The organism is Paenibacillus sp. GD4, assembly GCF_030846225.1.
GTDB classification, from domain to species: Bacteria; Bacillota; Bacilli; order Paenibacillales; family NBRC-103111; genus Paenibacillus_G; species Paenibacillus_G silviterrae.
Genome location: NZ_JAVCYK010000001.1, coordinates 3586547 through 3817232, shown reverse-complemented (window position 1 = coordinate 3817232; position 230686 = coordinate 3586547). Strand labels below are relative to the sequence as shown.

Here is a 230686-nt window from a genome sequence, read left to right as displayed (position 1 = left end):
TATCACCTGAATATGCGGTGTCAGCTCTACACCCTCCAGCTCACGAATAGGAGCTACACCTTCGTTCAATTGCACTCTCTCATAAATATCGAATCGCAAACCGCTTTGTCCGTTTGTCAAGCTGATATCCTCCCTCCATATAGCTACCTTTCTTGTGTAAAGAAAGAGCATGAGCGTCATCGTCTTTACAATCTATATGGCTTTAGAGGGAGGAGCATGACTACTATTTTTTCAAAAAGCGGTACAGCGCGTCAAAATCGGCGGGCCACGGAGCTTCCGTTTCCATAGGTTGTCCTGTCCAAGGATGCGGAAAGCTTAGCTTCTCCCCGTGCAGAGCCTGCCGTTCAAGTCCTTGCTTGCGTCCGCCGTAGAGCGTATCTCCAATCAGAGGATGACCCAAATGGCTCAGGTGTACCCGGATTTGATGCGTTCGGCCGGTTTCCAGCTTCAGCCGGACAAGACTGGCCCCCTGCAGCCGCTCCACGAGCTCATAGTGCGTCACTGCCGGATCTCCGGTCGTCGAGACGCGGCGCCGGGTGGCGTGATGCCGGTCTCTTCCGATCGGGGCATCGATCCTGCCTTTCGCCTGCCGGAGCTCGCCATGCACGATCGCAACATACCTACGGTCAATACGCTTCTCCCGCATCGCCGCATCCAGCTGAAGCTGTGCCCAATCGTACTTGGCAAAAAGCACCGGACCCGTCGTGTCCTCATCGAGCCGATGAATATGGCGCGGTCTGCAGGCTTCGCCGGCTGCCTGAACATGCCAACCGACCGCCTGGAGCAGCGTTCCTGTCTCCCCTTCCTTCGTCGGATGCACCTTCATCCCGGCTGGCTTGTCCACGACCAAACAAAAATCATCCTCATATAATATGTCTATCTCCGACCACTCGGGCATATATTGTAGCGGCTCTTCCGGAAACAAGCGAAGACGAACCCGCTTCCCCTTGAAGGAAAGACCTCCCGTCCGCTCCAGCTTGCGAAGATACGGACTCTGCACCGGAAGCATCGGCTCCAGTTCTTCTATAACATGGATCTCCTGATCCGCCGTCCACTCCAGCCATTCTCCTTTTCGCCGTCCGTTCCTCGTCATGTCTCATCACCTTGATCGGGCTTTCGGACCGTATACCAATAGGTCCCCCCCAGAATAAAGGCGAATACCGCAAAGAAGAGTCCCATAACCAGAATCAATTCCAACGTAACGCCATAAAAGCTATATCGTTCCAGCATTCTTCAGCCTCCGCTCTTCATTAGCTATTTCGTATTTTAGCAAAAAGGAGGAGTGCTCACAAAGCAATCGGTTTCATTCCCAAAAAGGGTACGACTTGCAAGAGGCCCCACTCTATTAAAATTAGACAAAATATGATAGAATCATGGGATAGGTTGATAGAGAAACTGTAATGTTCCGTACACTATACGATAGATATCTACAGGAGTGTGTTCCATTGAATACCGCCTTGCAAACCATACGCCAAATTTCGCAATGGAGCTGGCTGAAGCGAAGCCTGCTCGCCTTCACGATTCTCACCTTCCTCACCTCGAGCTTCCTGTTCTTGACCGGGCCGGGAAACTTCATCCGCCAGAAGCTGGCCGAGACCGTCATTTCGACACAGCACCGCAGCTGGGCCTGGATCTTCGTTGGAGCAGCCGAGCGCGATGAGATGGTCAAGCGGATGCAGGAATTTTACGAGACGGCCGCTGCCGAGAAGCAGAACTTCGGCATGATCAACATTAAGGACGACAACCGCAAGAAGCGTTCGATCGACGAGCTGATTAAGGTCGAAGACATCTCCGGCCAATTCTGGAAGGGTAAGAAGCTCACGGTTTACGATCCGAAGACGATTCGGGTCATGACCCCCGTGAAATCCGGCGAGGGGGAGAAAATTTCCGCCATGGTGAAACGTACCGGCGCCGTAGCCGGGGTTAACGGAGGCGGCTTCGATGATCCTGAAGGACTTGGCAACGGGTTTGCCGCTATCGGAGCGATTCTGTCCGGCGGAGAGATCGTCTTCATCGACCAGGACGGAAGCATCCCACAGCACATTGTCGGCTTTACTAAGGAAGGGCTGCTCGTTGTCGGTAAGTATGACATGTTCGAGCTGGAGAAGATGGGCGTAACCGATGCGGTGTCCTTCTGGCCGCGCTTAATCGCCAACGGCAAGCCGCAGATTACGAGCGGCGACGGCGGCTGGGGCCGCGGTCCTCGAACGGCTGTCGGACAAAAGGCGGACGGCACCGTTATTTTCCTCGTCATCGACGGTCGACAAGCTCATTCTGTCGGCGCTACGCTGAAAGAGATGCAGGACATATTTATGGAAGAGGGCGTCATTAATGCAGGGAATCTCGACGGTGGCGCATCCTCCGAGCTTGTGGTGGACGGCCAGCTGATCACTAAGCCATCCAGCCGCTATGGAGAGCGCAGACTTCCTTCCGCCTTCCTCGTCTATGATAACCCGGATGCCGTTAAGGCTCCACGGCCATGGGACGGTGTTGATAAGATCGATGCCGGCGGCTCGCACGATCATCCCGACTTCCTAAGGGAGCAAGCGGAGAAGAAAGCAAAGCAGCAGCAAAATCCAACTCCTGCAACGACACCTAAGCCAGAAACACCGAAGCAGGAGACGCCTAAACAGACGACACCGACGGAAACGGTCAAGCCGGCGACGGAAACGACAACCAAGCCGGCGACGACCCCAACGCCGACGCCGACAACAGGCACCGGCGAGCAGCCGAAACCGGCGACGGAGCCTGCTGCTGCAACACCGAGCACGACAACGCCACCGGTGAGCGGAGGGTCCGGAACCCCTGCAACCGGTACTGGAACCGGGGCAGTAACTCCTGCTCCGGCGACAGGAGGCAGTACCTCAGGAACAACCGCTCCGGCCCCCGCCACGGGGCCCACGAGCGGCACTGCTCCTAGTCAGACGCCAACCAAGCCCGCAACGGATACGGGAACGAAGCCGGCACCGACAACCTCGACACCGAGTACTACGGTACCGACAACAACCGGGCAGCAGCCTGCGCAGAGCAGTCCGGCCCCAACACCGACGCAGCAACCAACGTCAGCACCCGCTGCCGGTACGAAGACAACACCATAACAATTACATAGGATGCACTATGGAAGGGCGTATGATGACCTAAACCAACGGTTATCATATGCCCTTTTCACATGCGGGTTGGGATAGCACATTTCTGCAAATATGCAACTTTTTTACGATTTTGAATCATAAAATCAGAAGATTTCTGCGTAAATACAACTTTCCTACGCCAGTTTCCTTGTATAAAGCCATTGCTCAAACTTAAAGCTGCTTATTCTCACAAATCAACTTCAAACCTTAGTTTGAAATCGTGGATTTCTGCATAATAGCAGCATTATATCCCTTGCTTGGCCCATGGCTTAAAATTTATACTTCCATTATCGTAAAAAAAAACCGGGCAGCATCTTTTTGATAAGCCGCCCGGTTTTCTTATTTGATTTACAGCTGCTTGAGTGCTTCATAATGTGCTGCAATGGTAGCTTCAATATCCTCGTCGGTATGAACGGTCGAAACGAACATCCCTTCGAATTGCGATGGGGCAATGCTGATACCCAAATCCAGCAAAGCGCCGAAATAACGGTTGAACCGACCAAGATCCGAGGTTTTCGCCGTTTCATAGTTAATGACCTGCTGCTCCGTGAAGAAAGGACAGATCATGGAGCCAACCCGATTGATCGTGCTGGCAATGCCGAGCTCGGCCGCGTTTTTCGTGAAGCCTTCCTCCAGCCTTGCCGATTTTCGTTCCAGCTCCTCATAAACTCCCGGCTGCCCAAGCAGCTTCAATGTCGTATACCCGGCAGCCATAGCCAACGGATTTCCGGAAAGCGTACCCGCCTGATAGATCGGTCCTGCAGGTGCCATTCTTTCCATGATTTCACTCTTCCCGCCATAGGCGCCGACTGGCAAGCCCCCACCAATGACCTTGCCGAGGCAGGTCAGGTCCGGAGTAACCCCGTACAGCCCTTGCGCGCTATGCAATCCTACCCGGAAGCCGGTCATCACTTCATCGAAGATCAGCAGACTGCCATACTGCGTCGTCAAATCGCGCATTCCCTGCAGGTACCCCGGCAAAGGTGGCACAACCCCCATGTTTCCGGCGATCGGCTCGACGATGACCGCCGCGATCTCCTCGCCGAATTTTTCGAAGGCCACTCGCAGCGATTCCAAATCGTTATACGGAACCGTAATCGTGTTAACCGCTACGTTCTCCGGCACCCCCGGGCTATCCGGCAGTCCCAGCGTCGCTACACCGGAGCCTGCTTTAATAAGAAGCGCATCCGCGTGTCCGTGATAGGAGCCCTCAAACTTGACAATTTTGCTTCTCCCTGTGTAACCGCGTGCAAGCCGCAGAGCGCTCATTGTTGCTTCCGTACCGGAGTTGACCATCCGTACCATCTCGATGGAGGGAACCCGTTCAATGACAAGCTTGGCCATTTCGGTCTCCAGCTCGGTCGGCGCTCCAAAGCTTGTCCCCCGCACCGCCGTGCTGTGAATCGCCTCAAGCACCTCCGGATGTGCATGCCCTACAATCAGAGGCCCCCAGGAACCGATATAATCGATATACTCATTTCCATCGATATCGTAGACGCGGGATCCCTTGCCTTTTTCCATGAACAGCGGGGTTAAGCCTACGGATTTAAAGGCTCTTACAGGGCTGTTAACCCCACCTGGAATGTACTGCTTTGCCTCCGCGAAGGCTTGTGCCGATCGTGCGTCAGAACGTTTGCGTTGGTTGCTCATCATATCACCCTTTGACTATAAAATAACTTGCCATTCCGCTGGCAGCCGATATATAATGATTCGAAGTTATACGAATTGAACCCCGAGTTACAGGCAGAAGACGCACTCTTGATTATAAGCGAGGAGACGCCATGATAGACTTTTTAACCAAGGTTCCCCTGTTTGCTAACCTGAATACCGACCAGCTTGCATCGATTGGAGCGATTTGCTCCAAAAAGTCGTTTAAGACGGGGACAATCCTATTTCAGGAGAAGGAGCCAGGCTCCATTTTCTATATTGTATACTCGGGTTCCGTGAAAGTATATACGAGGGCAGTAACCGGCGAAGAAAAGATTCTGTCCACCTTCAACGCAGGCGACAGCTTCGGTGAGCTTTCGCTAATTGACGGCAAGCCGCGCTCGGCATCTGCGCAAACCTTGGAGGACAGCGTGCTTATCACCTTAGCCGCACAAAATTTCCTTGAGCTGCTCCGCAGCAATTTCGATATTTCGCTGGTGATCATGAGAGAACTCTGCGACCGGTTGCGCGATACGAACCAGCATGTGCACGATCTCACGTTCCTTGACGCCAGAACACGCGTAATCAAGAGCCTAATCAAGCTCGCCAATAAGAACGGAAAGCGCCAAGGGAACGTCATCACTATCCGGATGATGCTTAACTACGACGAGCTGTCCCAAATGGCCGGAGTTCAGAAGCCGGTGCTGATGCAGGTTATCCGCGATTTTCAGGAGAGACAAATTCTCACCTTTACCGGTGTCGATATGAAGCTGGATCTTGCCCGCTTACGAGGGTAACGATAGGGCTGGACTCAAGTACCTGTACTTGGCTCCAGCCTTTTTTGTCTTTCGATAAGCTATTGCTTCTCTTCCGCCTTCTGCAGCTCGGCATACACAACGTCACTCAGCGTTGATATGTACAACGGATCGGTATTGAGAGACCGCGTCCGCTCTAAATGCAGCCCAAGCTCCCGCGCTGTCTTCTGCGCTTCGATATCCAGATCGTAAAGCACTTCCAGATGGTCGGATACGAACCCGATCGGGCATACCAGCACGTGCTGCGCTTCCTGCTCCTTCCGGATGCGCTGCAATACGTCCAGAATGTCCGGTCCGAGCCATGGGGTTCCGGTTTGACCTGCGCTTTGCCAGCCGAACTCCCAGTTCGTCACTCCGGTCCTCGAAGCGATGGCCCTTGACGTTTCCAGCAGCTGCTCGGGATACGGGTCTCTCATTTCTAGGATTTTTTCCGGGAGACTATGGGCTGTAAAAATAACCTTCACCTTGTCACTCGGCGCATCGAATTTGCGAAGCGCCTCGGTAACACGCTCAGCTAATGCTTCAATCAACTGCGGATGCAAATGATAGCTCCGTACAAAGCGAATGTCGAGCCCGTGCTCCTGTGCCTTCTCTTGTGCCCGTTTAATGTATCCGCCGACACTCATAACAGAATAATGCGGAGCCAGAACAACGCCTACCGCCTGCTTCAAGCCGTCACGCGCCATGCTGTCTACGCCGTCCTCAATGAAGGGCGCAGCATGCTTCAGCCCCTGGTAGCAGCGAAACTCGTAATCCGGATATTGCTCGTTTAACCGATCCTCTAACGCCTGCACCTGCTTGTTCGTATTCTCGCGCAGCGGGAACACGCCTCCGACGATGGCTTCGTACCGATCCGTCAGATCCTTCAGCTGCTCCGGGCTCGGAGGATTTCCCCTGCGGATATGGGTGTAATAGGCTTCCACCTGCTCCAGGCTTTCCGGCGTCCCGTAGGACATGACCAAGACTCCAATTTGCGGACGATCTGTCATTCTTCGTTATACCCCGCTTTCTTGCTTCGCCGAGCCTTGATTGCGCAAAGCTTCGCGCGAATATTCATGTACAAACATAGTCAGCTCTTTCAGCTTGTCCAGCGATGCTTCCGGGAAGAGGCCATGCCCCAGATTGAAAATATAACCCGGTTCCTTCACGCCTTCGTCGATAATCGCCTTCGCCTGCTCCTTGATGACGTTCATTGGGGCCGTCAGCACATAAGGATCCAGATTGCCCTGAACGGCGAATTCCGAGCCTAGCCGGCTGCGTCCTTCCGTGATAGGCACACGCCAATCCAATCCGATCACATCGGCGTCCAGGCCGCGCAAATACGGGAGCAATTCACCGGAGCTTACGCCGGGGAAATAAATTTTGGGCTGCTCCAAATGCTTCAATTCACGGAAAATCCGCTGAATCGTCGGAAGCACGAACGTTTGGAAGTCTCTAGGAGACAAGGAGCCCACCCAGCTGTCGAACAATTGAACGGCCTTAGCGCCTGCTGCGATATGAGCCTTGAGATACGCGATGACCATATCGCCCAGCTTATCCATCAGCTCAAACCAAACCGCAGGCTCTTCGTACATCAGCCCTTTGGTACGGATATAGCTCTTGGAAGGCTTCCCTTCAATCAGATAGCTCGCAATCGTAAAAGGAGCTCCGGCAAACGAAATCAAAGGAACCTTAAGCTCTGCAGCCAAAATTTCAATAGTGCGGATAATATGGGATAAGTCCTGCTCAATTTGAATCGGGCGGAGCCGGTGTACATCCTCTGCAGAGCGGATCGGGTTATGGATCACCGGTCCGATGTTTTTGACAATATCAAAATCAATCCCGATTGAAGCAACGGGATTCATGATGTCCGAGTACAAGATGGCTGCATCGACGCCCAGCTTCTTGATAGGCATCAGCGTAACCTCAGCGGCAAGCTCCGGCTGCCGGCAAATTTCCAGAAGGCTGTATTTCTCCTTAATCTTCCGATAGTCCGGGTCATACCGTCCCGCCTGGCGCATATACCATACCGGCAAGGTGTCGACGGCCTCTCTTTTGCAGGCCCGTAAGAATGTGTCATTGTAAGTCATTAAGCAACCCTCTTTCCGTAACATCCCTTAATCTATTACCCATTATGCCCTATTTGGAAGACTGTAACAACTAAAGGCCCCGTCCGTTTCCGACAAAAGTATGACAGTATTCGGCAGCAGGATTATGCGAGCGCTTGTTCATAGAGAAAGAACCGTGGGTCCGCTCCGGGTATGGAACGTTAGCACGGTTCTACCTGCCATCCGATTTATTACTTCAGCCAACGGGCCAAATCCTTTGCAAAATACGTAATGATCATATCCGCTCCGGCTCGCTTAAAGCCGACCATCGTCTCCAAAACAATGCTTTTCTCATCAATCCAGCCCTGCTGGGCAGCCGCCTTCACCATCGAATACTCGGCACTGACGTTGTATGCAACAATCGGAAGATCGAAGCTGTTTCGAAGCGAACGAATAATGTCCATATAGGCAAGCGCCGGCTTGACCATCAGCATATCCGCTCCTTCCGCCACATCGCCTCTGGCTTCCCGCATAGCTTCACGTGCGTTGGCAGGGTCCATTTGGTACGTCTTGCGGTCGCCGAACTGCGGTGCCGAATGAGCGGCTTCACGGAACGGGCCGTAGAACGCGGAAGCATACTTCACCGAATACGACATGATCGGCACATGCTCGAAGCCCGCTTGATCCAAGCCTTGTCGAATCGCATGAACGAAGCCGTCCATCATGTTGGACGGGGCAATAATATCCGCACCGGCTTCCGCTTGGGATACCGCTGTTTTCGTAAGCAGCTCCAGAGAAGGATCGTTCAGCACATCGGCACGGTTTTTCTTCTCATCGTAATGAACAACCCCGCAGTGACCATGATCCGTGAACTGGCACAAGCAGGTGTCGGCAACGACCAGAAGCTCAGGGGCCATCGCTTTGATCCGGCGGGTGGCCTCCTGCACGATACCGTTAGGATCATAAGCCGAGCTGCCGTGCGCATCCTTCTCGTGAGGAACGCCGAATAGCAGAATGGCCTGCAAACCAAGCGAGACGACCTCGCGGATTTCCTCCTCCAGCAAGTCCAAAGACAAATGATAAACACCCGGCATGGAGCCGATCTCTTCCTTCACACCCGTGCCGTGGGTTACGAAGATCGGATAAATCAGATCGTTGACCGTAACCGTATGTTCTCTTACGAGGTTGCGCAGCGCATGCGATGTACGCAGCCTGCGGCCGCGAATCAGCGGAAAGCTCATGGTCAGTACCTCCCAGTGTTGTCGTCTATTTATTTCTTCGAGTACATGCTCTTCACCAGCGAGGCTACCGTAGCCTCCTCAGCCAAGTAATCCACCTGCATTCCGGCTTCTCTTGCGGTTTGGGCCGTCAACGGGCCGATACAGGCGATTTGACAGCCGCCCAGAAGCTCAAGCGGTTTTTCCACGCCCAGCTCTCGCAACGCTTTCAGCAAATTGGTCACCGTGGACGAGCTGGTAAAGGTAATGATGTGAATTTTGTTTTGCTCGAGCAGCTCTAGGATATCGGTCCCGCCGTTTGTGTCCAGGACGGTCTCGTATACATCCGCTTTCGTCACCAGAAGTCCCAGTTCTTCCAGCTTCGCCGGAAGCGTCTCCCTGGCAATATCGGCCGTCGGCAGAAACACGCGCTGCCCCTTCTTTAGCTCGCCTTCCAGAGCATCCGGCAAAGCGTCGCCTTGAAACTTGGCCGGCAGCCGCTCTGGCTGCAAACCATATTGCTCCAGCGCCTCCGCGGTTTTCGGACCTACAGCGGCGATGCGAGCTTTGTACATGGAGCGTATGTCCAGTTTGAGCTCACGCAGCGTTTGGAAGAAATGCTCCACCCCGTTCACGCTGGTAAACATAACCCAGTCGTATTCGTTCAGCCGCTTCATCGCTTGGTGAAGCGCCTGCTGCGCTGCTTGCCCGCTTGGCGCCTGTGTACGGATGACAGGGAATTCAACCGCTTCTCCGCCCAGCTCGTCGATCTGGTCCACCAGCTCGCTTGCCTGCGATCGCGCCCGTGTCACCAATATGCGCTTGCCGAAAAGCGGCTTCTTCTCGAACCATGCCAGCTTCTCCCGAAGCTTCACGACTTCTCCTACAATGGTAACCGCAGGCGATTGAAAATTGGCTGCCTTCACCCGCTCCACGATATCCGTCAGCGTCCCCGTGAGCGTCTCCTGCTCCATCCAGGTGCCCCAGCGGATCAGCGCCACCGGGGTGTCCGGCGATTTGCCTCCTTCGATCAGCTGACGGCATATGGTTTCCAGATTCGCCACACCCATAAGGAAAATGAGGGTGCCCGATGCCTGGGATAAATTTTCCCAATTGACCGTGTTGTACGTCTTATTCTTATATTCGTGTCCGGTCACGATAGAAAAGGAGGATGTAAAGTCCCGGTGAGTCACGGGGATACCCGCATAAGCCGGGACGGAAATCGCCGAGGTGATTCCCGGAATGATTTCAAAGCGAATCTCGTTTTCCGCCAGCAACTCGGCCTCTTCCCCTACGCGGCCGAATACGCTCGGGTCTCCGCCCTTCAGCCGCGTTACGGTTTTCCCCTGAAGCGCCAGATCCACGAGCAGCTGGTTGATTTCCTCCTGCTTCATCATGTGCTTGTCCGGCAGCTTGCCGACGAAGATTTTGTCCGCGCCCGGCTTCATATGCTTGAGCAGCCTCGGGCTGGCGAGCCGGTCATATACGACGACATCCGCCCGCTGGATCGCCTCCAAGCCACGCACCGTAATCAGCTTCGGGTCCCCCGGACCCGCACCTACAAGATAGACGACACCCTTCTCCACAACCGATTCTCCCCTATTCCACGGCCAAAGCCAATAGTTCCGACGCTCCTTTGGCGATCAGCGCATCGGCGACCGCCAGTCCCAGCTTGTCCGGATCGGTTCCGGTCATTGTCTCTTTTAACAGCGTCTTGCCATCCGGCGAGCCGACCATGCCTGTCAGCACGATCGTGCCGTCCTGCTTAATTTGTCCGTAAGCCCCGATCGGTACCTGGCAGCCACCGTTCAGGCGCCCAAGATAACTCCGCTCCGCCGCAACGGCGCGGGCCGTTTCTTCATGCCGATAGGGCTCCAGAAGGTTCAGTACGAAATCATCGTTCGACCGGCATTCGATCGCCAGTGCTCCTTGCCCTACAGCAGGCAGGCATACGTCAGCCGGCAAATACTCGCTGATTCTCTCCTGCCAGCCGATCCGGTGCAGCCCCGCTGCCGCCAAAAGTATAGCGTCAAAGCCTTCGGTTTCCAGCTTGCGCAAGCGTGAATCGATATTGCCTCGTACCGCTTCAATCTGCAAATCCGGTCGGGCGTACTGCAGCTGCGAGGAACGCCGCAGACTGCTGGTGCCTACCTTGGCTCCCTGGGGCAGCTTGTCCCAGCCACCGCCGTCCCTCGTAATAAGAACATCCCTCGGGTCCTCACGTTTCGGCACCGCGCCGATCGTCAATCCCTCCGGCAGCTCGAACGGCATGTCCTTCATGCTGTGCACGGCCATATCGATTTCACCGTCCATCAATGCCTGCTCGATCTCCTTGACGAACAGTCCCTTGCCGCCTACCTTGGATAAGGTAACGTCGAGGATCCGATCGCCTTTGGTCACGATCTTCTTCAGTTCGAATTCTACCTCCAGCCCCCGCTCCTCACACAATGCCTTCAGCTGGTCAACGACCTGCCCGGTTTGTGTCAGAGCAAGTGCACTTTGTCTTGTGCCTACGACGATTTTGCGCATGCTTGCTTCACTCCCTCTATATCCATGTCACCCGAAGATAACAGTCGTACTTCCCATTATTACCGATTCTCCGCCGATTCTACCTCATTGGCGGAGTGAGCCGAGCCAGCTCCCCAGCCGTTCGATATCCTCCGGCGTCCGGGCCTGAAGCGTACGCTTCCGCAGCTCTTCCCGCTCCCTCTCGCCGAACCGGCCGTCCCGCAGCAGTGCCAGCAGCGGCCAATCGAGCATGCCGCGGAACAGCTGCTGGCGCTGTCCCGAATCCGGCAGCGCCTCCTGTACGGCCAATCTCAGCTCGTGGAGCAGATCCAGATAGGCCTCGTACTCGAGGCCGAACGTCTCCTCCAGCTGCCGGCGTACCGCCGCGGCCATGGAGGGACTGGCGCCGGCCGTCGAGACGGCCAGCGTGAGCCGCCCCCGCCGCACGACGGCGGGCAGCACGAAAGCGCTCGCCTCCGGATCGTCGGCGACGCTAACCAGCTGGCCGCGCGCCTCCGCTTCGAGGCGGACGGCCCGGTTCACCGCCGCGTCGTCCGTCGCGGCGAAGACCAGCCGCGCCGCGGCCAGCGCCGGCAGCCCCGCTTGATACAGGTCGCGATGCGACTGTATCAAGCCTTGGGCTGCGAGCGCCTCCAGGCGCGGCGAGAGCTGCGGGCTCACGACGGTGACGTGAGCCCCGGCCTGCAGGAGCGCGTCGACCTTGCGCTCCGCTACGCGCCCTCCGCCCACGACAACGCACGGGCGGCCGGCCACATCCAGCATCACGGGCAAATAGTCCCGATGCTTCATCGTCAGCCCCACTGATGAAACGAAGGCATCAGATTCGTCACGATCACGTTCACCGCCATGATCAGAAAAGCCGCGATGTTCCACAGCGCGAGCCGGTTCCCCGGCATCTTAAGCACCAGGCGCTGGAACAAGTAAAAAATATACGCCAGCAGGACGAACCAGGAATTGATCACCTTCGGATCAAAAAACAAATCGGCCTCGCCCTCCAGCGCCAGCCACACGACGCCAAGCGACATGCCCATTAACAGCAGCGGAGCCCCTGCCACAGCCGCCAGAAAGGCATACCGGTCCGTCTTCTCGAGGCTCGGCATACGCTGCATCTGCTGCGACCATTGGCGTTCCTTCAGCTTCCGATGAAGGAACAAATACATCCCCGAGAACACGACCGATATGACGAAAGCCACGTAGCTCACGAGGGACAGCGAAATATGTATGAAGAGCAGTTCATCCGTAATGTTCCAATGCGCCAGTGTAGGCGATACATTCGGATTGCTGAAAAAATTCAAGGCTAGAATCGCAAACCCGAATACATTGACGAGAAAAACAAACAGCTCGATCCGGAAAAACCGGTTCACCGCAAGCGAAACCGTCACCAACAGCCACGAAAACATAAACAGGGTTTCAAACCGTGAAAAGGCGGCAGCCTCCTCATGGGTGACCAATCCATAAATCAAATACGCCGTTTGAAGAATCCATACAAAAGAAAGCAACCCTGTCCCCATCCGTTTTGCACTTCGATTCGGATGTGCGAAATCCGAGAAGTAAAACAGGAGGCTCAGGGCGTAAATATACAAAATAGCATCATACAACCAGCTTTGAGTGACCATAGCGTTCCTTTCCGGTCAGGCTTAGGCCAGAGCGTCGGCAGTGTTGATCGTTACTTTCTTAAGCAGCTCTTCCTTTATCCGCTCTTGCGAAGCGACGGCTTCCTGCTGAAGCTTGGCCTCCTCCACCCTTTTCTGCTCTTCCAGCTGCTGCTCGAGTGCAAAAATTTGCGTGAAAAACTCCAGCGCTTCGTCCCCGTCACGTTCGGCTGCCATTTCCTTGATGCGGATGATCGGGTCGCGCAGCATTTGATTGACAATGCTTTTCGTTAACTTGTGAATCACCTTCAGCTCGCGCTCACTCAGATCCGGCAGCTTCTTCATCAAGCTGTCCATCGTCTCCTCATGCACCGCATTCGCCTTCGTTTGCAGCGCCTGAATCACCGGGCTGACGCCCAGCGTTTTCGTCCATTGCTCAAACACATCCATCTCGGTACGAATCATCTCTTCAATCATCACCGCCGCCTTTTGGCGTTCAAGCAAGTGGTTATTTACAATCGTCTGCAAATTGTCAATATCATACAGGAAGACGTTCGGCAGCTGTCCCAGCGCCGGGTCCAGATCGCGCGGAACCGCAATATCGATCATGAAGAGCGGACGTGAACGGCGCTTCTGCAGCACGAACGCCACCTGCTCCTTCGTCAGCACCAGATCCTTCGCCCCTGTCGAGCTGATCACGATGTCAGCTTCCTCCAAGTGCTGAAGCAGCTTGTCCATGGTGCTCGGGATGCCGTTGAACTTCTCCGCCAGCTCTTGGGCGCGGCTAAACGTCCGATTGACCACAATGACCTTATCGGCGCCGCTTGCATAAAGATGCTTCACCGTCAGCTCACTCATTTTCCCGGCACCGATAATCAATACCTTCTTCTTCTCGTAGCTTCCGAAAATGCGCTTGCCCAGCTCCACGGCGGCATAGCTGACCGAAACCGGGTTTTCGCCAATGCCTGTTTCGGTATGAGCCCGTTTCGCCAGCGTAACCGCCTGCTTAAACAGCGTGTTGAACACAATGCCCGTCGTCTTCTCCTGCTGAGCCAGCAGAAAAGCGTCGCGAACCTGACCCAGAATCTGGGTCTCGCCAATGACCATGGAATCCAAGCCGCTAGTAACGCGGAACAGATGCTCGATAGCCTGCTCGTTTTCATATATATACATGTGGCCGCCGAACTCCTCGCGGGGTACGCCAAACCACTTTTCCAAAAATCCGCGCAAATAATGACCGCACAAATGCTGGCGGTCGACCACAACGTACAGCTCCGTTCGGTTGCAGGTGCCCACAATGACGCATTCCATGATGCTCTTGGTATTTTTGAGCTCCATGACCGCTTGCGGCAAATCGGCTTCGGCAAAAGCGAATTTCTCACGAATGGAGACGGGAGCCGTACGATAGTTTAAGCCCGCTACGATAATATGCATCTTGGTTCACCTGCCTCCTCCAAAAATGATGTAATTATTATAGCATAATGTAACGAGCTTTTCCGACACAAAATATGAATATTTTTTAAACGGGTGAGAGCCGTGTCACAATTCCTTATCATTTTAGCTTCTTTGCATGCGTTTCTGCTGTGCGCAGAATCACACCGTTCAAAGCTTTCTTTATTTTCTGCCTATTACATAATCCTATACCTAATGTATGCCAATTTAAACAGCCGCGCTCTTTATTGAAGCTGCTTTTTCTTTAGCAGCTCGGCAATTGCTTTATCCGCCTTGGCGAGCCGGGTGTTCTCCGAGGAAACGATATCGCCGCCGGACAGAAGCTTGCCGTACGCATCGTAAAGGTCCGCATACAGCCGATTGACCTCGCTCAGCGTCTGAAGCTCATCGGTCTTAAGCGGCCGCTGTCCGCCAATCTGCAGTCGCAGAATGTACTGCATAAGCTGGGAAAGCGACTCCAGCTTCGTTAGGGCCGACTCTCCATAGGCAAGCACCAGGTGGTCGTGAGTGAAGTTGGCTGTGTACAGCGACTGGCGAAGGGCCGCGAGAGATTCGGTATCCCGGACGACTCCCGCGTCCTGGAGATAGCTTCCGAGCAGCTCCATTTGGAAAAAGGATACTTTATAAAGAAGCTTATCCGCTTCTTCCCGGTGGGCGTCGGTTTGCAGCATCCCCAGAATCTGTGAAACAGGCCAAACAATAAGCAGCGCGAGAATGGCATACATAAACCATTTTTTCCGATGGTTGCGCATATTGGATTTCTCCTTCCGTATACAAGCTTCATCTAAGATTGTATGGGAAGGCTATAAAAGAAATAACCACGGATTACTCCGTGGCTGGAACATTCGATATATTCATTGCTGTCCGTTCACAAATGGATTACTTCACCAATTCAGCAAGCTTAATTTCAGGAGTTTCTACCTTCAGCTCACCCATACCGCGAACCAGTTTCTTCGCATGTGCAACTTCCGGCTTCAATACGGAGATCATGTAGTCAATCGCGATTTGCGGATCTACGGTCTCGCCGCATGTGTAGCAGTCCAGTGCAGCGAATCCTCTCTCAGGATACGTATGAATGGAGAGATGACTTTCCGACAGTAATACGAGCACAGTGGCTCCTTGTGGTTCAAATTGCTTGGATTGTACAGACAATACGGTTGCTCCACATGCCTCAGCAGCTTCTACCATTTGTGCCTGCAGCCACTCCGCGTTAGTCAGCTTATCAAAGTCTGCTCCCCAAGTGTCTACAGCTACGTGTCTTCCGAAAGTTGAGTATTCCATCTTTCGGTTCCCCCTTCCTAGGAATAAAATGTTTTGAAAATTTCATCCGCTAGGACCTACGTCATTCACTTCTCGAGGGAATAATCTCTCGCAACATTACATGTCCTGAGTGAATCCTGGTTCCTATTTTGTTTTCAACGAGAATAAAAATAACATCAATCGACTAGAAATGCAACACTTTTTTTGGGCCAGGCGGGGAATGCGTCCCTGTGGCGTTCACACAATGAACACAATATGCCCTGAGCCCTTCCGTGGTGCAGAAATTTCCTTTTCCAGCAGCCCAAAGTCCTCGACCTAGTCCGCAATTTTCGGGATCGACTTTGTTTACCCCGAAGAGTGTATAGCTCCAGCGTGCCCGCGTAGAGCTCAATGATCCAATACTCCGGCACGCCCTACTTCGAATAAGTGTTCAGTGCTCCACCGATCGTTCTTGTCTCTTTTATTAACCGACCTGCTGCTTGTCCCATTATACCATGCTCATACCATGAAACTGCATATTTATGCAAAAAAGGAACCCCTCCGCAAGCCCTGTCAGGCGCTTGATTCGGAAGAGTTCCTCTCTATCGTCAGTAGGTTATATTAAGCTTCGAGTACGAACAAGCGATGAGTCAACTTCTTCAGACGGCCATCAATTTGCTCGCGAACCGCGTCATCTCCAAATTCATTTCGCAGATCCAGCAGGCTGTTGATTTGAGCGTGAATCGCTTGAATTTCCTGCTCCACCTCGTTTTTCCTGAACAGCTGCTCCAATTGCCCCAAGGTATCCTTGTATTCGAAAACAAGCTTCTCACCCTCGGCGCGCTTCTCAACAATCCGCACTACAGCACCATATTTGTACGTATACTCCATGATATAGGACGAATAAATCCGATGAACGACAGCATCTCCCTTAAAGGCCGACACCGCTTTGCGCATACCATCGACCAATTTTCTGTTGGTGATTCGGCACGTTCCCTGGCATACATACAAATTCATTTTCCGTTCGAACGACAGGACCACCTCTTGACCCGCATCGTCGAGCAATACCACCTCTTGATTCCCGTTTTCTAACACTTTGACTTGCAGAGCGGCACCATGATCGACAAACAGCTGGATAAACTTGGCCATCTCGGCTTCCGTCAGTTGTAGGCAGGTTTTGACGTATTCGGTCGCTAACCTATTTGCCATAAAAATCCCTCGATTCATTTTTTTCGAACCATGCAGCCTAGTCTTTTTTCATTTGTTCTATATACAGTATACTACATAATTATTTAATATTCCTGCCGCTCAAGCAGTGAATTCGGGGGAAATTCAGAAAATTTCGCGTTTTCCTTGAAGGATTCAAATAAATCATGCTAAAACCTCGGTTTCCTGCCGGAAGTTCTCCGGTTCCCTCGGCTGTTTCCTATATTTGTACTTCCCTATTGCTCTTATTCTCTTCCGTTTGCTCGGAGTTTCCGGCTTCCGGTTCCGCTTTTCCGGCAGGATCGACATACCCGATGTGCTTTTCAATCAGCTGCCACAGCTCATCTTTACCCAGTCCCAATTCGGACGAGAACATGATGATCGGATCCGTTTTGTCCATCTCCAGCGTCTCGCGGATGATCTTCATATGCTTTTGCCATTTGCTCTTTGGAATTTTGTCCGCTTTGGTCGTTACCACGCAGACCGGCAGCCCGTTATGCTTCAGCCAGTCGTACATCGCTTGATCGTCCTTCGTCGGAGGATGGCGCAAATCGATGATATGTAAAATGAGCTTGAGCGGTTCTCTTTTCGTCAAGTAAGCTTCAATGAACTTACCCCACTTCTCGCGCTCCGTCTTCGATACCTGGGCATAACCGTACCCCGGCAAATCTACAAAATATAAGTCCGAATTAATCCGATAATAATTCAATTGCTGGGTTTTTCCCGGCTTGGAGCTGGTACGGGCCAGATTCTTCCGATTGATCATCCGGTTGATCAATGAGGATTTGCCTACATTAGAACGCCCTGCCAGAGCAATCTCCGGCAAGGCGTCCGTAGGGTACTGACTCGGACCAACCGCGCTGATGATAAATTCAGCTTGATTGACCTTCATGGTAAAATCAACTCTTTCCGTTATTTAGACGCCTACTGGCTTCACTAGTGCATGCTCCAAAACTTCATCCATATGCGATACCGGAACGAAACGCAGCTCGTTGCGCACGCTCTCCGGTACTTCTTCAATGTCCTTCACATTATCCTGCGGAAGAAGAACCGTACGAATCCCGGCCCGGTGGGCTGCCAGCGCCTTCTCTTTCAAGCCGCCGATCGGCAGCACGCGGCCGCGCAGGGTAACCTCTCCGGTCATCGCAACATGGCGCGAGACGGGGATATTCGTGAGGGCAGAGATGAGTGCTGTAGCCATCGTAATCCCTGCTGAAGGACCATCCTTCGGAATGGCGCCCTCCGGGATATGGATATGAATGTCGAACTTCTCATGGAAATCCGGTTGAATGCCCAGCTGTTGAACACGGGATCGGGTATAGCTGAAGGCGGCTTGGGCCGATTCCTTCATGACATCGCCGAGCTTCCCTGTCAAGGTTAGCTTGCCGTTCCCCGGCATGACAGTAACCTCGATTACCAGCGTATCGCCGCCTACCTCCGTCCAGGCAAGGCCGGTTACCGCTCCGATCTGATCCTTCTCCTCCGCCGTTCCGAATCGGAATTTGGCAGGCCCAAGGAAGTCCTTCAGGTTATCCGGATGCACATGCACCGAACCGTGGCCTCCCACGATGAGCTTCGCCGCCTTGCGGCATATTGACGATACCTGCTGCTCCAAATTCCGTACTCCCGCTTCCCGCGTGTATTCCCGAACCGTCCGCAGGAGCGCTCCGTCCTCCACTTGAAGCTGGCCGTCTTCCAGACCATGGTCGCGCTTTTGCTTCGGAAGCAAGTAGTTGCGGGCGATATGCATCTTCTCGACTTCCGTGTAACCCGGGATGTACAAAACCTCCATCCGGTCGAGCAGCGGCCGCGGAATATTATGAAGAGCGTTTGCTGTCGTTACGAACATCACGTTCGAAAGATCGAACGGCACCTCGATAAAGTGGTCGGAAAACGTGCTATTCTGCTCCGGATCCAGCACCTCAAGCAGCGCGGCCGACGGATCTCCACGGAAATCCATGGACATCTTGTCAATCTCGTCTAGGAGGAACACCGGATTGCTTGTTCCGGCCGTCTTCATCCCTTGAATGACGCGTCCCGGCATAGCCCCTACGTACGTCCTGCGGTGGCCGCGGATTTCCGCTTCATCCCTCACTCCGCCGAGGGAGATCCGTACGAATTCACGATTCATCGAACGGGCAATGGAGCGTGCAATGGAGGTTTTCCCGACCCCTGGCGGTCCTACCAGACAAAGAATGGGCCCCTTCAGCTTCTTCACAAGCTTCTGTACCGCCAAATACTCAAGAACCCGTTCCTTCGGCTTCTCCAAGCCATAGTGGTCCTCGTTGAGAATGTGCTCCGCCTTGCCGATATCCAAATCGTCTTCCGTTTTCTTGTTCCAAGGAAGAGCTAGAAGCCAATCGATATAATTGCGGATGACCGATCCTTCCGCCGAGGTTGCCGGCATTTTCTCAAGACGGTCGATTTCCTTCTCGATCTTCTCCCGGACCTTCTCAGGCACTTCCGCCTGTTCCAGCTGATTGCGAAGCTCTTCGGCTTCGCCCGCGCGGCCTTCCTTCTCGCCGAGCTCCTTCTGGATGGCCTTCATTTGCTCACGCAGATAGTATTCCTTCTGCGTTTTCTCCATTTGCTTCTTGACTCGCTGGCTGATTTTGCGTTCCAGCTCCAGCACTTCCCGCTCGTTGTTAAGGATCCCCAGCAGCTTCTCCAGCCGCTCGCGGACATCCACAGTTTCCAGAATTTCTTGCTTATCCTTAATTTTAAGGGATAAATGACTGCAAATGACATCGGCAAGACGTCCGGGCTCATCGATATCCGATACGGCGGCCAACGTTTCCGGCGTTACCTTCTTGGACAAGTTGATGTAATGCTCGAATTGAGTAAGAACCGTACGCATGAGCGCATCGATCTCCGGGTCGGTCGTCTCCTGCTCGGGCAGTTCCTTCGCATTTACTTCATAGTACTCTTCATTCGTCAAAAATTCTGTAATTTCAGCCCGAACAACCCCTTCCACGAGGACGCGGATCGTTCCGTTAGGCAGCTTCAGCATTTGACGAACTCGGGCAATGGTGCCAACTCGGTAAATATCTTCCGTCTTGGGCTCTTCTATATTCACTTCCGATTGCGTACACAACAAAATCATGCTGTCGTCGACCATGGCTTTTTCCAGTGCCCGCACCGATTTCTCCCTGCCGACGTCCAAATGCAGCACCATGCTCGGATACACGAGCAGACCCCGCAGCGGAAGCAGCGGCAAGCGGCGCACCTTATTCTTGTTAGGTCCCATCCACGAGCACCTCCAGACTTCTAGTAACAAGCTCTTCGCTTAACAGCGTTGCTAACATTTTATCAAAATCCATACGAAAACACCAATGAAGGCGCCTGCGGACACCTTATTCTACAGCGTCCGCATGCAAAACCGTAACCGAAGCTCCAGGCAAGCCGTCTTGCGGCAGCGCAAAGGAGTCGGTCTGCTCGCTGAGCTCCATTCCCAAGGCGTGGAACAGAGCCTCCTGTACGGAATCTACCGGTATGACCTCAAGCCCGTTCAATCCCGCGAAAATTTCCTGCCAATTCTCTTTAGGAATGATCACTTTCGTTGCCCCGGCCTGGAATGCCGCCTCCACCTTGGCAATGACGCCGCCAACGGGCTTCACCTTCCCATGGATGCTAATTTCCCCTGTCATGGCAATATGGTTGTCCACCGGAATCTGATGGATTGCCGAAGCGATCGCCGTAGCCATAGAGATCCCCGCAGAAGGACCGTCAATCGGGATGCCGCCCGGGAAATTGATGTGAAGATCATACCCATAAGGGTTCATGCCGAGTCTTCGAAGCACGGTCAGCACGTTCTCTACCGAACCTCTGGCCATGCTCTTGCGGCGAAGCGTACGGGAGCCTCCGCCCATTTCTTCTTCATCCACCACTCCGGTAATGGTGAATTGGCCATGATTGGTGCCGATCACAGGAATCGCCGTTACTTCAATCTCAAGCAGCGTCCCTAGATTCGGACCATATACGGCAAGACCGTTGACCAAGCCTACGGCAGGCTGCTGAGGAATTTTTTTCTCCGGCCGCGGCGGAATTTGGGAGCTGTTCACAACCCATTCGACATCGGCAGCGGATACCTCTCTTCTGCCTTCTGTGAGCGCCATCCCGGCTGCCAGCTGAATGACATTGACCGCCTCCCTGCCGTTGGTAGCATATTTCTTCACTACGTTAATGGCCGCTTCATTTTCAGACATTCCGATTTTCTTCAGTGCCTTGGAGGCTATGAGGCTGATCTCATCAGGAAGCAGCGGACGAAAAAATATTTCCATACAGCGCGAACGAATGGCAGGCGGAAGCTCGGAGGGATTACGAGTCGTCGCCCCCACTAAACGAAAGTCGGCAGGAAGCCCGTTTTGAAACACATCGTGAATGTAGCCCGGAATGTTCGTGTCTTCCGAATTGTAGTATGCACTTTCCAAAAATACCTTACGATCCTCAAGCACCTTTAATAATTTATTCATCTGGTGAGGATGCAATTCACCGATTTCATCAATAAACAAAATACCGCCGTGAGCCTTCGTGACAGCTCCCGCTTTGGGCTGCGGTATTCCGGCAACGCCCATTGCCCCCGCCCCTTGGTAGATCGGATCATGAACCGAGCCGATCAGCGGATCCGCTATACCCCGCTCGTCAAAGCGGGCGGTTGTGGCGTCGATCTCCGTGAATTTGGCATCCGGACGGAAAGGAGACTCCACATTCTTCTTCGCTTCCTCCAAAACGACGCGTGCAGCCGCCGTTTTCCCTACACCGGGAGGACCGTAAATAATCACGTGCTGAGGATTCGAACCGCACAGTGCGGCCTTCAACGCTCGCAGCCCCTCCCGTTGACCTACGATATCGTCCATGGACGATGGTCTTGTTTTTTCGGCTAACGGCTTATTTAACGAAATGGAACGAAGCTTGCGCAGCTTCTCCAGCTCTTTTCTCGATTCCTTATCAACGGCCGTTCTATTGGTCTGCTGATTGCGCAGCAAATTCCAGAAGTACAACCCGATCACTATCGCAAAAAACAACTGGATTACCATCAAAATCACACTTATGCTCATCCCGCCTACCTCCAAACATCATAATAATTGGTAGTATTGCCCTGCGTTGGTGCCATTAATCCCGATTTTCCAAAGAAACTTTTCTTGGCGAACGGATACGGAGAAGTACCGTAAGCAAGGCTAAAAGCGTATTTCAAGTCTTCTCGTCAAGGATGTGATTCAAGTGATTATCGCTCGTCGATGGTTGTTGCTCCTATTGCTGATCGGGATATGCATGTTCTCGTCCCAGGGTTCGGCTTACGCCCGCTTCGAAAGCTCACTTCAGCAAAACCCGATTCTGAAGGATGTGGACGTGATGATCGATGTAGGTCATGGCGGAGTGGACAGCGGGACTCATTTGGGCACGATTTATGAAAAGGATATAAACCTGGCCATTGCCCTGAAGGTGTATGAGGAGCTGAAGGCAAGAGGATATCGCGTTATGATGAACCGTGACGGAGACTATGCACTTAGTACGGAAAATCAGTGGCTGCGAATAAGCTCCCGCCATATCAAGGATTTGGCTCAACGTACGCATCTTGCAAACGAAATTCATCCCAAGCTGTTGATCAGCATTCATGTCAATACTGCAGGAAGCACGCGTAAAAGCGGCCCTCTTCTCCTTCATCAGAAAACAGAAGAAAGCAAGAGACTGGCCAAGGAGCTTCAACAAGCACTTAACCAGCTTTACGGTGCGCAAGAGACTCCCAAATACGGAAAAACATATTATTTGTTGAAGCACTCGAAATGTCCTTCCGTAATTGTTGAGGTCGGGTATTTAAGCAATCCGAGCGACCGGCAGCGTATGCTTAAGCCTGCGGGACAAAAGGATATAGCCGAGCGAATTAGCGATGGCGTGCAGCGGTATTTGGAAGAGAAAAAGCCAGGCTGACGTTTCTTGAACGTCCTGGCTTTCGGCATTATTTGACCAGCTTCGAAACAGAAGTGAAGGTGGCTCCCAGCTGCTGAAGCGTCGGGATAGATTCCATCAACACCGCTGCAGTGTGCTTTCCAGGAGGCCCTACATGCCCAATGACCACCGTCGCCTCATGCTCCTTCACATGCTTTTGCACCTTCAAGGCTTGTTTTACAATATGGCCTCTGGAATAAATATCGTCCATAAACAAATGGTTCTCTGCGGTTGGTACACCCAGCTCGCGAGCAATCTGAGCTACCTTGGACTTATCTGTGGTACGGCTATCCAAGAAGAAGAGTCCCTTTTCCTTGCAGATCGTCAAGATGATACGCATGATTCGCTCATCTGCCGTAACCTTGGAGCCCATATGATTGTTCATACCAATGGCATGAGGCACATCCTGTATAGCAGCCAGCACACGCTCACGCACTTCTTCGTCCGTTAAATCCGTCGTAATGGCACCGGGTCCTAGCCAGCTTTTCTTGCCTCTCTTCGGCTCCATGGGCAAGTGAATGATCACATCACGTCCCAGCTGATGAGCCCATTCCGCATCCCGCTTGGTTGTCGGCAGGAAGGGCATTACAGCTACTGTAAAGGGAATAGGCAGTTCCATCATCTCCTTCGTTCCCAGCATATCATTGCCGAAATCGTCAATAACGAGCGCAATCTGTTTGGATGGCTGCTTGGGAGGAAGCGGCTGCGGGTCTATCGGAGCCGAAGCATACAAGGTTCCGGCGGCAGAAGCCGTCAGAATCAAGGTAGTCAGTAATGTAGCGATACGTTTCATTCAGCAGTACTCCTTCTTGGAATGGGAATACTATTTGTTATTTTCCAAAAAAGGCTTCTTTATGCATAAGAAAAGCTTCTATCGAAGCCATCTCGGGGATGTACATTCGTGAGCAAGAGGAAGCTTTTCTTGAAACATTAGAATCCTTGAGCTCCGCTCAAAACTTATAAATTCTAATGTTATAAAAAAGCCCGCAGCAGGCTGCGGACTTCTTGATATATCATGCTTGTAGTTCGTGATGCTTACGGCCAGGAATCTCTCCCGTTTTCTCAAAATGCGCCACGATGATATCGATTTCCCTCTTCAGCTCGGACAGCAGCTCATCTTCCGGTACTTTGCGAATCATTTCCCCGTAACGGAACAGCATGCCTTCGCCGCGGGCACCGGCAATACCGATGTCGGCCTCGCGTGCTTCCCCGGGTCCGTTCACCGCGCAGCCCAGCACCGACACCTTGATCGGCACCTTCAGCTTGGAGATGTAGTCCTCCACCTCGTTGGCGATCGAGAACAAGTCGATGTCCAGCCGTCCACAGGTCGGACAGGAAACCAGCGTAGCCGCATTCGTAATTAAGCCGAACGACTTCAACAGCTCGCGGCACACTTTTACCTCTTCCACCGGGTCCGCGCTAAGCGAGATTCGGATCGTCGATCCAAGACCCATGCTCAGAAGGGCACCCAGCCCTGCGGCACTTTTCACTGTGCCGGAAAACAAGGTTCCTGCCTCGGTGATGCCAAGGTGCAGCGGGTACCGGAAAGCCGATGCCGCCTTCGTATACGCTGCAATCGCCATAGGCACATCGGAGGCTTTCAAGGACACAATGATGTCCCGGAAGTCCAGCTCTTCCAGAATGCCGATATGATAAAGGGCGCTCTCAACCATGGCTTCCGGCGTCGGATAACCGTACTTCTCAAGCAGGTGGTTCTCTAAAGAGCCCGCATTGACCCCGATCCGAATCGGAATGCCTCTCTCCTTGCAAGCTTTCACTACCGCCTCTACCTTCTCGCGGCGTCCGATGTTACCCGGATTGATTCGAACCTTATCAATGCCGTTCTCAATCGCCATCAAGGCAAGACGGTGGTCAAAGTGAATATCCGCGACAAGGGGGATCGAGATCTGCTTCTTGATCTCCTTAATGGCTTCAGCCGCCTCTTTGTTGTTCACCGTCACCCGCACGATTTGGCAGCCGGCTTCTTCCAGACGGTGGATCTCCGCAACGGTTGCCTTGACATCGGCCGTCTTGGTCGTACACATGCTCTGAATGATGACCTCGTTGCTGCCGCCAATGGTCAAGTTCCCTACTTTAACGGGGATGGTATCCTTCCTGTGGAACATATGTGTATTCTCTCCCATGATACCAAACATCCTCCGCTCCCTTCTTAGGGATTGGAGGTGTCCGGTATAAATATTCGATTCAAGCTTAGGCGCTTTCTTCCTTCTTCTTCACCGACTGAGCGTCCTTGGAAGTGATCGGCGGAGCGATCTTCGCTTGGACGGACTCCTTCGTAACCACGCAGCTGGAATTTTCCGTACGGGACGGCGCCTCGTACATAACCTCCAGCATAATGCTCTCGATTATGGCACGAAGTCCGCGGGCACCGGTGTTACGCTTAATCGCTTCCTTTGCGATTTCCTCCAGTGCTTCCGGCTCGAATTCGAGCGACACGTTATCCATCTCCAGCAGCTTTTGGTACTGCTTCACGAGAGCGTTCTTCGGCTCGGTCAGGATGCGTACCAATGCAGCCTCATCCAGCGGCTCCAGTGTAGAGATGACCGGCAGACGACCGACAAATTCAGGAATCAAGCCAAACTTGAGCAGGTCTTCCGGCAGCACGAGGGACAAGTACTCGCCCGGCTTGAGATCAGCCACTTTGCCGTCTGCTCCGAAGCCGATGACCTTCTTACCGATACGGCGCTTGATGATCTGCTCCAGGCCGTCGAAGGCACCGCCGCAAATAAACAAGATATTCGTCGTATCGATCTGGATAAATTCCTGATGAGGATGCTTACGTCCGCCCTGCGGAGGAACGGAGGCCACCGTGCCTTCAAGAATTTTCAGCAAAGCCTGCTGCACGCCTTCACCGGACACATCGCGAGTAATGGACGGGTTCTCGGATTTACGGGCTACCTTATCGATTTCATCGATATAAATAATGCCGCGCTCCGCCTTCTCCACGTCGTAATCCGCCGCTTGAATAAGCTTGAGCAAAATGTTCTCAACGTCCTCGCCTACATAACCGGCTTCCGTCAAGGAAGTTGCGTCGGCGATGGCGAACGGAACGTTCAAAATTTTGGCCAGCGTCTGTGCCAGCAATGTCTTACCGCTACCTGTCGGTCCGACAAGGGCGATATTCGACTTCTGAAGCTCTACATCCTCCAGCTTGTTCTGGCCGGAGTTAATCCGCTTATAGTGGTTGTATACCGCTACGGAAAGCGACTTCTTCGCTTGCTCCTGCCCGATAACATACTGGTCAAGAATCGTGCGAATTTCTTTCGGCTTCGGCACATCCTTCAGATCCAGCTCTTCCTCGTGACCCAATTCTTCCTCAACGATTTCCGTGCAAAGCTCGATACACTCATCGCATATATAAACGCCCGGTCCAGCAACCAGCTTGCGCACCTGCTCCTGCGATTTGCCGCAGAAGGAACACTTCAGCTGACCTTTTTCATCGTTAAATTTAAACATGGAATCACTCCATTCCTAAGTCAATTCGTTCCGAGTGATAACCGCATCAATAAGGCCGTAAGCCTTCGCTTCTTCGGCGCTCATAAAGTTGTCCCGGTCCGTATCTCGTTCGATTTTCTCGTAAGGCTGACCTGTGCGCTCAACATAAATCTGATTCAGCTTCTGCTTCGTCTTAATAATCCAATCGGCATGGATCTTAATATCCGAAGCTTGCCCGCGGACTCCGCCCAGCGGCTGATGGATCATCACTTCACTGTTCGGCAAAGCGAAGCGCTTGCCCGGTGCCCCTGCCGTCAGCAGCAAGGAGCCCATGCTGGCCGCCATACCCACGCAGATCGTTGATACATCCGGCTTGATGAACTGCATTGTATCATATATACCCATGCCCGCTGTAACTGAACCACCGGGAGAGTTAATGTACAGATGGATATCTTTCTCGGAATCTTGAGCAGCCAGGAACAAGAGCTGCGCAATGATCAGGTTGGCGACGTCATCATCAATCGCGCTACCCAAAAATATGATGCGGTCCTTGAGCAAACGGGAGTAAATATCATAGGATCGCTCACCGCGTCCTTCTTGCTCGACAACCATAGGTACCAGACTCATCGTTCCAACCCCTTTACTTTGTGAGATAGACTTCGCAAGCATTCCGCTCAAAAAGCCTTACACAATATTGTATCACGTTTCAAGCTGCGTTGCATCTTGCTGATATGTATGTACTTTCGACACATTTCGGGAATGCGGATGGGTAAAACAAAGGCACGCATGAATACACGTGCCCCTGCCACCCTATGTGATTATTATACCGCTGCAGCAACTTTGCTGTTTTCCATCAGGAAATCAACGGTTTTTCTTGTTACGATATCATTAACCAGCGTCTGCAGGTTACCGTTGTTAGCGAAGATCGCTGCAACTTCATCCGCGGAGCGGCCATACATTTGAGCCAGCTTCTCCAGCTCTGCTTGAATTTCTTCTTGTGTCGCTTCGATGCCTTCCGCTTTCGCTACCGCTTCAAGCACCAGGTTGTTGCGAACGCGCTTCTGGGCGTCTTCCTGCATTTGACCCTTCAGATCCTCAGCGCTTTGACCGGTGAACTGGTAGTACATATCGATGTTCATACCTTGCATGCGCAGACGGTTTTCGAATTCCTTCACCATTTGCTCCGCTTCGTCATCGATCATCACTTGAGGAATGTCGACAGTAGCCGCTGCAGAAACCTTCTCTACCACTTCAGCCTCTTGCCCGCGCTTAGCTTCACTTGCTTTGCGCTCCTTCAGCTTGCTTTCGAGATCTGCCTTGTACTCATCCAACGTTTCGAATTCACTGACGTCTTTCGCGAACTCGTCGTCCAGCTCAGGCAGGTTTTTGCGCTTGATATCATGCAGCTTGATTTTGAAAACCGCTTCTTTGCCCTTCAGCTCTTCTGCATGGTAATCTTCAGGGAAGCTAACGGTGATGTCCTTCTCGCCGTCCTTCTCAAGGCCTACCACTTGCTCTTCAAAGCCAGGGATGAAGCTGTTCGAGCCAAGCTCCAGAGAATATCTCTCCGCTTTGCCGCCCTCGAATGCTACGCCGTCTACGAAGCCTTCAAAGTCGATAACAACCACGTCGCCGTTCTGTGCTGCGCCCTCTTCCACAGGAACAAGCTCAGCATGACGGCTTTGCAATTTCTTAAGCTCTTCGTTCACTTCTTCAGCCGTTACTTCCGTCGCTTGGTGCTCAAGCTCAATACCTTTGTAGTCGCCGAGCTCAACTTCCGGCTTTACAACAACCTTCGCTTTGAACTTCAGCGTTTGGCCTTTGCCGAATTGCTCTACGTCTACTTCAGGACGGTCTACCGGTTCGATCCCTGTCTCGCGAACAGCGGATACGTAAGCTTCAGGAACAATAATATCAAGAGCGTCTTGATACAAGCTTTCCACTCCAAATTTCGCTTCAAAAATGGAGCGAGGCACTTTGCCCTTACGGAAGCCCGGAACATTCACCTTGTTGACGACTTTCTTAAATGCCTTGTCCAGAGCGGTGGCCACCTGTTCCGCGTCTACTTCAATATCAAGAACTCCAACGTTCTTCTCTATCTTTTCCCAGCTTGCTTTCATTTTATGCTTTCCCCTCCAAAAATTGTCCATTAATCAACATGATAGTCACGCGCTTGACGGCCCGAACAGTGAGACGGCATGTCCCGTCCGCCAATATAACCATTCTATTATAACCATAATATATCGCGTTTTCAACAATCAATGCAACCCATCCTAGCGGACCCGCCGTTTGCCGCTACATCCTCCCGGAAAACATCGTTGCGGCAAACTGCTTCATCACCCGGTACGCCTGCTCCCATTGAAATAGAAGGTGTGAAGTGATGCCGTACAAATCGAGAAGCTCCTCCCTGTCGCCGCTGTGAAACACGTGCTCCAGCAAGGTAAGGTGCAGCGCGGCGGCCCACACATCGACACAGGAGGAATCCTGCCGCAGCATTTGGCGATATTGCGAAGTGCCGTAGATGAACGCCAGAAATTCATTCCAGGTTTCTTGGGCAAAGTAGCTGAGCGCAGGATGCTGCGTCTCGCTGATCTCCTGCACTCTCAGCATAATCTCATGGATCTGTGCGGGAAAATCATCGAAGGTAGGCGGAGTATCCTCCAAATCTACCACGGTCTCCTCGTTCAGCTTGTATAAGGTCACGCTCCCCGTGGCTCCACGTCTCTGCAAGGTTTGAAGCGCCTTAAACTGAAGCATTGGATGTAAATTCGGACGGGTAGCCCATTCTTCCAGCACTTCGTTAACACGGGGATGCTCTACCAAGGCGAGCTGCTCCAACGCCAGCAATTGTTTGTCCACCTCGTAAGGCTGCTCCAGAGCGGCTAACAGCTTCTCCGCATATTCCTCGCCTTCCCGGCCCCTCAGCCTTAGCTGCTCGCGCAGAAGCTCCTCCTCCGTCAGCTCCTCCTGCTCGTCTTCGAGCGGAAACTGTTCCTCCGGAAACATCATCTGCAGCCAATCCAGCAGCGACTGCCATTCCCCTTGCACACGGTGGTCGTGGTGGCGGCAATTCAGCAAAAACCGAAGCAGCCGCACCGCTTCCCCGTAACGCTCCGCTTCCAGCATCCGGGTCAGCTCGTACTGGTAGTACTCGATCGTTTTGGGAAATAAGATTACATTGTCATTCACTTGTTCCGTCATGAAACCGCCTGCCTTTCCGCGGCCTTGCCATTCTTGAAAGCAGTGTACCCCATTTGGTCTGCGAAAGCAAAAAAAGCGCAGCCGGGACATTTCCCTTCTGCACCTTCTGCTGCAGCCGTCCTGTGAGACTAGCCCATCTCCATCGCAGCTTTAATCAATTGCGCCTTGATTGCCGGATTCTGATCGATAAACGCATACATCCGGTCGACAGAATTTTTATTCTTCAAATAATCCCGCTCGTTCTGGATCATTTCGTGAGACCATTTCAGGAGAGCGCTCTCCGCGGAGGTTAAGCGGTTCAAGGCCTTCTGGAGTCCTGTGTCCTCAGATAAGCGCTCCAGGGTTTCCTGATTCACCTTACCCAGCTTTTTGGTGGCAGCGAGCTTTTGTTCAAAATCCTTATTCACGCTTTCGAAGTGTTCTTTCGCTGCCTTGTATTCGCTCTGCTGCTCGGACATCAATTTTTTGTTCATACGTTTGACCACCTTTCATGTTGATCGACTGCGTTACGTACACGCTAACCTCTAAAGTACAAATGCGTATAATCCAATGGTATGAAGCAGTAAACCAGCTAAATAGATACAGGTTGTTCATGGCAAAGAATGTCGAAGGAGCTATGTATGGGAAATCTTGGACATTGTTTCGCGTATCAACCGGCCCGTCCCCTTATGGTACAACAAATCCATGAGTGGATTCAACTCCCGTACCCGGCTGAGCAAAGCCCCTATCGGTAAAGGCCGCAGAAGTCGCTTTCGCAAGAACAATAAGCCGTTCGATCTTAAGCTTCAGCCTAGTCCCTCCTCGCCTTCCTTATGGATAGAGTGGGACAAAACAACCTAATCTTATTCATAGACTTGCGAAAAATTCCCAACCGTCACATGGTAGTGTATCGCTTCTTCGACGGTTTGTCCATGGGTTCGTCATCGTTTTCGCAGGCTCATGTCAGATGGACAGACATTATTCGAGCCTAATCCGCATACCCTTTATCATCGCGCTGCCCCTAGATTACGGTGCTTGAACAACGCCGACATAAGAGAGAGGATGAAGGCTATGTGTGGAATCACGGGATGGATTGATTGGAACAAGGATCTGACGCAGTATCCGTCCATTCTCGAGTGTATGACGGATACCATGACCCCCCGCGGACCGGATGCCTCAGGTACCTGGATAACGTCACACTGCGCTCTCGGTCATCGCCGCCTGAGTGTCATGGATCCGGCCAATGGCGCCCAGCCTATGACCCGAGTAATTGGAGAGACGACATATACCGTTGTTTATAACGGTGAGCTTTATAATGCTCCTGAGCTTAAAAAGGAGCTTGAGCTGCGAGGCCACCGGTTCCAAACGACCTGCGATACCGAAGTGCTGCTGGTCGCTTACATCGAATGGGGCCGCTCCTGCGTAGACCGGTTCAACGGAATTTTCGCCTTCGGCGTCTGGAATTCGCAGGATCAGTCGCTGTACTTGGTAAGAGACCGGCTCGGCGTGAAGCCCTTGTTCTATTCTTACAGCGAGGGGCGCCTTCTGTTCGGCTCGGAGCCGAAAGCGATTCTCTCCCATCCGGACTTCTCGGTCGAGGTCAGTAGGGAAGGATTAGCGGAGATCTTCGCTGTCGGTCCGGCGAGAACGCCAGGCCATGGCGTCTATAGCAATCTTTCGGAGCTGAAGCCCGGCCACTGCGCGGTGATGGACCGTAACGGCTTCCGCATTCACGCCTACTGGAAGCTGGAAAGCAAGCCGCATGAGGATGACGTCGAGACGACGGCCGAGAAAATCCGCGAGCTTCTCAAGGACACCGTAGAGCGTCAAATGGCCTCCGACGTGCCGATTTGTACCCTGCTGTCCGGAGGACTTGACTCCAGCGCACTTACTACGTTTGCGGCTCAATATTACAAAGAGAGAAACCTGGGCACCCTTCACACCTATTCTATTGATTACGTCGATAACGATAAGAACTTTAAAGCGAACGCGTTTCAACCGAATTCGGATGCCCCCTGGATCAAGAGAATGACAGATTTTCTCGGCACCGAGCATCATTATATGGAGTTCGATACCCCCGAGCTGGTAGATTCCTTGAAAACTGTTGTGTACGCCCGTGACCTGCCGGGTATGGCCGATGTGGACGGTTCCCTCTACCTGTTTTGCCGTGAAATCAAAAAGGATGCCACAGTGGCGATTTCCGGCGAGGCGGCCGACGAAATCTTCGGGGGTTATCCGTGGTTTCACCGGGAGGAGTCGTTGAACGCGGATACCTTCCCGTGGGCTCTGAACACCAAGGACCGGGTCGCTCTCCTTTCCCCGGAGCTGGTGGAGTGGGTGCGTCCGGAGCAATATGTGCAGGACCGCTATCGCTCCGCTTTATCGGAGGTTCCCCGCCTGGCAGGAGAGAATGCCCAGCAAAACCGCATGCGGGAAATGTCCTACCTGAATATTACCCGCTTCATGCCGACACTCCTTGATCGCAAGGACCGGATGAGTATGGCCGTTGGTCTGGAGGTACGCGTCCCGTTCTGCGATCACCGTCTGGTCGAATACGTATGGAATGTTCCCTGGGAAGTGAAGACCTCCGGCGACCGCGAGAAGGGGATTCTGCGCAAAGCTTTGAAGGGCGTCCTTCCGGAGGATGTTCTGACACGCAAAAAGAGCCCTTATCCGAAGACACACAATCCGAATTACTTAGCCGCCGTCCGTTCCTGGGTGCTGGAAATACTGGATGATCCCAGCTCACCGCTGCTGCAGTTCATTGATGTGGCCAAGATCCGCGCCCTCGCCGAGGACGCCAGCCGGTTCACGCTGCCATGGTTCGGTCAGCTGATGACAGGGCCGCAGCTGTTCGCCTACCTCGCACAGGTGGATACGTGGCTTCGCAAGTATAATGTTTCGATCAGGTAATGCTGAGAAGGACCGTCCTCGCAATGAGGACGGTCCTTTCATTACAAGCCGCTCGACGACTGAATCACCGGCTGCGCTTATTCCGTTTCCAGCGCCCTCCACAAGGCTTCGATAGCGCGGCCTCTGTGACTGATGGCATTTTTCTCCTCCATGGATAGCTCCGCCATGGTAAGCTGCTTGTCCGGCACATAAAAAAGCGGATCATAGCCGAAGCCCCGCGCTCCCCGCGGCTCGGAGATAATGGCCCCTTCGCACACGCCCTGCACCTCGGCCAACGGCTGGCCGGATGAATCCACAAGCGCGATGGCACAGACGAACCGCGCCGGGCTCAGGACGGTTATGCCGTCTGCCTTTGCTTCCGGCTCCGCCACCTCGGCAAGCTCCTTCAGCAGCTTGCGATTGTTAGCCTCGTCGCCTGCTCCTTCTCCAGCATAGCGGGCGGAATACACACCTGGCGCACCGTCCAAACGGTCAACGCACAGCCCGGAATCGTCGGCAACAACAGGAATATGCAAGCACTGAGCGATGGCCCGCGCTTTAATCAGCGCATTCGCAGCGAAGGTATCCCCGTCCTCGACGATATCCGGGAGTCCGTCATAATCCAGCAAACTCCGGACCCGGATTCCCTTGTCGGCGAAAATGGCTTCGAATTCCTTCACCTTACCCGCATTGCGGGTTGCAATGACGACCTCAGTGCCTAGCCGCAGCATGCGCCGTCCCCCGAATCTTCTGTCCGATCAGTCCGAGCACCGCTTCCTGCTCCCGGATCATCGATTGGATCCCGCCTTCGGCAAGCGCGAGCAGCTCGTCCAGCTCCTGTCTCGTGAATGGTGAATCTTCCCCGGTGCCCTGCACCTCAACAAATTTGCCGTCTCCTGTCATAACAACGTTCATATCCACCTTGGCTTTGGAATCCTCCACATAATCCAGGTCGAGACAAGCCTTGTTATCGACAACGCCGACACTGACCGACCCAAGGAAATCCGTAATCGGAAACCTCGGCAGATTGCGTTCTCTTGCTATTTTATCGATGGCGAAGGCCATAGCTACGAAAGCACCTGTAATTGACGTCGTCCGTGTGCCGCCATCCGCTTGAATGACATCGCAGTCCAAGGTAATGGATCGCTCGCCTAAGGCATCAAGCTGGACAACCGACCGGAGCGCCCGTCCGATCAAGCGTTGAATCTCCATCGTCCTTCCGCCAAGCTTTCCCTTGGATGCTTCGCGCTGATTGCGGACTGCGGTTGCTCTAGGCAGCATCGAATATTCGGCCGTTACCCAGCCCTTCCCCTGGCCCTTCATGAACGGCGGCACCTTTTCTTCCACCGTAGCGGTACATATGACCTTCGTCTCCCCTACCTCGATCAATACGGACCCTTCCGCATGCTTACTGTAATGGGGAGTAATCTTAACAGGCCTTGTTTGATTCTCCGCTCTTCCATCGTGTCTCATCGGTTATCTCCGTCCTCCTTTTGCGTTACCGATTCATTGTACCAAAGCCCTTCAGGAAAATCACGCCAATCCGCATAATTCCATCCGAGATACGGCACAGAAGTTAAAATTCCCAGAGAATTTTATGCTTTCTTACCATCTATTAGTATACCCTGAATAGGTAAGAAATGTTTCAATTTAGTCGTTGGGCCTTTCCGGGATGAGCGACCTAGATTGCGTTGAAAAAAACGGCTCCCCGATTCCTTGATCCCATTAAAGCTCGAACCGGATCGAAGGAGGGGGAGCCATCGTATCGATTAAAGTTTCATTTGATTGACCGTAGAAGGACGGCTGACCGGCTTCGCGTAGCTTTGATTGTCCGTCGAGCTTACCTTGGCTTCGCCGTTGACGAGAATCTGCACTTTCGTAGAAGCTCCCGCGTTTTCTGTCAAAGACAGTACGACGGATTTCATCGCTTCGGCCGGAGCCTTTTTGTCCGGTCCAAGCACCTTATCCGAGAAATTGACGGTGATCACGTCGTTTTCCTTGCCTACCTTGATCAGCTCCGCCCCCGGCGCCATGACGGCTGCCAAGCCCTTCGCCTGATCCGGGCCTTGAATCAGCTGCTCAACGACCGTTTGGGCAACATTATCCGTACGCTTCACCATCCGGGTCACCGGTACGTAGTATTTGAACTCCTCCTGGTTTTGGCTCAGGAAATACAGCGTAACGGCCGTTGCCTGACCGTATTCTACGCCCTCCTGCTTCTCCAGGTTAATGCCCATCGCACGGCTTGTCGGCTCATCCAACGGTGTTCCGCCTACCGGCATTTCCGACAGGCGTTTTCCCTCCACGCGGAACTCTACCTTCTCCACCGTCGGGAAGCTGGTTAAGGTCCAAGTTACGGCCTCGAGCATTTTACGCTCGTCCTGCAGATTGTAGTCCGTGAACTCCTTCGAGAAATCGACGATTGCCAGCTTGTCTTTAATATTCATGTCCTTAATCTTCGTTCCCTTAGGAAGTGCGCTGGTAAACCCGGCCGGCAGCTTCCCTTGCGAAGGACCGCCCTCTACAAGATATTCCAGCGCCTTCTTGGCTACGCTCTCCGACTTCTCCACTTGCAATGCGATTGGAGCAAGCAGCCCCTTCTCGTCCTTGGCAAATACGGTGATCTGCATCGGATTCGTAATAGGAGCACTTACCGTCTTTACCGCGCCCGCTTCTGCCGCACCTGTCGGCGGAGGATCAATTTGCTGGGATTGTTCCTTCTTGTCTAATACCGAGCAGCCCGAGGCCAGCATGACCACAATGCTCGTTACCGCTGCCAATCGTGTCCATTTTTGTTGTTTCATCTTGATTCCTCCTCTGAGTTATGCGGAGCAAAGCTTGCTTTGCAAGCATCCGCCTTGTTGGGGTGTTGTCCGTTTTACTCCTATGTATACAAGCAGGCAACCCCGTTTATGACAACAATTTGTCCTACTCCAAGGATAAGCCGTAACTATTTTTGTGAAGTTTCACCCAAAACAAGTTTCAATGGGTACTTGCTGTAGATAATCCAGGCGGTGTGGTGATATAATAAAGTTGTCTTTTTTCCAAAAAGAGGTGATTTTCATGGATCAATCTCACCCTCGGCCGCCATCGGATGATTTGTTTCGCTTGCTGGTGGAGACCTCGACCGATTTTATACAAGTAATGGATTCGAACGGCCGGATCAGCTATGTTTCCCCCTCACTGCCCACCTTCTTCCGAAGGACGGCGGAAGCTTACGCAGGAACCTCATGGATCGATTGGGTTCATGAAAATGACCGCCCCGTCCTGGAGCAATCCGTACTCAGATTACTACGCAACGGACAGCCCTTCACTCAAGAATACAGGCTGCCGCTGTCCGATGGAACTTACCTTTGGTTAGAAGGCAAAGGGACCGTGCTTCCTTCCGGAGACCCCCAAGCTTATGCCGCTATCTATTCGCGGGATATTTCCAGATTAAAGCAGCACGAGGAGCAGCTCACGAAGCTCGCGTATTACGATGCGCTCACAGGTCTGCCGAATCGCCGGCTGTTTCAGGATCGATATTCCCAGCTTTTGCTATCTTCCAAGCGTTATGGCCACCGGCTCGGCATCTTGTATTTGGATCTGGACGATTTTAAGCAAATCAATGACCAATACGGGCACAGCTATGGGGATGAATTTTTGAGGCTGGTGGCAGCCAGACTGCACCATTCCATCAGAGACCCGGATACGGTTTGCCGCGTAGGCGGGGATGAATTCGTCATGCTGCTTCAGCGCTTTGAGACGAAGGAGGATCTCGGCAGGATTGCAGTACGTGTCATCGAAGCGCTGAATCACCCGTTCGAGCTGAACGGCTACACCATACGCGTCACCTGCAGCATCGGCGGAGCCAGCTTTCCCGAGGATGCCACGGACGGCGAGCAGCTGCTCCGGCGTGCCGACAATGCCATGTATGAGGCCAAGAAGATTGGAAAAAACAATTACTTCCTCTACTCCCATGGGGACAGCTGATAAATGCAAAGAGCCCGGTGCGCTGCGAAGGCAGGTACCGGGCTCTTTTTTAGTTTCGGCTTACTTAAGAGGCTTGCTGTATTGAGGAGTATTGTTGTGAGCCAGCCGGCCGCAGGCGGCAGCGACGATCCCGCAGACGATGTCGTCCATGTAGGTGTTGCATTTGCCCTCGGAATGATCGGAATCCAGCTCGCCGATAATCCCCAGCTTCTCCTTGTCAAGATAGCCGAAGTTCGTGAGCGCAATCGTCCCGTACATCAAAGGAATGGCCGTAGCCACCGACTCATCCACGCCGAACAAGCCTTCGTCATTGCCGACGATATGGCTGTACTGTTCATTCAGAAGCCCCTTCTCCACAGCCTCGTCCATCTTGACGGCAAGCTGAATCGCATGGTAGGTTTGCTGCTTGCGAAGCACAGCCAAAATATTTTCCACGCACAGCTGACGATCCAGGGTCGGATTATACGGGCGCTGCAGACCGTCCAACAGCTCAACCAGACTGTCCAAAGGGATGCCTCTGGATGCGAGCAGCTCCACATTTTTGTCTGCATAATTCATCGTAACCTTATCCGAAATCACCACGCTGGCCGTGGAGGCAACGATCGCGCAAATCCCCTTCGACAGAAACCCTTTGGGACGCTTGCTCGGAAAGAAGAACCGGAACTTGCAGTCAATAAATCCGAATAAGGAGGTAGCCCCGCTCCCGTATAGGTTACAAATGGACAGCGCAATCGTGCGATGCACGTTATAGGAAGGGTCCTTCATGCTTGCTAGAAGCTCGGCATCGTGCTTCACCCTTTTGTCCAGCTCGAGGAGCGTCGAGATCACGTTATAGGTCTCCGTCTTGCTCAGTACGCCAAGAAGCGTTTCGGTAATCAGCTCGTCCGGAATTTTCTTGATCCCCTTCACTTCTACCAGAAGCCGGGCGACCGCATTCTCAATCGCTGCTTGCGGATACTGCTTGAATATTTCCTCCCGCATTTCCTGAAAAATAAGCGCTTTTTCCCTCAAGAACGTCTTCATCGGCTTCACCTGCCTTACTATGTAAGATGGTTGTATTATACCATAATGTAGCAAAAGAGACCCATCGGCAAGCGAATGGGTCTCCAGGGTGCTTCGTTTATTTCAACGGTGCAATGGTTTCCGCAATGGCCTGCAGATCCGCTTGGGTCAAGCCTTTAGCGGAGCTGAGCGCAATATTGGTATCTCCTTGCTTTAAGTAAAGCGTCGGCTGGCCGTTCGCGGTATGCCAAGTTGCTTTGCCGTTCTTCAGCTGCACGGGAGTACCTTTGTCGCCTTCCGGCTCCAAAGCTTTGGTCGAAAGAGTCACTTGCATCTTGTAATAGGTGACTACGAGATGCCCATCACCTGTAGTCCCCATCTGATCGATCTTATCATCCATTGCACCTTGTTGGGGGAGATAGATGGTTTTGAGATTCACGAGCTTCGCGATTTCCGTCAGGCTTTGCTTATCCACATCCTGATATGTGATCGGCGTAAGCTTAACCGGTGCCGCCGGTTGAGCCGGCTGGGCAGGCTGGGCTTGTCCCGTACCCGGCTGCGTCGTACCCGTACCGCCCGGCTGGGCAGCCTGGCCAGGGGGTGTCGCTTGCCCCGGCGTCTCCGCAGGTGTGGATGCTTTGGGCGGAGTCCCTTCCGCCTCCGGCGCCTTGTTCGATTGGCAGCCGCTAATCACTGCAGCAAGGGCGATGGCCAATAATGTATGCTGCAAAAGCTTGCTTCGTGTAGTCATTTCCCTGTACCTCCTTGATAAGTTGTCGCCACTTCGACTTCGATCGGAGCCTTAGCGTATACCTCACGCCAGCGCTCATCGGACCAATAACCGCGATGCTGTCTTCGCATGGAATCGCCTAAGCGCAGAGGATCGGCCTGCTTGTCCTGCAGCCAGCCGAGCAAGTGCTGCACCTCCTGACGAAGCGCCTGCACCGGAACCTCTTGGCCGGAGGACGTAATGTGCAGCCGGATTCGCAGCTTAGGCTGCTGAAGATCCCCGTTGCTGCTGATCGTAGATTGACACGAGACGGATTCCAGCTTGCCGGGCTGCGAGGACAGCGTCAGCTCTGGCAGCTTGCGAACGCCCTGGAGGCAAGCAAGCAGCTGTGTCTCGGACGGAGTCAGAAGCCCGACCCGTTGTTGTTTCTTAAACACAAGAGCCTGTACTGAAACCCCTTCGCCGTTGGAACTTTGCTCCAAAAAAGGGAGAACGACATCCGCCTCATGAGAGATCCGTCCGTCGACCGACCACGCTGTATAATCCGCCAGGCCAAGCTGTTGAACGCTTTGAAACCCGAGGTCTGCCGTTTCCCTGCGGTTCAAATACTGCTCTGCGGTCCCTCCGACAACAGCTACCTGCGGCGCCCTTCCGCGGTTCACGCCGATGCGGTGCAGCTGGCTTGCCCATACGGAGGAGAAGCCATGCCGCTCCACCCAGGCTTGCCCGATCACGATCCAGTCGGGCGCTTGCTTGCGCTCCCAAGGCCACGCGGCATCCTGCAGTGAGGTGAAGGTCTGCGAGCGATACGAGGGCTCCTGCAGCAGCTGTACCTGGCCTGGCCGCGCAGCCCGGTAGGTCGTTACCCGGATACCGCCGTTCGCTTCATCGATTCCCGCTGCGGTAAACGCCGGTGCCTCCGCCGCTCGCATACGGGGACCCTCCCATTCCGCACACCCGCTCGCCAGTGCTGCAGAGAGCGAAACGGCGGCAAAAAGACGGACGCTTCGGCTTCTAAGCACCAACCTTCCCCCCCTTCCGGTTACACATGGTAATCCTATCATCCCATGTACTATTTCCCAATTATGCGAAAAATATGCAAAGTAAAGTTGAAGGTGCTAAAGGCGTTGATGCTGCGGAATTGCACCCAGCTGAAGGAAGGCATAGTTCGTTCTCGATTATGGCAGAGTGATCTGTGTGTGAATTACATGAACCGGTATGGAAAGCGGTTGTACCGTAAATGCAGAAAATCGCTATTTCGCCGTGGGAGCCGTATCAAGGCATCCTATCGTGAAATAGCGACTTCACATTCGCCAAACGATTAGTCCGTTCCTGCAATAAACCGCGCCTGGCCCTCTGCCTCCGTCTCGCGGACTTGTCCCGCCTCGCGCAGCCAGATGAGGTGCGCGAGCGTCTCCGCCAGCGCGAAGCGCAGCTGGTGCAGGCTTAACCGGTCGCCGAACGTGTCCCGGCATACCTGGTAGGCGCTCTTCGCCTCGGCGAGCTGCGCCTTCATCAGGCCGAGACGCTCCTCGTGATGGCGGACCAGCTCAAGGGCCCGTGCGGCGAAGTGGCTGAACGGCTCACGGTGCCCCGGGAAAGCCAGCGAGACATCGAGCCGGCTCACCTGCTCCAGGCTGGCCATATAGCTGGCTAGCGGGTTCTCGTCGATACCGCCCGGCAGGTAGCTGACGTTGGGCGATATTTGCGGCAGCACATGGTCGCCGCAGAAGAGCTTCCTCGAATCCGCTGCGTAGAACATGAGATGCCCCGCCGCATGGCCGGGCGTCTCGATCGCCGCGTACGGCGCGCCGCCGAGCCGTACCGTCTCGCCTGCCTGGACGAGCGTCACCTGCGGCTGCGGAGACACGGACGGCACGAAGCCGTCCATGTGCTCCCGCAGCTGCGGAGCGAGCTCCGCCGGCAGGCCGTGTCTTTGGAACAGCGCGAGCAGCTGTTCCGTCATGGGCTGCCCGTCTCCCCAGAGGAGACGGGCCTGCTTCAGCCCCGTCCCCGACAGGAGGACGGGGGCGCCGCCCGAGCGCTGCTGGAACCACCCTGCCAGACCGTAGTGGTCGGGATGGTGGTGGGTCAGCACGATGCGCTCGATGTCCGTGAAGGCGACGCCGAGCTCCGACAGCGCCGCCTCCCAGTGCTGCTCCGCCTCCGCCGTCCGGAGCCCCGGGTCAATCAGCGTAAAGCCTTCGGGACCCTCAAGCAAATAGCTATTCACCCATCGCAGCGGGAACGGAAGGGGCACCTTGACTTGCACGACATCCTCATGCCTGACCCACGTTCCGGGACCGGTTAGCTTCACTCCGCCTGCCATCACGCTTGCCCCTTTCGACCGACGAAGATCATCCGTTTGGATGTCGCAGCATCATAGGAAGAAGCGTCATACCCGCCATAAAGCTGCTCTACCTGAAGCCCCGCCCTCTCGAGCATCGCAAGAAAGGTCTTGCTGTCATACAGCTTCACCTGCTCCTCATAGGTACGTATTTCTCCCGTCTCCTGATCTTTGATTTCAATCGTCTTGCGGACGAAACCATCCTCGATCCGGCGCATCTCCTTGATAGCCAGACCTTCATCGGTGCGCTCCGATACCGGGACCAGGGTACGCTTGACCTCATCCGGGTTTAAATAATCAATAATAAACCTTCCGTCCGGCCCCAATAAACGGTGAATTTCACCTAGCACTCTTTCGTTTTGGGCATCCTCGTCGAAATAGCCGAAGGACGTAAACAGATTAACGACCGCATCAAACGATTCGTCCAGCGGGACAGCGCGCATATCCCCCTGCAGCCAGCGCACCTCGCCGCCCGTGTCGAGCCGCTTCGCTTCCTCCAGAAGCACCCCGGACAGATCGACGCCGGTAACCCGGAAGCCGAAATCTCTCAAGGCCATCGAATGCCGGCCCATGCCGCAGCACAGATCCAGTACCTCGGAGCCCTCCGGCAGCTCCAGCCATTCCATCATCTTACGGACCTCATTGTACGCCCCTTGCAAATCCCTATGCTTATATACAATCATATAATCGCTTCCGAAGCTTTTCGTAAACCAATCACTCATCCGGCTCACCTTCTTGTCCATTGATATTACAGCTGTTTTCATTAAGAAAATTACCATTCCCTATTTTACCAGAATTCGAGCAGCGAGTATAATGAGGAGGATTGACTTACATCTCCAATCGTCGGAGGTCGGAGGAGCTTATGGAACAAATGCAAATAGAGGAACGAATTGCCGGACGCAAGCACAAAGAAATCTACGAGCTCATTCGCAAGCAGGGCACGGTATCCAAAATCGATCTGCTCGAGCAAAGCGGTCTCACGGGCAGCACGCTCACTAGAACGCTGGACGAATTGGTGGAGCAGGGGCTGATTCTGGAGGCGGGCTTCGGCGATTCTACCGGCGGCCGCAGGCCGATTCTGTACGAGACGAACCCTCATTACGGCTTCGTGTTCGGTCTCGATATATCCCGGCTTTATTCTAAGCTGATCTTATGCGACCTTCATATGAATAAAATCGACTCCCGCCGCTTTCCGATGACGGATGCGTCGACGCCTGAGGTTTTGCTCAAGGACATCATCGCTTCCGTTCTAGACATGCTGAGCACGCATCAGATCCCGGCCCGCGCCGTCATCGGCATGGGCATCGGCGCGGTCGGTCCGCTCGACCGCTTCAGCGGGACGATCCTGGAGCCGCTTCATTTCCCGGCGCCCGGCTGGCGTAATATCCCGATTACTCCGTATTTGGAGGATGCCCTGGGCTTTCCAGTCCTTCTGGATAACGGAGCGAATACAGCCATCATCGGCGAATCCTGGATGGATCGCAATCGGGACTACCGCCATCTTCTGTATGTCCACACCGGGGTAGGGCTTCGTTCCTCCATGATGTCGGATGGCAAAATCGTCTACGGCGCCGTCGACATGGAAGGCTCCATCGGGCAGATGATTATCCAGACGGACGGTCAGCGGCTATGGGGCGAGGGCAATTACGGCGCTTTGGAATCGTACGCCTCGATCCATGCATTGGAGCTGCAGGCTCAGTCCCGCGTGAAGCAGGGGCGCGATACGCTGCTGCGCAGGCTGGAGCCCCAGCCGGAGAGGCTCAGCTTTTCGCATCTGCAGCAAGCGCTCCAGGCGAACGACCCATTAACCGTTGAGCTGTTCACCCAAGCCGCCACCTATTTCGGTATCGGCTTATCCAACCTGCTTAACATCCTTCATCCGGAGAAGGTCATTCTCGGTGGCTCGCTTATCTCCAGCCATCCGAGCTTCTTCCATACGGCCACCCGGGTAGCCATTCAAAATACGTACCACTACCCTACCTACCAGGTGGTGTTCAGCCAAGGCGCGTTAGGCGACGAGGCGCTGGTGACCGGTGCGGCGGTCATGGTGATTAACAAGCTGCATGCCACCTCTTAACGCAACCAGGGTCTTTCTTTGATGGGCACATTTCTGCGAACGCGCAGCTTTCCCCAAAAATTGTACTCAAAAATGGATTGAATTCTGAGAAAATACAACATTTCGAGACCACTTGACCCCGTTTTCAGCCATTGTCCGCTTTGAAAGATGTATTTTATCACAACTCTCGTTCTGAAGTTGGGTTAGGGTCATAAATTTCTGCACTTTTGCAGCTTTGCTTCCCTCCCTTGCTCGACACATTAAGGCATGAAAAATATGAAAAGCCACCCGTTCCGGCCATTAGGCTCAGTGAATGGGTGGCTTTTGCTTTGCTTAGGCTGTAGCTTCGTCCTCTACCGGATCGCCGTGCAGCTCCTGGAAGAGCTGAACCAGCTTGCCGTGCTTGCGAAGCGATTTTTCATGAATCAGGTTCAGCTTGCCGTTATCCAGCACGCCGAAGCGCTCGATCAGGTGCTCATTCTCATGCGACCAGTCGAAGTTCTCGAAGATGCTCATGCAGCTGTTCCAGTTCTTCACGTACTTGCCGTCCGCGAACAGGTGACGATGCGCATAGAGCGCAATGCTCTCCTGCATCGCCCGCGCCGAGGAGCTGTACTGCGGAAGTCCCGGCTGCTCCGGCATGAGCGGTAGCAGCGTTGTATAGAATTGATGCAGAATTTCGATGTAGGTCGAAGGATCCTGCTTGATTTTGCGCGCCAGCTCGTAGGAAGGCTGCATTTTGCCGGTGAACAGCATCGTAGCCGTTGTGTAAAGCCAGCTGAACGAAGTGAAGTTCTTATTGTATGCCGTCAGATTCGCACGGCGCTCGACGCCTGCGGACTTCAGGAAGACATTGTGGTCGACCACCTGCTGGATGACCAGGTTAAGCGGATCGATGGAATCGAACGAATGGCCGAGCTCCTTGCTTACAAGCTGCACCTTGGAGTTGATGTCGCCGAAGAGCTGCTTCTCCTCTTCCTCGCTGAGACCGATGTAGATCTGTACCGCCAGCTCACTCTCCATCAGCTCCAAGCGACGGCGCTCCAGCGCCACCAGTTGCCCTTCGTATTGCTCCAGCTCCTGCGCTACCTCGGCATTGTCAGGAGACTTGCGCACCTTGATTTTGAAGGCGGCAATCTTTTTCTCCAGACTGCGCACCTCCTTAAGCATTTGCTCATTCACATAGCCCAGCGCCAAAATCCGGTGCTGTCCGTCAAGAATGCTCAGCTTCGAGCCGGGACGCAGGAACAAGCCGTTGTCCGCCTTTGCCAGCGAGCTGACATCACGAAGGCTCAAAGTAACAGGACCGAAGAAGATGCGGTCGATCTCGCGCTCCTGCAAATAATTGGCGATTTTGCGGCGCTGGCCGTTGCTCAGCTTCCGCTGCACCATCGGGTCGATCATTGTATAGTTCAGCAAATCCTGAACTTGAATCGGCACCGTTGCCAGGCCGAATTTATCGCAAAACGGGTGAATCGTCATTTTCAGGCAAAGTCCGTCCATTAGCCTACGTCCTCCTTGTCACGGATGAGAAATACGTGATGCTCCTCGAAAAAGTCCTTCACAAACTGATATGCCTTCATGATGCGGGAGCGTCGTGGCAGACGATCCTTCTCATCTCCGGTATAGATCGCACTCCAATCGATGTGCGGTAAAATTTTGACGCAGTAATCCAGCGCGTACTTGTTGAAGGTGCCGGTCTTCGTCACCTCGTCGTGGAAGAACATCGCGAGCGCAATCTGCAGGTTCTCCGACCAGCAAAGCTCGCCTTTCTCCGGCTCTGGAAGATAATTCAGCAAGCTTTCGAAATAGATCGAGGCCAGCTTCAGATGCTCATCCAAATCCTTCTCCTCGAAATAGTACCCGTTCCCGCGGGCCGCCGACTTCAGACGTCCCTCGAACAAACCGATCATGATCTCGATCAGCAAATGGTAGGAGAATAAATACTCGGGTCCTTTGCCCCGCTCTGTGAACATGTCGACCGGAATTTGTTTCATCACCGGCGCTTCTTCAACCAGGCGTGAAGCCAGGACATGGTAGAAACGGCGCTGCTCGCGAAGCACGGCCAGGTTGCCGCCGATTTTGCGCGGAAGCTTGTTGATATCGGAGAACAGCTGGCGTTCCTGTCTAGCGTTGATGTCAAGATAAATCATGACGGATACCGGGAAAGCGTACAGCTTGCGAAGCTTCTCCGTAATTTCTTCCATCCGGTCGTATTCTCTCCGGTCCTTGGCCCGGGCCATCGCGCTTTGCAGCGTTTCCATCAGACGGCGGAAGGCGGCCAGACGGTGCTGCCCGTCTACGCAGTACAGCTTCTCGATCGCCTGAAGGCGATATACGCCGGACTGTTCGTCATATTCCCCTGCTCCGCGGGCGGAAAGAATAATGCCTGGGAAGTAAATCCCCTGCTGGTGATCCAAATACAGCATAATGTAATCCATCAGCTTGGACAGATTCTGCGGAACAATGGAACGCTGTACTTCTAAGTCTACTTCGTAAATGGAAAATAGCTTGCTCATCGGCAGCGTCGTTGAAAGCGTTGTCTGGCCGAAGGTACGCGAAACAACCCCGGGAATTTCCACGAAGGAAGACGCCTTTTGCTCTGCGATCAGTTCCGACAGAGACGAAATTGGATCCATAATGTGAATTCCTCCTAAATATATATCGTTTGATTACCCTTCCCTGTTAAAGCAATTGCAAAAATTTACTAGAATAGGTTCATATAGCTCCATTATACACCGATTCGAACGGAAACATTCAGGTTTATTCAAGAAATATGATGGTTTTCGCTTAATTTATTACGAATTTCGCTTGATGGTTTCCGAATCACGGTGTTTCCCGTTACATATTCGCCTTGAATGCGAATATGTTCGTAAGGACGCTGCGGATTGGCGATCCTCCAAAGCATCCGATCGGCGGCACGGTACCCGGTTTCGCGTATAAGCAGTGCCGGACGGTCCAGCAGGGGCAGGCAATCGGATTGTTCATTCACAAAGCCGATTAGAGAGCATTCATCCGGCACCTTGGCAAAGGCTTGTATCCGGTAATACACAGGAGCAACCTCTTCGTCGATCCCGCAAATGACAGCCGTTGGCTTCCGCTTCAGCCATTGCCGCTCGAATTGCTCCAGCCACGGGGAACCGGTACCCCTCACATGAACGGCATGCTCCTCCTTCTTCACGGTCAGCCGATGCTCCTTCATCGCTTCCTGAAAGGCCTGCCACCGAAGCACGTAGCCGCGCTGGGAAAGGATGTCGCCGCAGTATAGGATGTTCCTATGGCCTGCCTTCACCAGCTCCCGGACCGCGAGATACATCGCTTCATACACATCCCACACGACACTGTCCACCTTTGCACCGGGTGGGGGAAAGTTCAACAGGATGCGGGGAAGCGGCAGAGCCAGAAGCCTCTCCTCCATCTGATCGGGCGTAATTCGCGGTGCGATGAAAATGCCGTCGCAATAAAGCACACCGTGCTCCTCCAGCCACTCCTCATAGTCCGCCGCTTTCAGCTTCGCGGGCAGCAGAAGTGTATCGATGCGGTGCCCGAATTCGGCGAACCGCTCATGCAAGCCCTGCAGCAGCAGCCGGTTGAAGGCAACCGATTGCTCGCTGAGCACCAATAGAAACCTGCGCTGATATAACGGATAAGGCGAGATTCTGTCGCTCTCCAGCTGGCGGAGCTGTTCCTTGGTTCGGTAGCCGAGGCGCGAGGCCGTCTGCAGGATCAGCTGCCGGGTTTCCTCCGACATCCCCGAATGTCCGCGCAGCGCCTTGGACACGGTTTGAATCGTTAAGCCCAGCTCTTCCGCCAAGTGCTGTAACGTAACCGACTTCCTTCTAGGCATGGCGTACTCACCCTTTTACACGGATTCCTTATAATTTAAACAAAAATGATACTAAATTTAAAGCGATTTTTATTATAAAATAATAAAAAATCGTGAACAAAAGGAGACATGGCCATGAACACAGCAGCTCTTCGCCAAATGGAAGCAGACATCGTGGTGATCGGAGGAGGTCCGGCCGGCGTATGCGCAGCCATTGCAGCAGGACGAAGCGGAGCGAAGACCGTTCTAGTCGAAAGATACGGCTTCATCGGGGGAATGTCTACGGCTGCCTTGGTGTACCCTTGGATGACCTTCCATACGACGGAAGGGAAGCAAGTCATTCGCGGACTCGGACAGGAGATCATCGATCGCCTGATGAGCATGAACGCCTCTCCGGGTCACGTGCGGGATACCGTCGGCTTCGTAAATACGATCACCCCGTATCATCCCGAGGTGTACAAGGTGCTTGCGATCGACATGATGAAGGAGGCCGGTGTCAAGCTGCTGCTTCACAGCTTTGTGGATCAGGTGCAAACGGAGGAGAACCGGATTCGATCGGTAGAGCTGACCACCAAGTCCGGACGGATTCGTGTAGAGGCGAAGGTGTTTATCGATACGACGGGCGATGCGGATGTAGCCTACCTTAGCGGGGCGCCCTGCTTCAGAGGACGCGAGGGGGACAGCCTGACGCAGCCGATGACGATGAAGTTCCGCATGCGCGGCGTGGATTTGGCCAAGGTGAAGCAGTACATGCTGGAGCATCCGGACGAATTTTACAAAAAGACGCCGATCGATGAGCTCGCCGATTTGCCGCTTAGCGGCGTTCTCGGCTTCTTTAAGCACTGGAAGGCTGCGGCGCTGCCGATCAATCGCGATCAGGTGCTGTTCTTTACCGGGCCGAATGAGGACGAAGTGCTCGTCAATACGACAAGGGTACAAGGGCTGGACGGAACGAAAGTCGAGGATCTCACCGAAGCGGAGGAGCTTGGCCGCAAGCAGGTGCTTCAGGTAGCGGATTTCATGACCAAGAACCTGCCCGGCTTCGAGAAGGCGTCCTTGTCGCAGGTCGGCGCGCAGATCGGAGTTCGCGAAACGCGCCGGATCGATGGACAGTACTCGCTGCAAGCGAATGATGTCATAGAAGGACGGCGCTTCGAGGATGTAATTGCGCGCAGCGGCTATCCGATCGATATCCATGATCCCTCGGGGAAAGGCGTCGTAGCCGCATGGGTAAAGGGGGACGGCGCTTACGACATCCCGTACCGCTGTCTTCTGCCGAAGCGGATCACGAACCTGCTCGTAGGCGGACGCTGCATCTCTACCTCCCACGAAGCACTGGCTACCACGCGTTTAACCCCAAGCTGTATGGCGACGGGTCAAGCGGCCGGAACGGCAGCGGGCCTTGCGGTTCACCATGGCATCTTGCCGGGTCAGGTTGAAGTCAAGGAACTGCAGGAGCTGCTTAAAGCAGCGGACGTGGTTTTGGACTAACGGAATAAACCGATCAGGCTGCAGCACTCTATATGGGAGCTGCAGCCTTCGGCTTTAGGGCCGATCCCGATCCCGGTCAGCGGATATAACCTGTGTCTACCAAGCGGCACTTGGCGGTTACCTCGAAGGCAGCCCTCGGATAGAGCCGTTCCCAGGACTCTACCTCCTGTTCGTAGCTGTCCCAGCGTGCAGCTCTGTAACGAAGGCCGAAGCCGATCGGGTCCAGCCGGTTTTTCTGCAGCTTCAACAGAAGTTTCGTCAGCTGCTGCTCGATCTGCCGCTCGGCAAGCTTCTCCAGCTCCGGCAATTGCTCATCCGTGATAGGCTCATGGTCATGCCTTTCCTGTATCACCCCCAGGATGTCAAAACGCGCTGCAATTCGAACACCGCCTTCCCCATCGTCAAGAACATGATACTTCAGTTTAATGTCCCGCGAGAGTATAGAGAAGCTCTGGTGCTCTTGTTCAACCAGCAAAAACATTTCGTCGGTTTTTTTATTGAAAAAGTTGATCAGCTTGGTCTCATCGGGCGTAAGCAGCATCACCAGCTTGCCTTTCTTGTCCACAATGCCGCTTTTGTCGATCACAAAGTGGTCCTTCTGCGCTTCGATAATGGGCATGACTGCGTTGGTGCCCGGCTCCACCAAGTCCCGGAAAAAGGAAAAGGAGTATTGGGAAACGATTTTTTTCGATTCCACACCTGTGTTGCCGAAGGAAAGAAAGAGCGCGTTCCCCGGATATCTCTCATAGGACGTTCTAAGCGACAGGACCTCCGTCGCTGTGGGGCGCCCGATTCCAACCCAAGCGATCCCCTGGAGGTCGCGCTGCCGCATCACCCAGTCGAGCTCCTTCTCAAGACCGCCTCTCTTCATCAGCTCTTCTCCCCAAACAATCACCTTGATATGTCCCAAATCCAGTTCCTTGTCAATCTTCGATTTAATCATCGATATCGCTTCGCTGACCGTACGGGCTTCTTGAGTGAACACCTGAAACTTGTCCTGGCCGGACTTGGGCTCGGAGTGAGGAATCGCCATCTTCAGCGAAAGACGAACTCCGTTCGGGTCGCCCTCCGGAGCATCCAGTCCCAGGACAACCGCAAAGAAACGCTTGTCGATATCCTTGAAGCCGCAGCCGGAAAGCGTCAACAGCACGAGCAGCAGCAACAGGAGAATATACGGACGGAAGGTCGTATCCTTACCGCAGGGTAATCTCAAAGGGACCGCCTCTTTTTTTGAAGATATATGATGACCAGCAGAATAAAGCATTCCCCCGGCAATCGGACCAGCTGAAAGGCGATATTGAAATCCTCGATCTGAAGGCTGTTCAGCGGCACCAAACAAAGGGCAATCGCCCCGAAAAGCACCAGGACCGCGCCGATGCTATAGGAGCTAAGCTTGCTGCCTTCACGAAACGGCAGCAGGCTTTTGGCAAATTCCAGGCCGACATGCCAGTGTATAGAAATGCTGATCAGCGATATCGATACGTAGACCAGCAAAAAAATGAACATCAATCGCTCTACCAGAAAGAAGTCCATCCGGATCGCATCCGCCGTCATGATCCAGGGAAATAAATACCGGTCGATAGTAACGGTACCATGATAGAGAAACGGGATAAGGAAGGTCGTCAGCACAACTCCCATACAGGTAGGCACAATGATCCAGGGGAGCCACTTGGTTTTGATCGGTATACTAAAGACCCGGTTAAAAACGACCATATTGATATAACCGCTCAGAATAAAGGTCGTCGCTGCAAAGGTGGTATAGGGCGGCCAGCTATGTGCATGGGTAAGTACATCCAGCATCGTATCCCAGCGTATGCCGTCTCCGGTCAATGTTTTGAACAAAATAAAGAATACCAATGGCAGATTGACGACAAACAGCATCTCCGTACCGTACATTACGCTATCCGAGGACATTCGGGCAACAGCCAAAACAACCAAGAGGAAGGTCACCATGACGACGGTTTCCGACAACGACGGGTCGATGTACTCTACCGTCAGCATAGTGAAGCCCAGCAGTGTACACAGCCCGGCGGTATACCATAGGCCTGTGCATATGACGATAATCGAAGCGCTGACGGCTTTCGGCATGTAGCGCTTCATGAGCTCAGGCAGGCCTTGGCCGGGAAATTCCCCGAGCCGCTTGACCACCTGGTACATCAGCAAAGTGCTGATTAACACGGAGAGCAAACATGCGATGATCGCCCCGTCGAAGCGCGCATCGATCAGTACGCTCGGCACATACTGGATGACGTTGAGCATGGCATTGATGAATACCAGGTAATAAAAATATCTCGGTGCCATCCGGACACTTTCACCGTCCTTTGTTTGTGCCTCCCGGCCCTATTTGGTGACGCTTGATGACCCCCGGCTGGAACAGCTTCAGATAAGGCTGGCCGAAGCTGCGCAGGCTGCTTAAATACATGACGAGCCATACAAGCCCGACAACAATCCCTAGCAGACCGAACAAAGAGGCCAGCACGATAAGCGGATATTTGATGACCCTGACGGCAAAGCTCATGGCATTGATCGGTATGACGAAGTTGGATATGGCTACGGCCGCCACGATAATGATCATGATATTTCCGACCAGTCCCGCCTCCGTTGCCGCTTGACCGAGAATCAAACCGCCGACCGTCGTTGCGGTGGAGCCTACCGACTTCGGGAGACGGACACTGGCCTCAATGAGAAATTCCATCATAATCAGCATGATGATAATTTCCAAATAAGATGCGTAAGGAACGGCCGAACGGCTGCCCGATACCATCAAAGCCAGCTGGACACGAAACAGCTCGGGATTATAGGAGGTTGCTCCCACATAAAACGCCGGAAGCGCCACAGTAATGAATAAGCCGAAATAACGCAGAAGCTTCAAAAAATACCCGACCAACGGAAGCTGCGTCGGCTCGTCCATCGATGAGAAGAAATCGAAAAAAACAGCAGGCAGTACGAGTACGAAGGTCGTCGACTCTACAGCAAGGATGATTTTACCATTGGATAAATTTAAAACAGCCCGGTCCGGACGATCCGTAATCATGTGTCTTGGAAACAGTGTCCACCTCTGCTCCATGAGCAGCTGACTTAGCTCACCGGCAGATTGGAGGAGGTTCACCCGAATCGAGCCCAGGCGCTTCTTGACCTCATGAAGCATCTTCTTGTCGATGATCTCGTCATCATATACTAGCGCCACGGTGGTTCGGGAGCTTTCCCCGATCTTCATTGATTCGATCTTCAGCGACGGCACGCGGTACCTGCTTCTCAGCATGTTCAGAGTGATCTGGATGTTCTCGCTGAAGGCATCCTGCGGTCCCTGAATGACCGTCTCCACCTGCGTGTCGTTCACCTTTTGGGCTTCATATTTGCGTACGTCTACGAGCCACCATTGATCCTCAATACGAAGGGCTACTTGTCCCTCAAGAACAGCTCCCATCATATCTTGATAGTCTTTCGGTTTTCTTGCAGCAGGAAGAGAGGAGACGGCTTGAGGATACGATTCCGCCAAGCGGAAAAAGGGCTCGATGATCTGGAAATACATCTTCTGATCGTCGATGAGGAAATAAATATACAGCAGCTCCATCTGCCGGGAGGCACTGGTTAACTCCTTGCAGATGACATCCTGTGAGGTTTGAAGGCTGTTCTTCACTCGCTCCCACACGGCCGAATCCATCAAAAGAACCCCTCCTCCAAAGAATGGCATCCCGTACCTTACATGGATAACATTCCCCGAAGCAGGGGCTTTTATGAAGTGTTCGCTAGGAACGCACGCGAAGCAGAGGCCAAATCCGCACATCGATCGTGCTTGCAAAGTGAAGCAGCGGCTTCGTTTCCTCCACGGCTATTCCTTGCGCTGACGTCATCGTATTCATGAAGAACTCCGCCTCGGCCAATCGGAGCGGCCATGGCGGATGTAGTATGTCGCAGCGGCAGGGCTGTCCGGAGCCGTTCAGCGTATATAGGCAATAGCGCTCCGTCAGCCACTCCTCGATGGAGCCCGGGCTTGCCAAGAACGCATCGGATATCGGCCGATATGCCGCCTGAAATGCGCCGGGGGCGCCGTTCGCCCTCACGCTCTTGTAGCTGATAATCTCCCTTCGCCGCTTAACCTCCATACGCGCGTAGATGTAGGGCAAATGATAGAACGCCCGTGCCAGCTTCACGGCAAGCCAGTTCGCGGCGTCCAGACTGAAGAAATAAACGCCCGGCTTGCCGTCGATTGTGACGTAGGTCCGTACATTCAGCTCCGGGAACCGGTCCGTCAGGGGGATGGGCGGCATTCCTCGCATCCGAATGCCGGTCATATCGAAGGGCACGACGCCGATCCAGCCCCACCCGTCGTAGGTATCGATAGGCAGGCTGCCCGGAACCAGCCGGCGCAGCGCTTCCGGCCGAATCGGCCAATGGGCAAACAGAAGATCGTTCCATGTCTGCTTCATGATCCAGGGCAGGTCCGGTACGGGCCATGGCCGATGTCTGTCATCCCAGTAAGCTGTCATACGCCGCCTCTCGGGGCGGGGGCTGCGGGGGCTGCAGGGGCAAAGGCATCCCAAAGCTCCTTGCGCGAGGTCGTTACCGCTATGGCACCGCTCTCCAGCGCCAAATTCACATCCTGTTCCGACCGGATGAGTCCCCCCGCGAGAATCGGCACCTCCAGACGCTGCCTCAGCTCGGAGATGATGTGCGGCATGACGCCGGGCATCACCTCGATGTAGTCCGGGCGAATCTTCTCCGCCAGCTTGTAGCACATCTCCAGCGCACCCGAATCGAGCAGAAAATGGCGCTGAATGGCTAGAGACCCATGCTTCTTCGCCGTAGCGACCGCGCTGCTTCGCGTGGAGATGATACCGGCCGGCCTAACGCTTTGACAGAGGAATTCGATGGCATAATCATCATTTTTCAGACCCTGGATCAGATCGACGTGAATGAGCAGCTGCTTGCGGTGGCTCCTCGCCAGCTGCGCGATGCTCATCAGCTGGGAAATATGGCTGTCGAGCAGCACGATCCACGTATAGGGAGTGTCCAGCAAACGCTCCATATCCTTCATTTTGCGGACAGCCGGCAGGATGGACTGGCCTTGAAAATCTCCCTTGGCATTTTGCGTAACGCCCATAGGTCATCAGCGCCTCCTGGCAGAAAGTAGTTTTCTCCTATCCACCATCATAGCATAAGTCCGATACCTCACATAGGAGCCTGCAAGCCCAGCCGTTCTGGATGTGTGTAAACGTTGAAGCTCTCGCCGCGAAGAAACCCGACCACGGTAATGCCCAAGTCCTCCGCCAGCTGAAGCGCCAGCTCGGTGGGTGCGGATCTCGCCAGCAGGGTGCCGATTCCCATTTTTGACACCTTGAGCAGTACCTCGGACGAGACGCGCCCGCTAAAAGCCAGCACCTTCCCTTTCATCGGCACCCGGTGCCGCAAGCAATGGCCGTACACCTTATCCAAAGCGTTGTGACGGCCTATATCGGTTCGGCAGAGCAGCAGCTCGTCCGCGGTACACAGCGCCGCGTTATGAACCCCCCCGCTAAGCTGAAAGGCGACGGAGTGCTCCTGAAGCTCCCGCATAAGCTTCACACACTGCTCCGGGGTCAGCCGGTCGCGGGAGCGGATCGTCTTGGCCGTCCTTGCATCGCTGCGCCAGTACAGCTGGCGGCTCTTGCCGCAGCAGGAGCCGATCAACCGCTTGGAGTGATCGGCAAGCTGCAGCATTCCGGGATTCGCAAGCTCGATGTAGGCGAAGCCCTTGCCTTCATCCAGTTGCAGGGAAAGAAGCTCGTCGGCGGTACGAATCAGCCCCTCCGAGGCCAGAAAGCCTATCACCAGCTCCTCGATATCGATAGGGGTACAAACGATCGTGGCGAACTCCTCCCCGCCGATGCTGACGGTAATCGGCCGCTCTGTCGTAACGGCATCCTGCCGTAAGGTAAAGTCCCCTCCTTCGTAACGCCAAATCGGCCTTAGGGACATCATCTCCCGCTCCATCGTCCTCACTCGCTTTCGAGCTCCAGCTCATCGATTCGCTTCTCCACATACTTGGTGTCCTTAAGCGCATGAAACGTTTCCGCCTTCTCAACGATTACGGCCGTATTATATTCCGGGATGCCCGCATGCGGCTCGTAAACCCCCTTCGGCAGCAGCACATTTCCCTCCGGCCAGTGCACCTCGATGTTGCCCGCCTTCACTCGTTCCGGCTTCGCCCGTCCCTGGAACGTGCCGAAGCGGTTATAAACCACGATGGCGTCTCCCTCACGGACACCGATGGCCGCAGCATCGTCCGGGTGAAGCAGAACGTCATATCGGTCCGCCCCGTTAAACGGATCCGTTTCGCTGTAGATCATGGAATTGAACTGCTTCCCGCGCCTTGTCGTCACATAGAAATGTCCCTCCGGCTTGCGGCGCTCCGGCAGCTCGATCGGCAGGAGCCGGCCTCGGCCGTCCGCCGTCGGACATATCCCGCCCTCGCACAGCCAGGCGCCGCCCCACTGAAACACGTCACCGCGGGCCTTCAGATACTGGATGCCGTCATAGTTCGGCGCAGCCTGTGCTATCTCCCTTCGGATCGCCTCGGCGCTTTCGAAGCGGACCAGCGCAGCCGCCTCCGGCTTCACCCGTGCCGCCAAATCCGCATAAATCTGCCATTCCGGACGGGCCTCGGGCAATCTCGGGCCTTCAATCTCCGGCGAGAAATAGACCATGCGCTCGGTCGAGGTGGAGGTGCCTCCCCCCGGCTGCTCATAGCGGGTCATCGCCGGAAGGACGACGACAGTCTCCTGCGCATCCACCAGCGTAGATGAATTCAGGATGATGTCCTGATGCACGCGAAGCTCGGTAGCCTCCAGACAGCGGCGTACGAACGCAGGATCCGGCATCGTCTCGAGGAAATTGCCTCCGGAGGTGTAGAACACCTTCAGCTTGCGCTCATGCTCCTCCGGCAGCAGCGCATTTTCCAGCGATACCCCGACGATGTCCCCCTGCCAGCCGGGCAGCTGAAACCCCCACAGCGCTTCTATGCGCCGCCGGTTCTCCTCCGTATCGTCTCCTCCAGGGAGACTGAACGGGTCCGCCCCCATTTCACCGGAGCCTTGCACGCCGCTATGCCCCCGAATCGGCATCAGGCCGCAATGCTCCCGGCCTAGAAAGCCGCGCAGCAGCGCCAGATTCGCCACCTGCGAAATGTTGTCCGTCCCGAAGCGGTGCTGGGTCAGCCCCATGCTCCAGACGAAGACGGCGGAGCTAGCTCCCGCCAGCAGCCGGGCGAACTCCCGCATTCGTTCGCAGCTCATCCCCGAGGAGGCCTCCAGCTCGCTCCAGCCCAAAGCGGCAACGTGAGTCCTTAGCTCTTCATAACCGTTCGTATGCTCCTTAACGAACGCATGATTCACAGCCGAGCCCGGCTGCTCCTCCTCCATCTCGAACCAGGCTTTCATGACGCCGTTCATGAAGGCGATGTCTCCGCCGATGTTGACCTGGTAAAAATCGTCGGCCAGCTTCGTACCGAATAACGCCGACTCCGGAATCGAAGGAATCCAATAGCGATCCATGGAGGGCTCATGATAAGGATTGATGACAACGATCTTCGTGCCCGCCCGTTTCGCCGCGTACATATATTTGGTAGACACCGGCTGATTATTGGCGGCTACGCTGCCCCAAAAGACCAGCACATCGGTGCCGATCCAATCCTTATAGCTGCAGCTCGAGGCGCCGATGCCTACCGAGCGCTTCAATGCCGTTTTGGAAGGCGAGTGGCAAATTCGGGAAGCGTTGTCAATATGGTTCGTGCCAAGAAAGCGTGCTACCTTAGCCGCTGCATAATACGATTCATTCGTAATTCCCCGGGCCGTCAAATAAAAGGCCAGCTGCTTCGGGTCGATCGCGCGGATTTTCCCTGCGATCAGCTCCAGCGCCTCCTCCCAGCTTGCTCTGCGGAAGCGGCGTTCGCCCTTCTTCCTGATCAGCGGGTAAGGCAGGCGGCCGAGCTTGCGCAGCTCCGTGCTGTCCAGCTTCCGCAGCTCCTCAATATCCGCATGAAGCGTCTTCTCGGGTATGGCCGGCATCGTATTCAGCCGAAGCACGTTCAGCCTTGTCGTGCACAGGTGCGGTCCTTCCAGCGTCTGATCGTACAGGCCCGACACGCCCAGCGCGCAGCCGTCGCATACGCCCTGCGTAAGGATACGGTACGCATAAGGAAGCTGATCGCGATTCTCCCAGGCCACCTTCAGCGTATCGCGTATATGTCTGGGCTTGAGCTGCTGCAGCCCGAACGGCACCTTGCTGACCCACAGGCTCGGGTCCGGCCGTCCCGGCAGCTTCACCCGTCCCGAATGTTTGGTTGTTCCCATGTTCACTACCCCTTTTGTCCATACATTTTGTAAGCGCTACCCCATGAATTTCCATGAAAAAAGCCGCAACGAACATAACCCATAGCTCCCGTACGATATACAGGGGTAGGTGTTACGTCGATTGCGGCGGTTAGTCTTGAGCAGGAGCGCTGCCAAGTGCCAACGGCACATGATCATTGTATTCTGTTTATGAGAATTTTAACTCAATGTTCTGATCGAAGACAAAGATGCTCATTCCGAAATCCTTATCCAAATCGATATCGACATACAGCTCGAGGAATTTGGCCCCGAGCAGATCCTCCATCTCCACGGGAGGATGGGTGCGGTATATTTCCTTCACCATCTCCGTGCGGGCGGAGCGCAGCACCTGCTTCCCGTCGACGGCGGAGGCGATGAATTTCTCCACCGGGGAGAGATTGCCCTCCATCTCGCAAATCGCCCAATTCTTACAGAAGGTGGTGCGGATTTCACGAGGCCCCTTGCCCATATGCCTTTTGCGGTAAGCCTTAACCAAATTGCTGAATTCAGCTTCATATTTGTTCATCTGCAGGACAGCTCCGTTATACGGCATCTTCTGGACCACATTTTACCACGTACCGCCTCTTGCGGACAAGACTGGAAAAATCGCCTATCGAACCGGATCTCCGTCCTTGAAGGTTCCGGAGAACAGCACTTCCCCCGAAGCGGAGTACACCGTGCCGATCCCGTTCGGCTTATCGTCCCTGAACTGCCCGACATACTTTTGGCCGCCTTGGTAATAGTAGGTGCCTTGCCCGTTGAAGTTTCCTTTCACGAAGTCTCCCTCGTAGATAAGCGCCCCGTCGTTCGCATAGGCTTTGCCCCGGCCCTCCTGCTCGCCGTTTTTCCACTCGCCTACGTACTTGGCACCTTCGTCGTGATAGTACGTGCCGGTTCCGTGGTATTTATCATCGGCAAAACCTCCCTCGTAGCGCAAACGGCCGTTGAAGAATTGCTTGCCTTGACCGTGGGGCAGGCCGTTCCGCAGCTCTCCGATATATTTGGCCCCGTCATCGTAGAACAGGACGCCTCGGTACGCTTTGTTTTGCTCGAACCTTCCCTTCAGACTGTTCTTCCAATCCTGTTCCAGCTGCTCTGCCGATTTGCCGGTCACCTGCTTGATGACATCCTTCCATTCTCCCCGGACGAACCAAAGGTTGTTGATCTTCGTCTCCCCATAGCTCTCGACCAGATAAGTGTAGAACGACTGCGATTGCGCGTAGATCAGCGAGATCTGCTCCTTCTTCCATTCCTGATTATTGTCCGGGATCGAGGCGAAGGGCAGCAGCCGGTTCCCCTTATACGCCTCATAGAGGACGGAGTGACGGACAAAATTCGGATGCGGCTCCGCCTGCTCATAGTAGGTTGCCGCCGCCTCGCCGAGGAACGTGCTCGCATCCAGCTTGCTCTCGGGATGGCTGAAGGTCATGGCGTGCGTCAGCTCGTGCTTGAACGTCGCCAGAACGCGGTCAATGCTCGTATCCTCCGTCAGCTGAATGAACATTGCCTTCTCGTTCGTATTCCAGCGCGCATGACCGAAGGACAGCCTGGATTCATGCGTGTAGTTTTCTTCATCCTGAAAATATACCGGAATCCGCTCGCCAAACGGCCTTACGCCGAACCGCTCGAGCAGGAATTGCTGTATAAGATCAAACCGGGTGGACATCCGGAGCACATCTTCTTCTTGAGCAAAGTAATATATATCGAAATACTTGGTGCTGAACGACTTCCAAGACTGCTTCGCCTTGAACGTGTGAGGCGTCCCGACGTTCGTCCGAATGGCCGGCAGCGGAGAAGGCAGCTTGTAATCCTCCATGCCGTTAATCGTTAGCGGCAGCTGATGCGACGCCTTAGCGAACACATCGGCTGAAGACCCTTGAGGCTTTGTCGTGATCCGTACAGTACGTGTCGCTTCATCCCAGGCGACCTGGGCTCCGAGTGATTCGCTGACGAAGCGGGCCGGCACCAGCGTACTGCCGCTGATCAATACGGCAGGCTGCTCCAGCTGAACGGCCTTCCCGTTGATCTCCGCTTCGTTCTTATTGATAGCAAGTATCACGCGCGTTGTATCCTTAAACCCGCTCACCGTACGGGTGCTGCCGTCCCAGATGACGGTGGCGTCCAGCGCTTCGAAAATGCCGCGAAGCGGTACCAGGGTGGAGCCGTTCAAGATGATCGGCGGTTGCTCGTAGGTTTGGAGCGTACCGTTAATTTGCACTGACACCGGAGCAACCGGTTCCGACTCATTCGCGCTCGCGGAGGGTGCGGGGAGCTGACTGGAGAACAAGAGCGTTGCAATAGTTACTACGGAAGCATAACGACGAAATGCAGACATAAACATCCCCTCTAATTCGTAAAATGACATCACTATTGTACCATGGCAGCGGCAGCAGAATGGTGAAAACTTCTTAAGCTGACCGCCCTATAAAATTCGTGTAAAGAAAGAGGAATTCCGCCTGTCGCAATGGAATTCCTTCAGTACCCATTCTTGCATCGAAGGAGAGAATCCATGACCAACCCAAAAGCGCCCCTGCAGCAGCCCGCACCCGCCCGATCGGGGATAGGCCTCTATTTTTCCATTCCCGTTCTGGCTTGGGCCCTTTATGACTTTGCCAACACGATCTTCACCTCGAACATCGTAACGATTTTTTTCCCGTTTTATTTGCAGGAGGTGCTTGGGGGCAGCGAGAAAATGAACCAAATTGCCAGCACCTTCGTGTCCTACACCAATGCGCTCGCCAGCTTCTTTCTAGTGCTGATGTCGCCGCTGTTCGGCGTATGGATCGACCGGACGGGACGTAAAAAGAAGTTTCTCGTCCCCTTCGCGCTCATCAGTATCTTCAGCACGCTGCTCATGGGACTGTTCGCTTCTTGGAACACATCGATGACCTGGGCCGGCCTGCCGGCATCCCTATGTATGGTGCTGCTCCTGTTCATGGTAGCTAAATTTTTCTATAACTCCAGTCTCGTGTTCTACGACGCCATGATCTCCGATCTGGGGCAGGAGAAGGAAATACCGCTTATCTCCGGGTTCGGCGTAGCAGTCGGCTATATCGGTACACTGATGGGACTTTCCGTGTATCCTTTCATCGGCAATGACGGCTTTCATGAATCGTTCATCCCTACGGCATTGCTGTATCTCGTCTTCTCGCTGCCAATCTTCTTCCTGTATAAGGAGAAGCCCGCCCGGGAGGTTGCGTCCGTTAAGAAGCCTTCCTTCTTCAGCGGGTATAAAGAAATTTACGCTACCTTCAAGGAAGCGAAGCTTTATCGTGCCGTGTTCCTCTTCATGATCGCGTACTTCTTCTTCAATGACGCGGTAGCTACGGCCATCGCAGTTATGGGCGTGTACGCCAAAACGGTCATCGGCTTCTCTACCGGCCAATTCATCCTGCTCTACCTTGTATCTACGGTGTCGAGCATCATCGGTTCGTTCGTCTTCGGCTACGTGACCCGAAGCGTCGGCGCTAAGCGCTCGGTCAGTGCCGTTGCCGTCATCATGATCATCTCGATTGTTCTCGCCTCTACGGCAACGAGTGAGCCGGTGTTCTGGGCGGCCGGAAGCTTATACGGCGTAGCGATGGGCGCCATGTGGGTGACTTCGCGGACGATGATCGTGGAGCTGACGCCGGAGGAGAAGCGGGGCCAATTCTTCGGCTTGTTCGCCTTCTCCGGCAAGGTGTCTTCCATTGTCGGACCGCTGCTGTACGGTACGATCACCCTGCTGCTCGCCGACAGCGGCAATCTTGCGAGCCGTATTGCACTCGGCTCCCTTACCGTGCTGGTGATCATCGGGCTGTTCGTCCATGTGAAGGTGCCTTATACGAAAAAGGACTAAGTTTGATGGGAAAGACCTGGCCTGATAGCCGGGTCTTTCCTATTTGAAAGACTGCACTTAGACGCCAAATGTTGCATTACATCAGAAGTTCTCTGTTTATGAATAGTTTTTCCTCCGGTGGTAGAAACTGGGACGGATAAAGAGCTGATGGAGGCAAAGACATGGAAACCAACAACGGACAATCCGAATCAATGACGTTAACCAACCGCCAGGGGCACCCGATCTCGAATAATCAGAATGTAAGAACGATCGGCAGCCGCGGGCCCGTAACCATGGAGAACTATCATTTTTTGGAGAAAATATCGCATTTCGACCGGGAGCGCATTCCCGAGCGGGTCGTGCATGCCCGCGGTGCCGGTGCGCACGGCTATTTTGAAGCCTACGGAACCGTCGGCGATGAGCCGATCACCAAATACACGAGGGCCAAGCTGTTCCAAGAGAAGGGCAAGGAAACTCCTGTCTTTGTCCGCTTCTCCTCCGTGGTTCACGGAGGCCATTCCCCGGAAACCTTCCGCGACCCGCGCGGCTTCGCGGTGAAATTCTATACGGAGGACGGCAATTGGGATCTCGTCGGGAACAACCTGAAGGTGTTCTTTATCCGTGATCCGCTGAAATTCCCCGACATGGTACACGCCTTCCGTCCGGATCCCGTAACGAATCTGTCCAATCCGGAGAGAATGTTTGATTTTATTGCTAATTCCCCGGAAGCGACGCACATGGTGACGTTCCTGTTCTCCCCTTGGGGAATTCCGGCGAACTATCGTCAAATGCAGGGCTCCGGAGTGAATACCTACAAGTGGGTCAATAAGGACGGCGAAGCGGTCCTTGTGAAGTATCATTGGGAGCCGTTGAAGCAGGGGCTGAAAAATCTGCGGCAAGTAGAAGCGGAGCAAATTCAGGCGAAGAATACGTCCCATGCCACGCAGGATTTGTACGAGGCGATCGAGCGCGGCGATTATCCGGAATGGGAGCTGTGCGTTCAAATCATGAGCGATGACGAGCACCCGGACCTGGATTTCGATCCGCTCGATCCGACGAAGCTGTGGGATCATGAGAAATGGCCGTTCCTGCCGGTCGGCAGGATGGTGCTGAACCGGAACCCCGAGGATTATTTCTCCGAGGTGGAGCAATCCGCTTTCGGCACAGGCGTACTCGTGGACGGCCTCGATTTTTCTGACGATAAGCTGCTGCAGGGGCGCACGTTCTCTTATTCGGACACGCAGCGCTACCGCGTAGGCACGAACTACCTGCAATTGCCGATTAATGCACCGAAGACGCATGTCGCCACGAATCAGCGCGGTGGGCAGATGGAGTTCAAGGTGGATCGCGGTCCGAGCCAAAATCCGCATGTCAACTACGAGCCGTCGCTCCTCGGCGGTCTTAAGGAAGCCCAGCCGGCCGGCAAAGAGCATGAACCGGCCTATCGGGAGAGGCTGGTGCGTCAAACGCTCGACCGGACGAATGATTTCGGACAGGCAGGAGACACTTATCGGAGGTTCGAGGGTTGGGAGAAGGACGAGCTCGTCGCCAACCTTGTGAATGCGCTAAAGGTATGCCATCCGCAAATCCAAGATAAGATGGTCGAGTATTTTACTAGAGCCGATGCGGAATACGGCCGCCGGGTGGCGGAAGGCCTTTCGAAGGTTAAGAACGAAATGTCATCTATGGATGAAGGCGCACAGCTGGCGGCGCAGGCCGGGAAGCGTACGGACGGGTATTAATGAAGAAAGCGAAGCTTGCCGCAGCATGGCTGGGTTAGGCTTCGCTTTCTTTTCATATGACGTGCATGCGCTACCGGGAGAGCTTACGCGGGCAGATCCATAAACATGAAATGAGCCCCCGACTCCGACGCGATCGACAGCTCCGACAGACCGGTCATGCGAGCGGCATCCCTTCTGCTCAGCTTGGCTTCTCCGTTCAGCGTCACGTCCCCCTCAATGACAAACAGGTACATCTTGCGATCCGGCTGCTGGGTGAAAGAGAGCTCGCGCCCCGCTTCGAGCTGCGACATATAAATGGTCATATCCTGATGAATATGAACCGTACTCTCCGTGCGAATCCGGTTGGATACGACGGGAAGCAGAGCGTTCAACGCTGACCGAGCATCATAGGCCTTCTGCTCATAGGACGGAGTCAGCCCCCTCTCGCTTGGGAGGAACCACAGCTGCAGCGTATTCGCCACTTCATCCGGCGACGAGTTGATTTCCGAGTGGAGGATCCCGGTGCCTGCGGTCATGCGCTGCACCTCGCCCGGTCGAAGCACCTCCTTGCCCCCGGTGTTGTCCTCATGCTGGAGCTGGCCCTTCACAACGAAGGTGACAATTTCCATATCACGGTGAGGATGGGTACCGAAGCCCTCCATAGGCTGTATGTAATCATCGTTAAAGACCCGCAGCGGTCCGAATTGCACATTCTCCGGGTCGTAATAGTCGGCAAAAGAGAAGCTGAAGTTGCACTGCAGCCAGCCGTGATCGGCCGAGTAACGTGAGGCGGCGGGGTAAATTTTGATCATAGGATGCTCCTTCGGTCCATATGGATTTGGGTATAAGCTTTTCCTTTATGCCTGCATTGTAATGTGATACACTTACTTTCGTCAAGTTACTTTCCAATTGTACACATCTAATTACTGAACAGGGGGACCGGCATCATGCGAATGTATATACGCCATGCGGTGGGAGGACGACTTTTTCTGGACTCGGAGAAGCACCAGACTGCCTTTGATTTAGCGCGTTCGGAGAACGGCTGGACATTCACTATCGACCTTGCCGAAGAGGAGTTGGCTGAAGAGCTGATAAAGAATCGGCTGGAGCTGAATATTTTCGTAGTGGATGAGGAACGGCAAAACCAGAAATCATGGTACTATTCATCGGACGGCGCCATCACATATAACAAGGTGGAGCGAAAGCTCATCATTGCCGCGGACGCCCGTATGGATTATAACGTATAAGCGCTTCCCTTTGCATGCATAAGGTGTAGAATGTTGGCAACCCTAAGAGCATTCCCAAGCTGATTGGAAGGAGTGCTCTGCATGGATGATATTAAAGACAATGCGAATTTCGGCATCCCTGAGGGCGAGCCCGGTGTTGCTGCGACTGATGGGATAAGCGACGTCGTGGGAGCCGTTATCAATAATCTTAAGAAGGAAGCTACCGGGGAAAAGGACCCTGTACGGGTGGAACGGAAGGCTCCCTAATCACCGCAATCGGAATCACTTGACGACTTACAGGCAATCGATACGTCTTGTCGCCTTACAAAAGTAGACATTTCTCTTCGTTGTAAGCTCCCGGGTTATCGCCTACAATGGTTATACCCTTTATCTGAAGGAGCTGAGGCTATGCGATTCATCGAAAAGCTAACCCCTGGTCAGTTCTTGCTCGTTTGGTCGCTGCTAGCCGTAATGGTGTATTTGTCCTTAAAGCTGTTTTTTTGGTGAACCACTCTTCGGGAGTGGTTTTATTCGTTTGGGAACATCGAATAAAGTTCTAGTTTATGGTGAAGATAAGACTCATTGCCTATTTTCCGGGAGTGAGCACAACAACCATGGCATTCATGCTAATGAATAGATCGGTATTAATATCCTGCTGGATTCTAGCAGCACTTCTGGTAGTCATCTTTACCCCCAGGGGTAAAGTTCGCGAAGCCCTTGTCATTTTTTTGTTTACACATGCTGTTACGGGGTTGTTCGGCCTTATCGTCGCAGAGCTTAAACTCATCGAATATCCTATCCGGGAATTCGCCTACGCAACGAAAAGCAGCTTTGCCTTTGAATATTTTATTTACCCTGCCACCTGTGTCATCTTTATACTTAGATTTCCCCATACCAAAGGTTGGATGAATAAAGTCGGTTGGTACCTGATCTGGCCGACTTGGATGAGTATCGTGGAAGTATTGATCGAGCGTTATACCGGGCTCATCCGGTATTTGGATTGGTCCGGCCTCTGGTCCTGGATCACCCTGCTCGTTACGTTTAGTATGTCGCACCTCTTCTACCAATGGTTTTATCGCAAGTAACCATCGATTGGGGCATATGCTTCTTGCCACATCCCCCCCCCCACAAGCACCAAAAACCTTCTCTTCATGCCCCATACGAGGCATAAAGAGAAGGCCGGATCGGTTCGCTATTGGAGAATCCTCAGATCGTTAATTCCCCTAGTTTGATTAGTTCCACAACCGAAGTACAACCGATGTTTCTCCCTCAGGGCTTATGGTATACTTATTCTATCCAAGCCACAAGGGGTGATTGCTCATGAAATGGAACGAAATCACTAAAATTTATCCGAATCGTCTTGTGCTGGTTGAGGCTCTTAAAGCGACCTCCCAAAACCGGATTCGTATCATTGAGGAAATGTCCGTAGTGAACGAATATAAGGACTCCATGGAAGCTTGGGAAGGGTACAAGCAGTATCACAAAGATGACCCAGGGCGAGAGCTATATATTTTCCATACTAGCCGCGAGAACGTGGAAGTGGTTGAAGAGTTCTTTTCCGGGGTGAGGCAGCACTGATGCAGATTCGGATGATTCGTGGGCTGCCTATTGTTTCTTTATCCATGGAGTATAATAACCGTACCATCGAACTAACTGATGTGCTATTTGATACGGGCTGTGCCGCTACTGTTTTTGATACGGATGTACTGGCAGCTCTCGGTTTGTATCCTGACTTCATCAACGGAACGGTAAAGCGGATGTATGGAATAGGCGGAACCAGTGAGGCCTGTTACGAGCAGTGGGTTCGCGATATCAGGATTGACTTTGTAAGCCTGCCTTCGTTTCGTTTACAGCTCGGTTCGATTCATGAGCCTTATGGATTTGCTGGCATCATTGGAATCGATTATATGCTGCAGACCGGGCTGAAGGTGGATTTTGAAAAAATGCAAATTAGTTATTCTATAACATAAAGCAGCAGCTGGGGATCATAGCACTTTTCTTGTTCTCCGTAATGCCCAGCTCCTCGGCAATCAGCCGATTACTTAGGCCGCACGCTACGTAAGTCAACATTTCCGTTTCAGCTTCTTGCCACATCCCCCCCCACAAGCACCAAAAACCTTCTCTTCATGCCCATACGAGGCATAAAGAGAAGGCCGGATCGGTTCGCTATTGGAGAATCCTCAGATCGTTAATTCCCCTAGTTTGATTAGTTCCACAACCGCCTGCGAACGTCCTTTGACGTTTAGTTTCTGCATGACGTTCGAGATATGTTTTGTAGCACACAATAAAATAGACATTAAAAAAGGGGCTATTATTGCCCCTAAATCTGACCTAATACGGAGTAAACGTCGGCTTCTCCATCTAAATTTATTTCTATTCTGTCGATAAGCTTCGCCATGACTATTCGAAGATAGTCAATGTCATCGTAATTTTTCAATTCATTTAGTTCCGCTAGAGCGCTCTTTACGTCCTTCCGTAAGCGTTCTAGGTCACGTCGCTGCTCGATTTTACCTTTTAGAGCTTCCTTCTTCGCTTCAACTTCTGATATTTCCTTTTCGTAGATTTCCTTTTCAAAAGTATATTGCGAATCGTCAATTTCGTTAAGCATGTGTTGACGCCGTAATTCAAAAAGTAATCGGCGATTGTCATTTGTGATTTTTTCTAACCGTTTTATTTCTTTGTCCAAGTCTTGTGTCAAGTGTTCGGTGTTCTCAGAAAATTGGTTGTTGAAGGTCTCCAAGTTGACCACCCTGTTCATACGTTCAACGACCAACCGTATAAGCTCGTCCCGAAATTCTTCATATGGAATCCAACAGTTATTCTTACAACCCGCTTCCCCTTGACGACGCCGCTTACTACACATTAGGTAAGTATACCGTTTTTCGCTACGCTTATTTTTCCTCACGCTTGTCATGGCGACAATAGCCGCCCCACAATGCTTACAGAATATCAGCTTCGCGAACGCATTAACTAATTTGCGTTGTCCGCCGCGCTTACCGCCACCGCGGATTTGACGTATCCTTTGCGCTTCATTGAACATTTCAACGGAAATAATCGGCTCATGCGTTTGAAAGTCTGTTTTTTCCCATTCGTCCTTATCGCGCCAAGTTAATTTTTTCCGTCGGTTCTGTAAATCGGAAATATCTTCGTAAACCTGTTTCGATTCCAACTTACTGAATACCGTGTAGCCTGTATAATTTTCATTTTGTAAAATACGTTGAACCGTTGTTATCCCCCAGGCTTCCCCTTTCTTCGGGCTTGGAACCGTGCGTTCCGGAGAATTAAGAAATATTGTTATGGCTTTTTCGCCCATACCGCTATTTACGTAAAGGTCATAGATTTCGCGTACTATTTCTGCGTGTTCGGGGACAATTTCAAGCGTCTTCCTGCCGTCCTCGGCGACGACCTTCTTATAGCCATAAGGCGCGATAGAACCCGTAAAATTACCTTTTCTTGCCGACTGGCGTATTCCCCGCTTCGATGATGTGCTTATTGTTTCCGACTGTTTTTGGTTTACGGTGGAAATTATGCCGAATAACATTTCGTCGTCATTCGTTCCCGAATCGTAATTGTCTTCGATTGAAATAACGCGGATACCCAAAGCATTAACGAGAATACGCTTTAATGAAATTGCGTCCAAGGCGTCACGGCTAAAACGGGAAAGGGATACGAAGTAAATCGTATTAAACATGCCCGCCTTAGCGTCATTAACCATCTTCTGAACGTCTTCACGCGCGATAATCGTTGTAGCTGTATCCCTATCTAAGTAAACGTGTTCGATGCTTATGCCGTCCTTCGCTGCCATTTCGCGGATATACGCTTCTTGGTGTTCAGGACTATCCTTTTGGGATTCCTTAAGCGTAGAGACGCGAACATAAGCCCGCGCCTTAACTTTAAGTGCTATATTTTTCGCCATATCACACTTCACACCTTTGTATGATTACGAATGATTTCTTCGACCCCTATTTTAATACAAGCCCCATGCTTTGCCAAGACCGTTTTGACATTTGCTTTGATTATATTCGTAACTACTTCAACAACGTCGCCTTGTGTCGGAATGAAGTTAATCTTGATTTTCTTACGCTTCATCATCCTCACCCGCCCACTACTACCGTATGCTTGACGGACTGTCCAACGTTACAGAAATAAATAAGGACGGCAGGCGCTTCAATTGTTCTCATAAGTTCGCAACCTCCTAAATTCGTTTTTGGTTGCGTTCTTATGTCGTTAAGGGCGGGGAGTTTGTGACAGAAGAAGGTTGTTGTTTTCAATTGAATAATTTTGCTATAATCTCAACAGGGAATATTACGGAAGCTGTAACTTCCTTCCCCATTTTGCCTAACTTTGATTTGCGTCCCTTTTTAGGGGGATGGCGTCCCAATGATGGGGCGTTATTTTTTTTGCAAAAAAAAAACGACCTGCCGACATTGGCATGTTAGTTTGCATTCTTTTTTCGATTGTGGAACTTCACGACGTTGCCGCCCATTACTTCCTTTCTCAACGCTTCCAGTTCGGCGTCAAGTTCAGCGTCAGACAGCTTTTCTAGCGGTTCAGAAACGTTGTGAACCTTCTGGACGACCTCCGACTTGTTGACGTTGATTCCCTGCATAACGAGATACATTTCAATCGCTTTAAGGTCGCCGCGCTTGGCCTTCTTCGCAAGTGCGCTTAGAACGTCGGGTAAGTCTTCCGATTGAATTTCAAGCGCCCGTTCCCGCACCGCAAATTCAACTTGTCGTTTGTCGCGGATTCTTCGCAAGTGTCTTTCCGAAATTCCCAACGTATTAGCGATTTCGCGAAATGATTGTTGCGGTGACTTACGTGCAAGCAGCTCGACCGCCCTGATTTCCGTTACAGTAAGACCCTTCATGTATGGGCGCGGGTCGATTTCTTCGGTTGCTGGTTGGTCGTTATTTCTCACATCTTCATTCATCTTTTACCCCCCCTGACGCGTTGCTTTTGACGATGCGTGTTTACTTTCCCGAACGCGTGCGCTTCTTATAGCGCCTTTCAAACGCTTCGATTTCGCGATTTACCTTTTCCAGTTCAAGGTTTAGTAAACGCATTTCCTTGTCATGACTTTCACGTTCTTCGGACGTCATTTTTGCCCGTCTTACTGCGGCTTCCCTGCGCCATTTTTCTTGATGGATTGCCCGTATTTTAGCTGCTTCCTCTGACGATGCGAAAGCGGTTCTTTCCGCGTAGTTCATAGCCATGTAAATATCGAATCCATAAAGGGCAACGCTGATTTCACTTAAAAGCTGGTTGACTTCGCTCCAACACTCTTGGTCTGTCATACAACCGCCCCCTAATACAAAAAAAGGAGCCGGGGAGACCCCGACACCCTTGTATATTAAGCGTTTAAGGAAAGTTCCATGTCGCAAACGCCCTCGTTTGTAACCGAAACGCCAATGTTGACCGTTTCTTGGAACCCGCGCGGCGAAGTACGGAATTGGAACGTATAAGTACCGTCGGCATTGGCGCTCAATACTTCTCTACCGTCAACGATAACCGACACGGTTTCACCTGTGGAAATGTTCGAAATGACGGCTTTGCCTTTGAAGTCAATACCGCTTGAGCCGCTATTAGTTTCAACGTGGTTGATAAGCTTAACGTTAGCCGCACCGTTTACGCGACTAGCGACGGATAAAATATGTTTCATGTGTTTAGACCCCCTTATAATTTTGTCACGAAGACAGTAATGGCGCCGCGAAAGTAACGACGCCTTGTTTATTGATTCATATATTTCGCAAGTTCAGCGCTAATCGCTTCAAGCTGCTTTTGAAGGGCATCAATCTTAGCTTTGTCACCTTGTTCGTATTCGAAGGTTACACCCGCGTTGCTGGGGGCTTCCTTCGTCGAGCGACTCGAATTATCTTTGATACCCGCTAACTGTTCCGCAGTAAGGGTCATAGTAGTTTTTGCTTCTTGCGCTTTTCGCGCTTCGTCCGCCTTGGCGTAACCATACATGAATAATTCAGCAGCGGAAACGTGTTCCCCAGCGTCAATACGTTTGCGAATATCCGCTTGGTGTGCTTTCCGTCTTTCCTCCGCTTCGTTTACGACCTGACCACTTGTAGCTGCGTACCCCGCGGATAACAGTTCCCGAATACTTTGCGCTTCGGCGTCGCGTTTTGCAATATCGTTTTTTATATCGTGACTTGTCTTTGTCATGGTTTAATTCCCCCCTTTGTAAGCATTGACCCATGCGGGTAACTTTCCATCCTTGTAGGCGTCCGTCACCGTTTGGGGAAGTACGCCATATTCACCGCCGTCATAAGGAACCGACGGAACCATTTGACCGTTGCGGAATCCACCCGTTGTATAACGATAGAATGAAATCGACGGTGGCGTTGCTAATCCTGGCTTTTCTCCGACTTCCTGCGCCAATTCAGTAAACTCGGCGTTTGCCTTTTTAATTTCGATTTCGACGTCATGCAAGCCCTTAACGGCGAGCAAATATTCCGCCAAGCAACGTTTGACGCGTTCAGCTTGCGCTTCATGTTCCTTAACCAGCTCGGCTCGGCGCTTCTCGGCGCGTTCCTTCATCGCCGGGATAAGTTCAATCAACGCTTGGGTACGCCCGCGACGGTTGAAGTTATTTCGTTTTTCAAGTTCTTCGATTTCGTCGGCAATTTCCCGAATGCGCTTTTTTAACTCGGCCTGTTCCTCTGCGGTAAAAATATCTCCACCCGCTTCTTCTTGATAAAGCCTATCGTCATATTTCGCTTTCAATTCCCGAAGCTCGGCACTCAACATTTCCGCCCGTTTTTTATTTTCGGCAAAACGCGTATCGAAGCGTTCCTTTATTGCCCTGAACTCTTGAAACAAGTCTTTAATTCCCATTCAAACATTCCCCCTTGGTTGGTTTTGGAAAGTTGTATTTCCGTTTGTCCGTACAAGCATTTTTCAGCTTCGATTTTTTCCGCGGTAATCCCGCATTGTTTTGGATGTCGTTCTCGATTGCTCGACGTTTAAGGTCTTCGTATGCTGGAAAGTCTTCGAGGAAGCTTTCAAACGATAACCAGCGCCGATTAAACGGCGTCATTTTGAGATTCCCGTTTAAGTCAACTCCACCAACGAACAAAGCGCGAACCGCTTCAAGAATTGCTTCGTTGGTCAAGTCGTCATTAGTAGCGGTGTCCAAGACGTAGGAAACGTCTTTTAACGCCATATTAGAGACCCCCTTCGCCGAATGGTTTCGCCGCGGATTTAAGCGCTTTGAGCCTTTCTTTATCAACGTTGAATACCCGGCAAATATGGCGAACTGTTTCTTCCGTCGCCGCTAAATCACCACGTTCAATTTTGGAAATAGTGCTGTACGTCAACCCGATTCGGTTTCCAAATTCAGTTTGCGTTAATCCCGCGGTTCGGCGAATAAGTCGGATTTCGGTTCCGTCCAGATGTTTCATTCCGTTACACACCCCCTAGTCAAAAAATTGGATATAAAGGGTAAAGAAAAAAGCCCCAAACGGAAACCGTCGGGGCAAAGCGCGGGTATTTGCGTTGTTTTACCTGATACGCATAATGTGCGGGTCAGCTTTTCGTCAGGGGCAACCGCGAAACAGCATTCGCAAGGAAGCTCGCACATTACATATATGGGCTATCAAATATTTTGACAAGTAAAGAAATAAAAAAAAGCAACGTCAACCCCGGTTAGGGAGCGAAGGGGGACGCCGCGGAACTTTGGTATTTGTTTTTATATATTATTATGTCGTTATTCTTTTCAACGAAGATTATGGTATTGAAATTTAGAGTGTCTGCGTAGCAGTCGCCGAAGGCGATATTCTTCTTTTTGTCCGAAGGACATACTTTGCCTTAAATCCTTACGGCGCTTCTATCGAAGCGAACTTAAATCTAAAACCATAATCGTTATTCTCAACGTTTAACCTTTACGTTTTACCTTAACGCCATATTAACGTTTATGTCTACGTTATATAGGTGGGCAAAACAAGCAAAAAACAATATTGAAAATGTGAACATTTTATGAACTTTTATTGACGTCGAAAAAATCCAGTATTGGCGCGGCTTTTCAGCGTTACCCCGGCGACCCCTGACGACCGGAGGATACTTGTCGGACTTTTGCGTTTTGACCTCGGCTAGGGGTATTGTCCGTAGTGCTTTACTTAGTCAAAAATCAGGAAATCAACGCTAATATCTAATACAAGCGTGACAACGATTCGATTGCGAAGGAAATCGCCAAGCTGGAACGCTTGCTTGGCGGAATAAGGCTAAATAATATTGACCCCCCTTCGTTTATACGTCATACAAGGCGGTAACGCCGTTGGAAGACGACGAGAGGGATGCTCATTTAATGAGTGCCCTTATAAAACGCTTTCAGACGCATGTGTAATCAGCATAATCAGAGGTTCAACTGATGTATGTTGTCTTCCGCCAAGTGCATTACGAGCTAGGTTAAACCTAGACAGTTTGAACCAAAGGGAAATAGACGCCAAGGAAAGACCATTGGCGCCTAATTCGAGGGGTACGGCGGTAACAATATCGCTGGGGTAATGTTGGGAAGGCGTCGGGGATTACGCCGGGAACGTCGGAGAAACGTTCGTATCATTATGTCGTTAACATGACTTCGTTTGTGACGCAGGGGTATGCGTTTATTACAGCCACTTTTGCCTTTACAATAACGCCCAGGCTCCCCCCTGCCATCCCCCTTGCCGCTATGCAATATCCGTCGTTGGAAGACGTTTATAACGGTCAAAATATAGGATATTTCGGGCGTCTAAGGGTCGGGGAGAGAAAGATACCGGAGCGAGGAAAAGGCGTCTTATAAACGAAAATTGAAGCTCAATAGGGCAGCGTAATAAATGCGTTGTCCCCGGCCTATCCCTTATGTATATGCGTTGTCAAGTACGACAAACATTATTTCAACATAGGTTTTCCGATAAGCTACGCACGGATGGTTAACGTAACCGCATCGTTCCCGGTCGCTTGCTTTACCGCTGAAAGGATAACTTCGCAATACTTCTCACTTAGCCATTCCCTTGCAAACGCCGTAGGACAAACAATGACGAATGATTCCCCGTCGTATTCCGCGTATGTATCCTTAAACCACGTCTGGAACGGTACGGTATCGACTTCACCAGCGATGAAATTAAGCGCCTGAATCCAGAGTTTAGCTGCGTCGGTCAATGATATTCCCCCTTAATCATAGCGTTGCGATACGAAACAATAAAATTATAGCAAAGCCCCAAAATTTCAAAAAAAGTACGCAAATTGTAAAGGGATTTTCGTCAACAAAATACCCCCTAGCCCCCCGGTGGTACGCCCTTGCCATAAACGACATTTTGACGTCTTATATTCGTTGGGTCTGCTGAAAGTTGAGCATACCCCTCTACAACGAAAAGGACGCCGACAATATGCCGACGCCTTTCCGTAGGAGGTGGTCTTTATGCTATGCGTATAAACGGCGAAGTGGTGGCGCCGTTCCCGCTTCTATATGTCGTTTAGAATGCATTGATTGTGACGGCGGATGTTAAACGTAATCATAACTTTAGAGTATTGACACCGTTTCGTCGACCCAATAAAATCAAGGTATAAGACGTATTCATAACTTATATTCAAAAGTAAGGGGCGAATACATATGAAACCAACGAAATACGGTTACGCAAGGGTATCGACGAAGGGGCAGGATTTGACGGCGCAGATTGAAGCGTTAAAGGCGGAGAACTGCGATAAGATATTCCACGAAAAGTTTACCGGGACGACCAAAGAACGACCCGAATTTGAAACGCTGCTTTCGACGTTGAAGGAAGGCGATACGCTCGTCGTAACAAAGCTCGACCGTTTCGCCCGTTCCGCAATCGACGCGCTGTCAACGATTAAGGAACTGTTTGAGAAGGGCGTAAAGGTTCACGTTTTGAATATGGGGCTAATCGAGAACACACCAACCGGACGTTTGATATTTACGATAATGTCGGGATTCGCGCAATTTGAACGTGACCTTATCGTGGAACGAACGCAGGAAGGTAAGGAAATCGCAAAGCAATCGCCTGACTTCCGAGAAGGTCGTCCTAAGAAGTTCACGCGCAAGCAAATCGAACATGCCTTATCGCTTCTGGAACGCCACTCCTATACGCAAGTCGAAGCCATGACGGGAATAAGTAAATCAACGTTGATACGCGCTAAAGCAAAAAGTCGCCAAGCCTAAGACGGTTTTGGCGGCTTTTCTATTTCATTTATAACGTCCGGTTTCATCTAGTGAAACATCATTAAAACATCGTGAGAAGCCAAGCGGGGCAAGTGTTTGCGCGGACTTGACGTTTTTGGCGAAGTGGGACGTATTCTGACCGTCTCGCGGGTATTACATGTAACGTCTTCCAGTTCACGCAGGCGTTCAAATTTTGTTAATATAGGATATAGAGTTTGTTCGCATGAGAGGAATCCCTGTATGCCTAAATTTCCGTACGGCACTTCTGCCATAGAGTATTCAATTCAATATGTACCTAACAAGAAAGACGTTTCCATTATCGTCGATTGGACTTCGGGTGTATCCGTTACTGTGCCTGATAATATCAGCCAAGAACGTATTGACCTCGTTCTTCGTCAGAAAGCACCGTGGATTTTACGCCGACTATCCGAGTTCAACGAAATAAAACCATTAACTACGCGCCACGAGTTCATCAGCGGTGAAAAATTCCCTTATTTGGGGAGACAATATCGTTTGAAGGTCGCGGCTACGGATAGCACATCTGACGTTATATTGGCGTTTCAGAATGGTAAGTTTATCGCGTCAGTCCCGAAGTCGTCCAGTCCAACATGGCGTCAAGAACAACTAAGAATAGCGTTTCGTGACTGGTACATAAAACAAGGTCACTCAAAGGTACAGCAACGTATTAAGTTGTTCGCCCCACGTTTGGGTTTAACTCCGTCTAAAACTGTTATGAAAGACCAACAATCACGTTGGGGAAGCTGTACAAAAAACGGAACCATCAATATCAACTGGCGAATATTGATGGCTCCTATGCGTATTGTCGATTATGTAATTGTTCATGAACTCGGACATATGATTCATGCTGACCATTCGTCTGACTTTTGGACTGTTGTTGCGTCCGTAATGCCCGATTACGACGAACGGAAGGATTGGTTAAGGGTACACGGCCCGACGTTACAACTATAACAGTCATCTAAGCCTTGAAATGCACCTTCGCTAAATTCATCACCTGTTGCGTGACCGCTTCTAGTTTGTCTCCGGGACATTTAGCGGCGCGCAACTGTCGTTTAATACGGCTCCGCATTTCTCTTTGAACGTCCTCTTTCGTTGTCCAATCGCGGATTTTTTGAAGTGCGGACACATCCTCAACGACGATTTGTGTTAAGTTGGTCAATTGTTCGTCATCGTCGGTATCAGATGAAAATTCGGAACGAAGAAGGTCGTAAAATGGACGATGTTCCCGAACCATTCCAGAGCTTGCTTGAGCTGTGTTGTAGCCTAGAATGTCATCACGAATAAGTTCCTGTAAGTGTAGAACCAATTGAACTGTTTCCAGACGATGTTCCTTCCAGTCTTGAATAAGTTTCTCTAATTTTTCCTTTAGGGATATGTAATGAACAGGATTCTCGTCGAGTTTGACACGAATTTCATGACGGATAGCGTGTTCCATTTCAGACGCTTTTGCTTCATCCGAGGACATGCCGTCAACATATTCAGTGAACCGACTACTAAGTATATCAATTGGGTCGTGCAATACCTCGATAGCGTTCGCTCGAACGTGTTCTTCAATAAGTTCCTTCACTTTAGCCCCGCAATCCGAAATATCCATTTCCTCATCGCGGAAACGCTGTTTTGCAGCTAATCGAACCTTACCTAGAAACTTCAAGTCATCCCTATACGGATTCGCTAACGGGTTTGGCATCACTAAATCCATGCTCTGCGATAACCGTTTGAAAGCCAGGTCAAACTCCGTCCGAACGTCCTCTGGTTCAAGCACCTTAATGCACGATTCCAAATTTTCTGTGTTCACATGGTCAAAGAACCGCATCGCCGCACGGTGACGACTTTGCAGACGTGGTATTTCGGATTCAACCGGCATCATGGCTCCACGAACGTCCTTATCATGAAACACATCTAACGCTTGCTTCAAAAATGCTGAAACGCCGTAGTAATCAACAATTAGACCATAAGTCTTTCCGTCATTGGTACGATTAACGCGGGCAATTGCTTGGAGCAGATTGTGTTCACGTAGCGGCTTATCAAGATACATCACTTGCTCGATTGGAGCGTCGAATCCCGTAAGTAACATGTCACAGACGATGATGAACTGCAACTTGTCGTCAGGGTTCTTAAATCGGTCGATGTAATTCTTTTGTTGATGTTCGGCCAACTGATATTTTTTCAATTCATCCGAGTCGTTGTTGTTGCCCGAAATGATTACAACAGATTCAGGGGCGTTCAACTTATCCAATGTCTGCTTATACAATATCGCCGCTTCCCTATTCACCGCAACGATTTGAGCTTTGAAGCCATTAGGCGCAATATAATTCTCAAAATGGTCGATGATGTCCATGCATATAGCTTCGATACGCTTTGGCGCGGCTATAATTGCTTCTGACGTTGCGTACTTCTGTTTGATACGTTCTCGGTCTTCCGCTGAATAATTGGCAAACATGCGGTCGAATAAAGCGTCCAGAGAACGTCCTTCAACCTGTAAGTCAGGCATACGGCTATCATACAGGATGGGCACAGTTGCTCCGTCATCAACTGCTTGCTGAATTGAGTAAGTGTCAATGTACGTTCCGAATGTTCTCGTCGTGCTTTTGTCTTTCTTGTCAATAGGCGTACCTGTAAAACCTAAATAGCAGGCATTTGGCAACGCTGTACGCATGTTTGTAGCCAATCCCTTGTATTGAGTACGATGGCTTTCATCAACCATAACAAAGAGGTTGCTGTCCGTACTTAGTACCATGTCCTCATCGGATTCTGCTTCTTGGAATTTCTGTACGGTTGTCATGATAGTTTGACCCGAACCAAGACGTAGCAGTTGGCGAAGACCAAGTACCTTTTTCTTACCGTTTTCGTTACCATTGCTTTTAGTGTCTACCTTTTGAGCTTGTATTGGATTAGGAAAACCGCAACGCCGGAAAGTGTTTGTAATTTGCGAATCCAAGTCTTTGCGGTCTGTTACAATTACAATCGTCGGATTCTCCAGCTTGACTTGACGACGTAGCTTGACCGCTAGGTAGAGCATGGTTAACGACTTACCGCTGCCTTGAGTATGCCAAACTATGCCGCCGCGGTCTTCGGGCGACTCTGCGTTCACCACACGGTCAATCGCTTTATTAACTGCCCGGAATTGCTGGTAACGTGCCAGCTTTTTGATAGTGCGTCCGCCTTCGGGTTCATAGACGATGAAGTTTCGAATCAAATCCAAAAGATTGCGTCTAGTCAGCATTCCTGCGACCAGAACGTCTTGTGGATTCACTTCGGCTCCTAAATCTGACACCGTCATTGGATACGGGTCTTTCCACTCGCCATAATGACGTAACTTTGCTCCAATCGTTGCATATTTAGCCTGTTGCCCACAGGTACTAATCAGGATTTCATTGTAATAAAACAGACGGTCTGCATCGGTCTGATAACGCTCCAATTGTTTGACACCTTGGGCGATAGGGCTAGTAATGAATGGACTCTTACATTCGATTACAACTAATGGTAATCCATTAACGAAGATAATAACGTCAGGAATGATATTATCTGTAACGCCGCTAACCTTGAATTGGTTAACAACCAAAAATTCGTTATTCTCAATGTTGTCGAAGTCAATTAACCTGACGGTCTGGTTCTTCTTGCCTTTCCCCAAGTCCTGTTCAATGGAGATATATTCAACTAGGTCGTAATGAATGGCTTCGTTAGCTTCCATAAGACTTGCAGCTTCTACGTGGGTAAAGTCACGGACGACCTTCCGCAAGTTGTTATCGTTAATCCACGGATTGATACGCTTGATGGCGTCTTCCAGACGTTGTTGCAAGACGACGTCTCGTAATGTATGACGTTCGCCTTCAAGGTAAGAACCATGAGTGTACGTGTAACCTAATCCCTTTAATTGGTCAATGATACGATTCTCAACGAGTTGTTTTTCGTTCCAATCCTGTGCGCTCGTCATACGGACACCTCAGACGGTTCATCGACGTTGACACGGACTTTACCTGTGAGTAGGACTTGCATTAGTGACTGTTTCAATTTCAGTAGTGCATCTTGATGCCGCATTTCGGACTTGATTTTCGATTCAAGGCCATAAATTGTACCAGCGATTTTCTTCTGTTCTTCAAGCGGCGGCAAGGGAAGAAGTAAGGGTCTGAGGTTTTGTAAGTTGATGTTCTTTTGCGCGCTCTGAGTTGCATCCTTATCTAACGCATCTTTCTTCATCCGCAATGCTAACTCCAGATACTCACCATTTACTTCACTGTTAGGAATAACTCCTACCAAACTGTCAGGGAAGCATACATCATACGAGGCTATTGCAGTTTCACCGATATTTGCTGCTATAGTGACTAGAATTGTCCCTTTTGGGAAAGACCTACTCACTGATAACCCTAATTCGTTCAGCGTCTGTGAATGCATTTCAAGATACCCGATTGACCTCGTCACGTCCCCTGTCTGTACAAACGGGATATCTCCACCATAAAACTTCGGGTCGTTCCTCGGACGATGTGAAAATTTTCCCCGTTCAACAGTTGCAATCTCTTCTAATCGAACAACGTCCCACGCCGTCGGAATCTCGCCAGCTTCTGTCTGCTTGAACGTCGTGTGACCAATTCCTTTCGTCAACAATTGCTGCATCAAGCCAAGCTTTACAACTTCGGTTTGGTCGATAATACGTTGAGTGGCAGCGATGGCATCGTCAATGGACGTTAAAATTGCGGCGATTTTACGTTGTTCAAGTAGTGGCGGAACCTGAATGTCCAACGAACCCACGATTGTTTTGTTCACAGAAGGTACAGCTCCAGACTGTACATGTTTTGCGAAATCAACCGTACTCATGAAGTAGTAAAGATACTTAGAATCTAACCCTTCTTTTGCGACAACACCCATTACATTGTTATCAAACAAAGACGAACGACTGAGAATACGACGTTTATTGGTAAGCAAAGCTGCCCCAACCTTTGGGAATATAACTGTTTCAGGTGGATGCACCTTAGCTTTCAATTTACCGACAGATTCCCGAGTAAGGGTATTATCCGAAACAGTCATATGGATGGTGTTTTCGTCCTTGTTCATGTCACCAACCTTGTATATCGGAAACGAACCATCCTGGATTCCTTGATATTCTAACGGAAACGACGTTCCATCAGCGAACGATACGACATCTTGTAGTTGAGCCTTTTTCCAATCACTCACCATAGCCCAACTCCTTCAGGTAGACGTTCATTACCAGCTCAACTTGACGCCGTTCTACCTCAAGGCGTCTTAACTCGTTTATGGATTCCTCTACGTCAATCTGTTCTTCTTCATCAGTAGCGTCGATATACCTAGCAATGTTCAAGTTGTAGTCGTTCCGGCGAATTTCATCCAAATCAACGACACGGCAGTGCTTGTCCTTGTCCTGCCATTCATCGTATGCAGCAACGATTTTTTGAATGTCTTCGTCACGTAGGAAGTTCTGGTTTTTGCCCTCTTGGTAGTTGCTCGCACCGTTCAAAAAGAACACCTTGCCACGTTTGTTAGCGTCTTTCTTACGGTTGAAAATCAAAATACATGCTGGAATGCCAGTTCCATAGAACAGGTTTGACGGCAATCCTACGACAGCTTCCAGCATGTCTTCCTCTAAAATACCTTGGCGAATAATACCCTCAGCACCGCCGCGAAACAAAACACCATGCGGCATAACGACGCCAGCTTTCCCTTCGTGGTTCAACGTAGAAGTCATGTGCTGAACGAACGCCAAGTCGCCTTTGTCCTTTGGGGGCAGACCGAAGCGGAATCTCCCATAACCGTCTGACTCAACGTCCTCACGTCCCCATCCCTTTAAGCTGAACGGTGGATTCGCAATAACCCGGTCATATAACATTAGCTCGCCATCTTGCACTAACTTAGGGTCGCGTATTGTATCGCCCTTTTCAATGCGGTGGTCGCTAAGTCCGTGCAATAGAAGATTCATTTTACATATAGCCCATGTATTCAAGTTTTTCTCTTGTCCGTGCAACGTCAGGTTACGTGGATTGCCACCAGTAGCTTTGATGTAGTCAACGGACTGAATCAACATACCGCCTGAACCTGCTGTTGGGTCGCAAATACGCATACCTTCTTGCGGTTTGATTAACTTTACGATTAGTTCAACGACTTTGGAAGGCGTGTAAAATTCCCCGCCTTTTTTTCCAGCGTCATCTGCAAACTGTTTAATCAGATATTCGTAAGCACGACCCAGCATGTCCGGCTCTGACAAATTACCGTTTGATAGGTCGATAGCGGTAAAATGCTGTATCAGCCGCGAAATAGTAGCGTCGGGCAGACGTTCCTTGTCGTTGAAATCAATTGTTGCCAGTACGCCTTGCAGCGTAGGATTTTCTTCTTCCAACAGTTCGAATGCGTGGTTGATGGCTGCCCCAATGTCTTGCGTGATTGAACGCAAATGTGACCAACGGGCACGTTCCGGGACGAAGAATTGGTGCTCATCGCGGTCGTGCCACCCGTAGTCGTCACCTTCTTCACGCTGAATTTGCTCGGCTTTCTCGACAAAGACGTCGTTCAGACGCTTTAGAAATAACATACCGAATATGTAGTTCTTATAGTCAGAGGAGTCGATGCTTCCCCTCAGAATATTAGCGGATTCCCAAAGATGGGATTCGAGTTGTTGTAATGTTAACTTATCCATGATTGCCCCCAATAAAGAGTTAATTCAAACAGCTTACCAATATACTTAAATACGTTTAATTTCTACATTTTTCGTTGAAACTCCTGCTTGTATATTGGTATGTTTGATTTAATCTTCTCGATGTCGCCACTTATTGGGGAAATACAACGCCCATTCCAGACAATTTTGTGCGTGATACATCACACACTACATTGGAGATATGGTTACGTACCGTTTTTTCGCTGATAAACAGCTGCTGCGCAATATCTTTGGTTGTTTTGTCCTGCACCAGCAGTTCAAAAACCTCGCGCTCGCGGTTTGTTAGCAAAAATTTGCTTTTATGGTCGCTGCCCTTCAAGATGCCACCCCTCCTTGCCCGGGTATTTGTTTAATTACAAGGTCTAGGGATACAGTCAAATTCAGTTTATGAAGGGCAGCACCACAGGGTGATTCATCCTATGAAAAATGGGCGTTTACATTGAGAATCCAAGGGTTCGCAGCTTGTCATTGTGCTTACCAGCCGAATTGGACAAGAGTATAGCCTAGAAAACCAACCGAGACCCCGATGGATAGGGCGGAAAGCCATTTCATCCACAAAGGCATGTGCTTTCGCTGCATCAGACGATAAAAAGCAAAAACCGTTGTAATGACTGTCGCTACCATCATTGCCCGGCGAATCCACAGAATACCGGTCATAGAAGCCAACGCGTTAGCGGATCCGCCTAGCAGCAGCAGGATGCCCATGTGAAGCCAGTGATGGGACGAAGCGATAACCGACAGTAGTATCGATGAAATCGAGGCGGCTACCGTTCCCGCGGCCTCCTTGCTGGGCATGTGCCGACGCATCATACTTCTCCCCCCTCAGCATCAGCAGCCCTACCCTCATCGCCAGTGTCTTTCCTAACGTCCGTCAGAGACGCAGTGAACCTCTTGAAGCTTGCCGCGAACTGAGCCTGCTCCTCCTCGGACATTCTAGCAAGAATGGATTGATAGAATGCCACGGATTGGTCGCGCACTCTGCGAATGGAGCTTGTCCCCTTCTCCGTTAAAGTAAGCACTACTTCCCTGCGATTGCTTTCATTCAGCTCCCTTGAAACAAAGCCGCCCTTCACAAGACCTTCAATGAGTCGGCTGACGGAGCTCCGTTCCAATTGAAGCCTTGCCGCCAGCTCCGTTATCGTAAGCGTCGTCTTCTCCAGCTCCTGAAGAGCGAACACTTGGGACAGCGATAAAGAAAAACCGCACGGTGTTTTGGTTTGCTCCAAAAGGCCAAAGGATCGGATAAACTGCTGCATTACGTTTCGCAGCTCTACTACATCCTCTCGCTGCATCTGACGTCCTCCTAATTGGTGATATAATCAATTGTTGTATAATACACGTATAATCTAGCAGAAGCAAAGCTACGTGTCAATCCCATCCTCCAGCACATGAGAAAAGCCCTTCACGATGATTTCATGAAGGGCAGTATAAAAAGCTCAGCTATTGGTTAAAACCCGGAGATCTCGCAGGCTGCGGTGAGGTGCAATACTTGCAGCGAGCCGCTTCCTTAGGTATATCCGATAAGCATTCCGGGCAAGCCTTGAGCCCGGCCTTCGGATCCGGCTTCTCCTGTTTTTTCCGGAACCGGTTGAGCTGTTTAACGACCAGGAAAATAACGAAGGATACTATGAGGAAATCGAGCATGGTGTTAATAAAGACACCGTAGTTCAGCGTCGGCGCGCCTGCTTCCTTAGCAGCCGCGAGTGAAGGATAAGCATTCCCGTCCAGGCTCAGGAATAGATCGGTAAAGCTCACCTTTCCAAGCAATAGTCCCACCGGCGGCATGATCAGATCGTTGACGATAGAGGTGACGACCTTACCGAAGGCAGCCCCGATAATGACCCCGATCGCAAGCTCAATCATGTTCCCCTTAACGGCGAATTCCTTAAATTCCTTAATTAATGTTGCCAGCATATTAGCTTGTCCTCCTCTACCATACTTTATGCTATTACCCGCCATGGTTGTTATTGTAACAGAAAAAAACCGAAGCACAACTAGTTCGTTGCGCTTCGGACTTGAGTCAGCAATCACTTGCCGATGAACATTTGAGTAAACATTTTGCCGCATGGCCCGCCGTCGACGATCCCAATGCCGATATGCGTGAATTCCGCACTTAGAATGTTGGCCTTATGACCCGGCGAATTCATAAGCGCTTGATGGGCATTCGCCACATTCTGGTTGCAAGCGATATTCTCCCCGGCTGTGCGATAGGTGACGCCGAATTGCTTCATCATATCGAAAGGCGACCCGTAGGTCGGGGACTGATGAGAGAAATAATTTTTGTCCGCCATGTCCTGACTCTTCAACCGGGCCACCTTGGACAGCAGCGGATCCGCATTCAGAGGAGGAAGTCCGGCCGCTTGCCGCGCCTGATTGACCAAAGCGATCATTTCCTGCTCCTCGGCAGATAATTGATTCTCGGTCGGCTGCTGAGGCGTTGGCGTTGGCGCTGGCGTTGGTGCCGGAGTTGGGGCCGGCGTCGGAGCTGGGGTTGGTGTCGGCGCAGGAGTTGGAGTAGGTGAAGGAGTAGGCTGCTGAGGCTTCTTGGAGCTCCCGTACGCCCACAGAATAGACTCCAGCGTCTTATAATCCACCGCCCCCGTTACAGGCAGGCCGTAAGCCTTTTGAAATTTCTTGACGGCCGATTCCGTCGCCGTTCCATAATAACCTGTAATATCCCCCTGAAAATATCCAAGCGATTTCAGCATCGCTTGCACAGCATACACATCGGAGCCTTTAGCGCCCTTGCCGAAAGCAAATACCGATGTAGCAACAGTGAAACAGAGCAGCAAACTCACTAACAGCAGGACGACGGTTTTTTTGGTACGTAAGCGTTGAAACATAGGGTAAGCCTCCTGGTCATGATTTGTCGAAATACATCATTTCCAGCTTCCCCCATCGACGAAATTTTAGTCAAAAAAAAGAACCGGCCCCATCGGAGCCAGTCCCTAGAATGCTCATCTTCACTTATCGGCGTCGCAGCGAAAGAACAACGGAAAGCGCCCCCAGCACAAGTGCTGCAATAGACAGGTACAGCGGAAGCTGCGAACTGCCGCTTGCCGTCTCCTGATGCGCCGCATCAGCTGCCGGAGCGGCCGTATGCCCGTGGCTGTCAGCCGACGCGCCCGTCGGCTTCGGAAGCACCTTCGTCACGGAAGCGGGCTTATCCGAGCCTGCCGCACCGACCCACTCCACAACGCTGCCGTCCTTGTAGGTTTGGTATGCCTTCCAGGAGATGGCGGTGGCGTTGTCGGCTACTTTGCCGGACATATTGAACTCGCCGAACTCCGTTGCTCCCAGACCGTCTCCCGTGGCGGTCCAAGTGACACCGGTGATTTTATTATCTGCGGATCGGGCCAGCTCGTAGGTCCAGCCCGGCTTCGGCTCGAAGCGGGAGACGGTTACCGCCTCCACCGGGAAGCGCACCTCCACCTTTATTGTCGCAGACTCCTTCTCCGAAGGGACCCGTACCGTAAATTTCTCATAAGCTCCTTGTGTAGCTTCTTGGGGCAGCACGGTGACATGCGCACTGGCGATGCCGGCTCCCAGCAAAGTCATCAATAGCGTTAAAGCGGGGATCATAGCCCATTTTTTCATTTTCTAAACTCCTGCCTTTCCAGCGATCATTATTTCCATAAACAATGTATCGCAAACGGGTCAGACAGGGTATGACCCAACCGGGCTATTCCGGGACAGGTTTATGACCGATATGTGACAGGCCATGGCGAACGGCGTATGCTGTAAGTTGCACTCGATTGTCCAGACCGAGCTTCGAAAGGATATTTTTCATATGATTTTTGACCGTGTTCTCCGTAATGCCCAGCTCCTCGGCAATCAGCCGATTACTTAGGCCGCGCGCCACGTAAGTCAATATTTCCGTTTCCCTCTGCGAGAGGACTCCGGGTTCCGCTTCCGTGCTGCTTGGCTTGGCATGCAGGAAGGGCTGCAAAAGCCGGTCTGCCATACTCCGGGTAATACTCTCATCATCGTTTAATAAACCTCGCAGATACAACATCCAATCGTCGGGATCCATATTCTTAAGGAGATACCCTTGGGCCCCGTAGCGGATGGCGGCCAACAGATCGGCGGCATCGTCGGAAACCGTCAGCATAACAATACGAATGTGCGGCATACGGTACTTGATCCTCTTCACCGCCTCCAGCCCCGTAAGGACCGGCATGCGGATATCCATCAGCACCAGATCCGGCAGCAGCTTCTCACACAGCTCTACCGCTTCTTGGCCATTTGCCGCCTCACCGATACATAGAAAATCTTCTTCCCCTGCCAGCAGTGTCATCACGGCACGCCGGGACAAAGGGTGGTCATCAGCTATAAGTACGCGATATATCATATCGTCTCCTTCCCCGGCTCCGGTCCGATGAGCAGCAGCTCCACCCCTTCATCCGGCACTTGATGCAGTGTTACTTGCGCTCCAAGCGCCTGGGCATGCTTGCGGATCATCGCGAGCCCATATTGCTTGCGGCTATGCTCCGGGATCTTCAAGGCTTCCATACCGATGCCGTTATCGCTGATTCTCAGTCTCCAGCGTTGCTGAGCATCTTGATCCAAGGTGATTGCCGCATGATCGGCCAGCGAATGCTTACGAATGTTTGTGAAGGCTTCGCGAATGACGGAGAATAAATGCACCTCGGCCGCCGGCGTTAGCTGTATGGCATGGGGCTCCACACTCCGCTCTACGGCAATGCCGCTGATCGCGCTCCACTCCTCGAGCCACGTCTCCAGCCTCGCGGCGAAGCCTCCCCCTTCCTCCGGTACCGTACGCAGGTTGAAAATCGCCTGCCGAAGCTGATGGTCCAGCTCCGATACGGCGGAACGGGCCTCATCGATCTGCCCTTTGCGCAGCTGTACATTCAGGAAGAATAAGATCTGCGCAATGTTATCATGCAGCTCCTGGGCAAGCCGCTCCCGTTCCTCATATACGGCACGCTTGGCTTCTTCCGCGGCTAGTCGCTCATTCGTCCTCCCGATCCTCCGGAACATCCACGTCGCGAATAGATAAGAGAGGAGGAGCGTGAGCAGCGTAATGTACAGGTTGCCTGTCTCCATAGAAAGCACACCCAGCAGAAAATCATGCCGAATGTACTCAAAACCCCCAATGAGGACGGGAGGCAGCATGATCGTGAAGAGCTTTAAGGTTCGTAAAGACAGCATAGGTTCTACCTCATGTTCTTGTTTTACTCTCCAGTCTATTATACTGTTTGCCCCGAAAAGCTTCGAGTGAAAGTTTACAGAAGATCTTGCCTGTTTGATCTGTCATTCGCCTCATTGACAAAAGCTTCCTTCCCCATTACAATAATTATAACCTAGTATTAGTACTTGGTACTAAATTAAACCATTGGGGTGAGTTGCTCATGCAAACCATGTCACAAGCACGTATTACCGGCATTGGAAGCTACGTACCGGAAGCAAGACTAACCAATGCAGACCTCGAGAAAATGGTAGATACCTCGGACGATTGGATCGTCCAACGGACGGGGATCCGGGAACGGCGCATTTGTGCTCCCGATCAGCACACCAGCGATCTATGCATTGCCGCCGTCCGAAATATGCTTGAGCGTTATCCTGTCACCTTGGAGGATGTGGAACTGATCATCGTCAGCACCAGCACGCCGGATTTCTCCTTTCCGAGCACAGCCTGCCTGGTACAAGCGCATTTCGGCATTCCGCAAACAAGTGCTATGGATCTGTCCGCCGCCTGCGCCGGATTCGTCTACGGCCTGCATGTAGCCGATGCGATGGTTACCTCCGGTCTGCACCGCAAAGTGCTTGTCATAGGAGCCGATGCTCTTTCCAAGATTACTGATTATACGGATCGTACCACCTGCATCCTGTTCGGGGACGGTGCCGGGGCTGTGCTGGTCGAACGCGATGAGCAGCACCCCTCTTTTGGCGCCTACCGTGCAGGTACGGATGGAAGCGGCGGCATCCATTTGTACCGCACAGGAACCTCCAGCTGCTTGAACGGAACGACGCTGCAAGATACCGGCAAAATCGTGCAGAACGGCCGTGAGGTGTATAAGTTTGCTGTTCAAACGGTTCCCAGGGGGACAGAGGAGCTTCTGAAGCAAGCCGGGCTAACTTACGGCGATGTGGATTGGTTCATACCGCACAGCGCCAATCTGCGGATCATCGAATCCGTTTGTGAGAAAACAGGCCTGCCTCTCGAGAAAACCTTGCACACGATCGAACACTTCGGGAATACCTCAGCAGCCACGATTCCGCTTGCTCTAGATCAAGGGGTTAAGGATGGCTTGTTCCGGGAAGGTGATACCCTCCTGCTTTACGGGTTCGGGGGCGGGCTCGTGCATGCGGGTCTGCTGATGAAGTGGCGGGGGATTCCGTCCTAAGAATTTGCTTTAAAAATAATCCAAATCTCCTTTGTTCTGTTAACTTATTGTTAATGAGGACAAAGGAGAACGATAAAGCATTAGGGTAATAATTCCTTAAGCTTTTTGATCTTATCAATGAATCACTCACAATTTCCGTATATCCCCTCACCGCTTTAGGGGGGTACACTTATAAATTCGTTCATCTACATGCCAATTCAGTGATTTTTACTGGTTCCCCCTATTAAGGATGAAAATTTCTCCCCCTTTTTCTCTTTTTCATCTTGTGATGCCCCCCTTCCACTAAAAAATCCAATTCATCAAATGAAGAAATAGTGTAATCCGCCATGTACGCCTTATCTACGACAGCGTCGCTATAGAACCCGTCTGGCCTTTTAACGCAAACCGTCATCCAGCCCAATTGTTTGGCAGTAACAAAATCTATATACGGATTATCCCCAATATAAACAAACGCTCCGGTCCAAGTCCCATCTCTTCCATCATCTTCTGATAAGGATACGACTCGGCTTCCAATTCGTGCGACCCTATGCGTCAGTGAAAATGATGTGATTTAGTACCGTTTCGGGTACAGATACATCTTTGCCGTGTTAGAAGAAATTTGGCTTCTTTACATAGGTACTGGCTTGGTCAAACATGTGTCACAGATCATATGCTGGTAACATGCAGAAGCCCTCAAATATGAAGTCAGAACCGACAGGAAGGAGAAGATTGATGGTGTCTACGAGAATACCCCGAAGTCGGAAGATCATCTTTGCGATTCTGGCGCACGAGAATGAGCTGGCCTTAACTCACCAAATCATCAACCTTCGCTTTTATCATCCAGACGCCGAAATCGTCCTTTATAACGGCGGTGTCAACAAACGTTTCGGACAAAAACTAGGAATCCCCGTCTGCCCTTACAGCAAACCCTTGAAGTATGATTTTTTAGGTATGTTCCTAGTAGACGTCGCCAAGTGGCTTCATGAAACCAACACCGAGTACGAATACTTGGTCAGCCTGGATCATGACATTTTATTTATTAAGCATGGTTTCCACTCCTTCTTGGATGAAACCATGGAAGGTTTTGATTGTATGGGTTGGGGGCTTACCATTAGCCGTAATCCCTCAGAGTACGGTAAGGTGTCAAAGAAGGGAATCACTCGAATGTGGAGGGAGTGGCGCCGGTGGCAGCCGTTATTCGGAACCGACAAGGTAATATGGTATTTCAACCCGGGGCAAGTTTATAGAAAAAGCATGGTAACCAAAATACTTGCCCGCATCCAAAAGTTCCCACTAGAGGAGCTGCTCTCTTCCACACAAGTAACCGCTGCAGAAGAAATGTTATTCGTCACCACGGCACATGCGTGCGGGGCCCGAATTCGTAGCTATCCCGATGAGGAATTAGGCGTAGTACGCGTAGGACCAAACAGCATAAAATTGCCGGAGGTAAAGAACGCGAGAAGGCATCCTTGCCATTACTGGATCCACCCAATTAAAAACAATCGCCTCATCGAGATGAATCAATACCTCTTGTTTAATCAAAAGCCGTCAGGTGATAGTCTGAAAAAACAAAAGCAAAGTAAGAAAAAATAACCTTCATTCAAAAGGCGGTAACACAATGAGTAAGAAAATAATGAAGATTATCGAACACGTCAGAACAATAGAGGGCTGGCTTACCAATAAAGAAATCCTTGGCTTGGTAATAATGACCATGCTCGCCGAACGTATTCCAGGCTCCATTGTCGAAATAGGTTCATACAAGGGAAAAAGTACCTTGGCTCTTGCGATGTCCAGCCTACGTCTTACCAAAGCAAAAAAAACCGTGTATGCAATAGATCCATTCTCGTCCAATGGTATTATTGGTAAAAATTATTACAAAGCATTTCGCAAAAATATGAAAAATGCTGGAGTAAAGCAATACGTCGTACCCATTAAAAGATTAAGTCACGAAGCCTATAACGATTTTCCTGTTCCCATAGCACAATTATTTATAGACGGTAATCATGAATATGATATGGTGAAACAAGACATTTCCATTTATGTACCAAAAGTCTCTCAAGGAGGTTATATCGCTTTTCATGATTACAACCAATCAAAATTTCCCGGGGTGAAGCATGCGGTAGATGAATTGCTCCAGAACAAAAAATACCAAGTCATAGGTGACTTTGATTCACTGCGTATCGTCATGAAATCAAATATATAAATTCCCTCCTCCGCGCAAGGCGGTCACCGGTTATTCGGTGACCGCCTTCCTTTTATTTATAAGCTTTAGTTATTAATGGAACAAATTCACTAGTACAACTAATCATTTTGCAGGATTCCATATACTTCCGATTGTTCTTTTTTTGTGTATGAGTTGAGATGTCTTCCCTGCGAATACAAACGTAATTATTTTTAGACACAGAATAGACCTTAAACCCAGCCTTGTTACAATTCAGCAGCCACCTCGCGTCACTGCCGGCTACCCGCTTCTCCGGGAACTTTACTTTCTCCCATACGGATTTCTTGAATAACAGTGTTCCTCCTTTAATCTTAGGCCTATACTGGTTTTCCATTCCTTTACGGTACAGCATTAATGCTTTTTCCGCTTCAAAGTATAAATAACAAGTTGTTTTCCCTATGATAGGAGCCTTTTTCTTTTTCATAGCATGCATGGATTCCTTAAGGTAATCAGGACCGTAATAGTCGTCATCGTCAAATTTAGCGATAATCGGATAATTCGCCCTAGCAATGCCCCAATTCAGGCATTTACCCAAGGTATATTCCTGTGGAAGCTGATACACGACAATATCCGGATTACCCTTCGCCCGTTCACGCCACTCCGTGATATCCATATTATCTCTATTTAAAATGATCATGAGCTCCTTCTCTTCCCAAGTCTGCCTTAGATAATTGTCAAACACATTATCTATAAAAGAAGGTCTCATGGTGCATACAATGACAGTAAGCACTAAAGCCATCCCCTTTTTGCCGCCAAGTTATTCCATTCGGAGTCAGGATAAATTTTGTAATGGTTTCCTTTCAGAATTTTCCTATAGAGGCTTAGGGCCTTATCCACCATAACCCGTTCAGAATAGTGGTACTCAACATACTGCCGGCACTGGTGAGCAGAAGGAAACGCAGACGGATTCAGCACCTTGGTTACCATGTCTTTCGTATTCCTACATATGAGTTGCGGCAAGCCATGCAGCACCTCAGGAACGGCTCCCCCATCCTGAAAACCAAGCACCGGGGTACCGCAAGCCAAAGCTTCAATCATTACGATACCGAAAGGTTCATCCCATACGGAGGGGAATAGCACACACCGAGCTTTGGAGAGGAGGACTTGCTTTTCCTCCCCACCAACAGAACCGATATAACGAATTTGTTTATTTAATTGAGGACTAATGACCTCATTAAAATATTTCTTTTGCACTTTATTGTGATCGTAGGGGCCGGCGATCAGTAATTTGAGTCCCGTTTTCTTAGCGACCTCAATCGCAAGGTGAACCCCCTTCATTGGCTCGATTCTACCTATATAAAGAAGGTAATTTTTCTTTTTTTGACGAAATCGGTAATCAGTCAAGCGTATACCATTATGAAGGTAATACCCCTCATTTTCACCGTATTTTTGCAAGATGGTTTTACTTACATAAACAGGAATTTGTACATGAATTGCCTTTCTCGCACCATGATAGCTTCGAATGGTTGGAATAGGGGGATTCGATTTCGCAACCAGACCACAATGATCATGTATGATATCAACATCCTTGGGAATATGACGCATAATAAACTCCAATTGTTTCCGCTTATCATCATAAGGGTAAACGTAGGTCGCCGTTGCCTTTGCTATTGACCCTTTCTTGGCAAACAGAATAACCTCATGCCCACTACGGACCAGCTCTTCCGTCAAATAATAAATTTCTCTTTGCGTACCGCCATATTCCGAAGGGGGAACCGGTATCGAATTATTGGATATCATGGCAATTTTCATGATTCTTCCCCCTTATGAATTTCAATAATTTTCTTGTATAACTTCAGAAAGTTATCTGTCATAACCCGATCGGTGAAGTGCTGCTCTACGTAGTTTCGACAAACCTGGGGTGCGGGAAAATCTTTACGAGTCAGCACTTTGATAGCCATATCCAGTACGTTATTACATAAGAGCTGGGGCAGTCCGTGCAATACCTCCCGAACAGCACCTCCATACTTGAATCCGAGTACTGGCGTACCGCAGGCCAATGATTCGATTAAGACAAGGCCAAACGGTTCGTCCCATATAGATGGAAATAATACGCAGCGTGCTTTGGACAGCAGATCCTGCTTCTTTTTACCTCCCACATTACCTACATAGCGAATTTGCTTATCCAGTTGCGGCCTAATAACCTCCTTATAATATTTCATTTGCTTCTTGTTGTGCTCGTAAGGGCCGGCGATAATAAGGTCTAGTCCAGTCTTTCTAGCGACCTCTATCGCAAGGTGTACCCCCTTCTCAGGAGTAAGCCGTCCTAGAAAGAGCAGGTAGTCGCCTTTTTTCTCACGGAACTTATAATCCGCTAGTCTAATGCCATTATGAACATAGTAGCCTATGTTTTCACCGTATTTTTCCAAAATCGTTTTGCTAACGTAAACAGGATAGCGAGAACCTATCGTCTTTTTGCGCAGGTGAGAATTTCTTATGGTAGGAATAGGAGGATCGGTGCGTGATACGATGCCTGTATGATCATGGATGATATCCACATCCTGGGGGAGATGCTGCATGATGAATCGGTATATTTTATCGCTATTATTATCATCGAAAGGGTATTCGAATGTTTGTGTAGCGTGGGCGTTTGATCCTTTTTTTGCAAATAATACGACCTCGTGACCTCTACGGATTAGCTCTTCGGTCAGATAGTAGATATCACGCTGAGTCCCGCCGTAAGCTCTTGGAGGAACGGTTAATTTGTTATTGGATATTTGAACGATTTTCAACTCCTACGTCTCCTTTCGGATAAAGGATGGTCTTCCCTCGCCTTCTTCATTTCACCTTTTTTGTCACATAAGGAACGTAGTTACCCGTTTGGCATATTTTATTACAATGCTTCATGTAGTCCTTCGTCCGTCTTTTCTGCGTATGGCTATTCCCGTCCCCTCGTCTTATACATGCATAGTTCTCCTTAGAAACGGAGTAAGCCTTGTACCCCGCGTCAGCACATTCCGTAAGCCAACGCGCGTCGCTGCCTGCTACCTTTTTCTCATCAAATTTCACACGATCCCAAACAGTTCTTTTAAATACAATAGTTCCGCCCTTCAACTTCTTCTTATGCCTGTTTTCATTGCCCTTTCGATATAACATGAGGGCCCTCTTTTTGACGAAGTAGACATAAGCGGTATGCTTGCCGATGATCGGGGCTTTACCGGATTGTATTGCCTTCATTGATTCACTTAAATAGTAGGGAGCATAATAATCATCATCATCGAATTTGGCAATGATTTTACTATTGGCTCTGGCAATAGCCCAGTTTAGGCAGCGACCCAGGGGATATTCCTCTGGAAGCTGGTATACACGGACCCGATCGAACAGTTTTGCACGCTCTTTCCACTTATTTAAATTCATATTGTCTTTATTTAATACTACGATGAGTTCTTTGTCCTCCCATTCCTGCCTTGCATAGTTAAAAAGGACTTCATCCATATATTGTGGTCGCATTGTCACTGTTATAATAGAAACCAAAGGTCTACCTCCCCTTCTTCCTTATGGCCTTTTTCAACTTATTCCATCCTGAACTGCTATCAACCTTATAAAGCTTCTCGCTTAACACTTTGTTGTATAGCTTCAAGAAATTATCCGTCATTACTATATCGGAAAAAGATTGATCCACATATGCACGACACTCCTCAGCCGTAGGAAGCTTTTCCCGGGCCAATACTTTGCAAGCCATGTCAGACGCATTGTCACATAAAAGCTGAGGCAATCCCTTTAATACTTCTGGAACAGCCCCTGCGCCCTTAAACCCTAACACGGGAGTTCCACATGCCAAAGCCTCAATTAGAACCAGCCCGAACGGTTCATCCCATGTAGAAGGGAACAGGACAACGCTCGCCTGTGACAACAGTTCTTGTTTCCATTTTCCCCCAACCGGGCCTACAAAGGAAATCTGATCGTTCAAATGCGGTTTAACCTTCGTATCAAAATAGTCTTTATATTGTTTGTTATTATTCAGCGTACCCGCGATAATTAGTTTCTTTCCCGTCTTTTTGGCAACTTCTACGGCCAGGTGTACACCCTTTTGTTCCATTATTCTGCCCAAGAACAGAATATAATCCTTCTTCTTATCCCGATATTCGTAATCGCTGAGACGAATGCCGTTATGCACATAATACCCGTTGTTCTTGCCGTATTTTTTCAAGATAGTCTTGCTTACATATACCGGAAGCTGAACGCCCCTCACTGCTTTTGAATGAGAATTACGGATCGTTGGAATGGGTGGATTCGCTTTGGACACGATTCCATAGTGGTCATGAATGATATCTACATCCTTAGGCATATGGCGCATTATAAATTTTAGCTGTTCTTTACGACTATCGCTTGGGTACTCGTAGGTAATTGTAGCTCTGGTGTTGGAGCCCTTCTTAGCAAATAGGATCACTTCGTGTCCGCGTCTCACTAATTCTTCAGTTAAATAAAATACATCCCGCTGAGTTCCACCGTAATCCTTAGGAGGAACCGGCAGTGAGTTTGTTGAAATTTGAACAATTTTCACACTAACACTCCCTTTTGTTAGTTATTTGCTCCCTGTGTTATTAAAGAGTTTCCCACGCCAATTGATCTTCATATTTTTCATACTCGTCTTTATAGGTAACATCTTCATTCCAGGGCTTTCTTGGACCAGTAAAATGAATAATGGCTGGATTAATTAAAGGCATTTTTACCCAGTGGCTGTCAGTGTAATTCCACTTAGGATCGAGCTTCAACCATTTCCCATGAAGGATTATGTTAAGTGCGTCTTGATCAATTAACCGAAGCTCCACAGTTTCTTTCCGAATCAAATCGATTACCCTCTGAGAAATCCGATGTTTTCTCCACTCCGCTAAATTCATCAATAAAACACCCGAATTAAAATAGGAGGCATCCTTAGGCAAGAAAAGCCTTCGGTTAATCTTCACTCTTTTCTCTTTAGATAACAAGCAAGCTGTATCCACCGCAGCAGCAAGATACCCATGAATGTCAGTGTTCCATAGCTCGTCAATGCTTTTCGTCACTATGAGATCACAATCAAGATAAATGCATTTGGTAATATTAGTATCAGTTATTAGATCCGGCACAAAGATACGGTAATATGCCTCTTTAGAAATGTGCTTAGCTCTCGAGTAAGTCGGAAGGGATTGTATCAAGCGTTTATTCGGTTCTATAAATGAGTACCTAATATTTCGTTCCTGCATAATTTTGGTCAGCTTAAGCTTATTTTCGACCGATAAGCTCCCATCAAGAATATAAACGCTTAATGTAGTTAATGGATCTGTGTTCCTGAGCAGCGAAATTAACATGACTCCAAGATATTTAGCGTATTTGTCATTTGTAGCAGTGACAATGATCAAACGCTCCCCCCCTAACCGTTATTTCACATACAGATCCTCTTCAAAGATAGATACACATTACAGAATATGAGATTTATCTATAGGGAGTAACGGCATATGTAATAGGGTGTCCCGGAAATGTTTTTTCGTTAAAAAAGCCGCAGTGATAGTCAATGACCTATTTTCAGTAAAGGGGGTTTCCTGTCCATGTTCCTCCTCTTCAACACAGCATACAATAGATTATCCGCTAGCATTGAATATCTCATCTCGTCTAAAGGAAGGTGAACCGGATGACTATCCGAAAAGCGATTATTCCAGCAGCCGGACTCGGCACCCGATTTCTACCTGCGACGAAGGCGATGCCAAAGGAAATGCTCCCTATTATCGATAAGCCAACCATCCAATTTATAGTAGAGGAAGCGGTCTCCTCGGGCATTGAGGAACTGATCATTGTGACGAGGGAAGGCAAACATGCGATAGAGGATCATTTCGATACAGACTTCGAGCTGGAGCATCACCTGAAGGAGAAAGGGAAGCTGGACCTGCTGAGCAAAATACAAGAGCCTTCTCGTCTGATCGATATTCATTATATTCGTCAGAAGGAGCCGCGAGGCTTGGGGCACGCCATCTGGTGCGCAAGAAAGTTCATAGGCCATGAACCGTTTGCCGTTCTGCTCGGCGATACGTACTTGGATGCAGACACTCCCTGCCTGAAGCAGATGATCGAGTATTATAACCGGTACCAGGCTTCGATTCTTGGTGTTCAATCGGTAGATAGGCGAGCGGTGTCAAGCTACGGGATCGTGGAGGGGATGCAGCTTAACGAGAGCATTCTCCAGGTGACTCGGCTGGTGGAGAAGCCGCAGCCGCATGAATCGCCATCCACCATGGCCATGATCGGGCGTTACATTCTGACCCCGGCCATCTTCGATATACTCAAATATCAGAAGGCGGGAGTCGGCGAGGAGATTCAATTAACCGATGCCATTGCGACGCTCAACCAAGAGGAGCCCGTGTACGCCAGCCAAATTCGCGGAGTCTGGCATGATGTCGGCGATCACATGGGTTATGTAAAGGCCATCCTTGCGTATGCATTGAAGCAAAAGAAGCTGCAGCAGCCCCTCATGGACTATCTCAAGTCACTATAAACGCAAAAATCCCCTTACTTCCTCTTCCGAGGAGGTAAGGGGAGGGGGGTAGCGGTTTTCCTATCCGGAAGGAGTCGGGAGCGTTGTAACCGATTCTTCAAGCACTCCCGTTTGCGTCTGCAGCGATGCGCATTCCTCCTGGAGGCGCCGCTGCTGCAGCAGATAGCTTGCATAATAGATAGGATTTGCGAAGGTTTGCCGCCAAGTCTCCTTGTCTCTCGCATCGCGGAAGGTGACTCGCAAATCCCTGAAATTCGCTTCAATAAACCAAGGATGCTGCTGGTCGTCGATGGCCACGTCCAAGCCCAGATCGGCGATATGTGGAAGCTCCCGTTCCAACGCTCTAGCAACCCGTAATCCAAGCTTGGCGACTTTACACTCGATCAGCATTTGGTTCCAGCCCCAGTGCTTAAACAGCTCCGCAGCCTTCATGGAGGTGCCCCCGCAATGCAGATTCGTCACGATCGCCCCCTTTCTCGCGATCTTCCCCACCATTCCCGTATACTGCCATCTCCCGCTCCCGTCCTTTTGGATAGACACTCGAAAGTCGACCGGGTTCCCCTTGTATTTCATAAGGGAGATACCCTGCTGGATCAAATAGTTTTTGCCTCGCTGCTTCCTCACCATCTTTACAATCGCTTTCAGCCCTACTTTTCTGGTCTTCGTTCGACCAAGTTGATTGAATTCGGCCAATAGAGCCTTCTTTTCCCTTCGGATCCGGATGATCCCGTTGCCTACAGAAGCTGTACCGGGCTTCAGGAACAGACAAGCATTCTGATTCAGCAAATCTCTAACGGATTGCTCTGACACCGTGTGAGTTGACGGCAGATGAGGCACAAGCTTCCGATGGTTGGAAAGAATATGATGAATCTCCAGCTTGGATACGACATTATGCTCGTTAAAAACGATACATCCCCGCTGCTTGACCCGCTCAATCGTGCGTTTGACCGAAACCAGGTTCGTCCTAGTCCGATTGATGACAACGGGAGGGAGCAAGCACTTGGTCCGGCCCTTGCCCGACCCGGTCCATCCCTTGATCGTTCCCTTCCTCCAATCAATATCCGACAAAGAGAAGAAGATGACCTCCTCGCCCACCCGGTTTGCCGCATCCATATAGAAGGCAGGCCGCTCGAAGGATTTCGCGCCTTTCATAAGTCGCCGAAGTATGGTTCGGGGATATAAAATGCCAATCATCATCGTCCCTCCCATTCTAGCCGAAGCGACCCGCCCGCCCCGCAAGCCGGGCGGGCGGAACCGCTGCATGCTTTTACCGTGTAACGTATTTCCTGTAATTTCTAGTACGCTTTACCATTTTGCATCGTGACATGTACTTTTTGGTGCTTCTTTTTTGGGTATGGGAGTTCGTATTTTTTCTTCGGATGCAGACATAATTTTTCTTGGAGACGGAGTAGATCCGGTACCCTTTTTTCCTGCAATTCGTTAACCACCTTGCATCGCTCCCGGCTACCTTCTTATTCGAAAATTTGACCTTTTTCCATACCTTTTTTTTGAAGACCAGCGTACCTCCCTTAACCCTCTTAACGTACTTGTTCTGGCGGCCGGTCCGGAACAGCATTAGCGCCTTCTTGGCTTCAAAATAAATGTAGGAGGTGTGCTTGCCTACAATCGATGCCTTCCCCCGCTTGATCGCGCGGACGGACTCCCTCAAATAACGTGCGCCGTAGAAATCGTCATCGTCAAACTTGGCAATAATATTGCCTCTAGCCCTTCGGATGGCATAGTTCAGACATCGGCCCAGCGTATATCTTTGAGGAAGCTTATACACGCGAACCCGCTTGTATTTTCTCACCTTGCGCTTATATTTGCGCAGACTCATGCTATTTTTATTCAGAATAATGATAAGCTCCTTGTTTCTCCATCTCTGCCGCTTATAGTTGTTCAACAGATTCTTGAAATAGCCAGGTCTTATAGTACATGTAATGATCGTAACCACGTGGTTCAACTCCTTTACATGGAGGTTAGACCCTGATCCTCTTCCACTGGGAATGACGCAGCTTTTTGTACTTTCTACGTCGGATAATCTTCCTGTACAGCTTCAGGAAATTATTGGTCATCACCTTATCGGAAAAACGCTTCTGAACATACCTTCTGCACTTCCTTGCCGAAGGAAGAAGCTTCTTACGCTTCCGTACTTTCCTGGCCATTTGCTTCGTATTCTTGCATAACAGCACGGGAAGTCCCTTAAGCACCTCCGGTACGGCCCCCTTCCGAAAGCCCAATACGGGGGTCCCGCTCGCAAGAGCTTCAATCAGCACCAAACCGAAGGGTTCATCCCAGGTGGAGGTGAACAGGACGCATCTTGCATTCGCCAGCAGCTTTCTTTTTCGTTTGCCGGCCACCGGGCCTACGAAGCGGATCCGCTTCCCGAGATGGGGCCTGATCCTGGTGTTAAAATATTTCCTATACTTTGGATTGTTATTGAGGGTACCGGCAATGATCAGCTTTCTCTTGGTCTTCTTGGCGACCTTAATCGCCAGATGGACACCCTTCTCCTTCATGATTCTGCCTAAATACAGCAGATAGCCCTTCTTTTTCACCTTGAATTGGTAATCGCGCAGCCGGATCCCGTTATGCACGTAATAACCCTTATTTTTTCCATATTTGCGGAGAATGGTCTTGCTGACATAAACGGGAATCTGTACCTTTTTCCTGCCCTTGGAGTGGGAGTTGCCGATCGTCGGGATCGGCGGATTCGCCCGGGCTACGATGCCGTAATGGTCGTGGATGATATCGGCATCCTTCGGCATATGCCTTTTAATGAATCGGAGCTGCTTCCTCTTATTGTTGGACGGATACACATATGTCTTGGTGGCTCTGGTTCGGGAGCCCTTCTTGGCAAATAAAATCACCTTATGTCCACGCCGAACCAATTCCTCCGTCAAGTAATGGATATCGCGCTGCGTACCGCCATAATCCTTGGGAGGAACGGGAATTGTATTCGTGGATATTTGTATGATCTTCAAGACCTATCTCTCCTTTAGGGTTCGTTTATTCCTTGTTCTATCTCCTGGCCACGCCGATGTACTGCCAGCCGGCGCGCTTCATAGCTTCCGCATTCAGATAGTTACGTCCATCGAATATCAAAGCGGACTGCGTCTTGTGCGACCACTCGGCCCAGGGATAAGCGGAAAATTGCGACCATGACGTCGCAAGAAGCACCGCGTGAACCCCGGCAACGGCAGCTTCCGCATCCGTATATACGCTTACCCGCTCAAGCAATGAGGCGTTCGGCTGCCGGGTCCAGCGAATATCGTCGACGCTGCGTACTGTGGGATCGACCACACGAATTTGCTCCGCGCCTTGCTCCAGCAGCCGTTCGATCAGTCGAACACCAGGCGACTCACGCTGATCGTCGGTATCCTCTTTGAAGGCAACGCCAAGGACCAGCAGCGTTTTGCCTTGCAAGGGAAGCTGACCCTCCACCTTGCTTACGAACCAGTCGATCTGCGAAGCGTTGACCTGCTTTGCCTGACGGAGGATACCCAGCTCGATCTCCTGCTGCTGCGCCGAATAAAGCAGCTCATCCACATCCTTCGGGAAGCAGGAGCCGCCATAGCCGATGCCGGCATACAAGTGATGCGGCGAAATTCTCGGGTCCATCCCCATCCCCGCCGATACCGCCTGAATGTCGGCTCCAACCCGATCGGCCAGCCGTGCCATCTCATTAATGAATGAAATCTTGGCGGCGAGAAAGCCGTTCGAGGCATATTTGATCATCTCGGCGGTTTCATAATTGCAGATGAAATAAGACGTCGGGAGTCCGTCGTACAGCCTCTTGACGGCTTCTATGGCCGCTTCGTTCTCCCCGCCGATCACGGTTCGGGACGGATGAAGGGAATCCTGAAGGGCGACCCCCTCCCGCAGAAACTCAGGGTTGGATATTACATTGGCTTGATATGGCTTCCCCTCCAACCGTCGGGACAGCTCTTCTTGAATCCACCGGTTTGTGCCGATCGGTACCGTGCTCTTCGTTACTACCGTTTTGGAAGCATCAATATGGGTGGCGATGGCATCAATCACCTGCTGAAGATAGGTCAAATCGGCACCCCCGCTTGGGCTGGAGGGAGTACCGACCGAGATCATCAATAGGTCGCTTTCGGTAATGGCCCTGCGGCTGTCCGTCGTAAAGTCGATATTGCCCCGGCCCAGCACCTTCCGAAGCAGATCATCCAAGCCGGGCTCGCGAAAGGGCACGATGCCGCTGTTTAATTTTGCTACCTTAGCGGGATCAACATCATAGCCTATGACCTCATGCCCCAGCTCGGCTAAGACCAATGCCGTCGTAGTTCCTACATATCCTGAACCTATGACAGTTACCTTCAAGCCTGCTCTCCCCCTTGTTCCGTCTTGCCTTCCTGAGATTGCTCTTTTGGATCGAACGGTTTGACCTTCGGATCTCTAGTGATCATAAAAATCGCCGATTTTCCAAAGTCGATGGCAACACGTCCTTGCTCTTCCGCCAGCTTCTGGGCAAGGATCACCGCATTGACGCCGGCTGAGATGAGAACAATATCGCACTGAACGGACTTCATCTGAGCCATGACTTTTGGAATTTCTTGATAGTGAGACATTTTGATGGCTTTTATAAATTTGATATCGTACACGTTGTATTTTTCATTTACGAGCTTTTTAAAATCCTTAGCCCAACGGGAGATGAACACTACCTTCTTGCCTCTCAGCATTTCCCAAAATTCCTGGTACTCCACCATATGGCGGTTGACAAACGTATGGCATAGATCTTTAGGTTTAATATTGTACTTGGCAAAGCAGGCATCGGTCAGCGGGCGCAGGTGCGATTGTTTGGCTAGAATTTCCTTGTTTTGTTTGTGAGGAATGCCCACAAGATCCGCCTTCTTGATGGCGGCGATCATCTGATCTCGAAGCCGGGTATTCGGTAGCCTCACTCCTTTCAAATTCGTGGTCCGCGATAGCTGGGCCCACCTGGTAGCCAACACCTTACGAATGGGCCAAATTTTGTACTGGGCTAAACAAAGGTTTTCGCCGTCTCCCACGCGGACTAGGGAAAACGGCCTTTTCTCTTCCATGGCTGCCTTGATCCTCGCAATGACCTCCACCGTTTTCAGCCACTTTTTTGGTTTTCGTCGACTCACGCTGATCCCTCGCTGTTCTTTGCTCCTGTTATGAATTCCACACACTCTCATATCAGACTATGCACATGTACAGCAAAGGGCGTGGGCAAACACTATGGTTTGGTTGAACGCCTAATAGACGATTCTGTTATCACTAAGTCTTTTATATTCCAATATTTTACTTTTTCATAGACTTTCAAATCAATTTCGTACCAAAATCCACGATTGACCGTAACGGGAGCATGGTTATAGCGATACCTTAGGAGTGTACTGCGTTTCTAGTTCTGCTAAGAAAAGTCTGGAACCGTCAGTAAATAGTAGTATAGGAGGTTTTCACATGAGTTCAGATCGCGTTGTCAAGATGCTGCTAGAGATCATGGTTCGAAGAGACCGGAGAGTGGAAAGAAGAATCCGCAAGCAAATTCGCCGCCTATTAAGCGGGCTCGACAAGGATGTGAGTAAACGGGTTCGGCGTGACCTCCAGCGTCTTCTGGCCAGAACCATTCGTAACGAGGTAAGAGGTATACTCTACTCGGAGCAGTTCGCGCGCTTCCTGAGAGAGGCCATCGGCCAGCCGCAGCAGCCGCTAGCCGAGCTGGCGAGGAGGTACATGGAGGAACAAATTCCGGTTAGTGTCTTGACACCTTCCGGCTCCGTGGAGGGGATCATCACCAATGTAGGGGTAGACTTCATTGTCGTCCGTGAGCCTCGCGGATCCATTGTTGTAGTCCACCTCGACAACACCTTAGCCATTCAACCTACAGGATTGGAGTGATTGGAATGACATTTGCTGAACATCTCGCCACTTATATCGGACGTGAATTGCAAGTGTTTTTAACGGTAGATACGATCATCGGTGTTCTGGTTTCCGTCAATGCCAACTTCGCTGTTATCCGGGTCGGCGACGTTCCCGGGTATGGTACACAAGAGATCACCGTTCTGCTCAGCTCGATCTCCTATGTCCGCGTACAAAGCGTTTAATTAAACAAAAGTAAGGATGAGTAGGGATGAAGCAGGTAACGCCCCCAGAGCATACACTTTCAATCGTCGTTTTGACGGTGGAAGCTACCCCTGTTCCTTGGATTCTCGATATGACTAAGAGGTGCCGTTACCTGCGGCCCTGCGAGTTCATCGTCGTTCTTGATCGGCACAGGAAAACTGTGATCGCTCAAGCCAAAGAAGCAGGCTGCACCATTCATGCCGTCGATCAAGCCGTATCCATCGATGACCGTCGCGTTATGGGCGCAAAGGCTGCCAAAGGAACAACGGTCTTATTCTTGGAGCAGGATTGCCGGCTGGAACCGGAGCAGCTGCTCTCATTTCTTCAACCCGTTCTTTACGGGACCGCCCATGCGGTGACGCCGCACCGAAAGCCATTGCTGGAAGACATCTGCCTGCCTCAGACGGAGGAAGTATGGGCTGCATGCTTCAATAAGCTGATGAATCGCGAGGATTTGCTTGCCTGCAGTATGAATGATACACCTTATGCTCTTACGCAGCATGCCCTCTCCGTGCTGGGAACGGCTGCACTTATAAACCCCATTGCAGCTTATGCTGCTCTAATGAAAAGCGGCTTAAAGATAGCCCGTTACAGCTACTCTGCACCTGTGACGAAGCCCAGGTATACGAATTTGCAGGAGCACTGCGCTGTTCAATACGAGCTTTCACCTTATGAACGGAAGACCATTGACCGGTACCTGCAGGCCTTCGCGAGCTACATTGCCAAACCAAGGGGAGGCTTTCCTGATGGAAACCGCAGAAGGGACCTGATAGAGAAGCTCCGCAACGGGATAACTTCCTTTAAGGTCATCAGATCGAATTCTCATATGAGCACTGATACCGCTAGTCCGAATGAACGTGCCCTATCCGTCATCGTGCCGGCACGGAACGAAGAAGCGACCATAGCTCCGTTGCTGGAACAGCTTCATAGATTGGAGCCGGCGGAGTTGATCGTCGTGGTGAACGGTTCCCAAGACCGTACCTGCGAGCTGGCCTTGGCTCACGGAGCCACCGTTGTCCTCTCTTCCGAGGCGCTCGGTACCGATACGGGACGCGCACTCGGCGCCTACCACGCCACCGGGCGAATCCTTCTGTTCGTCGATGGCGATATGGTTTTGTCAGCCCATGATCTTTACCCGTTCGTATTAGCTATTCGACAAGGCTATGATGTTGCGTTAAACGATCAAAATTATCACTTGGAAAGAGAATTTCCCCTTAGGTCCATCCTGCCGTCCGTATATGCGCTTAACCTGGCCCTGGATCAGAAGCCGCTCGGCACCTCCTCCATGGTGATGGTTCCCTTCGGCCTAAGCCGTAAAGCGCTGAATGCCATCGGCTGGGAGAGCCTGCTTTGTCCGCCTCGCGCCTTGGCCGCTTGTGTGCGTCACGCTCTGCGAATCGTATTGCCGCACCGTGTGAACGTGGAGAAGGCCAACCGGTTGCGGCCGGAAAAGCATATGACAGGTACGGCGATGAATCAGATCGTAGGGGATCATATAGAAGCGCTGCATAGTATGTTGGATTACCGAAACCACTAGGGGGTGAGCGGTCAATGCTGTATCCGCGAATTCGGAATCTCGTCAGTATCGTCATTACCAACTACAACAACGGAAGCTATATACAAGAGTGCTTAGACAGCATCCGAAAACAAACCTACAACACCTACGAAATCATTATTGTGGACGATGCGTCGACGGACCATTCCAGGCAGCAAATTCTGGAGTGGGTTGAGAATCACAAGCCGTCGGAAGGCTGTAATACCTTGTTCCTGCCCCGGAACGTAGGCTTCGCCGGAGCTTTAACGATGGGCTTCTTTATGGCTAAAGGAGAATTTATCGCCGTCCAGGATTCGGATGACCTCTCGCATCCCGAGCGGTTGACCAGACAAGTTGACTATCTGCGGCAGCATCCTCATATCGACCTTGTTGGTACCAACTACGCTACCTTTAAGGATCGCATACCGGATCATCCGAAGAAGGAGACGTGGATTCATTACGGTCAAAACATTAGGGAGACATATGCCAAGGGAGGTCACTGCGTCTGCCATGGGACCATTCTGTTCCGCGCCGCCTTATTCGATATCCTAGGCGGACCGACTAGAAGAATCAAGGGCGCCGAAGACTACGAGTTTATTGTGAAATTCCTGAATCATAAATCCCAAATCGAGAATTTACCTGAGATCTTGTATTATTATCGGCTGCACCCTCAGCAAAGATCGCTTCAGTATTATGCTAAACAAAGGAGGGAGTAATCGATGAATGTCCTTATGGTATTGGACAGTATGGCAAGCGGCGGAACCGAAACCCACGTGCTGAGCATAGCCAAAAAGCTTAAGGACTTGGGTATCCAAGTGGTTATTGTCGGGAACCCCGGCTCTTTTGAAACTGTCTATAGTCGTTTTTTCAAAACCTATCTGACTGATTACGATTGGAGCAAGGCACCTGAACAAGAGTGGATCCGCAAGTACAAGGCCATTATGACCAAAGAGCGCATCTCTCTTGTTCATGTTCACCAGACGCCTTCGGGACTGCTTGCAGCCATTGCCGCGAAGGAGCTGGGGATTCCGCTCTTGTTTACCGTGCATGGCACCTATTACCCCAAGGGTGAGCTCATTCGGCTGTTACAGGAAGCGAGTGCCGTTATCAGTGTAAGCAATCCGATTCAAGAATACCTTCAGGGCCTGGGCTTTGCTTCCCAAGTGATACCCAACGGCGTGGATATTGCCGAATACTCGCCAACGCCTGCCGATCCTGCTTTGCGCGAACGCTTCGGCATCTCGAAGGATGCGTTCGTCCTCTTATATGTCAGCCGATTGGCCTGGCAGAAGGGGACGATTTGCAAAATGCTGCTGCGCGCCGTCAAGGAGCTTCACATCGCCAACCATACCCAGTTGGAGGTACTCGTGGTAGGGGAAGGCCCTCAATGGCCGGAAATCCGGGAGCTCTCCACCCGTATTGAACAATATCTGAACCGGAAGTTTATCCACTTGGTCGGTCAAAGCACGGAAATGCCGGACTTTTACCGGATGAGCGATGCCGTCGTCGGCACCGGAAGAGTTGCGCTGGAGGCCATGGCATGCGGAAAGCCGGTGCTTGCCGCAGGTAATCACGGATTTTTCGGCTGGGTGGAGCCCGGCGTTTACAGGCTCGCCTGGGATTGCTACTTTGGAGATCATCAGTCCTTGCGAAGCTGTACTCTCCCCGTGATGGCGGAAACGCTGCGCAGAGGCTTGCATAATACAGCGCATCTCCATAAGGTAGGTCAGGCCGGACGTGACTGGGTGCTGGAAGCCTTCAACGCGGAGATCATCAGCAAGGAAATCGCGAAGGTTTATGAGCAGGCAATTCAAGATAAAGGCAGGTCGATGGAATGAAAAGCATTTTATATTTAGGCTGGATCGGCTTCAATAATCTCGGCGATGAGCTCTTGTGGCGCGTCTTCGAACATAAGATGAAGCAATACGGCGAGGACAAGGGCCTTCAGGCGATTCCTTCCCTACCCGGCACTCCCTACAAGGAAGTAGGCAATTATGATGCTGTCGTCATGGGAGGAGGCTCGCTGCTCATCCCGGGGTATATTGATCTGTTATATAAAGCTCTACAAGCCGGTAAACCGGTCATGGTATGGGGAAGCGGCTTCGATACGATGGAGAAGGCAGGGGCCGGGAGCTTCCCGACCTATTCGGCGGCCATGGCGGAGCAGCTGACTTCCATCGCCCAAGAAGCCGTCTACTTCGGCGTTCGGGGCCCTTGGACACATAAGGTGCTGGAGACCTCCGGTATTCCGATGGATCACATACGGATTAGCGGGGATCCGGGCCTGCTGCTTCGCCACGAGCGTTCGAACCGTCCGGCGGAGAAGACGATCGGCATCAACTGGGGAACGACCTATAACAAGCTGTACGGGGGCAATGAGCGGCACTTGGAGGATGAGCTTGTCCAATCTGCAAAAAAATGGATACGTGACGGCTATCGAATTTATATTTATTCCATGTGGGGACCGGACCGTGAGCACAGCAGCCGGCTCGCCGCCAAAATCGGGCATTCGGACCGGGTGACTTTGGAAAACCGCCTGCTGAACGAGCAAGAGGTCATGGAAACGATCTCGGGCTTTGAGTTCACCGTCAACTTTAAGCTGCATGCCAACATTATTTCCCACGCAGCCGGAGTCCCTTTCATCTGTTTGGGCTACCGCTTCAAATGCTTCGACTATGCGCAATCCGTTGGACTTACCAATTATATTGTCTCTACGGATGCTCCAGATCTTCACTTAGAGCTTGAGAAGGTCTCCCTCCGTATCGGGGCGAACCGGAAAGCCATTATCGATAAGATGGCACATTATCAGAGGATTTACCGGGAGAAGCTCGAGCAGCCCTTTCGGGATTCTGTTTGGTCATAAGCCCTTAAGCGTTTACAGCCGTTGGCCTATGGCTTTCGGGCCTTTTTTTCATATACTAATGCAAATGGAAAGGAGTGATATCCATGCTTCCTCCCTATGTGGGTATTCTCGTCAATGACCGATTGTACCACGGCATTCCATCGGGAAAAACCCATTATGAGGAAATCGCCTTGTATGAGCAGTTCTGCGCCAAATTCGGCACGCAGCCCTGTTTCTTCCGGCTCCAGGATTACAAACGGGGAGCTGCTGAACTGAAGGCGCTTGTGTGCCGTGACGGCAGCTATGTGGAGCAAAGCATTCCTGTGCCCAAAGTCATTCATAACCGGGCTATATATCCCGGCAAGAAGGAAAAGAGGATGCTGGAGGCTTGGGCGGACAGAGGATATCGGCTCTTTAACCGCTGGAACCGCTACGGTAAGCTGTATATCCACCGTTTGCTCTGGTCACATCGGACCATGCGGCCTCATTTGCCCGAAACCATGCGCGCCACCAAAGAGAACATATTAGGAATGATGAGCAGCTTCAACTCGCTGATCATTAAACCCGACCGGAGCAGCATCGGCCGGGGCATCATGAAGCTTTGGCGAACGAAGAAGGGCTGGAAGCTTTCCTATCCGGCTGCCGCCAGCATCAGCAATACCACTTGGCATACCATTAGCTGGAGAGGCTTCCGGCTTCCCAAAGTGCTTCTGCGCAGAATCGGAAAAACCAAATATATCGTGCAGCAATGCTTGCTACTCGCTGCCTACGAGGGTCGTCCCTTTGACCTTAGGGTGTCCGTCCAACGCGGGGCTAACGGAGAGTGGCAGGTTACAGGGATGATCGCAAGAGTGGCGGCGAAGGATGCTTTCCTTACGAACGTGGGGCAAGGCGGGACACCTTATCAGGTAGAGCCGCTTCTGCAATCCGTTTACCCCGATGGGAACGTGGATTGTCTTATCGCAGGGATTGAGCGGTTTGCGCTGGACGTGGTGCTTCTCCTCGGTAACAAGATGCCCCACCTTGCCGACCTGGGCCTCGATATCGGGCTGGATCAAGAAGCCAAACCGTTATTCATTGAATGCAACGGCAAGGATCAGCGTTACACGTTAAAGCAGGCCGGGCTGGACGATGCTTGGAAAGCCACGTATGAGAACCCCATGGCTTATGCCAGCTATTTGCTGAAGAACGGCTCTTTCAATAAGCAATGAAACGGACTGCTCCCTCCGCTTCAGCCGCGTTCCCGGGGAACAGTCCGCTTTTTTAGTTGATATAGCCTACCGCATTCCAGTTAATTACTCCGCCGAGCTCCGGCGAGAAACGGGTTCTAATGATTTGTATCGTCACCGAATCCGTTTTCTTCTCCTTAATGCTGGCGTAACAAGCGGGATGGTCCGTAGTGGCAACAAGGGTGTACTGGGCATCTGGGAAGGGCTCTTCAAGCGGAATCGTCAGCTCCATGCTTTCATCCTCCAGCTTGAGCTGGAAGGGACACAGACCGAACTGCTGAAGCACGGGTCTCCTTACCGTCTGAACGGGGATGAAGTTCAGCTTGTCGAGCCCTATGCTGCGGTCCTTCAGATGCCGCTCCTCAATAACCTCAGGCGGCAGCTTGGCGCCCGTTACACTGGCATCCGCCAGTTTGGCCTCCGTGACGGAACCGTCGGCCAGTTTGTCTGACGTTACCGAAGCTCCTGTAAGATGAAATCCGGATACCGTCCCTGGTGCCAGCTTCTTCTCCGTCACGGCTGCGTCGGAGATATGGTTTTGCGTAACGCACCCATGAGCCAGATGCACTCCGGTTACCACCCCTTCCCGGATATGGCTTCCCCCTATCGCACCGGGCTTCACTTTTCTAGAGGTCACACTCTCGTCGGCCAGCTTCTCCTGTATCACCGCCCCGTCCTTCAGCTTGTCGGCGCCTACGGCAGCGTTCGCCAGCTTCTCTTCACTTACGGCACCGGGTGCAAGCTTCTCCGGCGTGACCGAATCCTTACATAGGTTAATGCTCTTGATACAATCCTCCGCCAGCTTCTCGCCTGTAATCGTCCCTTCCTGCAGTTTATCGCCAGTGATGGAGCTGAAGGCAAGCTTCTCTCTGCCGACAGCACCGTCTTGAAGGTGATGCCCTGCAACGGCACCGGGCTTTAGCTTGCTGCCGCTCACACTACCTTCGGCCAAGCTCTTCTCGGTAACCGCAGCTTCCGAGAGGTGCTCCTTGCCGACGGAGGAGATGCCCAGCTTCCGGGAGGTAATAGCCTCATCCTTCAGCTTTTCCGTCGTTACCGCTGCATCGGCAAGCTTCTCCGTGACCACCGAAGCGGGTGTCAGATGCTGTGAGGTGACCGCGGACGGTGCGATTTTATTCGAAACAATGGCTTCATCAGCTATCGTATCCGTGGTCACGGAGGAAGGAGACATATGCTCCGTCCGTACGGAGGAGGAGGCCAGCTGTTCCGAGGTCACGGCCTGTTTGGCAATATGCCCGGCAAGAATAGCTCTATAAGCTATATGCACCGATTCGACGGAGCCTGCAACGAGATGAGAAGAGGTCACCGCATCCGCAGCCAGCTTATCCGAGGTAATGGCTCCATCACGGACATGTACGTTCATTACGGCTTGAGGCCGAATGTGCCCGGCACCGATTTGATTATCGGAGATATGTTCGGCGATCACTGCGCCCCGGTCCAGATGGCCCGATTGAATGACCTGGTTGCCGATGTGAGCCGAGGTGACGGCAGACGGTGCGATTTTATCCGAGATGACGGCTTCGTCAGCTATCGTATCCGTTGTCACGGAGGAAGGAGACATGTGCTCCGTGCGGATGGAGCAGGAAGCCAGCTGTTCTGAAGTCACGGCCTGTTCGGCAATATGTCCGGTAAGGATCACCCGCTCAGCTATATGCACCGATTCGACGGAGCCTGCACCCAGATGAAACGAGGTCACCGCATCCGCAGCCAGCTTATCTGAGGTGATAGCTCCATCACTAACATGTACGTTCAGCACGGCTTGAGGCTGAATGTGCCCGGCACCGATTTGATTATCGGAGATATGTTCGGCGATCACTGCGCCCCGGTCCAGATGGCCCGATTGAATGACCCGGTTGCCGATGTGATCTGAGGTGACGGCAGAGGGTGCGATTTTATCCGAGATGACGGCTTCGTCAGCTATCGTATCCGTAGTCACGGAAGAAGGAGACATGTGCTCCGTCCGGATGGAGCAGGAAGCCAGCTGTTCTGAGGTCACCGCCTGTTCGGCAATATGTCCGGTAAGGATCACCCGCTCAGCTATATGCACCGATTCGACGGAGCCTGCACCGAGGTGTGAAGAGGTCACCGCATCCGCAGCAAGCTTATCTGAGGTTATGGCTCCATCACGGACATGTACGTTCAGTACGGCTTGAGGCCGGATGTGCTCGGCACCGATCTCGTTAGCGGAAATATGATCGGCGGCTACCGCGCCCCGATCCAGATGGCCGGACTGGATAACCCGGTAGCCGATGTGGTCCGGTCTTACGGCGCAAGGCGATAGCTTCTCCGAAGTGACCGATTGCTCGGCCAGCTTAGGGGTCGTTACGGCCTCATCCGCCAGTATCCAAGTTTGTACAGCCCCCTCTCTCAGCTTCGATGAGGTTACCGCCTCCTCCGCCAGCTTGGCGGTGTCAATGCATTCGTTGGCCAATAACTCCGTATGAATTTCACCGATATGGATCTTATCCGCCGTAATCGACCGGTCCGCAAGCTTCTCTCCGCTGATGGACTCATCCGCCAGATGCTTCATCTGAATGGAGCCGTCCGCGATCTTGATGGAATCAATGATTTTGTCCGCCAGCTTCTCCGGGGTAATACTGCCTTCCTTCAGCTTCTCTCCACCAATGGAGCCGTTCTGAAGTTTGTTTCCCGCAATCGAGAGATCGCTAATGTGCTCGTTTGAGATGGACTCCAGCGCTATTTTGGGACCCGTCACAGACCGGTCCGCAAGCTTGGATGAATCCACCGCGTAGTCTGAGAGAGCAGGCGTCCCGATGCTGCCCGGTTTGATTTTGGTTGCATCGATCGAACCGGCGGCCAGCTTCTCCCTTGTGACGGCTTCATCGGTGATATCATCAGAGTAGATAAAAGGTTTCGGACGGTTCGGCAGCTTGCGCTCCTTCACAAGCAGCAAGGGCTCGGACGGCTTCTTTTTCTCCCGATAGCCGGCATCCCCCTTCTCCAGGACGACGACCGTTTCCACAGGCAGTATACTTGATTGTTCCACCAATACCGCTTCGTGAATCCTGGCGACCGGCCCGACCGGCTCCGGTTCCGGCTCCAGCACAGGCGGTTCCTTGCTCGGCATGGATGACGGACTCTTAGGCGGCTCATCCAACCAGCTCAGTTCATTGATTCGAGAACCGAGCGGCCTTGGTCTTGTCGAAGAAGATTTTCTCCTTTTCTTCATCGGATTGCTCCTTCCATACACCTAGTTATTGGTAACATATGCATTTACCCAGGCAACAGTCACAGTTCATCCTGAAAAAAAAAGGCTTCGCACCCGGCAAGGGTACGGAGCCTAAGCCTAATGTTATTTGCTGCCGATCGCAATCCAATTCAATATTCCGTTCAAATCCGATGAGAACTTGTTACGTACGATCTGGACGACGGCATACTGCGGATCCTTGCTTAGGACGATGGCATAACAGGCGGCATGATTCGTTGAGGCAACACAAACATAGTTCTCATCCGTGAAGGCTTCCTCCAGCGAAACTCGGATTTCTATCGATTGATCCTCCGCTTTAAACTCGAAGGGCACCAATCCATACTGCTGCAATGTTTTGGCCTTGACGGCCTGCACCGGTTGAAAATTCAGCTTATCGACGCCTACAGATCCCGCTGCCAGCTGGTGGCCCGTCACCGCCCCTTGGGCCAGCTTCGCTGTCGTCACTGCGCTGTCAGCGATCGCTTCGGCTGCAATCGCACCCGTTTGGAGATGTGCGGCCCCGATAGAAGCCTCAGCAATTTTCTCCCCGGTGATCGCTTCATCCGCCAGCTTCGAGCCGGTAACCGCTCCCTCCGCGATATTAACGGTCATGACCGCTCCGCCTTGAAGATGAATGGATCGGATGGAGCCCGCTTTGATTTTACCGCTGGTCACACTTCCGTCTTCCAGCTTTCCTTCCGCGATCGCTCCGTTCGGTATCTTATCGCCGGTTACAGCACCCGCTGCAATATGATCACTTACAATCACACCGTTTTGCAAATGAACAGCGGTGATCGCGCCGGCTTCAATCTTATCGCTCCGCACACTGCCGTCGGCAAGGATATCCCCGGCAACGGACCCTTTCTGCAGGTGGGCCGCTCCCACGGCGCCCTCCGCCAGCTTCGATCCGTGGACGCTGCCGTCCGCCAGCTTCGATTGCGTTACCGTCCCATCCGCGAGAATATCGCCTTGAACGCTGCCGCTTTGCAAATGAGCTGTTCCAATCGCTTCGGCTTGAATTTTTGTACCGTCTACGCTGCCGGCTGCCAGCTTAGCGCCGGTCACTGCCTCTGGCGCCAGGATTTCTCCTATAACAGCACCCGCTTGCAAGTGAGCCGAGCCGACGGCACCTTCGGCGAGCTTCGCGCTCGTTACCGTTCCATCCGCAAGGACAGCTCCGGCAACGGCTCCGCTCTGAAGCTGTGCAGTCCCGACAGCGCCGGGCTTCAGCTTGCTGCTGCCGACCGACCCGTCCGCCAGCTTCCCTCCTGTGACAGCACCGTCGGCCAGCACCTCCTCTGTGATACTGCCTTTCTGCAGGTGGACCGCTCCGATCGAGCCCGCTTCCAGCTTGCTGCCGCTGATGCTTCCATCCGCCAGCTTCGCACTGGTCACAGCGCCGTCGGCCAGCTTGATCTCTGTGACCGCACCGTTCACAATATGGCGGTCACGTATCGATTTCGCAGCCAGCTTCTCCGCGGTTACGGCACCTTCCTCAAGCTTGGAGGTTGTTACGGCTTCGTCCGCAAGCTTGCTGCCCGTGACCGCACCATCCTTGAGCAAATCGCACGAAACTACCCCAGGCTGCAGATGGCGGGCATCGATGAGGTTCGGCGCCAGATGCTCGGAGCGAATTGCCCCATGTGCGATCTTGCTGCCGGTGACGCTGCCCGTTGTAAGCTTCGATTCGCTAACGGCTCCGTCCAGAATGCTCTGGCTCGCTACCGCTCCTTCGCGGAGATGCTCCGTTCCGATAGCTCCCGATTGCAGATGCTTCGCTCCAACCGCCCCTAAACTCAGCTTATCGCTGTCCACGCTACCGTCGGCCACCTTGGCGCCTGTAACGGCACCATCCGCAATGACGCTATCGATTACGGCCCCTTTGGCCAAATGCTCGGAGCGGACGGCGTGCTCCTGCAGCTTATCAGCCGTCACGGCACGGTCCGCGATTTTGCCCGAAACAATCGCGCCGTCGGACAGCTTCTCCGTTCGTATCGCTCCATCTGCAATTTTGGTTTCGGTGATGGCCGCATCCTGAAGCTTATCGCTTGATATGGAAGCGTCGCATAGCTTCTCGGTGTTTACGGAACCGGAGGCAAGCTTCGTCCCGGTTACAGTCCCATCGGCCAACAACACGCTCGTCACGGAGGAGACAACCGTTTCCACACTCTGCTGAATGCTTTGCTTAAGCTGATCGGCCAGCTTATGCTCCAGATGGAGTGCTGAGATCGTACCCGGAATGATATGATAGCCGGAAATGGACTCCTGCATAATATGCATGCCGTCAATGGTATTGTCCTTGATCTTATTGCCCGTAATAGCGCCTTCATCGATATGGCTCGTGTTGACCGCTCCCGCGGCAAGCTTCGAAGAAGTGACGGAGTTATCGGACAGCTGCGCCTCGGTTACGGCCCCCTGTGCGATATGCTGGGTTCCCACGGCGTTCTGCCCAAGCTTATTGGAGGTTACGGCCCCGTCCTGAAGCTTCTCTTCGGTAATAGCCCCGTTGACGACATGCTCCGACCCTATGGCTGCCGCCGCAATGTGCTCGCTCCCCACTGCGGATTTCGCGATGTGGGCTGCGGTTATCGCTTCGCCGGCAATATGGCCCGTTTGGACGGCCTCCTGCTGCAGCTTTCCGGAGGAAATGGCTTGGTCGGCGATATGAACTTCCGTTACCGCTCCCAGGCTTAGCTTGGAGGACTCAATGGAGCCGTTGGACAGATGAACCTGTGTGATCGCATTCGGCGCAAGCTTTGAGGAGGTCACGCTGCCTTCAGAGAGCTGCTCCTCGGTTACGGCCCCCTGTGCGATATGCTGAGTTCCCACGGTGTTCGGCCCAAGCTTACTGGAGGTTACGGCCCCGTCTTGAAGCTTCTCTTCGGTAACAGCCCCGCTGACGATATGCTCCGACCCAATGGCCGTCGCCGCAATGTGCTCGCTCCCTACTGCGGTTTTCGCAATGTGGGCTGAGGTTATCGCTTCGCCGGCAATATGGCCCGTTTGGACAGCCGCCTGCTGCAGCTTACCGGAGGAAATGGCTTGGTCGGCGATATGAATCTCCGTTACCGCTCCCGGGCTTAGCTTGGAGGACTCAACGGAGTTGTTGGACAGATGAACCGGCGTGATCGAATTGGGCGCAAGCTTTAAGGAAGTCACGCTGCCTTCGGACAGCTGCGCCTCGGTTACGGCCCCCTGTGCGATATGCTGAGATCCTACGGTGTTCGGCCCAAGCTTACTGGAGGTTACGGCCCCGTCTTGGAGCTTCACTTCGGTAATAGCCCCGTTGGTGACATGCTCCGACCCTATGGCTGTCGCCGCAATGTGCTCGCTCCCCACTGCGGATTTCGCGATGTGGGCTGCGGTTATCGCTTCGCCGGCAATATGGCTCGTTTGGACGGCCGCCTGCTGCAGCTTACCGGAGGAAATGGCTTGGTCGGCGATATGAATCTCCGTCACCGCTCCCGGGCTGAGCTTAGAGGAGCTTACCGCGCGAGGAGACAAGTGGTTCTCCCCCACCGAACCCGCCGCCAGGTGCTGACTGCCAACGGCATCCCTCGCCAGCTTGGAGGAGGTAACCGATGCGTCCTCGAGCTTATCGGTCGTTACGGCCCCATCCGCCAAATGCTCTGTCGCAACCCCCTCATACTCGATATGTTCGGATAGTACGGCACCATCCGCAATGTGATGCGACAACACCGATTCGAAAGCCAAAATATCGGAAGTAACCGCTCCTTCGACGAGTTTGTTGGTCACTATGGAGTTGTTGGCTATCTTGTCTGAGGTAACGCTCTGACCGGCCAACTGACGATTGCTTACACTGCCGTCAGCAAGTTTATCCGATGTTACCGCCCCATATTGGATATGCCCCGAAGCGATAGAGCCTGGAGCAAGCTTCTCCCCGGTTACGGCCCCAGCACTTAATTTGGAAGCGATCACTGCGCCGTCGGCTAGCTTCTCTTCGGTGACTGCTTGATCCGCCAGCTTCTGCGGCAAGACAGCTCCGTCAGCCAGCTTCCCGGCATGAATGACTTGATCTGCAAGCTTGCTTGCCGTCACAGCGCCATCGGCCAGCTTATTCTCCGATACAGCCTCGTCACGCAGCTTCTCCGCCGTTATGGAATCATCGGCGATCTTGGCCGTATCGACGGATGCATTGGCCAGATGAACGCCCTCTATAGCTCCGCTTTTGATTTTATCCGAGGTGACCGCTTGATCCTGAATGAGTTCCTCCGATATCAATTGCTCGGATAAATGCTTAGCCTCGATCGACCCCTCGGCTATCTTAACGGAATCAATGATCTTGTCAGCCAGCTTCTCCGACGTAATGCTGTTGTCGAGCAGCTTTTCTCCGGGAACCGATCGGTCGATCAGCTTGCTTCCCGAAATGCTTTGGTCGCCGATATGCTCGTTTATGATGGAGGAACGTGCAATTTTCTGCTGGGTTACACTATGGTCCGCCAGCTTAGAGGTAACGATGGCAAAATCTACGATGAGCGGAGCTGTAATCGTGTTCAGCTTGATTTTCTCCCCGCTGATCGCCCGGTTGGCAACCTTCTCCTGCGTAATCGCCGCATCGGAAATATCATCGGTATAGATAAACGGTCCTTGCTTTACAGGGAGCTTACGGGTAAGCAGCTGTTTCTTATTCGGATTGGCTTCAGGTTCCGAAGTGATTTCCGGCAGAGAAACCGGCTCCGGGACCGGCTGCTCCATCAGCTGAGTAGAGGCGGCACGCGCTTTTTCTTCTTCTTCCACTTGGCCCCGGGGAAGTGCAACGTCGGGCTCTTCAACCGTGTCTTGCGGCACGATGATATCATAGGTTGGCGACTTTATTTCATGTTCATCCAGATAATCCAGGAAACTAAGCTCATTGATGTGACTTGATTTTTTTGTCCGAGACGGCTTTTGTGCCCATATTTTTCCTTTTTGCCTTTTCATAGACGACTCCTTCCAAATACTAGTCATTTGCAACATATGCAATGACTTGCCTATGGGCTACTTTTCCGGGTCAATTTGGGCTTGGTAGACGGCTTCATCTGAACGTAGCTCCTGCTCAGCTCCCCCATCCTTCGGGCGACGGTTTGATCCTGAAGCACATCCAGCAAGGTCGGGGCCAGATTGCGTTCCAGCAGCTCCGGCGAAATCAGCCAACCCGTCCTCCCGTTCAGGATCCATTCATCCATGGCCTCGAGGCGTGGCGCGACAACGGGAACACCGTAATTCCGGGCAGCCCGGATACTCTCCTCATCCATTGACAGCAGCACAATGACATCGGCAAGCAGGTACCAGCCGGTGGACTCGACCGATGGAATGCCGAGAATATGCCAAACATAGCCGTAAAGCTCTTCGGCCAAGGCTTCCCGGAATTTCCGGATATGCTTCATCACCGTTGGCTCTCCGTTAATGATAAGCAGCCGAGCCTTAGGCTCAAGCGAGACCACTTCCAGCATCGACTCGTATAATAGGCTCAGCTTCTCCTCTGAGGGGTCCACCCCCCCATAAAGAATGATCTTTGCTCCGGTCAAACCGAGCTGGTCCAATAACGCCTTCCTTTGAGCTTCTCCCGTTAAGGTCCACCTCGATTCAGACAGCTCTCTATCAAGCACCCCGAGCATCTCCTTCCGTTTGAGCCTTTTATGTATCGTATTCAACCCGGGAAGGCAGGGTACTAAGACCGGCTCTCCACTGAACTCATTTCGGCACAAAAAAAGTCCTCAGCCTTCGAGGACCCTCAACACAAGGATGTTATTCTTTATTGGGCATCCTTTTCGCTCTGAAATTTAAATTTGCCGTAATCGACCACCACAATTTCTTTATCTTTGATACCGAGATTCCCCCAATTCGGTCTCCCTCCATAAATATCATCCGCGATAATGCCTACGTCCTCAAATTTCTGTTTAAGCTCTGCAACCTTACTGATATATCGTGTCTCCCTAGGGAGCTTTTCCGCTTTCTCCATAATGATCCAGCCCTTTCCTCCCTTCTTAACCTTAACCAGATGATACCGGACGGATTGAGGGGAGTTTTTATAGATATGCTTTTCGATTTGGTTACTTACGATTCCCTTCTTGCACGTTGCCACCTTGAGCACATAGCTGTCGTCCATTTCATAAACAATCCGATAATTTCCTATACCAAGAACCTTGTAGGATAGCTTCAGTTTCTTCTCTGCACGAAGTCCTGCTTTTTTCCCTTTTTTATAATCTTTTCTTTTTACCCGTTTGATCCACTTGCGGATAGCCTTTTTTGTGCTGCCGTCCAAATACTTGCTTGCCATGGTACCCCCTCCTTCTGCTAGTCTTGTTTCTAGTATATGTACAACCCATCCAGTAAGTTTGTATGATTTGGCAGCAACAATCCAAATTCCGCAAATCGATAACAAAGGCAATAAGAAAAGCTTCTATCGAAGCCCTCTCGGGGATGTACATTCGTGAGCAAGAGGAAGCTTTTCTTGAAACATTAGAATCCTTGAGCTCCGCTCAAAACTTATAAATTCTAATGTTATAAAATACGGCCCATAGAGATTGCCTCCATGGACCGCTGTCATGAATTTATTCCCACGGAAACGTCGTGGTCAGTACATCCGCAAATTTCTTGCTTTCTTCCCTCCGTTGTCTGCGCATGTCGGCGCGGCCTACGGCCGTCTCATGCAGCCGGATCTCTTCCGCTGATTCCGGCACAACGCGAGGCACCGTCACCGGCTTTTTATTCTCATCCAGCGCGACGAAGGTCAGGAAGGAGGTGGCGGCAATGTCCCTTACCCCGGTCCGCAAATCCTCGGTGATCACCTTCACGAATACCTCCATGGAGCTTCTGCCGGTCCAGGTCACGAATGCCTCCAGACAAACCGAGTCCGTCGTTCTCACCGGTGCAAGGAAGTCGACCGAATCCGTGGACGCGGTCACAACGGAGCACCGGCAATGCTTAGAGGCGGCGATCGAAGCAATATCGTCGATGTACGCCATCAGCTTGCCGCCGAACAGCGTATTGTGATTATTGACGTCTGTCGGAAAAATACGGGCGGTTTTGTAGCAGCGCGATTCTCTTGCATAACGTTGTTCCATCATTATTCTCTCCCTATTCTTGTATGTACCCCCGTTACTAGCTCCCCATAGCAGTGAATTCGGGATGCCACTCACAGCTCAGCGTGTGGTCGTTCACCATTCCCGTCGCCTGCATAAAAGCGTAGCAAATCGTTGAACCGACGAAGGTGAAGCCCCGTTTCTTCAAATCCTTGCTCATCGCATCGGATTGCGCGGTCGTAGCGGGAACTTCCTGCAGCGACGCCCATCGGTTCTGAATCGGCTTTCCGCCGACGAACTGCCAGATGTAGCGATCGAAGCTGCCGAACTCCTGCTGCACCCGAAGAAAGGCCTGCGCATTCTGCACTGTGCCCCGCACCTTCAGCTTGTTACGGATAATGCCCGGATCCTCAAGCAGCGCTTCCAGCTTCGCCTCGCCGTAGCCGGCCACTGTTGCCGGATCGAAGTTATCGAACACCACGCGGTAATGCTCCCGCTTCTTCAGCACCGTAAACCAGCTCAGCCCCGCCTGCGCCCCTTCCAGCGTCAGCATTTCGAACAGCAGGCGATCGTCATGCACCGGGCGTCCCCACTCCTCGTCATGATAAGCGATATATAGCGGATCCCCGTTCAGCCACCCGCACCGCTGTTTTCCGTCCGTCTCACACATCCTTGTTCTCTCCTCCCTTATCTCCAGTCGTGCCGTACAGCTCGGCCAGCTCCCGAACGGCCTCCGTTATGGAAGCCTTAAGCTCCTCCGGAGCCGCGACCCGGACCGATGCGCCAAATCCCAGCAGCAATTCCTCCGCATACTCCTTCGTCTCCAGATCGGCGACAACACGAATACGTCCCTCCGGATCGGCCTTATCCGACACTTCCAGAACCGTGACATACCTTGCGTAGCGCAGCCTTCGAAGGACGGCCTTGTTTACGAAAAGCACCGCCTTGTAGCTTGGCAGCTTCTCCTTGAATTCAGCGATCCACCGTTTCCAGTATTGCTCCAGCTCGAAGCCCGCCGGCCGATCGAACGTTTCCTCCAGCACCTCTGCCGCAGCTATCCTGGATACCCGGAAGGAGCGGAGCTCGCCTTCGGCCCCGGCGGCAACCAAGTACCAGGCGGTTCCCTTCGCCACCAAGCCCAAAGGCTCGACAACCCGCTCCGCGCGCTTATGCTCCTCATCCCGGCGGCGGTAATCGATGCGCAGTCGCTTCTCCTGCCACACCGCCTCCTGCAGCAGCGGGAGCAGCGGCACGCTTTCCGCTGCGTCGTACCAGCCGGCCCCGTCGACGTAGATTCGCTGCCTCGTAAATTCCGCGTCCGGCAAAGAGCCTGCGGGAAGCGCCGCGAACAGCTTGCGCTGTGCCGATTCGGCCGCTTCCCCTAGGCCGAGCTCCGTAAGACGCGCGGCGGAAGCGCCGGGCACGAACAAGCTCCGGATCTCTGTGCGGGTAAGGCCGGTCAGGTTCGTGCGATAACCCTCTGGCAGCCGCCAGCCGCCGCCGTTTCCCCGTTCGGCATAGAGCGGGATTCCCGCTGAGGCGAGCGCCTCCATGTCGCGGTGCACCGTTCGCTCGGAAACCTCCAGCCGCTCCGCGATCTCACGCGTAGTCATGCGACGATGTACTTGCAGGAGCATCAGAATGGATAGTAAACGATCCGCCCGCATGAACCTCTACCTCCCTCCAAATGGAACTCTTCCATGCCACTATACCCGTCTAATATGACAATCGTTGTCATTATTATTGGATAAACTGAGTTTGTAGTCAATTGATTTCATTCCATCATCAGGAGGTTTTTTTATGAAACAGCCATTGAAGGGCAAAGTAGCCGTAGTTGCCGGAGCGACACGCGGAGCCGGCAGGGCCATTGCCGTTACCCTGGGCGAGGCGGGAGCAACCGTGTATGTTACCGGCCGCACCACCCGCAGCAGCACCTCGCCGATGCAGCGCCCCGAAACGATCGAGGAAACGGCGGAGCTCGTGACGAGCCGCGGCGGCCGCGGCATCGCCGTACGCACCGACCATACGGTGGAGGAGGACGTCAAGGCCTTGTTCGAGCAAGTGACGAAGGAACAGAACGGTCAGCTTGATATTCTGGTCAATGATCTGTGGGGCGGCGATCCATTAACGGTGTGGGAGCAGCCCTTCTGGGAGCACTCTTTGGCGAACGGGCTCCAAATCCAGCGCCAAGCCGTGCATTCCCATATGATGACCAGCTATTACGGTGCGCCGCTCATGGTAGCCCGCAAGCAGGGACTGATCATTGAGATTACCGATGGGGACAGCTACAGCTACCGCGGCAATTTGTATTACAGCCTGGCCAAAATTTCCGCCATTCACTTAGCGGAAGCGATGGCGGCCGACCTGAAACCGCACCGGGTGACCGCCCTGGCCTTGACCCCCGGCTTCTTGCGTTCGGAGGCGATGCTGGAGCTATTCGGCGTCACGGAGGACAATTGGCGGGAGGGAGCTGGGAAGGACCCCCATTTTATCGCCTCCGAAACGCCTTACTACATCGGCAGAGCCGTGGCAGCCTTGGCGGCAGACCCTGACGTCTCCGCCAAAAGCGGACGTGCTTTAAGCACCTGGGAGCTTTCGGACGAATACGGCTTCACGGATATCGACGGAACACGTCCGCACTGGGGACGCTATTATGCCGAGCATGTACTGAAGCAGTAACCGTTCCGCCGCTCCCTGCCTTCTGAAACCAAAGTTGCTCCTCCTTCGTATGCCGCGATATAATCTTTTTACAGGTAGATAAGGGGTGGCGGTATGGATGATCGTTTAACGGTATATGAGCAGCAGATCCTCAAGCAGCTAAGCCTCTGGGAGCATGAGCTTCTTCGTCCACCGGGATTTCTGGAGATGACGTCCAAGGCGGTCTCAACCCGGATTAACAAGGTCATTCCGGAGAAGGTTCACGAGACGATTACAGGCGCGGTGAAGGGCATTGTGCAAACCTCATTGTTCAGCATGGATTACATTCCGAAGAGCGAGCCCCTCCGGGAAGGGAGCCTGGCGATCCGGGACAAACGCGCAGAGGAGCTCATCTCGCTCTACAAGAAAATCGCCGCCGCGGAAGGAGCGGGAACCGGAGCAGGCGGCATTTTGCTCGGCCTTGCCGATTTTCCGATCCTGATCGGCATCAAGATGAAGCTGCTGTTTGAGCTGTCTCATGTGTACGGGCATTCCACCCGCGATTACCGGGAGCGGTTGTATTTGCTGAACGTGTTCCAGGTCGCCTTCTCCAGTCAGAGCAAGAAGGCCGAGATGCTTCGCCATATTCATGACTGGCCGGAGACCTCCGCCTCCCTTCCTTCAGCCGATTCCTACGTGCACCACATCGACTGGCGCCAGCTGCAGCAGGAATACCGGGACACCATCGATTTTCGCAAAATGCTGCAGCTTGTACCCGGCATCGGAGCGGTTGTCGGCGCTTGGGCGAACTACGGCCTGCTCGATGAGCTGGGTCAGACAGGGATGAACTGCTTCCGGCTTCGCTGGCTTCAGCAAGCCTCAAGCCGGGAACCCGGGCCACGGGGCCCCGGCTGGCTCAAATAAATGGAGGAGTTGAACATCCCATATGAAAATAAGCAAACAAAACGCCGAGCATTATATTTGGGGAGCCGCATGTGACGGCTGGCATCTGGTGAAGCAGCCGGAGCTGAGCGTCATTCACGAGCGCATGCCCGCCGGCACCGCCGAGGTCCGGCATTACCACAAGCAGTCCCGCCAATTTTTCTTCGTGCTCTCAGGTACGGCTGAGCTGGAGCTGAATGGCGAAGCTATCATCCTCGGCCCGCAGGAAGGCGTCGAGGTGCCGCCCGGCGTCCCGCACCAAATGAAAAACGCCTCGGATACCGAAGCGGAGTTTCTTGTGATCTCCCACCCGCAGACGCGAGGCGACCGTTATGAAGCAGAGCCGGTTTAACTGACCGGCCTCCTGCGCATCATTTTCTCCGGCTCCCGTGCGAAGCCGTACTGCTCATACAATCCGTGCGCATCCCGTGTTCCTAACAGCCCGGACAAGCCTTTCAATTCTTCCGAGTTGACTATAGCATCGACGAGCCGCTTTCCGATCCCCTGTCCTCGGTAAGCTTCATCCACAAAGACGTCGCATAAATAATACACCGTCGCATAATCCGTCACTACCCGGGCGAAGGCAATCTGCTTCTCCCCCTCATACACGCCGTAGCAATGCGATGTCTCGATGGAGCGCCGGATCGCTGTCTCTACCCGTTTATCCGCCCAATAGCTCCTCGCCAAGAAGCTCAGAATCGTTTCCACCTTCAGCTTTGCTTTCTCGTCGCTGATGACATACGCATCAAACCGGATCTCCATGCTTAACGCCCCCATATCAAGAGTTTTAAATGGTATCATATACCAAATTGCAATGAGAGACAAGACCTTTCTATTCAGCGCAAAAAGCCCCCGCCACAGCCATATAAGCTGCGCAGGGGCCTCTATTATTTTACCATGTGACAAATCCCTTGGAGCCGACACCGGGGTTCGTAATCAAATCCGTGACCGGCACTGTATAGGCGACGAGAATCAGTACGACCAGCACGCCGACCCACAGTCCCCAGCGCTCGAAGATCGCAGGCGTCTTTTCCGCCGTATCGCTAACCTCTGCAATAGGAAATTCCTCTTCACCGACTGGCGCTCGGAACAGCAGCACAATGTTGACGATCATCAGGATGACGCCGATGAACAGGATTGTACCGCCGATGGCCATCGCCACATGATACGGCATCCACAGAACGGCATCCGGGTGGTCCATGTAAGTGGTGTACGCCGTACGACGAGGCGAGCCAAGCAGGCCGACCGTGTGCATCGAGCCGGACATGAAGAACATGCCTGCAATCCAGACCCACGTTTGGATGATCCCCATTTTATGAAGGAATGGCGTCAGCTTGCGGCCTCTCAGGGCCGGGATCAGCCAATACGTAATCCCGAAGAACGTAAGCGCTACGCTGGTCGCTACCGTCAAGTGGAAGTGGCCGGTAACCCATAGCGTATTGTGAATCAATGCGTTCATCTCATGGCTCGCGTTGATAATCCCCCCGGCGCCGGCCGGGATGAAGATCAGCATGCCCATGAAAGGAGCGAAGAAGCGAACGTCCTTCCAAGGCAGCTTGCTGAACCAGCCGAACAGTCCTTTCGCGCCGACCGAGCGGCCGTGCATTTCGAAGGTGGCGAACAGCGAGAAGGCGGTCATCAGGGAAGGAATGACGACCATGAACGTCAACACGACTTGAACGAACTTCCATACATTCGAGATCCCAGGCTCCATCAGCTGATGGTGGAACCCTACCGGGATGGAGAACAGCAGAAACATAATAAACGACAATCTAGCCAATGCGTCGGAGAACATTTTGCCGCCGATGACCTTCGGAATGACCACATACCAGCACATGTAGGCGGGAAGCAGCCAGAAGTATACGAGCGGATGGCCGAAATACCAGAACAGCGTACGGCTCAGCATAATATTGACCGTCTCGACCCAGCCGAAGGACCATGGAATCAGCTGGAACAGTACCTCGATCGCTACGCCCAGTGTCGCAATGACCCACATCAGAATGGTGACGATCGCCATAAAGGAGAACAGCGGCGTCAGCTTGCCTACGTTCGTCTTTTTCCAATAGCGGTAGTTCGCAAACATACCGTAGCCGCTCGTCCAGCTGCCCACGACCACGAGCACAAGTGCCACATAAAACCATGGGGAAGCTTTCATTGGTGCATAGAATGTGTATAATACGGTCGCTTTATTCAGCAGAATCAGTACCGTAGCCAGAAGCGTACCCACGGTCATTAACACAAAACCCGCCCAGCCAAACGATCTGGCGATCGGAAGCAGCTTGCCGCCCAGCGTTTTGGCCAAGCCCGCATACATAAAGCCGATGATGAAATAAGTTGTGAAAATGAGCGCCATCAGCACGCCGTGTGCCGTCAGCAATTGATAATACCCGATCCCGTAAGGCAGCTCCAGCATGCCGCCGCGGACAAGGCCCTGCAGCAAGCCGGCGATGCCGCCGATGAATAACGCCCCGAAGGCGAACAGGATATGGGCCAGCGACAAGGCGCTATCGCGCCGGTCGAAGCTTTTCCAGTCTGTCGTCATTGCCTACACCCCTTTGATTATTTAACGATAATTCTTGTCTGCATCATTTCGTGGGCCGTACCGCAGTACTCGTTACAGAGCACCAGATATTCGCCCGGCTTCGTAAACTTATAGGTCAGCTGATTCACTTCCCCCGGCATGACCATCATGTTGACATTCGTACCTGGGATTTGGAAGCCATGAACTACATCTTTACTTGTAATGTGAAACGTTACGGTAGCCCCAACCGGAATCTCCATCTTACCCGGCGAATAGCCGAAGGCAAAAGCCAGCATGTAAGCCTCGTATTCGTTGTCGCCCACCTTCTTCAGTCCCGGCTTGTCGAAGGGAGCGGTCTTGTCGACGGTCTCCGGATCCACCGTATGTCTGTGCGTACCCGGCGGCTGCATCCCTTGGGCGAAGGCTCCCACGCCTACCACGGTCAGGAACGTAATGAGCATCGCGATTCCGAAAATGAGCCATATTTTTTCTAGTCGATGAATATGCATCTGTAATCTCCCCCTGTTACCCTCTTGAAATAAACAACACGTACGCGCCTACCCAGGTAAGCACGAGAAACGCTCCAAGCAGCATGACGGAAGCAAAGGCCCCTTTAAGCTCAGGCTCTTTGTGCTGCGGCGGCATTGCAGTTCCGCTCTTGCTTCGCGAATCCACCTGCTTCTTCCCTTGCTCTGCTTGGATTTTCGGTTCAGGCTTAGCCATCGTTGATTCCCTCCCCATACGGGTGTGATTTATGTCATGTGCTCATTGTAGAGCCTGTGTACCGTAAGTCACTATGATCTTCGTCACATCGGATGTGAAGCAATAGTGAACGATATATGGCAGCCGGTGCAGCACAAAAAGGCCCCTATTCCCTTGCAGGAACAGAGGCTGGAAGAGGAGCTGCATATTCGCCGGGATACCTATTTGCTAAATCTCCCCTTAAATTGGTAAAAGCCTACGAAAGCTATAGCATGAAAAGGAGCTGACCTTTATGTTGAATGATCATTTTTTATATAAATTTATTAAAAATCCTCAAGCCTTTCAAATGGCCGTACACCCGGAAGCCGTCGGTTCGTCTTCTGCCGGAGTCCCCCGAAGCTCTATGCCCGAGTCGGATGAGCTGGCCCGGTTGGACCGGATTCAAGCATACCGGCAGCTGGTTCAGCTCCGCGAACTTAAAGGCAATCGAATAAGCCAGTAACAAGCAAAAAATCCCGCCGCGGCTAATTCAGCACGGCGGGATTTTTTGCGTGATCGGGGAAATGCTCCTTCAGCAGCAGCTGCACGACATGGTAAAAGTGCTTCCCATTATCCTTCGAGCGGTACAGGTATGCTGTCATCACCGCTCCGCTATATGCAATCTCAAGCTGCTTGGCCAGCGCTTCCGGGTCGCTGGCCCCCGCCTCCTCCGCCATATCTTTAATGGCATGCCAAGCCACAATCCGGCATTCCTTCGCCTTGTGATGGCCGGGGTGCTCCTGCTCCGGGAACTCAATTGTCGTATTCATAAAAGGACAGCCGCGAAAATCCGGCTCGATCATCCGTTCGGACAACAGCCGGAGCACCTCCAGCAGCTGCTTGTACGGCTCGCCGGGATAACGGCTTCGCGCCGTCTCGATTCTTTCCATCGACCGTGCATGGCGCTGCTCCAGAAAGGCCACGACCAGTGCATCCTTCGTCGCAAAATTTCGATAGAAGCTTGCCTTGGCTACACCTGATTCTTCAATAATCCGGTCGATGCCAACCGCCCGAATTCCCTCGTCGTAAAACAAATTCGAAGCCACCTGGAGGATGCGCTCCTTCGCGGTTTCCTTCTTCTCCATCACATGTTCCCCTTTCGAGACATGAAAATGCCGTTGACATGAGACAGATCTGTCTGTATCATATCAAGGTATGAGACAGATCTGTCTACCCCATTGATTTTATCATATCCCTTAGGAGGATGTACAGTGTCCAACCCAACCCATTCAGCTTCACCAAGCCAGTCCGTTCGCGCCGCAGCAGAGCCTTTAATTGGCGAACGGCCTCAGCTCAAGTCTCATCTTCTGCTGGCCGTCATTTTATTGACCGTCTTCTTGGCTGTAGCTAACGTATTCATCGTCAATGTCGCCACTCCGGCGATCCAGCGGGGACTTCAAGCCGGCTTCTCGGGCGTTCAATTCGTCTTGACGAGCTATACGCTCGCTTATGCCGTAACCCTCATCATCGGGGGAAGACTCGGCGACCGGTACGGACGCAAACGATTGCTAGTGCTCGGAGTCATCGGGTTCACCGTCTCCTCTCTGCTTTGCGGACTCGCAGAGAGTGTTTCCTCTCTGGTAGTCTTCCGGATATTGCAGGGAGTGTCGGCGGCTTTCATGATGCCGCAGGTGCTGTCGCTGATCCAAACGAGCTATGCGCCGGACAAACGCGCCGGAGTATTCGGACTCTACGGCGCTGCCCAAGGCATAGCGGCGACAAGCGGCCAGCTAATCGGAGGATTGCTGCTGCGCTGGGACCCGGCCGGACTAGATTGGCGGACCGTCTTCTTCTTCAGCGTGCCCGTTGGCTTGCTGATTCTCGGCATGACTATGTATATAGAGGAAACGAAAGGAAGCAGCTCTTCCGAGAAGCTGGATTGGATCGGAGCCGCTTGGGCTACGGGCGGGTTGTTTATGCTGATTTTCCCGCTGGTACAGGGTCAAAAGGAGCATTGGCCTGCGGGCCTGGTCGCCTGTCTGATCCTCTCCGTACCGGTGCTGGCCGCTTTCGTCTTCTACGAGCGCCGGATGGCTGCCCGGGGCCGCGAGCCCTTCATTAACGTCAGCTTGTTCGCGCAGCGCCGGTTTGCCATGGGCATGCTGATCGTCTTTGTGCTGTTATGCTCCCAAGCCGCCTATTTCCTTGTTTCGGCTTACTTCCTGCAGCTCGGCCTTGGCTTCACTGCGCTTCAGGCAGGGATGATTATTTTGCCGATGGGGGCCGGTTACTTCGCAGCGTCGCTCTATTCCGCGAAGGCTGTAGCCAAGCTCGGTCCGCACGTGCTGACCTTCGGCGCTCTGCTCACCACAGCAGGTTATTTGCTGCTTGCCTTATCGGTGCATAGGACGGGAACTTCCCTGCAGGGCTATGAATGGATTCCGGCGCTTGCCGTGCTTGGGATCGGTCAGGGCAGCTTAGCCGCTCCCCTCACAAACGCCGTTCTCTCCCGCATACAGCGACAAGATGTCGGTTCGGCCTCCGGAATTCTGACTACCGGTATGCAGGTGGCGTTTGCCATCGGTATTGCGCTCATAGGAATTGTTCTCATGAATACCCTCGGACGGCATGCGGATTTGGCGAGTGCACGGCACGTTCCGGAGCTTCAGGCCGGCCTGATGAAGCTGCAAGTGAGCGAGAACCGGATGGAGGAGCTTTCCCGCCAATTCCAGAGCTGCTATGGCGATTATACCCGAATGGGCGACCCTGCCGGGATCCCTGCCAGCTGCGTGCTGACTGCGGAGGAGACTTCCGTTAAGCCGCTGCTTCTGTCCGGTTTGAAGCAAGCTACAGCGTACAATTATGCTTATGCGTTCGAATATTGCCTGTATGTGCTCGCCGCCTTCACCCTGCTGCTGCTTCCGCTGGTGCTGGGGCTCATCCGGGAAAAGCGGAGCGCATAAGCCGAAGTGCCTTATCTGTTTCCCGGTCAGAAGTCCGCGGCGTGTGGCCGATCACTCCTTGGGACAGCCATTTGTGCGAATAGGCAGCTTTTTACCATGACTTGCATCCAAAGCACGAAGATTTCTGCGTAAATACAACATTTCAAGAACATTTGCCTCATATTCGGCCATTGTACTCTCGCAAAGGTGCCTATTCTCACAAATCTCGTTCCGAACCGCGTTTGGGACTGTGGATTTCTGCACTTTAAGTCAATTTCATAATTATCACTTTAGCCTGTTACCTTCATTAAAAATAGACCCCATCGAGAAGGAGAACAGCATTTACGGCATCACTGCCTGCGGGATATACGTCTGGCGCTTATCACGGCCCGGTAATGCTCCCTGTAACGTTATGAAATCACCTGATATGAACGAAACCGTCAAGTGCTCAGCACGTACCCTTGATTTGGAGTGCTCTAAAGTAAGCCTGTCAAATGCCTTTTTTGACAGGCGGTTCACTCTGCCCATACTTTTTTACTTCGGTCTGGCTGATCAAGCCAGACCCTGCCCTACGGCGAGTAACGGGGTGCAGGGGGCGTGCTCCCTGCTGTCTTTCTTTAATTTGAGCTTGTGGTTCGAATGAGTTTCATTCCTTGGCACGAGGGCAAAATGGTTCTTTGCGCCGGTTGGCAACCTGATATTCGTGGGTTATCACAAGTGAATTGTATACGACCAGAGAGCTTACCTGCTAAACTTACGACGCGCATGAAGCCGCACTACCTGAAAGATTGACTTTGCGCAGGTGATTTCCGCGGATTATTACTCTCTGCCTTGCTTTAGTACTTTGCCCTCGAGCCAAAGAATGTAACGTAACGCATTGCCTAACTCACTAAGCCGGAATCACTTCCTTTTTCATTCAATCATACCCTTATTTTTTATGCTGTGATGCTGTTTTTTTGCTTATCTACTTCCTTGGCTATGGCCCATATGAAACCTATAAGCTCTCGGGCTACTGCGGCGATGATGGTTCCTTTGTGCTTTCCTTTGAAAAGGAGCTTCTTGTATTTGTGGTGTAATCGCTTTTGTGCTTTCCAGGAGATATTGACAATTTCCGAACTCAGTCCTTTTTGCCTATCTCGCAGCGTTTTCCGTATGGCAGGTGAGCTCCGATAGCTCCAGGCGGCTTCAACCAATACCCTACGTATATGGGCATTTCCAGCTTTCGTTATCCCACCTTGCCAACGACTCCCCCCGCTAGAACGTTCTGATGGCACCAGCCCCACATAACTCATGAGCTGCTGAGGGGATGCGAATCTTCCTGCAATGTGGCCAAGTTCCGAAGCTACAGTAACGGCTGTAATTAGGGCAACGCCATGGAGCCCCTGCAATGCTTGGATCATGGTCGCTTGGCATCCTTCACTCGTTTGCTTCTCCATCTCCGCTTCATATCTTCGGATCCGGTTCGTAGCTTCTTGGATGCTGTTTCGGTATTCTTGGAATACCATATCCTCACAACACCGAGAAAACCGTAAAGTATCTAACCAATTTTCATATGGCTGAGTCCACACTCGAACGCCCTTGGGCGGGTGGATCTGATGGCGAAGCAGAAACTTGGTTAAACGCTGTTTATGCCGATTCCTGTCTTGTACGGCATCTTCCCTGGCCCGAACCAAATCTCGCAAGGCTTCATCCTCGGGACGTGGTACATAGATCTCTGTCAATTCATTTGCTCTCCAGAGCTGCGCTAGACGTACAGCATCTCTCTTATCTGTTTTTATTCGAGTATTCCCCTCTAAGTCTGTTGGTGCGATGACGCTGCATTCCACATACATCTCCAAAAGCCATCGATACAAGACGAACCCCGTAGGGCCAGCCTCATAGCATATACTTAACTTTACGTCATCATCTTTCATTAACTGATTAACTAGTTTACGAACAGCCTCCTTCGTATGCGAGATGACACCATGGAACCTGACGGGTTCATTTCTATTTTCGGGGGCGATGGCTACAGCTATTTTTTCTTTGGATACGTCTAGACCAACATATTTTATGGTTATACTCATTACTAAACCGACCTCCTTTTGTTTGTAGCTCTGTTTTGGAATATTGATTTGATTGCTCAATCAATTGATTTCCAAATTCACCCTACGTAATGCAAAATGGTAGTCGGTTTCGTTCATTTTAACTTACTGTACCAAATATGTGTTCATCTACCAATGTAAGATGAAAAAATCGCGTTACAATGCGTCTGGTGCTTATCACGGCCCGGTAACGCTCCTTGTAACGTTAAAAATTCATCTTACTGTACCAAAAATGTGTTCATCTGCGACCATAAGATGAAAAAATCGCGTTACAGGGTGTCTGGCGCTTATCACTTTCTATAGCAGCTTTGCATTTCCTGCTCGGCACTCTACGGCGTGCAGCTATGATGAAAACAAAAAAACGAGAGCAGCACTCCCCATGGAGCTGTGCTCTCGTTCCATTCCTTACCCAATCGGCCAAGCTTCCTGTTTATAAGCCATATCCCAGAACAGATACTCGTACTGGCTGCTGATCAAAAAATGCTGCTTCATCCGCTCGCGGTCCGCCTCAGTGACTTGCTCCGCCAGCGCATCGACGCGGTCGATCTGCTCCTGAACCAGCTCCCGGAACCATTCCCCGCCGTAAGCGGCAATCCATTCGCGGTAGATTGGCTCCTCCGGCGTGCAGCCGGCCAGACGCTCTCCAATCTCGTAGTAGAGCCAGTAGCACGGCAGTATCGCAGCAACAATGTCGCCGAGATGTCCCGTGTAAGCCGCCCGGATCAAATGCGAAGTATAGGCATACGCCGTGGGAGCAGGCTGGAAACGGCTGCGTTCCTCGTCGGTAATGCCAAGCAGCTTGGAAAACTTCTCGTGCAGCGACAGCTCGGCCCCGTAGGTGCCCTGCGCATGCACCGCCATCCGGTTCGTCGTGAATAGGTCGTCAGCCTTTGCAGCTCCAAGCGCCTGGACTCTGGCGAAATGCGACAAATAATAGGCATCATTCAGCACGTAGTGACGAAACGCCGCAAGCGGCAGGCTTCCGTCCCCGATTCCGCGCACGAACGGATGCTCGAAGCTGGCGTTCCAGCTTGCATCCGCCGCGGCTCTTAGTTGGTCTGAGAATTTCATAGGTTTATCCACGCCTCCCGTATTAAGAGTTGATTTCATACCGCACATCCCCCACGCTAAAGAAAGGCAGATTCCAGCCGAGCCAGACGGCGGCCGTCCATAAGACGGCCAGCAGCACCGGCCAAAGCAGATCTACGCGGGACCAGCCGATCGCATAGTAGAAGGTTCGCTGCTTCACTGCCATGAAACGCTTCGCTTCCATTGCCACGGCGATCCGCTGGGCCCTACGGATGCTTTGAGCCAGCAATGGGATCGCATAGCGGCGCAGCTTCCCGTACCAGCCTGCCGGTCCATGCTTCTCCTTGACCCCCCGGACCTTTAGCGCCATGCGAAGCGTCCGGAATTCGTCAAGGATCATCGGCATCAGCCGGAAGGCCGCCATGAAGCTGTAGGCATACTTCGGAGGAATTTTCAGCTGCTGCATGAGCGAATAGAATAACATTACCGGCCTCGTCGTCAAGGCGAACAGCAAGCCTGCCAGCGCCATATTGACGGTCTTCAACCCGATATGTACCCCTCGATAGAAGCTTTCCTCGGTCACATGAATCAACCCGAAGCGAAACCAGGTCGTCTCTCCCTTGCCGAAAAACACCATCGACGTCATCGAGCACACGAAAAGAATGGTGAAAGGAAGCAGCAGCAGCAGCACACGCGACCTCGGATGCCCCGAACAGGCAAGCAGTAGTAGTACGAACATCCATGTCGTATTCGCCAGCACATTGATGTTATGCGTTAGCAAGATAAGCAAAAACAGAACAACCGATAGCAACAGCTTGTAGCTCGGGTTCACCCGATGAAGCCACGTCTCCTTGATATCCCAGGCCTGCTGCATCTTCTCTTCACTTCCCTTCTGCCCTAATTCACCGGCTCGCAAATTCTTTGCTCCTCGAACCGCCGTACATATTGTTCGGGTGACAGCACCGCTGTCAGCCTTCCGTTCTCCACTTCCCATACCGTTGTTGCAAAATAACGGACGAGCTCCGGATCGTGTGTTACCATAATGATCAGCGTACCTTGTCTGCGCCAGCCCTCCAGCAGCTCGAGCAGGGCGAACGTGTTTTCCGCATCTTGCCCGAAGGTAGGCTCATCTAGAAGAAGAACCCTCTGCTGCTTCACCGTTGCGGCGGCTACGCTTAGCCTTCGCTTTTGCCCTAGAGACAGCTGATAAGGATGCAGCTCCCTGTGTCCCGCCAAGCCGAATTGCTTCAGCAGCTGCTCCGTCTTCTCCTGAACGAGAGACTCCGGGTCTCCGTCCCTGCGGAAATTGAAGGCCAGCTCCTCCTTGACGGAATCGGTCACAAATTGCATCTCGGGATTTTGAAACACATATCCGGTGGAATCTCCAATATCCTCGAAGCCGCGGACGAGATTTCCCCTTACCTTGTATTCGCCCTTAGTCGGAATAAGCTGCATCAGTCCTTGAAGGAGTGTGCTCTTGCCGGCGCCGTTCTCTCCGACAACGGCAATCCAGTCCGCACCTGCCGCTTCTGCGGTATCCACATGAATCCTCGGTGCCTTGCCGCGATAGCCGCTCCACTGTCTCAGCTTCAGCAATGGCTCAACGGCTCCATCGCTAGGCAGGGCGCCGCCACGTTTTGTCGCATCCCAGTACCGTGGACTTGCCGTATAATCCGACCACACGCCGGGATACCAAATGCCATACTCCTGAAGCTCCCGCTTATGATCGCGAAACACGCTGGCAGGCTCTCCGTCGGCGAGAATCGAGCCCTCGTAGTCGAACAAGACGACCCGGTCCACGAAATCCACGATCTCGTCGATCTTATGCTCTACGATGATGACCGTCTGATCCCTTGTCACCTCTTTCACCGTCGTCCAAACCTGCTTGGTCCCCTCAGGGTCCAGCAAAGAGGTCGGTTCATCCAAGAACCAAACCTCCGGCTGCAGGGCGAGCAATGACGCAAGAGCCAGCCGCTGCTTCATGCCTTGAGAGAGCGAGGCAATCGGCACATGCGGGTCGGGCAGCTGCAATCCAACCTGCTCCAGATACCGGCGGATCAAGCCCGCCATATCCGGCCTAGGCACCTGCATATTTTCCAGTACAAAGGCGATCTCCTCATCCACAAACGGCATGCAGAACTGCGATTCGGGATCCTGAAACAAGTAGCCCGAAGCCGCCGGCACCACACTGCTGTCACAAAGCATCGGCACTTCAATCGCTTGTGGGATCAGCCCGCTTAGCACCTGCAGCAAGGTCGACTTTCCGCAGCCGCTCGGACCGAGCAGCAGCACCTTCTCTCCATGTCTGACGGAGAGGGACAGCTCCTCGAAGAGAAGTCCGTCGCTCCCCGGAAATTTAAGCCGCAGCCCTTCCACAGCAGCCGCCAGTTCCTTCATAGCAATCGTACTCATTACATCTTCGTCGTCTTGCGGTTCAGCGCATCATAGTCGGCGCGGCTTGCCGGCCGTACGAGCTGAGCCACACCGGTAGCCTCCAACGCCTTCACCAAGCCGGCAGCCACGAAGCCGCAGATCACAAACGCCCCCACGAATCGGAAAACGATATACAGCACCAAGCTCCAGGTTTGCAATTCCGTCATGTACCCCTTGAAGAAATCGAACACCAGTGCGCCTGCGCCTGCGGCCATTCCGGCCAGTCCCGCCGTTACGGCCGAGTAACGGTTATACCCTGTTGCAGCGAACAGCAGCTCGGCGCAAATCCCTTGCACCAGACCGTACGTTAACGCCTCGACGCCGAACGGGGAACCGAGCAGCAGCTCTCCGCTTGCCGCTGCCGCTTCAGCCAGAAAGGCAACCCCGGGCTTGCGAATGAGCAGGAACGCTACCGTCGATGCAATAAACCACATCCCGTACATCAGCTGCTCGAGCTGAAGTCCGGGTGCTTTAGCCACCTCATACACGGCGGCCCAAAAATGATAAATGGCAGCAAGGACAACGGAAATAACGACGGTGACCAAAATATCGGTCAGCTTCAAACCTTTGGACATAAACCTCACAACTCCTTTTTTCCTTTTGTTTTGTCAACCGGGTTCCGAGACATGTATGCCAAAAAGGGCCGCCTCCGCAAAACTATGGAAGTGGCCCAGATGAGCTTATCATGATCGCGCGCATACGCTCTCCACTTCCCTACGCTGGCATAATCCAGATCAGGTTCAGAGGGTCTAGGATCTATTGATCCAGTCTCAGCCCTACGGCTCCCCTAGTGACATAACTCATATTAAGCACCTTTGCTCCGATTGTCAACGAATAAATTCCGTAGGAAGATAGAACATTTTAGGTAATTTTTATAAAAATTGTGTCACATTACGCAAGTAAATCGTTGGCAACCATGCTAAGATATAGGTAATTGGTACCTCTATTTCGCTAAGGGAGACATTCTTATTAATGAATCAAATCGATGAATTGAAGCAGCAGCTGCTTTGGGTCACCACGGAGCTCGTTTCGGAATGTCCTTACTGCATATGTATTTCAGATGATCCCCAGCTGCGGGCCCCTATCTCCTGCACCAAATATTCCGGCTCCAAGAACCCGATTCTTGTGAATATCTCGGCCTGCTTAGCCTGTCAGGAGTACAAAAAGCAATAATTACGTGAAGAGAAAGGCCCCTCCGGGCCTTTTCTTGCTGTTTAGGCGACTTTTTCTTGGTTGCGCTTGCTCCCGGAATGTGTCACTATAGTCGGTAGGACTTTACAAATATGAAGAAACAGGTGAACCTAACCAGCATGAAACGTTCGTTATTCCGGCTTCTAACCGAGCTATCCTCCCGCAAAACCATTTCCCGAATGACAGGAGCCTTTGCCAAATCCAAGCTCAGCCGCGGGTTCATCCCGCAATTCGCTAAGACCTACGGCATTCCCGTCGAGGATGCGGAGAAGAGCCTTCATGAATATGCATCGCTGAACGACTTTTTCACCAGACGGCTGAAAACGGGGCTCCGTCCCATCCATACGGCTCCAGGCGCCATGGTCAGCCCTGTCGACGCCCTGATCACCGGCATGGGACCGATTCAAGAGGGATTGATCCTGAATGTCAAAGGTCAGGATTACACCATTGACGAGCTGCTCAATCATTCGCCGCGGATGGTGAATTATAAGAACGGTTTTTTCTATGTACTGTACTTGAGTCCAACGGACTATCACCGCATTCATACTCCGGTCAGCGGCATCATCGTAGAGAAGGAGCACATCCCCGGTAAGGTTTATCCGGTCAACGACTTCGGACTGCGCTTCATGCGACGGGTGCTCAGCCGCAATGAACGATTGGTCACGTACATGCAGCATGAAGGCGGCGAGGTTGCCGTCGTCAAGGTCGGAGCGTTGAATGTAGCCAGCATCCGGTATGTCGATCCGCTTCCGGATCGGCTGGAGCGCGGCGATGAGCTCGCTTACTTCGAATTTGGTTCCACCATCGTACTACTCACCGAGACCGCCACGTTCGAGAGCCGGGCTGATCTGAAGGTAGGAAGCAAAGTAAAAATGGGCGAGGCTCTCGGTACCTTTATGCAAAAATAAGGAGATGAGCTTTCCCATGCAAGTGCAGCCAAGTGCTGCGGCCGTTTCTTCCATAGGAAGGAAGCAGGCTGCGGCACCGCAGTCAGACATCAAGCCAACCGTGTTTCGTATTTTGTTCGCCATCAGCTTGGTCCATCTGTTAAATGACACGATTCAGTCCGTCATCCCGGCCATTCTTCCGATTCTGAAGGATTCCATGGGGTTAAACTATATGCAGTCCGGCGTCATCGTCTTTGCCTTGAACATGACGTCCTCCGTTATGCAGCCGATGATCGGCCTCTACGCCGACAAAAAGCCGACTCCTATGATGCTGCCGCTCGGCATGGGACTTACCTGCATCGGGGTGCTCGGATTAGCGCTGGCACCGAATTATGCGCTTATCCTGCTGTCCGTGCTGTTCGTCGGGCTAGGCTCCGCCATTTTCCATCCGGAGTCCTCCCGCGTTGCCTACATGGCGGCGGGCTCCCGCCGGGGCTTGGCGCAATCGATCTTCCAGGTCGGCGGCAATTCCGGACAAGCACTCGCGTCCGTCATGACGGCGCTCGTCTTCGCGCCGCTTGGCCAGTTCGGTGCCATCTGGTTCACGCTGGTCGCCGGACTCGGCATCGTCGTCCAGCTGACCGTTGCCCGGTGGTACGGCGGCTACATGGCGGCGAACCCTCCGGTCCAACGGTCGGGAGCTGTCCGTACCATGAGCCCCGCCCGCAAAAAGCAAATTACCTTTGCGGTCAGCATGCTGTTGTTCCTGATCTTTGCCCGTTCGTGGTACAGCATGGGGATCTCTACCTATTATCCGTTCTTCTTGATGGAGAAGTTCGGCATCAAGCTGGAGCAAGCACAGATCTATATCTTCCTGTTCTCCGCTGCGGGAGTGTTCGGTACCTTCCTCGGCGGTCCGCTCTCCGACAAATTCGGGCGGCGCAACCTGATTTTCTTCTCGATGCTGGGGACCGCGCCTTTGGCGCTGCTGCTTCCTTATGCAGATCCCTTCTGGACTCATGTAATCCTGCTCGTGAACGGATTTATACTGCTATCCAGCTTCTCGGTTACTGTGGTGTATGCTCAGGAGCTTCTCCCCGGCAAGGTGGGCATGGTATCCGGCCTAACGATCGGCCTTGCCTTCGGTCTCGGCGCATTGGGCGCCGTAGCGCTTGGCGGTATGATCGACCGGCTGCAGCTGACCCCGGTCATGCAGATGATCAGCTTCCTGCCGCTGCTCGGGCTGTTTACCTTCTTCCTGCCTAGCGACAAGACGATCCGGCAGTGGACGGAGGAAGCTTCAAGCTAAAGAAAAAAGGTCAGCAAGCGGTGCATCTTACACCGCTGTTGACCTTTTTTTGCTGTAAATCGCTTTGATTAAGGATATCTCCACCCGAGTCTTAGCCCATGTCCGTCCTTGACTGCTCCTTCGCGCTGCGGCGGCGGGCAACACCGGACTCATAGGCTGCCGTTATGACGGCTTCCTTGACCTTCTCCACCACGCTCTGATTGAAAACACTCGGGATGATATACTGCTCATTCAGCTCGTCGTCACTGACGACGGAGGCGATGGCCTTGGCCGCTGCGAGCTTCATCTCCTCCGTGATACGGGAGGCCCGGCAATCCAGCACGCCTCGGAATATCCCCGGGAAGCACAGCACGTTGTTGATTTGGTTCGGGTAATCCGACCGTCCCGTCGCCATGACACGGACATAAGGCTCCGCCTCCTCCGGAGGAATCTCCGGGGTAGGATTGGCCATCGCGAAGACGATCGGATCCTTCGCCATCTTCTTCACGTCGTCGACGCTGAGCACACGTGGGCCCGATAGACCGATGAAAACATCCGCTCCCTCGATCACATCCGACAGACGGCCGCTCTCCCCGTTCGGGTTGGTGTGCTCCGCGTACCAGCTCCACGCGGAATTATCATAGGAGTTGCCTCGTACAATGGCTCCCTGCCTGTCCACTCCGATGACGTTGCGGACGCCGGCGGCAATCAGCATTTTGGTGCAGGCGATACCCGCAGCGCCGATGCCGCATACTACGACCTTGCAATCCTCGAGCGGCTTCCCGACGATTTTCACGGCGTTGTACAATCCAGCCAGAATAACCACGGCCGTGCCGTGCTGGTCGTCATGAAACACCGGAATATCCAGCTCCTGAATGAGTCTCTCCTCAATTTCGAAGCAGCGCGGCGACGAAATATCCTCAAGGTTAATACCGCCGAAGGTAGGGGCTACCGCCTTCACGATCCGAATGATCTCCTCCGTATCCTGCGTATTCAAGCACAGCGGGAAGGCATCCACCCCGGCCATCTGCTTGAACAGCATGGCCTTCCCTTCCATTACCGGCATTGCGGCCTCAGGTCCGATATTACCGAGTCCGAGTACCGCCGAGCCGTCGGAAACGACCGCAATCGTGTTGCGCTTAATCGTCAGCGAATGCGCCTTGAGGGGATCCTCGTGAATCGCCATACAAATGCGCGCTACGCCGGGTGTATAGACACGTGACAGGTCGTCACGATTTTTGATGGGCAGCTTAGGAACCGTCTCGATCTTCCCCCCAAGATGCACGAGAAAGGTCTGGTCGGAGACATTGATCACCTTGACGCCGTTGAGGGAGCCTACTTTCTCCACCAAGGCATCCGTTTGATTCTGGTCGACGATATTCACCGTAATATCCCGAATCGTCGTGTTCTTACTCACCTGGTTCACGTCGATTGCAACAATATCACCGCCTACTTCATTGATCGCTACAGCGATCTGTCCGAAGGATACCGTATCCTTCTCAATCTCCAGCCGTAAAATCAATCGTGTGCTTCCTACAGGCGAACCCATGTTTGCCATCTAAGTATCGTTCCTTCCCGGTGAAGTTTGACCATAATAATCATAGCATAAGTCGGCCGAAGAAGGAAAAATCACCTGTTCTGTCAGGCGGGAGGAAATATTTGGGCGAAATCATAAGATCATCCCGCTGAAAACCATAAGCAGGTTAATAACCACATGCCATAATATGGAAGGTAGTATGCTTTTTGACCGGACCGTAACACCTCCGAAGAACAAACCTCCCAGTGCAAAGGCTAGACACACAACCCAGGAAAAGCCCAAGGAATAATGCTGTAAACCAAACCCCAGGCTCGTGATCATCACCGCCCACCGCTCCCCCACCTGCCCGGCTAGCCTGCTCAGCAGCGCGCCTCTCCACACAGTTTCCTCCAGCACCGCATTGACGACGGCGAAGAGCAGCGCGAACAGCCATACCTCCTGAATGGAGGTCCAGCCGTTGCGAATCAGGAAAGGGGCAAAGACGACTATATTCGTTGCGATGGCGATCATCAAAAACAGCTTAACGGTAGAATCGTGAAAGCCGGCCCAAATCAGCGGGACGCGGACGGACGCATTCCACACGGGCCTCCTCGCATATCCCAGGAACGGTGACCCTTCGGCAAGAGACAGCACCAGCATGGGAATCAGAATCACCGTAAGCGTTAAGCGGTTAAGCAGGACACGGGTTTCCTTGGGATGCATTTCGGCTCCCCAATGGGAGGTTACATACAGGTAACCCCAAAATCCGATACCAAAGCAAATGGCGGTTCCCAGAAAAGGCCTTAACGGCTTATGAACGCTAAGCAGCAAGGCAGCTGCCCCCCATACACTTAGCCACACATATTGTTCTTTCAACAGCAGTACTATCATCGAACCGAATAAAAATAAACTTGCTGTATTACGCAGCAGCGACTAACTCACTCCTTTCTCTCCTCATCCTATCCGTAATACGTAGCCCCTTCATTTGCTGCTCGAACCGCGTCTCGGCTGCAGCTCTCCGGATGCTCTTTTCATCCGTTGGATGCCTTCTGCGATCTCTTCCTCGGAAGCATGAGGGAAATTCAAATACATTCCGTAACGCATCCCTGCTGCCAAGTCCAACGTTGTCTCCGACCATCTGACTCCCTGAGCCCTTGCCAGCTCCCGATACTTGAAGTACTCGGTTTCGGTGCCTTTCCACCAGCCAAAGACATGCAGGCCGGCATCGCTCTCGACCCAATCAATCCAGTGCTCCAGCGAACGCAGCTCTTGGGTCAGCAGCGCGAATTTGCGGCTGTATACCCGCTTCATCCGCCTCAGATGCCGCTCATAATGACCCGCAGACATGAAGGCTGCCAGCGTCCGCTGCTCCGCCAAGTTTACCGGCACCGGCTCATACAGCGCCATCGCCCGGCGGAACGGCTCCACCAGCGCCGGCGGCAGCACGGCATAGCCGATGCGCAGCGACGGCAGCAGCGTCTTGGTGAAGCTGCCGACGTACACCACGCGCTCGCCCCGGTCGAGCGCCTTCAGCGGCTCAAGGCTGCGCCCCCGGTGGCGGAACTCGCTGTCGTAATCGTCTTCGACGATGACGGCCTCCCGCTCGCTCGCCCACCGCAGCAGCGCCTGCCGCCGCTCCAGGGACAGCACCGCCCCCGTCGGGAACTGCCGTGTCGGTGTAACAAACACGGCCTTCGCGTCCCAGTCCGCGGGCACGAGCCCGTCGCCGTCGACCTCGGCGTCGATGCAGCGGCCTCCCGCGGCGCGAATCGCCCGGCGGATGCCGCTGTACGCCGGCGTCTCCGCTGCGGCGGCCTCGCCCGGCCCCACGAGCAGCTGCGCGAGCAGCGCGATGGCCTGCATAGAGCCGCCGACTATCGCGACGTGCTCCCCCTGCACGGCCATACCCCTCGCCCGCCGCAGGTACTGGGCAATGCTCTCCCGCAGCCGCTCATCGCCGAGCGGGTCGCGCCCTCGCACCGGACCGCCGGCGTGAAGCCCAAGGCTGCCCAGCTCCCGGACCTGGGCATAGTAGCAGCGGTTCCACTCCTCCTGGGGGAACAGCGACAGGTCCGGGGCAAACGTATGGAAGTCGATGCCCTCGAAGCGTCCGGCCCCGCGTTCCTCCCCCGCAGCCGGTTCCAGCCGGTCCGCCCAAGCAGACAGCCGGTATGACGGCGCGGACAAGCCTCCGCGCCCCCCAGTCATTCCCGCTGTAGCGGAAGCCTCGTATGCCACATACGTACCTCTCCCGGTTTCCGATTGAAGGTATCCCTCCGATACCAGCGTCTCGTACACCTGGTTAACTGTCCCGCGGGACAAACCGTAGAGGACCGCCAGCTCACGCGTGGAGGGGAGGCGGGTCCCTTTGGACCACAGCCCCTGCAGCATCCCATCCCGCAGCGCATGATACAGCGCCAGCGACTTCGTCGGATAGTTCGCGCAATACGTGGCAAACGCAATTTGAAAATGCATAACGTACTCCTCCGAACACTTATATCATCCTACTATTCTCAACCGGTCTACTCATTTCAATCTAAATTGGCCCTTTTCATTTGTCAACCGAGATTGTACACTGCATGTACAAACCATACACCTAGAACCAGGAGGCCATCACATCACATGACCCAACCGACTCATCCGACCAACCAGGCGCCCGGCACGATTCGAACCCGGATCGCGCAGTCGCAAGATGCAGCATCCATTGCACCTTTATTTGATCAATACCGCCAATTCTACGGGAAAGCCTCCGATCTGAACGGAGCCATCACCTTCCTGGAGCACAATTTGACACAGCAAAGCTCAGCCCTATTCTACGCCGTCAATGAAACGAATGAGATACTCGGATTTACTCAGCTGTACCCTACCTTTTCCTCCCTGTCCATGCGCAAAGCCTGGATTCTGAACGATCTGTTCGTGATCCCGGAGGCACGCAGCCAAGGCGTCGCACGCCTCCTGATGGAGGCCGCCCGGCAGCATGCTGCCGCAACCGGAGCAAAGGGACTTGAGCTTGCCACCGGCGCCGACAACCAAAAAGCCCAGAGACTCTACGAGTCCCTAGGCTATCAGCGTGACGATGAATTTTATCACTATTACTTAAATCTCTAGCCGATCTTCGACTTCGACCCCGCATTCGACTGCTGCTCTTGATCCTCCGGAACGACGGCGTGCTCCAGATGCATTTCGAGCTCCTCGGTGTACGCCTGCTTCTCTTCCTCCGTCCAATCCAAGTAGGTTGCCATGCACTGAATGACCTGCTCCTTGTGATGATGCACCCAAGCGATGTCGAAGAACAAAGCACCCGTACGGCGAATAAAGAAATCCACCGGCTTCACGGTCATCTCCGCTTCCATAGCGTACATTACCATCGCCATCACCGGCAGCGGCAAGCCGAACTTAGGCGCCGTATCCTTGTATTGAGCCGCCAATCCGTAGAGACGGTCAATATTGGAGCCGTAGCGGCGTACCAGCTTCTCCGCCTCCTGCACCGTCAAACCGTACTTCGGACCTAAGGCCGCCTTCTCCTTCACAAAGCCCGGGAAGCCTTCCCCGCCCCCGACGTCCCCGCCGGAAATCGGCATATGCTTCGTGATGCAAGGCGTCAAACCGCCCAAGCCTTCCTTTTGGTACAGCTCTACCAGCATGTCGACAACCATTTGCGCCATTTTCCGGTAACCGGTCAGTTTGCCTCCCGCTATGGTGATGAGTCCGGAATCGGATGTCCAGATCTCATCCTTACGGGAGATTTCCGAGGCGCTTTTGCCTTCCTCGAAAATAAGCGGACGCAGCCCCGTCCAGCTGGACTCGATGTCCTTCGCCGTAATTTTCACGGACGGGAACATATAGTTGATGGAATCGATCACGTATTGGCGGTCAGCCGTCGTCATACGAGGATGCGCGACGTCTCCCTTGTACACCGTATCCGTCGTACCCACATACGTCTTGCCGTCGCGCGGGATTGCGAACACCATGCGGCCGTCCGGCGTATCGAAATAGATCGCCTGCTTCAGCGGGAACCGCTTCTGATCAATGACCAAGTGAATTCCTTTGGTTAACTGCAAATGCTTCTTCGTCTTCGACTTATCCAGCTCGCGAAGGGTGTCTACCCATGGGCCCGCCGCATTCACGATCTTCTTCGCATATACCTTATAGGTTTGATTATGGATGCGATCCAGCACCTGTACCCCGACGACTTTGCCGTTCTCGTACAGGAACTCGACGACCTTCGCATAGTTGACCAGCGTCGCGCCGCGATGCGCCGCTTCCTTCATGACTTCAATCGTCAGGCGGGCGTCGTCCGTTCGGTACTCCACATAACGCCCGCTGCCCTTCAAGCCGTCCTGCTTCACCAGCGGCTCGCGCTTGATCGTTTCCTCCACGCTCAGCATCTTCCGGCGTTCGCTTGGCTTCACCGCAGCCAGGAAGTCGTATACCTTCAGACCGATCGAGGTGCTGAAGCTGCCGAAGGTGCCTCCCTTATGAAAAGGCAGCAGCATCCATTCCGGCGTCGTTACATGAGGCCCGTTCTCATAAACAATGGCGCGCTCCTTACCAACGTCCGCCACCATTTTGACCTCAAAGTTTTTCAAATAGCGCAGGCCGCCGTGCACCAGCTTGGTAGAACGGCTCGAAGTACCTGCCGCAAAGTCCTGCATCTCCACAAGCGCCGTCTTGATCCCGCGAGTCGTCGCGTCAAGCGCGATCCCCGCACCGGTAATGCCTCCGCCGATCACCAGCAGATCGAAATGCTTTCCATTCATTTTCTCTAACAGCTCAGTACGTTGGATACTCGAAAATGCTACTGCCATCGTTCTCTCCTCCATCTTTTAGCCGGTTTATGAGAACACAAAAAAGGAGAGCCCACCCCAAACATTGCAGCTCAGGACTGCAATGCAAGTGTGGTCTCTCCGTCTCTCCAACCGTTCTATTAACTTGTTGTTATTATACCACAAACCGCGTACAGTTTACACCATTTGTTTCACGCAAGCCGCCCATTTTTCAAGCTCATTCGTGCAAACAAGCACGTTCGGGAACCGGCTTCGGATCTCCTGCATGGCCTGCTCGTCATCGATCGTCCAGGCAATCAGCTGGATGCCCTTCTCCTCGCACAAACGTACATACTCCGGCGTTAAGTAAATGGATTTAACCGATAAATACTTGGCCTTCAGCTGCTCCATCAAAGGAAACACCGATGGCGTCGCTCCGTAAATAACAAGCCCCAGCTCCAGCTCCGGATCCAGCTCCCTCATGCGAAGGATTGAATAGTGGTCGAACGAAGCTACGAATACTTCCTTCTCCACTTCGCATTGCCGGATGACGTCGAGCACGGCTTGCTCCATCCCGGGATACAGATCTCCGCTCTGCTTCAGCTCGATATCCACCCGCACCTTGCCCTTGGCCAGCATCAGGATTTCCTCAAGTGTCGGGATGGCTTGGCCGCCTCCGGCATCGAACTGCCGCAGCTCGTCCAAGGTGTAATTCTTCACCCAGCCCTTGCCGTTCGTCGTCCGATTGATCGTCGGGTCGTGAATGACCACCGGAATGCCGTCCTTGGTCAGGTTTACGTCAAGCTCCAGGATGCTGTAGGATAAATCAATTGCCGCCTGGAACGATGAAACCGTATTTTCCGGGTATTTCTTCGGATAACCGCGATGAGCCAAGCCTTGAATGAGCATCTGCATAACCTCCGTCTCCGTTTCCTCCATTATACCTTGAAGGCTCGGGACTTGCCACTCGGATCTTCAGCCATAGAGCGTCCTACGGCAGCTTGATCAATTGGATCCGGTCTAACGGATAGGTGCTCGAGCTCATATATTTCTTCGCGCCGGATTCGAACAGGACATGGGTCGTCCCCTTGATGGTGACCACGCCCTCGGACATCGGCGGCGCCTTCTGCTCCTGCTGCTTCGTCTTGCTGTCGAGGAACCATACGGGCACCTTGGCGGTGCCGATCTCTACCGTCTGATGCGGCGGTTCTGCGATCGGAAGCTTGTGTACGATCAGAGCGCTCGCATTGTTGCGGCCATAGGATTCGCTGAGGATGATACGGTCGTGACCGACCTCCATGCCTTGAATCATATCGGGAATGGACAGAATGTAGTCCGGCACGGCCGGATCCTTGCCCGCCGCCGGCTTCGGAAGATCCGTAGCCGGATCCAGCTTATAGCCCACAGTCCAAGCCTTATGCTCCTTGTTGTCCCGGTTGTTCATGTAGTGTGTCTTGCTGGTCGGGTAACTGGACCCCTGCGCGTACTCCCCTACCCACAGCGCACCTTCGCTGTAGGTAGTGAAGGAAGCACGGGTATCGGTCAGCACCGAGCCGCCGAAGGTCAGCTTCGATTCGTTATCCGCCTTGATCAGGTCTTCCTTCTTCAGCCAAAAAGCATTGCCGTCCGAGGATACCCACACGTGCTGTTTGCTGACGGTTACTCCTCCTGCGTGTCCGGTGTATGGGAGATTCGCCCCCTTGTACAGCTCATGCGCCTTTACCAGCTTGCCTGTCTCCGCATCAATCACGCTAAGCAGGCTGGACTTGCCGTTCTCGCGGTAGGATGTCACCAGCAGCCAATTTTTCTCCTCAAGGTAGGCAAGTCCCTGCGGAATCGCTTCCTGCTTCAGTGCCGGTACGATCGGCCCTTGTTTGGCATTGTCCAGAAACCATTTGATTTCCGGCATATCCACGCGAATTTTGATCCCCGCCTCCTCCTGGGTAACCAATCCGGCCGGAGCTTTCACTTCCGGAGCCGCGGCTGCCGGCGGTGCTGTCTTCTCGGGCGCTTGGTTCTGCGCCGCCTGACAGCCGATCGCCGTTACTGCCAGCATGCCGGCAACCACCGCTGCAAATGCCTTCCGTTTCATCTGTGCTGCCCCTTCCTTCCGTGGATTCAGAACGCCGTTTCAACCGTTAAGCAGTGCTCTGAGTTTGCCCGGATAATCCGTAATGATACCGGAAACACCGTATTCTATTGCCAAAAGCATATGCTCTTCTTCATTAATCGTGTACGGGAATACCTTCAAGCCCTGATTCACCGCATCGGCTACCTCCGCCTTGTCGATCCGCCGCATATGCGGGTGAAGGGAATACACCGGCGTGCTCATCAGTCGGGCCAGATCCGAGTGACGCATCGCGTTCACATCGTACAGCAAGCCGATTTTCGCTTCGGGCTCGTGCAGCTTCAGATGCTGCAGGCTTTTGAAATCGAAGGACGAGACGACTACATTATGCACCCGATTCTTCTTCTGCATCAGCTTCACTAAAGCGGGTTCCAGCCTGCGGCCGTAGGAGCCTTTAATCTCTACGTTAATCATGATGTTCGCAGGGACCAAATCGAATACTTCCTCAAGCAGGGGAACACGTTCGCCTTCGTATTTCTCGTGGAACCATCTTCCGGCGTCTGCACGCTGGATTTCGGCTACAGTCATCTCGTTGATGGTGCCCTCCATGTCCGTCGTACGGTCCATCGTAGCGTCATGAATGACGATCAACTCGCCGTCTTTGGACAAGTGAACGTCCAACTCGATGGCGTCGCAGCCCTGATCAAGTCCAAGCTTGAAAGCGCCTAACGTATTTTCGGGAGCTTCTCCCTTCGCCCCTCGATGGGCGATGACCAAAGGTTTGTTCTGACTCATGATAGTCTCCTTTTATTTGAACGTGGAGTTGGACATGGCAGCGATGATATATTTTTGAGCGAATACGAAAATAATAACAATAGGCAAAATGACGACCACACTGGCTGCCATGATCAGATGGAAGGTCAACGCCTCGTCACCGGCCATGGAGTCCTTCATCATCGCGATCCCAACGGTAAGTACACGCATGTTGTTCGAGTTGGTCATGACGAGCGGCCAGAAGTAGGAGTTCCAGCTGGAAATGAAGCTGAGAACGGTCAAGGTAGCAATGGTTGGCAGCGCCATAGGCGTCAAAATCCGGTATAGTACCTGGAATCGGCTCGCCCCGTCCACCCTTGCCGCCTCAATGACATCGTTGTTGATGGACTTGAAGGTTTGGCGAAGCAGGAAGATTCCGTAAGCCGATGCGGCATGAGGTACGATGAGCGCCCAGAAGGTATTGATCCAGCCCAGCTTCGACATCATCACATAGACCGGAACAAAGGTAACCTGATCCGGGACGATCAGCGCCGCAAGCACCAGCAGGAACCATTGCTCGCGGAACGCGAAATTCCCTTTAGCGAAGGCATAAGCAGCCATGATAGCGATATTGATTTGCAGGAACACAATCCCCACAGTTTGAATAAACGTATTCAGCGCAAAACGCGCAAACGGAAACGACGTAAATACTTCAGCATAGTTGGACCATTTCATCGACTCCGGCCAGAAGGTCGGAACGGCCAGACGAAGCTCGGCCGGTGTTTTCAATGAGGTCACCAGCATCCAATAGACCGGGAAGAACATCACCAACGTTACACAGATGGCCAGCAGCAGTCGTGAGGTTTTCCAAAGCGTGCTCGATTGCGTCATGTCCCCTCACCTACCCTTCGTAATGAACTTTCTTGCGGGATACGAACATTTGAAGCAGTGTCAGCAAAATGATAATGAAGAAGAAGATAATGACGAGTGCAGAAGCACGTCCTGTTCTGAACTCGGCGAAGGCCATATCGTAAATCCAGTACACCATCGCCTTCGTCGCTTCCAGAGGACCGCCGTTGGTCATAATATCTACCGATTGGAATACCTGCATGGAAGAAATAAAGTTCGTTACGACCAGGAACAGCGTAATCGGCGACAGAAGCGGAAGCGTAATTTTCCAGAACTGCCACCACTTGTTGGCACCGTCGATACTCGAAGCCTCGTAGTACTCAAGAGGAATACTGCGAAGTCCGGCAATGAAGATGATCATCGCGAAGCCTACGCCCTTCCAGACGGATACGATAATCAGAACCCACAAGGCCGTGGTCGGATTGGTCAACCATTTGACCGGCTCCAGACCGAGCATTCCGATCACTTCGTTCGCCAATCCGTATTGGGGATTGAAGATCCAAAGGAAAATCATCGAGACAATAACCATCGAGATGTAATAAGGCATAAACAGTACGGCACGCATGAAGTCGAAAAATTTGGAAGCTACGTTGAACAGCAGCGCCAGGAGCAGTCCGATCCCCAGCGTAAGCAGCACGTCCAAGATCGTATAAGTGAATGTGACTTTCAAAACCTTATAGAACGTTTCGCTACTGAGCAAATAAGTATAATTGTCAATACCGACGAACTTCTTGGTCGGCTTGGTCATATTCCAATTCGTGAAGCTAAGATAAAAGGAATTAGCAAGCGGATAGTAGATAAAGATGATCATAAAGGCAAGCGCCGGCAGCGCAAACGAGAAATCCTTAAAGCTTTCGACAAAGCGAGAAGTTCTTTTCACGGGGTTACCCCTTTTCTTTGTGGCATTTAGAAAGGAGATGCAGACGAACGAATCGCCTACATCTCATGGAATGACAGACAGATTTGCTTATTTATAATCAGCCAGCACTTCGTTGATTTTCTTCACGGAATCCTTCAGCAGCGGTGTAGGGTCAGCGTTCTCAAGAACCATTTTACCTACAACTTCCATGTAAATCTTGCTGAACTCAGGGTAGCCCGGATGCTGCAGACGAGGAGCTACGTTATCAAAGTTATCGAATACCGCTTTGTATTGCGGCAGTTTTGTGAAGTACGCCTTGCCTTGCTCGGAGGTTACGACGGACTTGTGCGTCGGCAGGTAGCCTGTGCCTTCCGCCCACTTGATGTTGTGCTCAGCGGAGGTCATGAACTTCACGAACTTCCAAGCCGCTTCCTTCTGGTTCTCCGGCGCCTTATCCATCATAACAATTCCCGCGCCGCCAATGTGAGATTCTCTCTTCTTATCGCCTGGGATGAAGGAGACGCCCACTTCAAACTTTGCGTTTTCCAGATACGTCTTCAATACAGCGGACGTATGCTGAACCATCGCAACCTTCTCTTGAAGGAACATTTGTCTCATGTTGTCGGAAGCGCCCTTGCCATAGCCCATATGCATGGAGCCTTCGTCCATCCACTTCTTGAAATTTTGCGCCCAGCGCAGGCTTTCCGGCTTATCGAACGCCGCCGCCTTCTTATCCTCGGTCAGAATGGAGCCGCCACCGTTGGAAATCCATGGATCATAGTACCAAGTATCCCAGCCCGGAACGGAGAAGGCATAACGGGAAGTTTGTCCGCCTTCCTTCACAGTGACCTTCTTGTTAAATTCATCGATTTCCGCCCAAGTTTGCGGAGGTTTCACACCCAGCTTATCGAGCATGGTCTTGTTATACACGAAAACGCTTGTACTTACGATCAGAGGGAAGCCGTATTGCTTGTTGTTAAATGCATAAGCTGCGAGCATCCCCTTGGAGAAATCGTTCATGTCGATATTGTCACGCTTGATGAAAGGACCCAAGTCGGCAAACACACCGCTGTCAGCAAAGTTAGGCAAGGCAGAAACCTCTACATTGGTTACGGCAGGAACATCGTTCGCCGCAACGGCTGCCTGAAGCTTCTTGTGGAGATCCGTATAGGCGCCTTGGAATACTGGTTCTACTTTAATGTAAGGATACTTCTTCGCGAATTCCTCAAGCATGTAGTTCAGACCAGGCATTTGTGCTTCCGCATGGGAGTGCCAGTACTGGATCGTAACCGGAGTCGTGTCCTCTGCAGCCGCTTTCGCGTCCTTCAACGGGGTTCCGCCGGAGGATTCCTCTGTGCCTGCTCCGCAGCCTGTAATCGAAGCTGCCGCTACTGCTGTCAATACGACGGGTGCCAACCATTTTTTCATCTTCATGTCCCTTATTGTCCCCTTTCTGGAATAAAAAGAATGTGATAAGCCGAAAGATGAAGAGACCACTGGCATACCAAAGACAACGAATGCGGTACGCACGACATGGCGTACCGGATCGTTGTCCTTGGGTTATCTCAGTGGTCTCCAAACCCGACGACATATTATCCAGTAATTCATATGATTAAAGCGCTTTCTCTGTGACTATTATCACACAAATCTTGTCGATTGTCAATGATCAAATATATTAATATATCATTAATATTGTAAGATTACAACGTAAAATGTGATTTTTTGTCATTCCTTAACATATTATCTTAACATTTGAAATTACATGGCTGCCCCTTGTCCGGACGTCGCCCTTCCCGCCTGCAACGATCCTGAATCAAGGGAGATGATCTCACCCGATAACGAAATGTTCTCGATCGCTTTCATCATGTTGCCGTTCTTGGTGGATTTGACGCTGAAGCGCAGCTCCATGATCGGGTTGACGTCTTTTTCATGAGTCTCATCGAGCTTCATTTTGACATTGACGATTTGAATGCCCTGCTCACCGAACATCGTCGCGATTTTGCCCAGTACACCCGGCCTATCATAGATATGAATGACAATCTCCTGGTTCCTGCGATTGCGCATCAGGTACCTTTCCCATTTGTTAAGCACGAATAAGCTCAACAATACGAGAACGGTTACAAGCCCAGCTCCGTAAAAGAAGCCTGCGCCTACGCACAATCCGATGGCGGCGACGACCCAGATGGAAGCGGCCGTCGTAAGCCCGGACACCGTTGAGCCTGTTCGCATAATCGCGCCGGCGCCGAGGAAGCCGATCCCGCTGATGACCTGCGCCGCGAGACGTGCCGGGTCCATCCGTACATTGTATTCATTCGCAAATTCTCCGAAACCGTATATGGACAGCAGCATAATTGCAGCCGAGCCGATACATACGAGTATGTGAGTTCGGAAGCCCGCCGCATGATTGCTCCATTCCCGCTCAAGTCCGATGAGACCGCCGAGACCTGCAGCCAAAAGCATGCGGATGGTGAGATCGAAGTGGTTAATATGCCACACGCTGTCTTCCAAAACCTCACCTCCTTATTAAGTTACCATAATGTCGAGGTACCTGCGGACACCGCAAGTGCACCCGCTTTAAGTGCTTCATCGATTTCTTCCTGATTCCCTACCAGCCCTCCGGCAATGATCGGAAGCGGCGTCATATGCGTCATCTCCCGAATGATCCGCGGCATGATGCCCGGCATGACCTCAATCGCATCGGGCATGCTCTGTTCCACTGATTTGATCCCGCGCGTTACCGCATTACGGTCAATCAGGAAGATCCGCTGGATCGCCATCAGTCCTTGCTCCTTCGCAACGCGGACCAAATTGCTCTTGGTCGAAATAATTCCGGTCGGCTGCACGTGCTTCGCAACATAAGCTACGCCGCTCCGGTCGGCTGCGATCCCTTCAATAAATTCCATATGAATGAAGACATGCTTGCCTGACGCCTTCACCCGGCTAACCAAATCAGTAATGTTGAAGATCGAGCCGGTCAGAAGAAAAATCACATTCACTGGGCTCTGGAGCGCCAGCTCCATTTCGTCTTCCTTTTGTAAAGCGGCTATCGTTTGGTGATCTACCATGTCAACGATCGGATACATTATGGTCCCCCCTGGTCATTACAGTTGCAGTTGAGATCCATTATACCACGTCGTCTTCACAAGGCGACAACCTCTTTGATACTGGAAATAATATGCCTCGGTCGATACGGAACCCGCTCCGCCATTTCCTTCGTGCCTACTCCTGTGAGTACCAGCACCGAGGACATTCCCGCGTCATTGCCCATCTTAATATCGGTTTCCAGCCGGTCGCCGATCATGTAACAATGCTCCGCCTGAAGGCCGAGATGCTCAACCGCAGCTTCAGCAGCAATGAGAGACGGCTTGCCTACCACAAGATCGATCGGCCTGCCTGTCGCCGCTTCGAGCGCCGCGATGAAGGTTCCTGTATCGGGCAGCTGACCGTCCTCCAGCGGACAAGTGGAGTCCGGGTTGGAAGCGATGATTTTGGCTCCGCGCAGTGCCGCCTGGAACACTAGGTTCAAGGTATCGTAATGGAACTGCCGGTCCCACGAGAGAACAACGTAATCCGGGTTCGTTCCATCGGTCGTTAACGGAATTCCGTGAGCCTGCAGCTCATCGATGATCGGCTGCTCCCCTACCACGTACACCTGCTGCCCCGGCTGGACGTGCTTTTGCAGGTATCTCGCAACGATCAGCGACGAGTTAAGAACATCATCAATGGAAGTGGGGATCCCCATCTTGGTCAGCTTCTCCGCATAGGAGCTTCTCGGAGCGATTGGCTTATTGGATAGAAACACCACCTTGTCGCCTCGGTCTCTTAAGCTGCGGATCGCTTCGGCGGCGCCCTCAATCATACGCTCACCCAAGTATACGGTGCCATCCAAATCAAAAATGTAACCCTTCATGCTCTTTGCCTCGTTTCTTCTGTAAAATGCGAAAAACCCTCATCCAAAGTAAACACACCTCCCCCGAGGAAGGATATGATTACGGATAAGGGTTTCTCCTGTGTACTCAACCTAATACCGTTTTCGTATTGGTTTGAATTATAGGATGGGGACAAGCTATTTGTCAACGGTTTATTTAGATTGTGTAAAGATTCATGAAAACCCTTGCAATAAATGCTGAAACAAGGTAAAGTGATATAAATCACTATCTACGGGCAGAGACACGGAGAAGCCTACAACTAGCGTCTATTCAGGATGCAGTTGGGGCTTTTTTGCTGTTTACGGCCTGTTTAGGAAAGAAAAGGAGATTCACGCGATGGAAATCATCTTCATGGGGACGGCTAGCGCAGCCGGCAGTATCGAGCGGGACAACACCTATCTGCTCCTTCGGAGCGGTGAAGCCCGCTGGCTCATCGACGTGGGCGGCAATCCGCTGGGCAAATTGAAGCAAAGCCGCACGCCTTTGGATCATATCCAAGGCGTCATCCTTACCCATATGCATACGGATCATATGTACGGGCTGGCATCGCTGCTGTGGGGCATGTGGGTCGGCGGCCGAAGAGCTGCGCTTACGATTCATTGCTCATCGGCAGGCGGGGAGCAGCTGAGAGCGATTTTGAAGGCATATCAGGTTGAATCCTGGCCTATCGGCTTCGAGCTTCGCATAGAGACCTTCGATTGGGAGAAGGAGAACGTGCTCCTGCACGAGAGCGGCTTGGAGCTTTCCACCTTCCCCAGCCTCCATGCCATTCCGACAGTAGGTATAAAGGCGGTCACGGCCGAAGGAAAGGTTATGATCTATTCCGCCGACACACGACCGAACGAGCGCATCGTTCAGGAGCCCCGCATCGATCTGCTGATCCACGAGGCCACGAAGGCGCGGGGCGTTATGACCAGTCATACCAGCCTGGAGGATGTCATACGGTACTGTCCGGTGGAGCGAATCGGTCAGGTTTACTGCGTTCACTTGACGGACGATGAGCCTTATCTAGAGGTGCTGGAGCAATACCGGAATCAAGTGCAAGGCGCGGAGAAGGTACGGCTGGCGGAGGATATGCTATTAATTTCGTTGTAACCTAACGGTACAGATTGGTCTAATCAAAACGGCCCAAAATGGACCTTTTCTCACACCACCCTTCCTCGTAAGATGGAAAGAAAAACGAGGAGGTATCCGGTCTATGAGAAGAAAAGAGTTTTCGATCCAGGAACAGCAGGAGATTGACGAATTTCTTAATGAAATGTCCTTCGGCCATCTGGCATCCTCCGGCGCAGACGGCTGGCCGCACGTGACACCGCTTAACTATGTTTACCACAAGGGAAACATCTATTTTCACGGCTCGAAGCGCGGGGCCAAGATGGACGAGATTGCCGCTTCCGGGAAGGTCAGCTTCTCCGTGGCCAAAGAGTTCGCCATCATTCCCTCCTACTTCACGGACTCTTACAATGCTTGTCCCGCAACCGCCTTTTTCAAGTCGGTGCACATACGGGGCGAGGCGGCGCCGGTTGAGGATCTGCAGGAAAAGGCCGAAGTCCTGACGGCGCTCATGCATAAGCTTCAGCCGGAAGGCGGGCACGCTCCGATCACTCCGGAGGATCCGAAATATACGGGCGAGCTGAAGGCGGTTTCCGTGGTGAAGATCGAGGTTCAGGGGCTGACCGCCAAATTTAAGTTCGGACAAAATCTGAACGAAGCCCGGCGGGATCAAGTTTTGAACGGCTTAGCCGAAAGAGGAGCGCCACAGGATGAGGAAACGGCAGAGCTGATGCGTAAGTATTGCCCTTTTCACAAGTAGGACCCCTCACATTTAAAACCGCGATTGCTAATGCTTCAACAAGAAGAGCTTCTTCCACTCGGAGGAACAGCTCTTTCTTTACCTTCTCCGCACATCGCTTTGAAACTGGATTCAACTCCTTCCATCATTGACAGACCATTCCCCGCTTGGTAATGTAGTTCTGATAATGATTCTCATTGAAGGAGATCATCCATGACTCACATCCTTGAAATGAACGACCTGGCAAAGGAGCATCCAGATCAAACCGGCTCCTTCTTATTTTCACATGTCACTAGCAGCATAGATAGGCCGGAAATCATTGCTCTATTAGGTGCATCCGGCCAAGGGAAGAGCACCCTTCTTCGCATTCTCAGCTCGCTGGACAGACCTGATCAAGGGACAATGACCTTCCAGGGAAAAACGGTCGAAGCGTGGGAACCCCGCATTTGGCGTACAAGGGTTTGCTATGTAGGACAACACGCCTTCATGCTGCCGGGGAGCATAGAAGATAATGTAAGGATAGTCAGCAAGCTGCGACAATCGGCTTTCGATCGTTCGCTTGCCGAGGAATTAATAAACCGTGTGGGACTGGGTCAACTCGAATGGTCGAAGAACGCCGAGCATTTATCCGGAGGGGAAAAACAAAGGTTAGCGCTCGTCCGCAGCATGCTAGTGCAACCTGAGGTTCTTCTTCTGGATGAAGTCACCTCCGCCTTGGACGCCGCCAGCAAGCAGCTTGTTGAAGATTTGCTGTTGGATTGGCATCGACGGCTGGGTACCACGATCATCTGGGTTACTCATGAGCTGGAACAGGCTAGGCGCGTGAGCAGCCGGGTTTGGTTTATGGGGGAAGGCACGCTGTTGGAGGATCGGGACAGCTCCTCCTTCTTTACGGCACCCATCACGGAAACGGGAAAGAGGTTTCTGCATATGTCTACAGACCACGGAGGCGCAACATGAGCGCACTGGCCCTACTAAGCACGCTTGCTTTTATCGGCATAGCCATTCTTCTCTCGAAATGGCAGAAGCTAGGACTGGAGAGGGATTTGTTCATCGGAACCGTCCGTTCCACCCTTCAGCTTCTCTTTGTCGGGTATGTGCTGCAGTATGTATTTAACACCAATCATCCGGCATTGATTCTCACGATGGTGGTCCTTATGGTCGGCATCGCCTCCGTAAATGCCGCCGGACGTGCCAAATCCCTTCGAGGGGTGTTTTGGCGCATAGCCGTTACCTTGCTTTTTACAGAGACCATTACCATGGCTTTATTGCTTGGGCTCCATATTATCCCTCCCGAGCCGCAGTACATTATTCCTGTAAGCGGGATTACGATAGGCAGCTCCATGGTCGTATGCGGACTGCTGATCAACCAGATGAAGCGTGAAACTATCGCCTCACGCGGGGAAATCGAAGCTTTGCTAGCACTAGGAGCCAATGCAAGGCAAGCGATTCAGGAGGTATTGAAACGCTCCGTTACGTTTAGTATGATTCCAACCGTAGATACGATGAAAACGATCGGGCTAGTACAGCTCCCCGGTATGATGACAGGCATGATCATCGCCGGTAGCAGCCCGGTCGAGGCCGTTAAGTATCAGCTGCTCATTATGTTCATATTGACTTCATCCTCTGCCATAAGCAGCATTATGCTAGGCATGATCAGCTACGGTATATGGTTTACCGACGACCTGAGACTTCGCAATATTCCATAAAACGAAAGGCCGAGCACCCTGACGAGAGGGATTCTTCGGCCTTTTTCATTTTTGCAACAAACTTTAACCCCTCCGGAAAAAAAGGCAACTGTATTTTTCCCGCCTCGCTTTATCCGGTACATCGCCTCATCCTCCCTCTTTAAGAGCATTGTTTCATCGGATGCATCTTAAGGGAATACGCCAACCCTTACATCCAAACGGCTTTTCCTCGGAGTATTCAGCCTAACCTCCCATTGTTCCAACAAAGTACACTCTTCTTTTGATATTGGGTTAACAAGGTAGTTTATATATCTGTTTACAGGCAATTTAGTCAGGATCTATTTCCCATTTTAATCAAAATGAACAGTATCGAATTTTGTCGAAATAAGGTATAATAAGTCTCGCGTATGCACAAGATTCAGGAAAGAGGTTCACCATGGAAAAATACGCCGAGCTGTTTTACCGTGCCAGTGATGCTATCCTTTTAACGGAAATCACAGAATCCGGACAGATGGTACAAATCGTAGAGGCTAACGATGCCGCCTGCCTGCTCTTCGGATATACTCGCCCCGAACTGCTTACGATGACTAGCCTGGATTTCTCCGTTCCCGACCATGCCAGGATCATTCAAGAGATGCACGAGTCGTTCTGCCAAACCGGCCGGATGCGATTCGAATCCACCCTTATTTCCAAAGACGGACGATACATACTTGCTGATATTCATTCCATTCTGGTAACACTCGGCGCAAAGCGGTATATCTACTCGATCATCCGCGATATTTCCGAACAGAATCGGTTGGCTCAAGAATATGGCTCCTTATTCGTACATAATCCGGATGCGATTGTTTCCATTTCCTTGGACGGCAGGTTCACGTCAGTAAATGACATGGCTACCCGTTTGTCCGGGTATGCAGCTGAGGAGCTTATCGGTATGCAATTTGAGCGGCTGCTGACGGACGACACGCGCGGTGAAACGCTGCAGCATTTCCATAACCTGCTCCAGGGCTCCAAGCAGTCTTATCATTGCGCTATTTATCACAAAACCGGGCATCGCATCGACCTTCATGTAACAAATGTCCCTATCTTTGTTAATCGCGAGATTGTCGGAATCTACGGGATTATTAAAGATGTTTCCGAAATGAACCGCATAACCCACCGGCTGGAACAATTCAAGCGCAACTATGAATCCTTGTACCAATACAGCCTGGATGCCGTATTTGCTTTGAACCTGCATGGCCGATTTACGGATATGAACCCTGCCGGGGAACAAATAACCGGGTATTCCATAGATGAATTGGCTTCGTTAACGTATTGGGACCTTATCAGCATAGAGTATAAGGAATTTGTGAAGGATCGCTTCTCTAAGGTCATTATGGAGCAAACTCCTCATAAGATCGAGGTGGATATCCGGCGTAAAGACGGATCTCTTGTTCACCTTGAAGTGACGGCCGTCCCTAAAATTTCAGGCCGGGAAATTCAGGGTGTGATCGGGATTGCCAAAGATGTCACGGCGGAAAAACGCGCCATCCAGATGATGGACGGGCAGAACCAAGTACTTGAGATGATAGCCAAATCTGCTCCTTTACAGCAGACGCTGGATACTTTGGTTCTTGTGACGGAATCCGTGCAGCTTGAGGCTAAATGCTCCATTTTTCTGCTGAACAAAGAAAAAAACAAGCTGGTTCTCGTGTCTTCCCCAAGCCTGCCCACGGATTACGAGCTTAATCACAAAGGTGTTCCTATCGGACCCGATCAAGGCTCTTGCGGGAGTGCCGCTTATTATAAACAACCGGTCATCCATTCGAATATCATGTCAGACTCCCAAGCGGAACCGCTTCGCGATCTTTACCTGCAGTGCGGCTTTCGATCCTGTTGGAGTATGCCTATCTTACAAGGCGATGAAGTGTTAGGCACGTTCACAACGTATTTCAAAAATGAGCATACGCCCGGCAAGGATGATGTAAAGCTCGTCAAACGCGCCTGCCACTTGGCCAAGCTGGCCGTTCAGCGGCATAACCACGAGGAGACGATCCGGCACTTGGCTTACCACGACCCGTTAACCGGGCTTGCCAATCGGCGTCTTTTGGAAGAAATTCTGTCGTTCAATCTGAAGCTGCAACAGAGAACATCCCTTATGTTTTTGGACCTTGACCGGTTTAAATATGTGAACGACTCTTTGGGACATCGTATCGGAGACTTGCTCCTTCAGGAGGTGTCCTTACGGTTAAAAGCCTGCTCTTTGGAGGCAGACACGATTGCGAGGCAGGGGGGAGACGAGTTTGTGCTTCTTTTCCAAAACGCTTCGCGGGAGAATGTGATTACGGCTGCAGAGGATATTATTGAATCTCTATCCGCCCCCTTCGTTATTGAGAACCATGAAATTTTTATCACGCCAAGTATTGGGATCAGCTTTTATCCCGAGCACGGAGAAGATGCTCAAGCCCTTATGCGATGTGCGGATGCCGCCATGTATCAGGCAAAGAAGAGAGGAAAAAATACCTACCGGGTCTACGAGAGCAATACAGACGGCTTAGCGGGAAGCAAGCTCTATTTTGAAAATCAGTTGAGAAAAGCGCTGAAGCATGATGAGTTTGCCCTTCACTATCAGCCGCAAATTGATGTTGTCTCCCGTCAATTCATCGGTGTGGAGGCGCTCATTCGCTGGCAGCACCCGCAGCTCGGATTGGTGCCGCCCAATGAGTTTATTCCAGTCGCGGAAGAAACGGGGCTAATTCTTCCGATGGGAGATTGGGTCCTCCGCAACGCATGCTTACAGGGAAAACGATGGATCGACGCAGGATTCCCGCCGATGATCATCAGTGTCAATCTTTCCCCGAAACAGTTCAACAATGCCAATATGATCGAGAATATTTCCGCTATTTTAAAGGAAACCATGTTTCCGGCAGAGCTCCTTGAACTGGAAATTACGGAGAGCATGACCATGGACATGGAGGTCTCATCGAAAATTATCGAGGGCATGCGCGCGCTTGGCGTACGGATCTCGATCGACGATTTCGGCACCGGGTACAGCTCGCTGCATTATCTGAAACGACTGCCCATCCACCGGTTAAAAATTGACCGGTCGTTTGTCCGCGATATTTTTATGGATCAGAACGACAAGGATATTGTCAGGGCTATCATTACCATGGCGCACAGTTTGGGGATCCTGGTCATCGCTGAAGGCGTGGAGAACGAGCAGCAGCTGAAGTTTCTTGAGGAAAACGGCTGCGATCAGGCCCAGGGCTACTATTTTAACAAGCCCTTGCCCGCCGAGGCATTGGAAGCAAACATTTTTGGTAAAGCTTCAACTCCTGCCGGGCCTTAGCCTTACCTTGCCTTCTTTCGTTGCAGAAAAAAAACGGTTGACCGTATATTTCCTTTAAAATATACCTTTACCCTCAGCCTTCGAAAATAAACATAGCCCGTCTCGACCGGGACGGGCCTGTAGTACTGATCTGATAGCTTATGAAGACGCGTGCTCAGCTTTTCTCAGCTCGTATAACGGACTTTCAAGGACCTATTTCTAAAAATTACGTGGTCCCAGCGCAAATAACGGATTATCAGGGACTAATACGGGTTGCCATTACGTATTCCTCCCGTCTGAAGCCTTTTTTCAGCAAAATAGCTCCTTGTAAATCCGTTATTGCTCCGAAATAATTGCAAGCTTGCCGAATAAGTCCCCCTAAGTCCGCTACTCCTCTTCCACCTCAAAGATCGAATCGACGATGATCGGCAGGTTATCACGAACGGAAGCAACGCCGAGAACGGAGCGTGCATGGATGCCCTTGTCCCCGAACACATCCAGCATCAAATCAGAGCAGCCGTTCAGCACCTTATGGTGCTCTTCAAAAGCCGGATCCGCATTCACGAAGCCTTGAATCTTTACCACACGCTTTACCTTCTCGAGGGAGCCCAGGGCCGCTTGAACGACTGCCAGTACCTCGATACCGGCCTGTCTGGCATACTGATAGCCTTCTTCCGTTGTGAAGTCGCTGCCGAGCTTGCCCTTAGGCCTCCCCGCCGGTCCCTTCCCAGAAACAAACATCAGTCCGTTCACGATAACCGTGTTCGCATACCTTGCCGCAGGCTCACTTGCCTCGGGCAGCACAAGACCAAGCGCTTGCAATCGCCCTGCTATCGATTGATCCTTCATACGATTGCCTCCTTAGATTTCCATTCGTTATAAACCTGTAGAATGGTCAGATCGCGCAGCAGCATAAACTTCAGGGAATAATCGTCACAGCTCCTCAGCGCTTCGTTCATTAGGGCCAGTGCTTCCTCAAGTGGCATCCACACCGGTGTCATGCCGAGCTTGATTTCGTTATCACTCAGCTGAACCTGCTCTCTCCCTTCATGTGACTTAGCTACAAAGCAATAGGAGTAGTGCAGGAAGTCGTTCCGCCCCTTGTGCTCTTCTATGTATCCCAGCTCGTGAACAATCTCCGCTTCATAGCCGGTTTCTTCCCGTATTTCCCGTACGAATGCAGCTCCTTGTTCCTCACCCTCTTCGATCCCTCCGCCCGGCAGCTTGTACAGATCCAGCTTCGATAAGTACATCATAGCCACACGGAAGGACCGGTCCACCAGCACGCCTCTAGCGCCGTAGCGGGAGACGGCTTCCAGCAGTGTAGCCGGACCGCCTTGAACATCGCTGTCGGTTATCGTTCGAATCCTTCTAATCCTATTCACCCCTTACGTATGCCACTTCTTTAACTGAAGCAATCGCAAATCATCAAGACATTCCCGTCCGGATCCTTAAAGGTAAAATAGGAAAGATCAGGAAAGGTTTCGATTTCCTCTACGATTTCAGCACCCATGCCCACCACATGCTCATAAGCGGCATGAATGTCCTCTGTAGACAAATTAAACAGTGGCTGATTGGATGGAAGAAGTTGATAGCCGTCATCCATACTGTGATTATCGAGTGTGAGTCCCGGACGACCTGGGCCCATAGCGAATGTATAGATAGGACCCTTTCGATCCCCTTCCTTTACCTCCACTCCCATCAGCTTGCTATACCACTTGATAGATGCCTCCAAATCCGTTACATGAACAAAGATCGTGTCTATACGATGATGAATCGGACTTTTCAAATGACCCACCCTCTCCGAAACAAGATTTACCAAATACTAGCATATCTTACACAAGCCCGCATGTAAACTGAAATTGACACTTCCATATCCTACCGAGTACAATAGCCGTAACAATACATGAACGAAAGAGGTGAAGGAAATGCAGAAGAAGATCCGCTTTTTGATCTGCTTTGTTCGTACGATCAAATTTGCACTGGCGCCTAACGGGATCAGTCTGTCTGTTTGCGGTCATACGGATCAGCATTTCCTTGCGCCGGTCGGACGAAGAAGCTAGGAGCCTTTCCTATGCTCTTACTCATCCTGAAGCCATGGAGTGCTGCTCCATGGTTTTTTACTATGTCTTAGAAAAGGATGAGCCGACATGTCGTTCCATCGACTTCAAACAAACGTTCCGTTGTTTTATGTATATACCTTCCTCAATTCGTTTATTTTGGACCGCGGGATTTGGATGCTGTTCCTGCTGGCCAAAGGCTTCAGCCTGGCCGAGATCGGCCTGCTGGAAACGCTGTATCACTGTATGAAAGTAGTTTTCGAGGTGCCTACCGGCTATATCGCGGACCGGTACGGCAAACGAGTCAGCTTGCTGGCAGCGGAGGCAGGGGGCATAGCATCGGCTGTCGTGATGCTGTGGGGGGAGGAGCCTGCGGCCATTGTAGCCGGGTTTATTCTCGGCGGTCTGATGGGGACACTGCAGTCGGGCGCCAATAGCGCCCTCATCTACGACACCCTGAAGACGCTCGGCAGGGAGGCAGGCTTCAAGCGCTTCAATTCACAGCTGTATGCGGTCATGCTGGTTACGATGGGCATCAGCGGGACTGCGGGCGGTATCCTGTCCGATATCGATTGGGCGTGGGTTTATGCCGGTAAGACGATCCTGCATTCCCTCACCCTCCTCTCCGTCTATATCATGACGGAACCGGCTTGCAGCAATGCGGAGAACTTGGGATACGGTGCATCAAGCTTCACCTTTTACCGGCAAATGAAGATCAGCTGGCAATTCATGCTAAGCAACCTTCCCTTCCTCTCCCTCTGTCTATATGGAGCCGTTCTGTATTCGATGTCATGGTCGATCTCGTTTTACAGTCAGGTTGTGTTTCAGACCATCGGTTTGACGAATACCGTCATAGGGACGCTGAACGGACTGGAAACCTGGCTGTCGGCCGGGGTAGCCGCAGCAGCCTTCGTACTAGAGCGGAAGATAAAGAAATCCGGATCGCTCGTGGCAGCAGGCCTCGGATTTACGGCGAGCTTCATGCTGTTCACGATGAGCTCCAATCCGGTTGAGGTGATCGCAGCCTTCTATCTGATGGCTGTCTTTATCAGCTATTTGGAGCCGCTGCTGGATGCCTATTTGAACGAGCAAGTCCCCTCCCCGATCCGGGCGACGATGCTGTCCATCTTCAGTATGATGGTATCCGGCGGCATGATGCTCACCTTCTCGGCGATCGGCTTTCTTGCCGAGGCGTTCACCCTGTCGTCTGCCCTTCATTACGCCCTATGGGCCTGGATTCCCCTTTGTCTGGGAGCGCTTGTGTGGGCTTTGAAGAAAATTTAAATTATCAATAAAACTGGGCTGGATGACGCCACACGATGCTGTATTTACAATATTGCTATTCTTGATGTACACTTGCTTTATGGATTTTATTTCCATAAGGTGGTGTGAAGTAATGGATGAGCAACTGATAAATCATTATGGGAAGATGTCTCCTAGCTTAAAAGAAGAAGCAATTGTTAAATCAATTACCTGTATTGAACTTCCGGTTTCAAATATGCAGCGTGCAGTTGATTTCTATGTGTTTCAATTGGGCTTCTATATGAACACCACTAAAAATCGCCTTCCTATAGAACCCGATAACACAGAAGTATTTATTTATCCTGCTTCAGGTGGAGAAATTATGCTTGTGCAAACGGATGGGGAAGAACGCTTAGCCTTTACCCATAAAGGGAGACCGAATCATGTTCTTATTTTGGAAATGAGCGAGGACATTGAAACATGCCATAGAAGATTAAGTAGTGCCGGTATAAAAACCAGCCCAATCAAAGACAGTGGCGGATGCGGTAAATCTTTCGATGTTTTCGATCCTGACGGGAATTTCATAAAATTATGGTTCGGTTTCCCAAGGTAAGCATGATTCGCAAGCAACTTCTTGTTTATGGAACAACTTTCGGCTTTTAAACAACTGCTCCCGGCTCAATATGTGGCACGGGGGCAGTCCATGTTTACAGGGATTTAGGCAATCCGAATCCTAAGGCGCGGGAAGCGCCAGTTTCAGCTCTGAGGCATATTCCCACGTTTTCCACTGGCCGTCGACAGAAACTAGCATAAGCCGGTCCGTTCCGGTATGAAGCTTGCCATCCGAGAAACTGACGACCCTGATCTCCGCCTCCACACGCTCCCCTTCTCGGGTCGATTTCGTACGAAGACCAAGCAGCTCGTAGCTCTGAATTTCGCCGTAGCTGCTGCGGATATGCTGCATGTGATTCGGACTGCCCGAAGCCGACAGCTCCGCCAGCCTGTCATAATTTTTAGCTATAAAGGCAGTGTAAACTTGATCGACGGTTTCCGTGATGCTTTGGCGATGCTCGGCTAAATAACGGTCTCGAGCGGTTATCCATACGGCGGACGCGGCCATGAATAATACGAGCACCATAGCTGCTTTTTTTCGCATGGGAATCTTTCCTCTCCATTTCCATTTTCCATATATTGGACGACGGTAATGGAAAAAAGTTGCAATCACCACGAAAAAAATGTGTGCTCCAGAGGTAGCATACCGGTGCCGCCTACTTCTCCCTAGCGAAAAGAATATAGTCCACGCTGACCGGGCTATGGTCATGACGCTTTAACAGCGCATTGATTTGCCCGCGGTGATATTGTCCATGAAGCGCTACGTGGGTCAAAATATCCCTGATGGAGGTCGAAAAAGGGACGCCCGATTGATTACGGTAATGACAAATGGCATCCGGATCGGTGCAAGCGTTCAAAAACTGCAGGTAGCCCTCCCGGTTTCGTTCAGCCAGCTCTTGGCACTCTTCCAATGTGGAGTCAGCCCAGATGGAAATGGCTGAGCTGTCCTGCTGCTGCAGGCGGGTGAGCCACACCTTCTCCGCGAACAGGCAATGCGCCAACAAACGAATGACCTCCGGGCCTTCATACCCTGTTTCGGCCAATTGCTGCAGCAGACGTGTGTCCGCCCAGTGAAGATGGTCAAACATGTTGCGGATCGTTTGCATGATAAAAACCTCCTACCTATCGATGATTTGCCGGAAGCGGCGCTTCCGTTTCCAATATTTCCTTATTATACTCCGAATACCTCCTGGTACGAAAGAAGCCCTCCGCGTAAACTACGCAGAAGGCTTCCTTAGAGAGGAACTTATTTCAGATCCTGCATTCTCACAGCATCCATGTCGGTGAACTCTTGGTTCTCGCCGGCCATCGCCCAGATGAAGGTATAGTTGCTTGTACCTACACCGCTGTGGATCGACCAGCTTGGCGAGATGATCGCCTGCTCGTTGCGAACAACCAGATGGCGGGTTTCTTGCGGCTCGCCCATCAGATGGAACACAACGCCGTCTTCCGGCATATCGAAGTAGAAGTACACCTCGGAACGACGGTTATGCGTATGACAAGGCATCGTATTCCACATGTTGCCCGGCTTCAGCAGCGTCATACCCATAACGAGCTGACAGCTTTGTACGCCGTTCAGGTGGATGTATTTATAAATCGTGCGCTCGTTGGAGTTCGTGATGGAACCCAGATGAGCCGGCTCTGCTTCGCTGATCGCTACCTTGACTGTAGGGTAGTTTTTGTGTGCCGGAGTGGAGTTGAAGTAGAAGCGGGCAGGGTTCGCCGAATCAACACTTTTGAATACAACCTCTTTGTTGCCAAGACCGACATAGATGCAGTCCTTGTTCTCCAGAACGTACTCGGTACCGTCAACGGTTACGGTTCCCGCAGGACCTACGTTGATGATCCCGATCTCGCGGCGCTCCAAGAAATACTCGGCACCCATCTCGTGCTTGTCCGCTTCCAGCGTAATTGGCGCTGTTGTTGGAATCACACCACCGGTAATGAAACGGTCCACGTGGCTGTATACCATCTTGAGCTCGCCTGGCACGAACAGCGATTCGATCAAATATTCATTTCTTAAACGTTCCGTATCATAAGTCTTTGTTTCCGTCGGGTTAGTAGCGTAACGAATTTCCATGATTTCATTCCTCCCGGGTTCATTTGTCCTTATTCATTATAATACGATTGTTCATTTAAGTTCAATTAAAATCTGTTTCGAACCCAAATGAACCTTACTACTCATGCGAAGGCCATACCACACGCAAATCCGGATACTTGCTAAGCACCTCTTCCTGCGGAGGTGAATCGACGATGACCGTGCCCACCTCTTCGAGCTTGGCGAAGGTAAACAGTGCGCATGTGTCAAACTTGCTTCGATCGGCAACACAGTATACCTGCTGAGCCGTCTCGATCATGGCCCGCTTCTGCTCCACATGCATCTGGGTGAAAATCGTCAGTCCGAACTCCGGGTGTATCCCTGTCGTCGACAGGAATGCCTTCTGAACATTCAGCTTCCGCAAAAAAGCTCCCGCGTCTTCATTTACCAGCAGATTTTGATTGCGCACCCCGCCGGGTACCACGAGCCGGATTCGTTCCTTCTTAATGAGTTCCCCAATAATGTAAAGATCATTCGTGATCACGGTAAGCGGAACGTTATCCAGCCGCTTCGCGATCTCCAGTGTCGTGCTTCCGCTGTCGAGCGCGATAATGTCTCCCGGCTCGATGTATTCGGCAGCGCAAGCGGCCGTTCTTCGCTTCTCTTCCATCCGCTTGCCGCGCTGCTCCTGCAGCAGGCCGGTATATCCCTCTTCCGCGAGAATGGCGCCGCCATGGGTTCGAAGCAGCAGTCCCTTCTGCTCCATGCGCTCGAGGTCCTGACGTATGGTTTTCCCCGTCACCTTGAGCTCAGCCGCCAGATCGGATACACTAACCTCGCCGGATACCAGCAGCAGCTCCATAATTTTCTCATAACGCTTAATCGCTGACATGTCTTACCTCCGCTTGCATTTGGGCGGTTTTCACCCTATGGTAACACAGCTTTTGCGCCAATTCCACGATTTTTCGAGCCATGGAAAAAGCACCGTGACGCTCCCGTGCTAAAGTGTTATAATATTGGCTAATGTTGTTAGAAGATTAAGGAAGGATGAAATTCATGAATCCTCTTGCGTCCAAATTGAATGAGACGATCGCCAAAGAAAATCAGCACGTATACGACATGCTCTCCGATCTCGGCAAGCTAATTTACTTCCCTAAGGAAGGAATCCTGAGTCAATCGGCTGAGGCGAAGCAGAAGGCGAACAAATTTAACGCTACGATCGGCATCGCGATCGAGAATGGCGAGCCTATGCACCTTAAGGTCATTCAAGACACGCTGTCTGCCTATAAACCGAAGGACATTTACGAATACGCTCCGCCGGCAGGGAAGCCGGAGCTGCGCTCCGCGTGGCGCGCCAAGATGCTTGAAGAAAATCCTTCCCTCGAAGGCAAGGGCCTCGGGAATCCGATCGCCACGAACGCCCTGACCCATGGGCTGAGCATTGTGGCCGACCTCTATACGGATAAAGGCGACGCCGTCATTATCCCGGACAAAAACTGGGAAAACTACGAGCTGACCTTCGGCATCCGCCGCGGCGCCGAGCTGGTTTATTATCCGCTGTATAATGAACAGCGCAAATTTAATGCAGCCGGCCTGCGGGATGCACTTATGGCACAGAAGGATAAAGGCAAAGCCATTGTCGTGCTGAACTTCCCGAACAACCCTACCGGCTACACCCCAGGCCATGAAGAGGGACTGGAGATCGTAGCGGCGGTGAAGGAAGCGGCGGAAGCCGGCATCAATGTCGTAGCGGTGACCGACGACGCCTACTTCGGTCTGTTCTTTGAAGGCTCGATGCAGGAATCGTTAGCCGGCCAGCTTGCCGGAATTCATCCCCGCGTGTTGTCCGTGAAGGTAGACGGCGCTACGAAGGAAGAGTACGTGTGGGGCTTCCGCGTCGGCTTCATCACTTACGCAGGACTTAGTGACACTATGCTGGCCGCTTTGGAGCAGAAGACGATGGGCATCATTCGTGCCACCATCTCGAGCGGACCTCATCCGTCGCAAACCTTCGTGCTGCACGCACTGCAGTCTCCGGACTTCAAGGCGCAGAAGCAAGAGAAGTTCGACATTATGAAAGCCCGCGCCAACCGGACCAAGTCGCTGCTTGACAGCGGCAAGTTCGACAGTGTATGGGAATACTACCCGTTCAATTCCGGCTACTTCATGTGCTTGAAGCTGAAGACGGTAGGTGCAGAAGCGCTGCGTGTGCACCTGCTCGACAAGTACGGCATCGGTACGATCGCCCTTGGCGAAGCCGATCTGCGTGTTGCTTTCTCCTGTATTGAAGAAGGCAATATCGAAGAGCTGTTCGAAACGATCTATCAAGGCGTCCTTGACCTGGAGAAGGTTGGAGCTGCGAAGTAACACAAATAAGCCGTACCCTTTACGGATTGCATCCGTTGAGGGTACGGCTTTTTTATTGATGATTGGGGATCAACCTAATCTGCCGCAGCGAAGCTATTCCTTTCCGGCTATCGTCCGCTCCAATCTCCGTACCCTGTCAAAGGCGGAGCGCAGCATGCCGATCCCGATCCCCGGGTAGAGCCTTGTGAGCTTGCTGAGTTCCTCTCCCCGAATGGCAAGAATGTGCAGCTCGCCGTCAACGGCTGTTCCGCTAGCCGTGGTAAGCGTTCCGTACAAGGAAGAAGATTCCCCGTACACGAACGTCCGCCGCAGCATGGCAACCTCTTTTTCTTCTCCGTCGTCCAGATGCGTCGTAATCCGAAGGTGCCCCTCAACGATGACGCCGAACGTAGGATTCGGTTCACCCTGCCGGAACATCCGGGTTCCTTCGGGATGAAACTGCTCTTCCGCGATAGCGGCAATCCGGCCCAGCTCCTCTAAGCTAAGCCCGGAGAAGTAGGGAACCTCCTTGAGAAACACTACCTTATCCAGCAATCCGAACAAATGCCTGTCTCCGTTTGCCATAGCTACCTCCTTCTGCTGCAGGGACGCTTCGGCGATCTCGCTCAGCCAACGATCCCGAAGCAGACGAATATGCCTCAGCATGATGCCTGCCTCTGCATCCAGGCCGTCACCGGCAAGTGCATCGGCCGCTTCCCGCCCACTCGGCGTCCCCTCCGCGTCCTCCGCCAGCTGCCGCAGAATGGCCGAACTCAGACGCTTCTCGCCCATCCCTTCAGCCAGCATCTCCAGTCCGCTCTCGCGAATTTCTTCATCCTCATCCTCCGATGCTAATCGGATGGACTGTACGACGGCGGGCTCGGTCATAACCTCCATAACGGCCCAGGCTCCGTCCATCACGAAGCCTCGCAGCTCGGTAAGCCGAAGCTCCGCAAGTCCGGCCAGCCCTTCGTAACCCGCCCGGCGGATCAGCTTAGGCGCCTGCCGGCAATTCCACAGCTCCAGCAGCATTTCCAGTACCTCCGGAACGAGCCGCTGACGGCTCTGCTCCTCCCCGAGCAAGGAGGACAACGCCCGGATGACCGTACTCCACACCTTAGGCTCTATCCTTGGCAAAGCGGCGAGCAGCGGTTCCACCGCTTCCGAGCCCATTCGTACAAACGCTTCCGCGACTGCCTCCCGAAGAATCGGCTCGGAATCGGCTAATTGCACCAGCAGCATAGGGATAGCTTCCACATAACCCAAACGCCCTAAGCTCTCAATCGACGCTTGCCGCACGGCCGGGCTCGGATCACCCAAGAGACCGGCAACATCCGGCGCATACTCCGTCAGCCCGAGACTTGCAATCAGCTCGCAGATGGCAACCACCGGCTCTCCGCCCGTCTGCAGGAAATGGCTGATCACCCAGCGGCATGCCTCCTTGCTGTCTTCATCCTGCAAGGCATATAAAACCTTAACCGCCGCCACAACCACCTGCGGATGCGCATCCTCCAGCATGGGATACAAATATTCCTTCAGCCGTTCCCTTGTAGCGGGAGCACGGCCTACAACCCGAATCGCCTCCGACCGGACATCGAAGTCCTTGTCTGCAAGCGCGGCCGCCACCTGACTCGAAGCCTCCGTCCCTAAGGAAGCCGGGTCCAGCGCACGCAGCGCGGCGCTGCGGATCCGAGCGCCCGGGTCGCGCAGCAGCTCCACCAGCCTAGGCTGCAGCGAGACATCTCTCGTCTGCGCTGCCAGCTCCAGCGCCACTTCGCGCGCATAATCGTTCCGATGGTTCAGCAGCTCCCTCAGCACGGAGGTCAACCTCCCGTGACGCAGCAGCTCCTGAAGGGAGTCGGTGGAAACAGAGCCCGACGTCGTCATGGTTTGTACCGAGCTGACCAGCTCCTCCATATACAGCCTCCGGCCGATACGTGTAACCCAGATGAGCAGTATCGAGCCGGCGGCTCCAACCACGGCAAGCAAGGTCAGGCCAAGTCCCAGCCCGGCGTGCAGCCACTGCAGCCCGGCCCCGAGCAAAATGCCGAGCGAGACCGATACACCCTGCACCACGTAGCGGTAGCCGTCCCGTTCCGACAGCGGAAGCAGCTTAAAAAACATTTGGTTGGCAGGCTCTGCAAAATAATACAGCAGCACATAGAAGAACATATAGGCCAGCGAGATCGTGAGCAGAATCGCCGTACTGCCCAAGGTCAAAGAGACGGTGAGAAAGCCGCCCAAGAATACGGCCGCAATCACGGCAAGCATATTCGAGGGGCCCAGCCAGGCGGAAAGTCTTCCCGAGACAAGCTGAAGCACAAGCGCGAGCGTAAACAGCAGCGAGGTCACTTTGCCTAGAAAGGCAGCGAATTCCGATTCCGTCGTATACACTGTTCGGATGACATTTAGAAACTCATATTCGAGCAAAAAGTATAACGCCGGCATAAGCGTCATAACGGCGGCCGCCGTAATCATGTAGGGCCACGTGAACGCCTTTTTAAAATAATACGTGCTTGAAGCCGTAGCCTCTGCTGAGTGATCACCGGAGGCGTGGATTTCCTTCAAGGTGAGAGGCACCAAATAACGGGCGATCGATCGCCAATAATTGAAGCCGCCTGCCAGCAGGAACAAAGGCGCCATCATGTATACCGCATCTGCACCCAGCAAGCTGCTGATCCCCTGCGCCAGCAAGCCGGAGGCGATGCCCCCCATAGCAGCAGAAGATACGAAGAGCGGCATGAGGCGCTTCGCTTGCTGCGTAGGACAGAGATCAATCGCAAGACTCCAGAGAAGAATCGTCTGCTGCCGAACGACGAAGCTCGAGGATAGGAATAAGAACGGATAGTACGCCCTAACGTCCACCCCCGAAACGCGAACCGTAAGAAGAATGACCGTGTTCAGGGTAATGATCGCCCCCATGAGCAGGAAGAGCGCCCTCATCAGCTGAGGCTTGCGCAGCTTTCCCGTCAGCCAGGACATGAACCATGCCTCCAAAGGCAGCAGAATCGCCTCCGCCGCATACACGTAAGGCAAATACTCGCTGCCGAACCGTTCATTGAAAAGCGTCATGTAGCCGTTGTAGCCGAGCATTTCCGAAATGCCGCACAGGAAAAAGACAGGCAGCAGCATAAGCAGCTTCCGCTTGTCTTCCGTCTTCACCCCGATCCAGCTCATGATCCGGCTTGTCATGGTATGCACCTAATCTCTTGCGAAGCCATGCATGGAACAAACAACACCATCATCCACATCCTAACATGAATCGACACCCGTAGTTACTTAATTCATAACACGATCCTTGCCCTTGCACAACCCTTATTTGAGAAAGGCTTATACCAACAAGTTAAACAAACTGACGTTTTTATTGAGCTCTTCGTAACGAAAGCCCTTCGCTTCCATCCGCTCAATGAGCGGGCCGTAGTCTTCCTTGCTCTTCAGCTCGATCCCTACAAGCGCCGGCCCGTTTTCCTTGCTCGTCTTTTTCGTATATTCGAATCGCGTGATGTCGTCGTTCGGACCGAGCACGCCGTCCAGAAATTCCCGCAATGCCCCTGCCCGCTGCGGAAAGTTGACGATAAAGTAATGCTTCAAGCCTTCGTAGATCAGCGACCGCTCCTTGATTTCCTGCATCCGGTCGATATCGTTATTGCCTCCGCTGATGACACAGACAACGTTCTTTCCTTTAATATGCTCCCGGTAAAAATCAAGCGCCGCCACCGTCAGCGCGCCTGCCGGCTCCGCAACGATCGCATTCTCGTTGTACAGCTCGAGGATCGTCGTACATACCTTGCCTTCAGGCACGACCAGGAAATCGTCGATCACCTCGCGGCATAGATCATAGGTAAGCTCACCTACTCGTTTCACGGCGGTGCCGTCCACGAACTTATCGATCTCTCCCAGCGTGACAATCTCGCCGAGCTCCATCGATTGCTGCATGGAAGGCGCCCCCGTTGCCTCGACCCCGATTACCTTCGTATCCGGGCTAATGCTTTTGATATACGTCCCAAGCCCTGCGGCCAACCCGCCTCCTCCGATACCCGTGAAGACGTAGTCTACCGGCTCCTTCATGTCATGGAGCAGCTCCATGCCTACGGTCCCTTGGCCTGCAATGACGTGGGGATCGTCGAACGGATGAATGAACGCCATCCCTTCCCGCTCCCCGTAGGCAAGAGCTTCCCGCAGGGAATCGTCGAACGTATCCCCCGTCAGAATCACCTCGACGAAGGATCCGCCGAACAGCTTCACTTGAGAGATCTTTTGTCTTGGCGTCGTGGCCGGCATGAAAATTTTGCCCGGAATCTGCATCGCCTTGCAGGAATAAGCTACCCCCTGCGCATGATTGCCCGCGCTGGCGCAGACAACGCCCTTCGCCAGCTTGTCCTCCGACAGGCTGCGGATGCGGTTATAGGCTCCGCGGATTTTGAAGGAGCGCACGACCTGCAGGTCCTCGCGCTTTAAATAGACGTTACAGCCGTATTTTTCCGAAAGAATAAAATTTCTCTGAAGCGGCGTATGGTGCACGACATCCTTCAGTACATGTCCCGCTACAATGATGTCCTCCAGCTTGATACTGCGTTCATGGGTTCCCATGGTTATCCCCCTCTCTTATCGGTACAGCTCCGTGAGCCCCCCGTTAAACTGCACGACGGTAAATCCGCCCTTGCTGCCGGCATCTATAATGGTAATGCCCGTGTTATTCAGGTTTAATCGGCGAAAATGATGCAGCGGCATCCCCAAAATCGACGCTACCGTCAAGCGAATGGCGGTCGAGTGGCTGACAACAACGATCCGCTCCCCTGCATATTCGACAGCCGTTTCTTGCAGGAACCGTGTCATCCGGTCTGCAATCTCAGCCCTGGTCTCGCCTGTGCCCCCCGCACGTACATCGGACGGATCGGCAACCCACGCCTGCCACTGGTCGGCATACTCCTTGTGAATGACATGGGCGTACAAGCCCTCCCATTGTCCGAAATCCGCTTCGACGAGCCGCTCGTCCGTCTGCATTGTCAACCCGCGAATGGCGGCAATGGGCTCAGCGGTCTGCTTGGCTCTTGTCAAGGTAGAGGCAATGACGCGGTTGTAGCGCGCCTCCTTCAGCAGCTCCGCCGCCTGAATGGCCTGCTGCCTTCCATGCTCCGAAAGCTCAATGTCGGTTCGCCCACTGTAACGCTGCTGTCCTGCGTTCCATTCGGTTTCTCCGTGTCTGATCAAATAAAAACGTGTCATCTTCCTGTTCCCCCCGGGCGCTAATTTTTTCATTTTACCACAAAACGTGAAAACAGTCCCCACTTAGCCGGAAGGCTAATATGAGGACTGCTCTCTTGGGAAACTCTAACCTTTTTCTCTATGGTTTCTTATCGGATGATAATGGTGTGTACCAGACCGTTTTGACCTTTGATTTCTACAGGCTGGTTCAGCACCAGCAGCTGCGCTGTGTTCCCTTCCACCTTCAGGTTAGGAGACACGTTGTAGGTTTGCGTCGACGTACCGCCGCCGGACAAGTCCTGTGTAACCGTTACCTGTGCAATCTCGCCCTGGGCATTCAGCAGCGGAAGCGCGGAGAATCGCCCTGTTACCGCGAAATCTACACGTGTCTGCTCTGTAGCCAGCTTCGTCACCTCGACGTAGATGGCTTTGCTGTTATAGGTGCGGATCAGCACTTCATCCCCAGGCTGAAGAGCGGAAGCGTCCACTTTGGCACCGCTGCGGAAAATGAAAGCGTTCGGATCCAGCTCAACGTTCAGACTATCCTGCTTCTGTGTGCGGATCGTCAGCAAGTTGTTATTGTATACGGAAGCCGTAACCGTTCCGCGAAGGGAAGCGTTGTCCGGCAATTGCGTTCCTGTACGATCCAGCAAGGCGGCAAGCTCTGCGCGTGTTACCGGCTGGTTCGGGCGGAACGTGTTGTCCTCGTAGCCGTCAATCAGCTTGCGCTCCAATGCTACGGCGACATAACCTACGGAGCCCGCTGGAATTTTGCCGGCATCCTTGAAATTCAGCTTCGTGTTCATCTTGGCTTTCGCTTCGGCCTCCAGCTTCATCGCTTTGACGAGCAATGTAGTTGCCCACAAGCGATCTGCTTCCTTCTCCGGCTGAACGGCCGCATCGGTTTCGGAGAACAAGTCGTTTTGCACCGCAACGGCAACATAACCGACAGCCCACGGATATTTCGATCTCAGCTTATCCTCGTCGGAGAAATTCAGATCCGTCGCTTTGGCCGCTTCGGATTCCGCTTGCTCGCGCAATCCCATCAGACGAACCGCTGCCGTAATCGCCTCAATCCGGGAGATCGTTTTGCGCGGCTGGAACGTTCCGTCCTCGTAGCCCTCGAACACCTGCTTGGAGGCCAAGCTGGCTATGTATCTTGCAGCCCACTCCACGTCACCGCCGCGGATGTCGTCGAAGGAAAGCTTAAAGTTAACGTTAAGATTCTTCCCCTTGCTGTCCCACTTTCCTTCCCACTTCGCTTCCGACTTGCCGCGGTCTTTGTTGTTGTTGTTGTTGTTGTCCTTCCCTTTGCCGTCAGCGAAAGCGGCTGCGCCTCCACCAAGCACCATGGCGAGTGTCAATCCGGATACGATGGTTTTTTTGAAAATGCTGTTCATTAGTCATTCTCCTTTGTTCCGTGTATTAGGTTTAGTTGTGTAGAGGATGATGTCGAACCTTCGCGAAGGGTTCTTGCTTGCTACAGCATTCGCCCTCTGGAAAATGTTTGTGGGGGTCTGGTAAACATGGTAGACTAGCAGAAGAAAAAAATGTTTACGCTAAAGGAGAACAGGTATGACAGGTAATCGGAAAAAGCTGACGATCGGCCTGGCCGTGCTGGCTTTGGTCGCACTGGCGGCAGTATATTCCTCCATGCAGCTAGGGTTCGGCAGGTCCCCTTCAAGTCAGACCGCTTCGCCCTCCGCCAGTCCGGAACCGACCAAACCGGCGGATTCGAAGCCCGAGGAGCCGAAGCCAACGGAGCCGGTGATTCCGGTGGAGAAGGTGGACGTGGTCGTCTTCGGCAGCGAGCTGGAGGGACTTTACCTTGCACGGGCGGCTGCGGATGAAGGCTTGAAGGTGAAGGTGCTGGACACACGTGAAGCCTTCGGCGGCCAAGTGCTTCAGGGCGAGATGCTCTTCCTCGACGAAACAAGGGATGCTCAGGGACGTCTGCTCGTCCAAGGACGGGCGAAGGAGCTGTTCGACGGCTTCCGTAACGGCAAGATTCGCAAGCTTCCGGAGTTCGTGTCCTATTTTGACAAGCTGAAGAAAGACATTCCGGTGGAATCGGGCATCAAGATTGACGAAGTGAAGCAGATTGCGGGGAAATTCGGAACGGATGCGGTGGAAAGCGTAACCTACACCGGCAAGGACGGTCAGAAGAAACGGATTACCGCCTCCTATTGGGTCGAAAATACCGACTATGCCGCCTTCGCGAGCAAGCTCAAGGTGAAACGGCTCCCGGGATTGGAGCAGTTCTACGGGCAGCAGCAGATTGAATACATGAGCGCAGGCATGATGCTGAAGTTCAAGAATGTGGACTGGAGCAAGTTCCTGCAGAGCTGGAATGCCATGACGCCGGAGGAGCGCCGAACCAAATACGGCGGCGGCACCGTCAACGAAAGCTTCATTATCGGGCTCACAGGCGTGACGAACAAGTACAAGCCGACCAATGAGCGGGTATTCCTGCGGGGCTTGAATGCCGTTCACCAGCGGGATGGCGAGGTGTTGATCAATGCTTTCCTGATCTATACCGTCGATCCGGCCAATGAGCAGTCGGTGAAGGAAGCGATAGAGCTCAGCAAGAAGGAAATTCCGCTGATTCTCGAACACTTCAAGAAAAATATCGTCGGCTGGGAGCGCGCGGAGATGAACGGCATCCCGAATCATCTGTACATCCGCGAGTACAACCACTATGAGACGGATTACGTGTTGAAGCCTTCCGACATGCTGGGAGCGAAGATGTTCTGGGATAACGTGAGCATCGGCGGCTATCCGCTCGATCTGCAGGGCATCAGCAGCAACAAGTGGGGCATCGAGATGGGCCGGCCGGACAAATACGGCATGCCGCTGCGCAGCTTCCTGCTGAAGAACTACGATAATGTTCTGATGGCCGGCAAGAACGTCGGCTCCTCCGCGATCGCTTTCGGCAGTGCCCGGATTCAGCCGAATACCAGCCTTGCGGCGGAATCGATCGGCGTCATTCTCGGGCAAATTCAAGGCAAGAAGCATCTGCGCGAGCTTGCTGAAGGAGATATGCCTGCGCTGCACAGCTATCTGGCGACGAAATACAACATCAAGCTGACCGGCGTTACCGGCCAGAACAAGATCGCCGGCTGGACGGCGGATGAAATCGCCAAGCTGGACACCGGCGAGATCGTTTATCCGCAGTATGTGAACAAGCGGAAGTAAGCAGAAAGCCCACCTGACTTGTGTGACGAAGTCAAGGCGGGCTTTTTACTTATCTCAGCCGGAAGCTGATGTTTATCTGCTTTTCCTGAAACTCAACGTTTCTCACAGCAATCAGCTTCGGCAGCTTATTGTTCACGGCCAGCTTCAAGGGCTTGACCTCATACCAACTAAGCGGTATGTTCATCGCCTTGATATGCGTATCCGTATGGGTTGCAACCAAATACGGATCCTGCCACTCCAGGCGGAACTGAAGCTTAGCCCCTACCTTCCACTGCTCCCGCACCAGCACATTTACATCGGCAATAAGCAAATTCCCTTGCAATGAGAAGCTTGCCCCTGTGATCCGGCCCTTAGGCGGAGGACCTGCGGACGAGAGCTGCTTCTGGGCGAGCTGCTCCTTCAGGAGGTCGTTGATCTCCGCTTCGGACAGAACAACCTCCAGCTTGCGCGTACGAAGCATTTCCGCGGCCTGATCCTCCAGCTTTAGCTGTGCGAACGCCAGATCCAGCTCCTGTTCCGGTCTTACATACCATAGTGCCACTGCCGCGAGCATGACGCACATGACAACAACGGCAATAAGCCCTTTCCCCAGCGTCTTCAGCGGAATCCCTCCCCCGAGCTTCCGTTCCCTTATTGCTGCTTGTTCTGCTTCTCCTTCAGCCAGCGCGGTGCTCCTTTGTTCTTGCGGTCGCGCTCTCGCTCCTGCTTCCTTGCTGCCGGAGGAGCGGCTTTCGGGGCGACAGGCGATTTGCCTGCGGCCTTAGCTGCCGGCGCTTGTTTACCTCCCGCTGGCTGCGTCCGCCCTTGAACTGCCGCTTTCTCCGTGCCGCTGCGGGCAGCAGCAGGACGCTCCGGCCGGGTAACGCCTGTTTCCCTCGCCTCTCCGGGCACACGCCTTTCCGCCAGCTTTTTCACTCCTCGCCCGTCCGAACGCAGCTGACCAGGCTCCAGTACCTTCCCTTGGTACATCGTCTTCTCTTCAATCTTGATCCCAAGCTTTTTCTCGAACTTCGTTATGATGAAACGCTCCCGCGGCGTAACGATCGTAATGGCCGTACCCTGCTTCCCCATGCGACCCGTGCGCCCTACGCGGTGAACATAATGATCCTCATCGATCGGCGGATCGAAGTTAATGACGTGCGTTACCTGCGGGAGATCCAGACCCCGCGCCGCGACATCGGTAGCCAGCAGCAGCTGGAACCGGCCCGCCCGGAACGCCTGCATCGCCTTGGCACGATCCTGCTTGAACGAATCGCCGTACAGCGCTTCGATCGATAGTCCCGCATACTGCAGCTTCGCCAGCACCTCGCCCACGTCTTCCGTGTCGTTCACGAATACGATCGCGGCATTCGGATTATACAGGCGAACTAGCCTCCGCAGCGTATCGACCTTATTCCGCTCCTCGCTCACGAAGTACAGATGCTCCAGCGTCTCCGAGGTGCGCTGTGCCGGATTCACCTGCACATGGGCCGGCTCTCTCATCCAGCGGTCAATGACCGCCCGGATCGGGTCCGGGAACGTAGCCGAGAAGAACAGCATTTGCTTATCGCGAAGCATGCTGCGGAATACGCTCTCTACCTCCTGCATCGAGCCGAGGTCGAACACCTGGTCGACCTCGTCCACCACAACCATCCGTGCCGCGTGCAGCTTCAGCTTCCTCAGCTTGAGCAGCTCCTGCACGCGTCCCGGTGTTCCGACCACGATCTGAGGCTTCAACCGGAGCTTGTCAATCTGGCGATCGATCGAGGCTCCGCCGATCAGCTGCTGCACTCTGATGTTCGTCCCCTGCGTCAGCTTATCGAGAGTGTCAACGATCTGCATGCCAAGCTCCCGAGTCGGAACAAGGATGATAGCTTGGACATCGCGCAGCTCCGGATTTATTTTATGCAGCACCGGAAGGGCGTAGGCCAACGTTTTCCCCGAGCCCGTTTGCGATTGACCTACGACGTCCCGTCCCTCAAGGACGAGAGGAATCGCGTCCGCCTGAATCGGCGAAGGCTCCGTAATCCCCATCTCTTGCAGCTTTTTTATATAATGCGTATCAATTTGTAACGCAGCGAATCCCGTATTCATCAACCCTGCTTGCCCCTTTCATATGGCCTTCCCATAGTATACCAAAAGCAAGGCGGAGCCGCCATCGACCCCGCCTATGCCTTCATTTCCTCCAGCTTCCTTGTGATCCATGCGAACACCGCATCGAGCGCTCGCTCATCCTCTTCCTTGGGAAAACGGTGCGGCAGCCCGTCATACAGCTCCATCGTGTAATCCTTGCCCGCTTCCTCCAGCTTGAGCGCCAGCCTGCGCGACTGCTCCACGCTTACCTGATCGTCGCTCGTTCCGTGAACGATCATAATCGGCACCTGAATCCGGTCGATCCAGTACACCGGTGATCGCTGCTCGTAAGCCTCGGCTTCCTTCCGCGGATGACCGACGACCCGCTTCAGCATCCGCCTTAAGTCCACCCGTTCCTCATAGGTATCGAAAAGATTGCTTACCCCTCCCCAGACCACCACCGGTCCGGCTTCCGGGCATTCCTTTGCAGCCAGCATCGCCATCAAGGCGCCTCGGGAAAAACCGATGAGAGGTACCTTCCCCGGCAAGACCTCAGGAAGCTGCTGGACTAAGGAGACGGCATGACATACATCGAAGCGATCCTCTCCGCCAAAGTCCTCCCGCCCCTCCCCGCCTTCATTCCCGCGGTAAAAGGGTGCAAACACAACAAACCCCCGCTTCGCCATGGACATGATGCGGCGCTTGCGCACCATCCCCACCTTGCGAATTCCGCCGCGGCAGTAGATCAAGCCCGGGGCCGGAACCGCCAGATCGGGGACGGCCAAATACCCCTTCACCCGCAAGCCCTGACTAATATAAGTAAGCAAATATAGCGAAATGTTCTTCGTTAAGCTGCGCAGCGGCTCTCTCTCGACGAGAGTACCGTTCGGTAAAGCGCAGGTGCTTGCATTTGTATCTACAGCCAAAGGTATCCCCCCTGATGCGAGATGGTTTTGACACACGATCCGTTTCCACGTTACACTGTTCTGGTATATTATGACCGGAAAGGTGGATTTTCTATGAACGTCCTGTTCGACGACGAGTTTGAAGGGTTGGTAGCCAAGTTCTCCGAGCTGCTGACCGGTGACGACTCCAAAGAAATGGTGGAGAAGATCAAGATATGGGCTATCTACAACCACATTCACAAAACGATGCCGGCTCTCGCCAGCCATTGGAACCAGTCCCATCCTGAAGCGAAGGTGACGATTCGCAAGCTCTACGAAGAGGTGCGCGACCTGAACCTGAAGCTGAAGGAAAAGAACAAGGAACAGCAGGAAACGTAAGGTGAACCCTTGCCGTACTTAAGCTTACTGCACTGCACATGTAATTGCAAAATAAAGCCTGAACGCCGGCCAAAGCATCGCGCCGGTCGTCCAGGCTTTCATTTATTCTTTGCGGACACTGCTTGTGTATTCCGTCCAAGCTCCTTGGATATGAACGATAACCGCGGCGGTTTCGATGTGCCCGTTAGGGAAGCGCGCGGTAAACATAAATGTATACGGACCGTCAGGGAGCAGCTCGAAATCATCCCGGTATAGGGAGCTACTCCAACCGGTCTTACCTCCATCCCCTGCAAGCGTTGACATTAGCTCCAGGTGCGACATCCGTGCTTCCACACCGGAGGCCGGCTGATTTGTCACCGCCTGCAGCACAAAGGACTCTCCTGCCCAGAACTTGTCCGCTGTCCGCGGCAGCTCCACATCTCCCGTCTGTCGCAAATTATACTTCCGCCGATTCTCCTCCCAGCGTTCCGTATGCTTAACGAAGCCCTGCAGCGTCAAATCGCCAATAGGAACAATCTGCGTCACGGTTCCGGTTAAGCCGTAAACATCCGTTACGGTTAATGTTACTACCCAGTCCCCCGGATGCCCATCGGTTCGTACCGCCGGAATAACGGCATTCCATCCGGCACCGGTCTCGTCATATGCGGAGCCGACGATTCGCCATACAGCTTGCAACGCATCTCCGTCCGGATCCGTGGACCGGTTCGCGAGCTGCACCTCATCCCCCTCGTAAGCCGGCTTGGGCACCCAGTCGAAGGCCGCTACAGGCGCCCGGTTCACGTATAACCAGGTGGATTCGGACCACCCTGACCCTGCCCCGTACTGATCCCATACCTGAACTCTTACGGCAAGCGGCTTTCCTAACGGAAGGTCATGGGGTACCTTCCAGCTGGCCTCATTCGCCGAGGTGCTCATCTGCAGCACCCCCGTATCAAGCACTCCGGCTCCTCCCTGCTCCGTAATCTGGAGCTGGAACCACTCGAATACCGCCCCCGGATCAGGATCATTCTGCACCCAGCTTAGCGTAGGGCGCTGCTCATTCGTTACATTAGGATTTGCGGCCGAGGTGCTCCACGGCCAGGACATCGCCACTGTCGGCGCTTGATTCGTACTATAGAAATAGGTAAGGATTCGCCTCGACTTCACGTTAGGGTTTCCTTTTCCCCTTCTTCACACCGTACGTGCGACTTTTCATCGCATACGGCGTTCCATCTAAGCATGATGAACGCTTAGACTTTGCCCCTTCGCCATGTGAATGGCTTTCCCATTCTCGGACTACTACAGGCTGCTGCCCCACAGCTTCAGCAGGCATTTCCTCCTTGCTTAGGAACATCGGGTACACCTGCCCTTTCCATTTCCCGCTGTGGTTCTGCTGTTCCCTATACGTTAGCTTTCCATATGACCTTAGCTGCCTTCTATGACCCGGTTACCATTCTTTCGTCCGCAACTGGAGGACTCGGAACTTTACATCCCTTATAGGACGCATGAAGGTATTCCATGGATGAACAGTTTACCCTCGGTAACACTCCCTCAACGGGAGCGGCATTCTTCTTGATTCGAATGCCTCTTGGTTACGAGCCTTCCCTTCAAAGGTTCGTCAGACTATCTTGGACAGTCATTCTCAGCATAGTCACTTTATAGCCCCCCGACTACTTCCTTAACCGCTTCTCAGGTCACGTTTTCGTCGACTTCACCGAGCTTTATACATAAACGGAGGTGTCCGGTTATGCATATCGGAGATTAGGGAGTGTTAGCCAGTTTTCTAACACATCGGGAATTTCACCCGATCATTCCGTATAGAGTTAGGTTCAGGAGAACCCCCTGTTTTTACTGCGTATTTCTACGCAGATTGTACAGGAACAACACGCACCATCCAACCAATATTGGACCACTCCGACCATACGGAGCTTTCATTCATTACCCTGAGCTGAACCTTCAGCTTCGAAGCCCGCGGGGCATCCACATTCATCGTCCAACTGCCGCTCAACCTGGTTCTATCGGCAGCCGGGACGCTGATATCCGCACTTGCCACAACGGTGCCGTACTCGGTCCAAACCCGAATTTGCTGATATGATATGCGCCCGGTATCTTCATCCTTTTGATTCCATGTGATGGCAGGACGCAAATCCGCTACCGGCGTCGGATTCTCGTAGGTTCCGCTTGGGAAAGTCAGTTGAACGACAGGAGGTCTCCGACTGCCTAAATATCCGCTGTTCGACCAAGCTGACCAAGCGGTTTCATCCTTTACCCTAATCTTGATGTGATATTGCAAGGTCGCATTCCCGGTAAAAGTCGCCAGGTAGCTATACATTTCCGCCTTGGTACTGAAGGTCTTAACACCGGGACCTATAGAGCTTTCGTACTCCTTTCCCCACCAATCCCTTCCGATTTGACCGACATATACCTCGTAAGCCGTAAACGTCGTATCCGGGTCAATGTCCGTCTGATTCCACGTGATAGTCGGAGATGTACCAACAGGCAAAAAGTCCGGCGTATCCTTCGATCCTGTAGGGAACGTCAGAACGGCCCTAGGAGGATGATTCGGCTTGAGACCTACATCGATGGTCGCCGTCTCCGGCCAAGACCAGGCTCCGAATTCGTCTCTCACCTGCAGCCCGATCGTGTACGTTCCGGAATCCGCGACCCTTTCCAGCTTCGTATCGGATATCGTTCCGTCCGGCGCAATGTACCAATACCTTCTTTCTACAATCCCTCGGCTCAGTTCATAACCCGGCTCAACTTGACCCGTGGGAACATGATAACGATCTGGATCGTAAGAGGTATCGGTCCAGCTTACCGTGCCATCCGTGTTCATAACGGCGCTGAATACGGCTACAGGCCTTCGGTGTACAATAATGCTTTTTTTAAATGTGTTCGAGTTTTTCCGGTAAGCGTCGAAGGTCATATTCGGATACTTATACTCCGGAGAAGGATACGGATCATCCTTTGCTTTTAAAGCGGCATCCCATTGTCCCACCCTGTCGAAGGTCGGCATCCCTGATGCGTAGCTCCGGCCGCTTAATGGAGATACACCTCCATTGTTAAGAAACATCGGTTTGTGCACATAGCTCCACGTAAACGAACCGGCCATCGGATCCGACTCGGGATCATCGAATGTAACATTATCGTATTTCAGCTCTGCCAGTCCTGTTTGCTCGTCCAGAATTGCGTAGTCGGCATTCCATAGATCGGTCTCCGCATAAGGCTTCATACTCATGGCACTGAACGTCACGAACGATTTATCCGTGAACGGTCCGAACCTGCCGTTGAAAGGAAATTGTTCATCCACCACATCAGCAAAGTAGTTTACCTTATTAAGCCAAACATTTATCGTGCTGCCTACGGTCCTGATTTTTACATTGTAGCTCTTGCCGTCCTGAATGTTATAAGATGATGAAGCGATCACCGTCCTGGCTTTGTTTATATATTTGGAAAGAAACACGTTGGCCCCATCAAATTCTATAGCATAACGGTTCATACCATCCTGGGCACGGAACGAATAGCCGAATAACTCGGTATCGATTTTGTTCTGCTCGGCTTTAAAGGTAAACATCAGTTCCGCATCTGCGGCTGCTTCCCCGGACAAGAATTGCCCGTATTGATATCTAGGCGTAACTGCCGCCGCCTCCGCAACAGGTCCCTTATCAATCCAGTATACCGTCGGGCCATATGGCGGACTTGCATAACCGGTTACCCAGCTATAATGCATCCAGGCGCTCACAAGCAGCCCATCGCCCATATACTCGGCTAACCCTTTGGTATTGACGGTTTCCACCGCACTGGACGCAAACCCGACCGTTCCGGAAAGAATCCTGCCTCCGCCTCTGCTGTGATCGGCACACTGGTTATAGATATTGGATGGACAATTCCCGGAAACATAATTTCCGGCACCGTCCACGTGCATGGTAGTAGACATCCCGGAAACTACCGGTCCCCCCCAGCCCCCAACTGCCCCCGTTGTCATATCAATCGTGTTGTTGACAATCGTTCTGCTGTCTCCCCAATAGCCGCCGACGGTATAGAGCGTTTTACTGACGATCGTATTGTTTAACGAATTTACGATCATCGTATTGATGTTTTCCTGCCAATCGTACGTATAAGCAGCGCTGAAAGTTAAGGAATTGCCGCCGGTCCTAGCTCTCCACACCAATTTGTAATCCTTGTCGTACTTGGCTACGTAAATCCCCAGCGCCAGCTCCGGATAAGCCCTCATGTTGAATTCCGTATAACCCTTCATTGTACTGCCGTCGGGTGTGAGGCACTGCTTCTCCTCGTAAAAGTACGAATTGCCGTCCCGATCCTTATACCGCGTTGGCGTTTGGTAGAATCTGCACTGCGTGTCCACATATTTCGGAGGGCTGTAGCTTAGCGGTCTATCCGTATAAGGCCATTGTACATACTTGGCCTCATAGGTCACGGGAACCCACGGATTATTTCCGGAAATGTCTCCTGTTTTTACCACATTACCGTACTGGTCAATTTCGTAGAAATGATTCCCAAAGTACCCATTGTTCGAATAATACCCATCACTATCGTATAAGAAGACGACATGGTCTTCTTTGGCGACAATGTCTTTTGCGACGATATTGTGACTGGTTGTACCCGGGGCTTCAAAGCATCCGATGATGGCTCCATCCAAAGCCTTATAAGTACAAGCCATGAGACTATCTTGGTATGTTCTGTATACTTCACCCTCCTCACTTTCAGATTCCGAAATCAGCTTCTTCTTCTTAAAAATCAAATACACCGTCTTTTCAGCGAAAACAAACTTCAAAGAATTTTGGTCAACAGACTCGCCAGTAGTTAAAATATTCAATGGAATATTTTGATAAGACAAAACGTAATCATAGGGACTTCCATCCAGCCACTTGTGAACATATTGTCCTGAAGGGAAACATCCGCTACAGGTTTGCGTCCAAACAAGCTCCAGCTTGTACCGGCCTATTTTGTTTTTGTTTAAGGCATAGAAACGTCCTTGTAATTGAAAGTAGAGGTGGACTTTATCCGTTTCAATTTTGGTATCGCCCGAAACAAGCCCTTTAGGTTGACCACTCGAATCCGGGATCAGCAAGGGCTGAGAGTAATCCGGATTCGGCGCCGTCATGGCCTTATAAACGGAAACCCCGTTTTTGCCAAAGCCATTATCGTTAAACGGCGAACTATACGGAGTCGCTCCAGCGAACCCGGCTGGGGTTGAAATCATGTTCCAATAGTGGTATTGAATCTCCTTCCCTTTGCCGGCTCCGGACTGCAATGCCTCGCTCTCATTTTGCCAATTGTAGGTCGGCGTTTTGCTTAACGCATGATTCGTATTGGATGCAAAGAGCTGCCAAGTCCTCATTATATCTGAAGCCCGGTACGCCTGCGGCGGGTTAAGATCCGGATTCGGACTGTTGCCCGATAGATCGAAGGATACCTCCGGAGGCTGGTTAATGACGTCCATAATGCCGGATTCCGCTTCGGCATAGGCACCGTAATCTTCAATGGCGCGAAGCTTAAATTTGTATTTTCCTACTTTTGTCGGTTTGAATACATACCTGGACAAAGTACCCGTTACTTCCATCCATGGCTCCGTCACATCGGAGAAGGTCCCGTCGTTGTTGGCATCGTATCTCATGTACCAGATCGTCTGCGTCAAAATATCGCCATCCGGGCTGTAGGACTGATTCAATATGTCATATTCCTCGCCGCGAATACCGAGTGACGGTGCGTTGATACTGGCAATCGGCGGAACATCCGGGTGAACGATGATGCTGCAGCTGCTCGAGTTTTCCGACACTAAACCGGCAGAGTCATAGACCTTGTTCAGCGTGACGGTAACTGTAATATCGCTGCCCGTATTGTTCACGTAGGTCGATTGTTTATTAATCCACTCGTCTCTCGAATGATCGATGGACCGCCCCATCGGGCTTCGGCTCTTGTCTGCGTTGATGGCAGCAGGTGCAAGCGGTCGATTGGACTTCATTTCCGCCGGTGCATCACAAACGGCAATCGGATTGGGCTTGACTACATTGATCGTTGCCGTTCTCCAGCTGCTTTGTGCCCCGCGCGTATCCGTCAGTTTCATTTTGACTGTATGGGGTCCTAAGACGTCGGCCTTAATGCTGCTAAATCTTTCGTCTCGCTCATCAAAGCCATAGCCGACATGTTTATCCACCAGATTTCGAATCCACGGATCATCGCTTCCCGCAAAATCCCACGTTGGGAAGAACCCATCTCCTTCCGGGTCATACGGCTCCTGTGGCGTCTTCATTCGATCCTTAACGATGCCAAGATCGATGAAATTTCCAACAACGACCTCTTCAATAGCGGGGAAGTTATTCGTATTCCCTCTTGTAAACCATCCGGGATAACCGAATGGCGGGTTGTTGTTTGGGGCAATGGTGATGGTGAAGCTCTTCGGTCCGACCACTTTGGTTGTTCCGCACGTCGTGATAATTTTCATCGTGACATTGACGGAGCCCTCCCCCATCCCGCCAGGGTAAGGAGGTCCTGCGAAGCCTTGCGTGTTTGCCGAAGACCTCGCCACTACATAGTCTCGAACCACGCCGTTCTGCTCGAAAATGAACCCAAACTGGCTGATCGCACATGTTGTGCTGCCGCTTGTCCCGGTAACGGAGACCCCAACCGGAAACATCATGTTGGTCTGGCCGTAAGGCATCGTTACTTTTTCGATGGTGAAGTCGCCTGTTACAGTTTCCGGAATCGGAGGACCTCCTCCGCCACCGCAGGAGGCCTTTGGTTGAAGCGAGATGCCTTTGCTGTTATCTGAGGTGCTTGATTCACCGGATATGGAATCTACAACTACAGTGATTTGGTAATACGTTGTGCTGCCGAAGGTTTTGGAGAAGGTTTCCGTTTTGCTATCTCCGGACGCTAACCCTGTGTAGTTGTACGTTCTGTAAGTAGACCCGTCAATGACCACCTTGGCTTGAAACGGTGATGTAATGTCACTTCCACCGGTGTTGGCGATGCTGAAGGTGAAATTAGCGGGGGTGTCCACTGCCACGCAGGCAGGTGCGGTTAAGGCATTGACTGTAAGGTTGGCTCCCACTGGAGGGGTTTCGTATTCGACTCGAACTTCGTTGTCGTATTCATAGGTTTTCCCGGCCAAATCAATGACAAAAGCTGCGTAGTACACGATGACCTTTGCACCATTCGGGGGACTGCTGAGTTCTTTGGATGATTCGAAATTGGGATTAAAGCTATCAAATTTCTGCTGGAAGTAAACCCGAAATTGACTGGAATTGCTAGGGTCAGGCTTAACTTCTATGTCACTGATAAGTCCTGGCCTAGGGTAACCAAAATGAGAATCATCGGGACCTGTGATCGGCACTGGCAGAGTAGTATTGACACTGGCCGAAGTGGTTTCTACATTTGTTACTGCTGTGTCAGGTATATCAACATCGTTAAGTTTAAATGGATTTTCCTTCCATACGGATAGACTAAGTGCTTTCAGCTCCGAAAAATCCGTGGAAGAACATCCTGGAAGGGTCGGCATCGAATAGCCATTAATGGATTCCGTAGAAGCAGTAGATCCCCTTCTGTATACGGCTGGACCAAAATAGTCCGGTCCGCAGCTTATTTTAACAATGTTCCCATCCTTATTTTCCACATCGGCATACCAATTTTGGCCCTGGGATCCCCCCGGAATGTACCGATACCATGCATAATACAATTGAGCTCCTTTTGTATTTTCTTCTGAGATAACATTTCGTATTGTTCCGTTAATATCGTTAACCAGACCGGAATAGCTATTTCTCCCTAATGCAGCCGGAGGTGTAATATCCTGTGTGCCGTGAAATATTTTGCTAATCACTTTGCCCGCAGGAACAGTTATATTAATTGTCCCTCCCGACAAATAGCTGGTGGTGGAATAATACTTATCTCCGACCAAGGTAGCTCCTCCGTAACTTAATCCTATTGGAGTAATTACCGAGTCTGGTGTTGCCGCGAATGATTTTATTAATACCTCACTTAATAACTGAGTAAGAGGCGAATTACAAAGCATTACCATAAGCATTATGATGCTTATTTTTCTTTTTTGGGATCTACTCATGTAGATCAATCTATTTTCACCCCTTTAAAGAACATATAAGGGTCTAACATAAAACGTAGACAATGCTTCATAAAAGTACTGTTGTCATACTTTACTCATTTTGGTACCCATATCGAAGTAATAGTTTTTGCAGAATTTTCCACGGGTGGTCTTGCAGGAGCACTAAGTGTAATGGAAATATTGTTCTTTGTTGAAAACCCTGTTTTCGGTAAAATGAATGCTTGCATATCTCCACGCCTAGTTTTAAAGACTTGCGCCAACGTATTTAAGGTTCCATTGGAAAAAGCCTCGTAATCCGGGCTCTCAAAACCATAAATTGCAAAACCAACGCGACCAATTTCACTATAAGCTTGAGTATCTTTAACATAATCTACATGGCTTTTCACCAGTATTACATAGCTATCTGGAAAATCCTTCACATACGGATGGTTATGAATAATTTCAGGTGCAAACCAACGCAACTCACTAATATCCCCCAACATATGCCGATTCGGGTCATCAGGGTCCGCCATATCAATAGCAACCACCTGGTCAATCTCACCTCGGAACAACCCATCCTCCGTCTCTAATACAAGTTTGTCCGGGGTCCACGTAGTCGTCTGGCCTTGCTTCCCACCAAACACCGGAATCATGGAGAACAGATTGGTCCGCTTAAATGCCAGCTCCGCATTAGCGACAGCCTTCTTGTCCGTCTCCAGCTTCTCCCCGCTATTCACGCTCAGGATGCGCTCGATGATCGTTACGGACTGCGCTCGGGTCGTACTGCCATTCGGGGCCAATTCCCCGTTATGCAACCCTTGAATCAATCCTTTGGTTGCCGCCGTGAACATAGCCCCTTCATCGTTAAGGTTCACCTGCGGCTGCTGAAGGGCAGGGTCTGTTGCTCTTACAGCAATCTTCGCCATATCAAGTCTCGAGATGGGCTTATTGATCGTATCCCCCTGGATTGAATCCTCTCGCACAATGCCCTTCTCTATCGCCGCTTTTACATACGGAACATACCAGTCTCTGCCCTCTACCGTGCCGTTCACGGGAAGCTTGGTCGCTGCAGCCACCATTTTAATGAACTCTGCCGTGCTTACGTAATCCTCCGGCCGAAACGAACCGTCGCTGTATCCGTCGACATATTGTTTGGAAATGGCCTTCGCCACCGTATGCTTAGCCCAATGATCACGCAGATCGGCAAATCCGGTAGGATTCTCATCCGCCATGGAGGGTACAGCATGAATCAGTGGTACGAGCACCAACGAAGCCGTCAAGGCAAACATGGTTTTCATAGATGGGTTTCTCATTCTCATTGTTCATCTCTCCTAGTGAAATAGTCCCGCCCCAAATCGATAATCCGCCTCATTACAGGCATAACCCGCCAGTACGCTGTAGTCCCCCTCCTCCCAAATCTCTCAGAACGCCAGCATTCACTCCGGCAGCCAATCTCCGAAACGCTTTCATCATCATCGCAATCCATTTTTTTCTCTTTTTCTTAACCATCATCACGACTCTCCCCTTTTTCATAACAAAAGCACCGCAACCAAAACAAAGGGGGATCCCCTCGGTTTCATGGCGGTGCTTCCGTCATCAATAATGATTCAGTTTCGACATCAAATGACTTAATTCCATATATTACCTAATGTCCTAGATTATAACTTAGGACCTTTGGTTTGACAATCCTTTTTTGTGAGTTTTTTCTCATATTTTTTATTTTTTATTTAACAGCTTATAGCTGATCCTGTCGAACAATCGTGGAAACAATTGATACAGCTTCACACCGGCAGCCGCAGTCAAAGGCAGATTCACCTCAGGTGTACGCCGCTCAATGGACTCCAGTACCTTCGCAGCGACCTTCTCCGGCTTCAGCATGAACCATTTTACATTCTTTACGTAGTTGCCCGAAGGGTCGGCAATGTCGAAGAACGGCGTGTCGATCGGTCCCGGGTTGATGGCCGTTAGTCCTACCCCCGTTCCCACAAGCTCCTGCCGGAGACAGTTGGTAAAGCCGAGCACTGCATGCTTCGTAGCGGAGTAACCGGTCGATTTGGCAGATCCGATTTTCCCAGCCATGGATGCAATGTTAACGATATGGCCGGATCGACGCCGCAGCATCCGCCCCAGAACCGCCTTGGTGCAGCGCACCGTACCCATGTAGTTCACATCCATCATTTGTTCGATCTCGTCTAGCGATGCATCGATGAACTTATCAAAAACCCCGTACCCCGCGTTATTGATCAAAATATCGATTCGGCCATAACGCTCCAGCACCTTATCCATTACAGCCATTACTTGGTCCGTATCCGTTACGTCCAGCCGATAAACCGCATGCTCCCCGCGAAGCCCTGCCGATACCTCTGCCAGCTTTGATTCGGATCGCGCCATCAGAACCGGAATCGCGCCGCGTTCGGCCAGCATTTGAGCCATGATCGCCCCGATCCCGCTTGAGGCACCGGTAATGACGGCGATTTTATTATGAAAATAACTCATGTAAGCTCATCCTCCTTAAAGTAAAGCAAACAAAAAAAGTGGAGCCCTTCCTCAGCCGCAACAGCCGGGGAATTACTTCCACTTAGCATAAACGATATTCTCTTAAGCAATCAACACTTGAATATCCAGTTCGCCAATCCCTTCCATAAAGAGCGGAATCGTGAGCGCCTTCTTGGCGTTGACGCCGCCCGAATCGGAGGAGTGCAGCAGCTTCGGAGGCGTAATATCTACATGCACGCCCTGATTGAACAGCATCGTGCTCGCATTGCCGCTAATCATATTCCCAAGCTCCGAAATCGCGCTCTTGGACATATCGTCGATCTCGGTAACCGGATAACCGCCCATCATAGCGGACACCATCTTAATGGCCGCTTCCTCATGAAGGCCGAATACGATATCTCCTTGCATTTGACCGGTCATGCCGATCTGAATCCATATGTATTTTTCAATAAAAATAACGTCTTTGACACCTAGTTGACCCGTAGTAGGCCGAACATTAGCGACTTGCTCGATGACGATTCTAGCAGATTCAAGAAACGGATTAATATACTCTGCCTTCATAGCTGATGTGTCTCCTTTTCGACAAGATGCCGCACCCTTAGGACTATATCGTTCCTTCATTATACCCAATAATGTCGAACAAGTATATAACTTTACTCCCGCCGCCTTCATAAAATTGTTGGAAATTGGAGGTAGAGGTGTGATTATCCTTGCGGCAAACAGGGCTCATACATCATGATGGCATGATTTTCCGCTACAAATTCCTCCTCCTGGTATCGTCCTTCCGCATCATAACGCCGCCGGGAAAGGGTATTATGACGCACATAACCGCCCCAAAGCTCCTGGGTAATCCAGTGCTTCGTTTCTACAACCTCATAACGGTACCTAGCCGGACGGACAGCTCGCCATTCCCCGATCAGGTCCGTCTCACTCGTATACACCCGAAGCTGGTAGTCCTCTTCGGTATCGTTGCGGATTTGCAGATCCAGATAGTTATAAAAGCACGTCGCCCCCGAGCCGAACGGCTGCGTCCGGCCAGCATCCGGAAACACATCATAGCCGTGCCGGTACCGCTCAGTCACTGTTAGCGGCGTATGCAGCGTCAGCCAGTAGATCAAATTCGACAGCTGGCAGAGCCCTCCGCCCACCCCTGTACGAACGGTCCCTTTGTGTAAAATCATCCCGTCCACATAACCATCCCTGCGCGTTGGCTTGCCGATCAGCTTCCAATAAGAGAACGTCTCTCCCGGCTTCAAAATCACTCCGTCCACCCGTGCCGAAGCGATCCTCAGGTTCGTTACTTTATTATGCTGCAGCCACATATCCACGTCCTTGAGCTGCCGCAGCAGCGGTGTCCGATGAGATGCAATCCGGTAAGGCAACGGCTCGGCTTGCCGCTTCACGGCGAAGCGCTGTCCTCCCGTCATCCACTGCAGACGCCTGCGCAAACGAAAATAAGTCACCCCTAACGCAGTTCTCAGAGGTGACCTATCGATCGGCTTCGGTATGAAATTCGGCTTCATCACTTGGTTCCATCCCACCCATATCCATCGTAAAATATGCCGTTCCTGTAATTATGCACCGCCTTGCGCACGTGAGCGATGGTGTCATGAGGCAGATCGTCGATCGGATGCCAGGCGAGCTCGGAGCATTTATGCGGCTCCTTGTTGGAGAACTCCCCTTCCCAGCGGTTCGCTTTCAGGAAAAAATCCATCCACTCCCCCGAATCCGACGCCCGGTGCATAACACCGACCACGTCGAGATCTGCGGGATCCACCTTCACACCGCTCTCTTCCCAGGCTTCACGGGCGGCGGCGGCCTTGACCTCCTCTCCGCCGTCCAGCTTGCCTGCGACAAGGCTCATTTTCCCATCCTCATAATTCGTGTTCGTGCGTCGAAGCATCAGGAGCTTGCCGTCCTGAATGAATAAAATATACACAGCGCCATGCAGCGCAAACCAATGTTTCTGCATCCCGTTTCCTCTTCTCGATTGAAATGTACGCCCTTATGCCGGAGAACGGTTGCCGTTCCTTCCTACGATTAGACGTCATCTGATTCCAGTTTGTTACATCCGCATGCTTATCATGTTGCCGGAGCTGTATCTTTTTAACCCCAAATGAAAAAGTCCGAAACCGAACAAGCTCAATAGCGCCGTGACGCCAAGCGCCTGCCCCAGAAAGAGCGGCTCCACCTGCCTCAACAGGCCGATCGGCATGTAGCTGATGAAGCCCGCCGGAATGACCGTGAAGAGCATCAGCTTCCCCCACCCTCTGAAAATGCCTGTCGGATACGTGGAGAACGCCAGAATGGCATTGAACAATTGATGTGCCAGCCCCTCCGCATTGCCGATGAAGAAAGCGAGCGAGTGCACCCCTACCATGAAGAAAATGAAGATCAGCATGGCAATCAGCATGGCGAGCACGAACTTAAGTACGCCGAGCCACGAGGTATCGCCGAACATGACGAATAGCGTCACCGCAAACAAAATGTCGCCGATCGCGGACACCGACATCCGGCTGATCAGCACATGCAGGAGCACCGGCTTCGGCTGAGCCAAATAAATATCGAGCTGGCCCCCGGCCACCAGCGTCGCTATACGAAAAGTATTGCCGAATAATGTAGCGGCTAGACCGAAGCCTCCGCTGCTGACCGCCCACATCATCATCACATCTTGGAATTCCCAACCGTTAACCACCTTGAACCGCGAGAAATAAATCCCCCAGAAAACGATCCATACCGTATTATTGACCACCATCATGCCCGCCGTCAGCAGAAAGCTCAGCCGAAATTCCATTGCACCTGCTAAATTGAGCTTCCAACAGGTGAAAACAAAGCGGGCAAGCGCAAGCCATCGTTGTACCATTATATGCAACCTCCTGCCATTTTTCTATCCCCCGTTAACGTTGAGTTTTCTAACGCCGAGCCGGTAAACGCTTAGAACGACTATGCCTAATATCACAATCCAGGCCGCCTGCGTGAGCAGCATGGGAAGAAGATTTACATCCTCGTAGCGAACCGCCGTTTTGGACGGAAAGTACATGATGGTTTGAAAAGGGAGCCATCGGCAGATCGTTTGCAGCGTCTCCGGAAACAGCTCCAAGGGCATCAGCATGCCCCCGATCGTGAAGAGCAGCTTATGATATACGAACTCGAGTCCTCTCGTTTCCTCCACCCAGAAGGCACAGAGCGCCAGCGTCATGCTCAGTGTAAAATGCACCGTAATCGCGCCGAAGCTCATAAGCAGCAATCCCGCCCAGCCCAACCCGAAAGACGGAAAACCGACGAGGGCCGTACCGATCAGACACCCCATCAGAAGATTCACGCCCAGCCTGACGTAAACTTCCGCTAAATAGGCGGCATAGTGATAGCCTATGTAGTGCAGCGGCCGTGTCAGCTTATAGCCGACGTCACCGCTTTTGACCTCCTCCTCGATTCGGGTGGACAGGCTGGGGAAGGCCATCGTCAGCGCCTCGGCGAACAGAATGTACCAGATGATCTGCTGAATGGTGTACCCGGCGATCGTAGGAGTGCCTTCTCCTTGGTAGGTCGTGGTCCATAGCTGCATGAAGATGTACATTATGACGGTCAGAAAGATGGATCTAACAAAAAAGTCCGCTACATACGCCAGCTGATTGTTCAGAGAAATGCGGCCGACGGCCTGGTATTTGAGCCATTTGGGCAGAAGCGCCCTGCGGATGGGGCTGTAAGCAGCTGCCCTCGGATTCGTATTCATGCTCATGGCTGCCGCGCCTCCTTACCGGCATATACTTGTGCGATTACTTCCTCCAGCGGAGGGTCTTGAATCGTAATATCCGAGATCCGGTGCCTTTGAACGATGTAGCCCAGCACATCCTCAATGGAAATCACCTGCGTGTTGATTCGAAGGTCCGTTTGCGTCCCTTTGGCGAGGACAGCTACTCCCGGCAGATCGAACAGGTCGGCGGAGCTCCCTTTATCCTGAAGCGTAAGCCGGATCGTTTTGTGCTGCAAATATCTCTTCAGGTTCGATACCTTCTCGTCGAGAACGATGCTGCCGTGATTGATGATCATCGCCCGGTCGCACAGCTGCTCGATATCCCCCATGTCGTGTGAGGTAAGAAAAACAATCGTGCCCTCCTGCTCGTTCAGCTCAAGAATAAGCTCGCGGATCATCTGCTTAGCATTGACGTCCAATCCGATCGTCGGTTCATCCAGGAAAAGCACCTTCGGGCGGTGAAGCATTGCGGCCGCAATCTCGCAGCGCATGCGTTCCCCGAGCGAGAGCTTGCGGACAGGCGTCTGCAGATACGGCTGCAGCTCAAACCGCTCGATCAGCTGGTCGCGGCGGGTGCGGAAATCGGCCCGGTCGATTTCGTAGATTCGGCTCATGAGCTCGAAGGTATCGATGGCGGGCAGGTGGTACCAGAGCTGCGATTTTTGCCCGAACACCGTACCGATGTGATAGGCCAGCTTGTGCCGATCCTTCCAGGGACAGTAGCCGAGCACATGGCCTTGGCCGTTTGACGGATGCAGGATGCCGCTGAGGATTTTGATCGTAGTGGATTTCCCGGCTCCGTTCGGTCCGATGAAGGCAACCCGCTCCTTCGGCTTGACCTGGAAGCTGATGGATTCTAGAGCGACCTTCTCGTACTCCTCCGCCCGAACGAGCGAGGTTAGGCTTCCAAGGAAGCCCTGCTTCTTCTTTTTGACGCGATAAGCTTTGGTTAATTGGTCTACTTCAATGACCGCCGTCAAGTGAATCCCCTCCATTTTTGTTTGATTTTACCAAGGTAAAGCAAAAAAGACCTTCGAGCGTCCACCGGTGACGGCGGAACTTGCCCGAGGTCTTTTATACCTACGGTGTAGCACGGTATTGCCCGCGCTTGACTTCGCTTGGTTCGGCCGAGCCCGGATCCCTAGAAGTCCTTCCACATTATTCTTGCTACTATAGCATGAGGCAAACTCACATGACAAGTGAGAATTTTATTGAGCTTGTATTAGGGGTTCCCGCGGCCTTCAGGGCTTATCCCCTTCGTTCAGGAAGGCAAGATAGCGCATGGACAAGCGGTTGTATGACAGGTACGATCGGGAATATTTGTGTGGTGAATCGTTAGCGCCATGAAAAGTTAAGGGCATGAAGTGGCTAGCTCGCTGCATTTCGCCAATGGTTCCGCCTGTAATGTGAAATTTGCCATTACAGGCCTCCAATGCTGATGTTTGGGGTGGTATTCTCGCGCTGTAATCGCATTTTTGCCATCGCCCTCAAAAAAAGGAACCGCAGCACGATTCAACGTGCCCACGGTTCCCAGCCCTTCTAACGCATCCGATAGTATAGATCGTTCCACCGAAGCTCATTGCGGAATGCGTCTAACGACGTGTTCTTGTTAATCACCAAGCACTCGATGCCCGTCAGCTCAGCCCAGTCGCGAAGCTGCTCCGTCGTAACCTTGTAGGAGAACACGGTGTGGTGCGCTCCGCCTGCATGGATCCAGGCCTCAGCCGACTCCTGCAGCGAGGGCTGCGGCTTCCAGAGCACGCGGGCCACAGGAAGCTTCGGCATGTCGCGCTCCGGCTTCACCGCATCCACCTCATTGATCAGCAAACGGAATCGGCTGCCCATGTCAATGAGAGAAGCATTCAGCGCAGCGCCGTCACGGCCGTTAAAAATCAAGCGGGCCGGATCCGATTTGCCGCCGATGCCCAGCGGATGCACCTCAATGCGCGGCTGATCCGCCGCAATTGTCGGGCAAATCTCCAGCATATGGGCGCCAAGCACGAGCTCATTGCCCGGCTCAAAATGATAAGTATAGTCCTCCATAAAGGACGTACCTTCGTTGCCGGCGATGATTTTCATCAGGCGGGTAAGCGCCGCCGTTTTCCAGTCGCCCTCGCCCCCGAAGCCGTAGCCGTCCGCCATCAGGCGCTGAACTGCAAGACCCGGCAGCTGCTTCATGCCGTGCAGGTCCTCGAACGTCGTCGTGAAGGCGCCGAAGCCGCCCTCCTCAAGGAACGACCGCAGCCCGAGCTCAATGCGCGCCTGCTCCAGAATGGCAGCCTTCACCGCGCCTTCCGCACGCGCTTCCGGCGACAGAACATACAGCTCCTCGTATTCCTTGAACAGCTGCGTTACCTCGGCATCGCTCACATCCCGCATCCGTGCAACCAAGTCGCCGATCCCGTAGCCGTTTACAGACCAGCCGAACTTGATTTGCGCCTCGACTTTATCCCCTTCGGTTACCGCTACTTGACGCATATTGTCTCCGAAGCGCGCCACCTTCAAGACCCGGCTCTCATTCAGCGCCACGGCCGTCCGAATCCAGCCGCCGATCCGCGTACGCACGGCCGGATCCTCCCAATAACCGACGACCACCTTGCGGGCAATGCCCATGCGAGCACCGATGTGACCATACTCGCGGTCCCCGTGCGCCGCTTGATTCGTATTCATGAAATCCATGTCGATGCTGTCCCATGGAATATCGCGGTTGTACTGCGTGTGAAGGTGCAGCAGCGGCTTGCGCAGCTCGGACAGGCCGGCGATCCACATTTTGGCCGGAGAGAAGGTGTGCATCCACGTGATGATTCCGGCACATTCGGCATCCGCATTCGCTTCGATACACAGGCGGCGAATGTCCTCGGGCGTCGTCAGTACTTCCTTGAACACAACGGGATGCGAAATCGCCGGATCACGGTCCAGTCCTTCAGTGATGACACGCGAATTCGCTTCCACTTCCTTCAGCGTTTCCGGTCCGTACAAGTGCTGGCTGCCGGTGACAAACCAGAATACATAAGGCTTGCTAGTCAACATTTCCATAACCTCCCTGGAATATATGATCCTATAATGCCGCTTCTTTAATCGACTTGAGCCGCTTCATCACATCGTTCTCTCCGCGGCCGAAATAATCATGCAATCGGTTGTACTCCTGGTACAGCTTCTCGTATACTTCCACGTTTTCCGGAATCGGCTTGAACGTTTCGTCCTTTACGCGAGCCATCTTCCTCGCCGCTTCCACGATTGAATCGTAGCCGCCCTTCTCCGCTCCGGCCGCTACAGCACCGAACATCGCCGCGCCAAGCGCAGGCGTCTGCTTCGAAGCGGCCACCTTGATCTCCCGGTTCGTCACGTCGGCGTAGATCTGCATCAGCAGCTTGTTCTTCTGCGGAAGTCCTCCGCAAGCGTACAGCTCGTGCACCTCGACGCCGTTCTCGTGGAAGGCGTCTACGATTTTGCGCGTACCGAAGGCCGTGGCCTCCAGCAAAGCGCGGTAAATCTCCTCCGGCTTCGTAAGCAGCGTACAGCCGATCAAGAGGCCCGTCAGGTCGGCGTCCACTAACACGGAACGGTTCCCGTTCCACCAGTCCAGTGCCAGCAGGCCCGTCTGGCCCGGTTTATACGAAGCCGCTCGCTGCTCCAGCCATTCATGGACGTTCAAGCCTTCGCGCTCCGCCGCTTCCTTCACGTAGGCAGGCACCGCTTCATCCACATACCATGCAAAAATATCGCCGACCGCCGACTGCCCCGCCTCATAGCCGAGGTAGCCCGGGATGATGCCGTCCTCAACAACACCGCACATTCCTTCAACCCGCTTTTCCTCGGGGCTGAGCAGCATATGGCAGATCGACGTGCCCATGGCCATAACCAGCTTCCCCGGCTCGACCACACCAACGGCTGGAACCGCCGCATGGGCATCCACGTTGCCGACCGCCACTGCCGTGCCCGGCTTCAGCCCCATGACCGCAGCCATCTCTTCCGTCAGCTCGCCCGCCTTGGAGCCAAGCGGCAGCACTTCGCCCCGGAGCTTCGTCTCCGTCAAATTCTCCAGCCGAGGATCGAGCGCACGGAAGAAATCCTTGCCCGGGTAGCCCTCCTGCTTATGCCAGATCGCCTTATACCCGGCCGTACAGCTGTTGCGGACAATGTTCCCCGTCATCCGTGAAACGACCCAATCCGTCGCCTCGAGGAACTGATCTGCACGAGCATATACCTCAGGAGCCTCATTCAGAATTTGCCATGCCTTCGCCATCATCCACTCGGACGAAATTTTTCCGCCGTATCGAGGCAGGAACTCTTCCCCGCGAGCCTCGGCAATATCGTTGATCAGGTTCGCTTCATCCTGAGCCGCATGATGCTTCCACAGCTTCACCCAGCTGTGAGGATTGTCCTTCCACTCCGCTTGCAGGCAAAGCGGCTCCCCGTTCTCATCGATCGGGAGCATCGTACATGCCGTAAAATCAATTCCCAGCCCGATCACATCGTCCGGGTTCACGCCTGAGGCTTGCAGCACGGCCGGCACCGACCGCCTCAGCACCTCGATATAATCCGCAGGATGCTGCAGCGCCCAATCATGCTCCAGCTTCATGCCCGATTCCGGCAGCCGCTCGTCAATCACCCCGTGTGGATATGGCGTCACATGGTCGGCTACCTCCGTGCCGTCGGTCAAATCCACCAGCACCGCACGCCCCGATTCCGTACCGTAGTCCACACCGATTGCATACTTCTTCCCCATGAGCCTTTAACCTCCCCAATAAAATTACTTCTGGCCGTAATACGCGTTCGCCCCATGCTTCCTCAGAAAATGACGGTCCAGCAGCGTCTGGTCCATCGCTCCGATCGAAGGATTGAGCTGCAGCGTGTGAAGTCCGATCTTCGCCACTTCCTCGAGCACCACGGCGTTATGGACGGCATCGTGAGCATTCTTACCCCAGCTGAACGGCGCATGGCAGTTCACCAGCACGCCGGGAACCTGCACCGGATTCAGGCCGCGCTTCTCGAACGTCTCAATAATGACATGGCCGGTTTCGAGCTCGTAGGCTCCGCGAATTTCCTCCTCGGTCATCAGGCGGGTACATGGGATTTCTCCGTAAAAATAATCCGCATGCGTCGTCCCTAACGCCGGAATGCCGCGACCTGCCTGTGCCCAGCTCGTCGCCCACGGCGAGTGGGTATGAACAATACCGCCGATCCCGGGGAAGGCCCGGTAAAGTGCTAAATGCGTCGGCGTGTCAGAGGAAGGTCTCAGCTTCCCTTCCACGACCTCGCCCTGAAGATTCAGCACCACCAGGTCCTCTTGCTTCAGCTCTTCATAGGGAACCCCGCTCGGCTTAATCACGACAAGGCCGCTGTCTCTGTCGATACCGCTGACATTTCCCCATGTAAACGTAACCAATCCGTACCTTGGCAAATCCAGGTTTGCTTCCAGTACTTCCTGCTTCAGTTGTTCTAACAACTTGACTTCATCCTTTCCGCAAACGTCTCGCTTTCTATCCCTTATTATACATTTGTACGTACAAATTGGCTATACATTTTTTCCCTTCTAGCGGGATTCACAGCTCCCGGGTCGATTCGCGTACAATAAGCTCCGGTTTAAACACCTTATTGTCCGAGCGGTTCACCTGCCGCTTCTCAATCATGGCTATAATCCACTCCGCTGCCGCCGTACCGAGCTCCTCCTTCGGATGCGTCAGCGTCGTCAGCTTCACCTCCGTCGCCGTCGCCAGCGGGGAATCGTCGAAGCCAACCACCGATACGTCCTGCGGGACGCTGAGTCCGGCCTGCCGGATCGCCTCCAGCAGCAGTACGGCAAGCTCATCGTTGTAGCAGACGAAGGCCGTCGGCCGTTCTGAAGCCGCACCCAGCATCCCCAAGGCAGCTTCATACGGCTTGGTGCCCTTTTCCTCCGTCTTGTAGTGAACCACAAGCTCCGGAGACAGGGGAACCTGCAGCTCCCGGTGCGCCCGGATGAAGCCCTTCAGCCGCCCTACTCCCTGAAGGTCGTCCGACTTGAAGAATCCGGCGATTCTCCGGTGGCCGAGCCGCAGAAGATGCTCCGCCGCCAAGTATCCGCCCCATTCGTCATCAACCTTTACGCAGGGACAGTCCATCTCTGCATAGCGCTCGTTGATCATCAGATACGGGATGCCGTGATAATCCAGCGACAAATAATGGGCCAGGTTCGGGTTCCCTTCGGCACTGCGCGTCGGCTCGATAATCAGGCCGCTCAGCGGCTGGCTCATCATCATTTGCAGGCTGTCGAGCTCCTTGGCCTTGTCGTTATCCGTACTGGAGAGCAGCATACGGTAACCGCGTGCCCGCAGCGCCGCCTCAGCCCCCCGAACGATATGGGGAAAGATATAATCCGAAATATAAGTCGTAATGATCCCGACGGTTTGTACCTCCTGCGTCTGGCGGTTCAGCGGTACCGACACGAAGGTGCCCTTCCCCTGAACACGCTGCAGCCAGCCCTCGCGCTCCAATTCGCCGAACGTTTGACGTACGGTTTGCCGGCTTACGCCGAATCGTTCCGCAATCTCGAGCTCGGTAGGCATCTGATCGCCGGTCTTCAGCTGACCCGTATGAAACCAGCTCATAATTTCTTGCTTTAATTGCATGTATTTAGGAAGTTGTCTTTGATCGGACACCCGCTCACCTCATAGCCTCACTTGAACTTGCGTGAATTTGTATTGTCATCATTATACCACCCTTCCAAGTTGTATGTACATATTTCTGCACAGCCTTTCATCTAACGCAAAAAAGCCCCGGAACCCTTATTCCAGGACCTTGCGAGCGTACTCATAATCCACACTCAAGGAGACGAAGATCCCCGTCCTCAGCATCAGCAGCCTCCTCGGGACTCCCTTGCCCACAGGTGGGACACCCCTCTTCCCGAGAACGGAAATCCATTGCCTCCCGGCAAGCGAAGGTGCCGAAGTGCATCGAGATCACCTTTCCCTCCGTCATCATAGGAGCCATGCAGGTCACGTACTTAACGAGCTCGCTGCAAACCATTCCGGCGAGCAGCATATAGTTCGCGGCAATCGCCGCACTCGGCATACGAAATCCGGACGAACGGACCGCTTCAATGAAAGCATCGTGCTCCTCCGAGAGTCTGCTTTGCTTCAGCCGGTTGCAATCCATACAGCCTGTTCGCACCGGGATGACCGTGTAGCACTGACCTTCGATCACATTCACTCCGCCGCCGATCAGCGGTACTCCCAGCTCTACACAAGCCCGGTTCACCCACCGCTCCAGCGAAAAGTGCGGCTGGTCCGCAGCCAGCACCACCACGTCGCTGCCTTCGATCGCCCGCTTCGCATCGTCAGCCGACCGGATCTCCTCCACCCTTGTCTCCAGCTCCATTTCCGAGTAAAAGCGCGACATAAATTCCGCAGCCGCCTCCACCTTAAGTCGGCCGATGTCCCGTTCGTTGTATAACAATTGACGGTTCAAATTGCTCGGCTCTACGGTATCGAAATCGATTGCCCGGATCCGCTTCACTCCGCAGCCGGCCAGCTGCAGCAGTACTCCCGAGCCAAGTGCTCCGAGGCCAATGACGGTGACCCGGGTAGTCGTGATCCGTTCCTGCATCTCCCATGGACTTTGCTCCAGCGTCGAATAATACGAGAAGAAATTCAAGTTCGCCTTGAACCGATCCAGCTCGTTTCCTCTCAGGGTCGACCTTTCCAGAGCCGACCGGTCGTCCAGAAAGCCGAGGCCGTCCAGCTCCCTGATGCATTCTCCAACAACATCCACTGTTGTCTCAGGGTAGTCCTTCACCAGCTCCTCATGCAGCTGAGTTATCGAACGCGAGCCATCCATAAGCCGAATCAGCCTGCCGATCGAGCCGTCCCCATCCTCGATCTCCACGGCCCTTCCCGGGAAGGTCTCACCGATTCGAAGAGCTCCGTTAGCTAAAGTACGTACGAATAACATGCTTTTGAATTGAGGCTTCACACCCGTCGTACCTCCTATATTATGAACAGAACGGGATAGCTTCTCGTCCACCCCGTTCCGAATCTGTTCTTAGTTAAACGCAAGACCTGTTGTTTTTACTTCCTGTACCGGCTTGATTTTGATTTTCTTCATGCGGTCTCACCTCCTTCCTTAACCTTCATAATGCTTTAGTTGACAGAAATCCCTGTTGTACGAATCGCCGGCACCGGCTTAACTTTTATTTTCAAGGTGTTCACCTCCCTTCGCACCCCGCCGTTTCCGGCTCCAGGACCATAACAGCAGCCCCACCGGCAGAAGGCACAGGACGATGAGCAGCAGTCCTTCCGCGAACCCCCAGGAAAACACCTGCTTCGACTGCAGGACGATAGCCGCCTCCGACACCAAGCGGTACAGAACGGGCACCTGAATCGAGACAAACCATAACACCGTCAATACGACTCCTGCAGCATAAAACCAGACATAGCCGCGGATCAGCTTCCTCTCCCCGAAGGGCAGCGTCTCCCATACGTCCCTGCATTCACGCCGGATGAGGCTTTTGAGGAACAGCTGCGTATGCTCAAGCAAGCTTCTGCAGCGAAAGAAGGTTGTCACTACGTAATACAAGTCAGTCTTCATGAAAAATAAAAGCTGAAACAGCATCAAATTCATCACATGAAAGGCAATCATTCTTATCGTCAGCACGGTGCCCGGCTCCAAGCTTAAAACCCCCGCATGATGCAGCAGCTGAATTCCGGTCGCCGCCGCCAGAAACACGCTGTCGGAGCACAGTCCCGCCAAATACGCCCGGTACCGAAGCCGGTACGGCACGACCACAATATTGGACATGTCCGTTTCCGCCACCGGAAAAACCAGCCGATGCCCGAAGCCGAACCGGCTAGCTACGCCAATCGACCGGGCTGCAACCAAATGTGCCAGCTCATGAAAAAACAACACAAGCCACGATACCCCTAAGGCAAGCAGTACATTCATCGGTAATGTCGGCGAAAAGAAAAAGTCCTCTCCGCGAGGTATGATGTGCGGCTGTAGCACGAAAGCCGTGATAGTGAACAGCAGTAACAGCAGATACCCTGTAAAAGCTGCGGGGTGAAACAGCATCCTTCCCCAGGACGCCGGAATCCATGGCAAGTGCTCTTTTACAGGAACACGTTCGTGAATGACGACACCGTCAAGCTCTCTGACAAAAGGATGCGCCGTAATCAGCTCCTGCACAAATTCCAACACCTCAACGGGCTCCTTGTGCTCCTCTGTTAGCAACGCCTCGATTTGACCAATGGTCTTCCCTTCGCGAAGATGCTTCAACACCTCCCACCCCAGGAGGGGGATTGCGATATAGTGACCGATATCGGTTCGGCCGACCAGCATCTCGTCATCATTTTCCTTATGAAAAGCCAGTTCATGTAGGACTATTCTGCTTTTTCCGGTTACTGCAGGTGTCATGCTCGCAAACCCCTTACCCGTTTCATCACCTTACTAACTATATGATGCGGCATCAATTTGATTCAGTGATATTCACCACAATTTGGCATCTATGTGATGTATTTAACAAAGTTCCTTCACCGGCTTAGGAAGCTTAGGCTTTCGCCCGAAGGGGTTGACAATATCTTGAAACTGGTGTAAAACTGATGATAATTAAATACCCTTATTTAAATTCATTGACGAGAAAGAGTACGCTGAACCCCTTGTCCCCCAGAGAGTTGGCCATGTGCTGAAAGCCAACGTTCAAGACTTAGCGGAAAATCCTCTCCGAGAAGGAAGGCTGAAGCGTTCGAAGTAAGCCGACCCGGGATCCTGCCGTTACAATGGACGCGTATGATGGTACGTAGTAGAGTGTCGTGAGCTCATGTTTTCATGAATCCTTACGGAACAAGGGTGGTATCGCGAGAAGTAAATCTCGTCCCTTACGGGGCGGGATTTTTTTGTTTTTCTGCCAAACATGCATGAAAGAAAGGGATGGTACACATGAGAAAGGTGGATTCGAAGGAAAAAGCAAGAACACGCGAGCTTCGCGTTCTCGAGCAGTGGAAGGGGCAGGATACGTTCCGCAGATCGATTGATAACCGGGAGGGGAAGCCGAACTTCGTTTTCTATGAGGGGCCCCCTACCGCAAATGGAAAGCCGCATATCGGCCATGTGCTCGGGCGGGTAATTAAAGATTTCATCTGCCGGTATAAAACGATGTCCGGTTACCGCGTCGTTCGCAAGGCGGGATGGGATACCCATGGCCTTCCCGTTGAGCTTGGCGTCGAGAAGCAGCTCGGCATCTCCGGCAAGCAGGAGATCGAAGCGTACGGCATTGCGGAATTCGTTGAGAAATGCAAAAGCAGCGTGTTTGAGTATGAAAAGCAGTGGCGCGAGCTGACGGAGGCAATCGCCTACTGGACGGACATGGACCACCCTTACATCACGCTGACGAACGAGTACATCGAGAGCGTGTGGCACGTTTTGTCCGTGATCCATAGCAAGGGCTTGCTGTACCGGGGCCATCGGGTCAGTCCGTATTGTCCGGATTGCCAGACCACTCTCAGCTCGCACGAGGTAGCCCAAGGCTATGAGGACGTCAAGGATTTGAGCGCCACCGTGAAGTTTCGCAGCAGGCACGGCCAAGAGACCTTCCTTGCCTGGACGACAACCCCTTGGACGCTTCCCGCCAATATCGCCTTGGCCGTCCATAAGGACATCGGCTATGTGAAGGTCAAACAGCAGGGTGAAGTATACATTGTCGCGGAAAAGCTGGCCGAGAAGGTCATGAAGGGTGACTACGAAATTTTGTCCCGGCATCAAGGTTCCGAATTCGTGGGTACTTCTTACGAGCCTCCCTTCGGCTATATTCAAGCGAATAAGGGACACATGGTTGTGGATGCCGCCTACGTCAGCGATACGAGCGGCACCGGGATCGTTCATATTGCGCCCGCTCATGGCGAGGATGATTACCGCACCGCCCGGCAGCACGAGCTTGATTTTGTGAATGTCGTTACTCCGGCCGGACGCTACACCGAACAGATTGCCGATTACTCCGGACGGTTCGTTAAGGAGTGCGACCTCGATATCGTCAAACGCTTATCCGAACACGGTCTGCTGTACTCCAAGGAACGATACGAGCACAGTTATCCGTTCTGCTGGCGCTGCAAATCTCCGCTGCTCTATTATGCAATGGAGAGCTGGTTTATCAAAACCACCGCGGTGAAGGAACAGCTGCTCGAGAATAATAGAAGCATTGATTGGTATCCGGGCCATCTTCAGGAAGGACGCTTCGGTAAATTTCTGGAGGAGCTGGTTGACTGGAATATCAGCCGAAACCGATATTGGGGTACGCCGCTTAACGTGTGGGTATGCAGCGATTGCGGATCCGAGTATGCGCCGGGCAGCGTGAAGGAGCTTTCGGAAAAGGCAGTGAAGCCACTGCCTGCCGACCTGGAGCTGCATAAGCCTTACGTAGATGAAATTCATCTGCACTGTTCTTGCGGGGGCACTATGCAAAGAACCTCGGAGGTGATCGATGTCTGGTTTGACAGCGGCTCGATGCCATTTGCTCAATACCATTATCCGTTCGGGAATAAGCAGCAGTTTCAGGAGCAGTACCCCGCCGATATGATTTGCGAAGGCATTGATCAGACAAGAGGCTGGTTCTTCAGCCTGCTGGCCGTTTCCACGCTATACAACGGCAAGCCGCCGTATAAAGCCGTCCTTTCCACCGGGCATGTGCTGGATGAGAGCGGACAGAAAATGTCCAAGAGCAAAGGCAACGTCATCGACCCTTGGGAAATCATCGAGGAGTACGGTTCGGATGCCTTCCGGTGGGCGCTGCTGTCCGACAGCGCACCTTGGAACAGCAAGCGGTTCTCGAAGCAAATCGTCGCTGAAGCTAAGTCGAAGGTGATCGACACCTTGGTGAACGTTCATTCGTTTTATACGCTGTACGCGACCATCGATCAATACGATAAGGATAAGTATCCGGAGCGGGCGGCTTCGAACGAATTGGACCGCTGGATCCTGTCGCGGCTGAACCGCACGCTGCAGGTGGTTACGAAAGGTCTTGAGGGGTACGACTTCCTGAATCCCGCGAAGCAGCTGGAGACACTGATCGATGAGCTGAGCAACTGGTACATCCGCCGATCGCGCGATCGATTCTGGGGCAGTGAAATGACCGAGGATAAACTCTCCGCCTATCAAACTTTGGAGGTGGTGCTGCTGACGATTTCCCGCATGATGGCGCCCTATACCCCGTTCCTAGCAGAGGATCTATACGGCAACCTGGGTGGAACCGGCAGCGTTCATTGGACGGACTTCCCTCAAGTGAACGAAGCTGCGATAGATCCGCGGCTTGAGGCTGAGATGGAAACCGCGAGGCAAATCGTCGAGCTCGCCCGAAGCATCCGTAACGAGGCCGGAATCAAGACGCGTCAGCCGTTATCCGAGCTCATTATGATGCTGCCGCATAAATTCGATGCGGGCAGGTTCGAAGACATCATAAAGGACGAGATCAATGTGAAGGCTATTCGGATCGGATCAAACGACAGGGAATTTGTCGACTTTACGATCAAGCTGAATTTGAAGGCAGCCGGCAAAAAGTACGGCAAGCTCGTCGGACCGATCCAGAACCGTTTAAAGGAGCTTACCCCCCGGGAAACGAAGCAAGCCGTAGAGCACGGTTCTATCCAAATCACTCTTGACGGAGAGAACCTAACGATTCCGTTGGAGGAGCTCCTCGTAGAGAAGAACGCCAAAGCAGGCTTCGCTTCGGCAGCCGGCTACCAAATGACCGTTGCTCTGAACACCGTTATCACGGAGGAGCTGGAGCAAGAGGGGCTGGTCCGCGAAATCATCCGCGCGGTACAGGATTACCGCAAGAAGCTGGACCTACCGATCGAGAAGCGGGTCAGCCTTGCGCTAGCCGTCAACCCGCAGTTGCGGAAAGCCATAGAACGGTTTGAACACGTGTTACGTGAGAACGTGCTTCTATCCGGCCTCACCTATACAACGGAGACGGATATGGAATTCGTTTCGATCGAGGATCAGCGAGTAGGCATAAGCATAATATAACGAATTTCCGCAGAGAAAAGCAGCGAGGCTGCTGTACCCATCGGTACGGCAGCCTCATGTTGCGGCTTGTCTCTTGTCGAAGGAATATCTGTTTTTGTGCTTCCGTTCATAACACTCCCACTGCTCAAGAAAGAGATAGAACATCCCTCCGAAGTTGAGTCCTTCCGGGTACTGCTCAACCAGCTTCATCTCTTCGATCTCAAAGTCGGGCAGTCGTTCCAACCCGAAAATCTCAGCAAAATAAACCATTCCATAGCTGCCATTCCACTTGTAAATGCCAAACGGCTCCAGCTCAAAATGAACGGCACCTGTTTCTTCGTAGAGCTCTCTTGCAGCCGCCGCTAGGCAGGCTTCCCCTTTCTCCTTATTCCCTCCGGGAATTTCCCAGCCGCCTCGTTTTTTATTCTTGATGATGACCCATTTCCCTTGATATGCCGTCACCATCACAACAAATTGAATGAGTTCATCCTGAATCTCATGAGTCTCGTACCATGGAAGCATACTTTTCTCCCCCCTCCCGGCTATATCACCGAAAGTAAGTCACCCAAGGACTTGATGATCATATACGGTTGAGCGGAGGCGTGGGCAGGAATCCCTGCACCTTTGTGATCAACCCATATCCCTTTGATACCCAAACGCTGAGGTGCTGCAATCTCCCATTCAAAGTTATCGCCGATCATCCAGGTCTCGTCGGCCGTAACGCCTAACTGCTCCAGCGCATGCAAATATATGCGCTCCTCCGGCTTCCCGATGCCGAACTCGCCTTCAACCAAAATACAGTCAAACAGCGGAGCGAGCTCGAAACGACGGATTTTGTTCCACTGCGGCACCGCGTTTCCATTGGTAAGTAACGCCAGCTTGATTCCTTTTCGTCGAAAGTGGGTAATGACTTCAATGGAATCAGGAAATAAGGTAACGGCCCGATCCCTCTCTTCACCATATGCAATCGCAATATGGCCCGCTAAGGAGGTATCTTCGATGTTATATTGCTGTAGAGCTTGAGCAATAATGCTTTGTCTTGCTTTATAAAGGTCAAGCCTTCCTATTCTGTGTCTTTCGGGATCGCTCCAGAACCGGCTCGCGGTTTGTTTTATTTTCGAGACCAGCTCGTCCGTATGGAATGCTTCTTTAATTGACAGATGCTTATCGATGGAAGCTCTCCAGCACATGTCGGTATCGACACCTTGATCGTAAGCTATGATGGTATCGTCCATGTCAAGCAGGATCGCTTTGGGCAAAGGCGTCTTCATTGAAACACTCCCTGTTTATAATAATCATTTCGGAAAAAGTGGCCGAGAAGCCATCCTGCTGTCATCGGAAAGGGGCGGTTACCGTCATGTTTCTTTCAGGCTCGCTTTTTTGGGACTTACTCTCTATCGGGATCAACGTATCCCTAATCATGATCGTGTGGGGAAGCAAGCTCATTCGCTTTGGGCGTTGAACTAATATTGACTCGTTCGTTTGCTATGCACCCAATGCTTGTCTCAATACTGCCGCAGCATTCAGATTGCCTCTCTCCTCTGCCAAAGCTAACGCTGTGACACCGTCTTCTTGCCTAGCATGAACATCCGCTCCATGATCAAGCAGCAGACGGATCATCTCGACGTTATCGTCATGAAATGCAGCAGAATGCAAACAGGTATGCCCGTTGCTATCAAAAACCGTGGTCGAAGCATTGTGTGCCAGAAGCAGCTTCAGCAGCTCCATGTTTCTTTCTCCCGAAATGGCTGCATGTAACGCGGTATTGGACGGGATATAGCTTATCTTCGACTGGGACAAAGCATTTACATCGGCTCCATATTGCAGCAGCAATCTGGCGGCACCGGTTTGACCGAAGTGGGCGGCAAACCCCAGCGGTGTTAACCCATCCGGATTGACAGTGTTGGCAAGAGCAGGATCCCGGTCCAGATGAGCTTTCATGACTTCCGTTTCACCGTTACGTACGACTGTGAAAAATTCGACGATCATTCGGGTAACCTCCATCGGTTCATTTTTGTAGCCTTAAATAGGAAGTGCTGAATTGAAGCTATTCCAAGCAAGATAAATGCAAAGTAACGCAGCGCCGAAAAAGATACCGGAAATTTTCAGATTTCTTCGCAGCTTCCATCCGTAGGAGCAAAAAAAGACAGCGGCAGCTAATTTAGCATAGCCCTCATAATGAGGGTCATAGTGAAAGAAGGAACTGCTGAAAATAACGGAAGAGAACAAAGAGGCCGCGATAACCGTTTGAAACCACCAAGGCTCTTTCAAAAACTGTCTATACATGAGCTTTATCCTTTGCATGACCTCAGCAGTCCTTTCTCAATCGATTCTTACCCCTGTTCGCTGCATTCTCTCCATACTCGCAAGCTGCTTCGGCAGCAAGCCATAATACCGTTTGAAGCTTTTAATAAAATGGGATTGATCATAGTAGCCGTAATTCACAGCGGCCTCCGTCAAGCTGGAATTGGTGCCGCTATGCAGCTCCTGCAGCATACTTTGAAACCGGACAATCCCGAGCATCTCCTTCGGGCTCACACCCAGCTCCTGCGCAAAAACTCTTCTAACATGCCGTTCGCTATAACCCAGTTTTTCCGCCAGCAGCGCACCTGTCATGTTGCCTTTATAAAAATACATCGATTTCATGCCCGCTTGAATCAACGAACCGGTTGAAAGGTCGGCAAGGGACAACAGCTGCTTCAGTTGGGATTCCATTATCGTAATCATATCGGAAACAGCCTTCGCCGTGACCAATGCTTCCGCCATACTTAGTCCAGCGGCTCCCCAAATCTCCTCCAGAAACACATGATGACCCAGAAAAGCCGATACCGGGCATTTCAAAATGCGATCGGCCGTTTCCGTATAAAGCCGGACCCCGAACAAGGACTCCTCACGGGAGAGATTCATTACCTCATACCGGGTCATCAGTCCCGTAATAAAGGCTGCCTTAGCCGAGCAAACTGAACGGCGGTTAACAATAATATCCACGCATCCGTCAGGGATGATACGGTGCGGCACATGGCCATGGCTTGAATGAAAATCCAAAGTCCAGTAACAGGCGACGAAGGGAGCCAGCTTCCCGCTTGGAGCATATTCGCGGTAGCTGTAGCCCGGCTGCTGCAGCTCCCGCTGTAACCCGGGGGGCTGTATAGGACGATAACCGTGTAAGAGGTTCACAGAATAACCACCTTGCCAGCAGTGCGCTGTATAGTTATGTATTACACTACCACAGCTCTTCGACAGCCACAATATGGAAAAACGAAAAGGAACCGCCTCCCTTTATGGAAGCGGCTCCCTACTTGGTTTCTACGCAAATTCATTCAGCTTCTCGGGAATCCAGTCTCTTACACCGTTATCTTCAATAATGCCTAAGACCACATCGGTAATATCCGGATCCGCTATTAATTTATCTTGAACGCGGAATTTGATATCGTCGGCATCGGCTAAAGACAAGCCTCTGCGTAATTCGATCATCGCATCCACGTGATAGTAACGTCCTTCTTGCGTGATTCGAATGCTGTTAATGTCGGTTACGTCTTTATCCGACAGGATGATCCTTGTCACCTTGTCGGCAATATCCCGGGGAGCAGCTACCCCAATGAGACCAACCATATTGTCGTATCCCACCCGGAAGGCGACACCCACCATCAGAAAGCCGATTAGCATCGTCACGACACCGTCAACAGCGTACACAGCGGTTAGTGAGGTAATCAATACCGCAGCCATCGCTAGTAATGCTCCCGTTACGGCTACGAGGTCCTCGTAGAAAACCAGTCGGGTCGGAGGCGCAGCTCGTCCCACATGCTTGAATGAAGCTGCAATATAACCCCATCCCTGAGTCTCTACCCGGGCCTCTTTAACAATTTCCTTCATCGCCTTCAGCAGAATGGCACCGTCAATCAGAAGATTCAGCAGCAGAATAAACACGTTCAGCCAAAAGGCTCCGCCCCCGCCTGCCGGATGCTGCAGTAAATGCCAGCCTTCGCGAATCGTTTCGTATGCCATAATGGTGACAACAATGACGGCAATCATACAGAAGATGTTAATCACACGACCGAAGCCCGTCGGGAATTTGCGGGTCGGCTTTTTCTCGGCAAGCACGCTTCCTACGAATACAAAGCCTTGGTTGATGCTATCCGCCAGCGAATGCATGGCCGACGCAAACATGGCGCCGCTTCCGCTAAAAGCGGCTCCGATGCCTTTCGCAACAGCGATAACGGCATTTCCTACCATTGCTACCGCGGAGGATTTGTTACCTTTCTTGATCAATTGCAGTACATTTTCTCGTTCGGGTTCCGGGTCCATTGTTCCTCCTGAAATTAGTGTAAAATAACTCGCTCGGCATCCATGTATTATGCCTTGCATTTAAACTCAGTATGAAAATTATACGTGTGAAGAAGGCAGGAAGTTTCATCGTTATTTTTGATACCTATCCGAGCTCTTGGTATAATCTTCTCAGTTCCCGTAGTCATGTACAAAGACGGCGGTTCCGCAGAATACTATGGCCTGGGATATAAAGTTATTAAATACATTAATCTAAATGCCGAGAAAGGATCGGAGGTAGTAAGAGTCGATATGGGTACTTGGTTTATGAGATTTAAGCCTTCGGACTAAGAGAAGAAGCCGCCCGCGCTATCATCGGACGGCTCAACCTTCATCTATATATGCTCGATCTTGATCAAATTCGTGCTGCCCGACTCTCCAACCGGCACGCCTGCGGAGATCACAACAAGATCGCCCTCGCTCACCAGCCCGGTGCCCCGTCCCTTGACCAGAGCGGCTTGAATCATCTCATCCGTCGACTTCACACGTTCACCCAGTACCGGGGTCACGCCCCACACGAGGCTCAAGCGCCGAACCACCCGCTCATCCGGTGTCACCGCAATAATCGGAGCCGAAGGACGATACTTGGACACCATCCGTGCCGAGAACCCGCTCTCGGTCGGCGTTATAATAGCCTTGGCTTGCAGCCCCAAGGAGGCGCCTACGGCCGCCTGACTTACCACTTCCGTCACGTTCGTCTTCTGTACGGCGCTCTTCGTGCGAAGAAGCTCCTCGTAGGGCAGCATCGACTCCGCCTTTTCCGCAATGGATGCCATCGTTTGCACCGACTCCACAGGATATTTTCCCGCTGCCGTTTCACCGGATAGCATCAGCACGTCGGTTCCATCCAGCACCGCATTCGCAACGTCGCTTGCCTCCGCACGTGTCGGACGCGGGTTGGACTGCATCGAATCCAGCATGTGCGTCGCCGTAATAACCGGCTTGCCGGCCAGATTGCTCTTGTGAATCATTTGCTTCTGCACCAGCGGAACATCCTCGACCGGAATCTCTACGCCGAGATCGCCCCGTGCCACCATCAAGCCGTCCGATGCCTCCAGGATGCGGTCCAGCTCGTCTACCCCTTCTTCGTTCTCAATCTTGGAAATGATCTGCACATGGCCGGCTCCGAGCTCCTCCAGCATGCGCCGAACCTCAAGCACGTCCTCGGCTTTCCGTACGAAGGACATCGCAATAATGTCGATCTGCTGCTCAACTCCGAATCGGATGTGCATCACATCCCGCTCCGTTACCCCCGGAAGCGATGTCTTGACACCCGGCAGATTCACGCCCTTACGCGCTTTGATCTTGCCTCCGTTCAGGATGCGGCAGTGAATCTCCGTTCCCTCCACCGATTCCACGCGAAGCTCGATCAAGCCGTCATCGATCAAAATCCGCGAGCCCTCACGCACGTCCTTCGTCAGCCCGTCATAAGAAACCGATATCCGCCCCGCATCTCCCGTAATCTGCTCAGTCGTCAGCGTCAGCGATGCCCCGGTCTGCAACTCGTAGGCCGGCTCCTGCAGCAGTCCCGTACGAATTTCCGGGCCTTTAATGTCCAGCAGAATCGCCACGGGAGCACCAAGCTCCGCTGCGGCCTGACGAACCCGATCGATTCGGCCCTTATGCTCATCGAGGTCCCCATGCGCCAAATTCAACCGGGCTACGCTCATTCCCGCGCGAATCATGTCCTTCAACACGGGTACGGAATCGCAAGCCGGTCCCATCGTACAAATGATTTTCGTTTTACGCATCGTCATCACAGCCTCCACGGAATACTTATTTGCGCTTATTGTACTCCGACATAAATCGACTGACTATGAATAATAGCACACTAATTGTATAATAGTACGACAACAATAAGAACGAAGAAGGTACTTCCACCGATGCTTGAAATGAATTCGGTTCACTATCACAAGGGAAGCAGCTGGTATGAAGAAGCCGACAGCGGGGCTGAAACCTGGCAGCTCGTGCTGATGTGTTACGGGAAATGCGTCTATTGGTTCGGTCAGCAGAAGCTCGTACTAGGGAAGGGCGACCTGCTCCTGATTCCTCCCCATACGGTCTTCTACGGCAAAAGCATTCCCACCGTATCGCACGAAAAATATGCCGCAGCCTTCCTTCCGCTGGAACCGGCAATAGCACTGCCGATGCTTCTCGGAACGGAGCCGCTGCACTTTCGGACCGGCATGTTCGAGCTGCTGCATGAACGGTTTCGGTCCCTGCATGCGGAGGCGCAGCACGCCAACGCTTACAGCGGGACCATGTGCGTAGCGATCCTGCTGGAGCTTCTTGCACATGCCAACCGGGAAGCGGATCGTTCGCTTGCGCAGTCCAATTCGGTTAAACACCGACATGTAGAGCAAATGAAGGCGTACATTCAGAACCATTACCGCGAGAAAATCACCAAGGACAACCTGGGCGCCGTCATCGAGAAGAGCCCGAATCATGCCGCGGCCGTGTTCAGCGAGGTCACCGGGCAAACCATCGGCGAGTTCACTTATGCCCTCCGGGTGAAAACCGCCGTCTACCTGCTGCAGCACTCGCAGATGACCGTCCAAGATATCGCGGATTATTTGGGCTTCTGCGATTCCTCTTATTTTCACCGGGTGTTCAAGCGCCATACCGGCCGGACGCCGTCGTATTATCTGAAGGACCGGGAACCGCCGGTTTACTGAGTTGGCGTGTTTACCCCCGGTGTATCAGCTGCTCCCGCATCGGTCCGACGGAAATCATCCGGATCGGTACGCCGATCTGTCTTTCGATGTACAGAACATACTCTTGTGCTTCCGTCGGAAGCTCTTCGAAGCGCCGAGCCCGGGAGATGTCGCAGCTCCAGCCGGGCAGCGTTTCCCATACAGGCTTAGCCCTCTCCAGCACTGCGGTTACCGGGAATTCGCGAACCGTTACTCCGTCTACCTTGTAGGCCGTACAAATCGGAATCTCCTTCCGGTATCCCAGCACGTCCAGATTCGTCAGCGCAACCTCCGTTGCTCCTTGAAGCCTGCAGCCGTACCTTGTAGCGACGGCATCGAACCAGCCCATACGGCGAGGCCGGCCTGTGGTAACGCCATACTCCCCAGCATCGCCGCCTCTTTCTCGCAGCTCTGCAGCTTCCTCCCCGTGCAGCTCCGTTACGAACAGCCCCTCCCCTGCACAGCTGGAGTAAGCCTTGGTCACGGCTACCACCCGATCGATTGCATAAGGGGGCAGACCCGCCCCAACCGACGCATAGCCTGCCAAGGTAGAAGAAGAGGTGGAATGCGGATAAATCCCATGATCCGGATCCCGCAGCGCCCCCAGCTGTCCCTCGACGACAAGGTGCTGCCCACGATCGATAGCGTCATGCAAGAGGGGCGTCGTATCGCAGACATAAGGCTTGATTTGCTCCGCATCCCGTTGAAGCGCCGCCACCACTTCATCTACTGCGATCGTAGGCTTTCCGTAGAGATGCTGCAGGAGCACGTTTTTGGCCGTAAGGGCAGCTTCGACTCGCTGCGTCAGCCGTTTCTCCGCATAAAGATCCGCAACCTGGATACCCAGCTTCAAAAATTTATCCGCATAGAAAGGAGCGATCCCCTTCTTGGTCGAACCGAACCGGCGGTCGCCGAGCCTCTCCTCCTCCAAAGCATCGAAGAGCAGATGGTACGGCATAACCACCTGAGCACGGTCGGAGATTTTTAGGTTCGGATCAGATACTCCCCGCAAATGCAGCTCCTCCCGCTCCTGTAAGAAATCGTTCAGATTCAACGCCGTGCCCGGTCCGATGACATTCGTGACTCCCGGATAGAACACCCCGGAAGGGATCATGTGCAGGGCAAACTTGCCATACTCGTTGATAATGGTATGCCCCGCATTGCTTCCCCCCTGGTACCTCACCACATAGTCTGCTTCTGCGGCTAAGACATCCGTGATTTTCCCTTTCCCTTCATCTCCCCAATTCGCCCCTACAACCGCTGTTACTCCCATACGTCGGCGCCCTCCTTAGGCTTGTGATCTGATGCTACACCACTTATTATAATAAGGGACAAGGTATTATAATAATGAATAATGGTTATATCAGATATAAAGAGGGTTGATAACACAATGATTGAGCATATGGACTGGTACCGTGTCTTCTACCATACCGCCAAGGCGGGAAGCCTGTCGAAAGCGGCGGAGGAGCTGTATATCACACAGCCTGCCGTTACCCATACAATCAAGCAGCTGGAAGCGAAGCTCGGTGGGCAGCTCTTTTTCCGTACATCACGAGGGGTCAGGCTGACCGCCGAAGGTGAGGTGCTGCTCACCTACATTGAGCAGGCGTATCATCTGATCGCAAACGGGGAGAAGAAGCTCGCCGAGCTGCACCAGCTGACCAGCGGGGAAATCACCATCGGAGCCGGCGACACCCTGTGCCGTCATGTTTTGCTGCCCCACCTGGAGCGGTTTCACGATTTGTACCCGGATGTGAAAATTCGCGTTACGAACCGTACTTCCTTGGAAACGGTAGAGCTGCTGAAGCAGGGACGGATCGATCTAGGGATCGTCAATCTCCCGCTCCATGACAAGGGCATCAAGCTGAGGGAATGCGGAACCGTTCAAGATTGCTTCATCGTAGGGGACAAGTACAGGCATCTTGCGGATTCTCCATGGAGCTGGGAAAGCTTCCTGAGCTGTCCCTTGATTTTGCTGGAGGAAGGCAGCAGCAGCCGCGCCTATATCGACCGATATCTCCAGGCTCAAGGAGTCTATGTGAAGCCGGAGCTTGAACTCGGCAGCATCGAGCTGCTGATGGAGTATGCCCGGGCAGGGTTCGGCGCCGCCTGTGTGGTGAAGGACTTTATTCGGCAGGAGCTGACGGACGGATCGTTGGTGGAGCTCCCGCTCGAGCCGCCGATTCCCCCGCGAAGCATCGGCATCGCCACACTAAGCGATGTGCCGCTCTCCGCCGCAGCAAAGAAGTTTATTGAAATGATTGGGTAATATTACAGTCCAAAAAGCCTGCCGCCCCCTAGGAGCGACAGGCTCTTTCATTCCTCGCTTACATATACACCGGCTTCACACAGACCGGCTTCGACACTTCCATGGAACGACCCGTTGCCGTCAATCGGCCGTCGTCCCCTACCCGGAAGATCACCAGATTGTTCGAATCGCGATTTGCCGCAATCAGGTGACGGCCGCCCGGTGTCAGGGCGAAATGCCGAGGATGTCCGCCTCCGCTCGATACATGCTGAAGCAGCGTCAGGCGGCCGCTGGCGGCATCGATAGCAAAGACCGCGATGCTGTCATGCCCCCGATTCGAGCCGTAAAGGTACTTGCCGTCCGCCGAAACAGCCACTTCCGCCGTTGTATTCTCACCCTGGAAATCCGAAGGCAGCGTGGAAACCGCCTCGATCGTCTCCAGTGTGCCGCTCGCGCTGTCGTAACGGAACGCAGTCACGGTCGAATCCACCTCGTTGATCACATAGACGAGCTCGCCGCTTGGATGAAACGCCATATGCCGAGGACCGGCGCCCGGGTGCAGCGCGGTGTCCCGCTCGAATACAAGCTCCCCGCGCTCCGTATTCACGGAATAGGCGCGAATCCGATCGATCCCCAGATCCGCAATCAGCACATAGCGGTTATCCGGCGTAAATGTGGCGGAATGAGGGTGCGGCTGCTTCTGGCGGCTTGGATTCGCCCCCTGCCCTTCATGCCGCTTCGCATCCAGCGGCTCTCCGATACGGCCGTCCTCCGTCAGACTCATCAGTCCTACCTTCGCTCCGTGGTAGCTGGACAACACGAGATAACGGTCCGAGGCGTCCCGCTGAATATGACACAGGGGCGTGTCCACTCCGGTGACGCGGTTCAGCTCTTGAAGCTTTCCTTCCTCCGACAGCTCAAGGGCAACCGCCACTCCGGTTTTGCCGCCCTCGGCACTAACCCCCTCCGCAATGGAGTACACTCTCCGGCGGGGCACATCCACATTCAGGAAGGTCGGGTTCTGCAGACCGGCTGTCCTGTCCAGCAGGGTCAGCTCTTCCCGCTCCTCATCGAATGAATAAACATACACGCCGCTGTCGGAAGCCTCCGCGTATGAGCCTACCAACACAAGCATCCTTTGCTTACTGCCGCTCATGTTCATCCTCCTTGTCGCAACACAGCTTTTCCCCTAACTGTACACTGTTGTTTTTTGGAAATCAACCCGATTATGCTATAATCACGGACAAAACCTAATTCGAATCGGAGGCTTACATTATGCTTAGCTTTGAAGAGAAACTTAACGTCATTTCCGCCTTCCCCGAACTGGAAAGAAGAAACGTTTCGCTGGGCCGCGTGAACTTCCACTATGAAGGCAGCGTCTACGAGAAGAAAACCGTCGTTTACCATCTGCATCCGAACGGTAACGGCTTCGTCTATGTGGGACAGCTGCCGGGTTTTACGGGGGAATCGGACGACAAAGGCTTTGTGAACATCCGCGACTACGACGCCGAGCAGCTTCGTACCCTAGTCGCGCGGTCGATCCGCTCACTTTCCCCGGGAATCATCGAGGAATCGAATGAAGAGGAGGGCCCTACCGAGCATCAGCTCTGGAAGGGGCCGGACGAGCAGACGCTGACGGTATACTACGAAGACGAGCTCTGGTACGTTTTCGCCGGAGAGATTCTTGAATCCGCCTTCGAAACCTACGAGGAAGTAGAGGAATATATGGCGGAGGAAGGCTTCATCTTAGCCTAAGCAGGCAAAAGGCCGACCCCTCTTAATAGGACAGGTCGGCCATCTCCTCCAGCCTCTCGATCTGACGGCAAATCTCATGCTGCCATTCCGTATCTCTTGTCATCGAAGCGGCTAACGACAAATTATAAAGTCCGGCGAGCTTCCTCGCATAAACCGCATTGTAATGCAAACAAGCCGAAAGCTCGGCCTCCTCCGACTCCGTCAAACCCCTTTGACGCTCCAGCGTCCATAGCTCCGCCATTCTCCAGTGAACCGAAAGCATCCGCAGACCTCCCTAGCAGCTGTTCTAGTTTCCTAGTATAGGCAACAGGCAGCCGGCTTAGACAGACAACTCCGAAGTTTAGTACTCATACTCCCGGTTCATCATTTCCTCTTCCACAATCGCCTGCAAATCGTGCATCGTAATAAACAGCAGCTGGTAGCCTCCGCCTTGGAGCACCCTTGCTTCGCCGAGCTGCTTCATAAAGCGGGGAGAGCTTTCCGGATGGGCCTCCGCATCGTACAGGAGCAGCAGTGCATCGGAGTTTCGAATGAGGAATTTGTTCGCTTGGGAGAACTGCCAAGGTCCCTTGTACTCCTCCTTCGAAACCGAATCCACGAAGTCCGCGCTTCTCACAATCGTATTGTAGTATTCCTTCTTATCCTCATTCCATTTCTCCGTCATCGACAGAAACGGAGTGATCACGGCCAGCTTCAGATGACCATACTCCCGCTTCAAATCATGCACCACCTCTCCCGCCCACAATTCCGTTCCCCATTGGCCTGTGATAATGACCCATTCCAGGCCGTCTTCGATGTGAGCGAGAAGCGTGTTGCGGATCGCTTTTTTGATATAAGGTATGGCTGCATGCTTGTTATTAAAAATACCGAGCTCATTCGCCTTGTAGCCCGAAATGATTAGCCGTTTCATCCTGCATGACCTTCTTCTGAAAGAATGGCGGAAGACGCCTCTCCGCACTCCCCTCAATATACCCAACCTACGATGAAAAAGCCACCTGCCGTTCGGGCCGTTTGCGGCCGGCCTCTCTCCGCTTTCTTGACAGCCGCAAGCTGCCATGCCATATTGAATTCATTACATAGCCTGATCAAGCAAACGGAGGTGGCACGATAGCCATGAGAACGGAAGAACAGATTAAGCGGAAGCTGAACGAGCTCGTCATGCAAAAGAAGGCGCTGGAAGCCGGAATGGATGCAGACGGGCTAAAGGAAGGGCTCCAGAGCCAAATCGACCGGCTGGAGCAGTCCATTCTCCTGCTGGAATGGGTGCTGAATGCGCCGGTGGGGAGCTATCACGCTTAAGCTCAACACCTGGCTTAAGCCACCGCCCACCGAACAAGACGAAAGGACCTGTTGAGTGCAGCTTTGCCTCGTACAGGTCCTTTACGTTTACTGCTCTTTGGTGATGTGATAGGTAGCCCGCTCGGTAGTAATGTGCAAGGCTTCTCCCTGCAAAGACCCTTCCCAATCGCCGAGCAGCGGAATCTCATAAGCCTCGTCGGGAAGCGGAGGCTGTTCCGCACTGTTCAGCACGGTTCCGCTGCCGAGCAGAATCAATTTTTCCTTCGCCAGGTACTCATCGGTTTGGTTCTGAAAATGATCCGTATAAGACACGTCCTTCAGTTCTACCCGTGTCAGATCCGTGTCATCGGTTTCCCGCTTCTCGATCAGCAGTGTCTCCCCTTTGCAGGATAAGAGCCAGTCGGTAATTTCATTACGATCCGTCATATTGTTACCTCCTCCAAGTTCGTTCATTGCTCGGGGTTGTCATGGGGCAGCTCGAATTCGGGGGGAAGCGCTTGCTCCTCAGCCCTTACGTCTGCAATGACATTCGACCTATGCGCGGTTACGTGCAGCGCTTCAGCCGCTGCGTTTGTCCGGTTGCTTTGTTGCGATGACTCGTCCGCCAACTGAATTCACGCCCTTCTCTGATCTCGCGTTAGTTATCCCACAAACTCCGCCGTTTTAGCCGGCTCGTCCTTCCAGTAGCTTCCGTCCCCGAACTGCTCACGGCAAACCTCGTGAAGAGATTGCAGCATCTCCGTGAAGTCTCGCAGGTCACAGGTATGGAAGGTATCGGAGATGCTTCGATTTTCTTCTGTTACTTGATAGGAATGAAGCTCAAGGCATCCATCCCAACGGACATTCACATCGAAGCGCCGGTCCATGGTTTCCAGCTCCATAGCAGCGGTTCCTCCGTCGTCCCGTTTATGTATCGTTTTGATATTCCACATCGCGAAGACTCCTTCCGTTAGGTAAACTCTTCCGGTTAGTATGAACCAATCAGCTCCTTCCTATGAGTGGCGCCAGGGAACGGGGACAGCCGGCGGGCGCCTGCCGCGGCCACAGCAAGCGCCTTTCCTTCATTAAATGACGAAATCCAAAACCTGTTCGTAGGGCAAATACGCCCGGTTCCCTCTCATCGACGGCGCGTATACATGGACGGACAGCGACCTAACGGCATGCGGATTTTGCAGCTGATGGATTTGCCACTTCGGTGCATAAAGGAAGTGCTCGCAGACTACCGGGTGTTCAGTTTGCAGATGGGGATATCCATAGCTGTCCAGCTTGTAAATACAGTTCATGACCGCGCCCTCCACCACCATCGCACAGCCGCTTGATTCGCCATGGTCGTGAATTCTCGTCTCACCGCCGGGCGGCAGATGAATGAGGATAACATCCACCTCTTCGTTCTGGTAAAGCACAGTACGGCCGTAGCTGAGCTCACCGGGGTCGGATACATGCTCCTCCAGTTCTTCTGCGGTCAATTTCAGACTTTGAATCAGCGCCCGAATCTCATGAGGGGTAGGCTTTGTTACACCGGCGAACGTCGCTTCTATTCTTTTGATCAGCTCCACGGCTGCATCCTCTCCAATCATTCATAATATTTGCTTTCGATTTACATAAGAATTACTTATAAATGGATCGCGCTTCTGCCCTCCCGTTGGTTGCTTGCCTCTTGTCATCTTATAAATACTATGTATTCCTGAAAGCCTTCGGTGGTGCTTGTCCTCAGCATCTAAGTTGCAGCAGGGGAATGTGGAAATTTGTAGAATTGTATAACAAAACTCATGCAATGGAGTGATTATCGTGAGAAAGACGGCCATCGCTATAGGCATAAGCGTGCTTGCCTTCCTTTATCATCCCTTTACGACTACTGCCGCTGAACCGAACATCACGGTTACGGTGAATGAAATGCCCCTAATGCTGAACATCCCGCCTGTGATCGTCGACGGCATAACGATGGTTCCCTTCCGCCCGCTGATGGAGAAGCTGGGTTTGCAGGTGGAATGGGCTGAAGAGAGCCGCGCTATTCAGGCCACCCGACCTGGCGTGAAGCTTGAGCTTCAGCTCGGCCAAGCCACAGCCGTGTTCAATGATGAACCTGTACCGCTCGATGCCGCACCTCGGTTGATTGAGGAAAGCGCCTTTGTCCCTCTTCGCTTCATCGCGGAGGCAACCGGAAATCAGGTGGAGTGGAATCCGGGGACAAGGTCCATTTCTATTCGAGGACCGGAATGGATCAAGTTTGTGCCGCATTTCGGCAACGGAAGCTTCGTTCCGGGACAAGTGCCCGATCGAGCCGCTGCCATGGACGTGTTTGAAGCGAAGGATCTGCTGCATATCGTTTGGTCCTCGTTCGATAAGGAATCGTGGACGTTCAAGGTGTACTTGTCCGCGGGGAAGCATGATGAATGGATCGTTCGGGAGAAGGTCGTGCTGGAGCTGCCGGCGTATGAATCGGAGATGGCCTCTACACAACCGCCTGTGTTATTGTGGGGAAATGCGATTTACTATGACGATGCAGAGGGCTTGAAGCGAGTGACATTCAATGAGAAGGGTGACGTGGTCTCGTCCGAAACTCTCATCCGGCTGCCTCGTGCACAGGACACGGTCCGGCCGCTGCATAAGGTCATTTCCGACAAAGAGGAAGGCATTCTATGGGCAGCCGAAACCGGGTTTCAGCTGTATTTCCTCGACGACCTGGGAAAGCCGATACCCGTTGCCATCCCTCCGTTCAGCGAGCTTTCCTTGGCTTACAGCCGGAATGTTCCATTGTTCCTGGATCCGACCCATACTTATTTGACGTTCAAGACAGGCATATTCGGAGGAGCCTTGGTCCGGTATCAGCTTCCTGCCGGAGCTTTCGTTCAGGACGATGCGAAGAGGGTACGCAAGCAGTACAGGTTAGCACCGGACGGTATGAAGCATGCTGCCAGTCAGCTTATTTATCATAAGGGAAAGCTGTACAGCTTTTATACGACAAATCAAGGCGCACAAGACAGACTTCACTTGGCCGTACTTGACCCGGTCACTTTAGAGATTCAAGAGGATTATCGAAACTTGGCGTCTATTTATGCGATTGCGACGATCACGGGGAATGAAATGCATTTGTGGCAAATGGAAAGCGACAGCGGCATCCTGGATCTTACTGTGTTCCGGTTGCCTTAGAGACAAGGGGGGCTCGCCGCCAGGGAGCGGGCTCCTTGTTCGGCATTCCCTCTCATATTTAGAAGGGAATGCCGGTATATTGAAGCGGCCCGTATTTGGCCATCCGGTAGACGAGCCCCGCAACAAACTGGGGCGAATAGGTCATGCCGTCGGTAAGCCAACGCTGGATGACTCCCAGATTGGCGTTGGACACATAGGCGATGAGGTATTCGCGGGGGACGAGTTCCTTCCCCTCCGCGGGCTGAATTTCCTTAAACCTGGAGTGCATATAGCTCTCCAGCCGTTCTCTAATCATGCTAACACAAGCCGGATCTCCCTTGGGCCCGAGCATGACCCGGAAGAACGCGCTATTGTCCCCGATGTATTCGAAAATATTCTGGATGATCTGGGGAGGCGTCTCGGCCGACGGGTGCTGGGCAATCATCTCGGGCGAAATCTTCGACATGTGTTTGAACAAGCCTCCGAGCACTTCCTGCTGATACTGCTCCAACAAATCATATTTATCCCGGTAGTGCAAGTAGAAGGTGCCGCGGTTTAATCCGCCCCGGGACGTAATATCCCCTACGGTTATCGCATCGAAGCCCTTCTCCTCCATGAGCTCCAGCAGTGCGCTGTATATCAGCTTCTTGGATCTGGCGATCCTGGCATCCGTTTTCTCCGACATGAACAATTCGGCCCTCTCTGTGCAATATTTTCAACATACTGAACATCGTTTTCTTCAAGTGTTGAGTAATGAACAACAGCGTTCGGTATTGTTCATTGCACTCCTCTGCAATCTGATTATAATCAACATTGTGTTCATTAATCAACTCGATGTTCATTATTTTCGGAGGTGTGCAGAAATGAAGGAACGGTCTTCTTTACTGAGGGAAAACATGTTATGGACCAGCGCTCTCATTGTTCTACTAGTCATGATGATCTTCGGCCTCGCGATGCTGGGAACGGTCAGCAGTGCCAAACCGAAGGAGCTGCCCGTTGCTTTGGTCGTGCTCGACCAAGAGGCTGCCCGTCCCGGCGGAGGAAGTGTGCATATAGGCAAAATGCTGCAGGAGAAGCTGCAGAGCGCTTCTCAGCTTCCTATCCGCTGGACGGAGCTGCCTTCGGAGGAAGCAGCCGTGGAAGGCCTTGATCGGCAGAAGTATTATGCTGCCCTGGTCATCGGGAAGGATGTCAGTTCAGGGGTGATCTCCTTGACGACGCCTTCCGCAAAGCCAGGTACCGTGAAAATCTATGTGAATGAAGGCTTGCATGCGCAAGCGGCCGGGGCGGTGAAGCAGATTCTGAATCAAGTCATGTCCGGCGCCGGGCAGGAAATCGGCAAACAGCTGCTCGCCCAGCTCGGTCAAGCGATGCCTCAAGTGCCCGCTTCCGTTGCCGGAGCGCTGATGACGCCATTTGTTATCCATGAACAGACGATCCATCCGATTGGTGTGAACCATGCGGGAGGAAATGCTCCGAATTTGCTGACCCAGCTCTTATGGGTAGGAAGCATGGTCAGCAGTATCCTGCTTTTTGCGGCGGTGCAGCGGTCAGGAGTGGCATGGACCTGGCGCTCGGCAGCTACGGTTCTCATAGCGGGTCTCGTCATCGTTACCGCCGCGGATAGTCTGCTCATGTGGATGGCCGAAGGCTGGTACGGGATGGAGCTCACGAACCGGGCCGGGCTATGGAGCTTCATGCTGCTAACGGGCGTCGCGTTTTTCCTCATGCAGTTCGCTTTGTTAAGCTGGATCGGCTTGCCGGCCATGGGCCTGATTGTGCTTACGATGTTTTTCGCCATGCCCGTGATCGGAATGGCGCCGGAATTTCTGCCCGAAGCCGCACGCGTATGGCTGTATTCCTGGGTGCCTTTGCGCTTTTCATCGGCAGGCATTAGGGATCTCCTGTACTTCGGCGGCAGCGAACCCTTGGAGGGGGCCGTCACCGTCCTCGGCTGGTTGGGCACCGGCGGGCTGCTCCTGATCGGTATGCTGCCGCTCCGGAAGCGGAAGGCTGCGCAATCTGCCGCATCCGCCGGACGCATATAAGAAAAAACGCCTAACGGCGTCCTTTTTAGAATCTCTGCGTGCTAATCGCATACTTTTGGTGCGGGGGAAGGGATGGGTATGGGGTTTGGGTCGCTCATGAAGTCGTGTCCAATTTAATTTTTTTAGTGGTAAGGACACGACTTCAAAGCCGGCTCTAAACTTTCCACCCCACGCCCATTCCCTCTTTGATCTACTTCTTGCCTGGCTCTAGTTCTCTTTTTCCTAAACAGTATTTATATCCATGGTTTCCTTTGTAGTGCTCGGAATCCGTTCCTATTCGTACCGTCGAATTGATCAAAATACATTCCGGTTAGTGATGGGGGGCAGTTCATCTTCGAACAGCATAATTCTGCGAATAGGCAACTTTTTTCATGATTTTGTATCAAAAACAAGAAGATTTCTGCGCATATACAACATTTCAGGGCCATTTGCCTCGTTTTCAGCCATTGCACTCTCTCAAAGATGCCTATTCTCACAAATCTCGTTCTGAACTTCGCTTGGGTTCATGGATTTCTGCACTATAGCAGCATTGCATCCCTTGACCAACTCGTGACAGCCTTCCCACAGGCGACACCAAACCAATCTTGAGAAAGGGCTGGAGAAGGCTAAAACATCATCAGAGGGTATCTCATACTTATCTTTTTGTAGGGGCCCTTTCACAAAAGTGCATTCGTGCTAAGAGGAAGCTTTGCTTCACTTATGCTGCGGCCAGCCTGCCGTAGTAAGGCCGAACACCGTGCCGACGGCAAGGAGAACGGTCCAAACCGCCAGACTGATCGTCATCCAGATCATGACGTATCGCGGCGACGAGCCGAAGCTAAGAGCGAGCAAAGCTGCGAGGTCCGTACCGATGATCGCCGGAGCGAGCAGCGCCAGCCCCGGGACGCCGTAGCGCTCCCAAATGCCCTTGGCCCGCTTCTCCTTTTTTGCCGACCGGGCAGCAATCTCCTCTTCCGTCACGCCCTGCTTCTGTGCCTTGCGCTGTCTTCTTCGTTGAAGCCAAGCCGAGATTTGGGTAAAGAAAAATCCGATCAGCAGCAGCGGAATGAAATTCCCCAAAAAGCCGGTAACGGAAACCGCTACCGGGTTCAGCCCCCACGCAATGCCAAGCGGCACCACCAGAAACACCTCAAGCCACGGCGCAGCCGCCATGAGAAACAAAACGACATACTGCCAGGCGGTTCCCCACCCTTGCATTTCTTCCAACATCGATTCCCCAACTCCTCTGCTTAAGTTAAGAATGTTTTAAGATTTGACCTGAAGGTTTGTTAAGATTTCTCCCCTACACTAGGCTATAGAAGAAACCGGATGGAGGGAAATCCAATGACATCGCAAAGTGCTGCCATCGAAAACCCGCAGCGCCAAAGCTTCCTAAGAGATCTCAGCCTGCTGCTGCTGATTCCGGCGGTAAGCACCTTTTATAATCAATTGAATCACGCGGGCCGGGGCGCCCACAGTCTGATGACCGACCTGGACCGGGCGATTCCTGTCATAGAGGCGTTTGTCTTGCCCTATTTGGCATGGTATGGTTTTATTTTAATAGCGTTTGTATATCTATGCCGCAAAGACCGCACCTCCTATTATCAGACGCTGGTCAGTACAATCATTGGCCTCCTGGTCAGCTATACAATCTACTTCTTTTACCAAACGACGGTGCCGAGGCCGGTGCTGACGGGTCATGATGTTTTTACTGTACTGTTGCAATATGTGTATTCTACGGATCAGCCGTATAATTGTTTCCCCAGCATTCATGTGCTGACCTCCTATTTAATTCTTAGAGGCTTTAAGGGAAGGCGCCAGCTTCCGCGGTTCGTTCGTGGGGCCGTATGGTTGATGTCCGTTATGATCATTGTTTCTACGCTTTTTGTGAAACAGCATGTGCTCATGGATGTGCTGGGAGCTATCGTGCTTAGCGAGTTGATACGATCCGTTGTGAAAATTTTCATACCCGATGTGACAAAGGAGGCCGACCCGACATGGCAGCCCAAACCATACTCTTGGTCGACGACGAGAAGGAAATTATAGATTTGCTGGAAATTTATTTGAAAAATGAAGGCTATCGCCTGCTGCGGGCAAGCAACGGGTGGGAGGCTTTGAGCGTACTGCAGAAGGAGGAGGTCGATCTCATCGTGCTCGACATTATGATGCCAAAGATGGACGGAATTGAAGCCTGCCTGAAGATTCGCGAGCAAAAGCACATGCCGATCATCATGCTGTCGGCCAAAAGCCAGGATATGGACAAGATCCTCGGCCTAAGCACCGGCGCCGACGATTATGTCACGAAGCCGTTCAATCCGCTGGAGCTGATCGCCCGGATCAAGTCGCAGCTGCGCCGGTATACTCGGCTGAATGTTGCCTCTGTGCGTAAGGAGAACGAAATCGAGGTGGATGAGCTGACGATCAATACCGCCACTCATGAGGTGCGCATCGACGGCCGGGAAGTAAAGCTGACCCCCCGTGAATTCGCCATTCTGGAGCTGCTGGCCCGCAACCGGGGGACGGTGTTCAGTATCGAGAAAATTTACGAGACGGTATGGCAGGAATCGTATTTCGATTCGGACAACACCGTGATGGTGCATATCCGTAAAATCCGCGAGAAGATCGAGGACAATCCGCGCAAGCCGAAGTTTATCAAAACCGTCTGGGGAGTGGGGTATAAAGTTGAATAAGCCGGCCAAAGTCAAAAAGCCTTGGGGGGAACGATTTCCGTTTAACCGGTTTCCGTTTACGCTCGTCAAGGGCATGCTTAGTTTTATCAAGGATATGTATGTGCTGGGAAAAACGCATGTGGAGCGCAGCCTGCGGCTCCAGCTCATGATCACGTTCGGCATCTGCCTGCTCGGGTCCATGCTGTTCTACGGGATTAGCAAGGAAATTTTCGGCATGATGAAGAAGGAGCCGGTGATCGACTATTCCATGAGCATCAGCCGCATCGAGAATGAGGCGCGGAGTCTCGTAAGGCAGCTGGACCCGGTGTCCTGGGAGGATATCGAGCACGAGGAGATGGAGGATGAAGCAGGGTCGAACGGCAGCGTGCCGGCTCAGCCGGTGCAGCCGGGTGTGCCGGTGCCGGGAGCGGAGACGGCTCCGGCGCAGGGCGCGGTGCCGCCTCCTGCACAGGATACCGCGGCCCCTTCGGCGCAGAGCGCGACGGCGCCTCAAGCCCAGAGTGCGGCAGCGGCTCCGCAGAGTGCGGCATCGCCTACAGCGCAAGGCGTGACGACGCCCCAGGCGCAGAGCACAGCGACGACGTCCCGAAGCCGGGCGGCTCAGCCGGCGGCGGCGGGCACGAATCCGCAGCGGACACTCACCCCTGCTGAGGAGCAGCGCCGCAAGGAAATCCAGGAGTCGCGACTGCGGGACTTTTACAGCCGCGTGAAGCGTCTCGCTGCCAACGAAAAATACAAGGTGGTCATCACCGACCTTGAGGGCAGAACCGTCTACCGCAGCGAGAATGCGACGGAAACGACGGTCGACCTCCACGGCGTCATCCGCAACGCCATGGAATCCAGAACGGACCGGGATCAATGGCGTCAGGAGTTTTCCAGCTTTTACCCGGTCAACTATAACGGCCAAAAATCGTATCTGATCGTCTCCGGCATACCGGAGCCGCATATCAGCTATGAGCGAGGACAGAGTCCGCTGGCTTTTTTGAGCGCGCTGGCGGTGTTTATCTTCATGTTCTATTACTTAACGCAGAGAAAAATGAGGTATGTGGAGGAGCTGGCGGCAGGTCTGCGAATGATTGCAACGGGTAATCTGGAGTATCGCGTGGAGGAACGCACGAAGGATGAGCTTGGTTCCTTGGCCCGGGGCATGAATATGATGGTCGAGGATTTACAGAACAAGATTGAGGAGGAACGCCGGGCGGAGCGTATCAAAAATGAATTGATCACCAATGTCTCCCATGACCTTCGTACTCCGCTCACCTTAATCATGGGCTATCTTCGTCTGCTTCACGACAAAAATTACGAAACGCCCGAGCAAGCTGCAGGCTATGTCGGTATCGCCTATTCCAAGTCCGAGAAGCTAAAATCGCTGATCGACGATCTGTTCGAATACAGCAAGCTGGCACACGAAGACGTTCCGCTTTATAAAAAGGGGGTCGTGATCAACGAGCTGCTGGAGCAATTACTGGAGGAATACGTGTCCTTGAGCGAGGAGCAGCAGTTCACCATTGTGCGAAGCGTTCCATCGGAGAAGCTGACCGTTCTGATCGATACGGATAAAATGATCCGCGTCTTCGAGAATCTCATCAGCAACGCGATCAAGTACAGTCCGAAGCCTGGAACGATTTCCATCGGCATGGCCAGAGAGCGAAGTCACGTGATTGTCCGCATTAGCAACAAAGCGGATGAGCTGAGCGCAGAGGAGCTGGAGAGACTGTTCGACCGCTTCTACCGTGTAGATGCCGCACGCACCTCGGAAACCGGAGGCTCGGGGCTGGGACTTGCGATTGCCAAGAGTATCGTGGAATCGCATGAAGGAAGTATTTGGGCGGAGACATCGAACGGAGAAATTCATTTCTATGTGAAGCTGAAGCTGGTATCCTAGGATACCGGCTTTTTTTTGTAAGTACGGCGCAGGAGCGTTCGAAGGGCAATATAGGAGGGGTCACGCTCGCTAATTGCCCTACTCGTCCGCAGGTCAGGTCAAGCCCCTTCCCCGCCGCTCAACCAATCGAGCAGATGCGGCAAGGCTTCCGCCGCGTCCTTCAGCCCAAGGTCGTAGAGTGCCTGCAGCGCCCCCACATCGCGCCCCATGCGGCCCACAGGGATGGAGCGGCTCGGACGTAGGACGAAGGCTTCTCCTTCGGAAGCCATCCGGTTCACGTCGTCCATGGTGGCATTGTAGCGGGCTGGCCGCTCCTTGAGCGCACGGACCAATCCGGCGTAACGCGGATAGGCCGCCCGGGCGGCGATTCCTCCGCGAAACGGCTTCTTGCGATGATCCGCATCCTTCGTCAGCACCACCACATGCCGCCGATTGCCGTCGGCGATGGACCGCTGAATCGGAATCGGGTCGGCGACACCGCCGTCAAACAGCACTCGGCCTTCGATGTTCACCGGCGGTGATACGAAGGGCAGGCTGCTCGATGCACGTATCACCTCGAGAAAGGGAATGCCCTTGGCCAAAGTATCCGCCTTCACATAGTATACCGCTTCCCCCGTGACGGCATCGGTCGCACCGACGACAAACTGCTGCGGCGAAGCGTTAAACGTCTGAAAGTCAAACGGAACGAGCCGGTTCGGCAGTTGGTTGAAAAGAAAGTCCATGCCGAACAGGCTGCGCTCCCGAAGCCAATTGCCGAAGCTCAAATAGCGGGGGTCCGTGACGTAACCGATGGTTACTTTATGATTCCTGCCCTGCTGGGCGGATATATAGGAGGCGGCATTGCATGCGCCGGCGGATACGCCGACAATATAGGGAAACTGTACTTGCTGCTGCAAGAAGTATTCCAATACCCCCGCCGTATAAACGCCGCGCATCCCTCCGCCTTCAAGCACTAATCCTATGGAGTGAAAATTCATGTTGTCATCCCTCATTTTTTCTCGTAAAGCGAGGCGCTGAAATAGGGCTTATCCACTCTACCCAAGTATTCGAAGCCCTGGTGCCTGTAATACTCATTCAATCGAACGTTGTCCGCCATACAATCGAGCCTGATCCGATCCTTGCCCTGACTCCGGATGTACACTGCAGCTTGCTCCAGGAGCAGCCTTCCCACACCCTCGCCGCGATAGGACCGGCTTACGACAAGCCGATGAATGTAGCCGGACTGCTCGTCATCCCTATCACCCCAGATAAAAGGGTCGTTCCACTGCACGGAGTAGGTTCCCATGACCCGCTCCCCGTCTACCGCGACAAACAGCTCCGTCTTTCGGAAATGCTCGGTAACCGATTCGATCGTAAAAGAACTCGGCTTCCACTGGTGAATGCCAAGCTCGCGATAGATCCAATCCGCCGCCTCCAGCCAAAGCTCCAGCACCGCCGGCAAGTCCCTGCTCTCGGCTCTCCTAATCGACAGGTTGGATAACACGCCCAATTTCATTCCTCCTCCCGGGAACAGATATGCTACAATGTATAACATCATATATCCGGGGGATGAAATTGACAATGCCAGGCTTCTTATTGGATTTGGACGGTACATTATATAACGGGGATCAGCCGATTCCCCATGCGGCGGAATTTATAGCCATGCTGAGAAAACGGGGACTTCCCTTCGTATTCCTCACGAACAACTCCTCCCGTACGCCGGGTCAGGTGGCCGCTCATCTCGTGCGAACCGGCATTGCGGCGCATGCGGAAGAGGTCCTGACGTCCTCGCAGGCGGCCGCTCTCTATTTGCAGGATGCGGGCGGCGTTCGGCGGATCATGGCCATCGGGGAAGACGGACTGCACCAGGCTCTGAGCGAGGCCGGTTTCGAGGTGACGTCGCCCGAGGAGGCGACGGCGAACGGCACGGCGGTCGACGCCGTCGTGCAGGGCATTGACCGCAGCTTCACCTATGCGAAGCTGCACGCTGCCGTGCGCGAGATCCGCCGCGGCGCACGGTCGGTGCTGACGAACCCGGACCATCTGCTGCCGTGGAACGGCGAGCTGACACCCGGCGCGGGTTCGATCGGGGCGGCCATCGAGCGCTCAAGCGAGGTGGCGCCCGTCGTGATCGGCAAGCCTTCGCCGATCATTATGCGTTATGCGGTCGCCAAGCTCGGGCTGGCGCCGCAGGAGATTTGGGCTGTCGGTGACAACCTCGGCACCGACATTCGCGGCGGCAGGGACGCCGGCTGCCGCACCGCGCTGGTGCTGACCGGCCTCGTGAACGAAGAGAACGCCGAGGCATGGCTGCAGCGCAGCGGGGTGACGCCGGAGCTGATCTGCCGCGACCTGAAGGAGCTCGCCGCTCGGCTTGAGCTCCCGTTCTAGCCCCAGCGCAGCTAGGCTAGGCTCCTTCTTGCGCCCGCAGGCGCTCTCGTACCGCCTTCGGCAGCTTGGCGACCACCAGCCGGTAGGACTCCTCGAGCATGTCCAGCAGCTCTTCCTCCGGCACGGATCCATCCAGCACGACGCTGTTCCAATGCCTTTTGTTCAGATGATAGCCCGGGAAGACGGCCTCCGGATATTTGTCCCTGACGATCCATGCGGTGTCCGGGTCCGTCTTCAGACTGACGCTGGGTTTTCCCTGGTAGCCGCCGAGCAGGGCGAACATTTTGCCCTCAACGAACAGCACTGCAGGCTCCGGTCCGAACGGATACCCGAGCGCCGCCCCTGTTTTGCCAAGACCGGCCTGCTTCACTTGTTCTTGATTCATACGCTCAACTCCCTTTATCCAATACGTACCTAATTAGACAAACCGGCGGCGTATTCCTTTTTTTATGGGACCGCCGATTTTATGAGAGCAGTTCAGTAACGAGAAATTAACGCTGAGCCGCTATGGAATGAACTTAGAACTTGAGGAGTAACATCCCCCATTAAAGGAAGTGACGTCAATGGAATGCCGCATCGGCTGTGCCGCTTGCTGTATCGCCGTATCGATTTCATCCCCCATTCCGGGTATGCCGGAAGGCAAACCTGCCGGTGTCCGCTGTGCGCAGCTGACGCAAGACAATAAATGTAAGCTCTTCGGCAAACCGGAGCGTCCTGCGGTTTGCGGCGGGCTGCAGGCCTCGGAGGAAATGTGCGGCGTTTCAAACGAAGACGCCTACGCTTACCTCGAGAGGCTTGAGCGCCTCACTTCTCCGGAGCGACCTTAGCAACACCGGGCTTGAACTGCCGTTTGTACATGTAATATCGCTGATTTTGCCTCGTCCAGCTTTTCTAGCTGCAGAACTACAGTAAGCTTGCAAACTTAAACACTCAAAGTTCAGAAATGGGGGCCTTTCAGCCATTATACTTTTACATAGATGCCTATTCTCACAAATCCCGTTCTTACCTAGTTTAGGAGGGTAGATTTCTGCACTATCAGCCAAATTCATAATTAGGAAGCCCTTGTGGAATAAGGTTATTCGGCCCGGAAATGCTCCCTGTAACGTTATGAAATCACCTGATATGAACGAAACCGTCAAGTGCTCAGCACGTACCCTTGATTTGGAGTGCTCTAAAGTAAGCCTGTCAAATGCCTTTTTTGACAGGCGGTTCACTCTGCCCATACTTTTTTACTTCGGTCTGGCTGATCAAGCCAGACCCTGCCCTACGGCGAGTAACGGGGTGCAGGGGGCGTGCTCCCTGCTGTCTTTCTTTAATTTGAGCTTGTGGTTCGAATGAGTTTCATTCCTTGGCACGAGGGCAAAATGGTTCTTTGCGCCGGTTGGCAACCTGATATTCGTGGGTTATCACAAGTGAATTGTATACGACCAGAGAGCTTACCTGCTAAACTTACGACGCGCATGAAGCCGCACTACCTGAAAGATTGACTTTGCGCAGGTGATTTCCGCGGATTATTACTCTCTGCCTTGCTTTAGTACTTTGCCCTCGAGCCAAAGAATGTAACGTAACGCATTGCCTAACTCACTAAGCCGGAATCACTTCCTTTTTCATTCAATCATACCCTTATTTTTTATGCTGTGATGCTGTTTTTTTGCTTATCTACTTCCTTGGCTATGGCCCATATGAAACCTATAAGCTCTCGGGCTACTGCGGCGATGATGGTTCCTTTGTGCTTTCCTTTGAAAAGGAGCTTCTTGTATTTGTGGTGTAATCGCTTTTGTGCTTTCCAGGAGATATTGACAATTTCCGAACTCAGTCCTTTTTGCCTATCTCGCAGCGTTTTCCGTATGGCAGGTGAGCTCCGATAGCTCCAGGCGGCTTCAACCAATACCCTACGTATATGGGCATTTCCAGCTTTCGTTATCCCACCTTGCCAACGACTCCCCCCGCTAGAACGTTCTGATGGCACCAGCCCCACATAACTCATGAGCTGCTGAGGGGATGCGAATCTTCCTGCAATGTGGCCAAGTTCCGAAGCTACAGTAACG

Annotated in this window: 217 protein-coding genes, 2 pseudogenes, 1 riboswitch and 1 other annotated feature (2 of these 221 cut by a window edge); of the genes and pseudogenes, 59 read left to right on the top strand and 160 right to left on the bottom strand. The window is 52.6% G+C overall.

Annotated features, from left to right (window positions below; genetic code table 11):
* From RAC89_RS18500 to RAC89_RS18490, 3 genes are all read right to left on the bottom strand, one after another.
* Window positions 1-120: the 5' end (the start) of a LysM peptidoglycan-binding domain-containing protein gene (locus tag RAC89_RS18500; protein ID WP_306615201.1), read on the bottom strand. The gene continues 948 nt to the left of window position 1, outside the view; the window shows 120 of its 1068 coding nt (coding positions 1-120); it begins with the start codon at window positions 118-120; its stop codon lies beyond the left edge, outside the window.
* A 103-nt stretch (window positions 121-223) separates the two neighbouring features.
* The gene (locus RAC89_RS18495) at window positions 224-1093 is read right to left on the bottom strand and encodes an RluA family pseudouridine synthase (protein WP_306615200.1); all 870 of its coding nucleotides are present in this window, start codon (window positions 1091-1093) and stop codon (window positions 224-226) included.
* Window positions 1090-1230 carry a hypothetical protein gene (locus RAC89_RS18490; RefSeq protein ID WP_306615199.1) on the bottom strand — a complete coding sequence of 47 codons (141 nt, stop codon included), beginning with the start codon at window positions 1228-1230 and terminating at the stop codon, window positions 1090-1092. Before RAC89_RS18490 ends, RAC89_RS18495 begins: the two co-directional genes overlap by 4 nt.
* A 215-nt stretch (window positions 1231-1445) precedes the next feature.
* Here RAC89_RS18490 and RAC89_RS18485 point away from each other — a divergent pair, with 215 nt between their 5' ends.
* Window positions 1446-3098 (top strand): phosphodiester glycosidase family protein, encoded by a 1653-nt coding sequence (locus RAC89_RS18485; RefSeq protein WP_306615198.1) that lies wholly within the window; start codon window positions 1446-1448, stop codon window positions 3096-3098.
* Between the two features lie 378 nt (window positions 3099-3476).
* On the opposite strand, the gene hemL is transcribed toward RAC89_RS18485, so the two are convergent.
* A complete protein-coding gene (hemL, locus tag RAC89_RS18480; RefSeq protein WP_306616131.1) occupies window positions 3477-4778 on the bottom strand; it encodes a glutamate-1-semialdehyde 2,1-aminomutase in 1302 nt (433 codons plus the stop codon).
* Between the two features lie 131 nt (window positions 4779-4909).
* Between hemL and RAC89_RS18475 the strand changes: the two genes are divergently transcribed.
* On the top strand, window positions 4910-5572 hold the full coding sequence (locus tag RAC89_RS18475) for a Crp/Fnr family transcriptional regulator (protein WP_284637863.1): 663 nt from the start codon (window positions 4910-4912) through the stop codon (window positions 5570-5572).
* Window positions 5573-5631: 59 nt separating this feature from the next.
* Here RAC89_RS18475 and hemH read toward each other — a convergent pair whose 3' ends face one another.
* The 14 genes from hemH to lonB all read right to left on the bottom strand — a co-directional run bounded on the left by hemH (window position 5632) and on the right by lonB (window position 21909).
* Window positions 5632-6579, bottom strand: a complete 948-nt coding sequence (gene hemH / locus RAC89_RS18470; RefSeq protein ID WP_306615197.1) for a ferrochelatase — start codon at window positions 6577-6579, stop codon at window positions 5632-5634.
* A 6-nt stretch (window positions 6580-6585) separates the two neighbouring features.
* On the bottom strand, window positions 6586-7659 hold the full coding sequence (hemE, locus tag RAC89_RS18465; protein WP_306615196.1) for a uroporphyrinogen decarboxylase: 1074 nt from the start codon (window positions 7657-7659) through the stop codon (window positions 6586-6588).
* 209 nt (window positions 7660-7868) lie between these two features.
* Window positions 7869-8858 (bottom strand): porphobilinogen synthase, encoded by a 990-nt coding sequence (gene hemB / locus RAC89_RS18460; RefSeq protein ID WP_306615195.1) that lies wholly within the window; start codon window positions 8856-8858, stop codon window positions 7869-7871.
* A 29-nt stretch (window positions 8859-8887) separates the two neighbouring features.
* Window positions 8888-10420 carry a uroporphyrinogen-III C-methyltransferase gene (cobA, locus tag RAC89_RS18455; RefSeq protein WP_306615194.1) on the bottom strand — a complete coding sequence of 511 codons (1533 nt, stop codon included), beginning with the start codon at window positions 10418-10420 and terminating at the stop codon, window positions 8888-8890.
* 13 nt (window positions 10421-10433) lie between these two features.
* The gene (gene hemC / locus RAC89_RS18450; protein WP_306615193.1) at window positions 10434-11363 is read right to left on the bottom strand and encodes a hydroxymethylbilane synthase; all 930 of its coding nucleotides are present in this window, start codon (window positions 11361-11363) and stop codon (window positions 10434-10436) included.
* Between the two features lie 84 nt (window positions 11364-11447).
* Window positions 11448-12125 (bottom strand): precorrin-2 dehydrogenase/sirohydrochlorin ferrochelatase family protein, encoded by a 678-nt coding sequence (locus tag RAC89_RS18445; RefSeq protein ID WP_306616130.1) that lies wholly within the window; start codon window positions 12123-12125, stop codon window positions 11448-11450.
* 29 nt (window positions 12126-12154) lie between these two features.
* Complete coding sequence (gene ccsA, locus RAC89_RS18440; protein WP_306615192.1) at window positions 12155-12826, bottom strand: cytochrome c biogenesis protein CcsA; 672 nt, start codon at window positions 12824-12826, stop codon at window positions 12155-12157.
* A gap of 174 nt (window positions 12827-13000) precedes the next feature.
* Complete coding sequence (gene hemA / locus RAC89_RS18435) at window positions 13001-14389, bottom strand: glutamyl-tRNA reductase (RefSeq protein WP_306615191.1); 1389 nt, start codon at window positions 14387-14389, stop codon at window positions 13001-13003.
* A gap of 242 nt (window positions 14390-14631) precedes the next feature.
* Window positions 14632-15159 carry an S-adenosylmethionine decarboxylase gene (locus RAC89_RS18430; RefSeq protein ID WP_306615190.1) on the bottom strand — a complete coding sequence of 176 codons (528 nt, stop codon included), beginning with the start codon at window positions 15157-15159 and terminating at the stop codon, window positions 14632-14634.
* Between the two features lie 127 nt (window positions 15160-15286).
* Window positions 15287-15688, bottom strand: a complete 402-nt coding sequence (speD, locus tag RAC89_RS18425) for an adenosylmethionine decarboxylase (protein WP_306615189.1) — start codon at window positions 15686-15688, stop codon at window positions 15287-15289.
* 579 nt (window positions 15689-16267) lie between these two features.
* Entirely contained in the window at window positions 16268-16855 is a 588-nt protein-coding gene (locus tag RAC89_RS18420) for a non-ribosomal peptide synthetase module (protein WP_306615188.1), read from the bottom strand.
* A gap of 217 nt (window positions 16856-17072) precedes the next feature.
* Window positions 17073-17744, bottom strand: a complete 672-nt coding sequence (yihA, locus tag RAC89_RS18415; protein ID WP_306615187.1) for a ribosome biogenesis GTP-binding protein YihA/YsxC — start codon at window positions 17742-17744, stop codon at window positions 17073-17075.
* 24 nt (window positions 17745-17768) lie between these two features.
* A complete protein-coding gene (lon, locus tag RAC89_RS18410; protein WP_306615186.1) occupies window positions 17769-20099 on the bottom strand; it encodes an endopeptidase La in 2331 nt (776 codons plus the stop codon).
* 106 nt (window positions 20100-20205) lie between these two features.
* On the bottom strand, window positions 20206-21909 hold the full coding sequence (lonB, locus tag RAC89_RS18405; RefSeq protein WP_306615185.1) for an ATP-dependent protease LonB: 1704 nt from the start codon (window positions 21907-21909) through the stop codon (window positions 20206-20208).
* A gap of 163 nt (window positions 21910-22072) precedes the next feature.
* Between lonB and RAC89_RS18400 the strand changes: the two genes are divergently transcribed.
* Window positions 22073-22780, top strand: coding sequence for an N-acetylmuramoyl-L-alanine amidase family protein (locus RAC89_RS18400; protein ID WP_306615184.1), 708 nt, complete (start codon window positions 22073-22075; stop codon window positions 22778-22780).
* A gap of 28 nt (window positions 22781-22808) precedes the next feature.
* On the opposite strand, the gene RAC89_RS18395 is transcribed toward RAC89_RS18400, so the two are convergent.
* The 7 genes from RAC89_RS18395 to RAC89_RS18365 all read right to left on the bottom strand — a co-directional run bounded on the left by RAC89_RS18395 (window position 22809) and on the right by RAC89_RS18365 (window position 29928).
* A complete protein-coding gene (locus tag RAC89_RS18395) occupies window positions 22809-23591 on the bottom strand; it encodes a divergent polysaccharide deacetylase family protein (RefSeq protein ID WP_306615183.1) in 783 nt (260 codons plus the stop codon).
* Between the two features lie 220 nt (window positions 23592-23811).
* Window positions 23812-24924 carry a flavodoxin-dependent (E)-4-hydroxy-3-methylbut-2-enyl-diphosphate synthase gene (gene ispG, locus RAC89_RS18390; RefSeq protein ID WP_306616129.1) on the bottom strand — a complete coding sequence of 371 codons (1113 nt, stop codon included), beginning with the start codon at window positions 24922-24924 and terminating at the stop codon, window positions 23812-23814.
* A gap of 85 nt (window positions 24925-25009) precedes the next feature.
* Window positions 25010-26275, bottom strand: coding sequence for an ATP-dependent protease ATP-binding subunit ClpX (clpX, locus tag RAC89_RS18385; protein WP_284637833.1), 1266 nt, complete (start codon window positions 26273-26275; stop codon window positions 25010-25012).
* Window positions 26276-26290: 15 nt separating this feature from the next.
* Entirely contained in the window at window positions 26291-26881 is a 591-nt protein-coding gene (gene clpP, locus RAC89_RS18380) for an ATP-dependent Clp endopeptidase proteolytic subunit ClpP (protein WP_284637831.1), read from the bottom strand.
* Between the two features lie 194 nt (window positions 26882-27075).
* Window positions 27076-28374 carry a trigger factor gene (gene tig / locus RAC89_RS18375; RefSeq protein ID WP_306615182.1) on the bottom strand — a complete coding sequence of 433 codons (1299 nt, stop codon included), beginning with the start codon at window positions 28372-28374 and terminating at the stop codon, window positions 27076-27078.
* A 175-nt stretch (window positions 28375-28549) separates the two neighbouring features.
* Entirely contained in the window at window positions 28550-29455 is a 906-nt protein-coding gene (locus RAC89_RS18370) for a hypothetical protein (protein ID WP_306615181.1), read from the bottom strand.
* A 128-nt stretch (window positions 29456-29583) separates the two neighbouring features.
* On the bottom strand, window positions 29584-29928 hold the full coding sequence (locus RAC89_RS18365; RefSeq protein ID WP_284637825.1) for a hypothetical protein: 345 nt from the start codon (window positions 29926-29928) through the stop codon (window positions 29584-29586).
* Between the two features lie 577 nt (window positions 29929-30505).
* On the opposite strand from RAC89_RS18365, the gene asnB reads away from it, so the two are divergent.
* Window positions 30506-32347: an asparagine synthase (glutamine-hydrolyzing) gene (gene asnB / locus RAC89_RS18360; protein ID WP_306615180.1), complete on the top strand. Its 1842-nt coding sequence runs from the start codon at window positions 30506-30508 to the stop codon at window positions 32345-32347.
* 77 nt (window positions 32348-32424) lie between these two features.
* Here the strand turns inward: asnB and RAC89_RS18355 are convergent, their stop codons facing one another.
* The 3 genes from RAC89_RS18355 to RAC89_RS18345 all read right to left on the bottom strand — a co-directional run bounded on the left by RAC89_RS18355 (window position 32425) and on the right by RAC89_RS18345 (window position 35130).
* The gene (locus RAC89_RS18355; RefSeq protein ID WP_306615179.1) at window positions 32425-33057 is read right to left on the bottom strand and encodes an XTP/dITP diphosphatase; all 633 of its coding nucleotides are present in this window, start codon (window positions 33055-33057) and stop codon (window positions 32425-32427) included.
* Window positions 33038-33799 (bottom strand): ribonuclease PH, encoded by a 762-nt coding sequence (gene rph / locus RAC89_RS18350; protein ID WP_306615178.1) that lies wholly within the window; start codon window positions 33797-33799, stop codon window positions 33038-33040. Before rph ends, RAC89_RS18355 begins: the two co-directional genes overlap by 20 nt.
* Window positions 33800-34095: 296 nt before the next feature.
* Entirely contained in the window at window positions 34096-35130 is a 1035-nt protein-coding gene (locus RAC89_RS18345) for a GerMN domain-containing protein (RefSeq protein WP_284637816.1), read from the bottom strand.
* 259 nt (window positions 35131-35389) lie between these two features.
* Between RAC89_RS18345 and RAC89_RS18340 the strand changes: the two genes are divergently transcribed.
* Window positions 35390-36298 carry a sensor domain-containing diguanylate cyclase gene (locus RAC89_RS18340; protein ID WP_306615177.1) on the top strand — a complete coding sequence of 303 codons (909 nt, stop codon included), beginning with the start codon at window positions 35390-35392 and terminating at the stop codon, window positions 36296-36298.
* Window positions 36299-36358: 60 nt separating this feature from the next.
* On the opposite strand, the gene RAC89_RS18335 is transcribed toward RAC89_RS18340, so the two are convergent.
* The 5 genes from RAC89_RS18335 to RAC89_RS18315 form a co-directional block, all read right to left on the bottom strand.
* Complete coding sequence (locus RAC89_RS18335) at window positions 36359-37279, bottom strand: phosphatidylglycerophosphatase A family protein (protein ID WP_306615176.1); 921 nt, start codon at window positions 37277-37279, stop codon at window positions 36359-36361.
* A 139-nt stretch (window positions 37280-37418) separates the two neighbouring features.
* Window positions 37419-38051: a hypothetical protein gene (locus RAC89_RS18330; RefSeq protein ID WP_306615175.1), complete on the bottom strand. Its 633-nt coding sequence runs from the start codon at window positions 38049-38051 to the stop codon at window positions 37419-37421.
* The gene (locus RAC89_RS18325) at window positions 38048-39052 is read right to left on the bottom strand and encodes a Ger(x)C family spore germination C-terminal domain-containing protein (RefSeq protein ID WP_306615174.1); all 1005 of its coding nucleotides are present in this window, start codon (window positions 39050-39052) and stop codon (window positions 38048-38050) included. The genes RAC89_RS18330 and RAC89_RS18325 overlap by 4 nt, the downstream gene beginning before the upstream one ends.
* A gap of 299 nt (window positions 39053-39351) precedes the next feature.
* Window positions 39352-40359: an MBL fold metallo-hydrolase gene (locus RAC89_RS18320; protein WP_306615173.1), complete on the bottom strand. Its 1008-nt coding sequence runs from the start codon at window positions 40357-40359 to the stop codon at window positions 39352-39354.
* On the bottom strand, window positions 40359-41099 hold the full coding sequence (locus tag RAC89_RS18315; RefSeq protein ID WP_306616128.1) for a class I SAM-dependent methyltransferase: 741 nt from the start codon (window positions 41097-41099) through the stop codon (window positions 40359-40361). The genes RAC89_RS18320 and RAC89_RS18315 overlap by 1 nt, the downstream gene beginning before the upstream one ends.
* A gap of 140 nt (window positions 41100-41239) precedes the next feature.
* Here RAC89_RS18315 and RAC89_RS18310 point away from each other — a divergent pair, with 140 nt between their 5' ends.
* Window positions 41240-42454, top strand: a complete 1215-nt coding sequence (locus RAC89_RS18310) for an ROK family transcriptional regulator (protein ID WP_306615172.1) — start codon at window positions 41240-41242, stop codon at window positions 42452-42454.
* A gap of 312 nt (window positions 42455-42766) precedes the next feature.
* Here the strand turns inward: RAC89_RS18310 and RAC89_RS18305 are convergent, their stop codons facing one another.
* The 3 genes from RAC89_RS18305 to RAC89_RS18295 form a co-directional block, all read right to left on the bottom strand.
* Window positions 42767-43936, bottom strand: coding sequence for a DNA sulfur modification protein DndB (locus tag RAC89_RS18305; protein WP_306615171.1), 1170 nt, complete (start codon window positions 43934-43936; stop codon window positions 42767-42769).
* Complete coding sequence (locus RAC89_RS18300) at window positions 43936-45072, bottom strand: DNA sulfur modification protein DndB (RefSeq protein WP_284637801.1); 1137 nt, start codon at window positions 45070-45072, stop codon at window positions 43936-43938. Before RAC89_RS18300 ends, RAC89_RS18305 begins: the two co-directional genes overlap by 1 nt.
* A 128-nt stretch (window positions 45073-45200) precedes the next feature.
* Window positions 45201-46280 carry a LacI family DNA-binding transcriptional regulator gene (locus tag RAC89_RS18295; protein WP_306615170.1) on the bottom strand — a complete coding sequence of 360 codons (1080 nt, stop codon included), beginning with the start codon at window positions 46278-46280 and terminating at the stop codon, window positions 45201-45203.
* A 114-nt stretch (window positions 46281-46394) separates the two neighbouring features.
* Here RAC89_RS18295 and RAC89_RS18290 point away from each other — a divergent pair, with 114 nt between their 5' ends.
* Complete coding sequence (locus tag RAC89_RS18290; protein ID WP_306615169.1) at window positions 46395-47750, top strand: FAD-dependent oxidoreductase; 1356 nt, start codon at window positions 46395-46397, stop codon at window positions 47748-47750.
* Window positions 47751-47826: 76 nt separating this feature from the next.
* Here RAC89_RS18290 and RAC89_RS18285 read toward each other — a convergent pair whose 3' ends face one another.
* The 9 genes from RAC89_RS18285 to RAC89_RS18245 form a co-directional block, all read right to left on the bottom strand.
* Window positions 47827-48963, bottom strand: a complete 1137-nt coding sequence (locus RAC89_RS18285) for a Ger(x)C family spore germination protein (RefSeq protein WP_306615168.1) — start codon at window positions 48961-48963, stop codon at window positions 47827-47829.
* On the bottom strand, window positions 48960-50051 hold the full coding sequence (locus RAC89_RS18280; protein WP_306615167.1) for a hypothetical protein: 1092 nt from the start codon (window positions 50049-50051) through the stop codon (window positions 48960-48962). Before RAC89_RS18280 ends, RAC89_RS18285 begins: the two co-directional genes overlap by 4 nt.
* Window positions 50052-50061: 10 nt before the next feature.
* Window positions 50062-51414 carry a spore germination protein gene (locus RAC89_RS18275; protein WP_306615166.1) on the bottom strand — a complete coding sequence of 451 codons (1353 nt, stop codon included), beginning with the start codon at window positions 51412-51414 and terminating at the stop codon, window positions 50062-50064.
* Window positions 51415-51499: 85 nt separating this feature from the next.
* On the bottom strand, window positions 51500-52240 hold the full coding sequence (locus RAC89_RS18270) for a YqjF family protein (RefSeq protein WP_306615165.1): 741 nt from the start codon (window positions 52238-52240) through the stop codon (window positions 51500-51502).
* The gene (locus tag RAC89_RS18265; RefSeq protein WP_306615164.1) at window positions 52237-52854 is read right to left on the bottom strand and encodes a glycerol-3-phosphate responsive antiterminator; all 618 of its coding nucleotides are present in this window, start codon (window positions 52852-52854) and stop codon (window positions 52237-52239) included. The genes RAC89_RS18270 and RAC89_RS18265 overlap by 4 nt, the downstream gene beginning before the upstream one ends.
* 68 nt (window positions 52855-52922) lie before the next feature.
* On the bottom strand, window positions 52923-53723 hold the full coding sequence (fdhD, locus tag RAC89_RS18260) for a formate dehydrogenase accessory sulfurtransferase FdhD (protein ID WP_306616127.1): 801 nt from the start codon (window positions 53721-53723) through the stop codon (window positions 52923-52925).
* A gap of 5 nt (window positions 53724-53728) precedes the next feature.
* On the bottom strand, window positions 53729-56080 hold the full coding sequence (locus tag RAC89_RS18255) for an FdhF/YdeP family oxidoreductase (RefSeq protein WP_306615163.1): 2352 nt from the start codon (window positions 56078-56080) through the stop codon (window positions 53729-53731).
* Between the two features lie 187 nt (window positions 56081-56267).
* Window positions 56268-56624 (bottom strand): Na-translocating system protein MpsC family protein, encoded by a 357-nt coding sequence (locus tag RAC89_RS18250; protein WP_306615162.1) that lies wholly within the window; start codon window positions 56622-56624, stop codon window positions 56268-56270.
* A gap of 84 nt (window positions 56625-56708) precedes the next feature.
* Complete coding sequence (locus RAC89_RS18245) at window positions 56709-58433, bottom strand: stalk domain-containing protein (protein WP_306615161.1); 1725 nt, start codon at window positions 58431-58433, stop codon at window positions 56709-56711.
* 174 nt (window positions 58434-58607) lie between these two features.
* Between RAC89_RS18245 and RAC89_RS18240 the strand changes: the two genes are divergently transcribed.
* Both RAC89_RS18240 and RAC89_RS18235 read left to right on the top strand, forming a co-directional pair.
* Window positions 58608-59936, top strand: coding sequence for an MFS transporter (locus RAC89_RS18240; RefSeq protein ID WP_306615160.1), 1329 nt, complete (start codon window positions 58608-58610; stop codon window positions 59934-59936).
* A 173-nt stretch (window positions 59937-60109) separates the two neighbouring features.
* Window positions 60110-61657: pseudogene (locus tag RAC89_RS18235) on the top strand (catalase); the annotation flags it as partial.
* Window positions 61658-61740: 83 nt separating this feature from the next.
* Here the strand turns inward: RAC89_RS18235 and RAC89_RS18230 are convergent.
* On the bottom strand, window positions 61741-62448 hold the full coding sequence (locus RAC89_RS18230; protein ID WP_306615158.1) for a pirin family protein: 708 nt from the start codon (window positions 62446-62448) through the stop codon (window positions 61741-61743).
* A 135-nt stretch (window positions 62449-62583) separates the two neighbouring features.
* On the opposite strand from RAC89_RS18230, the gene RAC89_RS18225 reads away from it, so the two are divergent.
* From RAC89_RS18225 to RAC89_RS18205, 5 genes are all read left to right on the top strand, one after another.
* The gene (locus tag RAC89_RS18225) at window positions 62584-62883 is read left to right on the top strand and encodes a hypothetical protein (RefSeq protein ID WP_306615157.1); all 300 of its coding nucleotides are present in this window, start codon (window positions 62584-62586) and stop codon (window positions 62881-62883) included.
* Window positions 62884-62964: 81 nt separating this feature from the next.
* Window positions 62965-63129, top strand: a complete 165-nt coding sequence (locus RAC89_RS18220) for a hypothetical protein (protein ID WP_284637769.1) — start codon at window positions 62965-62967, stop codon at window positions 63127-63129.
* 296 nt (window positions 63130-63425) lie between these two features.
* Window positions 63426-63947: a CBO0543 family protein gene (locus RAC89_RS18215; RefSeq protein ID WP_306615156.1), complete on the top strand. Its 522-nt coding sequence runs from the start codon at window positions 63426-63428 to the stop codon at window positions 63945-63947.
* 235 nt (window positions 63948-64182) lie between these two features.
* Window positions 64183-64440, top strand: a complete 258-nt coding sequence (locus RAC89_RS18210; RefSeq protein ID WP_306615155.1) for a hypothetical protein — start codon at window positions 64183-64185, stop codon at window positions 64438-64440.
* Complete coding sequence (locus tag RAC89_RS18205) at window positions 64440-64832, top strand: pepsin/retropepsin-like aspartic protease family protein (RefSeq protein ID WP_306615154.1); 393 nt, start codon at window positions 64440-64442, stop codon at window positions 64830-64832. Before RAC89_RS18210 ends, RAC89_RS18205 begins: the two co-directional genes overlap by 1 nt.
* Before the next feature lie 210 nt (window positions 64833-65042).
* On the opposite strand, the pseudogene RAC89_RS18200 reads toward RAC89_RS18205, so the two are convergent.
* From RAC89_RS18200 to RAC89_RS18150, 11 genes and pseudogenes are all read right to left on the bottom strand, one after another.
* Window positions 65043-65132: pseudogene (locus tag RAC89_RS18200) on the bottom strand (LuxR C-terminal-related transcriptional regulator); the annotation flags it as partial.
* A gap of 50 nt (window positions 65133-65182) precedes the next feature.
* Window positions 65183-66778, bottom strand: coding sequence for a recombinase family protein (locus tag RAC89_RS18195; protein WP_306615153.1), 1596 nt, complete (start codon window positions 66776-66778; stop codon window positions 65183-65185).
* An 8-nt stretch (window positions 66779-66786) separates the two neighbouring features.
* A complete protein-coding gene (locus RAC89_RS18190) occupies window positions 66787-66954 on the bottom strand; it encodes a hypothetical protein (RefSeq protein ID WP_306615152.1) in 168 nt (55 codons plus the stop codon).
* 343 nt (window positions 66955-67297) lie between these two features.
* Window positions 67298-67795 (bottom strand): phBC6A51 family helix-turn-helix protein, encoded by a 498-nt coding sequence (locus RAC89_RS18185; protein WP_306615151.1) that lies wholly within the window; start codon window positions 67793-67795, stop codon window positions 67298-67300.
* Between the two features lie 40 nt (window positions 67796-67835).
* Complete coding sequence (locus tag RAC89_RS18180; protein WP_306615150.1) at window positions 67836-68159, bottom strand: hypothetical protein; 324 nt, start codon at window positions 68157-68159, stop codon at window positions 67836-67838.
* Between the two features lie 56 nt (window positions 68160-68215).
* Complete coding sequence (locus tag RAC89_RS18175) at window positions 68216-68524, bottom strand: hypothetical protein (RefSeq protein ID WP_306615149.1); 309 nt, start codon at window positions 68522-68524, stop codon at window positions 68216-68218.
* A 68-nt stretch (window positions 68525-68592) separates the two neighbouring features.
* Complete coding sequence (locus RAC89_RS18170) at window positions 68593-69036, bottom strand: hypothetical protein (RefSeq protein ID WP_306615148.1); 444 nt, start codon at window positions 69034-69036, stop codon at window positions 68593-68595.
* A gap of 3 nt (window positions 69037-69039) precedes the next feature.
* A complete protein-coding gene (locus RAC89_RS18165) occupies window positions 69040-69708 on the bottom strand; it encodes a hypothetical protein (RefSeq protein WP_306615147.1) in 669 nt (222 codons plus the stop codon).
* Window positions 69698-70036: a hypothetical protein gene (locus tag RAC89_RS18160; protein WP_306615146.1), complete on the bottom strand. Its 339-nt coding sequence runs from the start codon at window positions 70034-70036 to the stop codon at window positions 69698-69700. Before RAC89_RS18160 ends, RAC89_RS18165 begins: the two co-directional genes overlap by 11 nt.
* Before the next feature lies 1 nt (window position 70037).
* On the bottom strand, window positions 70038-70274 hold the full coding sequence (locus tag RAC89_RS18155) for a helix-turn-helix domain-containing protein (protein WP_306615145.1): 237 nt from the start codon (window positions 70272-70274) through the stop codon (window positions 70038-70040).
* 1492 nt (window positions 70275-71766) lie between these two features.
* The gene (locus tag RAC89_RS18150; protein ID WP_306615144.1) at window positions 71767-72009 is read right to left on the bottom strand and encodes a DnaA N-terminal domain-containing protein; all 243 of its coding nucleotides are present in this window, start codon (window positions 72007-72009) and stop codon (window positions 71767-71769) included.
* Window positions 72010-72460: 451 nt separating this feature from the next.
* Between RAC89_RS18150 and RAC89_RS18145 the strand changes: the two genes are divergently transcribed.
* Together RAC89_RS18145 and RAC89_RS18140 are read left to right on the top strand one after the other, a co-directional pair.
* Window positions 72461-73027: a recombinase family protein gene (locus RAC89_RS18145; RefSeq protein WP_306615143.1), complete on the top strand. Its 567-nt coding sequence runs from the start codon at window positions 72461-72463 to the stop codon at window positions 73025-73027.
* A gap of 240 nt (window positions 73028-73267) precedes the next feature.
* Window positions 73268-73996: a M48 family metallopeptidase gene (locus RAC89_RS18140; RefSeq protein WP_306615142.1), complete on the top strand. Its 729-nt coding sequence runs from the start codon at window positions 73268-73270 to the stop codon at window positions 73994-73996.
* A gap of 7 nt (window positions 73997-74003) precedes the next feature.
* Here the strand turns inward: RAC89_RS18140 and RAC89_RS18135 are convergent, their stop codons facing one another.
* The 11 genes from RAC89_RS18135 to RAC89_RS18085 all read right to left on the bottom strand — a co-directional run bounded on the left by RAC89_RS18135 (window position 74004) and on the right by RAC89_RS18085 (window position 84875).
* Window positions 74004-76979 (bottom strand): type I restriction endonuclease subunit R, encoded by a 2976-nt coding sequence (locus RAC89_RS18135; RefSeq protein ID WP_306615141.1) that lies wholly within the window; start codon window positions 76977-76979, stop codon window positions 74004-74006.
* The gene (locus RAC89_RS18130; RefSeq protein ID WP_306615140.1) at window positions 76976-78217 is read right to left on the bottom strand and encodes a restriction endonuclease subunit S; all 1242 of its coding nucleotides are present in this window, start codon (window positions 78215-78217) and stop codon (window positions 76976-76978) included. The genes RAC89_RS18135 and RAC89_RS18130 overlap by 4 nt, the downstream gene beginning before the upstream one ends.
* A complete protein-coding gene (locus tag RAC89_RS18125) occupies window positions 78207-79688 on the bottom strand; it encodes a type I restriction-modification system subunit M (protein WP_306615139.1) in 1482 nt (493 codons plus the stop codon). Before RAC89_RS18125 ends, RAC89_RS18130 begins: the two co-directional genes overlap by 11 nt.
* 130 nt (window positions 79689-79818) lie before the next feature.
* Window positions 79819-80025 carry a helix-turn-helix domain-containing protein gene (locus RAC89_RS18120; protein WP_306615138.1) on the bottom strand — a complete coding sequence of 69 codons (207 nt, stop codon included), beginning with the start codon at window positions 80023-80025 and terminating at the stop codon, window positions 79819-79821.
* A gap of 155 nt (window positions 80026-80180) precedes the next feature.
* Entirely contained in the window at window positions 80181-80516 is a 336-nt protein-coding gene (locus RAC89_RS18115; protein WP_306615137.1) for a hypothetical protein, read from the bottom strand.
* Window positions 80513-80998 (bottom strand): MarR family winged helix-turn-helix transcriptional regulator, encoded by a 486-nt coding sequence (locus RAC89_RS18110; protein WP_306615136.1) that lies wholly within the window; start codon window positions 80996-80998, stop codon window positions 80513-80515. Before RAC89_RS18110 ends, RAC89_RS18115 begins: the two co-directional genes overlap by 4 nt.
* Before the next feature lie 148 nt (window positions 80999-81146).
* Complete coding sequence (gene mscL / locus RAC89_RS18105; protein ID WP_306615135.1) at window positions 81147-81620, bottom strand: large-conductance mechanosensitive channel protein MscL; 474 nt, start codon at window positions 81618-81620, stop codon at window positions 81147-81149.
* A 113-nt stretch (window positions 81621-81733) separates the two neighbouring features.
* Window positions 81734-82549, bottom strand: coding sequence for a peptidoglycan-binding protein (locus RAC89_RS18100; RefSeq protein ID WP_306615134.1), 816 nt, complete (start codon window positions 82547-82549; stop codon window positions 81734-81736).
* A 124-nt stretch (window positions 82550-82673) separates the two neighbouring features.
* Window positions 82674-83303, bottom strand: a complete 630-nt coding sequence (locus RAC89_RS18095; RefSeq protein ID WP_306615133.1) for a YcnI family copper-binding membrane protein — start codon at window positions 83301-83303, stop codon at window positions 82674-82676.
* 85 nt (window positions 83304-83388) lie between these two features.
* Complete coding sequence (locus RAC89_RS18090) at window positions 83389-84057, bottom strand: response regulator (protein ID WP_284637753.1); 669 nt, start codon at window positions 84055-84057, stop codon at window positions 83389-83391.
* Window positions 84054-84875, bottom strand: a complete 822-nt coding sequence (locus RAC89_RS18085; protein WP_373430029.1) for a sensor histidine kinase — start codon at window positions 84873-84875, stop codon at window positions 84054-84056. Before RAC89_RS18085 ends, RAC89_RS18090 begins: the two co-directional genes overlap by 4 nt.
* Window positions 84876-85087: 212 nt before the next feature.
* On the opposite strand from RAC89_RS18085, the gene RAC89_RS18080 reads away from it, so the two are divergent.
* From RAC89_RS18080 to RAC89_RS18065, 3 genes are all read left to right on the top strand, one after another.
* Window positions 85088-86074, top strand: coding sequence for a ketoacyl-ACP synthase III (locus RAC89_RS18080; protein ID WP_306615131.1), 987 nt, complete (start codon window positions 85088-85090; stop codon window positions 86072-86074).
* A 711-nt stretch (window positions 86075-86785) separates the two neighbouring features.
* A complete protein-coding gene (locus tag RAC89_RS18070; RefSeq protein WP_306615129.1) occupies window positions 86786-87646 on the top strand; it encodes a hypothetical protein in 861 nt (286 codons plus the stop codon).
* Window positions 87647-87671: 25 nt separating this feature from the next.
* Window positions 87672-88256 carry a class I SAM-dependent methyltransferase gene (locus RAC89_RS18065; protein ID WP_306615128.1) on the top strand — a complete coding sequence of 195 codons (585 nt, stop codon included), beginning with the start codon at window positions 87672-87674 and terminating at the stop codon, window positions 88254-88256.
* Between the two features lie 52 nt (window positions 88257-88308).
* Here RAC89_RS18065 and RAC89_RS18060 read toward each other — a convergent pair whose 3' ends face one another.
* Genes RAC89_RS18060 through RAC89_RS18035 form a run of 6 tightly spaced genes read right to left on the bottom strand, consistent with a single transcriptional unit; the run spans window position 88309 to window position 93613 of the window.
* Window positions 88309-89013, bottom strand: a complete 705-nt coding sequence (locus RAC89_RS18060; RefSeq protein ID WP_306615127.1) for a glycosyltransferase — start codon at window positions 89011-89013, stop codon at window positions 88309-88311.
* Window positions 89004-90026: a glycosyltransferase family 4 protein gene (locus RAC89_RS18055; protein ID WP_306615126.1), complete on the bottom strand. Its 1023-nt coding sequence runs from the start codon at window positions 90024-90026 to the stop codon at window positions 89004-89006. Before RAC89_RS18055 ends, RAC89_RS18060 begins: the two co-directional genes overlap by 10 nt.
* Complete coding sequence (locus RAC89_RS18050; protein WP_306615125.1) at window positions 90023-91006, bottom strand: glycosyltransferase family 4 protein; 984 nt, start codon at window positions 91004-91006, stop codon at window positions 90023-90025. Before RAC89_RS18050 ends, RAC89_RS18055 begins: the two co-directional genes overlap by 4 nt.
* A 46-nt stretch (window positions 91007-91052) precedes the next feature.
* On the bottom strand, window positions 91053-91748 hold the full coding sequence (locus RAC89_RS18045) for a glycosyltransferase (protein WP_306615124.1): 696 nt from the start codon (window positions 91746-91748) through the stop codon (window positions 91053-91055).
* A 4-nt stretch (window positions 91749-91752) separates the two neighbouring features.
* Window positions 91753-92778 carry a glycosyltransferase family 4 protein gene (locus RAC89_RS18040; RefSeq protein ID WP_306615123.1) on the bottom strand — a complete coding sequence of 342 codons (1026 nt, stop codon included), beginning with the start codon at window positions 92776-92778 and terminating at the stop codon, window positions 91753-91755.
* Between the two features lie 40 nt (window positions 92779-92818).
* Window positions 92819-93613: a glycosyltransferase family 8 protein gene (locus tag RAC89_RS18035; protein ID WP_306615122.1), complete on the bottom strand. Its 795-nt coding sequence runs from the start codon at window positions 93611-93613 to the stop codon at window positions 92819-92821.
* Window positions 93614-93882: 269 nt separating this feature from the next.
* On the opposite strand from RAC89_RS18035, the gene galU reads away from it, so the two are divergent.
* Window positions 93883-94740: a UTP--glucose-1-phosphate uridylyltransferase GalU gene (gene galU, locus RAC89_RS18030; RefSeq protein WP_306615121.1), complete on the top strand. Its 858-nt coding sequence runs from the start codon at window positions 93883-93885 to the stop codon at window positions 94738-94740.
* A 60-nt stretch (window positions 94741-94800) separates the two neighbouring features.
* Here galU and RAC89_RS18025 read toward each other — a convergent pair whose 3' ends face one another.
* Genes RAC89_RS18025 through RAC89_RS18005 form a run of 5 tightly spaced genes read right to left on the bottom strand, consistent with a single transcriptional unit; the run spans window position 94801 to window position 99872 of the window.
* Entirely contained in the window at window positions 94801-96003 is a 1203-nt protein-coding gene (locus tag RAC89_RS18025) for a YheC/YheD family endospore coat-associated protein (protein ID WP_306615120.1), read from the bottom strand.
* A gap of 4 nt (window positions 96004-96007) precedes the next feature.
* The gene (locus tag RAC89_RS18020) at window positions 96008-96694 is read right to left on the bottom strand and encodes a glycosyltransferase family A protein (RefSeq protein ID WP_306615119.1); all 687 of its coding nucleotides are present in this window, start codon (window positions 96692-96694) and stop codon (window positions 96008-96010) included.
* 25 nt (window positions 96695-96719) lie between these two features.
* Window positions 96720-97724: a glycosyltransferase family 4 protein gene (locus RAC89_RS18015; RefSeq protein ID WP_306615118.1), complete on the bottom strand. Its 1005-nt coding sequence runs from the start codon at window positions 97722-97724 to the stop codon at window positions 96720-96722.
* Between the two features lie 37 nt (window positions 97725-97761).
* Entirely contained in the window at window positions 97762-99084 is a 1323-nt protein-coding gene (locus RAC89_RS18010) for a UDP-glucose dehydrogenase family protein (RefSeq protein ID WP_306615117.1), read from the bottom strand.
* Window positions 99081-99872, bottom strand: a complete 792-nt coding sequence (locus RAC89_RS18005) for a GT-D fold domain-containing protein (RefSeq protein WP_306615116.1) — start codon at window positions 99870-99872, stop codon at window positions 99081-99083. Before RAC89_RS18005 ends, RAC89_RS18010 begins: the two co-directional genes overlap by 4 nt.
* A 316-nt stretch (window positions 99873-100188) precedes the next feature.
* Here RAC89_RS18005 and RAC89_RS18000 point away from each other — a divergent pair, with 316 nt between their 5' ends.
* From RAC89_RS18000 to RAC89_RS17970, 7 genes are all read left to right on the top strand, one after another.
* Window positions 100189-100626, top strand: coding sequence for a hypothetical protein (locus RAC89_RS18000; protein ID WP_306615115.1), 438 nt, complete (start codon window positions 100189-100191; stop codon window positions 100624-100626).
* A 5-nt stretch (window positions 100627-100631) separates the two neighbouring features.
* Window positions 100632-100832, top strand: coding sequence for a hypothetical protein (locus RAC89_RS17995; protein WP_306615114.1), 201 nt, complete (start codon window positions 100632-100634; stop codon window positions 100830-100832).
* Between the two features lie 26 nt (window positions 100833-100858).
* Window positions 100859-102388, top strand: coding sequence for a glycosyltransferase family 2 protein (locus RAC89_RS17990; RefSeq protein ID WP_306615113.1), 1530 nt, complete (start codon window positions 100859-100861; stop codon window positions 102386-102388).
* Between the two features lie 14 nt (window positions 102389-102402).
* Window positions 102403-103101, top strand: coding sequence for a glycosyltransferase family 2 protein (locus RAC89_RS17985; RefSeq protein WP_306615112.1), 699 nt, complete (start codon window positions 102403-102405; stop codon window positions 103099-103101).
* A gap of 3 nt (window positions 103102-103104) precedes the next feature.
* Complete coding sequence (locus tag RAC89_RS17980; protein WP_306615111.1) at window positions 103105-104223, top strand: glycosyltransferase family 4 protein; 1119 nt, start codon at window positions 103105-103107, stop codon at window positions 104221-104223.
* On the top strand, window positions 104220-105248 hold the full coding sequence (locus RAC89_RS17975) for a polysaccharide pyruvyl transferase family protein (RefSeq protein WP_306615110.1): 1029 nt from the start codon (window positions 104220-104222) through the stop codon (window positions 105246-105248). Before RAC89_RS17980 ends, RAC89_RS17975 begins: the two co-directional genes overlap by 4 nt.
* Before the next feature lie 83 nt (window positions 105249-105331).
* A complete protein-coding gene (locus tag RAC89_RS17970; RefSeq protein ID WP_306615109.1) occupies window positions 105332-106438 on the top strand; it encodes a YheC/YheD family endospore coat-associated protein in 1107 nt (368 codons plus the stop codon).
* Window positions 106439-106490: 52 nt separating this feature from the next.
* On the opposite strand, the gene RAC89_RS17965 is transcribed toward RAC89_RS17970, so the two are convergent.
* From RAC89_RS17965 to RAC89_RS17935, 7 genes are all read right to left on the bottom strand, one after another.
* Window positions 106491-109667 carry a WIAG-tail domain gene (locus RAC89_RS17965; RefSeq protein WP_306615108.1) on the bottom strand — a complete coding sequence of 1059 codons (3177 nt, stop codon included), beginning with the start codon at window positions 109665-109667 and terminating at the stop codon, window positions 106491-106493.
* A gap of 123 nt (window positions 109668-109790) precedes the next feature.
* Entirely contained in the window at window positions 109791-114626 is a 4836-nt protein-coding gene (locus tag RAC89_RS17960) for a WIAG-tail domain (RefSeq protein WP_306615107.1), read from the bottom strand.
* A gap of 50 nt (window positions 114627-114676) precedes the next feature.
* Window positions 114677-115339 carry a glycosyltransferase gene (locus tag RAC89_RS17955; protein ID WP_306615106.1) on the bottom strand — a complete coding sequence of 221 codons (663 nt, stop codon included), beginning with the start codon at window positions 115337-115339 and terminating at the stop codon, window positions 114677-114679.
* 101 nt (window positions 115340-115440) lie between these two features.
* Entirely contained in the window at window positions 115441-115965 is a 525-nt protein-coding gene (locus tag RAC89_RS17950) for a hypothetical protein (protein ID WP_306615105.1), read from the bottom strand.
* A 274-nt stretch (window positions 115966-116239) separates the two neighbouring features.
* Entirely contained in the window at window positions 116240-116752 is a 513-nt protein-coding gene (locus tag RAC89_RS17945) for an acyl-CoA thioesterase (protein ID WP_284637696.1), read from the bottom strand.
* Window positions 116753-116789: 37 nt separating this feature from the next.
* Complete coding sequence (locus RAC89_RS17940) at window positions 116790-117380, bottom strand: DNA-3-methyladenine glycosylase I (protein WP_306615104.1); 591 nt, start codon at window positions 117378-117380, stop codon at window positions 116790-116792.
* Entirely contained in the window at window positions 117373-118377 is a 1005-nt protein-coding gene (locus RAC89_RS17935; protein WP_306615103.1) for a helix-turn-helix transcriptional regulator, read from the bottom strand. Before RAC89_RS17935 ends, RAC89_RS17940 begins: the two co-directional genes overlap by 8 nt.
* 133 nt (window positions 118378-118510) lie before the next feature.
* Between RAC89_RS17935 and RAC89_RS17930 the strand changes: the two genes are divergently transcribed.
* The 3 genes from RAC89_RS17930 to RAC89_RS17920 all read left to right on the top strand — a co-directional run bounded on the left by RAC89_RS17930 (window position 118511) and on the right by RAC89_RS17920 (window position 120641).
* Window positions 118511-119389, top strand: a complete 879-nt coding sequence (locus RAC89_RS17930) for an SDR family oxidoreductase (RefSeq protein WP_306615102.1) — start codon at window positions 118511-118513, stop codon at window positions 119387-119389.
* A 93-nt stretch (window positions 119390-119482) separates the two neighbouring features.
* Window positions 119483-120271, top strand: a complete 789-nt coding sequence (locus RAC89_RS17925) for an EcsC family protein (RefSeq protein ID WP_306615101.1) — start codon at window positions 119483-119485, stop codon at window positions 120269-120271.
* Window positions 120272-120293: 22 nt separating this feature from the next.
* A complete protein-coding gene (locus RAC89_RS17920; RefSeq protein ID WP_306615099.1) occupies window positions 120294-120641 on the top strand; it encodes a cupin domain-containing protein in 348 nt (115 codons plus the stop codon).
* Here the strand turns inward: RAC89_RS17920 and RAC89_RS17915 are convergent.
* The 4 genes from RAC89_RS17915 to RAC89_RS31735 form a co-directional block, all read right to left on the bottom strand.
* A complete protein-coding gene (locus RAC89_RS17915) occupies window positions 120638-121090 on the bottom strand; it encodes a GNAT family N-acetyltransferase (protein WP_306615097.1) in 453 nt (150 codons plus the stop codon). The genes RAC89_RS17920 and RAC89_RS17915 overlap by 4 nt on opposite strands.
* Before the next feature lie 91 nt (window positions 121091-121181).
* A complete protein-coding gene (locus tag RAC89_RS17910) occupies window positions 121182-122831 on the bottom strand; it encodes a b(o/a)3-type cytochrome-c oxidase subunit 1 (RefSeq protein ID WP_306615095.1) in 1650 nt (549 codons plus the stop codon).
* 17 nt (window positions 122832-122848) lie between these two features.
* Complete coding sequence (locus RAC89_RS17905) at window positions 122849-123319, bottom strand: cytochrome c oxidase subunit II (protein WP_306615093.1); 471 nt, start codon at window positions 123317-123319, stop codon at window positions 122849-122851.
* A gap of 16 nt (window positions 123320-123335) precedes the next feature.
* On the bottom strand, window positions 123336-123533 hold the full coding sequence (locus RAC89_RS31735; RefSeq protein ID WP_373429959.1) for a cytochrome c oxidase subunit 2A: 198 nt from the start codon (window positions 123531-123533) through the stop codon (window positions 123336-123338).
* A 271-nt stretch (window positions 123534-123804) separates the two neighbouring features.
* On the opposite strand from RAC89_RS31735, the gene RAC89_RS17895 reads away from it, so the two are divergent.
* Window positions 123805-124014, top strand: a complete 210-nt coding sequence (locus RAC89_RS17895) for a hypothetical protein (protein ID WP_306615091.1) — start codon at window positions 123805-123807, stop codon at window positions 124012-124014.
* A 22-nt stretch (window positions 124015-124036) separates the two neighbouring features.
* Here the strand turns inward: RAC89_RS17895 and RAC89_RS17890 are convergent, their stop codons facing one another.
* A complete protein-coding gene (locus tag RAC89_RS17890; RefSeq protein ID WP_284644800.1) occupies window positions 124037-124636 on the bottom strand; it encodes a TetR/AcrR family transcriptional regulator in 600 nt (199 codons plus the stop codon).
* A 126-nt stretch (window positions 124637-124762) separates the two neighbouring features.
* Here RAC89_RS17890 and RAC89_RS17885 point away from each other — a divergent pair, with 126 nt between their 5' ends.
* Window positions 124763-126454 (top strand): MFS transporter, encoded by a 1692-nt coding sequence (locus RAC89_RS17885; RefSeq protein WP_306615088.1) that lies wholly within the window; start codon window positions 124763-124765, stop codon window positions 126452-126454.
* Window positions 126455-127368: 914 nt separating this feature from the next.
* Here RAC89_RS17885 and RAC89_RS17880 read toward each other — a convergent pair.
* The 5 genes from RAC89_RS17880 to RAC89_RS17860 form a co-directional block, all read right to left on the bottom strand.
* A complete protein-coding gene (locus tag RAC89_RS17880) occupies window positions 127369-128496 on the bottom strand; it encodes an IS110 family RNA-guided transposase (RefSeq protein ID WP_306612462.1) in 1128 nt (375 codons plus the stop codon).
* Between the two features lie 423 nt (window positions 128497-128919).
* On the bottom strand, window positions 128920-129585 hold the full coding sequence (tenA, locus tag RAC89_RS17875) for a thiaminase II (RefSeq protein ID WP_306616126.1): 666 nt from the start codon (window positions 129583-129585) through the stop codon (window positions 128920-128922).
* A gap of 22 nt (window positions 129586-129607) precedes the next feature.
* A complete protein-coding gene (locus tag RAC89_RS17870) occupies window positions 129608-130417 on the bottom strand; it encodes an energy-coupling factor transporter transmembrane component T family protein (protein ID WP_306616125.1) in 810 nt (269 codons plus the stop codon).
* Between the two features lie 23 nt (window positions 130418-130440).
* Window positions 130441-131955: an ABC transporter ATP-binding protein gene (locus tag RAC89_RS17865; protein WP_306615086.1), complete on the bottom strand. Its 1515-nt coding sequence runs from the start codon at window positions 131953-131955 to the stop codon at window positions 130441-130443.
* On the bottom strand, window positions 131955-132551 hold the full coding sequence (locus tag RAC89_RS17860) for an ECF transporter S component (protein WP_306615084.1): 597 nt from the start codon (window positions 132549-132551) through the stop codon (window positions 131955-131957). The genes RAC89_RS17865 and RAC89_RS17860 overlap by 1 nt, the downstream gene beginning before the upstream one ends.
* A 119-nt stretch (window positions 132552-132670) precedes the next feature.
* A riboswitch (TPP riboswitch) is annotated at window positions 132671-132775 on the bottom strand.
* Between the two features lie 173 nt (window positions 132776-132948).
* Here RAC89_RS17860 and RAC89_RS17855 point away from each other — a divergent pair.
* The 3 genes from RAC89_RS17855 to RAC89_RS17845 all read left to right on the top strand — a co-directional run bounded on the left by RAC89_RS17855 (window position 132949) and on the right by RAC89_RS17845 (window position 135363).
* Entirely contained in the window at window positions 132949-133149 is a 201-nt protein-coding gene (locus tag RAC89_RS17855; protein WP_306615082.1) for a hypothetical protein, read from the top strand.
* A 137-nt stretch (window positions 133150-133286) separates the two neighbouring features.
* Window positions 133287-134075 (top strand): archaetidylserine decarboxylase, encoded by a 789-nt coding sequence (gene asd / locus RAC89_RS17850; RefSeq protein WP_284644795.1) that lies wholly within the window; start codon window positions 133287-133289, stop codon window positions 134073-134075.
* A 16-nt stretch (window positions 134076-134091) separates the two neighbouring features.
* A complete protein-coding gene (locus RAC89_RS17845) occupies window positions 134092-135363 on the top strand; it encodes an MFS transporter (protein WP_306615080.1) in 1272 nt (423 codons plus the stop codon).
* A 91-nt stretch (window positions 135364-135454) separates the two neighbouring features.
* On the opposite strand, the gene RAC89_RS17840 is transcribed toward RAC89_RS17845, so the two are convergent.
* The 3 genes from RAC89_RS17840 to pdxR all read right to left on the bottom strand — a co-directional run bounded on the left by RAC89_RS17840 (window position 135455) and on the right by pdxR (window position 139333).
* The gene (locus RAC89_RS17840) at window positions 135455-136891 is read right to left on the bottom strand and encodes an NAD-dependent malic enzyme (protein ID WP_306616124.1); all 1437 of its coding nucleotides are present in this window, start codon (window positions 136889-136891) and stop codon (window positions 135455-135457) included.
* A gap of 120 nt (window positions 136892-137011) precedes the next feature.
* Complete coding sequence (locus RAC89_RS17835) at window positions 137012-137749, bottom strand: CPBP family intramembrane glutamic endopeptidase (RefSeq protein ID WP_306615078.1); 738 nt, start codon at window positions 137747-137749, stop codon at window positions 137012-137014.
* Between the two features lie 90 nt (window positions 137750-137839).
* Window positions 137840-139333, bottom strand: a complete 1494-nt coding sequence (gene pdxR, locus RAC89_RS17830) for a MocR-like pyridoxine biosynthesis transcription factor PdxR (RefSeq protein ID WP_306615076.1) — start codon at window positions 139331-139333, stop codon at window positions 137840-137842.
* Window positions 139334-139522: 189 nt separating this feature from the next.
* Here pdxR and RAC89_RS17825 point away from each other — a divergent pair, with 189 nt between their 5' ends.
* A complete protein-coding gene (locus tag RAC89_RS17825) occupies window positions 139523-139966 on the top strand; it encodes a GNAT family N-acetyltransferase (RefSeq protein WP_306616123.1) in 444 nt (147 codons plus the stop codon).
* On the opposite strand, the gene RAC89_RS17820 is transcribed toward RAC89_RS17825, so the two are convergent.
* The 10 genes from RAC89_RS17820 to RAC89_RS17775 all read right to left on the bottom strand — a co-directional run bounded on the left by RAC89_RS17820 (window position 139963) and on the right by RAC89_RS17775 (window position 150123).
* Window positions 139963-141666, bottom strand: coding sequence for a glycerol-3-phosphate dehydrogenase/oxidase (locus RAC89_RS17820; protein WP_306615075.1), 1704 nt, complete (start codon window positions 141664-141666; stop codon window positions 139963-139965). The genes RAC89_RS17825 and RAC89_RS17820 overlap by 4 nt on opposite strands.
* Window positions 141667-141822: 156 nt before the next feature.
* Window positions 141823-142533 (bottom strand): glycerophosphodiester phosphodiesterase, encoded by a 711-nt coding sequence (locus tag RAC89_RS17815; protein ID WP_306615074.1) that lies wholly within the window; start codon window positions 142531-142533, stop codon window positions 141823-141825.
* Between the two features lie 82 nt (window positions 142534-142615).
* On the bottom strand, window positions 142616-143716 hold the full coding sequence (locus RAC89_RS17810; protein ID WP_306615072.1) for a YncE family protein: 1101 nt from the start codon (window positions 143714-143716) through the stop codon (window positions 142616-142618).
* Between the two features lie 39 nt (window positions 143717-143755).
* A complete protein-coding gene (locus RAC89_RS17805) occupies window positions 143756-144487 on the bottom strand; it encodes a glycerophosphodiester phosphodiesterase (protein WP_306615070.1) in 732 nt (243 codons plus the stop codon).
* A 12-nt stretch (window positions 144488-144499) separates the two neighbouring features.
* Window positions 144500-145336 (bottom strand): carbohydrate ABC transporter permease, encoded by an 837-nt coding sequence (locus RAC89_RS17800; protein ID WP_284644787.1) that lies wholly within the window; start codon window positions 145334-145336, stop codon window positions 144500-144502.
* 10 nt (window positions 145337-145346) lie between these two features.
* A complete protein-coding gene (locus tag RAC89_RS17795; protein ID WP_306615067.1) occupies window positions 145347-146234 on the bottom strand; it encodes a carbohydrate ABC transporter permease in 888 nt (295 codons plus the stop codon).
* Window positions 146235-146321: 87 nt separating this feature from the next.
* Window positions 146322-147647, bottom strand: coding sequence for an ABC transporter substrate-binding protein (locus RAC89_RS17790; protein ID WP_306615066.1), 1326 nt, complete (start codon window positions 147645-147647; stop codon window positions 146322-146324).
* Between the two features lie 324 nt (window positions 147648-147971).
* A complete protein-coding gene (locus tag RAC89_RS17785; protein ID WP_284645020.1) occupies window positions 147972-148673 on the bottom strand; it encodes an MgtC/SapB family protein in 702 nt (233 codons plus the stop codon).
* Between the two features lie 68 nt (window positions 148674-148741).
* Window positions 148742-149296 carry a glycerol-3-phosphate responsive antiterminator gene (locus tag RAC89_RS17780; RefSeq protein WP_284644784.1) on the bottom strand — a complete coding sequence of 185 codons (555 nt, stop codon included), beginning with the start codon at window positions 149294-149296 and terminating at the stop codon, window positions 148742-148744.
* A 56-nt stretch (window positions 149297-149352) separates the two neighbouring features.
* Entirely contained in the window at window positions 149353-150123 is a 771-nt protein-coding gene (locus RAC89_RS17775) for an HAD-IIA family hydrolase (protein ID WP_306615063.1), read from the bottom strand.
* A gap of 355 nt (window positions 150124-150478) precedes the next feature.
* Between RAC89_RS17775 and RAC89_RS17770 the strand changes: the two genes are divergently transcribed.
* The 5 genes from RAC89_RS17770 (at window position 150479) to RAC89_RS17750 (ending at window position 156947) form a co-directional block, all read left to right on the top strand.
* A complete protein-coding gene (locus tag RAC89_RS17770) occupies window positions 150479-151237 on the top strand; it encodes an MBL fold metallo-hydrolase (protein ID WP_306615062.1) in 759 nt (252 codons plus the stop codon).
* Between the two features lie 103 nt (window positions 151238-151340).
* The gene (locus tag RAC89_RS17765; protein ID WP_306615060.1) at window positions 151341-151955 is read left to right on the top strand and encodes a pyridoxamine 5'-phosphate oxidase family protein; all 615 of its coding nucleotides are present in this window, start codon (window positions 151341-151343) and stop codon (window positions 151953-151955) included.
* Window positions 151956-152147: 192 nt separating this feature from the next.
* On the top strand, window positions 152148-152894 hold the full coding sequence (locus RAC89_RS17760) for an ABC transporter ATP-binding protein (protein ID WP_306615059.1): 747 nt from the start codon (window positions 152148-152150) through the stop codon (window positions 152892-152894).
* The gene (locus tag RAC89_RS17755; RefSeq protein WP_306615057.1) at window positions 152891-153643 is read left to right on the top strand and encodes an ABC transporter permease; all 753 of its coding nucleotides are present in this window, start codon (window positions 152891-152893) and stop codon (window positions 153641-153643) included. The genes RAC89_RS17760 and RAC89_RS17755 overlap by 4 nt, the downstream gene beginning before the upstream one ends.
* Window positions 153644-154058: 415 nt before the next feature.
* Window positions 154059-156947 carry an EAL domain-containing protein gene (locus RAC89_RS17750; RefSeq protein ID WP_306615055.1) on the top strand — a complete coding sequence of 963 codons (2889 nt, stop codon included), beginning with the start codon at window positions 154059-154061 and terminating at the stop codon, window positions 156945-156947.
* A 366-nt stretch (window positions 156948-157313) separates the two neighbouring features.
* On the opposite strand, the gene RAC89_RS17745 is transcribed toward RAC89_RS17750, so the two are convergent.
* The 3 genes from RAC89_RS17745 to RAC89_RS17735 are packed head-to-tail and all read right to left on the bottom strand — an operon-like array spanning window position 157314 to window position 158724.
* Window positions 157314-157775, bottom strand: coding sequence for a RidA family protein (locus RAC89_RS17745; protein ID WP_306615054.1), 462 nt, complete (start codon window positions 157773-157775; stop codon window positions 157314-157316).
* Window positions 157772-158311, bottom strand: a complete 540-nt coding sequence (locus tag RAC89_RS17740) for an NUDIX hydrolase (RefSeq protein ID WP_306615053.1) — start codon at window positions 158309-158311, stop codon at window positions 157772-157774. Before RAC89_RS17740 ends, RAC89_RS17745 begins: the two co-directional genes overlap by 4 nt.
* A gap of 20 nt (window positions 158312-158331) precedes the next feature.
* A complete protein-coding gene (locus RAC89_RS17735) occupies window positions 158332-158724 on the bottom strand; it encodes a VOC family protein (protein ID WP_306615051.1) in 393 nt (130 codons plus the stop codon).
* Between the two features lie 130 nt (window positions 158725-158854).
* Here RAC89_RS17735 and RAC89_RS17730 point away from each other — a divergent pair, with 130 nt between their 5' ends.
* The 3 genes from RAC89_RS17730 to RAC89_RS17720 all read left to right on the top strand — a co-directional run bounded on the left by RAC89_RS17730 (window position 158855) and on the right by RAC89_RS17720 (window position 160841).
* Window positions 158855-158989: a hypothetical protein gene (locus RAC89_RS17730; protein ID WP_306615050.1), complete on the top strand. Its 135-nt coding sequence runs from the start codon at window positions 158855-158857 to the stop codon at window positions 158987-158989.
* 87 nt (window positions 158990-159076) lie between these two features.
* Window positions 159077-160270, top strand: a complete 1194-nt coding sequence (locus RAC89_RS17725) for an MFS transporter (protein WP_306615049.1) — start codon at window positions 159077-159079, stop codon at window positions 160268-160270.
* Window positions 160271-160382: 112 nt separating this feature from the next.
* Complete coding sequence (locus RAC89_RS17720) at window positions 160383-160841, top strand: VOC family protein (protein WP_306615048.1); 459 nt, start codon at window positions 160383-160385, stop codon at window positions 160839-160841.
* Window positions 160842-160961: 120 nt separating this feature from the next.
* Here RAC89_RS17720 and RAC89_RS17715 read toward each other — a convergent pair whose 3' ends face one another.
* The 4 genes from RAC89_RS17715 to RAC89_RS17700 form a co-directional block, all read right to left on the bottom strand.
* Window positions 160962-161384 carry a hypothetical protein gene (locus RAC89_RS17715; RefSeq protein WP_306615047.1) on the bottom strand — a complete coding sequence of 141 codons (423 nt, stop codon included), beginning with the start codon at window positions 161382-161384 and terminating at the stop codon, window positions 160962-160964.
* Window positions 161385-161496: 112 nt separating this feature from the next.
* Window positions 161497-161946, bottom strand: a complete 450-nt coding sequence (locus tag RAC89_RS17710) for a DinB family protein (RefSeq protein ID WP_306615046.1) — start codon at window positions 161944-161946, stop codon at window positions 161497-161499.
* Window positions 161947-162086: 140 nt separating this feature from the next.
* Window positions 162087-162920 (bottom strand): 5-dehydro-4-deoxy-D-glucuronate isomerase, encoded by an 834-nt coding sequence (gene kduI / locus RAC89_RS17705; RefSeq protein ID WP_306615045.1) that lies wholly within the window; start codon window positions 162918-162920, stop codon window positions 162087-162089.
* Between the two features lie 97 nt (window positions 162921-163017).
* Complete coding sequence (locus RAC89_RS17700) at window positions 163018-163770, bottom strand: DeoR/GlpR family DNA-binding transcription regulator (protein ID WP_306615043.1); 753 nt, start codon at window positions 163768-163770, stop codon at window positions 163018-163020.
* 164 nt (window positions 163771-163934) lie between these two features.
* On the opposite strand from RAC89_RS17700, the gene RAC89_RS17695 reads away from it, so the two are divergent.
* Window positions 163935-165245, top strand: coding sequence for an aminotransferase class I/II-fold pyridoxal phosphate-dependent enzyme (locus RAC89_RS17695; RefSeq protein WP_306615041.1), 1311 nt, complete (start codon window positions 163935-163937; stop codon window positions 165243-165245).
* A gap of 93 nt (window positions 165246-165338) precedes the next feature.
* On the opposite strand, the gene RAC89_RS17690 is transcribed toward RAC89_RS17695, so the two are convergent.
* From RAC89_RS17690 to RAC89_RS17675, 4 genes are all read right to left on the bottom strand, one after another.
* Entirely contained in the window at window positions 165339-168401 is a 3063-nt protein-coding gene (locus RAC89_RS17690) for a HEAT repeat domain-containing protein (protein WP_306615040.1), read from the bottom strand.
* Window positions 168402-168554: 153 nt separating this feature from the next.
* Entirely contained in the window at window positions 168555-169814 is a 1260-nt protein-coding gene (gene ilvA, locus RAC89_RS17685; RefSeq protein WP_306615038.1) for a threonine ammonia-lyase IlvA, read from the bottom strand.
* Between the two features lie 15 nt (window positions 169815-169829).
* A complete protein-coding gene (locus tag RAC89_RS17680; RefSeq protein ID WP_306615037.1) occupies window positions 169830-170450 on the bottom strand; it encodes a histidine phosphatase family protein in 621 nt (206 codons plus the stop codon).
* Between the two features lie 128 nt (window positions 170451-170578).
* Window positions 170579-171829, bottom strand: a complete 1251-nt coding sequence (locus tag RAC89_RS17675) for an S-layer homology domain-containing protein (protein ID WP_306615036.1) — start codon at window positions 171827-171829, stop codon at window positions 170579-170581.
* Between the two features lie 175 nt (window positions 171830-172004).
* Between RAC89_RS17675 and RAC89_RS17670 the strand changes: the two genes are divergently transcribed.
* Window positions 172005-173624, top strand: a complete 1620-nt coding sequence (locus tag RAC89_RS17670; RefSeq protein ID WP_306615035.1) for an FAD-dependent oxidoreductase — start codon at window positions 172005-172007, stop codon at window positions 173622-173624.
* Window positions 173625-173673: 49 nt separating this feature from the next.
* Here RAC89_RS17670 and RAC89_RS17665 read toward each other — a convergent pair whose 3' ends face one another.
* The 3 genes from RAC89_RS17665 to RAC89_RS17655 form a co-directional block, all read right to left on the bottom strand.
* Window positions 173674-174186: a hypothetical protein gene (locus tag RAC89_RS17665; RefSeq protein WP_306615033.1), complete on the bottom strand. Its 513-nt coding sequence runs from the start codon at window positions 174184-174186 to the stop codon at window positions 173674-173676.
* A gap of 68 nt (window positions 174187-174254) precedes the next feature.
* A complete protein-coding gene (locus tag RAC89_RS17660; protein WP_306615031.1) occupies window positions 174255-175697 on the bottom strand; it encodes a DEAD/DEAH box helicase in 1443 nt (480 codons plus the stop codon).
* A 74-nt stretch (window positions 175698-175771) separates the two neighbouring features.
* Entirely contained in the window at window positions 175772-176608 is an 837-nt protein-coding gene (locus tag RAC89_RS17655; protein ID WP_373430027.1) for an alpha/beta hydrolase family protein, read from the bottom strand.
* Window positions 176609-176695: 87 nt separating this feature from the next.
* Here RAC89_RS17655 and RAC89_RS17650 point away from each other — a divergent pair, with 87 nt between their 5' ends.
* Window positions 176696-176959, top strand: a complete 264-nt coding sequence (locus tag RAC89_RS17650) for a DUF2573 family protein (RefSeq protein ID WP_306615027.1) — start codon at window positions 176696-176698, stop codon at window positions 176957-176959.
* 102 nt (window positions 176960-177061) lie between these two features.
* Here the strand turns inward: RAC89_RS17650 and RAC89_RS17645 are convergent, their stop codons facing one another.
* From RAC89_RS17645 to RAC89_RS17565, 17 genes are all read right to left on the bottom strand, one after another.
* The gene (locus RAC89_RS17645) at window positions 177062-178105 is read right to left on the bottom strand and encodes a glycoside hydrolase family 78 protein (RefSeq protein WP_306615025.1); all 1044 of its coding nucleotides are present in this window, start codon (window positions 178103-178105) and stop codon (window positions 177062-177064) included.
* 694 nt (window positions 178106-178799) lie between these two features.
* The gene (locus RAC89_RS17640; RefSeq protein ID WP_306615023.1) at window positions 178800-184100 is read right to left on the bottom strand and encodes a CARDB domain-containing protein; all 5301 of its coding nucleotides are present in this window, start codon (window positions 184098-184100) and stop codon (window positions 178800-178802) included.
* 1013 nt (window positions 184101-185113) lie between these two features.
* Window positions 185114-186295, bottom strand: a complete 1182-nt coding sequence (locus RAC89_RS17635; protein ID WP_306615021.1) for an S-layer homology domain-containing protein — start codon at window positions 186293-186295, stop codon at window positions 185114-185116.
* 73 nt (window positions 186296-186368) lie between these two features.
* Window positions 186369-186509, bottom strand: coding sequence for a hypothetical protein (locus tag RAC89_RS17630; RefSeq protein ID WP_306615020.1), 141 nt, complete (start codon window positions 186507-186509; stop codon window positions 186369-186371).
* A 204-nt stretch (window positions 186510-186713) separates the two neighbouring features.
* Window positions 186714-187493, bottom strand: a complete 780-nt coding sequence (locus RAC89_RS17625) for an SDR family NAD(P)-dependent oxidoreductase (protein WP_306615019.1) — start codon at window positions 187491-187493, stop codon at window positions 186714-186716.
* Between the two features lie 102 nt (window positions 187494-187595).
* Window positions 187596-188054 (bottom strand): chemotaxis protein CheX, encoded by a 459-nt coding sequence (locus RAC89_RS17620; protein WP_284644750.1) that lies wholly within the window; start codon window positions 188052-188054, stop codon window positions 187596-187598.
* 143 nt (window positions 188055-188197) lie between these two features.
* The gene (locus RAC89_RS17615; protein WP_306616122.1) at window positions 188198-189016 is read right to left on the bottom strand and encodes a VanW family protein; all 819 of its coding nucleotides are present in this window, start codon (window positions 189014-189016) and stop codon (window positions 188198-188200) included.
* The gene (locus RAC89_RS17610) at window positions 189016-189465 is read right to left on the bottom strand and encodes an NUDIX hydrolase (protein ID WP_306615018.1); all 450 of its coding nucleotides are present in this window, start codon (window positions 189463-189465) and stop codon (window positions 189016-189018) included. Before RAC89_RS17610 ends, RAC89_RS17615 begins: the two co-directional genes overlap by 1 nt.
* 93 nt (window positions 189466-189558) lie before the next feature.
* A complete protein-coding gene (locus tag RAC89_RS17605) occupies window positions 189559-190356 on the bottom strand; it encodes an ABC transporter permease (RefSeq protein ID WP_306615017.1) in 798 nt (265 codons plus the stop codon).
* Between the two features lie 24 nt (window positions 190357-190380).
* Window positions 190381-191232 (bottom strand): ABC transporter permease, encoded by an 852-nt coding sequence (locus RAC89_RS17600; RefSeq protein WP_306615015.1) that lies wholly within the window; start codon window positions 191230-191232, stop codon window positions 190381-190383.
* Window positions 191229-192242, bottom strand: coding sequence for an ABC transporter ATP-binding protein (locus RAC89_RS17595; protein ID WP_306615014.1), 1014 nt, complete (start codon window positions 192240-192242; stop codon window positions 191229-191231). Before RAC89_RS17595 ends, RAC89_RS17600 begins: the two co-directional genes overlap by 4 nt.
* Before the next feature lie 544 nt (window positions 192243-192786).
* The gene (araA, locus tag RAC89_RS17590; protein WP_306615013.1) at window positions 192787-194277 is read right to left on the bottom strand and encodes an L-arabinose isomerase; all 1491 of its coding nucleotides are present in this window, start codon (window positions 194275-194277) and stop codon (window positions 192787-192789) included.
* A 28-nt stretch (window positions 194278-194305) separates the two neighbouring features.
* Window positions 194306-195976 carry a ribulokinase gene (locus tag RAC89_RS17585; RefSeq protein WP_306615011.1) on the bottom strand — a complete coding sequence of 557 codons (1671 nt, stop codon included), beginning with the start codon at window positions 195974-195976 and terminating at the stop codon, window positions 194306-194308.
* Between the two features lie 24 nt (window positions 195977-196000).
* Entirely contained in the window at window positions 196001-196696 is a 696-nt protein-coding gene (gene araD, locus RAC89_RS17580; protein WP_306615010.1) for an L-ribulose-5-phosphate 4-epimerase, read from the bottom strand.
* A 97-nt stretch (window positions 196697-196793) separates the two neighbouring features.
* Window positions 196794-197858, bottom strand: a complete 1065-nt coding sequence (locus tag RAC89_RS17575; RefSeq protein WP_306615009.1) for a GntR family transcriptional regulator — start codon at window positions 197856-197858, stop codon at window positions 196794-196796.
* Window positions 197859-198039: 181 nt separating this feature from the next.
* Window positions 198040-199200 carry a HesA/MoeB/ThiF family protein gene (locus tag RAC89_RS17570; protein ID WP_306615008.1) on the bottom strand — a complete coding sequence of 387 codons (1161 nt, stop codon included), beginning with the start codon at window positions 199198-199200 and terminating at the stop codon, window positions 198040-198042.
* 210 nt (window positions 199201-199410) lie between these two features.
* Window positions 199411-200637, bottom strand: coding sequence for a hypothetical protein (locus RAC89_RS17565; protein WP_306615007.1), 1227 nt, complete (start codon window positions 200635-200637; stop codon window positions 199411-199413).
* A gap of 206 nt (window positions 200638-200843) precedes the next feature.
* Window positions 200844-201102 (top strand) — a binding site (T-box leader).
* Between the two features lie 57 nt (window positions 201103-201159).
* Here RAC89_RS17565 and ileS point away from each other — a divergent pair.
* On the top strand, window positions 201160-204240 hold the full coding sequence (gene ileS, locus RAC89_RS17560; protein WP_306615006.1) for an isoleucine--tRNA ligase: 3081 nt from the start codon (window positions 201160-201162) through the stop codon (window positions 204238-204240).
* Window positions 204241-204294: 54 nt separating this feature from the next.
* Here ileS and RAC89_RS17555 read toward each other — a convergent pair whose 3' ends face one another.
* The 6 genes from RAC89_RS17555 to pyk all read right to left on the bottom strand — a co-directional run bounded on the left by RAC89_RS17555 (window position 204295) and on the right by pyk (window position 210293).
* Window positions 204295-204741 (bottom strand): NUDIX domain-containing protein, encoded by a 447-nt coding sequence (locus RAC89_RS17555; RefSeq protein ID WP_306615004.1) that lies wholly within the window; start codon window positions 204739-204741, stop codon window positions 204295-204297.
* A gap of 20 nt (window positions 204742-204761) precedes the next feature.
* Window positions 204762-205490, bottom strand: coding sequence for an HAD family hydrolase (locus RAC89_RS17550; protein WP_306615003.1), 729 nt, complete (start codon window positions 205488-205490; stop codon window positions 204762-204764).
* A gap of 214 nt (window positions 205491-205704) precedes the next feature.
* Window positions 205705-206208: an ankyrin repeat domain-containing protein gene (locus RAC89_RS17545; protein ID WP_306615002.1), complete on the bottom strand. Its 504-nt coding sequence runs from the start codon at window positions 206206-206208 to the stop codon at window positions 205705-205707.
* A 333-nt stretch (window positions 206209-206541) separates the two neighbouring features.
* Window positions 206542-207396, bottom strand: a complete 855-nt coding sequence (locus RAC89_RS17540; protein WP_306615001.1) for a helix-turn-helix transcriptional regulator — start codon at window positions 207394-207396, stop codon at window positions 206542-206544.
* Between the two features lie 129 nt (window positions 207397-207525).
* Window positions 207526-208524 carry a cation diffusion facilitator family transporter gene (locus RAC89_RS17535; protein WP_306614999.1) on the bottom strand — a complete coding sequence of 333 codons (999 nt, stop codon included), beginning with the start codon at window positions 208522-208524 and terminating at the stop codon, window positions 207526-207528.
* Window positions 208525-208877: 353 nt separating this feature from the next.
* On the bottom strand, window positions 208878-210293 hold the full coding sequence (gene pyk / locus RAC89_RS17530; RefSeq protein ID WP_306614998.1) for a pyruvate kinase: 1416 nt from the start codon (window positions 210291-210293) through the stop codon (window positions 208878-208880).
* Window positions 210294-210425: 132 nt separating this feature from the next.
* Between pyk and RAC89_RS17525 the strand changes: the two genes are divergently transcribed.
* Window positions 210426-211217 carry a helix-turn-helix domain-containing protein gene (locus RAC89_RS17525; RefSeq protein WP_306614997.1) on the top strand — a complete coding sequence of 264 codons (792 nt, stop codon included), beginning with the start codon at window positions 210426-210428 and terminating at the stop codon, window positions 211215-211217.
* A gap of 10 nt (window positions 211218-211227) precedes the next feature.
* Here the strand turns inward: RAC89_RS17525 and RAC89_RS17520 are convergent, their stop codons facing one another.
* The gene (locus tag RAC89_RS17520) at window positions 211228-212508 is read right to left on the bottom strand and encodes an adenylosuccinate synthase (protein WP_306614996.1); all 1281 of its coding nucleotides are present in this window, start codon (window positions 212506-212508) and stop codon (window positions 211228-211230) included.
* A 117-nt stretch (window positions 212509-212625) separates the two neighbouring features.
* Between RAC89_RS17520 and RAC89_RS17515 the strand changes: the two genes are divergently transcribed.
* The gene (locus tag RAC89_RS17515; protein WP_306614995.1) at window positions 212626-213504 is read left to right on the top strand and encodes a LysR family transcriptional regulator; all 879 of its coding nucleotides are present in this window, start codon (window positions 212626-212628) and stop codon (window positions 213502-213504) included.
* A 58-nt stretch (window positions 213505-213562) separates the two neighbouring features.
* Here the strand turns inward: RAC89_RS17515 and RAC89_RS17510 are convergent, their stop codons facing one another.
* Complete coding sequence (locus RAC89_RS17510) at window positions 213563-214639, bottom strand: lactonase family protein (RefSeq protein ID WP_306614994.1); 1077 nt, start codon at window positions 214637-214639, stop codon at window positions 213563-213565.
* Window positions 214640-214758: 119 nt separating this feature from the next.
* On the opposite strand from RAC89_RS17510, the gene RAC89_RS17505 reads away from it, so the two are divergent.
* Window positions 214759-215238, top strand: coding sequence for a hypothetical protein (locus RAC89_RS17505; protein ID WP_306614993.1), 480 nt, complete (start codon window positions 214759-214761; stop codon window positions 215236-215238).
* Between the two features lie 22 nt (window positions 215239-215260).
* Here RAC89_RS17505 and RAC89_RS17500 read toward each other — a convergent pair whose 3' ends face one another.
* Together RAC89_RS17500 and RAC89_RS17495 are read right to left on the bottom strand one after the other, a co-directional pair.
* On the bottom strand, window positions 215261-215500 hold the full coding sequence (locus RAC89_RS17500) for a DUF7667 family protein (RefSeq protein ID WP_306614992.1): 240 nt from the start codon (window positions 215498-215500) through the stop codon (window positions 215261-215263).
* Window positions 215501-215578: 78 nt separating this feature from the next.
* The gene (locus tag RAC89_RS17495) at window positions 215579-216148 is read right to left on the bottom strand and encodes an SLOG family protein (RefSeq protein WP_306614990.1); all 570 of its coding nucleotides are present in this window, start codon (window positions 216146-216148) and stop codon (window positions 215579-215581) included.
* A gap of 203 nt (window positions 216149-216351) precedes the next feature.
* Between RAC89_RS17495 and RAC89_RS17490 the strand changes: the two genes are divergently transcribed.
* A complete protein-coding gene (locus RAC89_RS17490) occupies window positions 216352-216537 on the top strand; it encodes a hypothetical protein (RefSeq protein ID WP_306614989.1) in 186 nt (61 codons plus the stop codon).
* A gap of 87 nt (window positions 216538-216624) precedes the next feature.
* Here the strand turns inward: RAC89_RS17490 and ymzB are convergent, their stop codons facing one another.
* The 4 genes from ymzB to RAC89_RS17470 form a co-directional block, all read right to left on the bottom strand.
* Window positions 216625-216963, bottom strand: coding sequence for a protein YmzB (ymzB, locus tag RAC89_RS17485; RefSeq protein WP_306614987.1), 339 nt, complete (start codon window positions 216961-216963; stop codon window positions 216625-216627).
* Between the two features lie 23 nt (window positions 216964-216986).
* Complete coding sequence (locus RAC89_RS17480; protein ID WP_306614985.1) at window positions 216987-217145, bottom strand: hypothetical protein; 159 nt, start codon at window positions 217143-217145, stop codon at window positions 216987-216989.
* Between the two features lie 33 nt (window positions 217146-217178).
* Window positions 217179-217469 (bottom strand): hypothetical protein, encoded by a 291-nt coding sequence (locus tag RAC89_RS17475; protein WP_284644720.1) that lies wholly within the window; start codon window positions 217467-217469, stop codon window positions 217179-217181.
* A 132-nt stretch (window positions 217470-217601) separates the two neighbouring features.
* Window positions 217602-218093, bottom strand: a complete 492-nt coding sequence (locus tag RAC89_RS17470; RefSeq protein ID WP_306614984.1) for a cysteine dioxygenase — start codon at window positions 218091-218093, stop codon at window positions 217602-217604.
* A gap of 232 nt (window positions 218094-218325) precedes the next feature.
* On the opposite strand from RAC89_RS17470, the gene RAC89_RS17465 reads away from it, so the two are divergent.
* Window positions 218326-219687 (top strand): copper amine oxidase N-terminal domain-containing protein, encoded by a 1362-nt coding sequence (locus tag RAC89_RS17465; protein ID WP_306614983.1) that lies wholly within the window; start codon window positions 218326-218328, stop codon window positions 219685-219687.
* 58 nt (window positions 219688-219745) lie between these two features.
* Here the strand turns inward: RAC89_RS17465 and RAC89_RS17460 are convergent, their stop codons facing one another.
* A complete protein-coding gene (locus RAC89_RS17460; RefSeq protein ID WP_306614982.1) occupies window positions 219746-220351 on the bottom strand; it encodes a TetR/AcrR family transcriptional regulator in 606 nt (201 codons plus the stop codon).
* A 178-nt stretch (window positions 220352-220529) separates the two neighbouring features.
* Here RAC89_RS17460 and RAC89_RS17455 point away from each other — a divergent pair, with 178 nt between their 5' ends.
* Complete coding sequence (locus RAC89_RS17455) at window positions 220530-221714, top strand: YhgE/Pip domain-containing protein (RefSeq protein WP_306614981.1); 1185 nt, start codon at window positions 220530-220532, stop codon at window positions 221712-221714.
* Between the two features lie 693 nt (window positions 221715-222407).
* Here RAC89_RS17455 and RAC89_RS17450 read toward each other — a convergent pair.
* On the bottom strand, window positions 222408-222923 hold the full coding sequence (locus tag RAC89_RS17450) for a small multi-drug export protein (RefSeq protein WP_284644717.1): 516 nt from the start codon (window positions 222921-222923) through the stop codon (window positions 222408-222410).
* 114 nt (window positions 222924-223037) lie between these two features.
* On the opposite strand from RAC89_RS17450, the gene RAC89_RS17445 reads away from it, so the two are divergent.
* The 3 genes from RAC89_RS17445 to RAC89_RS17435 are packed head-to-tail and all read left to right on the top strand — an operon-like array spanning window position 223038 to window position 226268.
* Window positions 223038-223739 (top strand): phosphatase PAP2 family protein, encoded by a 702-nt coding sequence (locus RAC89_RS17445; RefSeq protein WP_306614979.1) that lies wholly within the window; start codon window positions 223038-223040, stop codon window positions 223737-223739.
* On the top strand, window positions 223691-224383 hold the full coding sequence (locus RAC89_RS17440; protein ID WP_284644715.1) for a response regulator transcription factor: 693 nt from the start codon (window positions 223691-223693) through the stop codon (window positions 224381-224383). Before RAC89_RS17445 ends, RAC89_RS17440 begins: the two co-directional genes overlap by 49 nt.
* Complete coding sequence (locus RAC89_RS17435) at window positions 224376-226268, top strand: sensor histidine kinase (protein ID WP_306614978.1); 1893 nt, start codon at window positions 224376-224378, stop codon at window positions 226266-226268. Before RAC89_RS17440 ends, RAC89_RS17435 begins: the two co-directional genes overlap by 8 nt.
* Window positions 226269-226366: 98 nt before the next feature.
* Here RAC89_RS17435 and RAC89_RS17430 read toward each other — a convergent pair whose 3' ends face one another.
* Both RAC89_RS17430 and RAC89_RS17425 read right to left on the bottom strand, forming a co-directional pair.
* Entirely contained in the window at window positions 226367-227245 is an 879-nt protein-coding gene (locus RAC89_RS17430; protein ID WP_306614976.1) for a patatin-like phospholipase family protein, read from the bottom strand.
* Between the two features lie 11 nt (window positions 227246-227256).
* Window positions 227257-227763, bottom strand: a complete 507-nt coding sequence (locus tag RAC89_RS17425; RefSeq protein ID WP_306614974.1) for a GNAT family N-acetyltransferase — start codon at window positions 227761-227763, stop codon at window positions 227257-227259.
* Window positions 227764-227828: 65 nt separating this feature from the next.
* Here RAC89_RS17425 and RAC89_RS17420 point away from each other — a divergent pair, with 65 nt between their 5' ends.
* Window positions 227829-228638: an HAD-IIA family hydrolase gene (locus RAC89_RS17420; RefSeq protein WP_306616121.1), complete on the top strand. Its 810-nt coding sequence runs from the start codon at window positions 227829-227831 to the stop codon at window positions 228636-228638.
* Window positions 228639-228654: 16 nt separating this feature from the next.
* Here RAC89_RS17420 and RAC89_RS17415 read toward each other — a convergent pair whose 3' ends face one another.
* The gene (locus tag RAC89_RS17415) at window positions 228655-229023 is read right to left on the bottom strand and encodes an MmcQ/YjbR family DNA-binding protein (RefSeq protein ID WP_306614972.1); all 369 of its coding nucleotides are present in this window, start codon (window positions 229021-229023) and stop codon (window positions 228655-228657) included.
* Between the two features lie 178 nt (window positions 229024-229201).
* Between RAC89_RS17415 and RAC89_RS17410 the strand changes: the two genes are divergently transcribed.
* On the top strand, window positions 229202-229465 hold the full coding sequence (locus RAC89_RS17410; protein ID WP_306614970.1) for a YkgJ family cysteine cluster protein: 264 nt from the start codon (window positions 229202-229204) through the stop codon (window positions 229463-229465).
* A gap of 803 nt (window positions 229466-230268) precedes the next feature.
* Here RAC89_RS17410 and RAC89_RS17405 read toward each other — a convergent pair.
* A protein-coding gene (locus tag RAC89_RS17405) for an IS110 family RNA-guided transposase (RefSeq protein ID WP_306612462.1) crosses the window boundary here: on the bottom strand, window positions 230269-230686 show its final stretch. The gene runs 710 nt beyond the window's last position; 418 of the gene's 1128 nt are visible here — the last part of the coding sequence; its start codon lies off the right edge, out of view; it ends in the stop codon at window positions 230269-230271.

Bases quoted from the DNA above. Each gene is read 5' to 3' on its own strand.
- RAC89_RS17785 (WP_284645020.1), bottom strand. From the start codon at position 148,673: ATGCTTTTGGCTGCAGGTCTCGGCGGTCTCATCGGACTTGAGCGGGAA.
- RAC89_RS17535 (WP_306614999.1), bottom strand. From the start codon at position 208,524: ATGGACCCGGAACCCGAACGAGAAAATGTACTGCAATTGATCAAGAAA.
- RAC89_RS17615 (WP_306616122.1), bottom strand. From the start codon at position 189,016: ATGAAGCCGAATTTCATACCGAAGCCGATCGATAGGTCACCTCTGAGA.
- RAC89_RS17810 (WP_306615072.1), bottom strand. From the start codon at position 143,716: ATGAAACGGAAGGCATTTGCAGCGGTGGTTGCCGGCATGCTGGCAGTA.
- RAC89_RS17420 (WP_306616121.1), top strand. From the start codon at position 227,829: ATGCCAGGCTTCTTATTGGATTTGGACGGTACATTATATAACGGGGAT.
- lon (WP_306615186.1), bottom strand. From the start codon at position 20,099: ATGGGACCTAACAAGAATAAGGTGCGCCGCTTGCCGCTGCTTCCGCTG.
- RAC89_RS17920 (WP_306615099.1), top strand. From the start codon at position 120,294: ATGAAAATAAGCAAACAAAACGCCGAGCATTATATTTGGGGAGCCGCA.
- RAC89_RS17550 (WP_306615003.1), bottom strand. From the start codon at position 205,490: ATGAAGACGCCTTTGCCCAAAGCGATCCTGCTTGACATGGACGATACC.
- RAC89_RS18250 (WP_306615162.1), bottom strand. From the start codon at position 56,624: ATGAACAAATATGAAGCTGAATTCAGCAATTTGGTTAAGGCTTACCGC.
- hemB (WP_306615195.1), bottom strand. From the start codon at position 8,858: ATGAGCTTTCCGCTGATTCGCGGCCGCAGGCTGCGTACATCGCATGCG.
- RAC89_RS17775 (WP_306615063.1), bottom strand. From the start codon at position 150,123: ATGAAGGGTTACATTTTTGATTTGGATGGCACCGTATACTTGGGTGAG.
- RAC89_RS17975 (WP_306615110.1), top strand. From the start codon at position 104,220: ATGAAAAGCATTTTATATTTAGGCTGGATCGGCTTCAATAATCTCGGC.
- pyk (WP_306614998.1), bottom strand. From the start codon at position 210,293: ATGCGTAAAACGAAAATCATTTGTACGATGGGACCGGCTTGCGATTCC.
- RAC89_RS17520 (WP_306614996.1), bottom strand. From the start codon at position 212,508: ATGGGAGTAACAGCGGTTGTAGGGGCGAATTGGGGAGATGAAGGGAAA.
- RAC89_RS17660 (WP_306615031.1), bottom strand. From the start codon at position 175,697: ATGAATACGGGATTCGCTGCGTTACAAATTGATACGCATTATATAAAA.
- RAC89_RS17940 (WP_306615104.1), bottom strand. From the start codon at position 117,380: ATGTGTGAGACGGACGGAAAACAGCGGTGCGGGTGGCTGAACGGGGAT.
- RAC89_RS18265 (WP_306615164.1), bottom strand. From the start codon at position 52,854: ATGGGCGTTACGCAAAATGCCAAGGGAGATTTTCAAGGCCAGTCCATC.
- RAC89_RS17605 (WP_306615017.1), bottom strand. From the start codon at position 190,356: ATGGTACAACGATGGCTTGCGCTTGCCCGCTTTGTTTTCACCTGTTGG.
- RAC89_RS17980 (WP_306615111.1), top strand. From the start codon at position 103,105: ATGAATGTCCTTATGGTATTGGACAGTATGGCAAGCGGCGGAACCGAA.
- RAC89_RS18340 (WP_306615177.1), top strand. From the start codon at position 35,390: ATGGATCAATCTCACCCTCGGCCGCCATCGGATGATTTGTTTCGCTTG.
- RAC89_RS17880 (WP_306612462.1), bottom strand. From the start codon at position 128,496: ATGAGTATAACCATAAAATATGTTGGTCTAGACGTATCCAAAGAAAAA.
- RAC89_RS17835 (WP_306615078.1), bottom strand. From the start codon at position 137,749: ATGATAGTACTGCTGTTGAAAGAACAATATGTGTGGCTAAGTGTATGG.
- rph (WP_306615178.1), bottom strand. From the start codon at position 33,799: ATGAGACACGATGGAAGAGCGGAGAATCAAACAAGGCCTGTTAAGATT.
- RAC89_RS17905 (WP_306615093.1), bottom strand. From the start codon at position 123,319: ATGCATATTCATCGACTAGAAAAAATATGGCTCATTTTCGGAATCGCG.
- RAC89_RS18475 (WP_284637863.1), top strand. From the start codon at position 4,910: ATGATAGACTTTTTAACCAAGGTTCCCCTGTTTGCTAACCTGAATACC.
- RAC89_RS18110 (WP_306615136.1), bottom strand. From the start codon at position 80,998: ATGCAGCGAGAGGATGTAGTAGAGCTGCGAAACGTAATGCAGCAGTTT.
- RAC89_RS17700 (WP_306615043.1), bottom strand. From the start codon at position 163,770: ATGTCAGCGATTAAGCGTTATGAGAAAATTATGGAGCTGCTGCTGGTA.
- RAC89_RS17490 (WP_306614989.1), top strand. From the start codon at position 216,352: ATGAGAACGGAAGAACAGATTAAGCGGAAGCTGAACGAGCTCGTCATG.
- RAC89_RS17970 (WP_306615109.1), top strand. From the start codon at position 105,332: ATGCTTCCTCCCTATGTGGGTATTCTCGTCAATGACCGATTGTACCAC.
- RAC89_RS17715 (WP_306615047.1), bottom strand. From the start codon at position 161,384: ATGCGAAAAAAAGCAGCTATGGTGCTCGTATTATTCATGGCCGCGTCC.
- clpP (WP_284637831.1), bottom strand. From the start codon at position 26,881: ATGAGTCTGGTACCTATGGTTGTCGAGCAAGAAGGACGCGGTGAGCGA.
- RAC89_RS17945 (WP_284637696.1), bottom strand. From the start codon at position 116,752: ATGGAACAACGTTATGCAAGAGAATCGCGCTGCTACAAAACCGCCCGT.
- RAC89_RS17620 (WP_284644750.1), bottom strand. From the start codon at position 188,054: ATGAAGGCAGAGTATATTAATCCGTTTCTTGAATCTGCTAGAATCGTC.
- RAC89_RS18420 (WP_306615188.1), bottom strand. From the start codon at position 16,855: ATGGCAAATAGGTTAGCGACCGAATACGTCAAAACCTGCCTACAACTG.
- RAC89_RS17840 (WP_306616124.1), bottom strand. From the start codon at position 136,891: ATGGGTTCGCCTGTAGGAAGCACACGATTGATTTTACGGCTGGAGATT.
- RAC89_RS18100 (WP_306615134.1), bottom strand. From the start codon at position 82,549: ATGTTTCAACGCTTACGTACCAAAAAAACCGTCGTCCTGCTGTTAGTG.
- RAC89_RS17720 (WP_306615048.1), top strand. From the start codon at position 160,383: ATGGATGAGCAACTGATAAATCATTATGGGAAGATGTCTCCTAGCTTA.
- tig (WP_306615182.1), bottom strand. From the start codon at position 28,374: ATGAAAGCAAGCTGGGAAAAGATAGAGAAGAACGTTGGAGTTCTTGAT.
- RAC89_RS18140 (WP_306615142.1), top strand. From the start codon at position 73,268: ATGCCTAAATTTCCGTACGGCACTTCTGCCATAGAGTATTCAATTCAA.
- RAC89_RS17790 (WP_306615066.1), bottom strand. From the start codon at position 147,647: ATGAAGATGAAAAAATGGTTGGCACCCGTCGTATTGACAGCAGTAGCG.
- RAC89_RS17930 (WP_306615102.1), top strand. From the start codon at position 118,511: ATGAAACAGCCATTGAAGGGCAAAGTAGCCGTAGTTGCCGGAGCGACA.
- RAC89_RS18320 (WP_306615173.1), bottom strand. From the start codon at position 40,359: ATGGCAGGCGGAGTGAAGCTAACCGGTCCCGGAACGTGGGTCAGGCAT.
- galU (WP_306615121.1), top strand. From the start codon at position 93,883: ATGACTATCCGAAAAGCGATTATTCCAGCAGCCGGACTCGGCACCCGA.
- RAC89_RS18215 (WP_306615156.1), top strand. From the start codon at position 63,426: ATGGTGAAGATAAGACTCATTGCCTATTTTCCGGGAGTGAGCACAACA.
- RAC89_RS18290 (WP_306615169.1), top strand. From the start codon at position 46,395: ATGAACACAGCAGCTCTTCGCCAAATGGAAGCAGACATCGTGGTGATC.
- pdxR (WP_306615076.1), bottom strand. From the start codon at position 139,333: ATGCATTTTCAAATTGCGTTTGCCACGTATTGCGCGAACTATCCGACG.
- RAC89_RS18310 (WP_306615172.1), top strand. From the start codon at position 41,240: ATGGAACAAATGCAAATAGAGGAACGAATTGCCGGACGCAAGCACAAA.
- RAC89_RS18170 (WP_306615148.1), bottom strand. From the start codon at position 69,036: ATGACAAAGACAAGTCACGATATAAAAAACGATATTGCAAAACGCGAC.
- ileS (WP_306615006.1), top strand. From the start codon at position 201,160: ATGAGAAAGGTGGATTCGAAGGAAAAAGCAAGAACACGCGAGCTTCGC.
- RAC89_RS17750 (WP_306615055.1), top strand. From the start codon at position 154,059: ATGGAAAAATACGCCGAGCTGTTTTACCGTGCCAGTGATGCTATCCTT.
- RAC89_RS18055 (WP_306615126.1), bottom strand. From the start codon at position 90,026: ATGAAAATTGCCATGATATCCAATAATTCGATACCGGTTCCCCCTTCG.
- RAC89_RS18060 (WP_306615127.1), bottom strand. From the start codon at position 89,013: ATGGCTTTAGTGCTTACTGTCATTGTATGCACCATGAGACCTTCTTTT.
- RAC89_RS18395 (WP_306615183.1), bottom strand. From the start codon at position 23,591: ATGAAACGTATCGCTACATTACTGACTACCTTGATTCTGACGGCTTCT.
- RAC89_RS17635 (WP_306615021.1), bottom strand. From the start codon at position 186,295: ATGAAAACCATGTTTGCCTTGACGGCTTCGTTGGTGCTCGTACCACTG.
- hemH (WP_306615197.1), bottom strand. From the start codon at position 6,579: ATGACAGATCGTCCGCAAATTGGAGTCTTGGTCATGTCCTACGGGACG.
- RAC89_RS17860 (WP_306615084.1), bottom strand. From the start codon at position 132,551: ATGTCCAAAGGTTTGAAGCTGACCGATATTTTGGTCACCGTCGTTATT.
- RAC89_RS17625 (WP_306615019.1), bottom strand. From the start codon at position 187,493: ATGAGTTATTTTCATAATAAAATCGCCGTCATTACCGGTGCCTCAAGC.
- RAC89_RS17545 (WP_306615002.1), bottom strand. From the start codon at position 206,208: ATGATCGTCGAATTTTTCACAGTCGTACGTAACGGTGAAACGGAAGTC.
- RAC89_RS18305 (WP_306615171.1), bottom strand. From the start codon at position 43,936: ATGGACGGACTTTGCCTGAAAATGACGATTCACCCGTTTTGCGATAAA.
- asd (WP_284644795.1), top strand. From the start codon at position 133,287: ATGAAACGTTCGTTATTCCGGCTTCTAACCGAGCTATCCTCCCGCAAA.
- yihA (WP_306615187.1), bottom strand. From the start codon at position 17,744: ATGAAGGTCAATCAAGCTGAATTTATCATCAGCGCGGTTGGTCCGAGT.
- RAC89_RS17595 (WP_306615014.1), bottom strand. From the start codon at position 192,242: ATGGAGGGGATTCACTTGACGGCGGTCATTGAAGTAGACCAATTAACC.
- RAC89_RS18445 (WP_306616130.1), bottom strand. From the start codon at position 12,125: ATGCTGGATGTGGCCGGCCGCCCGTGCGTTGTCGTGGGCGGAGGGCGC.
- RAC89_RS17495 (WP_306614990.1), bottom strand. From the start codon at position 216,148: ATGAAACGGCTAATCATTTCGGGCTACAAGGCGAATGAGCTCGGTATT.
- RAC89_RS17430 (WP_306614976.1), bottom strand. From the start codon at position 227,245: ATGAATTTTCACTCCATAGGATTAGTGCTTGAAGGCGGAGGGATGCGC.
- RAC89_RS18230 (WP_306615158.1), bottom strand. From the start codon at position 62,448: ATGATCAAAATTTACCCCGCCGCCTCACGTTACTCGGCCGATCACGGC.
- RAC89_RS18190 (WP_306615152.1), bottom strand. From the start codon at position 66,954: ATGATGAAGCGTAAGAAAATCAAGATTAACTTCATTCCGACACAAGGC.
- RAC89_RS18365 (WP_284637825.1), bottom strand. From the start codon at position 29,928: ATGAACAAAAAATTGATGTCCGAGCAGCAGAGCGAATACAAGGCAGCG.
- RAC89_RS18315 (WP_306616128.1), bottom strand. From the start codon at position 41,099: ATGAGTGATTGGTTTACGAAAAGCTTCGGAAGCGATTATATGATTGTA.
- RAC89_RS18280 (WP_306615167.1), bottom strand. From the start codon at position 50,051: ATGGCACCGAGATATTTTTATTACCTGGTATTCATCAATGCCATGCTC.
- RAC89_RS17415 (WP_306614972.1), bottom strand. From the start codon at position 229,023: ATGAATCAAGAACAAGTGAAGCAGGCCGGTCTTGGCAAAACAGGGGCG.
- RAC89_RS18370 (WP_306615181.1), bottom strand. From the start codon at position 29,455: ATGACGGAACAAGTGAATGACAATGTAATCTTATTTCCCAAAACGATC.
- RAC89_RS18495 (WP_306615200.1), bottom strand. From the start codon at position 1,093: ATGACGAGGAACGGACGGCGAAAAGGAGAATGGCTGGAGTGGACGGCG.
- RAC89_RS18175 (WP_306615149.1), bottom strand. From the start codon at position 68,524: ATGAAACATATTTTATCCGTCGCTAGTCGCGTAAACGGTGCGGCTAAC.
- RAC89_RS17675 (WP_306615036.1), bottom strand. From the start codon at position 171,829: ATGAACAGCATTTTCAAAAAAACCATCGTATCCGGATTGACACTCGCC.
- RAC89_RS17455 (WP_306614981.1), top strand. From the start codon at position 220,530: ATGAAGGAACGGTCTTCTTTACTGAGGGAAAACATGTTATGGACCAGC.
- RAC89_RS18160 (WP_306615146.1), bottom strand. From the start codon at position 70,036: ATGGCGTTAAAAGACGTTTCCTACGTCTTGGACACCGCTACTAATGAC.
- araA (WP_306615013.1), bottom strand. From the start codon at position 194,277: ATGTTGACTAGCAAGCCTTATGTATTCTGGTTTGTCACCGGCAGCCAG.
- mscL (WP_306615135.1), bottom strand. From the start codon at position 81,620: ATGCTGGCAACATTAATTAAGGAATTTAAGGAATTCGCCGTTAAGGGG.
- RAC89_RS17990 (WP_306615113.1), top strand. From the start codon at position 100,859: ATGAAGCAGGTAACGCCCCCAGAGCATACACTTTCAATCGTCGTTTTG.
- RAC89_RS18245 (WP_306615161.1), bottom strand. From the start codon at position 58,433: ATGTCTGCATTTCGTCGTTATGCTTCCGTAGTAACTATTGCAACGCTC.
- RAC89_RS18165 (WP_306615147.1), bottom strand. From the start codon at position 69,708: ATGGGAATTAAAGACTTGTTTCAAGAGTTCAGGGCAATAAAGGAACGC.
- tenA (WP_306616126.1), bottom strand. From the start codon at position 129,585: ATGAAATTCTCAGACCAACTAAGAGCCGCGGCGGATGCAAGCTGGAAC.
- RAC89_RS17610 (WP_306615018.1), bottom strand. From the start codon at position 189,465: ATGCAGAAACATTGGTTTGCGCTGCATGGCGCTGTGTATATTTTATTC.
- RAC89_RS17505 (WP_306614993.1), top strand. From the start codon at position 214,759: ATGCTTAGCTTTGAAGAGAAACTTAACGTCATTTCCGCCTTCCCCGAA.
- RAC89_RS17680 (WP_306615037.1), bottom strand. From the start codon at position 170,450: ATGACACGTTTTTATTTGATCAGACACGGAGAAACCGAATGGAACGCA.
- RAC89_RS17845 (WP_306615080.1), top strand. From the start codon at position 134,092: ATGCAAGTGCAGCCAAGTGCTGCGGCCGTTTCTTCCATAGGAAGGAAG.
- RAC89_RS18145 (WP_306615143.1), top strand. From the start codon at position 72,461: ATGAAACCAACGAAATACGGTTACGCAAGGGTATCGACGAAGGGGCAG.
- RAC89_RS17760 (WP_306615059.1), top strand. From the start codon at position 152,148: ATGACTCACATCCTTGAAATGAACGACCTGGCAAAGGAGCATCCAGAT.
- RAC89_RS18355 (WP_306615179.1), bottom strand. From the start codon at position 33,057: ATGCTGCGGCTAGGCACTGAGGTCGTCATTGCAACCCGCAATGCGGGT.
- RAC89_RS17690 (WP_306615040.1), bottom strand. From the start codon at position 168,401: ATGAGCTGGATCGGGGTGAAGACGGAAGACAAGCGGAAGCTGCTTATG.
- RAC89_RS17600 (WP_306615015.1), bottom strand. From the start codon at position 191,232: ATGAGCATGAATACGAATCCGAGGGCAGCTGCTTACAGCCCCATCCGC.
- RAC89_RS17985 (WP_306615112.1), top strand. From the start codon at position 102,403: ATGCTGTATCCGCGAATTCGGAATCTCGTCAGTATCGTCATTACCAAC.
- RAC89_RS18180 (WP_306615150.1), bottom strand. From the start codon at position 68,159: ATGACAGACCAAGAGTGTTGGAGCGAAGTCAACCAGCTTTTAAGTGAA.
- RAC89_RS17585 (WP_306615011.1), bottom strand. From the start codon at position 195,976: ATGGGGAAGAAGTATGCAATCGGTGTGGACTACGGTACGGAATCGGGG.
- RAC89_RS18125 (WP_306615139.1), bottom strand. From the start codon at position 79,688: ATGGATAAGTTAACATTACAACAACTCGAATCCCATCTTTGGGAATCC.
- RAC89_RS18130 (WP_306615140.1), bottom strand. From the start codon at position 78,217: ATGGTGAGTGATTGGAAAAAGGCTCAACTACAAGATGTCGTATCGTTC.
- RAC89_RS17425 (WP_306614974.1), bottom strand. From the start codon at position 227,763: ATGAAATTGGGCGTGTTATCCAACCTGTCGATTAGGAGAGCCGAGAGC.
- RAC89_RS17440 (WP_284644715.1), top strand. From the start codon at position 223,691: ATGGCAGCCCAAACCATACTCTTGGTCGACGACGAGAAGGAAATTATA.
- RAC89_RS18155 (WP_306615145.1), bottom strand. From the start codon at position 70,274: ATGAAACATCTGGACGGAACCGAAATCCGACTTATTCGCCGAACCGCG.
- ispG (WP_306616129.1), bottom strand. From the start codon at position 24,924: ATGTTCCACAGGAAGGATACCATCCCCGTTAAAGTAGGGAACTTGACC.
- RAC89_RS18300 (WP_284637801.1), bottom strand. From the start codon at position 45,072: ATGGATCCAATTTCGTCTCTGTCGGAACTGATCGCAGAGCAAAAGGCG.
- RAC89_RS17650 (WP_306615027.1), top strand. From the start codon at position 176,696: ATGAACGTCCTGTTCGACGACGAGTTTGAAGGGTTGGTAGCCAAGTTC.
- RAC89_RS17870 (WP_306616125.1), bottom strand. From the start codon at position 130,417: ATGCAGCAGGCCTGGGATATCAAGGAGACGTGGCTTCATCGGGTGAAC.
- RAC89_RS17815 (WP_306615074.1), bottom strand. From the start codon at position 142,533: ATGCTCATTCAAGGCTTGGCTCATCGCGGTTATCCGAAGAAATACCCG.
- RAC89_RS17575 (WP_306615009.1), bottom strand. From the start codon at position 197,858: ATGCAATTAAAGCAAGAAATTATGAGCTGGTTTCATACGGGTCAGCTG.
- kduI (WP_306615045.1), bottom strand. From the start codon at position 162,920: ATGGAAATTCGTTACGCTACTAACCCGACGGAAACAAAGACTTATGAT.
- RAC89_RS17765 (WP_306615060.1), top strand. From the start codon at position 151,341: ATGAGAAGAAAAGAGTTTTCGATCCAGGAACAGCAGGAGATTGACGAA.
- RAC89_RS17555 (WP_306615004.1), bottom strand. From the start codon at position 204,741: ATGCTTCCATGGTACGAGACTCATGAGATTCAGGATGAACTCATTCAA.
- RAC89_RS17460 (WP_306614982.1), bottom strand. From the start codon at position 220,351: ATGTCGGAGAAAACGGATGCCAGGATCGCCAGATCCAAGAAGCTGATA.
- RAC89_RS17925 (WP_306615101.1), top strand. From the start codon at position 119,483: ATGGATGATCGTTTAACGGTATATGAGCAGCAGATCCTCAAGCAGCTA.
- RAC89_RS17730 (WP_306615050.1), top strand. From the start codon at position 158,855: ATGCAGAAGAAGATCCGCTTTTTGATCTGCTTTGTTCGTACGATCAAA.
- RAC89_RS18000 (WP_306615115.1), top strand. From the start codon at position 100,189: ATGAGTTCAGATCGCGTTGTCAAGATGCTGCTAGAGATCATGGTTCGA.
- RAC89_RS18025 (WP_306615120.1), bottom strand. From the start codon at position 96,003: ATGCAGCGGTTCCGCCCGCCCGGCTTGCGGGGCGGGCGGGTCGCTTCG.
- RAC89_RS31735 (WP_373429959.1), bottom strand. From the start codon at position 123,533: ATGGCTAAGCCTGAACCGAAAATCCAAGCAGAGCAAGGGAAGAAGCAG.
- RAC89_RS17695 (WP_306615041.1), top strand. From the start codon at position 163,935: ATGAATCCTCTTGCGTCCAAATTGAATGAGACGATCGCCAAAGAAAAT.
- RAC89_RS17565 (WP_306615007.1), bottom strand. From the start codon at position 200,637: ATGACACCTGCAGTAACCGGAAAAAGCAGAATAGTCCTACATGAACTG.
- RAC89_RS18135 (WP_306615141.1), bottom strand. From the start codon at position 76,979: ATGACGAGCGCACAGGATTGGAACGAAAAACAACTCGTTGAGAATCGT.
- hemA (WP_306615191.1), bottom strand. From the start codon at position 14,389: ATGCATATTATCGTAGCGGGCTTAAACTATCGTACGGCTCCCGTCTCC.
- RAC89_RS18295 (WP_306615170.1), bottom strand. From the start codon at position 46,280: ATGCCTAGAAGGAAGTCGGTTACGTTACAGCACTTGGCGGAAGAGCTG.
- RAC89_RS17965 (WP_306615108.1), bottom strand. From the start codon at position 109,667: ATGAAGAAAAGGAGAAAATCTTCTTCGACAAGACCAAGGCCGCTCGGT.
- RAC89_RS17630 (WP_306615020.1), bottom strand. From the start codon at position 186,509: ATGATGGTTAAGAAAAAGAGAAAAAAATGGATTGCGATGATGATGAAA.
- RAC89_RS17890 (WP_284644800.1), bottom strand. From the start codon at position 124,636: ATGGAGAAGAAGGAAACCGCGAAGGAGCGCATCCTCCAGGTGGCTTCG.
- RAC89_RS17670 (WP_306615035.1), top strand. From the start codon at position 172,005: ATGACAGGTAATCGGAAAAAGCTGACGATCGGCCTGGCCGTGCTGGCT.
- RAC89_RS17855 (WP_306615082.1), top strand. From the start codon at position 132,949: ATGAATCAAATCGATGAATTGAAGCAGCAGCTGCTTTGGGTCACCACG.
- RAC89_RS17770 (WP_306615062.1), top strand. From the start codon at position 150,479: ATGGAAATCATCTTCATGGGGACGGCTAGCGCAGCCGGCAGTATCGAG.
- RAC89_RS18240 (WP_306615160.1), top strand. From the start codon at position 58,608: ATGACCAACCCAAAAGCGCCCCTGCAGCAGCCCGCACCCGCCCGATCG.
- RAC89_RS17960 (WP_306615107.1), bottom strand. From the start codon at position 114,626: ATGAAAAGGCAAAAAGGAAAAATATGGGCACAAAAGCCGTCTCGGACA.
- RAC89_RS17950 (WP_306615105.1), bottom strand. From the start codon at position 115,965: ATGGCAAGCAAGTATTTGGACGGCAGCACAAAAAAGGCTATCCGCAAG.
- RAC89_RS18335 (WP_306615176.1), bottom strand. From the start codon at position 37,279: ATGCGGGAGGAAATATTCAAGCAGTATCCGCAAGCAGCGATTGAGAAT.
- hemE (WP_306615196.1), bottom strand. From the start codon at position 7,659: ATGACTTACAATGACACATTCTTACGGGCCTGCAAAAGAGAGGCCGTC.
- RAC89_RS17780 (WP_284644784.1), bottom strand. From the start codon at position 149,296: ATGTATCCGATCGTTGACATGGTAGATCACCAAACGATAGCCGCTTTA.
- fdhD (WP_306616127.1), bottom strand. From the start codon at position 53,723: ATGGAGCGGGAGATGATGTCCCTAAGGCCGATTTGGCGTTACGAAGGA.
- RAC89_RS17935 (WP_306615103.1), bottom strand. From the start codon at position 118,377: ATGCGGGCGGATCGTTTACTATCCATTCTGATGCTCCTGCAAGTACAT.
- RAC89_RS18210 (WP_306615155.1), top strand. From the start codon at position 64,183: ATGAAATGGAACGAAATCACTAAAATTTATCCGAATCGTCTTGTGCTG.
- RAC89_RS17745 (WP_306615054.1), bottom strand. From the start codon at position 157,775: ATGAAGGATCAATCGATAGCAGGGCGATTGCAAGCGCTTGGTCTTGTG.
- RAC89_RS17710 (WP_306615046.1), bottom strand. From the start codon at position 161,946: ATGCAAACGATCCGCAACATGTTTGACCATCTTCACTGGGCGGACACA.
- ymzB (WP_306614987.1), bottom strand. From the start codon at position 216,963: ATGACGGATCGTAATGAAATTACCGACTGGCTCTTATCCTGCAAAGGG.
- RAC89_RS17800 (WP_284644787.1), bottom strand. From the start codon at position 145,336: ATGACGCAATCGAGCACGCTTTGGAAAACCTCACGACTGCTGCTGGCC.
- hemL (WP_306616131.1), bottom strand. From the start codon at position 4,778: ATGAGCAACCAACGCAAACGTTCTGACGCACGATCGGCACAAGCCTTC.
- RAC89_RS17820 (WP_306615075.1), bottom strand. From the start codon at position 141,666: ATGGCAGTAGCATTTTCGAGTATCCAACGTACTGAGCTGTTAGAGAAA.
- RAC89_RS17910 (WP_306615095.1), bottom strand. From the start codon at position 122,831: ATGACGACAGACTGGAAAAGCTTCGACCGGCGCGATAGCGCCTTGTCG.
- RAC89_RS17500 (WP_306614992.1), bottom strand. From the start codon at position 215,500: ATGCTTTCGGTTCACTGGAGAATGGCGGAGCTATGGACGCTGGAGCGT.
- lonB (WP_306615185.1), bottom strand. From the start codon at position 21,909: ATGAGCATAAGTGTGATTTTGATGGTAATCCAGTTGTTTTTTGCGATA.
- RAC89_RS18490 (WP_306615199.1), bottom strand. From the start codon at position 1,230: ATGCTGGAACGATATAGCTTTTATGGCGTTACGTTGGAATTGATTCTG.
- RAC89_RS17665 (WP_306615033.1), bottom strand. From the start codon at position 174,186: ATGTGCGTCATGCTCGCGGCAGTGGCACTATGGTATGTAAGACCGGAA.
- RAC89_RS18090 (WP_284637753.1), bottom strand. From the start codon at position 84,057: ATGATATATCGCGTACTTATAGCTGATGACCACCCTTTGTCCCGGCGT.
- RAC89_RS18195 (WP_306615153.1), bottom strand. From the start codon at position 66,778: ATGGCGAAAAATATAGCACTTAAAGTTAAGGCGCGGGCTTATGTTCGC.
- RAC89_RS18225 (WP_306615157.1), top strand. From the start codon at position 62,584: ATGCGAATGTATATACGCCATGCGGTGGGAGGACGACTTTTTCTGGAC.
- RAC89_RS17445 (WP_306614979.1), top strand. From the start codon at position 223,038: ATGACATCGCAAAGTGCTGCCATCGAAAACCCGCAGCGCCAAAGCTTC.
- RAC89_RS18255 (WP_306615163.1), bottom strand. From the start codon at position 56,080: ATGGGAACAACCAAACATTCGGGACGGGTGAAGCTGCCGGGACGGCCG.
- RAC89_RS17805 (WP_306615070.1), bottom strand. From the start codon at position 144,487: ATGAGTCAGAACAAACCTTTGGTCATCGCCCATCGAGGGGCGAAGGGA.
- RAC89_RS17865 (WP_306615086.1), bottom strand. From the start codon at position 131,955: ATGAGTACGATTGCTATGAAGGAACTGGCGGCTGCTGTGGAAGGGCTG.
- RAC89_RS17475 (WP_284644720.1), bottom strand. From the start codon at position 217,469: ATGTGGAATATCAAAACGATACATAAACGGGACGACGGAGGAACCGCT.
- RAC89_RS18270 (WP_306615165.1), bottom strand. From the start codon at position 52,240: ATGACAGCTTACTGGGATGACAGACATCGGCCATGGCCCGTACCGGAC.
- RAC89_RS18095 (WP_306615133.1), bottom strand. From the start codon at position 83,303: ATGAAAAAATGGGCTATGATCCCCGCTTTAACGCTATTGATGACTTTG.
- RAC89_RS18115 (WP_306615137.1), bottom strand. From the start codon at position 80,516: ATGATGCGTCGGCACATGCCCAGCAAGGAGGCCGCGGGAACGGTAGCC.
- RAC89_RS18330 (WP_306615175.1), bottom strand. From the start codon at position 38,051: ATGACTACACGAAGCAAGCTTTTGCAGCATACATTATTGGCCATCGCC.
- RAC89_RS18275 (WP_306615166.1), bottom strand. From the start codon at position 51,414: ATGGATTCGGCCGTGTGGGAGCGAGTGAAGAACAGCCTTCAAACCTCA.
- RAC89_RS17915 (WP_306615097.1), bottom strand. From the start codon at position 121,090: ATGATACCATTTAAAACTCTTGATATGGGGGCGTTAAGCATGGAGATC.
- RAC89_RS17755 (WP_306615057.1), top strand. From the start codon at position 152,891: ATGAGCGCACTGGCCCTACTAAGCACGCTTGCTTTTATCGGCATAGCC.
- RAC89_RS18430 (WP_306615190.1), bottom strand. From the start codon at position 15,159: ATGCGCAACCATCGGAAAAAATGGTTTATGTATGCCATTCTCGCGCTG.
- RAC89_RS18070 (WP_306615129.1), top strand. From the start codon at position 86,786: ATGGTGTCTACGAGAATACCCCGAAGTCGGAAGATCATCTTTGCGATT.
- RAC89_RS17995 (WP_306615114.1), top strand. From the start codon at position 100,632: ATGACATTTGCTGAACATCTCGCCACTTATATCGGACGTGAATTGCAA.
- RAC89_RS18080 (WP_306615131.1), top strand. From the start codon at position 85,088: ATGTCACAAGCACGTATTACCGGCATTGGAAGCTACGTACCGGAAGCA.
- RAC89_RS18065 (WP_306615128.1), top strand. From the start codon at position 87,672: ATGAGTAAGAAAATAATGAAGATTATCGAACACGTCAGAACAATAGAG.
- RAC89_RS17515 (WP_306614995.1), top strand. From the start codon at position 212,626: ATGATTGAGCATATGGACTGGTACCGTGTCTTCTACCATACCGCCAAG.
- RAC89_RS18185 (WP_306615151.1), bottom strand. From the start codon at position 67,795: ATGAATGAAGATGTGAGAAATAACGACCAACCAGCAACCGAAGAAATC.
- RAC89_RS17895 (WP_306615091.1), top strand. From the start codon at position 123,805: ATGTTGAATGATCATTTTTTATATAAATTTATTAAAAATCCTCAAGCC.
- RAC89_RS17510 (WP_306614994.1), bottom strand. From the start codon at position 214,639: ATGAGCGGCAGTAAGCAAAGGATGCTTGTGTTGGTAGGCTCATACGCG.
- RAC89_RS17450 (WP_284644717.1), bottom strand. From the start codon at position 222,923: ATGTTGGAAGAAATGCAAGGGTGGGGAACCGCCTGGCAGTATGTCGTT.
- RAC89_RS18220 (WP_284637769.1), top strand. From the start codon at position 62,965: ATGGATGATATTAAAGACAATGCGAATTTCGGCATCCCTGAGGGCGAG.
- RAC89_RS17410 (WP_306614970.1), top strand. From the start codon at position 229,202: ATGGAATGCCGCATCGGCTGTGCCGCTTGCTGTATCGCCGTATCGATT.
- RAC89_RS18345 (WP_284637816.1), bottom strand. From the start codon at position 35,130: ATGAAACAACAAAAATGGACACGATTGGCAGCGGTAACGAGCATTGTG.
- asnB (WP_306615180.1), top strand. From the start codon at position 30,506: ATGTGTGGAATCACGGGATGGATTGATTGGAACAAGGATCTGACGCAG.
- RAC89_RS17725 (WP_306615049.1), top strand. From the start codon at position 159,077: ATGTCGTTCCATCGACTTCAAACAAACGTTCCGTTGTTTTATGTATAT.
- RAC89_RS17525 (WP_306614997.1), top strand. From the start codon at position 210,426: ATGCTTGAAATGAATTCGGTTCACTATCACAAGGGAAGCAGCTGGTAT.
- speD (WP_306615189.1), bottom strand. From the start codon at position 15,688: ATGGAATACTCAACTTTCGGAAGACACGTAGCTGTAGACACTTGGGGA.
- ilvA (WP_306615038.1), bottom strand. From the start codon at position 169,814: ATGGGAACCCATGAACGCAGTATCAAGCTGGAGGACATCATTGTAGCG.
- RAC89_RS18205 (WP_306615154.1), top strand. From the start codon at position 64,440: ATGCAGATTCGGATGATTCGTGGGCTGCCTATTGTTTCTTTATCCATG.
- clpX (WP_284637833.1), bottom strand. From the start codon at position 26,275: ATGTTTAAATTTAACGATGAAAAAGGTCAGCTGAAGTGTTCCTTCTGC.
- hemC (WP_306615193.1), bottom strand. From the start codon at position 11,363: ATGCGCAAAATCGTCGTAGGCACAAGACAAAGTGCACTTGCTCTGACA.